This window comes from Gemmatimonadales bacterium (assembly GCA_035502185.1).
GTDB lineage: Bacteria > Gemmatimonadota > Gemmatimonadetes > Gemmatimonadales > JACORV01 > Fen-1245.
This window is the reverse complement of sequence record DATJUT010000031.1, coordinates 1-220,658: the sequence shown is the minus strand read 5'-3', so window position 1 is coordinate 220,658 and position 220,658 is coordinate 1. Positions and strand designations below refer to the sequence as shown.

The following is a 220,658-nucleotide window of genomic DNA, read 5'->3' as shown; positions in this document are numbered from 1 at the left end:
ATCTCCTTCCACTTGATCACCTCGATGGCATTCGTCTCCGTCTCGAACAGCCGGCCCAGCGAGGCGTGGTAGAGCGAGTCGGCCTCCTCCTCCAGCCGCTTCGCCTCGATGCAGTGCTGCATCACGCCGTCCTTCTTGCGCAGTTCCTCGACCCCGAGCGCCAGCGTGCCCACCGCCCGATGGATCACGTCGGTCAGCTGCTTGACCCCCTCGGGGGCGGCGCCCACCCGGAAGATCTGCGCCCGCCTCGCCACCCCGTCGATCACGTCGATCACCTCGTCCAGGTCCGACGCCAGGCGGTAGATGTCTTCGCGGTCGATCGGCGTGATGAAGGTGCGGTCGAGCCGGTTCACGACCTCGTGGGTGATCTGGTCGCACTCGTGCTCGAGCCGCTTGATCTGCTCGGCGTGATAGGGCGCACGCTCCGGCGTGGTGAACAGCCCGACCAGGTGCTCGGCCGCCTCCTTGCTGCGGCGCGCGACCTGGATGAACAGGTCGAAGAACTCCTCTTCCCTCGGCAACAAGCTGAACGGCACGACCACTCCCCGGAAAAGGCGGGCGGAAAATAGCCGTGAGCCGGCATTGCGGCCAATGTGGAACCGTTGCTGGTGATTCGGGGGCGCCGGCATCCACCGCCTTGCGCGCAACGCACATCGGTATATATTCGGTTATGTAACCGAAGAAAACCCGAAAGCCATCGGTGGTTGCCGTATGGAAGACACTGCAGATCAACGTCTTGCCGACGACAAGCAAGGGCAGGCCAAGTTGCCGTCCGGCGGGTGCCCGGACTGCGGAAATTCCCTCGTGCGCGCTTCGGGGTGTCAGTATTGCCCGGTCTGCGGATGGGGACGTTGCGGGTGAGCTGGGCACTCCTGGACCAGCGGCGGCGCGGCACCAGCTTCGTGCGCCTCCCGATCAAGTCCATCCTCAACTCGCCGCAGCAGACGGGGATGGGATTCTGGTCGCTGAATCCCTACGTCGGCTGCGAGTTCGGGTGTACCTACTGCTTCGCCCGCTTCGCCCACCGCTACGTGGTCGAGCGCGGCCGCGACGGCGGCGGGCTCGGCGCCGCTTCGTGGGACGACGCAGCGTTCGAGCATCAGGTCTTCGTCAAGAGCGAGGCGCCGGACGTGCTGGCGCTCACCCTGAAGCCGTCCCGCCTGGGGGACGCGGCGATCGCGATCGGGACGGCGACCGATCCCTACCAGCCCGCCGAGCGGCGGTTCCGGCTCACCCGGCGGATCCTGGAGCGGCTGGCGCAGTTTCACGGTCTCAACGTCAGCCTCGTCACCAAGTCACCGCTGGTGGCGCGGGACCTGGACGTGCTCGCGCGCCTGGCGGAGCGGAGCCGGCTCACCGTGTACCTCTCGCTCATCACGACCGACGTGCCGCTCATCAAGAAGCTCGAAGCGCGCTCCCCGATGCCGCCAGTGCGCCTGCGCGCGGTGGAGAAGCTCGCGGCGGCCGGCGTCTCGGCGGGCGTGATGATCGCGCCGGTCCTGCCGGGCGTGACCGATGGCGTGGCCCAGCTGCGTGCCCTGATGCGCGCGGCCAAGGACGTGGGCGCGGCGTTCGTCCACGCCTCGCCGTTGCGGCTCTATCCGGCCGTGAGGCCGGTCTTCCTGCCGGTCGTCGCGCGGCACTTCCCGGCGCTGCTCGCGCGCTACGAGCGGGCGTTCGACGCGCGCGGCGCCGTCAGCGAAGCGTACGCCGTTGCGCTCGAGCGACGGGTCGCGCGGCTGCAACGGGAGTCGGGGTTCCCCACGTGGGCCGAGGACGAGGCGGCCGCGGGGCGATACCGCCGCCGGTCCCAGGCCCTCGACGACCTCGGCCAGTGGGTCCTGCCGCTGTAGTGCGCCATGACCTCGCCGCGCCTGCAGCTCGCCTTTCCCGAGCAGCTCCGGCGGCTCGTCCCCGTCACCCGCCCGGGACTCCGGTTCGGGATCGCGGCGCTCGATGCCGCATTCCCCTCCGGCGTGCCGCGCGGGCAGATCACCGCCCTCGATGCGCCCCTGGGGAGCGGCGGCACGACGCTCCTCCTCGCCCTCGCGGAGGCGACGCTCCGCTCCGATGAGGGCGTGGCCCTCGTGGACGCGGAGCGCTCGCTCGCGCCCCAGGCCGCCGCCCACCTCGCCGCCCTCGGCCCGTTCTGGGTCGTCCGGCCCAGGGCGCACGAGAGCGCCTGGTGGTGCGCCGACGTCCTGCTCCGGACCGGCGCCTTCGGGCTGGTGATCGTGGACCGCGTGCCGGCGCCGGTGCGCCGCGTCGCCGTGCGACTGCAGCGACTGGCGCACGACAAGGACAGTGCACTGGTGATACGGGTTGCGCAGACGGCACGACGGCAAGTTGCCAGTGGTTTCCAGTTGCCGGGGTACGGAGCGGCGGTGGTGTTGGCGGTCGAGCCGTCGGTGCGCGGCCCCGGCTTCATCCCCGCGCTCCCCGGCTGGGGCGGCGCGTGGCCGGCGGCGCGGCGGCTCCGCGTCACCACGCTGAAGGGCGGCGCCCCGCGCGCCGCGGAGGTGGTCGTTGGCGTCCCCCTGCCGGATCGCCTGCGTCCGCATTGGGCGGTTCGCGATCGGCGCGCTCCGGAGCGCGCCGACCGGCGGCCCGAGCGCAAGGCGCGAAAGTAGCGGCGCGACGAGTGCGGCCGACGGCCCCGACCCCCGCCCCAGCGAGCCGGTCGTCGCCGTCGTCGAGCTGCGCGGCAAGCCCCGCGTCGTGGCCACGAGCCGCGAGGCCCAGGCCCGCGGCGTCACCGCCGGCATGGCGCTCGCCGAGGCCACGGCGCTCGCCGCCGGCCTGGTCGCGCTGCCGTGGGACGAGGAGCGCATCGCGCGCGCCGCCCTCGAGGTCACCACCGCCTTCCTGGCCGCGAGCCCGCGGGTTTCCTGCGCGGGGATGAGCTCCTTGCCGTCTGGCCGTCTGGCAACGGGGCGGGGTGGCGCGGGGTTGTGGTGGATCGACGCCGCGGGGTTGGGCAGCGAAGCCAGGCTTGCCGGCAAGCTCGTCGCCATCGCGGGCGGCCTCGGCTTCGGTCCCGCCCGCGCCGGCGTCGCGGACTCCGCCATCGCCGCCTACGCCGCCACCTACGGGGGACGCGCGGACCCACGAAGGCCCGCCGACGCCGCGGTGCGGCCGCGGATCGTGCCGCCCGGCGCCGACGCCCGGTACCTCGCGCCCTTCCCCGTCACCCTGCTCGACCTGGACGACGACCTCGCCGAGACGCTGCGGAGCCTGGGTCTCGTGAACCTCGGCCAGCTCGCCGCCCTCGACGCCGACGAGGTCGAGGCCCGCTTCGGTCCCGAGGGGCTGGCCGCCCACCGGCTGGCGCGCGGCCGCGATTCGCGCGGACCCTCCACGCCCCGCGACGATGCGCTTCCCGTCGTCGAAGTCGAGCTGGGCGGGCCGGTCGCCACCGCGGAGCCGTTGCTCTTCGTGCTGAAGGGCGCGCTGGCGTCGTTGAGCGAGGCCCTCCACGCCCGGGGGCTCGCCGCGCGCGAGATCGCGCTCGCGCTCCAGCTCGACGACGGCACCGCGGCGGAGCGCGCGGTGCGGCCCGCACGGCCCACCTCGCATCCCGACGCCCTGTTCGACCACTGCCGCCTGGCGTTGGAAGGGTGGCAGCTGCCCGAGCCCGCCACCGCGCTTCGTCTCTCCGCCGCCGTCACCGTGCCCGCTTCCGGCGAGCAGGGCGATCTCCTGGCGCCGCGCTGGGCCGACCCCTCTGCCCTGGCCGCCGCTTTCGACCGGATCCGCGGCAGCGAGGGACTCGACGCCGTCGCCGTCCCGGAAGTGCGTGACGGCCACCTGCCAGCGGACCAGGGCGCCTGGACGCCCGCGCGGCCGGACGGGCAGCGCCACGGCCGGCGTCTGCCCGCCGGAGACGGGGAAACGGTCGTCACCGCACTGCGGACGCTCTCCGTGCCCACGCCCGTCCACGTGCGGCTCGGACGATCGGGGCTCGCTGCCTTCAAGCACGGCGACCACTGGCACGACGTCGCCGAGTGGTGCGGTCCCGAGCGCCTCGCCCCCCGGTGGTGGCGGCACGACGGCCCCGGCCCGGCGGGCGAGCCATCCGGCCCGCGCGACTACTACGCGGCTCGCACCGCCGACGGCGCGCTGTGGCTGCTCTACCGCGGCCATCCCGACCAGTGGTTTCTCGAGGGATGGTTGGATTGACGGCGCCTGGACGCGCGGCCGCACTCGCCGGGCGCAGCCGCGCGGACGCGCGGTCCGCGGCTTCGCCCCGCAGCGACTACGTCGAGCTGCACTGCCACAGCGGCTTCTCGCTCTTGGACGGCGCGTCGAATCCCGAGGCGCTGATCGCGCGAGCCTCCGCCGTCGGTCTGACCGCCGTCGCGCTCACCGACCATGACGATCTCGGCGGCGCAGTGCGCTGGGCCGAGGCCGGCAAGGAGCACGGCGTCGAGGCGATCGTCGGTCTGGAGTTGACCGTCGGCGAGCCGGGCGGTCGCGCGGCCCCGGGGACGCCGGGGCGCATCGAAGGTGCACCCGCGTCGACCTCGCACCTCACCCTCCTCGCGATGGACCAGTCCGGCTACCGCAATCTCTCCCGCCTCGTCACCCTGGCGCGGAGCGGCGAGCGCGGGACGCCCGCCGCCCCGTGGGACGAGGTCGAGCGCTACGCCGCGGGCGTGTTCTGTCTCACCGGTTGTCCGTTCGGCGACGTCCCGCAGCGCCTTGCCCGGGACGACGAGGCCGGCGCGCGCGACCGGCTCGGCAGGCTCGCGGAGGTGTTCGGCGGACGCGTGGCCGTCGAGTGCTGGGATCACGCGCTCGCCTCGGAGCGCGCCGTCGTCCCCCGGCTGGTCGCGCTCGCGGGCTCGCTCGATCTGCCCTGGCTGGTCACCAACGACGTCCATTACGCCACGCCCAGGGGCCGGCTGGTGCACGACGTCCTGACCTGCCTGCGACACCGGACCACGCTCGATCTGGCCGGCACGCTTCTCAGGCCCAACGGCGAGTGGCATCTCAAGCGCCCGGACCGGATCGCCCACCGCTGGCGGCACTACCCCGAGGGCGTCGCCGCCACGCGCGAGGTGGCCGAGCGGTGCGCGTTCCGGATGGCGGCGCTCACGCCGACCCTGCCCGTCTTTCCCACGCCACCCGGCGTTTCGGCCGACGACCATCTCGCCGCGCTGGTCGGGTCGGGCGCGCGCGAGCGCTACGGCGAGCGGCTCACCGCGCGGCACCAGGCGCAGCTCCGGCACGAGCTGGACGTGATCCGGCGGCTCCAGCTGGCCGGCTACTTCCTCATCGTCTGGGACATCGTGCGCGAGGCCAACCGGCTCGGCGTCCTCGCCCAGGGCCGCGGCTCCGCCGCGAACTCCGCGGTCTGCTACTGTCTCGGCATCACCGCCATCGATCCGATCGGGATGGAGCTGCTGTTCGAGCGCTTCCTCTCCGAGGACCGGCGCGAGGCGCCCGACATCGACATCGACTTCGCCCACAACGACCGCGAGCAGGTGCTCCAGTACGTCTACCGGCGTTACGGGCGCGACCACGCCGCGATGGTGTGCGAGGCGATCACCTACCGCGGCCGCGCGGCGGTGCGGGACGCCGCCCGCGTGCTCGGCTTTTCCGTGCAGCAAGCGGAGAAGCTCGCCGACGAGGCGGACCGCGACGGCGCGCGCGAGGCCGGGGAGAAGCTGCTCGCGGGCGGCGCGGCGGCCGCGGACCTCGATCCCGCGGACCACCGGGTGCGGATGCTGGCCGAGGTGGTGCGCGGCCTCCACCAGTTGCCGCGCCACCGCTCCATCCACGTGGGCGGCTTCGTCCTCACCGCCGAGCCGCTGGCCGACGTCGTGCCCATCGAGCCGGCGGCGATGCCCGAACGCACGGTGATCCAGTGGGACAAGGACGACCTCGATCCCGTGCGCCTCATCAAGATCGACCTGCTGGGCCTCGGAATGCTCACGATGATTCAGAAGGCGATCCAGCTCATTCGCCTGCACCGCGGCGTCTCGGTGGATCTCGCCAGGCTGCCGATGACCGATCCCGCCGTGTACGACCTGCTCTGCCGCGCCGATACGATCGGCGTCTTCCAAGTCGAGTCCCGCGCGCAGATGAACACCCTGCCGCGCCTCGCGCCGCGCGCCTTCTACGATCTCGTGGTCGAGGTCGCCCTGATCCGCCCCGGCCCCATCCAGGGCGAGATGGTGCACCCCTACCTCAGACGCCGCGCCGGGCTCGAGCCGGTCACCTATCCGCACCCCTCACTCGAGCCGATCCTCGAGCGCACCCTCGGCGTGCCGCTCTTCCAGGAGCAGGGGATGCAGGTCGCGATCGCCGCCGCCGGCTTCACCCCGGGCGAGGCCGACGAGCTGCGGCGGGCGATGGGGCACAAGCGCTCGCACGAGCGGATGGCGAAGATCTGCGGCAAGCTGGTGGACGGCATGGCGGCGAACGGCATCGAGCCCGACGTCGCACGCCGCATCTTCAACCAGATCTCCGCCTTCGCCGACTACGGCTTCCCCGAGAGCCACGCCGCCAGCTTCGCGCTCCTCGTGTACGCCTCCGCCTGGCTCAAGCTCTACTACCCGGCGGAATTCGCCTGCGCGCTCCTCAACGCGCAGCCGATGGGGTTCTACGCCCCCGGCACCATCGTGGAGGACGCGAAGCGGCACGGCGTCGAGGTCCGCGGCGTCGACGTGATGCGCAGCGCGTGGGATTGCTCGATCGAGAACGGTGCACTCCGCATCGGCTTCCGGCAGGTGGCCGGCCTCGGCAGCAAGGCCCGCGAGCGGCTCGAGCCGCTGCTCGCCGACGCCCGCCCTGCATCCCTCGAAGGGTGGGTGCACGAAAGCGGGCTGGCCGTGCCGCAGCTGCGCGCGCTCGCCGAGGCCGGCGCGTTCGACGGCCTGTGGCCGAATCGCCGCTCGGCCCTGTGGGAGGTGCTGAAGCACACCCGCGGTGCGGCCGGCCCCCTGGCCCCGGTGGCCCAGGACCGGCGCGCCGCGCCCGTGCCGGCCCTGACGCCGGTCGAGCTCACCGAGGCGGACTACCGGGTGACCGGTCTCTCCCCGGCCGGACACCCGATGCGCCACCTGCGTCGCGCGGTGGCTCGGTTGGGCGCCATCCCCGCCGCCGAGCTCGAGCGCCGCCGCGACGGCGACTGGGTCACGGTCGCCGGACTCGTGATCTGCCGCCAGCGGCCCGGCACGGCCAAGGGATTCTGCTTCGTGACGCTGGAAGACGAGACCGGCCTCGCCAACGTCGTCATCACGCCGAAGCTGTTCGAGGAGCACAAGCGACTGGTGCGGCGGTCTCCACTCCTGCTGGTGAGCGGCGTGCTGCAGGAGGAGCAGGGAGTGCTCAACATCCGTGGCAAGCAGTTCGCGGCGCCGCGCCCCGAGGCGGGGGCCGCGTTCGTCACGTCACACGATTTTCACTGAAGGGCGAGCCCGGCCGCCCGCCGCCTCACGCCAGCGCCTCGCCCAGGGCGATCCCGCGCGTGGCGAAGATCCGCTCGATCGTCTCCCCCACCTTGTTGTTCGGCGTCGAGGCGCCGGCCGTCACGCCGACGATCCGCCGCTCTCCCCCGGCGCCGAGCCAGCCGCCGATTTCCGCTTCCTGGTGCCCACCCACCGGCTTGTGGCGGATGGTCCCGGACGCCGCATCGATGCACGAGGCGTCCTCAATGTGATAGGTCGGCAGCCGCTCGGCGCACAGCGCGGCCAGGTGGTTCGTGTTGCTCGAGTTGTAGCCGCCGATCACCACCATCACGTCCACCGAGTCCTGCAGCAGCCGCAGCACCGCGTCCTGCCGGTCCTGGGTCGCCGAACAGATGGTGTCGAAGCTGCGGAAGTGCTCGCCCAGCTTGCCGACGCCGTGGCGGCTGGTCATGGCGCGTCGCAGCTCCGCGGCAATCGCCAGCGACTCCGTGGACAGCATCGTGGTTTGATTCGCGATGCCGATGCGCTCCAAGTCGTGCGCCGGGTCGAAGCCCGGCGAGGCCGCCGCACCGAACCTCGCGCGCAGGGTCTCCGCGCCGGACGCGTCGCCGCGCTCGATGAAGTCGCAGACCAGGCGCGCCTCCGCCATGTCCCGCACCACGAGATACCGCCCGCCCGGCTGGTCGGTGACCTGCGACGCCGTCGCGCGCGTCTCCTCGTGCTGGTACTTGCCGTGGATGATCGCGGTGAACCCGTCCCGGGCATAGCTCTCGACCCGCTTCCAGACGTTGAGCACCGATCCGCAGGTCGTGTCCACCAAGATCGAGCCGAGGGTGCGCAGTCGCTCGAAGTCCTCGCGCGTCACGCCGAACGCCGGCAGGATCACGACGTCGTCCGCCGACACGGGTGCGAAGTCGAATTCGCCCGCGGCGCTCCGGGCGATGATGACGATCCCCATGCCGGCCAGCTTCGCGTTCACGTGCGGGTTGTGGATGATCTCGCCCACGAGGAAGATCCGCTTCCCGGGGAACTTCGCCCGCGTCTCGTAGGCGTACTCCACGGCCCGGTCGACGCCGTAACAGAAACCGAACTCCTGCGCGAGCCGGACCGTGAGGTCGCCCAGCGTGAGCGTGTGCCCCCGGGAGCGGACCTCGTCCACCACGGCGCTGTGGTAGTCGTCCGTCAGCGCGCCCTGGATCTCGCCCTTGAGGCCGAATCCCTTGCGGAAATAGGTCTGTTCCACGGGAATGCGCGAATCTAGCCGCGGCGGGCCGCCTCCGGCAGGTGCGAAGGGATCACCCTGCGGCACCCTAGCGGGCCGGGCCGCGCCGGTCCGGCGGCCGGTTGATCAACATCGCGTAGCGCAGCCACTTCTCGTAGGCGGAGATGGTCGCCCACACGATCCCGCGCGTGCCGTCCAGCACACCGAGGCGCACGAACGCCCGCAGCACGAATTCCACCGGCATGCGGAGCCAGTCCGTGGCGCGGTAGGTACGGCCCCGGGCCGCGAAGTCCGCTGTCCGAATGGACCCGTAGCGCTCGACCTTCACCAGGTGCTCCGGCACCGTCCGCACGGTGTGATGCTCGATCGTGCCCGCCAGGCGGGCCGTCACGCCATCCACCTCGACCCCCGTGTGCACCGGTGCCGGCGTGCACCGCCCGCGCTCGCGCCGGAACAGCCGGATCACCCAGTCGTGGCCGAGCCCGCCCCACCGCATCCGCTTGCCGAGGTAGTACACGTCGCGGCGGATCCAGTAGCCGTCCACCGCCGGCCGTCCCGCCAGGAGGGTACGGATCTCCTCGCGCAGCGCCGGCGTGAGACGCTCGTCCGCGTCGAGCAGCAGGACCCACGCCCCGGTCGCGAGGTCCAGCGCCCGTTGCTTCGATTTGCCGTGACCCCGGAACTCACTGCGCGCGATGTGCTCCACTCGGGCGCCGGCCTGTCGAGCGATCTCGACGGTTCGGTCCCGCGAGCCCGTGTCCACGACCACGATCTCGTCGGCCAGGCCCTCGACGCTCCCCAGACACGCCGGAAGCCTCTCCTCCTCGTCGAGCGTGATGAGGATGACGCTGAGTCTCGGTCCGTTCGCGGAGACGGTCATGTGCCCGGTCCTTTCCCCGCCCGGACGGCCGCGCCCGCCAGGGCCGCCCGCGCCGCCTCCAGCACGGTCGCGACGGGGATGTCGCTCACGCGCGGCGCGCCGATGTTGCGGTGCGACGGTCCGACGACCCCCCAGCCGCGAACTTGGTCCTCCAGCCCGTAGGCGACGACGGTCACGCCAACGGCGTCCGCCAGGTGCACGGTCCCCGTGAATGGCGACACGAAGACGGCGAAGCGACGCTGCAGCGCAGCGAACACCGCCAGCGGCACCGGCGGGGGCACCACCGCCTCCGGTATCCGCGCCTGCACGGACTGCGCCTCCACCCGCTCGGGCCCCATGCCGCAAAGCACCACCCGGCAGCCGTCGTCCGTCAGCGCCTGCACCAGTGCCACCACCTTGTCCTCCGGCCACGCCCGCACCGTGTACCGCCTCGCGCTCCGATGAGGAATCTGCACGCCGACGATCGGCCGGCCGTCGGACGGCAGGAGCGCCGGCAGCATCTCCGCGACTCGCCGCTCGGCGTCCGCCGGGACCTGGAACACGGGTCGGACCGCGGCCGGCGGCTGGCCGATCGCCGCCGCTGCGCGACAGTAACGCGTCGTCTGATGGTAGTCGTCTACCCCGAGGATCAGGTTGCACCCGGGGTGGGCGTAGGTGCGGTGCGTCGCCATCCGGACCGGGGCACGGCTCCAGGCGCCGATCCAGGCGCCGGCCATCGACTCCGCGCGGAGGCTCACGTACAGATCCCACCTGACGTGGCCGAGACGCCAGGCCAGCTCCGCCCAGCTGCGCGGGTCCCGTCGGAAGACGGGCCCTTCCTCCACGAAGGGCAGGCCCTCGAGAACCGCGCGGTTCTTCCGCCCCGGAACGAGCACGATTCGGGCGCGCGGCCAGCGCTGGTGCAGCGCGAGGAGCAACGGCGAGCAGCACAGCAGATCGCCGATCCGGTCGGTACGCGACAGCAGAATCGTCCCCGGCTCGAGCCCGTCCAGATCGCGCACCGTCCGGGAGCGGCGGTCCAGCGGCAGCGTCAACGCCGCGGCGAACAGCGTCTGGAGCGGCCGTTTGACGCCCTGGCGCGCGCGCTTCAGCAACCCGGCCATCTCACCTCGCAGTCACCGCCGCCGCCGCAACAGTCCCCATTTCCGCAGCCAGGCGGCGTAGAAGCGGACGCTCGCCAGCGGCGTGCCGAAGCGCGGCCTCCGGGCGGAACTCACCTGCCAGTCCTGCCGCGCGACGCGCTCCCGCATCACGGCCGGATGCCGCCCGCTCCAGCGGAACGCCAGCTCCACGCTGCCGATGGCGTCCGCGGGTACCGGGGCCCACCGCCGGCTCACGTACTCCTCGTCGTGATACAGGCGCGCCAGGGCCAGCGTCTTCGCCTTCAGCTCGGCCGGGGCCGCCGCCCAGCCGTAGTGGAAGACGCGCGCGCCGCTCCGCCGAGTACGCAGCCGGTGCCCGTCGAGCCGGCCGAAGCCGGCCGCGTCGCGCACCGATTGCAGCCGGCCGTCGTTGCGCACCAGCCTGCACTGGCGCCGGTACCGGAGCGGGTTCACGTAGCCGTACGAGCCCTCGAAGTGCAAGAACCGGAACGTCAAGGCGTCCACTCGCTCGGAGGCGTCGTGGCGCGCGAGTGCCGTCCGGATGGCGTCGTAGTCGGCCTCGTGCAGCACCTCGTCGGCCTGCAGGTACAGCGCCCATCGGCAGCGGCACCGTGCGAGCGCCCGGTTGGTCTCGCGCGCCAGCGTCCGGCCACCGAGGTCCGGGCCATCGTCCCAGTCGGACTCCACGACCGTGATGCGCTCGTCGGCCAAGCCGCGGACGACCGCGAGCGCGGGGTCGTTCCGCTGCGCGACGACGACGACCTCCTCCACGAGCGGCATCAGCGAGCTCAGGGATTCCCCGATGGGATACGCGTAGCCGGGCGCGCTGCGGATGATGGTGAAGCCCGAGACCGGTACCTCACGCCCCAAGGAACATGCTCCAGATCCAATCCACGCACCCGTGGGTGATCGCGGCGGCGGCCAGCTTTCCGGTCCGCTGATAGACCCAGCCGTAGGCCAGGCCGGCGGCCGTGGCCAGCAGGCCGTAGCCCCAGTTGGGATGCGACGGGTGCTTGAGCAGGTGCAGCAGGCCGAAGACCACGGCGCCCAGCACCAAGCCTGGACGCGGACCCCACAGGCGCGTGAACGCCTCCTGGATCACGCCGCGAAACAGCATCTCCTCCGGAAGGCCGACGAACAGCACCAGACCGTACAGCCGCAGCAGGCCGTGTACCGGCCCCAGCCACCGGGACTGGTACGACAGGAACCCGATCGCGAAGCCGAGCGGGATCGCGATCAGGGCCAGGCCCGCGACCGCTGCCACGGCGAGGCCCACGTCGCGCGCCCCCACATCCAGATCGACGTCGAAGGTGCGCAGCGGATGCACGACGGCGAACAGGAACAGCGCGAGGGCCAGCGCAACCAGGGGACCGAGGCTCAGGTGCGTCCCGCCCGGCACCGCGATTTGGATCCCGCGCTCCCAGATGCCCCACACCGCCGCCACCGCCACGGCCGCGATGAGCAGCCGGGCCGGCGATGGCTCCTCGGCACGATCCACGCCGAGGGCGACGGTCGCCAGGCCCGCACCGATCGGCCACAGCATCAGGTTGATCCAGTTGTGACCGCCCGCGAGCAACGCCGCAACCATGCCGTAGAGAGCGAGCCCCAGCGGAACGTGCACGGCCAGGCCGGGATGCCGGCCGACCAGTCCCCCGACCCAGCCGCGGCCCGCCGGGACCAGCAGGAGCAGGAAGGCCGCCGCCGCTGCGAGGTCGAAGGCCAGCCACGGCCATCTCGCGTCGCCCTCCGCGCCCAACGACGCGAGCGCCGCCATCGTGACGAGGGCCACGGTCCACCCGACGAGGTTCGCCCGCCGGCTCAAGCGCCCCTCCCGACGGCCAGACCCTCCGGCGCGAGCGAGCGGTACACGTCGACCGTCCCGCCGATGGTCCGTTCGATCGAGAAACGCTTGACCCGCTCACGCCCCGCTGCGGCCAGCGCCTCGCGGAGCCCGCGGTCGTGCAGCACGCGGTGTATGGCCGCGCCGAGTGCGGCGCCGTCGCCCACGGGGACGAGCAGCCCCTCGATGCCGTCGCGCACGATCTCCGTCACGCCGCCGGCGGCGGTCGCCACGACCGGTACTCCGGCGAGCATCGCGTCGAGGAGTGTCGTGCCGAGACCTTCGTCCCGAGAGCTGAGGACCGCGACGTCCGCCGCAGCCAGCAACTCCACGGCGTCCGGCCGAAAGCCGGTCAAGCGCACGACCCCGTCCAGCCCGAGCCGCGACAGCGACCGGCGGGCCGGCGCCGCCAAGGGTCCATCGCCCACCAGCAGCGCCTGGACGTCGCTCCCCTCCACGCGGGCCGCCGCGATCGCCGCCAGAAAGGTCGCCGGGTCCTTGTGGGGTGGCACCAGCGCGGAGACCATGACCACCAGCGGACGCCCCGGCTCGATGCCGAGGCTGCGCAGGGTGAGCACGCTCGCGCGGCGCGCGGGCCGGGCGACGTTCACGCCGCTGTGCACCACGGAGATCCGGTCCGGCTGGATGCCGCACGCGCACAGGACCGATCGGACCCGCTGGGAGACCGCGACGAACTGCGCCGGACAGCGGTACTTGAGCCGGGACAGAGGGTTGCCCCGCAACGGCAGCGCCACGCGCCGGCTCACGACGAGTCGGGTAGGCGTACGGCCGATCGCCATCGCCGAAATCGCCACGGCATGCGCCGCGTGCGCGTGCAGGACATCCGGTCGGACCCGGCGCAGCAACGCCCTCAGTCGCGCCGCGGCCACCGGATCCCACTCGAACGCGGGCGCCAGGGCGACGACCGGCACTCCGTCCCGGCACAACGCGTCGGACAGTTGCGTCCCCGGGCGCGCCACCACCCAGCTGCGATGCCCGAGCCGCTGGAGACCGGTGGCCAGTGCGTGCAGCTGCCGCTGCCCTCCGCCCCAGGTCCGTTCCGTGTCCACGTGCACCACGCGCAGCGTCCCGCCGGCGCTCATATCGCGCCGCACCCCGCCCGCGGCCCGGTCCGGATCGGAATCCGCGACAGCCTCCCGGTCAGTCGGGGGTGCGCGCCGGCCGAGTCCGGCAGAGCCACGTCGAAATCCCCGCTGACGGTCGTCGTTCCCTCGAGCCGGAGGCTGCCGGAGATTCCGATCCGCGCTGCCCCGGTCCCGAGACGCACGGCCACCGCCGCGCTCGCCGTCACGGCCGGACCCGGCGCCACGGCGAAGCTCTTCGTCCGGGTCAGTGGAAGGGTCGTGCGCACCGCGATGCCGGCAGCCCCGTTCCGACCCACGGCGACGACGGTGAGAAGGCTGTCGTTGGCGCAGTACGCGGCGAGCGCCGGCCCGTCGAGGAGCCGCGAAGTGCGACCGACCACCACGCGGTCAACTTCGAGGTCGCCGTCCGCCCCCACCTCGCTCCTCGGGCCCACGCCGCAGCCGGCGACCACCACCAGCACCATCTCGAGGCTCGCGACCATGCGCGATCGCATGGCGAGGGAAGCTAGGCGCCCGCTCAGCCCTTGCCTAGCGCCGCGCCCCGATCGTCAGCGACCACCGCCATCGGCCCGCCGGCGCCACCGGCCGCGCTGCATCGAGCCGCACCGCGCCTCCGAGCAGCGACAGCCCGGCGCCGAACGACGTTGCGGGCGCGCCCGGGAAGGACACGGACCGGGAGGCGGCCTCGCCCGCGTCGGCGAACACCACCGGGCTCACGGCGTGAGACGACAGGCCGACGTCGAGGCTCACGGCCCACGCGGAGGGGCCGCGGAGCGCCCCCGGAGGATAGCCCCGCAGTGTCTTCTCCCCGCCCAGGCGGAAATCCCGTTGCGGCAGGCTGTCGCCCGCGCCCGCACCCACCCATCCGGAAGCCGTGACGTCGAGCCATCGTACCACGCCGGATCGCGCCGTCGCCGCGACCCACGCACGAACGTGGCGCCGCGCGCCTGCCGTGCCCTCCGCACCCGCCCGCCAGCCCAGCGGCCGCGAGCCGCCGGCGAGCTGGGCGAGCGCAACCCAGTATCGCCCGTCCGCGACCGGGCCGTTCGCCTGGAAGGCTCCACGGCCGCCCAGCAGCTCGTTGAGCCCGCTGTGCGCCAGCCGCCGCGGAGCGGACTCGTCGGAGTAGCTCCCCTCCAGCGTCAGGTCCGCGGCGACGCCGAGCGGGCGCTGGTAGCGCAGCGCGCCACCCTGGGCGAACACGTAGTCGCCGTCGTCGCGCGCCAGCACGAGCGCGCTGACGGAATTGGAGAACGTGAGCCCGGGGGCGAGCGGGTCGGCGTCCCGCATCTCGCGAAAGGCCTGCAGCTCCAGCCGTGACGCCACCGCATCGCGCCGCAGGGTCAGCGCGCCCTGGAGGCGCTGGTCGGTGAACGCGTACCGCGCCCGCACGAGGACAGAGACGAACGGCGCGCCTGGGCGCCATTCGTACCCCGCACCCAGCGAGGCCCCCTCGGCCCGGTTGTAGCGCCACAGGTCGGTGAAGCGGTCGAACGCGACGGAGAGCCGGGGGCGGCCCGTGAGGCTGTCCGGCAGCCGCTCCATCGTGGCGAGCACGTCGCGCCGCAGATCCTCCAGCCGCGTCGCGTCCCCCGGCGCGAGGTCGAACTGCAGTGAATCCCTCCAGCCGCGGTACGCGTGCAGCACCGTGTCCGGCGGCACGTCGATCTCGAACCGGCCACCCGCCCAGCTACCCTGGGTCACGCACCCGCCGGCCGATCCCGACAGCGTGTCGGCGCCCGCGCCCCCGGCCAGCTGGTCTCCGCAGCGCCGCGTTTCGTCCTCCCGACCCTTGCGGTGCCTGGACGGGGCCGTGTCCGCGGGCAGCTCGGTGAAGGAAAGCGGCCGGTTCTCGTTGACCCGCACGGCCCCGAAGGTCGTGATGAAGTGCACCGGCACGATGAGGTTCTTGAACCACGGCAGACGCACGTCGAGCGTCACCGCCTGGCGGTACGGCAGCCAGTAGCGCTCCTGGTACAGCCCGTACTCGAGATCCGCCGAGACTCGCAGGATGCGCTCCACCAGGGCGCCCTCGCGGTCCGCGCGGCTGGTGTCCCGGCCGGTCGCGCCGATCGAGTCCACCCACAGGCGCTTGCCGACGAAGACGAACGAGAGGCGCACGGTTTCAGCGGTCTCGGCGTCGAGCCACAACTCGCCGGCGATCAAGGCCGCGTCCGCGCGAAGGGGCGTGACCCGGACGCCGATGGCCTTCACCGTGCGACCGGGCAGGAACAGCTGCAGCGAGTCGACGATCGCGTAGGCGTAGTACGCTTCCGCGCCGGGCGCGAGCGGGTGGACGGCCGCGCGCTCCGGAAACCCGCGGTCCGACACGAGCCGGATGCTGTCGCCCAGGAAACGCGGCACGAACCAGGGACGGGTCCAGCCCGCATCCATCGTCGCGTTCCGGAACACGGTCCGCGACCGCTCGCCGAGCGCCACGATCCGCAGATCGTTGGGCGCCTGCCAGTGCAGCTCCGCCTGCTGCTCCTGGACGGCGAGCGGCACGAGACGCGCGAACCCGCCGCGCCCGAAACTGGCGTCGAGGCGCGTGAGCAGCGTGGCGCTGTAGTCGTGTACGGCGCTGTCCTGCTCGCGGTGCCGCAGCCGCGCCCGCGCGATCAGGGCGGCGGTCGCCGAATCGGCGAATGGGCTCTGCAGCTGCACCGTCAACAGCAACGCGACCGGGATCGGCATGGGCATCCGTTCCGCGCGGGAGCGCCTCCACTACGCCGGCGCCACGCGCGCGGTTTCCCGTTCCGCCCGCTCGAGCGCTACACGCCCTCGGCCGGTGGACGAAACGCCGTGCCGAGGGAGCGACCGGAGCGCGGCTCGCTCCACGCTGCCAGGGCCAGTCCCGCGAAGATGACCACGGCGGCGATAGCGGAGCGAATCGTCAGGTGCTCGCCGAGGATCAGTGGCGCGCCGATGATCGTCATCACCGGCTGCAGGTACACGTACATCGCCACCAGGCTCGATGTGGTGCGCTGCAGCGCCCAGATGGAGAGATAGTAGGCCAGCAGCGACGCACAGATCACGATGTAGGCGAGCCCGAGCAGCGCGCGTGGCGGCACCGCGGTCAGATCCACGTCCCGCAGCGCCACCAGGCCGATCGGCGTGACGATCACGGCCCCGAACAGGAATACGTGCGTCACGACCGTGACCGGGTGGTAGCGCTCGAGCATCTTCTTGGAGAGGACCAGGTAGGCACCGTAGGACGCCGTGTTGCAGGCCACCAGCGCGTTGCCGAGCGTCGTCGTGGGATCGAGCCGGATCCGGTCGGGTCCGATCAGGTACACGGCGCCGATCGCCGCGAGGACGATCCCGCCGATCTTCGGCCACGTCGCGCGCTCCCGTCCCAGCGCCAAGGCGATCGCCAGCGTGAAGGCCGGCATGGTCGTGACCAGGATGTTCGTGTTGATGGCGGTCGTGCGCTTCACGCCCTCCAGGAACAGCAGCTGGTTCATGACGACACCGAGGACCGCCAGTCCCGCGAACGTCGCGAGGTCTCTCCGGTCGCTCACCTGTTCGCGAACGCACGCCCGCTGGAACAGGCCGAAGGCGAGCGCTGCCCCGGTGACCCGGAAGAACACGATGCCGGCCGGCGAGATGCTGGGCAGCACGAACTTGGCCACGATGGTCATGGAGGCGAAAAAGAACTGCACCGCGATCATGGCCAGATGCACCATCGACAGCCGGCTCCTGACTTGACCTCGCCGAGGCCAACGCTATACTGACTGATCAGTCAGTCACTACGGGGAGTCCATGGCCACGCGCGATACCATTGTCGACGCCGCCTGCGCCTGCCTGGTGTCCTCCGGACTTGGCCGGGTGACAGTCGGCGCCGTCGCCAGGACTGCCCGGGTCTCGACGGCGCTCGTCCACTACCACTTCGCCACCAAGCGCAGACTGCTGGCGGCCGCCGCCGCCGCTCTGGCACGACGGCGCGCCGAGGGCCGGGCAGCCGCGCTGGCCGGAGCGCCGGGTCTGGCCGGCCTCGACGCCCTGTGGTCGAGCCTCGGCGGCAACGCGGAGCGGACGGGGTCCGACCTCGTCCTGCTCGGGCGTCAGGATCACGAGGCCCGGGCCGCCCTGCTCTCGGAGCGCGGCCGCGAGCGGGTCCGGATCGGCGCGGCGCTGCCGCGGTGGCTGGCCGGGCTCGGAGCCCGGCCGGGGATCCCGGCCGAGGATCTTGCCGCAACCGTGTGCACGTTCTTGGACGGCGCCGCCGCCGCGCTCGCAGCAGGCGCGCCCGCGGCGGACGTCAGAGCTTCCTACGATGCTTTCTGGCTCGCCCTCGTCGCGCTTGCTCAGTCGGCGGGCGCCCGGTGAGGACCCGACGCAGGTCGGTCAGAGAATCCGCCCTCACCGCCGTGTTCTTCCCCCGCACCAGCGTGAAGGCGACCCGCCGGTCGAGCCGCGGCAGTTCGTCGTCCCTCAGCGCTCGAGCGATGCGCTCCCGGAGCCGCACGCGCACGATGCCTTCGCCGCCGTCCAACTCGTAGTCCAGTGGGCACTTCTCGCCGGCGAGGGTGACGAACGAGGGAAGGGCCTCGAGCTCCCGTCGAGCCTCGGCTGACACGAACTCGTCGACGCTCAGGCCGAGGTCGGCCTCGAGGAAATCCTCGAACCGACCCAGGCGCTCCAGCCGGCGGCCCAGGGCGGCCCGCACCACCGAGCCGTCGACGCCGCTCAACTTCCCGCCCGAGCGTCGCCACAGCTCCCCGAGGAGGTCCAGCGTGTGGCGGAGCGTGCGGGCTTGCCGGTGGTGGGCCACGCCCGTCATCAGGGCCTCGACCAGTGCGGCCCGCGCGGGCCCGGCGAGCTCCGCAGGGATCGTCTCCAGCGGCTCGACGTCGCGCTCGAGCTCGAAGCCGTGATAGTTGCGGCGACGCACCGCCACCAGGGGCAGCCGCCGATGCCGGGCGTCGTACTGCACTTCGGGAGCGAGGACGCGGGCGTAGCTTCGCATCAGGTCGTACGGCAGTTGCGTGCCCTCGATGGCCGCGCGCGGGACGCCGAACCGGTCGGCAAAGTAGCGAATGGTCCCGGCCACGCCGCCCCAGGCTCCGCAAACGGAGCCGCGCGAGACGCGCACCGGCTCGCCGGCCGCCGTCTCCTCGTCGACCACCAGGTCGAACGGCATGATCCGCGCGATCAGGTCCTGGAAGCGCCGCAGCATGCGCTCGTCCGCGTAGGGCACGGTGGCGGGGAGGGTCATCTCGAGCGCGCGGTACACCGACGCCACGCCGAGTGCCGCATCCTCGACGGCCTTCACCAGCACCCCGCGTCGGTCGGCCCATTCCGCCACCGTGTCCGCGAAGACGTGCCGCGCCAGCCCGTAGACCTCGCTGACGGCCGCGTGGTGATTGACGGCCTCGGCGAAGATGTTGTAGACCGTCAGGTGATCGGAGCCGGGCACGATCACGCCGCGCAGCATCCGTTCCTCGCGCGTCATCCGGTGCAGCGACTCGACGCCGGAACACGCCGCCACCGCCGGCACCAGGTCCGCGTCCGCGTGGAGGAGCAGCTCCGCCCAGGGCCGCTCCACCGGCAATGCCTCGACTTCCGCGCCGTAGACCGTGAGCCGGCCGTCCGCGACGATGCCGCGGCCCTCCAATCGCCGGAGGGCGGCCGCGTACGCCGTCCGGTCCAGCGGCACGGGTAGCTCGAGGTCCGTGGCGTTCACGCCGAGCGCGGCGCACGTCATCGCCACGCGCTCCACGTCACCCGCGAGCTGGAACTCCGGAGGGCCCGGCGTCAGCCGGTCGAACGCCAGGTCCCGATCGCTGAGGATCCACACCTCGCCGCCCCGGACACGGCCGTGCACGCGGCCCGCCATCTGCAGAATGTCGTTCGCGGCGAGCGGCGTCCGGGTCAGCACGTTGCGGCCGCGTTCCACCACGTTCTGGTAGCGCGCGTCCAGTATGACCACGGTATCGAGCCCCGCGATGTTCAGCGCCGATTGCCCGGCAGCCGTCATCGCCAACAGGTACGGCTTCGGCGCGAGGCCCTCGAGGAACGGCCGGATGACCCGGATCGGCTCTCCGCCGTGGTAGAACGCGGTCGTGAGGGCCGGCCACTGGGCACCCACCGCCCCGGCAACCGCCTCCACCTCCGCCCGGGTCGGCACGAACACCGCGACCCCCCGCCGCTCGCGCACCACCCGGCGCAGAAAGCGCGAGTCCAGGAAGTCCGCGACCGTCGAGGGCTGGATCCGCACCCGCGCGGCACGCGCCGGGTCGAACGCACGGGTTTCGATGACCCGCGTCGAATCGAGGTAGCCGGCGTAGAACGCCGGGTCCACCGTAGCCGACAGCCAGATGAACCGGCAGCCGGCCCGCTTGCCCAGCGCCAGGCACAATTCCAGCTCGGCCGAGGTCTGGTGGATCTCGTCCACCACGACGACGTCGGCGCCCGTGATCACGCCCGCCTGGAACCAGCGACGCGCGATCCCCGTGGTCACGATCACGAGGTTCCACGACGGCGTCTCGGGCGTCGCCTCCCGTTCGCGGTTGACGACGCCGACCCTCAGGGGAACGCCGAGGATGGCTCGAGCGATCCGGCGGATGCCAAGCGTCTTGCCCGTGCCCGTGCCCGCCACGATTCCGAAACCCCCGCCGTCACCCGCGAGCGCCTCGATCTCCGCGCCATGCTCGGCCTCGAGCACGGTGTGGATGTCCAGGCCCATCGCCATTTCGATCGTCTCGCAGGCGGCGCGCGTCGGCGCGATGACCACCACGCGGCCGGTGGGCGGCCTCGCGGCGTGGAAGGCTTGGCGGTCAGGTGGGAGGTAGTGGTCTCGGCTGGGGTGCACCGGCCTCAGTCACCCAGGCAGATGCCGAGTTCGCGCGCCGTGGACACCGTATCGGAGTCCAAGGGTACGACCTTGGGCTGTGACAGGGCGTCCTTGAGGGGCACATACCCGACCGTGGGCGGCAGGTAGGCGACCATGACGCCGAATACCTTGTTGGCGACGCAACGGACCGCCGCGGCACCGAAGCGCAGGGCCAGGAGGCGGTCGAACGTGGTCGGCGTGCCGCCCCGCTGCAGGTGACCGAGCGTCAGCGACCGTGTCTCCTTGCCGGTCCGCTGCTCGATCTCGCGCGCCACCAGCTCGCCGATCCCGCCGAGCCGCTCCATTCCACCTCCGGCCGCCGCCGGCCCCTTGAGGGCCCGCGAGCCACCCTTGGGCAGCGCTCCCTCGGCGACGACCACGATGCTGAACCGCCGGCCCCGTGCTTCGCGCTCCTTCACCTTTCGACAGACGCTCTCGATGTCGAACGGAATCTCCGGAATCAGGATCACGTCCGCGCTGCCGGACACGCCGGAATGCAGCGCGATCCAGCCGGCGTACCGTCCCATCACCTCGACCACCATCACCCGACTGTGGCTCTCGGCGGTCGAATGCACCTTGTCCAGCGCGTCGGTCGCCGTCGACACCGCGGTATCGAACCCGAAGGTGGCCTGCGTCCCGCCGACGTCGTTGTCGATCGTCTTGGGGACACCGACGACCGGCAGGCCCTTCGCATACAGTTGTTGGGCGATGTTGAGGCTGCCGTCACCCCCGATGGTGATCAGGGCATCGAACCCGTGCGCGCGAAACGCCGCCAGCAGCTCATCGGAGCGGTCGACCTCCTTCATCGTGCCATCCGGCTGGCGGACCGGGTACTTGAACGGACTGTCGCGGTTGGTGGTGCCGAGAATAGTCCCACCGACGTGCGTGATGCCGCGCACCTCGTCGGGGCCCAGGGCCACGACCCGGTCCTGCCCCAACAACCCGCCGAAGCCGCGCTGAATCCCGTACACGGCCCAGCCCCGGTGCACGGCCGAGAGCACCGCGCCCCGGATGACCGCGTTGAGGCCCGGCGCGTCGCCGCCGCCGGTGGAAAGCGCTATGCGCACTGGCGGATCAGTTCCAGGACCTCACCCGGCTCCGCGTGTCGGTTCAACGCCTTCTTGGAGAAGACGAGCTTGCCGTCCACCATGACCTCGAATACGCCGCCGGAGGATGGCATCATGACCACCTCGGCGGGGGGGAAAGTACGCCGAATCTCGGCCGCCAGACCGGCGGCCCGCGATTCGTAGTGTCAAACGACGCAGTATTCGATGCTGATCTTCACCTGGCCTCCCGGTCAATGCCGCGACGGACTGTAGCACGCCGCGTGCCGGCGCGACAGTCCGCTGCTTGACGTTCGAGCCAAGAGATCATACCGTGGGCACGCTCCGAGGCCGCGACGGTGACCCGCGCCCCAGGCAGGCCTCCAGGCCTGCCGCGGGCGAGCGGCAGTGACTGACTGATCAGTCAGTACGATGGGCTCACGGGAGGCATGGACTTGAGCGACGAGCAGACAGCCAGGCACTCGCGCAGCGCCGAGCAGGTCCTCCGCGTCGGCGTCGATCTGTTCGCCCTCGCCGCGCTCGCCTACGTGATCCTCACCGGGGACTTCCCCCACCCGTTCCCGGTTCTCGAGTACGTCTTTCTGGTCAGCTTCGCGGCGGCCACCCGGCGCTACGGCCTCGCGCTTCCCGGCAAGGGGTTTTCGTCCTTCGTCCTGGGTGTGGTGCTGTTCGCCATCCTGCACCGCGGTTGGGGCTGGGGCGTTCTGGTTTCGCCGCTGGGCATGCTGGCCGGCGACCTTCCGCTGCGCCGGCTGCAGCTCCGTGCCGCCGTGGCCAACGCGAGCCACCTCACGTTCGGTGCCGCCGTCGTGGGCGTCATCTACGAGCGCCTGGGTGGCGTCTACGGGGCCGGCGCGCTCGCTGCACCGAACGTCCCCCCGCTCGCGTTCCTCGCGGTGGGGCTTCCGCTGGTCGTGAACGGCACGTTCTACGCGGAACTGGCGCTGTCGGAGAGCTTGGCCTGGGTGGACGCGCGGCTGACGCTGCGCTGGGAGTCCGTCGTCTACCTTCTGAGCGCCGCCCTGGCGCTCGCCTGGGTCGAAGTCGTGGAAGCGGACATCCCGGCGCTGCTGGCCGTGGTCGTCTGCCTCGTGCTGATCGGCCTGCTGGTGCTCGCCCACTGGCTCCTGCACAAGGGAATCCGCGCGGACGAACTGGGACTGGTCGAGCGGCTGGCGCGAGCCATCGCCAGCGATGTCAATCTCGTGCGGAGCTTCGGCGTCATTCGGGACCTCACGCGGCGCCTGGTGCCCTGGGATCATATGGGCGTGGCCCGCTGGGACGCGGACCGACAGGAGCTTGTGCAGGTCGTCGACACCGCGCCCGAGCGCGCCCCGGGCTACCGCATTCCCGGCGACCGCGGTCTGGTGGCGGAGGCCCTGCGGCGCCGCAAGCCCGTTGTGTCCGCCGAATTGGGGCATCAACCGGAGGGCGGCGAGGACGCGGCCGGCTCCGAGATCCTGGTCCCCCTGTACCAGGGCGACAACCTCGTCGGCGCCTGGAGCATCCGCCACGCCGATGGCGACATCTACCGCGGGGCGGACGCCGACATCCTGAACCTGGTGGCGCCGCAGCTCGCGCTGGCCCTGGCAGTGCACGGAGTCCTCGAGCCTCTGGTCGAGTCCTCGCAGCAGACGGCCGGCTACGTGGAGCACGTGACGGCCACGAGCCAGGAGATCCACGCCAGCTCGGAGGAGGTCGCCGCGGCGGCGCACGGCGCGGAGGGGGGCGCCGCGAACGCCACGGAACACGTGGCGCGGGCCGAGGCGGCGATGGTCGACCTGAGAGCCGCGGCCCACGACGCGGCCCTGGCGGGGGAGGAGACGCATCGGTCCGCCCAGGAGATGGAGCGGGCGGCCCAGGCCGTGCGCTCGGCCACGGCCGCCACCAAGGCCAACCTCGAGCGCATCGGCAGCACCGTCGAGCAGAGCGTGGCCGAGGTCGGCCGGCTCCGTGAGGCCTCCGAGCAGGTGGTACGGTTCGCCGAGACCATCGGCGCCATCGCCAGCCAGACCAACATGCTGGCGCTCAACGCCACGATCGAGGCAGCGCGGGCGGGACAGCACGGCGCCGGGTTCGCGGTCGTGGCCGACGAGGTGCGCCGGCTCGCGGAGGAGAGCGCGAAGGAGGCGAAACAGGCGGGCCAGACCACGGGCGAGACCCGCCGCGTCATCGATCGCGCGGCGCAGCTGCTGGAGCAGATGCGCCGGGAGATCGGCGACGTCACCGCCGCGGCCAGCCGGTGGATCGCCGAGCTGGAGGGCATCGTGCGGGCGGCGGAGACGCTCGCCCACCTGTCGAAGCGGATGGTGGAGTTTCCGCGCCGCAACGCCGAGCGGACCGCCGAAATGCAAGCGGTGCTGTCGGAGGTCAAGGCGGCCGCGTCCGCCTCCGCCAGCGAGGCCAAGGTGGTGGCCGCCGCCGCCGCCGAGCAGCTCAAAGCCATCGAGGACCTGTCCCAGAGCGCCCTGGAGCTTTCGGCGAGCGCGGAACGCCTGGGCGCGGCGACCCGATTCGTCCAGGGGTAGTGGCCGGAGCCTCGGGGTTGCGCATCCCCAGCCGACGCGCCAAGATTGTCGGGACTCCGGCGGCCGCCAGACCCCGCGCACGCAAGGTCGAGGCCGTGGCGACCGCGTTTGTCGTTCCTCGGAGCGACGGCGAAGGTCCTCGCTGCAGCGGCGCTCCACGCGCCATCGCCTTCGGTCGTCGCCCACGCTGAGTCTCGGGGCACTCTTGGGCTCGCGACATGCGAGCGCCTGGCGCGGCCCGGACAAACTTCCGCTAGGAGATGCATCATGGGTAAGCGAGTTCTGTTGGCCGCAGGAGCGTTGGCCGCGTTCGTGCCGACGCTGCTGCTCGCCCAGCAACGCCCGGCGCAGCCACCGGCTCAGCCCGCCAAGCCTCCAGCGCAGCAGCCGGCTCAGCGCCCTGCGGCCGCGCCCGCGCAGCATCCGGCGCCCGCACCGGTAGTCAAGCCCGCCATGCCCGCCGCTCACCGCGAAGGCAGCTGGGAGTTGAGCGCGGGCGCCGGCATTCTGTACTTCGACAAGAAGCTCAGCCCTGCTAGCCAGGTCGTGCCCGGCGGCGCGCTCCGGCTGGGGTACCACCTGAACAAGAGCTGGGACATCAGCGTCGGCTCGGGTGTCGGCTTCGCCTCCTCGTCGGGCGCGACGCCGTCCCTGACGTTCGTCCAGCCCTTCGCGGCCCTCACCTGGACGCCGGACATCAACAAGGTCACCAGCCCGTTCCTGACCGTCGGCGCCAGCGGCACCTACGCCGCCGCCAGCGGCACCCACGTCACGGCCCAGTACGGCGGCCATGTCGGCGTCGGCGTCCGCCACATGATCGGCGAGGCCGTGGCGCTCCGGATCGAGGGCCGGATCGGGTACGAGAACTTCAAGGAGTCCGCCATCGGGTCCATCCCGACCGGCGCCGCCACCGTCGGCCTGTCCTGGTTCCTCGGCGGCCGCAAGGTCCTGACCCGCGTCAACGTGACGCCTGGCGTGGCCACGCTGACGTCGCTCGGCCAGACCCAGCAGCTCGCGGCCCGGGCGCTCGATCAGAAGGGCAACCCGATGACCGGCAAGGTCATCCGCTGGACGAGCAACAACCCCGCCGTGACGGTCTCCGCCGCCGGCGTGGTGACAGCGGTGCGTGACGGCGCCGCGACGATCAGCGCCACGAGCGAGGGCGTCACGGGGACGACGAACGTGACCGTCGCCCGGACGGCCGCGGCCGTGGCGGTGACTCCGGCGATGGCGACGATCAACGCGATCGGCGCCACCCAGGCGTTCACCGCAGCCGCGCGTGACGCCAACAACAACCCGCTCAACGCTCCCACGTTCACCTGGGCCAGCAGCGATACGAAGGTGGCGACGGTGGATGCGGCGGGCGTCGTAACGGCCGTGGCCAACGGTACGGCCCGGATCACGGCGACGTCCGGCAGCAAGAGCGGCTCGGTGAACGTCACGGTTGCTCAGACGACCGCGACGGTCGCGGTCACTCCAGCGACCGCTCAGATTTCCGCCGCCGGCGCCACGGCGCAGCTCTCGGCGCAGGCGATGGATGCCAACGGCCGGCCGATCGCAGCCAGGACCTTCACCTGGACCAGTGATGCGACGGGTGTGGCCACCGTGAGCCCGACCGGGCTGGCGACGGGCGTGGCGAACGGCGCGGCGCACGTCACCGCCGCCGTGGACGGGAAGAGCGGGAGCGCGACGGTCACCGTCGTCATCGCTCCGAAGGGTGCTCCGCCCGTCGAGTTGCCGACGCTGCCCACCGCGGGCGCGGCCATGATCCTGAAGAACGTGACCTTCCGTCCGAACCGCGCGGTGCTGCTGCCGGCGGCAATGGCGGACCTCGACAAGATCGCGATCGCCATCCAGGCGACCTCGAACGCGAAGTGGGAAGTCGCGGGCTACACCAGCAGCGTCGGCACCGCCGCGCGCAACCTGCGCCTCTCTCAGCAGCGCGCGAGGGCCGTAGTGACGTATCTGGTGAGCAAGGGCGTCCCCGCCGCCTCGTTGACGGCGGTCGGCTACGGCGCGGCGCATCCTGTGGCCAGCAACAAGACGGCCGCGGGCCGCGCCCAGAACATGCGCGTCGAAATCAAGCGGCTGCAGTAGTTCGTCGCGCGTAGATCGGCACCGGCGAGCCCCGTCCCGGAACATCGGGACGGGGCTCGTCGCTTCCTCGCTCGATCGGGGTGGTCCCCGCCGACACACCCGCTTAGTTTCGAAACCCATCCCGGCTGATCGGATCGGGCTCCTGGTCCCCCCTTCCGGGATCCACCGCCATGCGCCGTGCCGTTCTCGTCGCCTGCGTGACGCTCGCCGCCGCGGCTCCTGCCGGGGCCCAGCGTCTCGCCGTGCCCACGCCCGCGTCGGTGCTTGGCTTCGAGCCAGGCACCGACCGCCGGCTCGCGGACTGGGACCCCGTCGTCGCCTACTTCCGGGCGCTCCAGGGGGCGAGCGATCGGGTCGCGGTCCGCGAGATCGGGCGCACCACCAACGGCGCCCCCTTCATCGTCGCGTTCATTTCAAGTCCGGCCAACCTCGCCCGACTGGGGCCGCTGGGCGCGATCCAGCGCTTACTGGCCGACCCACGCCAGCTCCGCAGCCCGGCCGCCGTCGAACGGCTCGTCCGGCACGGCCGGGTGTTCGTGCTCGTGACCTCGGGGATCCACTCCACCGAGGTCGGTGGCTGGTTCACGCCCCTGGAAGTGGCGTACCGGCTGGCCTCCGGAACGTCGGCGGAGATTCGCGCCATTCTCGACCGCACGGTCGTCATCCTCGTGCCGTCACTTAACCCGGACGGGGTCCCGATCGTCTCGCACTGGTACGCACAGACGCTCGGCACCCCCGCCGAGGGCACCAGCCCGCCGGAGCTCTTCAATCGCTACAGCGGGCACGACGACAACCGCGACTGGTACGCTTTCACCCAGGTCGAAACGCGGCTCGTCGTCGACAGCCTCTACGACGTATGGCACCCGCAGGTCACGCTCGACCTGCACCAGCAGGGGCGGAACGGCCCCCGGATCTTCATTCCGCCGTATCTCGATCCCGTCGAGCCCAACGTCGATCCGTTGCTGGTCGCGGGCGACAACGCCCTGGGCCTCGCCATTGCGTGGCGCATGACGGCCGACGGCTTCAGCGGCGTCGCGGTCAACGCGTTGTACGACGCGTGGTCGCCGGGCCGGGCCTTCCAGCATTACCACGGAGCCGTGCGCATTCTCAGCGAGACGGCGAGCGCCGACCTGGCCAGCCCGATCACGGAGTCGGTGGACAGCCTGCGAGCGGCGCCCGGCGTCGACCCGCGGGTCGCCAGCTGGAACCTCGTGGCGCCCTGGCCTGCCGGCAGGTGGGGCCTCGCCGACATCGTCCGCTACCAGACGGCGAGCACGATGGCCCTGCTCGCCGCCGTGGCAAACGACCGCGAACGTTGGCTGCGAGACGGGCTGCAGGTGGCCGAGCACGCCGTGCACGGCTGGAGTGGCTGGCCGTACGCGTTCGTGATTCCGGCCGCGGGACAGAACCCCCTCGCCTTGAGCACGCTGCTCGAGATCTTCCGCCATGCGCAGGTGGAGGTGCGGGCCGCGCTCGGCTCCTTCACCATCGGCCGCGAGCGGTTCTTTCCGGGCAGCTACGTCATCCTGCTCCGACAACCCTACGCGGCCTTCGCCAAGGCGGTGCTGGAGCGACAGACGTATCCGGACCTGCGTGAGTACCCGGGCGGCCCCCCGCGACGCCCGTACGACGTGACCGCACATACGCTCTCGCTCCTGTTGGGCGTGCGCGCGCTCGCCGTGGCCGAGTCCCTGCCGGTCGCGCTGTCGGCGCCGATCACCGCGGCGCCGCCCTCGTTCACGGCGCCCGGGCTGTCGAGCGAGCCGTCGGCATTCCGGCCCGGAGGCGCGGCCCCGCGAATCGGCGTCTACCGCTCGTACGCGGCCCCGGACGACGAGGGCTGGACCCGCTGGGTCTTCGATACCTGGAAGATCCCGTACTTGGCGCTTGCGGACTCCGAGGTCCGGGCCGGCAAACTCGGGGACCGGTTCGACGCCGTCATCCTGCCGAGCCAGGAGCCTGCGGCCCTGCTGAGCGGCCTTCCCGCCGACCGTTATCCGGCGCACGTGGCGGGTGGCATGGGGGCGGCCGGCGTGCAGGCGCTGCGCGACTTCGTCGATGGTGGCGGGACCCTGATCGCCCTCGACCAGAGTTGTGACTTCGCCATCGGGGCACTGGATCTGCCGGTCTCGGACGCCCTGCTGGATCTCTCGCCGCAGGACTTCTACGGCCCGGGGAGCATTCTGCGCCTGCTCCTCGACCCCGACGACCCGTTGGCGGCCGGCATGCCGAATCAGACCATCGCGTGGTTCGAGGACGGGCCCGCGTTCGAGGTACGCGATCCACTGCGAGTGCGCGTCGTGGCACGGTATCCGGACGAACCCGGTGACGTCCTGCTGTCGGGCTGGCTGCTCGGCGCCGCACGACTGGCGGGCAAGGCGGCAATGGTGGAGGTGCGGCGGGGCCGCGGCCGGGTGATCCTGTTCGGCTTCCGGCCGCAGTATCGCGGCCAGAGCCTTGCGACCTACCCGCTCCTGTTCAACGCCATCAGGAGCGCCCACCGCTGACAGGGTGGACTTACAGGGCAGCGACGGCGCGCTTGAGCGCGGCGAAGGCCTGTTCGTTGAGGCAATAGCAGACCCGCGGCGGCTCGACCTCGCCGACGATCAGCCCCGCACTCCGCAGGACCTTGAGGTGCTGGGAGACCGTGGACTGCGCCAGCGGGAGCTGGTCGACGATGTCGCCGCAGGTGCACCGCCCGCGCTGCGCCGCCAGATAACGCACGATGGCGAGCCGGGCGGGGTGGCCGAGCGCCTTGCACTGCTTGGCCAGGCGCACGCCCGAATCGAAGCTGGTCGCCGCCACCCTTCCTCCCGCTTCAGGCCACGCCGGCCGTCGAGGGCTCGGGCTCCCAGGCGGTGACGTACCCGGCCAGTGCGGACGCCGCGACCGTGTACGGCGAGGCGAGGTAGAGCTGTCCGGGCCCCGAGCGCCCGGGAAAGTTCCGGTTGATCGCCGAGATCGTGACCTCGCCCGTGCTGCGCGACACTCCGGGGCCGGCGTTGATGCACGCGCCGCACGAAGGCTCGATGAACGTCGCGCCGACCTGCGCGAACACGCGATCGTAGCCGCGGGCCTGGCAGTAACGATACACCTCCTGCGAGCCGCACTGGATGTAACAGCGCACCCACGGCGCCACCCGCTGCCCCCGCGCGGCGGCCTGGCCGAACACGCGCGCGTACATGTCCATGTCTTCGCGCTTGCCCGCCGTACAGGAGCCGGCGTACGCGATGTCGATCTTCACCGGGTCGCCGAGCTCCCCGATTTCCCGCCCGTTGCCGGGGTCGCCCGGAAGGGCGATCATCGGCTTGAGCGCCGACGCGTCGATCTCGATCTCCTTCACGTACTCCGCCCCGGGGTCGGAGAACAGGCCGGCGCAGAGCCGCTCCGCCTCCGCCCGCTCCAGCCCACGCTGCTCGACCAGAAACTCGACCGTCCGCCGGTCGGGCGCGATGATGCCGGTGAAGGCGCCCACCTCCGCCGCCATGTTGGTCATGGTGGCCCGTTCGTCGACGCTGAGGTCTGCGACGACCTCGCCGCAGTACTCGACCACCTGGCCGATCGCGTCCCCGTTCTTCACGTACGGGTGGCGCAGCAGCTGGAGCATGATGTCCTTCGCCGTGATGCCGTCCGGCTTGCGCCCCCGTACCACCACCCGGAACGACGGCGGCACCTGCACCCGCACGTCGCGGGTGATCCAGCTGTTGAAGACGGCCGTGGTTCCCACGCCGAAGGCCACGCACCCCACGGCACCCGCGTGGGGGGTATGGGAATCGCTCCCGATGATGATCTGGCCCGGCAGGGCGTGCGCCTCGAGGATCTTCGAGTGACAGATCGCCTCCGACCCGAGGCGGCCGAGCCCCAGCTCGCCGTACAGCTTCACGCCCTTCGAGGCCGCGAACTCCCGCTGCTTGACCTCCAGTTGGTTGGCGACGTCCAGGAGACCCTCGGCGATTCGCTCGGGGGTCATCGCATCGCGCAGGAAGGTCAGGTGGTCCCGGAAGAAGAAGATGGACGACGGGTCGTTGAGGGGCTCGTCGGCGCCGAGCAGTTGCTCGAAGAAGATCGCCGCCATCGGCGTCACGTACTCGTGGCTGAAGCGGATGTCGGTGACGACGAATCCCTCGTCGCCGGGGGCCGCGGCCGGTATGCCGACTCGCCCCGCCGCGGCGTCGACGACCCAATGCCGCGCGAAGATCTTCTCCGCGATCGTCATCGGCCGCGGGCGCGTAACCACCGCGGGCACGCGCACCACGCCCTGGAGCCGCGCGACGTTGTAGTTGAACAGCCCGCCGAACTCGATGATGTCGCGGGTGATCTGGCCCTCGCCCGCCGTGAACAGCGACAGCGGGATCGGGTGCCCGCCGCGGACCCGCTCCAGCACGGAGAAGTCCGTGGTCGTCAGGATGCCCAGGTTCTGGCAGTTCTCGCGGTAGATCCGCTCGATGCTCTCGCCCACCACCAGCTGAATGCCGGCGCGCATCTCGGCGTAGGGTGACTGCTCGCGCGACGACCCTTTGCCGCGGCGCTTGCCCGCGGCCGAGGCGACGAACCCCCCGCGCTTCACCGCGCCTCGCCCGATCGGAAACGCCTCGCCGGCCTTGAGGCCGAGGTAGGGGAACTCGCCCAGTGTGTCGTCGAAGTAGTAGCAGATGTACGCCGGCGTGATCTCGTCGGTGGAGATGTTGTCGCGGAGCTTGACGCGGGTATTCCAGTCGAGATCCTCGCCCGCAAGCTGGCGCGTAATCAGGTCCGGATCCTCGGTGAGGTAGAGGATGCGGCCCGACAGCCGGACCTGCTCCGGCCGGCGCGCCACGCGGCGCGCGAGCAACGATGTCGGCATGCAAGAAAGATCGGCGGCCCCCGCACCGCGGGCAAGGATTGCCGTCGCGCGCGGGCCGCGGGTAGACTGCGGCGGTGCGATTGCGGCTGGGGATTCTCGTCGGCGGCCTGGCGCTCGCTCGAACCGCCGCCGCGCAGAACGCGGTGCGGCTGGCGCTCGTGGATACGGCCGTCTTCCTGGCTCCACGACTGGTCGAGAGCTCGGGCGTGACGCCCAGCACGCGCCGGCCAGGGGTGGTGTGGACGCACAACGACAGCGGCGACGAGCCGCGGCTCTATGCGACCGACTCGGCCGGTGACGATCTGGGCTCCATTCTGGTCACCGGCGCCCGCAACGTGGACTGGGAGGACCTGGGCGGGGGCCCGTGTCCCGGTACGGTCGCCCGCTGCCTCTATGCCGCCGACATCGGCGACAACCGACACAGCCGCCGACAGGTCGTCCTGTACCGGGTCGAAGAGCCCGAGCCGCCGCGCGGACCCGGAGACACGCTTCGGTCCGTGCCCGTGGAGGCGGCCACCACTCTACGCTATCCCGACCACCCGCACGACGCCGAGGCTATCGTCGTCGATCCCGCAGCACGCGTGTTCATCGTCACCAAGGAGGCGTTCGGACGGCCCCTCATGTTCCGCGTGCCTCCGAGGACCCGGCCGCAGCGCTCGGGTGAGGTGGATACGCTGCTCCTCGTCGGCCCGCTCGATGTCGCCCCAAACCTGGCGCTGCTGCGGGTCGTTACCGGCGCCGCCGTCTCTCCCGACGGCGCCACGCTGGCGGTGCGGACCTACTCGACCCTGCACTTCTTCCGGCTTCGGGGCGACTCGCTGCCCGCTCCACTGACGCCCGCCGGCGGGCTCACCATCCCGTTCGTGGAGCCCCAAGGAGAGGGCGTGGCGTTCCTCGCGGCGGACCTGGTCGTGCTCACGTCGGAGCGCGGGAGCACCGCACACGGCACCATCGCGCGAATCCGCGTGACCGGGCTGCCGCTTGCCTCTCGGGGGCCCTAGCTTGGCGTCGGACGGACTTGTAAGTTTGGCGGCCAATTGAGACGGACGTCGCAACCTTCCGGGAGGCGAGCCTGACCCTTCCCACCTCGCATCGCGTCCCCGTGTCCTGGCTGCTCCAGTACGGCTGCCCTGCCATCCGGTACCGCACGCTCACGGAAATCGTGGGGAGCTCAGACTCGGCGCAGCTCGAAGCGCTGAGGCCGGAGCTCGAGGCATACCCGCCCGCCCGGCAGATCGCCAAGAAACAGAAGGACACCGGAGTGTGGGGGGGCAACCTCCTCGGCGTGTCGCCGAACAAGGCCGCCGGCATCAAGGACGTGGGCACGATCCACCAGTACCGCCGGCTGGTGGAGCTGTGTTGGCCTCAGGACAGCCGCCCGCTCAAGCTGGCGGGGAGACTCCTGTACCGCCTGTTGTCCCGCGACAGTGATCCGAAGCTGCTGTTCGAGTTCCAGAAGTTCGGCGCGGCCGAGCCCGGCGTCGAGCCGTGGATCAGGGAGATCGTGCGAGAGGCGGCGGCGGCGGCCCTCGCTCACGTGGGGAACGGCGACGACCCCAGAGTCCGCGGGGCCGCCCACAAGATCGCCAACGCGGTCTCTCAGTTCCTCCGCAGCGAGCTGGTCGACGACCCGCTGGTCAAGACGTCGCAGGGCTGGGTGCTCAGGCCGGGAGCCTATCCACCGACCCTCTTCTCGGTCACGTTGCTCGCGATGCTGCCCGCCGTGCAGCGGGAGCGCGCCGGCCTCGTCGAGCGGCTCGGCAGCTACCTGGCGCAGCCGGCCACCAAGAAGAGCTTTGGGGTAGCGGCCGGGAAGAAGGTCCTGAAGCCGTCGTTCGTCCTGCTCGGCGATCCCCTCAAGGTGGCCGCCTCCGGCCAGCCCGACGATCTGCCCTTTGCGCTCCACTGGATGGAGATCCTCGCCCGCCTGGGCGTTCTCCAGCGCTCTGCCACCGCGACCCGCGTCTGGGCCCGGTTGCTCAAGGACTGCGACGACCAGGGTGTGTGGACTCCCAAGAACCTGCGTGCCATCCCGAGGCGGATCTCGCCGTGGTCGTACCACGCGTTCCCGCTGCAGGCGGACGCCCGGACTCCGGAGAGCCGGCAAGCGGACGTCACCTTCCGGATGTCCCTGATCTCGCGCTTGGCCGGTTGGGAGATCGCGAGCGTGTGACGGGCTGGGTTGTGAGATAGGTTGACCGCCGCAAAAGTAGTAGCTATTGCTACTACTGTGGATGAGCTGGTTCGATTCGGCTTCACTCAAACGGAGAGCAGGGTCTACGTCGCCCTGCTGCGAGTGTCTCCAGCTACCGGCTACACCGTCGCCAGGGAGGCGGCGCTGGCCCGGGCGAACACCTACGGTGCGCTCGAGACCATGGCCGCCAGAGGGGTGGTCACGCGGCTTCCAGGCAGCCCGGCACGCTGGGTTGCCGAGGACCCCGACGCCCTCATGGGTCGGCTGGGGCACGAGTCTCAGCGGCGGCTGGAACGGCTGGCGCAGCAACTGTCCGCGGTGGAGCGACGCGGCGCACAGGCCGCTCGCGCCAACGTCGAGCTGCTTGGGGACCGATCGGCCGTCCTGGACCGGGTGAGAGCGTGCGCCCTCAGCGCCCGGGATGAACTGCTGGCAGTGGTGGGGCCGTGGGTCTCGGAGGTCTACGCGGATCTTGGCCAGGTCCGCCACGCGCACGCCGCGGAGCGCCTGCTCTCGCTCGGCTCGCCGGCCCCTGCGGGCGCGCTCGTGCGATCCGTGCCCCCCGGCGAGATTGAGTCCTACTGGGGCGGCTTGCCGATCGCCATCGTCGCGGACCGACGCCGCGCCGTCTGTGCCCTCGAGAACCGCTCCGGCACGACCGGCGTCGCGACGAACCACCCTGCGGTTGTCCCTTTTGTCCGCCATCTGCTTCGCCGCGAACTCGCCTCGGCGGCGGCGCAGGGTAGGAGCTGAGGCGGAAATCCAACCGGAGGGCCATCGTGGCCCCTGACGCCGACGACCCGCTCGCCGAGCAGTTGCGGCAACTGCGCCGCGAGTACTTGGCCGACTCCCTCAAGCGCGTGGCCGAGCTGAGAGGGCTGCAGGCTGCGCTCGCTGCGGATCCGCGGGCCGCACTCGTCCAGCTCAGGCAGGCCTTCCACCGTTTGGCTGGCTCCGGTGGCTCCTATGGCTTCCCGGCTGTAAGCGCTCGAAGCCGCGACGGAGAGGCCTTGACCCAGCGCCTGCAGTCCGCCGGCAGCGAGCTTACGCCGAAGGACCTCGCCGCCATCGGAGAGTGCATCCGTGACATTGACGGCGCGTTCGCCCAGGCCAGGGCTTCGTTGGAGTCAGAGTCGATGTAGCGGCTTGACCGGCTACGGGAGTCGGTCTACGTTCCGGTGTCAACCGTCCAGTTGAGGGGCGAATGGCGCTGGGTAGTGAACGCCCTCGGCGGGCTCGGATCCTCTCGGCAGCCGAGGTGGAGTTCGCCGCGCATGGCTTCGCTGGCGCGCGGGTGGATCGGATAGCCGCGGCCGCCGGCGTAAACAAGCAGCTGCTGTTTCACTACTTCGGTTCCAAGGCCGGTCTTCACAAAGCTGTCGCGGAAGCCGTCGCCACCCGATTGGACTTCGAGTCGGTCGGGCACGGCACGCCGGCGGAGAGAGTGCGGGAGCTGGTTCGACGGCTTGCCGCTGCAACGCCGCAGCTAGGAGCTCTGCTGGGCGACGACACGCGGTCCCGAGCCGTCAGGGCCGCCGTGAGGATCCTCGAGGACGGTCAGCGATCCGGGTACTTCAGGGACGACATCAATCCGGAGCCCGTGGCCGAGGTCGTCGTGGCGGCTTCACTCGGCCGACACCGGGCAGGCGGAGCGTCGGAATCGGCGACCGGCGGGGCGGGCGACTTCGAGGGCACTGTCGCCCGGATGGTCGCGGACTACTGCACCTGGCGATAGCGTGTCAACTGGATGGTTGACGCCGGAGTTCGGTCCTAGCGCGCTCTGACCGAGAGGAGTTCGTCCACGGCCTTGGCGTCTTGGCTGCGCAAGGCGATGGCGAGCACCTCGTCGAGGGTGGCGACCGGATGGAATGCGAGGTTCTTGCGGACCTCTTCCGGCAGGTCTTCGAGCTCTGGCTCGTTCTCCTTTGGCAGCACGATTTCCAGAATACCGGCTCGAGCCGCACCGAGCACCTTCTCCTTCAGGCCGCCAATGGGAAGGACCTTGCCGCTGAGGGTCACTTCTCCGGTCATCGCCACGTCGTGCCGGACCGGCCGCTGCGTCATGGCGCTAACCAGGGCCGTCGCCATCGTGACGCCCGCCGACGGGCCGTCCTTCGGGATGGCGCCTGCAGGAACGTGCACGTGCACCTCGCGGTCCTTGAGCGCCTCCTCCCGCACTCCCAGCACGGACGCGTGGGTCTTCGCGTAGGTCAGGGCGGCGCGTGCCGACTCCTTCATGACGTCACCCAGATGCCCCGTCAGGACGAGGTCGCCCTTGCCCGGCATCAGCGAGGCTTCGACGAACATGATGTCGCCGCCGGTCGGGGTGTAGTACATGCCGGTGGCGGTTCCGATGGCGTCGCTGGTGGCGGCCCGTTCGGGTCGAACCTTGGGCCGGCCCAGCTGCGAGCGCACGTCCTCGCCGGTGAGCACGATGCGCTCTCCGCCGTCCGTCGCCACCCGTCGTGCGATCTTCCGCGCCAGGCGGCCCAGCTCCCGCTCCAGCTGCCGCACGCCCGCCTCGCGCGTGTAGCCGCCGACGATTTCGCGCACCGCCGAATCCTCGATCACCAGGCGCTCGGGGGTGAGGCCGTTCTCCTTCAGCTGCCGCGGCACGAGGTACTGCCGCGCGATGGCCAGCTTCTCCAGCTCGGTGTATCCGGTGAAGTCCACGGTCTCGAGCCGGTCGAGAAGCGGTGCCGGGATGTTCTGGAGGAAGTTCGCCGTTGCGATGAACAGCACCTCCGACAGATCGAACGGCACGCCCAGGTAATGGTCCGTGAACGAGTCGTTCTGCGCCGGATCCAGCACCTCGAGCAACGCCGCCGCCGGGTCGCCCTGGAACGAGACGCCGAGCTTGTCCACCTCGTCCAGCAGGAACACCGGGTTCTTCGTGCCCGCCTGCTTCATGCCCTGGACGATCCGGCCGGGCATCGCTCCCACGTAGGTGCGCCGGTGGCCCCGTATGTCCGCCTCGTCCCGCGCTCCACCGAGCGAGATCCGCACGTACTTCCGCCCCATCGCGCGGGCGATGGACTTGGCGATCGAGGTCTTGCCGGTACCGGGCGGACCCACGAACAGCAGGATGGGGCCTTTCGCGAGCACCTTGTCGTCGGCCTGGCCCGGCGTATCGGCCTGGGCCGCGGCCCGCTCCTGCTGCTCGTCCCGGTCCCGCAGCTGCCGAACCGCCAGGAACTCGAGCACCCGCTCCTTCACGTCGTGCAGGCCGTAGTGGTCCTCTTCCAGCACCTGCTCGGCGCGCGCCAGGTCGAGTGAGTCCTCCGAGCGCGCGTTCCAGGGCAGCTCCGCGATCCACTCGAGGAAGGTCCGGATGACCTGCGCCTCCATCGAGTCCTTGGACGTGCGTTCCAGCCGGCCCAGCTCCCGCTCGACTTCCTTCTGTGCCGCCTCCGGCAGCTCCAGCTTCTGGAGCTTCTCGCGCAGCGCCGCCGCGTCGCGATCGTCCTCGCTCTCGCCCAACTCCCGCCGGATCGCCTTGAGCTGTTCGCGCAGGTAGAGCTCCTTCTGGCGCTCGCCCAGCTCCTCCTGGACCTGCGACTTGATGTCTTCCTGCGCGTCGGCGACGTCGATCTGCCGTTGCACCAGAATCAGGACCCGGCGCAGCCGCTCCTCGACGGCCAGTGTCTCCAGGAGCGCCTGCCGCTCCGGGGTCTTCACGTCGAGGTAGCCTGCCACCATGTCGGCGAACCGGCCGGCGTCGGTGACCGAAGCCACCACCTGCTGGACCATCTCTTCCGGCAGGCCGCTCTTCTGCCCCAGCTCGGCGGCGCGCTCCCGCGACTCCTTGTAGAGTGCGAGGAACGCGGCGTCGTTGCTGTCGGGTGGAGCCTGGTCGTCCACCTCGCGCACCACGGCCTCGAGATAGCCATCGTGCTCGGAGAGGTGAACGGCGCTGGCGCGGGCCTCACCCTGCAGCAGAAGCTGCACGCCGGCCAGGCCGCGCTGCATCTGCCCGATCCGCGCAATGGTTCCCATCGAGTACAGATTCTCGAGGCCGACCTGCTCCGTGTTCTCCCGCTGCGCAACCGCGAAGATCAGCCGTCGCTCCGACTTGAGCGCCGCCTCGATCGCGCGCAGCGTCCCGGGCCGGCCAGCGCTGATGGGCGTGGTCACCCCCGGGAACAGCACCATGTCCCGAAGGGGCAGCAGGGGTAGGCTCAACCGCTCGGTCATTCGATCCTCACGCATACGTTCTACACCGTGGGCCGTCCAATCCCGTTCCTGCAGGGCACCGATCGTGCCACGGCACGGCCACACCCTCGTGCCATTCTGGCAGCACAATGGAACCGGCGCGGTTGCCTGCGCGTCGCCATGACGCAGCGTCCGGCCAGTTGGCAGTCCACATTGTAGTGTTGCCACGCCTCCTGGGCAGCGCTAATCTTTCCGCGGCTATGAACCCCGTTCGTCCTTGAGCCACCCCGAAGCCGACCGCGCCCTCGAAGCCCGTCTCTCGGCGGCCTTCGCCGGCGCCTACACGCTCGAGGGCGAAATCGGCCGCGGCGGCATGGGCGTGGTCTTCCGCGCCCGGGACGAGAAGCTCAAGCGGACGGTGGCCGTCAAGGTCCTGCCGCCGGAGCTGGCGTTCCGCCGCGACATCCGCGCCCGCTTCGTCCGCGAGGCCGAGACCGCGGCCCGGCTCTCCCACCCGAACATCGTGCCCATTCACAGCGTCGGCGAGTCCGACGATATCGTGTATTTCGTGATGGGCTACGTGGACGGCGAGTCCCTGTCGGTGCGGATCAAGCGCCGCGGTCGCCTCTCCATCGAGGAAGCCCGGCGCATCATGCGCGAGACCGCCGACGCGCTGGCCGCCGCGCACCAGCAAGGGGTGATCCACCGCGACGTCAAGCCGGACAACATCCTCCTCGAGGGCACGCGCGGGCGGGTGATGGTGACGGACTTCGGCATCGCCAAGGCCCTCAGCGCCGAGGGCGGGACCCTCACGGACACGGGCATCGCCATCGGCACGCCGGCCTTCATGAGCCCCGAGCAGGCCGCCGGCGAGCGGGTCATCGACGGCCGTTCCGATCTGTACTCCCTCGGCGTGGTCGCCTACCAGATGCTGGCCGGCGAGCTGCCGTTCCAGGCGCCGACCGTTCCCGGCCTGCTGATGAAGCAGATCGGGACGCCGGCGGTGCCGGTCGAGCGGCTCCGGCCGGACGCACCGCGAGAGCTGGCGCTCACGGTGATGCGCTGCCTGGAAAAGGACCCCGAGGATCGCTGGCCAACGGCGGACGCGCTGCGACGCGCGCTCGAGACGAGCACGTACGCGCCGCCGGCGGCGCGCCCGGGCTCGCGCCGGTCAACCCCCGCGGAGCGCCCTCGAGACCTCCCGGCGGCCGGCCCGCCGGATGCCGCCGGCTGGCTCGCGGAACGCCGCAGCCGGCAGGCGTCGCGCATCGAACGCACACGGGACCGGCTCGAACGCCGCCTGAGCAAGGCCGACCGCAAGCTCGAGCGGCGGGCCGAAGAGGACCGCGAGGTCGCCCAGCGCGCGGCCCAGACCGGCGAGCCGCTGATGGTGGTTCAGCTCCGCCACCGGATGGCCCGATACGCTTCGGTCATCGGACCGCTGATGCTGATCAACATCACGTTCGCCGGCGGGATCGGGCACCCGTGGTTCCTGTTCCCCGCGCTCTGGATGGGCTGGAGCCTGGCGCGCGACTACTCGCGCCTGTGGACGGCCGGCTATTCCTGGCGGGACGTGCTGCACCGGCCGCCGGCCCCGGACGCGCTGGAGGCCAAGACGCATCGGGCCGACTCGAATGCCGCCGGAACGCCGGAGGAGTTCGGCTCGCAGGCCGCCGGCATCGAGCAGGCGGCGCGCGACCGCTCGGCAATTCTCGGGATGCTGGAGCGAATGCCGAAGTCCGAGCGGAAGATGCTGCCGGACGTCGGACCGACCGTCGACCAGCTGCTCGGCCGGGCTCGCGACCTCGCGCGGACGCTCGCGGCGCTCGAGCGCGACATCGACACGGCGGCGGAGCACAAGATCGAGGCCCGCATCGCCGCGCTGGAACAAGAGTCGGCCTCGTCCGACCGCGACCGGCGCATGAGCCTCCTGCAACGCCAGCGCCAGACCGTCCACGATCTCATCGCGCGTCGTGCGGCCCTCGAGTCCCAACTCGAATCCTGCCTGCTCGCGATGCAGAACGTGCGGTTCGACCTGCTGCGGCTACGCTCCGCCGGCGTCGCCGAGGCGCTCGGCGACCTCACGCAGGCGACTCAGCAGGCGCGCTCGCTGTCCCGCGACGTGGATGCCGCCGTCTCCGCGGCCGTGGAGATACGCAAGCTCACCGGACGCGAGATCGGCCCCGAAGCCTGACCCCGTTCGCTCGCCCTCAGGATCCCTGTCGCGCCAGGCAGGACCGCACCAGCGGCACGATCTCCTCCGCCGTCCAGCCGAACCTTCCCAGCTCGAGCGCCAGGCGCTCGGCGCGCGCACAGGCGGCCCCTCCGGCCCGGGCTCCGACCACCGCTCCACCCCAGTAGCCGGTTTGCCAGTAAGGGAGCGCCGCCACGGCATGCTCGAACACCGGGCCGGCCACGGCCGGCGGCGCGAGCTGACCCAGCGTGGTCACAGCGCCCTCCAGTGCCCCCGGGAAGGGGCGCTCCAGCGTCGGCCGCAGGCTGGCGATCGCCCGGATGGCCTCCACCGCTGCCGCCGCGTAGTTCCCGCTGTTCGCGTCGAGCTGCGCCAGGACCGCGGACGCGAAGGCGGAGTCCCCGCCGTGCACCGCGACGCTGCTCAGGAGCTCGCGCGCCCGCGCCGGGTTCGACAGCGCCAGATCGGTCAGCCCCGCCGTCAGCAGCAGCCTGGCGTCGCCGGGCATCCGGGCGAGCGCGCTGTCCAGGTGCGCCGCCGCCGACCGGAAGTCCCGGCGGCCGAACAGAACGGTGCCCAGCACGCCCTGGTACGCCGGATCGCGCGGCACCGCGCGCACTGCCAACTCGGCCGAGTGGAGCGCCTCCGGGTTGTCGTCGGGAAGCGCCGCGGCGTACCCGGCTCGCCACGCGCCCGCCGGCAGGTCCCAGTCCTCCAGGATCGGCGTTGAATCCCCCACCGCCGCTTTCAGCGCGACCAGGGAATCGAACACCGGCTCCGACGGCGTCCCGGCGAGCAGCGACCGGGCGGCCTGGAATTCGAGCACCGGATGGTCGTCGGTGTGGTCGAACGGCGCGCGGCTCGCGAGCGCCGCGCTGCCACGATCACCCAGGAGGAAGTGCCCCAGCAGCTGCGTCGGCTCGTCGACCCGCAGCCACATGCGCAGGGACGCCGCCGTCGCCGTCCCGGGGCGCAAGGCCGCCGCGATTCGCGCGCCGCTCCATCGTATCGGGTCGCGCGCCCCGAGCACGACCAGGTCGCTCGAATTCGCAAACCAGACTTCCACGTGCGGGAAGACGGCCCGCAGGTTGGCGACGACCACCGCCACGAGGCCCGGCGTGACGCGGTACATCTGCAGCCACTGGCAGAAGACCCCGCCCGGCGCCAACCGCTTCGCCACCACCTGGAAGTAGTCGCGCGTGAACAACGATGCGACCCCCGCGATCCAGGGATTCGAGGGCTCCGACACGATCAGGTCGTAGGCGGAATCCGCCAGCATCAGGGCGCTGCGCGCGTCGTCCTCGATGACGTGGACCCGCGGGTCCGCCAGTACGTCGCGATTGACGTCGCGGAAGTCCGGGCTGGCGCGCAGCACCGCTCGCTCGATCTCGGCGACGTCGATCCGCGCGATGCCGGGCACGTCCGCGATCGCGCGGGTGGTGGCTCCGCTGCCGAATCCCACCACGAAGGCGCGGCGCGGGCGCCCCTGGGCCAGGGCCGGCAGCAGCCCCAGCGAGACCTGCGTGTCCATGTCCGCGACACTCGACGCATCGACCTTGCCGTTCACCTTCAGCCAGCTCTGGTTGCCGTCCCGCCACACGGACACCGCGGCGTTCCACCCTTCCTTGAAGCTCAACTGCTCCGAGCCGTACCCGCGCAGGTACCGGCCGAGCTCGTCCCGATCGAGCCGCGTCCTCCCGTACACGGCCGGCGCCCGGTCGAGGAGCCGCCCCGACCAGCTCGGGGTGGCCAGCGCGATCACCAGCGCCAGCGCTCCCAGCGCCACCGGAATGCGCTCGACGCCCAGCGGCATCCCCACGCCCCCGCGATCCCGCCAGGCCCACCAGGCCAGCGCGGCCGCCGCCGCCACGTTGACCACGACGCCCACCGCCAGGGTCCGCTCGCTGCCGATGAGATGGACCAGCACGAAACCCGTCACCACCGCCCCCGCGATGCTGCCGAGCGTATTGGCCAGGTATGCGTGACCGACCTCACGGCCCGTGGCGCCGGCGCGCTCCGAGGCGAGTTCCGCCAGCAGCGGGAAACTGTAGCCCATCCCGACTGCGGGCGGGATCACGACCAGCGCCACGGCCGCCGCCTGCAGGGCGAGCAGCTCCCCGACGCCGAGGAAGGGCACCTGGAGCGTCGCGACTACGTAGACCGGCAGCGCCCGGAAGAAGGGGAACAGCAACGACGCCAACACGGCGATGACGCCCTGCACGGCCGCCGCCCGCAGCAGCAGATCCCGTGGTGCCCGGCCCCGGCCGACCGCGATCAGGCTCCCCAGCCCGATGCCCAGCAGGAAGCAGGCGAGAATGGTGGTGAAGGCATAGGTGGAGCTGCCGATCACGAGAATCAGCGCGCGGGTCCACGCGATCTCGTACAGCAGCGACGCCAGGGCAGTGAAGGCGATGAGCCCCGTGGCGAGGCGGCGCGTGGCCGGCCCGGGATCCGGGGTGAATACGGGCTCGCCCTCCGGCGCGCGCGAGGAGGCCGCCGGCTCCGGCACGCCCGCCAGCAGGAGTGCGGCCGCGCCGAGCGCCAGGTTGACCGCGGCCGTCGCCAGCAGCGACGCCCGCAGACCGACGAACTCGATCAGCACGTATCCCGCGAGCACGCAGCCTGCGACGCCGCCGACGGTATTGAGACCGTAGAACAGTGCCAGCTCGCCGCGCAGCTCGTCGCTGCGGTCGCCGGCGAACGCGCGCGTCAGCACCGGCAGCGTCCCGCCCATGAGGAAGGTCGGGATCAGCAGGACGATGAAGGCGAAGACGAACTTGATGGCCGTTCCAGCCCACAGCCCCGGCCCGAGCGCGCGCGCCACGTCGAGGTACACGGTGCCCACGGCCCTCACCGCCCACGGCGAGGCCAGGCCGAACAGCCCGATGCCCAGCTCGAGGACGCCGTACAACCGGGCCGGACGAGCCAGGGAATCCGCGCGCCGCCCGAGCAGCCAGGCGCCGAGGCCGAGGCCGCCCATGTAGGCCGCCACCACCGTGGTGACCGAGTGAATCGTCGAGCCGAAGACCTCGTAGAGCTCGCGGACCCAGACCAGCTCGTAGACCAGTCCGGCAGCGCCGGACAGCACGAAGATGAGCCCGAACAGCGCGTGTCGCGCACGTCGGGCACTGGTCATCAGAAGGCCGCCAGCTCCCGGATGGCGGCCACGACGTCCGCGACCTGCGGCAGGATATGATCCTCGAGCTGCGGAGCGTATGCCACGAAGGTGTCCATGCCGGCCACCCGGCGAACGGGGGCGTCCAGCCACGCAAACAGCTCGTCCCCGATGCGCGCCGCCAGCTCCGCGCCGTAGCCCCACGAGATCGGGTCCTCGTAGACCACCACTGCCTTGCTGGTCCGCTGTACCGAGCGCGCGATCGTCTCCCAGTCCACCGGGGCCAGCGAGCGCAGATCGATCACCTCCGCCTTCACGCCGGTGGCCTCCTCCACTTCCTTGGCCGCCACCACCGACCGCTGCACCAACGCTCCGTAGGTGAGCACGGTGACATCGGAACCGGGTCGGACCACCTTGGCCTTGCCGAACGGCACCATGAAGTTGGGGCCCGGATACGGCGCCTTGTTGTAGGTCTGGCGGTACAGGTGCTTGTGCTCCAGGAACACCACCGGGTCGTCACACCGGATCGCCGTTCGCAACAGACCGTTGGCGTCGAGGGCCGTGGCGGGGCACACCACGCGCAGGCCCGGCACGTGCGTGAACAGCGACGCACCGGTCTGCGAATGGTAGACCGCGCCGCCCTTCAGGTAGCCGCCGTAGGTCACCCGTATCACCACCGGGGCGCTGAACGCGTCATTCGAGCGCCAGCGGAGCGTCGCCAGCTCGTTGCGGATCTGCATGTACGCCGGCCAGATGTAGTCGAAGAACTGGATCTCGACCACGGGCTTCAGCCCGCGGGTCGCCATCCCGATCGCCCGGCCGACGATGTTCGCCTCGGCGAGCGGCGAATTGAACACCCGGTCGTCGCCGAAGCGCTTCTGCAGCCCCCAGGTGACCTTGAAGACTCCGCCCTTGCCTTTGACCTTCCCGAGCGCACCCGCCCGCGACGCGTCCGCCACGTCCTCGCCGAATACCACCATCCGGGGATCATGACTCAGCTCGTCCCGCAGACAGGCGTTCAACAGGTCCACCATCGTCGTGGGATCGCCGGCGAACTGCGGGTCGTCCTCAGTGTCGAACCGCTCCGAGGTCGGGTCGACGTCCGGCGAGTAGACGTATCGCGACGCCGTCTCGGGGGCCGGGGCCGGGGACGCGAGCGCCGCCTCGGCGGCCGCCTCGACCGTCGCCGCCACCTCCGCCTGGATCCGCTCAATCTCCTCCGCGCTCGCCACGCCGTCCGCGACCAGGCGCTCCGGGAAGCGCGCCACCGGGTCCCGTGCCGCCTCGGCCGCCCGCTCCTCGGCCGGCCGGTACATCACCTCGTCGTCGGACAGCGAGTGGGAGTAGGGCCGGATCACGTGCGCGTGCACCAGCGCGGGGCCCCGGCGGGCCCGGCAGTGCGCAACCGCGCGCGCCAGCACGTCGCGGGAGGCGACCGGATCGCAGCCGTCCACCTCCTCGACCAGTAGATCGGGGAAGGCGGCCACCAGCTTGGAGATCGACCGGCCGGGCGTCTGGACCTCGATGGGCACCGAGATCGCGTAGCCGTTGTCCTCGACGAGGAACAGCACGGGGAGCTTGAGGTTCGACGCGGTGCCCAGCGACTCCCAGAACTCACCCTCGCTCGAGGTGCCGTCACCCAGCGAGCAGTAGACGATCTCGTCGTGGCGAGTGCGCTCCTTCCGGTCCGGGATCCCCTCGAGCCGGTCGTACCGGTACCAGGCCTCCGCGCATCCCACCGCCTGCAGGCACTGGGTGCCCGTCGGACTCGACTGGCTCACGATGTTCAGCTTGCGGTGGCCCCAGTGCGAGGGCATCTGCCGCCCGCCGGAGTTGGGGTCGGCCGCGGCGCCGACCGCCGAGAGCAGCATCTCCGTGGGCGTCATCCCGAGCGTGAGGCACAGCGCCCGGTCACGGTAATACGGGTAGAACCAGTCGTGTCCCGGCTTCAACAGCATCCCGGCGGCCACCAGCACCGCCTCGTGGCCGGCGCCGGAGATCTGGAAGAAGATCTTGTTCTGCCGCTTGAGCTGAATTTCCTTGTCGTCGAGCCGGCGCGACAACAGCATCAGGCGGTAGATGCCTAGGAGGTCGGCTCTGGCGAGCTGCCGGGCGCCGACTTCGCTCTTGGTCCGGGTGGCCATGAAGCAGGCATAATAGCCGCCTGCCAGGCCCCGCTCAACGCCGCGGGGCTGGCGACCTCGGTGGGCGCCGCAGACGACCCGGCCGCCGACGATCGCGCCGCGCGCCGAGTCGCGTCGTTCGGCGGCCCAGCGACCGGCTATCTCGCGCGGCGGGGGCGCCGCCACTACCTTGTCCCCGAGACCCCTGCCGCGAAGGCGCCGGTGAACGAAGAGGCCAAGAAGACCGTCCTGCGCCATTTCCCGTACGGCCTCTACGCCGTGACGGTGATGAGCGAGGGCGAGGACCACGGCATGACGGCCAACTGGGTGATGCAGGCGGCGTTCACCCCACCGATGCTCGTGGTCGCCCTCCAGAACGAATCCAAGAGCCTGCCGATGATCCGCGACGCGCGCGGGTTCGCGGTCAACGTGCTCGCCGAGGGCCAGCGTGAGCTGGCCGAGCAACTCGGGCGGTCGTCGCGACGCCAACCCGCCAAGCTCCAAGGCGTGCCCTCCCGTCCCGCGCCCGTCACCGGCGCACCGATTCTCAGCGAGGGACTCGGATGGCTCGAGTGCCGTCTGGTCGCCACGATGCCCGCCGGCGACCATACCCTCGTTCTGGGAGAGGTCGTCGAGGCGGGACTCGAGGCCGGGCGCCGAGTGCTCGCATTGGACGACGCCGGGATGAAATACGCGGGCTAGCCGCGACAGCGGAGCGGTCGCGCTCGGCGTCGCGGCCGCTCTCCTGTCCGCCGTGCCGGTGACCGCTGCAGCGCAGGAGCGGCGGGACACGCTCGTGTACGACGTGGACGTCATCGCCTCGCCGCCGGCCCACCTGTCGATCGAGGCCCGCCTCACGACGACGGCCGCCGAGAGCATCGCGCTGTCGGTTCCATCGGCGTCCCTCTCCGCCGGGACCGACGTCGAGGGACTCGCCGCTACCGACGACAACGGAAGGCCTCTCTCCGTGCGCCCGGTCGCCCATGGCTACCGGATCGTCGCCTCGGCGGGCGCGGTACGGTTCCGCTATCGCCTGGACTTCCAGAGCGGCGTCGCGCTCAGCTCTACGGGCGCCGGGCTGAACGACGCCCACCTCTACGCCGTCGGCCGCGGGGTCTTCGTGGCGCCGGACGCGTCGGCCTACGGCCCGGATCGCCCTTATCCGCTCATCTGGGTGCACTTCATCACGCCGCCCGGCTGGCACGTGGTCACCGCGTGGGGGGTGGACCAGGAGGCCTTCAACCCGGCTGGCAGCAGTGCCCTTCTCGGCACCACCCTGGCTGCGGCCCCCGACTTCCGCCTGCTTCGCGACACCGCCGGGGGCACGCCGTTCGTCCTCGCGGTGCGCGGCGAGCGGCACTTCGGCGACTCCGCGCTCGAAGAGGTGATCGCGGCCAGCCTGCGCAGCGCGTCGGAGGCCCTGGGGGGGGTGCCCGTGCCCCGGGTCACGTACACCAGCGACGTCGGCTCGAAGGGGCGCACCAGCGGCAGCCTGCAGGGACGGTCGAGCATCGCACTGATCTGGGAGCCGGGCGAGTTGCTGGAGCGGGCGCGCATTCACGACGTGTTCCACGAAACCCTGCACCTGTGGTTCGGCGGGGCGATGGACACCGATCGGTGGTGGACGGAGGGCGTCACCGACTACTTCGCCGCTCGACTCGAGGCCGAGTGGAGCGGCCGGCCCGACGACCTCGCCGACCTCTGTTACCAGTCGCTGCGCAACTACCAGCGCATCGAACGCGACACGAGCATGACCATGACCCAGGAGCAGCACGAGAACGTCCTGGGAGACAACACCACCCTCCTCGTCTACCGCAAAGGGATGCTCGCCGGGCTGCTGCTCGACGGCGCCATCCGCCGCGGCACCGACGGCGAGGCCACGCTGGGCGACGTCGCGCGCCGGATGCTGGCCGCCGCCCGTGCGGCCCCGGACCGTCGGGTCAGCGACGCCGAGATCCGCACCTTCGCCGTCGAGGTCGGCGGCCCGGGTGTCGAGCGCGTCTGGCGCCAGGTGGTGGCCGGCACCAGCTTGATCACCGAGTCGGACGTCACCGAGGCGCTACGCGCGGTGACGGGCTTGCCCGTCATTGCACCGCCAGTCACAGCCAAGGAACAGAAGGTCCTGATCGGCCACCCGAAACCGTGAGGTCGGCCCCATGATGCTCAAGGGCAAGACGGTGCTGTTCTTCGTGGGCCCGCAGTACGAGGACCTCGAGTTGTGGTATCCGAAGATCCGCCTCGAGGAGGAAGGCGCGAAGACGGTCGTGGCAGGGCTGGGTGAGAAGACCTACCTGGGCAAGAAGGGTTACCCGGTCACGGTCGACAGCTTCGTGGACGACCTGTATGCCGAGGTCTACGACGGCCTGGTCATCCCGGGAGGCTACGCTCCGGACCAGATGCGGCGCTCGGAGAAGTTGCTCGGCATCACCCGGGCGATCGCGGAGGCCGGGAAGCCGGTGGCGTTCATCTGCCACGCCGCCTGGGTGCCGGTGTCCGCCGGCCTGCTGAAGGGACGCCGCGTGACCTGCGTGCGCGCCATCCGCGACGACGTGGTCAACGCGGGCGCCACCTACCTCGACGAGCCGGTCGTGGTGGACGGCAATCTGATCTCTTCCCGCACGCCCGCGGACCTCCCGGCGTTCTGCCGCGCGATCATCCGGGCGCTCGCGGCGCCGGCCAAGGACTAGACCGGGGCGTCGAACGGACGGAGCACGACGCCCGTCGGCACCTTCGGAGCGAAGAAGGTGGACTTGGGCGGCATGATCTGCCCCGCATCCGCCACTCGCCGCACCGCCTCGAGGCGCGTCGGCGGCAGTATCAGCGCGCAGGCGCAGCGGCCCTCGCGGCCGGCCTCGCGCGCCTCGGCGACGTCGGCCGTGTAGCGCAGCGCCGGCGCCGTCCCCAGGAGCGATGCGGCGACGACGCCTACGGCCAGGCTGTCGGCCGCGGCCACCTCCAGCGCGCGCACCGCCGGATGCACGGCCTGGTCATTCACCTTCGGCCACTTCGCCTTCGGCCGCACCGCCAGCGCCACCTCCCGGCCTCCCTTGAAGACGACCGAGAGCGTGGGCTCCTTCCGGGTCGGTGCGATCGCGAAGTAGGGCGCGGCCGCCGCCAGGAAGGCGTCCGGCTCGAACGGCGCACCCTCGAGCATGCGGTGCGTGGCCAGGATCACGAGTCCGGGGTCGCGGAACGACACCACGTAGGCCAGGGTGCGCGCCGCGCCAGCCTGCCAGGCTGACGGCGCTTCGTCCCTGAACATCACCGAGGTCTCGAAGCGGTGGTGCCCGTCGGCCACGTACACGCTCTCGGCGCCCGCCGCCGCGGCGAGCTGCTCGGCCTCCGCTCCCGTCACGACCCAGATGGCCTGGTCCGACCCCAGGGCCGGACACCGTGCCCACGGCGGGCGCGCCGTCGCCTGGCGCAGCGCCCCGTCGAGCTTCCCCGTTCCGTCGGGCGCCAGCAGGAACACGGCACTCAGGTTGGCGCCCGTCGCGTGCATCAGCCTCCGGCGATCCTCCTTCGCCGCGGCGTGGGTGCGCTCGTGCGGGAGGACTCGCCCCCTGGAGAACGGTTCCGCCGCCACCGCCAGGAACACCCCGGTCCGCTCCCGCACCGAGCCGTCCGGAAACCGGCCCGAGGTGCGAAGCACGTACGCGGACGGCTGCTCGTCGCGCACCAGCACGCCGCTCGCGCGCCACTCGGCCAGGAGGCGTGCCGCCTCCGCGTACGGGTCGCCTCCGCCGGGCGCCGCCGGCAGGTCCACGTTCACGACGTTGCATGGATCACGCGCCACCAGCTCCGCCCGCTGCGACGGAGAGATCACGTCGTAGGGAGGGGCCAGGCGTCGTTCCAGCGAGGCCGCGTCCGCGTAGCGTTCGCCGCGGAACGGGGTGAACAGGCTCACGTCTTTCATGTCGCTCCGCTTCCGGGATGCGACGCGATCAGCGCGTCGAGAATTTCCTTCACGCCGAGCAGGCTCAGACGGCCCACCTCCGCCTCCGCGGCCGCCGCGGTCGGGCCGAACGCCAGGTAGTCGCTCTCCAGGTGCCCATCCGGGGCATTGCTCGCCGACCAGCGGATGAAGAGAAGCGCCGCACCGTAGCGGCCATCCGGTCCGGGGTCGTCCTCCGAGAAGACCCCGACCGAGTACGGGTGACCATCGCTGCCGGTGAGGCCCGGCGGCCGCCCGTGCACGGCCACGTATCCACCCAGTGTGTCTTCCGCGAAGTTCACGTCCGCAGCGTTTCCTTGACGACGTTGCCGAGGATGAAGGCGATGTTGGCCGGCCGCTCGGCCAGGCGCCGCATCAGATAGGGATACCACTGGGTGCCGAACGGCACGTACACCCGCACCCGGTACCCGGCCCGTCGCAGCTCCTCCTGGAGGTCGCGCCGGATGCCGTACAGCATCTGGAACTCGAACCGGTCCGCCGCGATGGCCTTCGCCTCAACGAAGCGGCGCACCCGCGTGATCAGTGCGGGGTCGTGCGTCGCGACCGCAGGCTGATGGCCGTGCTCCAGGAGCTTCTCGATCAGCTCCCCGTAGCTCCGGTCCACGTCCGCCTTGTCGGGAAACGCCACCGTCGCCGGCTCCTGGTACGCGCCCTTGCAGAGCCGAACCCGGGCGCGAGCCCCGATGAGGCGGTCGACGTCGGCGGCGCTGCGACGCAGGTACGACTGGATCACGATGCCCACGCGGTCGCCGTAGACCGGCAGCAGGTCCCGCTCGAACAGGTCGAGCGTCCGCTGGGTGTGGGCGCTGCTCTCCATGTCGATGCGCACGGAGATGCCCAGCTCGCGGCCGCGGTCCAGGATCCGGCGCATGTTCTCGAGGCACAGACCGCGGTCGAGGTCGAGTCCCAGCTGCGTGAGCTTGACCGACACGTTGCAGTCGAGCCGGTCCGCCGCGATCCGTGCCAGGATCTCGGCGACCGTCGCCGCGCAGCTCCGCGCCTCGTCCGCCTTCGTGACGCTCTCTCCGAGGAGGTCGAGGCTGGCGGCGATCCCGCGCCCGTTCAGCTCGCGGACGGCGGCCGCCGCGGAATCCATCGTCTCGCCCGCAACGAACCGCGAGGCAAGCCGCCGGGCCAGCCGGTTGCCGCGAATGAAGGCGAAGATCTGCGGTTGCTCGCTGAGATACAGGAATGTGCGGCGCAGCATGCGTATGGTTACCGAAGTGAAGGGTAGAAGCGTCCACCGTGCTCGGCCTGGGCGACCAGCGAGGCGGCGGGGGCGAAGCGATCGCCGTGCGTCGCCGCCAGGCGCGCCAGACTGTCCACGGCCGCCCGGGCACCCAGGGCATCCAGGGTACGGAACGGGCCCCCGCGAAAGGGCGGGAATCCGATGCCGAACAGCGCGCCCACGTCCCCGTCGCGCGGCTGCGCGATCACGCCCTCCTCGAGGGCCCGCGCGGCCTCGTTGAGCATGGCGAACGCCAGCCGCTCGGCCACGACGTCCGGGTCGGTCTCGCGCTCCGCCGGCGCGAGACCCAGCGCCCGGTACACCGTCGGGTCCTCGCCTGCCTTCTTCCCCGCCCGATAGAGGAAGAAGCCCCGCCCGTTCTTGCGTCCCAGCCGCCGGTCCGCCACCAACGCGTCGAGGTCGAGCGACCGTTCGAGCCGGTCGCCGAACGCCTGGTGCATCACGTGCGCCGCCTTGGCGGCCACGTCGAGGCCGACTTCGTCGAGCAGCGTGATCGGCCCGACCGGGAACCCCCATTGCGTCATCGCCCGATCCAGCAGCGCGATGGGCACGCCTTCCGTCAACAGCCGCCCGGCCTCGTTGATGTACGGCGCGAGGATCCGGTTGACGAAGAAGCCGGGTCGATCCTGCACCACGACTACCGTCTTGCCGAGTCGCCGTCCGAATGCGACGGCCGTCACCGTCGTTTCCCGCGCGGTGCGCGCTCCGACGACGATCTCCAGCAACGGCATCCGGTGCACCGGCGAAAAGAAGTGCATTCCGACCACGGTCTCCGGACGGGCCGAGGCCTCGGCGATGCGCGAGATCGGAATCGTCGAGGTGTTCGACGCGAAGATGCAGTCGGGCCGGGAAACGGCTTCGACCTCGCGAAGCACCTGGCGCTTGATCTCCAGGTCCTCGAACACCGCTTCGATCACCAGGTCCGCCGCGTGGAATCCCGCGAAGTCGATGCCGCCGGAGACCAGGGCGAGCTGCCGCCCCGCGTCGCGCCGGCTGACGCTCCGACGGCGCACCCGTTCGTCCACGATGCCGGCCAGCGCCTTGAGGCCGGCGCCGACCCGCGGCAGATCCGCATCCTTGAGGCGTACCGGCACCCCCGCTTGCGCCGCCGCGACCGCCGCGATGCCCGATCCCATGAACCCGGCGCCCAGGATGCCCAGCTGCGCGACCGGACGCGGGGCCGGCGCCGGCGCCGGAACGCCGGGGTCCTTCTTGAGCGCGGTGGTGGCGAAGAACACCTCGACCAGCCGGCGCGACACGTCGGTCATCGCCATCTCGCCGAACCGCTCCGCTTCGTAGGGCAGCCCCTGCTCCATGCCGCTCGCCAGGCTGCACCGGATCACGTCCAGCGCCGCGAGCGGAGCCGGATAGTGGCCGGCCGTCTGCGATCGCGTCATGGCCCGCGCCCGTCTCAACACGACGGCCTGCCCGAGCGCGCTGCGGTCGAAGAGCCACCCGAGGACACCGCCGCGGCGCCGGCGGTGCACCGGGGTCTCGGCGAGCCGCCGCGCCGCCTTCACGGCGACCTGCCGCAGGATCGCCGGCGGCACCAGCTCGTCCACCAGCCCCATCCTGAGCGCCTTCGCGGCGCGGACGTTCTTCCCGGTGAGGATCATCTCCAGCGCACTGCGGAGTCCGACGACGCGTGGCAGCCGGTTGCACCCGCCCGCCCCGGGGATGATGCCGAGCTGGACCTCGGGCGCCCCGAGCGCGGTCTTCGGGTGGTCCGTCGCGACACGATAGTGGCACGCGAGGACCAACTCCAGTCCGCCACCGAGGCAGACGCCGTGAATCGCGGCCACGACCGGCTTCGGCGAGTCCGCCACGCGGTCGAGCATCGATTGCCCGTCCCGCGACAGCCGCCTGGCCTCCTCCGCTGTGCGCAGCGCGACGAACTCCTCGATGTCGGCGCCCGCGACGAACACGTCCTTCTTGCCGGACGCGATTACGATGGCGCGGACCGCGGCGTCGTTCTGCAGCGCCGCGAACGCCGCCGCGAACTCGTCCCTCACCGCTCGCGAGAACTTGTTGACGCTCTCGCCCGGCAGGTCGAGCGTGAGGACGGCGACGCCGTCTTCGACTACCGTCGCGAGCGCGCCCGTTCCACCCTCCGCGTCCACGTGGACCGCCTCACATCCGCTCGAGGACCATGGCAAACCCCATGCCGCCCTGGGCACACACCGAGACCAGTCCGAACTGAACGTCCCGCCGCCGCATCTCGTTGCCGAGCGTCGTAATGAGGCGCCCGCCGGTCGCGCCGAATGGGTGGCCGATCGCAATCGACCCCCCCATCACGTTGAGCACCTCCCAGTTCACCTCGCCGATGCGCCTGTCGCGCCCGAGGTGCTCGCGCGCCCACATATCCGACTCGATGGCCTGGATATTCGACAGCACCTGCGACGCGAACGCCTCGTGCATCTCGACGAGCCCGAGGTCCTTCCAGGCGATGCGGGCTCGCTCGAGCGCGCGAGGGATGGCGTACGCCGGGCCCATGAGCAGTTGGGCGCCGGGATCCACCGCCGCCACGGCATACGAGCGAACGTAGGCCAGCGGCTCGAATCCCGCGGCCCGAGCGGCCTCCCCGCTCATCACCAGCACGGCGGACGCGCCGTCGGTCAGGGGCGATGCGTTGCCGGCAGTCACCGATCCGTAGCGCCGGTCGAACGCCGGCCTCAGCGCCGCCAGTTGCTCGAGGGTGGAATCCGCGCGTATCCCGTTGTCCGCGGTGACCGGCTCGTACGCCGGCGGAACGAAGACGGGCGCGATTTCCGCCGTCAACCGCCCGTCGGCCGTGCCCCGCGCGGCCAGCCGGTGCGAGCGCAGCGCGTAGTCGTCCTGGGCGTGCCGCGAGATGCCGTTTTCCTTGGCCATCTTCTCGGCCGACTGCCCCATCGTCTCGCCGGTGGACGGCTCGGCAATGGCCGGCGTCACCGGAACGAGATCGCGCGGACGGATCCTCGCGAGCGTCGCCAACCGTTTCCCCAGCGTGCGCGCCCGGCTCGCTTGCACGAGCAGCTCCGCGAATCGCCTGGAGTGGAGGATCGGGATGTCGGACAGCGATTCCGTCCCGCCCGCGACGACCATGTCCGCCTGCCCGAGCGCGATCTGGTCGAACGCCTCGGCGACGGCCTGGCCCGACGACGCGCACGCCCGGTTCAGCGAGAACGCGGGCACGTTCCGGGGAAACTGCGGCAGCAGGCTCACTTCCCGTGCCACGTTGGGCGCGAGCACCGAGGGAATGACCTGGCCGAAGACGACCTGATCCACCTTCGCCGGCGGAATCTCGGTCCGAATCAGCAGTTCGCGCGTGGCGAGCTTGGCCAACTCGACGGCGCTGAGGTCCTTGAACACCGTGCCGGACTTCACGAACGGGGTGCGGCAACCCGCGATGACGGCGACCCGACGACCGTTCTGCCCGAGCATGATCCGGCTCCGTTTCCGGCGCATCGGCTGGCCGCCGGTCCCAGCAAAGCTAGCCCGTGCGTGGAGTGCGGGCCAGCGCGGTCGCACCGTGCGCCCGCGGGTTTTTGGTGGCAAATTGGGCCATGGACTCGGCGTTCTCCGCTGAGACCCGCCGCGCGGATCTCGACGCGATGGCCGCGACGCCGCCCGACCTGCTGGTGATCGGCGGGGGCATCACCGGCGCCGGCATCGCGCGGGACGCCGCCCGGCGCGGAATCCGCACGGCCCTGCTCGAGGCCGGCGATTTCGGGAGCGGCACGTCCAGTCGCTCGTCTCGCCTCGTGCACGGCGGGCTGCGCTATCTGGAGCACGGCTGGCTCCGGCTGGTGTTCGAAGCGAGCCGCGAGCGCCGCGTCCTGTTACGGATCGCGCCGCATCTCGTGCGGCCGATGCCGTTCCTCTTCCCGATCCACGCCGGCGGCCGGGTGACCCGCGGCCGGCTGGCCGCCGGCCTGTGGCTGTACGACCTGCTGTCGGTGTTCCGGAACGTGCGCATGCATCGGACGCTGTCGCGACGCGGCGTCCGCAAGGCCGAGCCGCAGCTGCGGAGCAAGGACCTGCTGGGGGGCGCCGTGTACTACGACGCCTGCTGCGACGACGCCCGGCTGGTCCTGGCCAACGTGCGCGCGGCGCGCCGCAGCGGCGCGATGGTCGCGAGCTACGCGGCGGTGAAGTCGCTCGAGAAGGCTGCGGGCCAGCTTCGGGGCGTGGTGGTGGAGGACGTCATCGACGGCCGGCACTTCGCCGTCCGGGCGCACGTGGCCGTGAACGCGACGGGCCCTTGGACCGACGCGATGCGCCAGCTGGACGAGCCTGGCGCCGAGCCCGTGCTCCGGCCAACCAAAGGGGTCCATGTCGCGGTTCCGCGCGCCCGGCTCGGTAACGCGGGCGCGCTCACGATGACTTCCCCGCTCGACGGCCGCGTGATGTTCGTGCTGCCGTGGGGCGACGTCACCGTGCTCGGCACCACCGACACGGACTACGAAGGGGACCCCGGGGCGGTCGCTCCGACCGCCGACGACATCACCTACCTGCTGCGCTCGGCAAACGCCCTGTTCCCCGACGCGCGACTCGCTCCCCCGGACCTCCTCGCGGCCTGGGCCGGCCTCCGCCCGCTGCTCAGGGACGGGGGCGGGGGGACGACCGCCGCCGTCCCGCGCGAGCACCGGATCTTCGAGAGCGCGTCCGGCCTGGTGACGATCACCGGCGGCAAACTGACGACGTACCGCTCGATGGCGGCGGAATTGGTGGATCTGGTGGGGTTGAAGCTCCACCGTCTCGACGGCCGCGTCATCGCCCCGAGCGCGCCGACCGCCGAGGAGCCCTTGCCCGGTGGCGAGGTCGCCGACCTCGAGCTGCTGGTTCGCGAGCTAGTGAAGGAACGACTTGACGAGGGCGCGGCGCGCCACCTGGTCGACACCTACGGCACGGAAGCGATGGCGGTCGCCAACCTGGCCTTCCGCGACACTCCCCTGGCGGAGCCGCTGGCCTCCGGTGTCCCGGTCCTTCGCGCCGAGGTGATCCACCAGGCACGGCGCGAGATGGCGCTCTCCGTCAGCGACGTCATGATTCGCCGCACTCACCTGTTTCGGCAGCATCCCAGCCAGGGTACGGAGCTGACGCCGGTGGTGGCCGGTCTGCTCGGACGGGAGCTCGGCTGGGATGCCGCGCGCGAGGCCGCCTCCCTCGCCGCCTACCTGGCCGAGGTGCAGCAGATGCGGCAGGCGCTCACGCCGCCGCCGGCGACCTGACGCGCGCCATGTCGCGGGCCACGGTCGGCACCGCCAGGAGGAGCAGCGCCCCACCCAGCAGGCCGACGGCAGGGAGCGTCATCAGCGCGACGCGCAGGCCGTAGCGATCCGACAACAGCCCCACGACCGGCAGAGCGATGGCATCGCCGGCGATGTGGATGAAGAAGACGTAGGCCCCCATCACCGTGGCCGCGATGCCGCGCGGCACCACGTCGAACAGCACGGCGGCGGCGGGCCCGTTGTACCAGGTGAAGAAGAACACCACGACGAAGAACAGGCCGGAGAAGAGCCGCACGTCGTTGACGAGCAGCAGCACCACGCACAGCGGCGCTCCGGCGAGGAATCCCACCGCGCCGGCGATGACCCGTCCCGCGGGGGTGCGTTCCATCAGGCGGTCGCCCGAGCGCCCTCCGATCCACGACCCCAGTACGCCGGCCACCAGTCCCACCAGTCCGATCTGCCGCCCCGCCTGCAGCAGCGACATGTCCAATACCCGCTGGAGGTAGCTCGCCGACCACGCCACCAGGGAATTCATAGCCGCCGTGGTCAACGCGCCGCCGATGAACATCCAGACGAGAGTCGGCGTGCGCAGCACGACCGCCGCGGCGTCCAGCATCTCGTCCACGGCGTCGGCCGGGACGCCGACGAGCAGCCGGTGGCGCCATCGCATCGCCACCCGCACCCACTTGACGATGGTCCACACGAGACCCACGCCGACGATCGCGCCGAACACCGCGGTATCCGCGGCCGCCGCCACCCGGAAGAGGATCAGCGCGCCGAAGACGGCGGCCCCGACCGGGATCGACAGCAGGAGCGGAAGGCCGGCGCGCAGGATCAGCCTCGGCGTGAGGGCAATGCGCCGGACTGCCCGCGTCTGCGGCAGCATCGGTCGCGGCTGGGGTCGCGGGTCACGCAGCCGTGCCAGCAGCAGCGCGAACAGGATGCCCGGCAGGCCGACTACGATCAGCGCGGTGCGCCATCCGAAGGCGGTCGCCAGGTGGCCCCCGAGCCAGACCGCCAGCACGCCCCCCACCGCCAGGCCGGCCCAGAAGATGCCCATCGCCTGCGCGCGCCCGCGGTCCGGGAAGTAGTCGGCGAGCATCGCCTGCGCCGCGGGCAGGTACGACGATTCCGCGACCCCCACCACGCCGCGGGTCGTCAGGAGATGCCAGTAGGTCGCAGCCGCCCCGCCCAGGGCCGTGAACCCGCTCCACAGGGCCACGCCGCCGGCGATCACCGTGCGCCGTGACCGCAGGTCGGACAGCACGCCGGCCCCGAGCGCGCCGAGCGCGAAGGCGATGGCATAGGATGATCCCAGCCAGCCCAGCTGCGTGTCCGTGATGTCCAGCTCGTCCTTGATGGGCTCGAACAGCGCCAGGATGATGTTGCGGTCGAGATAGTTCAGCAGGTTCCCGAAGGCCAGCAGCGCCAGCGCGTACCATAGATACCGGCCGCTCATGGTCGGGGCGCCGGAGCGCTCGCTCATCGGGTCACGCCCCCGCGCCGGCGCACTCGCCTAGAAGAGTCCGTCCACGGATCGGCCCCCGATCGGCTCCGTCCGCTGGGCGAGCAGGGACTCACGGGCGCGCGTCACCACGTCCACGGCCACGGCGGGATCGTCCGTCAGGTGGAAGATGTCGAGGTCCCGCAGGTCGATCGTGCCCCGCGCGGCCGCCGTGCCACGCAGCCAGTCCACCAGGCCGCGCCAGTAGTCGACGCCGAACAGGACCACCGGGAAGTGCTTGATCTTCCCCGTCTGAATGAGCGTCAGGGCCTCGAACAGCTCATCGAGCGTGCCGTACCCGCCGGGGAAGACCACGAACCCGATGGAGTACTTCACGAACATCGTCTTGCGAACGAAGAAGTAGCGGAAGTGCATCGCCGTATCGACGAACGGATTGGTGCCCTGCTCGAACGGCAGCTCGATGTTGAGCCCGAGCGACGGGCCGCCGCCTTCCTGGGCGCCCCGGTTGGCCGCTTCCATGATCCCCGGTCCGCCGCCGGTGATGATCGAGAAGCCCGCGCCGGCGAACCGGCGCGCCGTCTCCGTCGCGGCGCGGTAGTGCGGATCGTCGGGCTTGGTGCGGGCGGAGCCGAAGAAGGTCACGCCCGAGTATACCCCGGCGAGCGTGTCGAACCCCTCGACGAACTCGCCCATGATCCGCAGCACGCGCCACGGATCGGACGACACGAACTCGCGCCTGCGTTCGGTCGGATGCGGGACGCTGAAGAGACGCTCGTCCTCGGTCGGCCCGAGGCGCCTCGGTCCGCTTCGAGCATCACCGTCTGATGACATCGGGAGCCCTCTTGCCACGGGGTGAGCGTGCGAATATACAGATTCCCCTTGGGGGGCACAAAGGAAAAATGCGCACCTGGCGCACCCTGTCGCTCGCCCTCATCGGGAGGGCCGTCGTCAACCCGCGCGTGGCGCGAGACCTCGCTGCCCTCGCCTGGTCGATGCGTCGGCGTCGCTGGTACCGGGAGCCGCCGTTCCTGCCGCTGCCGCCGCCAGAGTACGTCCGGTGGCGAATGCTGACCGCCTACGGGGACGAACGAGCGATTCCTCCCGTCGAGGACGTGCTGCGCGTGGCCCGCTGGCGTCGGGAGCTGCTGGCGCCGTGACGCCCACCGCGCTCGCCGCCGCCGCCAGGGCGATGGCCCGCGAGATCGGCTTCGACGCCTGTGGAGTCACGGACCTGGGCCCGTCGGCGGCCGCGGCCGCGTTCGATCGCTGGCTGGCGAGCGGGTATCAGGGTGAGATGCGATACCTGGAGCGACAGGCCCCGATCCGGCGGGAACCAGCACGCACCTGGCCCGACGCTCGCTCCGCCGTGGTGGTGCTCCACAACTACTGGCAGGAAGACGCCGCGCCCGCCCCGGGGCGCGGCCGCGTCGCGCGCTACGCCCTCGGCGACGACTACCACGCGGTGATGCGGGTCAACCTCGAGCACCTCGGCGCGCGTCTCGTGGACGCCGCCGGGACCGGCCGATTCCGGGCCTTCGCGGATGCGGGCCCGCTGCCGGAGCGCGAGCTCGCGCGGCGCGCAGGCCTGGGGTGGGTCGGGAAGAACACGATGCTGATCCACCCTCGACTCGGCTCCTTCACGTTCGTCGGCGTGCTGCTGACCGATCTCGTCTTGGCCGTCGACCCCCCGTTCGAGGCCGACCGGTGCGGCACCTGCCGGCGCTGCCTCGAGGCGTGTCCGACCGGGGCGTTCCCCGAGCCTCGGGTGCTCGACGCGACCCGCTGCATTTCCTATCTCACCATCGAAGCCCGGGGACCGGTGCCCGAGGCACTGAAGCCATCGCTCGGAGACTGGCTGTTCGGCTGCGACGTGTGCCAGGACGTCTGTCCCTGGAACGTGCGGTTCGCGCGCGAGACGGCGGAAACCAGATACCGCGCGCGTCCCGCGACCGAATGGCCGGCCCTGCAGGACATCGCCACGATGTCGGAACAGCAGTTCGAGGACGCCTTCGGCGCGTCGGCGCTGATGCGTGCCGGCCGCTCGGGCCTGACCCGCAACGCCGCAGTGGTCACCGAGAACGGCGAGCGCCGCCCGGAGGACGGGTGCCCGGCGGCGTGAGGAGCCTGGCCGCCTCGGAGCGAGCCGCCGCCATCAAGCAGGCGCTCGGGGCGGGCCTGGCGAAGGTGGATCCGTACCATCGGCTCCAGGGCCGACCCGTGCGCTATCAGCTCACGGCGGGCCAGACGCTGGAGATCACGTTCCGCGACGTGCCCAGCATCGGGGAGGCGGAGGTCAACGGCGTGAAGCGGTTGCTCGGTGGGAAGTCGTTCTGCACCGTGAGCCCGCAGTCCCGCGAGCGGATCATCGTCAGGTTCGTGGTGCCGCTCGACCAGGCCTAGCCGGCCACCTTCCAGCGCCGGCCGGCGACCAGCGCGATGGCGAGCGCTACCGCGACCCAGACCAGACCGCCGGCGACGGCGCGGTCGCCCACGCTCGGTCCGCCAGCCTCGGACGCGCTGAACCAGTGGGAAAACGCCTCCCTTGCGAGCTCCCCGGCCGGCTCGCCGTAGGCTTGTTCGAGCGCCCGGCCTGTGGGCAGCGGCGATCGCCAAAACGCGGCAAACGCGGCCGGCGACCCCGTCTTGAGCAGGTACGCCAGCAGTTCGCCGTGCGTGTAGTACTGGCTGCCGTAAAAGTAGAAGCGTTCGTCCCCCGCCGACGAAAGGCTCGAAAGCCCAGCCAGCCGGCTGCACAGTGGCGCCGCGCCCTGGAGGCAACCGATCTCCCTCCACGGGTCGCTGGCCATCCAAGGCTGAGCCGTGACGTCGAAGGCACGCTGGATGGTGACCGGCTTGATGGTCCGCCCGGCCTCCTGCATCCGGACCGCGAGAGGCTCCCTTCCCCACCACCACCAGGGACGCCCTGCGAGCCAACGTCGCACCGCGCCGCCGGGAACGCCGAACCTCGCGTACAACGCGCATTCGTCCAGGAACCGCCCGATCGGCGCGCCCGCAGCATCCCGCGCGATGAGCTGGCGGTAGCCGAAGTCCCTGCGCGAAAGCAGGTTGACCTCCACGACGCAGGGGTCCCCTTGCTCGCGGGCATACTCGCGCGATCGCAGGGTCCACCATTCGTAGTTGTTCCCCTGCCCGCGGCGTCTTGCCGGATTCGAGTACAGTGCGACGATCACCGGGATCCCGCCCGCGCCGATGCTCGGATACAGGCCGAGCTCGCCGGCCGCCGCGTGCAGCCATACGCGTGCGCTATCCGCGCCCACGGGCGTCTCGAACAGCACGGTCAAGGAGCCGTCCGCACTGTGCACGGCCCGCGGGCCCCGCGCCGCCGCGCGCAGGGAGTCGCCGAGACGGTTGTACTCGAGTTCGTCCTTCTGCCTCGCGATCGCCTCCTGGAGCGCCCTTATGGCATAGCGCTCCCCGGTGGCCGGCGTGGCCCGTTCGGCGAGGCCCAACGCGACCGCCAAGCCACCGCCCTCGGACGGTTCCCGCGGCGGCAGAAGCGCCGCGCTAATGACGAGCAGGGCGACGAGCGGGGCCCAGAGCCAGGGCATTCGGCTCAGCGCCACCGGCCACCCCTAGTCGCAGCCAGCAACAGCAGGCCCACAAACGCCAGGACGGGGAGCGCATCGCCGACGCCGGCGGTCACGCGCGCCTGGCCTCCCTCCGTCATCACCCACGAACGCCACTCGGCGACCATGGAGTCCTCCGGGACTCGCGCGACCCGCGCCAGGCGCTGGCCCAGCGAGCCGGATGTGTCGGCGAGCGCCCGAAGGAGCGCGTCGGGACCGTGGAGCGCACGCACGGCCCGCAACAGACTGCGCCGCGCCGCCGCGCCCGCAGGGATGCGGGGCACGAACCGCGTGCCCTCAGCGAAGCGCAGGCAGGCGTCGTCGGATCCGGCGACGCACTGCTCCGCGTCCGCCCGCTCCGGTTCGTAGAACCACTCGCGCTGAGCGACGAGGTGCCGGATTTCGCCCGGCTCGTACCGAGCCTGGAATGGGTCAGGATCGTCATCAAGCCCGAGCCACAACCGACATCGCGCCACCTCGCCTTCCAGGCATTTCGCCCCCGCACGGGTGTCTCCTTCCATCAGCGCGCGCACCGCCGCCGGCCCGTCCGCTGCCACGCGCCACCCGAGGCTCAGATCCGTCGGCAGCCAGTCCTGCCATGCGCGATCGAGCGTGCCCTCGTACGCGCGCACGACGGCGGCCGCCACGCTCCAACCGGCTACGAGCGTGTCGGGAACGAGCGGGAGATCGATCCCGATTGTGGCGCGACCGAGGAGCCCTTCCGTCTTCAGCGTGACGTCCACGTCCGTGGCGAGCAGTGTGACCAGCACGTGTCGGCGGAGGAACACCTCGGGAACCGCGCCGAGATCGTTGAGATACGCCGCCGCACTGGCCACGACCACCCGCCCGGCCGCCCGGCCCACCGTTCCCGGCAGCAGCAGTGTCACATCGCCCGCGTCGAAACGTCGGGCCCGCCGTTGCTCCTGCGCCCGCCACCGGTCGGCCGAGTCCGCGCGCCTGGCGTCAGCGAGGAGCGATTCGGCGCGAGCCAGCAGTCCCCGCGCGCCGTGGTCCTTGCGCGGGACACCCTGAGTACGCGCCGCGGAAGCGCCGCCGAGCGTGGCGAGGGCAAGCCAGACGACGGCGCGTCTACACATCGAACAGCGCCCACCGCCCCATCAGGATGCTGAGCGGCCCCGGCCAGGTGGTGAGGAGGTAGAACACGCTCTGGGTGACCGAGCTTTCGACTCCGAGCGCCACGAGGAGCAGGTCGGCGAGCAGGATGCCGCACACCACACCCAGCGTGGCGAGGACCGCGCGCCGAGTCGCGATGGAGATGGCGAAGAAGATCGCATAGCAGACCAGCGCGGCGAGGGCGAACCGGGCCGTCAACTCCAACGGATAGGCGTGCACGCCGCTGGGAAGCTTCACGGATGCGACCGCCACGGCGGCGCCGATTCCCAAGGCGGCCACGGGCACGGCGAGCAGCGTGGCGCCGGCGGCGAAACGCAGCAGCACGTACATGCCCCGCGGCACGGGCAGCGACAGCGCGTACACGTGATTCCCCGCGTGGTCGGGCGCCCAAGCGCCAAGACCCAGTAGCAGGCCGAGCAGCAGGGCTAGGCCGGGAATCAGCACACCGATCCTCTGCGCGGCAAACAGCCAGGTCGCGACCCGGCCGCTTGGCGCCCCCTCGAGGTTGCCGCCGTACGTCACGACCAGCAGCGGCAGCGCGAACGCGAGCACCACCAACAACATCACCGCCGTCCGCGCGGTGAGCCACTGGGCCTTGAGTACCTGGGTGTACATTCGGCGCCCCTTGCTTCAGAACCTCGAGCCGCGCGACGAGCGCAGCAGCTCGACGAACCCCTCTTCGAGGTCCAGGTCTACGATCTCGCGGACACCCGCGCCCGCGCCCTCGAACCACTGCACCATCGGCGGTTGCCAGCCGCGCACGACCCACACCTGCTCCGTTCCGGCCATCTCTCGCTGCAGCAGCACGAACGGCGTGTCGCCGATCAGGCTCGGAGGATTGGAGATCCGGATACGCTTGATGCCATTCTTGAAGCTCTGCATGGGCAGCTCCACCACCAGCTTACCGTCGTCGAGAACCCCTACCCAGTCGCAGATGCGTTCCAGCTCGTGGACCAGATGGCTGGAGATGAAGACCGTGGCCGTGCCTTGCGAGCAGAAATCGAGCAGCGCCGCCAGCACGTCCCGTCGCACCACCGGATCGAGTCCGTCGGTGGGTTCGTCCAGCACCAGCAGCCGCGGCCGCTGCGCGAGCACGAGCAGGATGTGCAGTTTCCCCATCTCTCCCTTGGAGAGCTTCGCGAGCTTCTGATCCAGCGGCAGGCCGAAGCCCTGGCGCAGCTCCGCCGCGTACGCGACGTCGAAGCCGGGATAGAACGCCGCGTGGAAGTGGATGGCCTCTTCGAGGGACAGGTATGGATACAGATGCGGACGCTCGGGCACGTATCCCGTCTCCGCCAAGATGCGCGCCATCTCCCCGGGAACCTGCCGCCCCAGCACCGTGATCGCGCCCCGCTGGGCCCGCAACATGCCGAGGAGCAGGCGAATCGTCGTCGTCTTCCCCGAGCCATTGGGTCCGAGGAAGCCGTAGATGGCTCCCGACCGCACCCTGAGATTCAGGTCCCGGATCTCGAAGCGCCTGCTGGCCCGGTACTCCAGCCCCGAGGTCTCGATGGCGTAGTTCATGCTAGCCGCAACCTCATCTCGACTCTGAGCGCGTGCTCCATGTCCTCCTTGGTCACGCCAACCACGGACGCCTCGTGCAGCAGCCGCCGCACCAGCCGCCGGGCCTCCCGTTGCCGCTCCGCTTCGCGCCTGGGCTGTCCCAGCTCCCGGACGAACGTGCCCGCTCCCTGCCGGCTCTCGACCACGGCCGCGTCCTCCAGCTCGCGATAGGCCTGCACGACGGTGGCGGGGTTCACCCGCAGCTGCGACGCCAGCTGCCGGACCGAGGGGAGCGCCGCCCCCGGCGCGAGGTCCCCGGTCGCGATCGCGATGCGGATGCGATCGGCGATCTGCGCGTAGAGCGGAACGGGACTGCGTGGATCGATGTGCCGGAACACGGCCCCCGCCACCTGTATCACTGTACCGATACAGTGGCACTATGGGCCCGCCGTGTCAAGAGGGGTGCAGCACCAGCAGCGTGACCTCCGGCGGACAGCGCCACCGGAACGGCGCCGTGATGGCCCCGATGCCGCGCGAGACGCACAGCTCGCGAGCCCCCTCGCGGATCGCCCCGGCCAGGTAGCGGTATCCGAACTGCGAGGGCACGTACGGGGGCCCCAGCCACGGGAGGTGCGCCTGGCCGCCGTGGGTATGGCCCGAAAGCATCAGGTCGAGGCGCAGGTCAGCGGGCCAGAACGCGAACACGTCCGGGTCGTGGGACACGACGACGCGTGGCATCTCGTCCGGAACGCCCGCGAGCGCCGCCGTGAAGTCGATGACGTCGAAGCGCAGGTCGCCGACGCCCGCCACGGCGAATTCGTCCACCCCGCGCCTGACACGCACCGATGCGTTGCGGAGCTCGACTACCCCGGCCTCGCCGACGGCCCGGCGCACCAGCTCGGCCCCGACGTAGTGATCGTGGTTGCCCAGCACGCCGAAGACGCCGTCGGGCGCCGAGAGCGGTCGCAGCAGCTCGGTCAGTCCGGATGCGTAGCGCGGGCTGTGCGACAGGTAGTCTCCTCCGAGCAGGATCAGATCGGGCTGCAGCGCGAGCCCCGCGGCAACGGCCTTCGCGATCCACCATTTCGGCACGACGGCCGAGTAGTGCAGGTCCGTCAGGAAGGCGATGCGGTAGCCGTCGAACGAGCGAGCGAGGCCGCGAAGGGCGACGTCGTGGCGCTCCACGGCCAGCCGCTGGAGGCGCCACATCCCGAACGGACCCGCCAGCGTCTCGATGGCGTGGCTGACCAGATTCTCGAGTCGCCGCCGCCGGCCCGGGACGAGCGAAGTGCTGCGAGGGAGGTGGCGGGGTGAGCGGATGAGCGGGCCGATCACGGCCCGCCGCTCACCGGTCCGGCCCACCGCCCCAGCCCGAGGCTACAGGCCGGTCGGATGATCAACGAACGACCACGGCAGCTGAAACCGCTCGGCGATGTGCTCCGCGAGCGCCCTCACGCCAAGGGTCTCGGTCGCGTAGTGGCCGGCGTAGAACGCGTTGACCCCGAGCTCTTCCGCGTCGAAGTAGGTCCAGTGCTGCCCTTCGCCGGTGACGAAGGAGTCGAGGTCGGCGCGTTTGGCCTGCGCGATCATGGAGCCGGCGCTGCCGGTGATGATGCCGACCCGCCGCACTCGTGCCGGCCCGCCCGGAATGACCCGCACGGCCCCGCCCAGGATCTCGCCGAGCCGCGTCGCCAGGGTCTCCCGCGGCAGGTCCAGCTCGCCCCAGGTGCCCAGCGGGGCGCCGCGGTACTCACCGAACCAGCCGCGGACCTCGAGCCCGAGCTTGCGGGCGAGGACCACGTTGTTGCCGACCTCCGGGTGCCGGTCGAGCGGGAGGTGCGCCGAGTACAGGGCGATGCCGTGGCGCACGAGCGACGCCGCACGCCGGTAATGGCGCCCCACCAGCGGCTCGAGGCCGCTCCAGAACAGGCCGTGGTGAACGATCAGCAGATCGGCGCCGCGCTCGGCCGCCTGGTCGATGACCGCCTGGCACGCATCGACGGCAACGGCGACGTTGTGCACTTCGCCGGCATTCTCGACCTGAAGCCCGTTCAGGGCGTTCGGGTCGTCGGCCACCTCCCCGGTGCGGAGGTAGTCGTCCAGGTATCGCACGAGGTCTTCGAGGCGCACCGCTCAAGCCCAGGGAGAGGGGGTCGCGTCGGCGAACGGTCGTGGATGGATCACGCCGACGCGACGCCTGTGGCCGCCGCTGGACGCCTACTGGCTCCGGCCGGGGCCGGTCGCTCGGGACGCCGCCGCCGTGGAGGACTCCGTCGCGGCATCGGGCCGCCGGTTCTCCTGGAGCAGCGAGCCGTCCCCCATCTTGACGTGGCCATTCAAGGTCCCGCCTTCGGCGACCGAGATGCGCAGCGTCGTGATGTCGCCCTCGATGGACGCGCCGGCCTGCACCTCGACGCGTCCGCGGGCCCGGATGGCCCCGTTCACCACCCCGCCCACGATCACCTCGGCCGTTTCGATGTCGCCGTGCACGACGCCGCCCTTGGCGACGAGCACCTGCGTGGATGCCCTGACGTGCCCGTCGACCGTCCCCTCGATCTTCACCACGCTGTCCGTCTCGAGGTCGCCGCGGACCACCATGCCCGCGCCCACGATGGACAGGCTGAGGGCCGCGGCCGATCCCCTGCCCGGCGGCGCCGCCTTCTCCCGCGCTGGTTGGGGTTTGCTGCCGAAGATGCCCATGGCTACGGTCCCTCCCGCACGAGCTTGGTCGGATCGATGGACCGGCCGCGGAGTCGCACCTCGAAATGCAGGTGCGGAGCGGTAGAACGGCCGGTGTTGCCGGAGAGTGCGATCACCTGTCCTGCGGCGACGGTGTCGCCGCGCGCGACCAGGATGCGCGACAGGTGGCCGTACATTGACTGATAGCCCGAAGGATGCTGGAGTAACACGAACAGGCCGTACGAGGAATCCCTGCCCGCCCGCTCCACAATGCCGCCACCCGAGGCTCTGACGTCGGATCCCTCCGGCACCGCGAGGTCGATGCCGGGGTGCACTTCTTCGCTGGGCGTGTCGGCCACCATGCCGCGGGTACGATAGGATGGCACCGAGAGCGGCCAGCGGCTCGGCACCGAGAGGCCGCTGGCTCCCTCGCCCGTCGAGTCGCGCGTCGGCGCCCGGGCTATCATCGGCGGCGCGATGTACAGGCGCTCCTCGCCGGCGGCCAGCTGGCTCTCGGCGCCTCCGTCGGGGGCCGGCACCTGGGCGCCCAGCATGCCCCGCAAATGCGTGTACCGCGCCTCCGCGTCGGACAGCTCGCGGGCGAGCTGCGCCACCCGGGCATTCTCCCGGGTCAGCTGGTTGACCCGGTGCTGGAGCAGCGGCGCGCGTAGCGCGGCGGAGAGTACGGGTCCGTACGACACCACGATGGCGACGGCGGCGACCAGCAGGACGACTGCAGTGATCAGCCCGGCCCGGACCAGCCAGGACGGCACCTGCAGCTGGCGCGAGTTCAGGGCGCCGTTGCGGTGGACGATGACGGTGTAACCGGAGCCCGGCACTAGCCGTCCCAGCGGCGGCCGAGGATGAGCTCGAGCAGCCGGCCGAGATCCTCCTCAGAGTAGAAGCGCACCTGCAGATGACCCTTCCCCTTCCCGTTCAGCACCACGGTCGCGTCCGTCCCGAGCCGCTTGCGGAGCGCCGACTCGATCCGGGCGACCTCGGCCGGCACCGCGCGGCGCCCCACGCGGGCCCTGCCCTCCCGCGCGCCGCCCGGCGCGCCGCGGGTGTGACGCTCGATCTCGCGCACCGACCACCCGCGGGTCACGCATTCCCGCGCGAGCTTCTCGATCCGGCGCCCGTCGCTCAGGCTGAGCAACGCCCGGGCATGCCCCGCCGTGAGCGCATTGCTGGCCACCAGCTGCTGGACGCTCTTGGGCAGCTTCAGGAGCCGGACCGCATTCGCGACGGTGGAGCGGTCGCGGCCCACCGCTTCGGCAATGGCCGCGTGCGACAGCTTGAAGTCCGACGCCAGCCGGTCGTACCCCTCCGCCTCCTCGATGGCCGACAGCGACGCTCGCTGCAGGTTCTCCACCAGGGCCAGGGTCAGCAACGTCCGGTCGTCCACGTCCCGCACGACGGCGGGGATCTTCTTCCAGCCAAGCTCGCGCGCCGCTCGCCAGCGTCGCTCGCCGGCCACCAGCTCGTAGCCCGCCTCGATCTGCCGCACGATGACCGGCTGGAGCAGCCCGCTGGCGGCGATCGACTGCTTCAGCTCGGCGAGGGCGGCCGGGTCCATCGCTCGCCGGGGCTGAAAGCGATTCGGCTCCACGGTCTCGATCGGCAGATCCCGCAGCGAACCCTCGCGCTCGGCCTCCTCCACCGAGCCAGCCCCGAGTAACGCCTCGAGTCCCCGGCCCAGCCGGCGGCGGCTCCCGGTCACCCCGCTCACGTCGCCGCCTCGGCGGCGTGCCGCGTGGTCTCGCGCGCCTCGGCCGCGACCTTGGATGCCGTGCGACGGATCAGCTCCTCCGCCACGTTGAGGTAGCACTGTGCACCGACCGACCCGATGTCGTAGAGCAGGATCGGCTTGCCGAAGCTGGGCGCCTCGGCCAGCCGCACGTTCCGGGGCACGACCGCCTTGAACATCCGCGCGCCGAAGTACTCCCGCGCCTCGTCGGCAACCTGGCGCGAGAGGTTGAGCCGGGCATCGTACATGGTGAGCAGGACGCCGTCGATCGCCAGGCGCGGGTTGAAGTTGCGCTGCACCAGACGCACGGTGTTCAGCAGCTGCGACAGCCCTTCCAGGGCGTAGTACTCGCACTGGATGGGGATGATGACGGAGTCCGCCGCCGTGAGCATGTTCAGCGTCAACAGGCCGAGCGAGGGGGGGCAGTCCATCAGGACATAGTCGTACGACTGGCGCACCCCTTCGAGGGCGCCGCGCATGATGGTCTCTCGGTGTGCCCGGGAGACCAGCTCCACCTCCGCGCCCACCAGGTCGCGCGACGCCGGCGCCACGTCGAGGAACGGGAAATGGACGGCGCGGCGGATCGATTCCGTCAGCGGCCGGTTGTCGAGCAACACCTCGTACAGGGTCAGATGGAGGCCGTCGCGCTCCAGGCCCACGCCGCTCGTGGCGTTCGCTTGCGGGTCGGCGTCCACCAGCAGCGTTCGCTTCTCCGCCGCCGCCAGCGAAGCGGCCAGATTGACGGCCGACGTCGTCTTGCCGACGCCGCCCTTCTGGTTGGCGATTGCGATGACCCTGGCCATGGGGCGGGGGAATCTATCTGTTGCACGTGCAACGGGCTAGCACACTTGCGGGGCAGGGAGGGGGTGTTGCACGTGCAACGGGGCCCCCGGCGGGGCCCCGTGGGTGGCTTCGGCCGCCCTGCGCCCTCAGCTCAGTCCTGTCTCGCCCAGCGCCACAGCTCCTTCAGGTTGGGGCGCTTGCCGTACATCAGAATCCCGATCCGGTATACGCGCGCGGCCAGCCACACCACCACCACGCTGGAACCGGCGCTGATGGCCAGCGACAGGGCCAGCTGGGCCGTCGGCACGTCCGACGTGGCCACGCGCACCGGCATGATGATCGGGGACGAGAAAGGGATCATGGAGGTCACGACCGCCATCTGCCCGGCCGGGTCGTTCAGGGCCGCAAACGACACGATCAACGAGAAGACCAACAGCATCATGACCGGCTGCTGGGCCTGCTGGGCCTCGGAGTCGGCCGTGACGGTCGCACCCACCACGGCGAACAACGCCGAGTAGAGCAGGAAGCCGAGCACGAAATACACGGCGATGACGGCGAGGAGACCGGCGCCAATCGCCGGCATCGTGATGGAGCTCACCTGCTCGGGCGAGACGTGGAAAGCGCCCAGCAGCTGGGTACGGAAGTGCACGACCAGGTAGCCCGTCAGACCCCAGATGCCGACCTGGAACAGGCCGACCCCGCCGACGCCGATCACCTTGCCGAGCATCAACTGAAATGGGCGCAGGCTCGAAACCAGGACTTCGATGATGCGGGTCTGCTTCTCCTCCAGCACGCTGCGCATCACGTTGATGCCATAGATGAGGATGATCATGTACAACACGATCCCCACCGCGTAGCCCAGGAAGAACGTCACCATCGCCGACTCGCCCGTCGCGCCGTGCTTGGTGATCCGCTCGGTGTGCAGCTTGATGCCGCGCTGCGCCTCCTGGACTACCGCCGCGTCCACGCCGTGCCGCGCCAACCGCTCCGTCACGATGCTCTGCCGGAGCAGGCCCTCCATGAGGCCCATGTCCGTGATGGACACGTTGCGGCCCCGGTACTCAGCCAGTCCCGACTCCACGGTCGCCGACGATACCGTCAGCACCCCGTCCAGCGTCTCGGCGCGGACCGCGTTGGTCAGCGAATCCTGCAGGGCGTCCGCCCGCCCGGAGCCGGCCTGCACCACGGTGAGGACGTAGCGCCCCGAGCTCTCGAGCTGCGTCTTCAGGCGCGCCGCAAAGTCGCCCGCCTCCTCGTCCACCAGCGCCACGTGATTGACCCGCCCCGCCCGCGATATCAGCAGGCTTGGCAGGACGGTCACGCTGATCATGAACACGGGCCCGAGGATGGTCGAGATCAGGAACCACTTCGTACGGACCTTCTCGATGAACTCGCGCCGGACGACCGCCCAGACCTTACGCATGGGCCACCTCCGCTTCGGCCGCTGCCTCGGGCCCCGCCGTGTCGAGGAAGATGCGGTTCAGGGACGGCTCGATGCGCTCGAAGCGCCGAATCCGGGCTCCCGTCTTCATCAACCGCTCCAGCACGAGCTGCGGATCCACGCCGTCCTTCAACTTCAGCTCCGCGAACAGGCCCGAGTCGTCGGCCGCGGCCACGAGGTCCGCCACGGCGCGCATGGCCTCGGCTCCCGCCGCCCCGTCCTCGAACGCCACGGCGACGTGGGTGCCGCCGTGCACGCGCTTCACCTCCGCCAGCCCGCCGTCCAGCACCTTCCGCCCGCGCGCGATGATGCACACGTGGTCGCAGATCTTCTCGGCCACGTCCATCTGGTGGGTCGAGAAGATGATCGTCTTGCCCGACCGCGAGAGGTGCACGACGATGTCCTTCAGCACCTGCTGATTGATCGGATCGAGGCCCGAGAACGGCTCGTCCAGGATCAGCAGCTCGGGCTCGTGCAGCATGGTGCCGATGAACTGGACCTTCTGCTGCATGCCCTTGGACAGCTCCTCGACTTTGCGCGCACCCCATTCGGTGAGGTCGAGGCGGCGCAGCCATTCGTCGGCGTTCGCGCCGCCCCGCGCGCGGTCGACCCCCTTCGCCTCCGCCAGGAACACGAGCATGTCCCGCACCCGCATCTTGCGGTACAGGCCGCGCTCCTCGGGCAGATAGCCGATGCGGGCGCTGTGGTGACGCCCGCCCATCCGGTCGCCGAACAACTCGATCGTCCCTTCGTCCGGGATCGTGATGTTCATGATCATGCGGATGGTGGTGGTCTTCCCGGCGCCGTTCGGCCCGAGCAGCCCGTAGATCGCGCCCCTGGGCACGCGCAGCGAGAGGTCCGCGACCGCGACGTGTCCTGCGAACCGCTTCGCGATCCCCTCGATGGCGACGACGTTGTCTGGAGTCATGGGTCGAGCAGCCGGGCCAGGGTTTCGCCGAACGCGGCCGCAGCCTCCGGGCCGCTGGCGGTGACGATCGTCCCGTCGAGCACGACGGCCTCCTCTACGAAGGTGGCACCCCCGCGTTTCAACTCCGCGATGGCGCGGTCGCTGGGGAACGTGGTTGCCCGCTTGCCGGCCAGCAGGTTGGCGCGCGCCAGCACCGGCGACGACAGGCAGATCGCGCCGACGGGCCGGTTTGCGGCGTACACGGCCCGCGCGAGCACACGCAGCGGCTCCGAATCCCAGAGGTGAGCCGGCGCGCCGGCGCCCCCGGCGACTGCGAGCGCGTCGCACGACCTCGGGGCCGCCTGGTGGACGGTGCAATCCACACCCACCTCGGCGCCGCCCATCCCCGTCGCGATGCCCCCGCGGGTCGAGGCGACGGTGACGGTCGCGCCATGCTGCTCGAGGATGCGCTTCGGCACCAGCAGCTCCTCGTCACGGAAGCGCTCCGGCGCGATCACGAAGACGACGTTCGGTGGCACGGGGGTCTCCGATGGCCGTCACCGGAGAGAGAGAATAACAGCCGCTGCGGCGGGGGGCGACTAGGACGAGATCCTGGTGCTCTCTTCCAGCGCGTTCCATCCGAGCAGGGCGCACTTGACGCGCACCGGGAACTTGGCGACGCCCGCGAGCGCGCGCGCCTCGCCGAGCGCCCGGTCCCGCGCCGCCTCGGCCGAGCCGTGCATCATCTCGCCGAACCGCGCCCCGAGCGCGCGCGCCTCGGCGACCGTCTTGCCCTTGATCAGCTGCGTCATCATGGACGCCGAGGCCTGGCTGATCGAGCAACCGCGTCCGGAGAAGCGCACGTCGGCGATCGTGTCGCCGTCCAGGAGCAGGTCCAGCTCCAGCTCGTCGCCGCAGGTCGGATTCGACAACGCTACGCGGCGGGTGTGGGCTTCGAGGCTTCCCTGGTTCCGCGGCCGCCGGTAGTGGTCCAGAATCAGTTCCTGATACAGCTCCGCGAGGCCGGATTCGTCGCGCTCAGGCATGGGCGTAGCCGAACAGCGCGCGCGCCTTCTCGAGCGCGGCGACCAGCGCGTCCACGTCCTCGCGGGTGTTGTACACGTAGAACGTCGCGCGCGCGGTGGCCGCCACGTCGAGCCGCCGCATCAGCGGCTGCGCGCAGTGGTGCCCAGCGCGGATCGCGACGCCCTCGCTGTCCACGATGGTCGCGAGGTCGTGGGGATGGATGTCGGCGAGCGTGAACGACACCACGCCGGCCCGTTCGGCGGGCCCGTACACCTTCACGCCCTCCACGGTCGCCAGCCGCTCGAGCGCGTAGCGGGCCAGCGCCCGCTCGTGCGCGGCCACCTCGTCCATCCCGAGGCCCTGCAGGTAGCGGATGGCGGCGCCCAATCCCATCGCGCCCTCCACGTTCGGCGTGCCCGCCTCGAACTTGTGCGGCAGCGGCGCGTAGGTCGCCGTCGTGTCCTGGACCGCGCGGATCATCTCGCCGCCTCCGTGATAGGGCGGCATCGCATCGAGCAGTGCCGGCTTGCCGACCAGCACCCCGATGCCCATCGGCCCGAGCATCTTGTGTCCCGAGAACGCGTAGAAGTCGCAGTCCAGCGCGGCTACGTTCACCGCGAGGTGGGGCACGGCCTGCGCGCCGTCCACCACCACCAGCGCGCCCGCATCGTGGGCGACTCGCGTCAGCGCCGCCACGGGGTTCACCGTGCCGAGGACGTTGGAGACGTGGGTGAAGGCCACGATCCGCGGCTGCCGCTCCAGCGCGCGCCGGAAATCGCCCTCGTCGACCCGGCCGTCCGCGGTCAGCTCGACCATGACCAGCCGCGCGTCGCGCGCCTCGGCCAGCAGCTGCCACGGAATCAGGTTGGAGTGGTGCTCCATGGCGGTGACGACGATCGTGTCGCCCGCGCGGACCCGCGCACGGCCCAGCGACGCCGCCACCAGATTGATCGCCTCGGTCGTACCCCGCACGAAGATGACGCCGGACGGATCGGGCGCGCCGACGAACGCCGCCACCTCCGACCGCACCGCCTCGTATGCCTCGGTGGCCCGCACCGCGAGATCGTAGGCGCCGCGGTGCACGTTCGCGTTCAGGCTGCGGTAGTAGTCCACGATCGCGTCGATGACCTGGCGCGGCTTCTGGGTCGTGGCGGCTGAGTCGAGGTAGACGAGCCGCCGGCCGTGGCTGGCCTGCTGCAGGATCGGGAAGTCGGCGCGGACGTCGCGCATTCAGGTCGCCTTCCGCGGCTCGGGGCCGCGCCGAAGCGTGATCACAAATCTGCTCAGCCGCGCGGCGCGGGCTCCGTCACGTGCCCGGCCGCCAGTCGCGCCCGCACCGCGCCGTCGAGCGCCTCGCGCAGCCCCGGGTGCCGCAGCCGCCCCAGGATCTCCGCACCGAACCCATAGGTCAGGAGGGCGCGCGCCTCGTCGGGCGCGAGGCCGCGGCTCTGCAGGTAGAACAGCTCCTTGGGATCGAGCGGCCCGAGGGTGGCGCCGTGCGTACACTTGACGTCGTCGGCGTAGATCTCGAGCTGGGGCTGGCTGTCGGCGCGGGCCTCCTCCGACAGCACCAGGTTGTGGTTCGTCTGCTTCGAGTCGGTGCGCTGCGCCCCGGGCCGCACGATGATGCGTCCGTTGAACACGCCCCGCGAACCGGCGTCGAGCACCCCGTTCATGAACTCGTGGCTGCGACAGTCGGGTTGCGCGTGATCGATCACGGTGTGGTGATCCGCGTGCTGCCGGCCCCCCAGCAGGTACAGGCCGTTGAGCAGCAGCTCGGCGCCGGGGCCGTCGAGCACATTTGTGATGTCGTGCCGCGCCAGGCCGGCGCCCAGCACCAGCGGGTGCAGCAGCAGGGTGCTGTCGCGCCCCTGCCGCGTATGGGTGCTGGCCACGTGGTACGCCCCCAGGGGCTCTTCCTGGATCCGGACCACCTCCACGTCGGCGCCGTCGCCCAGCACCAGCTCCGTGACCGCGTTGGTCCAGTAGGGCGTGTCCTCCAGGGCGACGTAGTGCTCGACCACCGTGGCCCGCGCCTGCTCGTCCGCGACCACCAACAGCCGCGGGTGGCTGACCGTCGGCTTCCCGCCGGGCGCCGACGCGAAGATCACGTGGAGCGGCTCCGCGAGCACCGCACCCCGCGTCAGGTGGACGACGGCGCCGTCCGCGATGAACGCCGTATTGAGAGCCGTGAAGCTGTTGGCCGCCGGCGCCGCGCCGCGCCCAAGATGCCGCTCCACGAACGCCGCCGCGCCCGCGGCTCCCTCGAGCAACGCCGCGAGATTGCCGACCCGCACCCCCGCCGGGAGGCCGGTGAGCGAGGAACGCTGCGCCGCGTACTTCCCGTTCACGAACACCATCCGCAGCGTCTCGCCGCCGGAGGCACCCGGACCGGCCCCGGCGCGTGCCGGCGCCGGCACGAACGCGTTCTCGACCAGGGGGGCCACGCTGGTGAAACGCCACTCCTCCTGCCGGGTGGTCGGGAAGCCCATGTCCGCGAACCGTGCGATGCCGGCCGCCCGCAGCTCGCGCAGCCACGCCGGCGCCGCCCCGCCTCCATTGGCCGCGAACGCTTCGTACTGCGCCACGTACCGCTGCACCGCGTCCGCCGCCGAATTCACGCGCTGGGTGCCCACCGGGCTAGACCGCCGCCTCGGCCCGCACCCAGTCGTAGCCGCGGGCCTCCAGCTCCAGCGCCAGCTCCTTCCCGCCCGACAGCACGATCCGCCCCGCGCTCAGCACGTGGACGAAGTCGGGTGTGATGTAATTCAGGATGCGCTGGTAGTGGGTGACCACCACGGTGGCGTTGTCCGGCCGCCGCAGCTTGTCCACCGCGCCCGCCACCGTCCGCAGCGCGTCGATGTCCAGGCCCGAATCGGTCTCGTCGAGAATCGCCAGCTTCGGCTCCAGCACCGCCATCTGCAGGATCTCGTTGCGTTTCTTTTCGCCGCCCGAAAAGCCGTCGTTCACCGGACGATTCATCAGGCCGTCGTCGGAGTCGATGGACTTCAGCTTCTCCGCCAGCAGATCGAGAAACTCCAGCGGGTCCAGCTCCGGTTGCCCCCGGTGCTTGCGGACCGCGTTGAGCGCGGAGCGCAGGAAGTACGCGTTCGTGATGCCGCGAATCGCCACCGGATACTGAAAGGCGAGGAACACTCCTTCGCGTGCCCGCTCCTCGGGATCGAGCTCGAGCAGGTCCTTCCCTTCGTAGCGGATCGAGCCGGCGGTCACCGCATAGGCCGGATGGCCGGCGAGCACCTGGGCGAGCGTGCTCTTCCCGGATCCGTTCGGCCCCATGATGGCGTGCACCTCGCCGGCGTTCACCACCAGGTCGATGCCGCGGAGGATTTCCTTGCCCTCCACCGACGCGTGAAGATCCGAGATCTCGAGCATCGGCGTCCCCGCCGCGCGCGTCATCCGACGCTCCCTTCCAGGCTGATGCCGAGCAGGCGCTGCGCCTCGACCGCGAACTCCATCGGCAGCTCGCGGAAGACTTCCTTGCAGAAGCCGTTCACGATCATGCTCGTCGCGTCCTCGGCCGACAGCCCGCGCTGCCGGCAGTAGAAGATCTGGTCCTCGCCGATCTTCGACGTGGATGCCTCGTGTTCCATGATGGCCGTGCTGTTGCGTACGTCGATGTACGGGAAGGTGTGCGCGCCGCACTGGTCGCCGATCAGCATCGAGTCGCACTGCGAGTAGTTCCGCGCGCCGGTCGCACCCTTGAGGATCTTCACCTGGCCGCGATACGTGTTCTGCCCGCGTCCCGCGGAGATGCCCTTCGAGACGATCGTGCTGCGCGTGTTCTTCCCGATGTGAATCATCTTCGTCCCGGTGTCCGCCTGCTGGCGGTGGTTAGTCACGGCCACCGAGTAGAATTCGCCGATCGAGTTGTCGCCCTGCAGCAGGCACCCCGGATACTTCCAGGTGATCGCCGACCCCGTCTCCACCTGGGTCCACGAGATCTTGGAGTTCCGTCCGGCGCACTTGCCCCGCTTGGTCACGAAGTTGTAGATGCCCCCGCGCCCCTCTTCGTCACCCGGATACCAGTTCTGCACCGTCGAGTACTTGATCTGCGCGTCGTCGAGCGCGATCAACTCGACCACGGCGGCGTGCAGCTGGTTCGTGTCGCGCATCGGGGCCGAGCACCCCTCGAGGTAGCTGACGTAGCTCCCCTCGTCCGCGATGATCAGCGTGCGCTCGAACTGGCCCGAGGCCGCCGCGTTGATGCGGAAATACGTGGACAGCTCCAGCGGACAGCGCACGCCCTTCGGGATGTACGCGAAGGAGCCGTCGCTGAACACCGCGGAGTTCAGCGCGGCGAAGTAGTTGTCGTTGTGCGGCACCACGGTGCCGAGGTAGCGCTCGATAAGATCCGGATGCTCGCGCACCGCCTCGGAGAACGCGCCGAAGATGATGCCCTGCTGGGCCAGCGTCTCCTTGAACGTGGTGGCCACCGACACGCTGTCGAACACGGCATCGACCGCCACGCCGGCGAGCCGCTTCTGCTCGGCCAGTGGAATGCCCAGCTTGTCGAACGTCTCCAGCAGCTTGGGGTCCACCTGCTCCAGGCTGTCGAGCGACTTGGCCTGCTTGGGCGCCGCGTAGTAGACGATGGACTGGTAGTCGATGGGCGGGTACTTCACGTTCGCCCACGTCGGCTCCTTCATCGTCATCCACTGCCGGAACGCCTTGAGCCGCCACTCCAGCATGAAGGCGGGCTCGCCCTTCTTGGTGGAAATGAGCCGGATGATATCCTCGTTGAGCCCCGCCGGGACGTTGTCCGATTCGATGTCGGTGACGAACCCGTACTTGTAGGGCTGCAGGACCTGGGCTTCGATGGAGGAGGTCATGGCTGCTCCCGTCGTGCCTCGACGCCCTCGGACCCGTCGCCGCCTCTCAGATCCGGCGTGATCGAGTACTCGCAGGCATTCGAGCCCTCCGTGATGTGCGTACGGCGCTCGACCTGCGCGGCCAACACCTCGGTCAGGAACCGCCGCTCCGCGGCGCAGACCTCGGGATACCGCTCGGCCACCGCCCGAATGGCGCAGTTGTGTTCCGCCAGGCGAATGGTGCCGTCCGCCGTGTTCCATTCCGCCATGTAGCCCTCTTCCGACAGCATCCGCACCAGCCGCTGCAGCCGCACCTCGACGGGCTGGTCGGCCAGCTCGCCCTTGAGCGCCTCGGCCCGTGCGCGGAACTGGTCGACGAACAGCCGATTGATCTCCCCGCGCCCGGCCCGTTCCTCGATGTGCTGCAGCAGTCCCTTCAGCGCATCTTCGTACCGGTTGGGGAACAGGCTCTCCCCACGCGGCGTGAGCCGATAGACGTAGGCGGGGGCGCCCAATCCGCGTTGCTCACGGCCATAGCCAATGCACCCGTCGAGTTCCAACTCCTTGAGATGCCGGCGTACGGCATTCGCCGATACCCCGAACTCGATGCTAAGCTCTTTCGCTGTAACCGGTTGCGATCGCTTGATCCGCAGCAGTATCCACGCCCGCAGACCGCGATGGCCGGGGATGGACGGTGCCGGTGTCGAGAATGTCATCGAGCGGTTTCCTCACTTCGCCAATGTTTTTGTTGGCGAAGTAAGATTACCCTAGAAGAGGAAGGACCGCAACGCCGCGGCCGACGCCGGGCCGAGCCCGGCGAGGACGTCGGCGAGCGTGATCGAGGCGTTGCGGTGTTGGACCGCGAGCGTAAGCAGCGCGTCCCGGAACCGGGCGTCCCCCGCGGCCCGGCGCGCGGCCTCGATGGCGGCCACGCCCTTGGTCCGCAGCAGCTCGTCAGTAGAGGCGGAGACCGGCGCGGCGCCGAGCGGCAAGTCGACCTCACGCGGCAGGGCGTGCCACGCGCTGTCGGCTTCTCCGACCAGGCGCTGGCGCACGGAATCGCCCTCCACCACGCCCCGGATCGCCACCCCTGCCCAGGCTGGAATGGCCTCCGTGATCCAAGCCGATCCCGGACCCGCGGCCGCTGCCGAGTTCCCCCACCAGGTCCGCGCGAGCTCGCGCGTGATCTCCCCCGTGCGTAGGCGGAACGCCGCAGCGTAGGTGGTATCGGTTCCGAACGTGGCCAGTCGCCCGACCAGGAGCAGGCCCGCGAAGCCGCGATCAACGGGAATGCCGGTCTCCACTACGTTGATCTCGTCCATCGGCAGGCGCCCGAACGCCCGAGAGCAGAAGTCCCACGCCGTGCGGACCACAGCGGCAAGCGAGTCGATCGCGGTGCTCGAAGAAGAGTCCTCCGGGCTCAGCCACACCGAGACGCCGATGCCACCCTCGGGTCTCGTCACGATCCGGTACGGGCCCAGCGCGAACGCGGCTCCGGACGCCGCGACCTGGTCCGCGCTCCAGGTCAGGTGACGCCGTCCCAGGGCAGTGCCGTCCGACGTCAGCCGGCCCGCCGCCACGGCCCGCCACTCGTCAGGCAGGTCGAAGCTGAGAGTGACGCTGGCGCGCGGCGTCCGCACGAACTGGAACGCCGAGTCCAGGGAGGGCTGGACCCGTGGCAGCCAGTCGACGGTGGCGAAGGCGCCCGCCGCCGTCAGTTGCATCAGACCAGCCGGGAGCGCGTGATCCCCGGCCGAGACGTGGAAGAAGACGGTCAGAACGGCGCCTCCCTGTGGCGGCGCGGCGTCCGGCAGCCGAACCCACGAAATGCTGCCGGAAGTCCGCGAAGCCAGCAGCGCGGTGTCGCCGCGGATGCTGTCGACCGCGAAAGCCGGCCACACCCAGACGGCCACCGAATCCGCCGGCGAGGCTCCCCAGTTGACCAGGTTGACCTTCACGGCGAAGTCCGCTCGCACCTCGTCCGCGTCGTAACGCACCAGGGCATCGTAGGCGACTGCCTGCCACGCGGTGCGCGGCACCACGCCGGCGAGCGCGACGCTCTCGGCCGGGGCAGGAGGAGGGGTTGGCCCGTAGGGAGCGCCGCCGCGGATCCTGAGGCCGGCCACCACCCGCCGGTACCCGGCTTCGATGGAGTCCCGGGGCAGCCCGCGCGGATACCGGAGCTGCAACACGATGAGGTCGCCCCCGCGGGCGATCGCGTACTCCTCGACGTCCAGGACGACGTGGTCGATTGCGCCGCTGAACAGCGTCCGCATGGCCGGCAGGCCGGCGACGGTGACGGAATCGCTGGCCTCGAGCGCGAAGCTGCGTCCCAGGCGGCGTCGCCAGGTGGATTCCAGGCGGCTCTCGACCAGTTGTCGCAGCGGGATCTGGCCTGGGAACGTCGCCAGGATCAGGGCCCCCCACAGTTGGTCGCGGAGCGGGGCGGCTCGCGGATGGAAGATCACCGTGGTGGTTTGCGGCCCGACTCCAGGCTCGAATACCCAGTCGGGGAAGGGGCGTGGGAGCGAAACCCCGTACGCCTCGTTCGCGTAGACGGGGGCGTCGAGCGTGGCCGTGTCCTGCGGGGTCGGAAGGCCGGCAAGGAAGGCCAGTACCATCCCGAGCATGGCTCGATCCTACAAGTCGGACGAAAAGCGCGCTACATTGGCCGGGCCCATGTTCCTGCTCCTACCCTTCGCGCTCGGCATCGCCGTCGGGGTCCTCTACTGTGCCCCCGTCGGGCCGGTGAATCTGGAGATCGTCCGACGCGGCCTGTCGGTCGGCTTTCTCGCCGCCTTCCTGGTCGCCCTCGGCTCGGTCATCGGCGACTCGTTCTGGGCCGCGGTCGGCATCCTGGGCTCGGGCCTGCTGATGGAGTCGCTGCCGCTGCGGGTGACCATCGGCTTCATCGGCGTGCTGATCCTGTTGTACCTGTCCTGGAGCGCCTTCCGCGCGTCGGCGCAGAACCCCGATTACCACCTGTCCGATCCCCCCCGCAAGCGGGTCGGCTTCGCCGTCGGGGTCGCCCTCTCCATGGCGAACCCGTTCGCGGTCTTCTTCTGGCTGTGGCTGGCGGCGTCGGGCGCCATGGCCTCCGCCGGCGTGGACAGCGCTCACCACGTGGCCCGGGTGTGGTTCTTCACGGGGCTGGTGACCGGTGCCATCCTGTACGGCGTGATCCTGTCCGGCATCGTGGCGTGGAGCCGGCGGTTCATCTCGGCGCGCATGATGCGGATCATCAACGTCGGCGCCGCGATCGGCCTCCTGGCGCTGGCGATCGTCATGACCCTCCGGATTCTCCGCCTCATCAGAACGATGTGACCCCACCGGCCGTGGCACCCGCCGCCCCTTTCCCCGCACCGCTCCTCACGCTGAGCGCCGTCACGAAGCGGTTTCCGGGGGTCGTGGCGCTGGACGCCGTGGATCTCGATGTGCACGCCGGCCGGGTGCACGCGCTGGTCGGCGAAAACGGCGCGGGCAAGTCCACGCTGCTCCGGATCGTCGCCGGCGCGGCCCGGCCCGATGCCGGGCGCATCGCGCTGGACGGCAAGCCGGTGGCCTTTGCGGCGCCCGGCGACGCGCTCCGTGCCGGGATCACCGTGATCTACCAGGAGCTGTCGCTCGTTCCCCAGCTCGGTGCCGCGGCCAACATCTTTCTCGGTATGGAACCGGCCCGGCACGGGGTGCTGGACCGCCCCGCCGCGGCCACGCGCGCCCGCGAAGCCCTGCAGGCCCTGGGTGCCGATTTCGATCCGGAAACGCCGGCGGGCGAGTTGTCCGTGGCCGAGCAGCAACTGGTCGAGCTGGCTCGTGCGCTGGCGCGCGACGCGCAGCTGATCGCCCTGGACGAGCCAACCGCCGCGCTCTCGCACCTCGAGACCGCGCGGCTCTTCGAACAGATCCGACGCCTCTGTGCGCGCGGCATCGCCGTCATCTTCGTTTCGCACCGGCTCGAGGAAGTTCGACGCATCGCCGACGAGATCACGGTGCTGCGCGACGGCCGCCGGGTGTTCACCGGGCTCGCGACCGAGGTGGATGACGCCGGCGTGATTCGCTACATGGTGGGCCGGGACGTCGAGTACGCCCGGCTTCCTTCCGCCGCGCCCGCTGCTGGAGAGCCCCTGCTCGAAGTGCGGGGCCTGGGCAAGGGCCGCAGCTTCGCCGACGTCGGCCTGGTCGTGCGCCACGGCGAAATCGTCGGCCTGGCCGGCCTCGTCGGCGCGGGACGGACGGCCCTGGCCCGCTGCATTGCCGGCGCCGATCCGCATCACACCGGAACCATGACGCTGGCCGGGAAGTCGTTCCGGCCGGCCTCCCCCCGCGACGCCATCGCCCGCGGCGTCGTCTACCTGCCCGAAGACCGAAAGACGCAGGGACTCGTGCTCGGCATGAGTGTCAAGGAGAACGTGACCCTCGCGACGCTGGAGACGTTCTCGCGCTATGGGGTCATCCGGCCGCCGGCCGAGCGCGAGGCCGCCGCCCGGCAGACCGCCGCCGTGGAGTTGCGTCCGCCCGACATCGAGCGCGAGGCGGGAACGCTGTCGGGCGGCAACCAGCAAAAGGTCGTTATCGCCAAGTGGCTGCTGGCCGACGCCGATTTGCTGATGTTCGACGAGCCCACCCGAGGGGTGGATGTCGCGACCAAGGCCGAGCTGCACCACCTGATCCGGGCGCTCGCCGACGCCGGCAAGGCCGTGCTGGTGATTTCGTCGGAGCTGCCCGAAATCCTCGCGCTCGCCGATCGGATCGTGGTGATGCGGGAGGGCAGGGTGGCCGGCGAGCTCGCCGGCGACACCGCCACCGCGGAGCAGGTGCTGGCCCTCGCGCTGCCGGCGTCCCACGCCGCATGAAGGCGCCGCGCGCGGCCCGGTTCGGCGTGCCGCTGGCCCTGGCGGCGCTCGTGCTCGTGGCGGGCATGCTGATACCGGGCTTCATGAGCCGCGCGAATCTCACCACCATCCTGCTGCACGTTTCGATCAACGGCATCATCGCGCTCGGCTCGACGTTCGTCATCATCACGGCCGGCATTGATCTGTCGGTCGGATCCGTCGTCGGGCTGGCCGGCGTGCTCGCCGCCACGACGCTCACGAGCGGTGAAGTCCTGAAGCTGCTCGGCCCGGCCGGAGCGGCTCTGGCCGCCGGCATCGTGGGCATCGCCGCCGGGGCCGCCGTCGGTCTGCTGAACGGCGGGATCGTCTCGCGGCTCGGCGTCGCGCCGTTCATCGTCACCCTGGCCACGATGACTGCGGCCCGCGGGGCGGCCCGCCTCGTGACCGGGGGCGTGCCGGTCGGCTTCCCCGACCCCGGAGACCCGCTGTACGGCGGCAAGGTCGCGGCCCTCGACGCCCTTCACGTCGTCGGGGGAGGACGCATCCCCGTGCCCGGGCTGCCAACCGGCTTCCCTGTTCCGGCCCTGGTCATGCTCGCCCTGGTCTGCGTGGGAGCGTTCGTGCTGGTGCGGACGAGGTTCGGTCGTCACGTCTATGCCGTCGGCGGCAACGAGGAAGCCTCGCGACTGTCCGGCGTCGCCGTCGCCAGGGTCAAGCTGGCGACCTACGCGATCTCCGGCGGCTGCGCCGGCCTGGCCGCCGTGTTGCTCGTGGGACAGCTACGCAGCGGCGGGCCGGACGCCGGCATGCTGTACGAGCTCAATGCCATCGCGGCCGCCGTGATCGGAGGAACGTCGTTGTTCGGTGGCATCGGCACCGCATGGGGGGCGCTGACCGGCGCGCTGCTCATCGGCGTCCTCAATAACGGACTCGACCTCCTCGGCGTGCAGTCGTTCTGGCAGGAGATCGCCAAGGGCGTGATCATCCTCCTGGCGGTGCTGTTCGACGTGTGGATGAAACGCGCGGACGCACGCCGACGCGCGCGTGCCGGACGGAACTAGACAACGCATCCTGAGGAGTTTCCGATGCCGCGACGACTGACGCAGGCGGTAGTGGCGGGGTTGGCCGGGTTGCTCGTGAGCGCCACGCTGCGCGCCCAGGATCTTCCAATCCGGCGCTGGCTGGTCCGCGGCCCCATCAAGGTGACGGCCGGCCCCTTGCACGACGAGTTGGGCGGCGAAGCCGCCGTGCTCCCCGACTCCGGCGACAGCGTTGCCGGCGGTGCCTTCGTGCCGGTGGATGCGGATTCCCTGGGCGGCATAGATCTCAATCGCGTGCTCACCGGGCCGACCGACGAGTCCGCCGCGTACGCTCACGCTTACGTCCTGTCCCCCAACGACCGCACTGTCCTGCTCGTCATGGACAGCGACGACGACCTGGTCGCGTGGCTCAACGGCCAGCGCGTGTGGGCACATGTCATCGCACGCGGCATGACGACCGGGGGCGACACGGTGGCCGTCCGCCTGGCCGCCGGCTGGAACAGCCTGCTGCTCAAGGCCGTGAACCGCAGCGGTGGGTTCGGCGTGCTCGGGCGGCTGGCGCGTGCGCCGGGAGAGCCGGGCCTCGACGGCATCCGCTGGCAGATGCGCCGTCCCTCGGAGGTTCGCGCGCACAACTACCCGGCGTCGGTCGTGACCGCTTCCTCGCTCCGATCGACCGAACCGCCGCTGTGGACCCGCGACCGCCTGGAGGTGCCCGCCACGTTCGCGGTCACCGTGTGGGGGCGGGACAGTCTGCCTGGCGCCGTGACGCGAGTGACGCAGGACTCCTCGAGCTGGGCCGCAGAATCGCTGACGGTGCTCCCGCCCGGCACACCTCGAACCCTGCACCTCCGGACCCGCTTCGACGACCTGCGGAGTGCGGCCCTGGGGGCCTCCCCGCTCGCCGTGAGCGTGACGTCGGCCGGCGTAATGCGACGGGCGGCGCTGCCGGTAGACCCCGACTGGCTGCTCAGGGTCTGGGGCGGACGCCTCGCGACCGGGACCTGGGTGACGGATTCCTCCGCCGCGGGCAGGCACGCGCAGGTACGGTTGGTGGTGCCCCGGGCGCTCGCTGATCGCGCCGTGGATCTGCTGGTGGCCGAGTTCGGTCCGCGCGCCCGCTACCTGGTCAACGGCTCCGCCGGCGCGTGGCGCGACGGTGCGCTCCAACTGTGCGCGCCGTGCCGCGCAGGAGACACCATCGCCGTTGCGATTCAACTCGAGCCCGGCCGGCCCTGGTGGACCTTCCCCGACGCGCAGGTGCGCGACATCGGGTACGCGGAGTTCGCAGACGGCTACGGCTACGCGCAGCAGTTGACCGGGAAGGCTCCCGCCATCGCGCCTCCGGACGCCCGCGAATGGCTGACGGCGATCGAGCACGGCGATGGCAGTGCGTACGCGAGCCTGGTGCAACGCTACGGCGCCGCGTACGCGCCGCTCGCCGCGCAGATCCGCCAAGACACGCTGCACCTCGTGGGCAACTCCCACATTGATGCGGCGTGGCTCTGGCCGTGGAGCGAGACCTCCACGGACGTCATTCCCAACACGTGGCGCACGTCGCTCAAGCTCGCGGCGATGTTCCCCGGCTACGTCTTCGCCGGGAGTGCGGCGGCGTACTACGACGCGATGGACCGTCTGTATCCCACGCTCGCTGATTCCCTGCGCGCCGCGGTGAGTGCGGGCCAGTGGGCCATCGTCGGCGGATGGTGGGTGGAGCCGGATCAGAACATCCCGTCCGGGGAGTCGCTCGCACGCCAGGGACTCTACGGGCAGCGCTATTTCCAGCGCCGCTATGGCCACCGCGCCCGGGTCGGCTGGACGCCGGATTCCTTCGGGTATCCCTGGACGCTGCCGCAGATCTACCGGCAGGCGGGACTCGACTACTTCGTCACCCAGAAGATCCGCTGGAACGACTCGACCCAGTTGCCGTACGACGCGTTCTGGTGGGAAGGTCGCGACGGCACGCGCCTGTTCACCTACAATCCGTTCGGATACGACCACGATCTCGCGCCGGGGCAGCTGATCAAGGATCGGCTCGACGACGTGCGCCGCAACGCGGGCATCCATCAGCAGATCGTGCTGTACGGCGTGGGCGATCACGGCGGCGGACCGACGATCGAGATGCTGGAGCGCGCCGAGCGGCTGCGCCGGGTGCCGACGTTCCCGGTCATGCGTTACGACGACCCCGACCACGCGCTGGCGGCGGTTCGCGGCTCACAGCCCGACTCGACGTTCCCCGTGTGGCGGGACGAGCTGTATCTCGAGAAGCACCGGGGTACCTATACCACCCAGGCGCGCCAGAAGTGGTCGGCCCGTCACAGCGAGACCCTGCTCCGGACGACCGAGGCGCTGGCGGCGGTCGACACCGCCGCGTACCCGCGGGCGGCGCTGGAGGGCGTCTGGCGCCGGGTGCTGTTCAACGAATTTCACGACATCCTGCCGGGCTCCGGCATCCACCAGATTTACCTGGACGCGAACGCGCAGTACGACAGCGCGTGGGCCGCGCTCGACTCCCTGAGCGGCCGGGCCTTCGCGGACCTGCGCTCGCGGATGGACACGCGCGGCGCGCCGCGCGGCATGGTCCCCGTCGTCGCCTTCAACGCCCTGACCTGGCCGCGCACGGCGCCCGTGCGCGTGGCCCTGGACGGCGGCGACACCGTCACCCTCCTCGCCCGCGACGTACCCGCCCTGGGAGCCCGCGTCTATTTCCTGCGACCGCACTCCGGCACGATCGAGAGCCGCCTTCCGGCCCCCACCGTGGGCCCCACGTGGCTCGAGAACGCCTACCTCCGGGTCGAGTTGGATACCGCGACGGGCGCTGTCACGCGCGTCCTAGACAAGCGCCATCACCGCGAGGCGCTCGCTCCGGGTGGCCGCGCCAATGTCTTCCAGGTCTTCGGCGACGTGCCTCGCGAATGGGACGCATGGGACATCGGCTACACCGGCGAGCAGTGGGAGGTTGCCACCACGGGCGACATCGAGCGCCATGCCGGCCCGGATCACGCGCGCATCAGCTTCACGCGGCGCTGGGGCGCCTCGACCTTCCACCAGACGCTCGTCCTCGGCCGGGAAACGCCGTACCTCGACGTAGTGAACGACGTGGAGTGGCACGAGACGCACAAGTTGCTCAAGGTCGCCTTCGCACTGGGGACGAGTCCCGACTCGGCCACGTACGAGATCCCCTACGGCACCATCGGTCGCTCCTGCCGGCCGCGGACCCAGGCGGAGCGGGCCAAGTACGAGGTGTCGGGCCAGCGCTGGGCCGACTTGTCGGACTCGAGCTACGGCGTCAGCATCCTCAACGACTCCAAGTACGGATGGGACTGTCACGGCAACGTGCTGAGGCTGTCGCTGCTGCGCTCGCCGCTCTGGCCCGACTCGCTGGCCGACCGCGGACACCACCACTTCCGGTTCGCGATCTTCCCGCACGCCGGCGACTGGCGGACCGCCCGCACCGAGCGGCTCGCGGCGGAGTACAACACGCCAGTGCTGGCCGAGCGCGACGCGCCCCATGCGGGCCCGCTGGGGCGCAGCATGACGTTCGCCGCGGTGGATGCCGCCGATGTGGAGTTGACCTGGGTCAAGCGCGCTGAAGACACCGACGCGCTGGTCTTGCGCCTGGTCGAATGGTCGGGCCGGCCGGCGGTCGCGACCGTGACGCTCCGCCCGGTCGTCCGTTCCGCGCACCGGTCCAACTTCCTCGAAGATCCCGGGGACCCGCTCCCCGTGACCGCGCACACCGTGCGCGTGGCGCTGCGGCCGTTCGAGATCGCCACCGTCGTCGTGGAGACCATGCAATGACCACAGGAGGCCACGCCCTGCTCCGCCGCCCTGCCGTTCGGTCCGTTGGCCGTTGGTTGCTCGCCGGCCTGGCGGGGCTGGCAGCCGCTTCCGCCGCCGGCTGCGCGAAGAGGGCGGCACACACCCGGCCGCAGGTCGGCGTCACGCTCCTCACCGAGGCCCACGTCTTCTACCAGGATCTGAAGAAGGGGCTGCTCAAGGCCGCGGACAGCCTGGGCCTCGATCTCCACGTCGTCGCCGGTGAATGGGACCTGGCCCGGCAGACGGCCCAGGTGGAGAACTTCGTCACCCAGAAGATGGATGCCATCATCATCGCGCCCGTGGATTCGCGCGGCATCGTCTCCGCCGTAGAGGAGGCGAACCGCGCCGGGATCCCGGTGTTCACCGCCGACATCGCTTCGGCGGGCGGGCACGTCACCGCGCACGTCGCATCGGACAACCAGCAGGGTGGACGACTGGTAGGCGAGTTCCTCGCGGCGCAGCTCAAGGGCAAGGGCGACGTAGCCATCCTCGACCAGCCGACGCTGGTCAGCGTGATCGACCGCGTGAAGGGATTCCGGGACGCGATCAGCCGCTATCCGGGCCTCCACATCGTCGCCGCGCCCGCCGTGGAGCGCGGTCTGCGGGACGTCGCCAAGAACAAGATGGACAACCTGCTGCAGTCGCACCCCGCCCTGGTCGGAGTATTCGGCAGCAACGACGACTGCGCCCTGGGCGCCCTGGCGTCGGTGCGGGCGGCCGGTCGAAGCAACATTGTGATCGTGGGCTTCGATGCGATTCCGGAGGCGCGGGCCGCGATCAGCGAAGGGTCTCCGCTCAAAGCCGATGCGATCCAGTACCCCGAAGTCATCGGCCGAAGGACGATGGAGACCGTCTATCGCGCCTTGCACGGCGAGTCCGTGCCGCCGCTGGTCGCCGTCCCGGTCGGGATCGTGGATCGCGACTCCCTCGCACGTCAGGCCACGTCCCCGAGAGGCGCCGCGGCCCACTAGCCGGACGAGGGCAGATCAGGTCGGCCGGTCGCCCGGCTCGCCGGGGGACGCTTGTCCCGGAATCCCTGCGGTCCTACATTGGATTCCATGACAGGGGTGCCCGCCTCGGCGGGCTGAGATCAGACCCTTTGAACCTGACCCGGTTCAGACCGGCGTAGGGAGTCACCTCCAGGTCAAAGACGCTTCCCTCGGGGCCCCTGCCCGACGCGGGAGGCGTTTTGCTTTGGCCGCACGGGAGCACGCCATGAGCGCCTGCGTCACCCAGATGTTCCATGCCCGCCGTGGCGAGACCACGGACGCGATGCGCCGTGTGGCGGAGCGCGAGGGTCTCGACCCGGAGACGATCCGCAGCGAGGTGGCCCGAGGCCGCCTGATCATCCCCGCGAACGTGCACCACTTGGCCGGACGTCTCGACCCGATGGGCATCGGCACCGTGGCGGGGGTCAAGATCAACGCCAACATCGGCAACTCGGCCGTGACCTCCGACGTGGACGGCGAGCTGGAGAAGCTGCACTTCGCCGTGCATTTCGGCGCCGACACCGTAATGGACCTCTCGACGGGTGGCGGCATCGACGAGATCCGCGAAGCGATCATCGCGGCGAGCCCGGTGCCGATCGGCACGGTGCCGATCTACCAGGTGATCCAGCAGGTGGACGACGTCGCGGACATCACGCCGCAGATGCTGCTCGACAACATCGAGCACCAGGCCCGGCAGGGCGTCGACTACGTCACCGTCCACTGCGGCATCCTGCGGGAGCACCTCGGCCTCGCGCTCGGGCGCGTCACCGGCATCGTCAGCCGCGGCGGCTCCCTGCTGGCGGCGTGGATGATGCAGCGCCGCGAGCAGAACCCCCTCTACACCCATTTCGCCGAGCTGCTCGAGATCGCCCGCGCCCACGACGTCTCGCTCTCGCTGGGCGACGGCCTGAGGCCGGGATCGCTCGCCGACGCGTCGGACCGGGCGCAGTTCGCCGAACTGGAGGTGCTGGGCCAGCTGACCTCCCGCGCCTGGGAGCGCGACGTCCAGGTGATGATCGAGGGTCCCGGGCACATTCCGATGCAGCAGATCGAGATGAACGTCCGGAAGGAGCAGGAGATCTGCCACGAGGCGCCGTTCTACACCCTCGGCCCGCTGGTGACCGACATCGCACCGGGCTACGATCACATCACCAGTGCCATCGGGGCCGCGATGATCGGCTGGTTCGGGGCGTCCATGCTCTGCTACGTCACCCCCAAGGAGCACCTCGGCCTGCCCAATGCCGACGACGTGCGCGAGGGAGTGATCGCCTACAAGATCGCCGCGCACGCCGCCGACATCGCCCGCGGCCGCAAGGGCTCCCGGGATCGCGACGACGCCCTGAGCCGGGCGCGGTTCGCGTTCGACTGGAACGAGCAGTTCCGTCTCTCGCTCGATCCGGATCGGGCGCGGGCGTACCACGACGAGACGCTTCCGGCCGAGTACTTCAAGTCGGCCGAGTTCTGCTCCATGTGCGGACCGAAGTTCTGCTCGATGCACATCACTCGCACGATCCAGGAGTCTCTCGCACACACGCAGGGAGATCAGGCCGCCGGACCGGCGCCGGCGCCCCTGGTGACCGCCCGGTGACGGCGCCCGCGTAACATGGCTCTGCGGGGGGCGACTCCTCGCGCAACCCGCAAGCGAAGCGAACGAGAACCCTCCCGGTCTGAACGGGAGGGTTTTCGCTTGGTCCCGCCTTGCGGCACGAGGCCTCGCCGGGCTGCGGCAGCGCGCGCTCCACACTTGACAGCGTGCGCAGGGCGGCCTCAATTTCGGCCAAAGTCATCAGGATTCGTCTGACCGCCTGGGCCGAGGAGCTGGGCATGCCGTATGTGATTGCGGAACCGTGCATCGGAGTGAAGGACCGCGCCTGCGTCGAGGTGTGTCCGGTCGACTGCATCTACGAAGACGACCTGATGCTGTACATTCACCCCGACGAGTGCATCGACTGCGGGGCCTGCGAGCCGGAGTGTCCGGTGACCGCGATCTTCCCCGAAGAGGACGTGCCACCGCAGTGGAAGGACTTCATCGCGAAGAACCGGGACGTCTTCAATAGCCCGACGCCGCCGGGCAAGCCACAGAAGAAGACGAGCTGACGTCGCCCCAACGATGAAGCCCCGAGGCTCAAGTGCCTCGGGGCTTCGGCTTTTCGTCGCCCGCCACTTCGCTCAGGGCCTGGGCAACGCCTCGAGGAACTCCGCGATCACCCGGGTGACCGCGGTGGGCGCCTCCAGCGGAGCCAGGTGTCCGGCACCGGCAATCGTGGTCAGCGTCGCCGAAGGGATGGCCGAGGCCATGGCCCGCGCCGTGGCCGGCGGAGTGACCTCGTCCTCCGCCCCGACGACGACGAGCGTCGGGACGTCGATGCCTGGCAGCAGCGCCGTTGAATCCGGACGATCGCGCATCGCGCTCAGCGCTCCCACGAGCCCGGCGACCGGCGTCCGCGCGACCATCGTCATCACCTGCTCGACGATGTTGGGCTGCGTCTGCTGGGTGGACCGCCCCAGCAGCCTGGGCACGAGGCGCTCAGCAACCGCGGCCGCGCCCCGGGACCGGGCCAGCTCGATCATCTCGTCCCTCGCCTGGCGCTGGGCGGGCCCGTCCGCGTCCGCGCGCGAATCGATGAGCACGAGGCCCATGAAGCGCTGGCGATGGCGGCGCAGCATCTCGAACGCGACATACCCCCCCATCGAGAGCCCCACGACCACCGCCCGCTCGACGTGGAGTCGATCGAGCAGCCGCGCCAGATCGTCGGCGTAGCTCGCCATCGAGTAGCCGCTCGCCGGCGCGTCCGAGGCCCCCGCGCCGCGGAGGTCGGGCGCGATGCGGCGCCAGCGCGCCAGGGTGGCCACCTGGTGGGCCCACATCGAGTGGTCGAGGGGGAAACCATGCACCAGCAGGAGCGCGGGTCCGTCGCCCCGGACATCGACGGCCAAGGTCACGTCACCGACATCGTGGCGCGCCATCTCACCGGGCCGCGCCGTGGGGCGTGCGCCAAAGACCGCCGCAACCTCCGGAGGCATCGGCGTCGAGTTCCCCGCCTCGTCGATCATCACCAACAGGATCTGGAGCTCCGCGACCAGCGCATCGTCCCTGATCCGCGTGGCTCGCTGCCGCATCTCCAGCGAGCTGCCGCCCACCTTCTGCACTTCGGAATCCACGCGCAGCACGTCGCCCGGAAAGGCCGGCGCCTGGTAGTCCACTGTCGCCCGGCGGACCGCTGGCCAGACTCCATGGCGACGAAACACGTCCTGCCCCGGGCCCCTTGCCAGCGCATCCCACCGGGCGCGCTCGAACAGCAGCAGGTAGGCGGCCTGGTTCATGTGACCGTACGCGTCGCACTCGTACGGATAGACCGTTACCTCGACCGAAGGAAGTCCGTTCACCGGGTCGTCTGGGTTGATGGTGGTCGCAAGCGAACCAGTCCGGAAGCGCAACATCCTATCCTAGCTTGGCATGTCGTCGCAACGAGGCGAGCCGCCGCCCCGCCCGTGAGCCGGCCGCGCACCAGTCCCCCTCAAGCGTCAGGATGGGACGGCGCTCCAGTCCGGCGTGCCCGGCGCCGAACGAGATGTTGCCGTCTCGCGGAACGTCACGACAACGACTCATATGTTGCGTGACACCGTCGTGATAGTTTAATGATAGGGTCGCAATATCTACATGAACTTCTGCACGAATCAACGACAATCAACACATTGATGTTGAATGTTTTGGTCACTTTTCTGTTGAGAGGTGGATAACTCGGGTTGCCGGCAGTTGCGCCACCCTCGGACTGCGGCCAAGCTTCACCGTCATGGTGCGGACCTCCAATCGGCGCCTTCCTCAGCGCTACGTGCGCAGCAACGAGGAGTTCGCAGCGCTGATGCGCCGGGTGAGGCGCGAGCCACTCGTCGCGATGGACACGGAGGCGGCGAGCTTCCATCGCCACATCGACCGCATCTACCTCATTCAGCTTTCGAGCCATAGCGAGACCGCGGTCGTCGACCCGCTGACCGTGACCGACGTGTCGGGGCTGGGCACCCTGCTCGCGGATCCGGCGGTCGAGGTCGTATTCCACGATGGCGACTACGACCTCCGGATCCTCGATCGGGACTACGGCTTCCACGCGCGGCGCCTGTTCGACACCCGCATCGCGGCGCACCTGCTGGGCGAGCCGGCCGTCGGCCTTGCGGCGCTGCTCGAGAAGCACGTCGGCGTCACCCTCGACAAGAAATACCAGCGCGCCGACTGGTCCCGCCGGCCCCTTCCCTCCGAGATGCTGGAGTACGCGGCGACTGACACCTGCTATCTGCTCGCGCTGCGGGAGCGGCTCCGCGCGGAGCTCGAGAAGCTGGGCCGACTCTCGTGGGCCGAAGAGGAGTTCCGTCGCCTGGAGGGCGTGCGCTGGACGCCTGGGGAGACCAACGGGGGCGCCTTCCTGCGCATCAAGGGCGCGCGGGCCCTGAACCGGCGGGGCCTCGCGGTGCTGCGGGAGCTCGTGCCGTGGAGGGAGGCCATCGCGGCTGACCTGGACCGCGCCAGCTTCCGGGTCGTCTCGAACGAGGCGTTGTTGGCGCTGAGCGCCTCGCCGCCGCGCACCAGCGAGGAGCTGGCCAAGGTGCGCGGGCTCTCGCCGCGTCTGGTAACCGAGCGTGGACCCTCGCTTCTGGACGTGATCCAGCGCGGTCTCACCGTGCCGGAGAAGGACCTCCCGCGGTTCCCGCGCTCCGAGCGCCGGCTCGCCGACCCGGCGTTCGACCTGGCGGTGGAGCGGCTCAAGCGGGCCCGCAACGAGATGGCCGAACGACTCCACTTGGAGCCCGGCGTGCTGTGCCCCAAGGGCACGCTCGAAGCGGTCGCCCGCGCCCGGCCCAAGAAAGCCGGCGCGCTCGGCGACATTCCCGAGCTCCGGAAGTGGCAGGCCGAATTGCTGGGAGAGCGATTCCTCGAGGCGCTGGCGGGTTAGCCCCAGAGCAGCGAACGAACGCGGGGATCCATTTTCTCGGGTGTCCAGTACGGTTCCCAGACCAGCTCGACATTCACCTTCGTCACGCCATCCAGCTTCTCCAGCACGCCGTGGGCTTCGGAGAGCATCTCGGGCCCGACCGGGCATCCGGGCGAGGTCAGCGTCATCTCCACATGAACCTCGCCGCCGTCCCCCACCTCGATCTCGTACACCAGCCCGAGATCGATGACGTTGAGGTTCAACTCCGGGTCCTTGACGGCGCGAAGTGCGTCGCGAGCCTGCTCGACGGTCACCATGCTCGAACTCCTGGGTGGATGCTGCAACGTAGCCTCTCGTCGCAGCCGCATCAATCGTGGCGGTGGCACCGCTGCGAGCCGCAGCCGAGGCGATGCCGGCGCCGCGCCACCCACCTATACACGGCGGCCGCGATTCGTTCCGCGCCCGGCAAAGCGAGCGGGGCCGCGAGGACCCGCCCGCCCGGCAGCAGCGTGAGCAGCGGACCGGCGGCCGCCGCCCCGACGTACGTCGCACCCCGCGGCCCCACGAGATGAGCCGCCGTCTCGAGCGCCTGCCGCGACAGCCCCGCTAACCCCGCCCAAGCCGCGCCATCCTGGAGCGGTACGAGGTTCACGTGCCCCGCGCGATCCCAGCGCCGGATCAGAGCGATCCAGCCAAGGCAGAAGCGGCACTGACCATCGTAGATGAGAGTCCAGCGGGCGTGCGGTTCCGGCGACGGCGTGGAGACGGTGGCCCCCCGGCGGCGGCCGGGGCTCGACTCCGCGGTTACGCCCAAATCCCCGGGATGCGGGCCCCGCACGAAGGACAGAGTCCGGAAGGTGTGACGCGTTGCTGGCGGATCTGGTAGCCGTACCGCTCGATGAGCAGGTCGCCGCAGTCGGGACACCAGGTGTGTTCCCACCGGCCCACCCGGCCCGGCAGGTTGCCTGCGTAGACGAACTCGAGCCCGGCGTCGCGGCCGATCTCGCACGCGCGGATCAGGTCCTCCGTCGTCGTGTTTCGCGGGTCCGTCATCTTGTAGTCCTGATGGAACGCCGTCAGGTGCCAGGGGATGGCGGGCGAGATCGCAGCGATGGTGTCCGCCATCCGCCTGAGGTCGTCGACCGCGTCGTTGAAGCCCGGCACCACGAGCGTCACGATCTCGGACCAGAACCCGCGATCCTGGACCATGCGCATGGCGTCGAGCACGTGCTGCAGCACCCCGCCGAGGGACCGATAGGCGCGGTCCTGGATCGCCTTGAAGTCGATCTTGTAGCCGTCGGTCCAGGGGCGGATGTAGTCGAGGACCTCGGCGGTGGCGTTCCCGTTGGAGACGAACGCGGTCTTGAGGCCCGCCGCCCGGGCGTGGCGGAACACCTCCATGCCCCACTCCGCCGTAATCAGCGGCTCGTTGTACGACGACGCGATGACCGCCGCCCCGTGATGCCGCCCGAGAGCCACGAGCGTCTCGGCCGGGACGTCACTGGCGGGGCTGCCGGCCTCGGCGTCACGCAGGGCCTGCGAAGTCAGCCAGTTCTGGCAGTAGCCGCAGTGGAAGTCGCACCCGAGCATGCCGAACGTCAGGCAATCGGATCCGGGCAGGAGATGGAAGAAGGGCTTCTTCTCGACCGGGTCCACCTGCACGCCCGCGGCGTAGCCGAAGGGTACGTAGAGCGTCCCGGCCTGGTTGAAGCGAACCCTGCAGATGCCGCGGCGGCCCTCGCGAACCAGGCATCGATGCCCGCACGCCACGCATCGGACCGAGCCGTCGGCACCTTCAGCGTGCCACAACTCGCCTGGCTTCGCCCGCCGGTCGAGCTCGTCCTGAAGGGTCGCGGCGCGAGCCTGGGTGCGTTCGAGCACCGGAACCAGCCGACGAGGGATTTTCGCCGCCATAGGGCGAATACTGACCAAGCGCTTGCCGTGGCGCCAGGGGTGCCGGTAGCATCAATCCATGACATCGAAACTCGTTATGGCCCTTGTGTTTGCCGCGGCGCCGGCCGTCGCCCAGCCGAGCCACGCGCGCCCGACACGCCCGCCGCTGATCGATTCGTTGGCCCTGCGGGCGCACACCTACTTCCTCGCGCACGACCTGCTCGAGGGCCGGGGAACCGGACGGCGCGGCAACGATGTCGCCGCGCTGTACCTCGCCGCCCAGGCCCTGGCCCTGGGCCTGCAGGGCGCCGGGCCCGATGGGAGCTACTTCCAGGTCGTGCCGCTCACCGAGGCGCAGATCGATACCTCGTCCACGGGGCTGTCGCTGGCGGTGGACTCCCTCGCGCCCGCATCCCGCGAGTTCTCGACGCCGCGCGACTTCATCCCCAACGTCGGGACCATGGCGACGCTCGTCCCATTCTCGGGGCAGCTGGCCTACGTGGGATCGGCGCGCGACGTGCTCGCGCGTCCGACGGACCTGCCCGACCTCGGCGGACGAGTCGCCCTGGTCCGCGGGCCGTTCGGCTCCGACATGGCCGCCGCCGACACGCTGCGCGCGCGCGGCGCCACCGGCGTGATACAGCTCACTTCGGACACCGGCACGTACGCCCTGTACGTCCGCAGCCGGGGGCCGTCGCGGATCTTCATCGCCGACAGCGTCCATGCGGTCTCGTCGTTCATCCCCCCCATACCGGACGTGATTGCGAGTCCGGCGCTGAGTCTCGCGCTCGTGCCAGCGGTGGCGGCGGGCTCGCCGGCGGACCGACCGGCGCTGGTGCCGGGCCGGACCGTGGCCGTCCGTCTGGGGCTCCATTCGCACCCGCTCGTCTCCCGCAACGTGGCCGCGATCCTGTCGGGCTCGGATCCCGCGCTGCGTGGCGAGTTCGTCGCCTACACGGCGCACCTCGATCACCTCGGGATCTCGACGCCGGACCAGCGCGGCGATTCCATCTACAATGGATTCTCCGACAACGCGGCCGGCTGCGCGATGCTGCTCGCCATCGCCAAGGCGATGGCCGCCGGCCCGCGGCCGGCGCGCTCGGTGCTCTTCCTGTGGCCGACCGGCGAGGAGCGAGGACTGCTGGGCTCCGACTTCTTCGCCGCCCGCCCCCTGGTGCCTCTGGACCACGTCGTCGCCGAGATCAACCTCGACGCGGGGGCGCCGCCCGCGCCGGCGAACCACTGGCAGGTTGCCGGGGGCGACCGCTCTCCGCTGGGACTGCTCGCCGTGGCGGTCGCCCGCCGCGCGGGCTGGGACGCGAAGCTGGCTCCGGCGAGCCCCAACTCCGACCACTTCCCGCTGCTCAGGCTCGGCGTGCCCGCTGTCTTCCTCGTCCCGGCGGCCCCATACGAGGGGCTCAGCGCGGAAGCGTCGCAGGCGCTTGGCAAGCGATGGGACCACTACCATCAGCCCGGCGACGAGTGGGCGTCGGACTTTCCGTTCTCGGGCCTGGTACGCTATGCGGAGTTCGGCTACCGCCTCGGGATGGCGGCCGCGGCGCAGACGGCGCCCGGAGCCGGGGCGCGGTGAGCGCGCGGCCGGCAGCTACCTGAACGAGCCCGGGGGGATGGAGTAGAGCAACGTCGCGGTGCGCCGATCGCGCGCCGTCAGGTCGGTGGCCGACGTCTCGGGGTATAACGCGTCCGTTCTCACCGGCGAGTGGCCAAGGCCGAGGGCGTGGCCGAGCTCGTGCAGCGCGAGGGATACCATCTGCGAGGGCTGCACCTGACGGCCGTCGGGCAGGTGGGTGGCGAGTGTGACGCGGACTCGTACGAGCGGGCCCCGTCGCTGCCACGTCAGATCGGATCTGCCCGTGCGATTGCTGTCCAGCCGGTCCGCCCACGCGATCACGATGTCCGCGCCGTCGGAGTCGGGGCTCTGCTCGAGCCATACCGGCAGGCCGACGCCGTTCCAGCGGCCGATGGCCCACGCGACGTTGGCGAGGAACGTCTCCCGGAACCCCGGCACGCCGTCGCCGCGCAATACGGTCACCCGCAGCGGGCGCGTCGCGCGCTCGTCCGCCCAGCGGTGCAGGGCCGAATCGTTCTCCGCCAGCATGGCCGGCAGGTAGGTGCCGGCCCCCTCGACTTCGATGCGGCGCACGGCGTCCGCCCGCGCGGCGGAATCGAGGCGATCGGTGGCGGCCGTACCGGGGGGGTGCGCCTCCCGGCCGGCCCGGCCGGCCACCGTGGCGTTGGAGTCGGGCTGGAGCTGGACTGGAGCCGCCGGGCCGGGCGCCCCGGTGTGCCCGAGGAGCCGGCGCGCGAGGTCCGTCGCGACCGCGGCGACCAGCAGCAGGGCCAGCGCCGGAATCACTACGCTGCGTGAGTTGGACGATGTCACGGACACGCAATCTGTCCGTTCCGGCACCGGCGGGCAAACGCGGCATTTGCGAATCATCGCCTTACAGCGCAATATGCGCCGCTCCACCGGTGGACCACTCGGCCGCCGGCCCGGCGCCGCGTAGACAGGGGCTGCTGCGTGATCCGACTGCCCGCCAAGACCGTCGTACGTTGGCGCTGGCCCATCGTCTTCGCCTGGGTCGCCCTCACCGCGGCGATGGCCCCGCTGGGGCGTCATCTGCACGAGCGGCTGCACGTCGGCGGCGAGAACCTGTCGCGCTCCGAATCCACCGTCGCCGAGGACCTCATCCGGACCAGGTTCGAATCGCCGTACGCCGCCTTCGCGGCAGTGGCGATCCGGCACCCCTCGCTCACACTGCGCACTCACCGCTACGCCGCGTACGTGGACTCGATCACGGCCGCCCTGCGGCGGCTGCCGTTCGTCCTCCAGACCTTGAACTGGCGGAACTCGGAGGACGAGGCGTTTCGCAGCCGCGACGGCCGAGTCACCTTCGTGCTGGTCGGTCTTTCGGCGGACAGCTCCGCCACCACCGACACGCCGCGGCTTCGCGAAGCGGTCGAGAGCGTGCAGCGCCGGTTCGGCTCCGACTTCCTGACGTACCTGACGGGCGATCCCGCGTTCGACTACGACATCCGGACCATCGCGGCCGACGACTCCCGCCTCATGGAGCAGCGGCTGATCCCGCTGACCATGCTGCTGCTGGTGGTGGCGTTCAGCGCCCTGGTCGCCGCGCTGGCGCCCATCGCCGTCGGATTCATCGCGATCACCGTCAGCCTGGGCCTGGTCGCGATCGCCGCCGAGATCGTGCCCATGTCCATCTTCGCGCTCAACCTCACCACGATGATCGGGCTCGGCGTCGGCATCGACTATTCGCTGCTGGTCGTCACGCGCTTCCGCGAAGAGATGGACTACGCGCAGAACCGGTTCGAGGCGGCCGCCGAGACGATCCGCACGGCCTCGCGCACGGTGATCACGTCCGGCGGCACGGTGATGATCGGGTTCGTGGCGCTGATGATGGTCCCGCTCCAGGAAACCCGCTCGATCGGACTGGCCGGCCTGTTCGTGGTGGCGACCTCCATCCTGCTGTCGGTCACCTTCCTCCCGGCCGTGCTCGCGATCCTCGGGCACCACGTGGATCGGCCCCTGTGGCTGGCGCGCCGGCTCCGGCGGCTGCGGTTCGGCCGCGGCTGGAACCGCTATGCCCGCAGCATCGCGCGGAATCCCTGGCGCGCCGTGACGATCTCCGGCGCGCTCATCGTGGCGCTGGCCCTGCCCGCGGCATGGCTGCGGATCGGCCTGCCGGTCGTCAGCTGGTTCCCCACCGACACGGACTCCGGGCGCGGGCTCGCGGTGCTCGAGGACATGGGCCACGGCGGCACCCTGCGGCCGCTCAAGGTGGTCGTGGAAATGACCGACCACAGCGCCGTGCTCGACGTGGACCGGCTCCGCGGCCTGCGCGCGCTGGCGGACTCGATCCGGGCGAACCCGCGGGTCGCCCAGGTGCGCGGCATGGTCGACCTGCGTCCGGGCATTCCGCTGTGGCAATACGTGGAGTTGTACGCCGATACGGCGCGTGCCCGGCAGCGCATGCCGGACGTGTTCCGCACCTTCGTCAGCCAGGACGGGGCGGCCACCCTGCTCGACGTCGTGCTTCGCGACACCGTCTCGCTCGACGGCTCCCTCCAGGCGGTACGCGAGGTGCGGCGCATCGACGCGCGGCGGCTCCCGACGCTGGCGCACGCGCGCATGCTGATCGGCGGCTTCTCCGCGTCGAACCTCGACTTCCGCGACAAGGTGCTGGGCCTCTTCCCGCTGCTCGTGGTCCTGGTGCTCGGCGTCACCGGGGTGATGCTGGCGCTGGTGTTCCGGTCCGTGCTCGTGCCGATCAAGGCCGTCGTGATGAACTCGCTGTCCGTGTCGGCGGCCTTCGGCATGACGGTGGTGGTCTTCCAGTGGGGCGTGGGCGGGGCGCTGTTCGGGCTGGCGGGCCCCACGCAGGCCATCTTCGTTCTCAGCCCGGTGCTGGTGTTCGCCATCGTGTTCGGGCTGTCGATGGACTACGAGGTCTTCCTGCTCTCGCGGATCAAGGAGGAGTTCGACGAGTCGCGGGATAACGACGAGGCCACGGTCAACGGCCTGACCGCGACCGGAGCGACGATCACCAATGCGGCGCTCATCATGATTCTCGTATTCGGCGCCTTCGCCTTCGCGCGGGTCATGGCCGTGCAGATGATCAGCTTCGGACTGGCCGTCGCCGTCCTGCTCGACGCCACCCTGATCCGCGTGGCCATGGTCCCCGGCGTCATGCACCTGGCCGGGCGCCTCAACTGGTGGCCCGGCTACCGCCGCGGCGACCGGGACCACTCGCGCCCGGGCGGCGGCGCGCCGCCGGCTGCTAGCCCCGGCCCTTGACGTAGCGGTCGAGGAACTCGACCGCCCGCCGCATCCCGTCCAGCTGATCCTCCAGCTTGTGGAATCCGTGCCCCTCGCCCGGATAGACGATGAGGTCCACCACACCCTTCCGCCGACGGATCGCGTCCGCGATCTGGCGGCTCTCCGCCAGCGGCACGCGCGGATCGTCGTCGCCCTGGAGGATCAGGAGCGGCGCGCGGATCGCCGCAGCCCGCGACAGCGGTGAGCGCTCGGCCAGCCGCGCGGGGTCGGCGCCGAGGCTCCCCAGCTCGCGCGTCAGGTACGGCAGCAGCAGCGGCTCGGTGGTTCGCGCCAGCGTGGCGAGCGAGCTGATGCCGTAGAGGTCCACGCCGGCCGCCCAGCGCTCGGGAGTGAAGGCGAGCGCGGCCAGCGTCAGGTAGCCTCCGTAGCTCCCGCCGAGGAGCGCGATCTTGCTGCGCGCGACGTAGCCGGTCGAGACCAGATAATCCGCCGCTGCCACGAGATCTTTCAGGTCACCGCCGCCCCAATCCCCGTTGTTGAGATCCTCGAACGTCTTGCCGTAGCCGGTGGACCCGCGGACGTTCGGCCGTATCACCACGTACCCGTGGCTGGCGTAGTAGGCGACGTCGCGGGAGAAGGCGTCGGTCCACTGACCGGACGGCCCCCCGTGCACCATGACAATCGCGGGATTCGATCCGTCCTTCTGGAGATTGAAGGGTACGCTCACGAACGCCGAGATCTTGCGCCCGTCGAAGGTGGGGTAGTGCACCAGCGCGGCGGGCGGCAGGTTCGCCGGGTCCACGCCGCCGACCTGCGCGAAGGTCAGCTGCCACGCCGTGTCACGGGCGATGTCGTGCAACCACAGGTCGCTGGGATGGGTCGCGTCGGAGTGCGAGAACAGCACCAAGTTGCCGTTGTTGGAGAATTCCTCGAACGTCGTCGCGCCCCGCGTCGGGCCGATGCGCAGTCGGTGAGAGCCGTCCGGATGCACCAGGTACGTGGTGACCCGGCCGTCCACGTCCTCGGAGTACGCGATGTTCCCGTGCACCGACCACCCGGCCGTCTCGACGGGCCAAGCCCCCGTGTCCAGCCAGCGCAGCGAATCGGTGGCCACCGTGACGATCGCCAGCCGCGGGAGACCGTCCTGTGCGTCGGAGATGAGCAGGAGCTCGCGGTCGTCAGGGGAGAAAGCGACCGGGGTGTAGGCCTTCGAGCCGGCATGGGGCGTGAGCAAGCGGCTGCTCCCGGCGGTCACGTCGAACAGGACGGCGTCGACGTTGGCGAAGTCGTTGGTCCGGACGAGCGCGAGAAAGCGGCTGTCGTGGGACCACACGCCGCCCATCGTGCTGGTCGAGTCGGACGTGACCCGGCGCGCCCGCTCGGTGGTCAGATCACGGATCCACAAGTCGAAATGACCCGGGCGGCCGGAGTCCGACGTGTAGGCCAGGTAGCGCCGGTCCTCCGAGAATCCGACCAGCTGCTCGCGGGCCCCTGGTGCTCCCGGCAACTGCCTTGGCTCTCCGCCCGCACTCGGCACGGAGAGGAGCTGGTACCGCTCGTTGCCGCCGGAGTCCTGCTCGAACGCCAGGCTGGCTCCGTCCTTGGCCCACGCGGCACCGGCCACCGGCGTGTCGCCGAAGGTCAGCTGCAGCGGCCACCCGCCCTTCGCCGAGACCTTCCAGATCTGGCTGCGACCGGTGACGTCCGACCGGAACCCCACCCAGCGGCGATCGGGGGAGATTCCGATTGCGGAGTGCCGCAGGATGCGCGCGAACTGGCTGACCGCATACGGCGGGACGCCGGGCCGGGCCGCACTCGCCACCACGTCGTCGCCGGCCGCCCCGGCCCGTTGCCGGCCGGTGCAGGCCGCCAACGCGACGAACATCAACGAGCAGCGCGCGAATCGCATCGGCACACCCCCCAGCGGGCCCGCGCGGCGACTCGGCGGGGACACGCGCGCTCGGGCCAGTTCAGCGCGGCGGCAGAAGGTCGCCCCAGAGATCCCAGTGCCAGGCCGCCACGCGGGTCCCCGTCCTCGGATCCCGCAGCGGCTTGTACTGCAGCCACCGGGCATCGAGGCCGACCGCCCGGCCCCAGGCGATCAACCGTTCCCGGTCGCTGCTCACCAGGTGCGCCATGGGCCGGTCGTCGAGCGTGAAGCGATGCAGCCAGAGGCCGCCGTCCAGGGCGTGCAGCAGGCCGTCGCGCCGACGGGGAAATTCCTGCCAGCTCACCTCGGTGCTAACCGCCCGGCCCTGGAGAACCAGCGCAACCGCCTCACTCCTCCCACGTCCCAGAATCCCCTCGTGGCCATCCGTCGGGGCCGGCTGCGCTATTGTACCGCGGCCGCCGGAACCCAGCAAGAACTCAGCCGGCCTTCGCGTCCAACCAGTTCTCGCCGATGCCGACGGACGCCACCAGCGGCACCCGCAGGGCTGCCGCCTTCTCCATGGATTCCTTGACCAGGCGGGCGACCGGCTCGGCCTCGGCCTCCGGCGCCTCCACCAGCAGCTCGTCGTGGACCTGCAACACCAGATGCGCCCGGTACGTCGCGCGCAGCGCGCGGCTGACCCCGATCATCGCCACCTTGATGAGGTCCGCAGCCGAGCCCTGCAGCGGCGAGTTCGTCGCGGTCCGCTCGCCGAAGGCGCGGATGTTGAAGTTCTTGTCCCGCAGCTCCGGCACGTAACGGCGCCGGCCGAAGATCGTCTCGACGTATCCGCGCGCGCGGGCCTCGGCCACGGTGCCGTCCAGCCAGGCGCGCACCCCCGCGAACCGGGTGAAGTAGTCGTCAATGAAGCGCCGGGCATCGTCGTACTCGATGTTGAGCTGCCGCGCCAGTGCATGGGGGCCCTGGCCGTAGATCGTGGCGAAGTTGATCGTCTTGGCCCGTGCGCGCATGTCCGGCGTCACCGCGTCCGGCGCCACGCCGAAGATCAGCGCCGCCGTCTGGCGGTGGATGTCGCCGCCGGCGCGGAAGGCGTCCACGAACGCCTGGTCCCCGGACAGGTGCGCCAGGAGCCGCAGCTCGATCTGCGAGTAGTCGGCGACGATGAACCGATGGCCCGGGCCCGGGACGAACCCGCGGCGGATGGCCTCTCCCCGGGGCGAGCGCACCGGGATGTTCTGCAGGTTGGGGTCGCTCGAGCTCAGCCGCCCCGTGGCGGCGCCGTTCTGATTGAACGACGTATGGATCCGCCCGGTGGCCGGGTTCACCTCGCCCGGCAGCACGTCCAGGTACGTGGTGAGGAGCTTGGAGATCTCGCGGTACTCGAGCAGCAGGCGGGGCACGGCGTGACCCGACGCGGCGAGGTCCTCGAGCACCTCGGCGTCCGTGGACGCGCCCGTCTTCCCCTTCTTCAGCACCGGCAGCTGCAGCTTCTCGAACAACACGTGGCGCAGCTGCGGCGTCGAATTGAGGTTGAAGGTGACGCCCGCCTCCTCGCAGATGCGATGCTCGATCGCCCCCAGCTCGATCCGCATCTCGCGGGCGAGCCGCGCGAAGTGCTCGCGATCGATCGCGATCCCTTCCCACTCCATGTCCGCCAGGACGCCGATGAGGGGCACCTCCACCTCACGGAACAACCGCTCGAGGCCGTGGTCGGCGAGCGTCGGCGCGAAGCGCTCCCGCAGCCGGAGCGCGTAGTCGACGGCCGCGCCCCAGTACTCCGCGGCCTCACGCACCGTCACTTCGGCGAAGCTCCGCGCCTCGCGCCCCTTCCCGACCAGTTCCTCGAACGGACGGAGCCGGACGTTGAAGTGCTCCAACGCGAGCGCATCGAGTGCGTGCGACCGCCGGCCCGGGTCGACCATGAAACTCGCGATCGCCGTGTCGAAGGCGGCGCCGCGCAGTTCCACGCCGGCGCGACGCAGCACCAGCCAGCCGTACTTGAGGTCGTGGCCGACCTTGGCCACCGCCGGATCGCCCAGGAGCGCCACGAGATTCCGCAGGGCAGGGACGTCCGGCCGTGGCAGGTTCGTCACCTCGGCGTGCGCGAGGATGTCGGTGGGCGGTCGATGCCCGAACGGCAGATACGTGGCCGCCCCGGGCGCAACCGCGATCGAAAGGCCGACCAGGTCGGCGCGCATCGGGTCGCGCGCGGTGCCGGCGACGGCCAGCGCGAGCGTCCCCGCGGCCCGCGCGCGCTGCACAACGGCGTCGACCTCTTCCACCGTCGTGACGACGCCGTACGCCCCGGCGGCTGCTTTGTCCCCGCCGGCTGCGTCCAGCGACCGCACCAGCGACTGGAACTCCAGCTCCGACAACAGGGCGAGCAGTGCCGCGCGATCGGGGGCCTGCGCGGCGAGGGCCGAGAGCTCCAACTGCACCGGTACGTCGCGTCGCAGCGTCACGAGATCCCGCGACAGGCGCGCCCGGTCGGCGTCCTGGACCAGCGCCTCCCGCACCCGCTTGGACTCCACCTCGGGGGCGTGGGTCAGAATCGCGTCGAGGGTGCCGTATTGCTGAAGGAGCTTGACGGCCGTCTTCTCGCCGACGCCCCGGACCCCGGGCACGTTGTCGGCGGCGTCGCCCACCAGGGAGAGAAAGTCCACCGTCTGCTCCGGTGGAACGCCCAGGCGCTCGGCCGCGTTCGCCGCCGTCACCACCTGTTCCTCGACCGCCGCCGGTCCGCCGCGGCCCGGGTTCAGGAGCCCGACGTGCGGCCCGACCAGTTGGTAGAAATCCTTGTCGCCGGAGACGATCACCACGTCGAGGCCGGCGGCCACTCCGCGCTCGGCGAGGGTCGCGATCACGTCGTCGGCCTCGTAGCCGTCGAGCGCCACCAGCGGGACCCGGAAGGCGCGCAGCAACGCCTCGACGCGGACGAGGGACCGGTCGAAGTCCTGCTGCAGCTCGGCGTCGAGCTTCTCGCGGGTCGCCTTGTACTCCGGGTAGCGCTCGTGCCGGAAGCTCGTGCCTGCGTCGTGGACCCAGGCGACGTACTCCGGCCGGTGCTGCTCGGACAGCCGCAGCAGGAAGTTGGTGATGCCCCAGGCCACGGAGGTGTTTTCGCCCCGGCTGGTGGTGAGCGGCCGGCTGAGCATGGCGAAGAAGGCGCGGTAGACGAGCGCGTAGCCGTCGACCAGGTACAGGCGGGCGAGGTCGGTCATCGTCCGTCCGGCACGGCGGTGGTCAGCCCAGCCACCAGAGCACCGCGCCGACGCCGAGCGGGATCGCGACGTTGTCCGCGCCGGGCCACGGCGCCCGCTCCATCCCGGCCGCGACGAGGGCGGCCGCCGCCGAGCGTGCGGCCGGCAGGCCCGTGAGCAGCAGCACCAGCGCCGCCGTCACCGCGCACGCGGCCGAGCCGACCCACGACTTCCGGGAGCCGGCGCCGTAGCGCGAGCCCACGGCCGCGGCCATCGGGTCCGCGAGCGCCGCGACCAGGATGGCGCGTTCCGCGGCGCCCGAGGGAAACAGCCACCAGGTCAGGGCGAACCCCACCGCGAGCATGGATGCGCCGCTGACGGTGCGGGACTCGGCCGGCCGGAAGGCCCCACCCGCCAGCCGCTGGAACCGCGCACGGACCGCCGGCCAGCGAAGCCGGCCCGCCTCGGCGACGCCCGCAGCCACGACGAGCACGATGAAGCCCCAAGCCGACGGTCGCGGCCCGGCCGCCACCGCCAGCGGCCCCAGTCCTCCGGCGGCCACGTGGAGTGCGCGTCGCCGCAGCTCGCTGGCGCCGGCCGAACCGCCACCACCCCGTTCCACCGATCCGGAAGCCGTCGCTCCCGGGACCGGCGTCACCGGGAGCGGCGCAGGCGGTTGACGACCCGTTCGAATTCGGAGCGGGACTCCGGATCGAGCCGCAGTCGGCCGAAGCCGGCGTCGTCAACGAAATAGAGGGCGAGGTTGTACTGATCGTAGGTCCACTCGATGAGCCGGCCCCGTCCCCGATAATCCGGATGCGGGTCGATGATCTGGTCCGGCGTGCCGAGCGTGATGAACACCTCGCCGCGCTCGGTGAGCCAGCCGGGCGTCCCTTCGTCGCGGAACTGCTCGTTGGCCGCGAGCAGCCGAGCGAAGTAGCGATCCAGTGCCTCGTTCTCGGGCGTCGCGGGGTTGGGGTCCGTATCGTGCAGGAACTTCCGCCACGCCGCCGCGCGGTCGTCCGGAGCGGCCCGCGCCAGCGCCTTCAACGAGTCCGGCGTCGTGAAGTACCGGAGCAGCGACAGCATCTCGTCGAAGTTCGCCGCGATCCACTGGCCGGAGAACGCCACGAGGAAGGTGGCCCTCGCGACGACGCCGCCGCCCGCGATTCCGACCTGCAGCTCGTGGCGGCCCAGGGTGAGCCGCGACGGCGCCACGGCATACACGAACGGCCGCAGGGCCACCGTGGAGTCGATCGCCGTCGTGTCCGCCCACACCGGCTGCTCTGCGCTGTCGAGCGCGGCGGTCACCAACCGGCTCCCCGCCGGCAGGCCGTACGTCTCGACGTAGAACCGCAGCGAGTCGGTGCCGTAGTCCACCGTGCTCCGCGGATTCGCCACGAGGTCAGGCGTCGCGGCGCGATCGGTGCGCGGCGTGACCCGGTAGACCGCGATGGGGGTGGCGATCGCCGGGGCCTCCAGCTGCGGGACGCTGAACGGGCCCTCGTAGCGTCCCACGCCCGGGCCGTTCTGGTCGCGGACCACGATCGAGAGCCGATACATCCCCGCCGGCACCGGGAAGAACCCCTGGTAGATGATGCTCTCCTCCGCCCGCTGCGTCTCCGCGAACGTGCCCACCACCACCCGCTGGTCACGCACCACCTGCTGGACGAGCATGGTCCCCTGCCGGAATGCCAGCTCGACCCGGTAGGTGGCGGCGAAGGCGTCCGCATCTCGCTGGAACGCCAAGTAGCGGTTCTGCATGGACAGCGCGATGACGGCGAGCGCGGTGTCGGGCGTCGGGCCCGCGAGGAGGCGTACGTTGCCGATGAACCGAATCTGCCCCGTGCCGGTGACGTACCCGAGCCGGCGGTACACGATGGTCGGATCGAACAGGGCGGCCACCTGCTCCGTGGCGGGTGCCTTGGGCGGGGGCGCCCCGACGCGCTGCCACGGCCCACACGCGTGCGCAGCCAGGAGCGCGGAGGCGATAACGGCGCGGCGGACGACGCTGGACGTGTGGTGCCTCGACGCGACGGGGGATGCGACCTTGCGGCCAAGCTACGGAGCCGGGCCCAGCCCAGTCAAGGCGCGGTCACGCCTTCACTTGCCGCCTCCGCACGAGGACGGTAACATTCGCGCGATCCAATGCAGTCCGAAGACCTGACCGGCACGGTCGTGGCCGGCTACCATCTGCTCGAACGAGTGGGTGAAGGGGGCACGGCGACGGTATACCGTGCTCAGCATTCGAGCCGTGGTGTCTGCGCCGTCAAGATCCTGCGGTCCAAGCTCCGCGCGGACCGCACGGCGGTTCAACGCTTCCTCCGGGAAGCCGAGTACGGCGCCCGCGTCGCTCATCCCGCCGTGGTGCAGACGTTCGAGTTCGGCGAGGCCCCGGGAGGGCTGCACTACCTGGCGCTCGAGTGGGCGGAGGGCGAGATCCTCGCCAAGTTCGTCCGGCGCTCCGGCCCGGTGGCGCTTCCCCTCGCCGCAACCATCGTGCGCCACGTGGCCGACGGCCTCGCCGCCGCGCACGCCGCGGGCATCATCCACCGCGATTTGAAGCCCGAGAACATCATCTACGATCCGCGGACGCAGCGGGCGCGGCTGCTCGATTTCGGCATCGCGCGTGACGCCGATCTGGCGCCAGCCGAGCGCCTGACCCGGACCGGCTTCTTCGTGGGCACCCTGCAGTACGTAGCGCCCGAGGCGCTCTCGGGCGAGCTGGTCGGCGAGGGCGCCGACATCTACTCGCTGGCCACGATCACGTACTTCCTCCTTACCGCGCAGCTACCCTACGTCGCGAAGTCCCCGCGCGAGCTGTTCCACCAGCTGCTGACGCAGCCGCCCATCCCGCTTGCGCAGGCCCGCCGCGACCTGGTGTTTCCCCGGGCCGTCGAGGACGCCGTCATGAAGGGCCTCAGTCGCGAGCCCGCGCGGCGGCAGCCGACCGTCGCCGCGTTCGCCGACGAGTTCGCCGCCGCCGCCACCCAGCCCCTGGACGTGCCCCGTGCCGGACTGCTCGGCTCGATCAAGGGGTTGTTCGGCTCCCGTACCTGATCGCGTGACCGCGCCCGGACCGGACGCACGGGCGCGCCTACTGGCTCTGCTGCGGGCCCGCTCCGTCCTTCGCGGTGATTTCGTGCTCGCCTCCGGGCGTCGCTCTCCCTACTACGTCGATTGCCGCCGCACTACGATGCACGCGGACGGACTCGCGCTCGTGGGCGCGCTCGGCCTCGCCGCGATCCGAGCGGCGGGCTGGGACCCGCGCCTGGTCGGCGGGCTGACGCTCGGCGCGGACCCGGTCGCCTATGCCATCGCCCTCGCCAGCGTCTCCACCGCGACCCCCATCCACGCCTTCACCGTGCGGAAGCAGGCCAAGGCTCACGGAGCCCGGAATCGCATCGAGGGATGCTTCGAGCCCGGTGCTCGTGTCGTGGTCGTCGAGGACGTGATCACGACCGGCGCCTCGGCGCTCGAGGCCGCGACGGTCGTCCGCGAAGCCGGAGGACTGGTGGCCGGGGTCCTCGCGGTGGTGGACCGGGAGGAAGGGGGGCGCGAGGTTCTCGAGCGCGCCGGGAGTCCGGTGCGGGCCCTCTGCCGCCTGCAGGAGCTGCTGGCCACGACGGACTGACCGCGCCCGGCGCGCCTCCCGGCGCCACACCTCCCCGCGGAACCGGCGGCTCACGCCGGGCTCTGTCCGTGATCCCCGGGCCGCGTTCCGAGAGGATGGAACGCGAGCAGCCGGTCCCGGTACGGGGTGATGAGACGCTCGCGGAAGCGGTTCAGCGCGGTCTCGAACGGCAGGCGGCGCCGGAACTCGCCCGCCGTCAGGTTGAGCAGCGCTCGCAGGTGCCGTCCGAAGCTCTGGGGTGACGAGTACTCGAGCCGGTTGGCGATGTCGGCGATGGAGAGTCCGCCGTTGCGGAACAGGTGCGCGGCGTGCAGCAGTCGGGCGTGCGCGAGGTAGGTCTTGGGCGAGGGCAGGTTGGTCCGGTAGAACCGCGACATCAGCGAGCTGGGCACCACGCGCAGGGCCACGGAGAGCCGCTTCACCGTTCGCAGCTCCGGCGCGCGCCGCACCACCACCTCGAAGAACAGCCGGCAGTCGGGCGGGACGCCGTCGAGGTCCCGGTCGATCGCCCCCATCACCCGGGCGGCCACCGGCGAGCTGGGCTCGCGCAGCAGGTCCCGCAGCCGTCCCCACCCTGCCGGCACCGACACGTCCACTACGTCCCGCACGCCGGAAGCCCCGAGGCCGAGCACGCGGTGCGGCGCCTCCAGGTCGGGCCGCGAGATGAGAGCCACCGCCGGCACGTGGGGAAACTCCCGTACGAACTGCGCGACGCGCGGGAAGGCCGCATCGTCGCACCGGTGGACGGAGAGGAAGACGGCGTCCACCCGACGCCTGCGCACCTGCCTGATGGCGTCGTCGAGCGTATCGCCGTGCACCGCCACGTAGCAGTCCTGACCCGCCGCCTCGACGCGCGGCCGCTCATCGGGCAGGAGAACGGTAGCTACGGTAGCGGCCGCGGCTGGCATCGGCTTCCTCGCTGGGACGCGCGTGACACGCTACGTGCGCCCGTCACCGCCGCGTCACCCAGTTGCGCACGGCGGATCGGCGCGTTTGTCTCCCCTCAGGGCCGGCGGTATCTTGCAGGGCGGAGCGCAGCGGTCGCGGGCCCTTCGGGGTCCGAGGAAAGTCCGAGCTCCACAGGGCAGGCTGCCAGGTAACACCTGGGCGCCGCGAGGCGACGGCAAGGGCCACAGAAAAGACACCGCCCCGCCCTCGGGCGAGGTAAGGGTGAAATGGTGGGGTAAGAGCCCACCGCGCGTCCGGCAACGGGCGCGGCACGGCAACCTCCAGCCGGAGCAAGGCCAAATAGGCGGCGAGGTCCGGCCCGGACCGACAGCGCCGGCAACGGCGAGCCGCGGGTAGGCTGCACGAGGTGGCGGGCGACCGCCATCCCAGAGAGATGACCGCTCGGCCACCAGGCCGAACAGAACTCGGCTTACGGCTCCGCCGGCGGCGCCGCGAGCGCCCTTCGGGGAGGCTTGCGGCGCCGTCGCATGTTCGCTCCCTAGCCGCCGACCGGCGCGCCGGGACACCACGACGCCGAACCCCCAAGGAGAAGTGCATGAACCGCCTCCAGTGTCTGCTCCTGACCCTTGCGCTCGCGGCGGCCGGCTGCGCGCGGGGCGCCGCGCCAGCGGCGCCGACGCCTGCGCCATCGCCGGTGGCCGTGCGCGCCCCGGCGCCGCTGCGCTATGCCGCCGGAGCGGGGCAGTACCGATACGAATCCCGGACCCACGTCGAGCAGGAGATGATGGGCCAGGTCAACTCGGCCGACGTCGCGATCGCCGCGCGCTTCTCGGCCGCACTCGCCGACACCGCGGGGAACCTCGGCATCGCGGTCACCGTGGACTCACTGGCCATCACAGCCTCGGCGGGACCCGGCGTGGACGCCGCGTCGGTGGCGGCGGCGCGGGGGAAGGTCGTTCGGCTCGTCTCCTCGCCGGCCGGCCAGTCGATCTCGGCACCGAAGCCGGACACCGCCGGCGACGCGCTCGTGGCGGTCGCGCAGGTCCTGCGCGATTTCCTTCCCGCACTGCCCCCCACCGCCCCGACCGACGGCCTGACCTGGTCGGACACGGTGACGACGACTCAGCCGAGCGGCGGGATGTCGGTGAACGTGCACGCCGTGCGGCAGCACCGCGTGGCCGGTTGGGAAGACCACTCGGGCACCCGCGCCCTACACATCGCGACCACGTCGACCTACACCGTCTCGGGTTCCGGCGAGACCCAGGGTCAGACCATCGAGCTGGCTGGGGGAGGCCAGCGGACCGAAGACGCCTTCGTCTCGCCGCAGGGGGTCTACCTGGGCAGGACCGTGAGCGACAGCTCCCTCATGAACGCGAGCCTGGTCAGTGCCGGCATGGTGCTGCCGATCCGCAGCAGGTCGCACAGCACGTTCACGCGGCTCCCGTGAGCACGCGGCGGGCGCTGGCCGTCGCCGGCGTTCTGGCCGGTTGGGCGACGCTCGCCCCGGCCTGGGCGGCCGCGCAGATACTGCCGGCGCAGCCGGCCCGCTACGAGCTGACCACGGAAGCATCGGACGCTCGAGCCCTGTGGGTGAATCCCGCGGGGCTCGCCCGTCTTCCGGAAGCCAGCATCGGCGCCGACGTGACTGCCGACCGATTCTTTCCGGGCGGCGCACAGCTCAGCCAGTACAGCCTCTCGCTGGCAGGCCGCGGCGTGGCGGCGAGCTGGATCCACGAGCGGCTTCCTTCGAGCCAGTCCCTGAACGTCTACGCCGTCGGCATCGGCCTCGGTGACGAGCAATTCTCGGCGGGAATGACGCGGCGCTGGTACCGCGGCCTGGCCGACGCCGGCTCGTGGGATGTCGCCGCCCGGGTGAGCACCCTGGACGGCACCCAGCTGTCGCTGGTGACGAGGAACATCGGATCGCCGCGTCTGGGGGACTCCACCTACTGGGCCACGCTGGTGCCGGGAGCGCTCGTCTACCTGCTGCGCGGCGTCGTGCAGTTGGGCGGCGAGTGGGAAGTTGCGCCGCACGCGTGGCGGTCGGTCGGCTATCGCGCCGGCGGCGCGGTCGCGCTCGGCCGGGGAGTCGCCGTCCTTGTTCTCGCCGACCTCAGCCCCAGCCTCAAGCGGCGCGCGCTGGTGTTGGCCCTGAGCCTCGACGCCTCTCGCAGCCGGCTCGGCGCCGTCGGCCTGGCCTCGGGCGGAGCGAACGAGATCGACGCCGTCGGTCTCTCCGGGGCCCTCGTGACCCGCGCCCCGACTCCCCACCGCTGACTTGATGTCTCCGACGCTCGGCCGCCTCGCCGCCGGAGCGGCCCTGGTGGCGGGCGCCGTCGTGGCCTGGCTCGGCTTCGTCTGGCCACCGCCCTCGTGGTGGCGCACCCACTGGCCGGCTCAGACCGCGTTCATGACGATGCGCGCGCGGCAACTGCGGGGTGACGACCGCGCACCACCGCGCCGGTACCTCCCCATTGCTGCCGCGACGATGAGCGTCTGGCTACCGCGGGCCGCGATGGCGGGCGAGGACGAGGCGTTCTACCTGCACCACGGCATCGACTACCGCGCGCTCCGCGAGGCGATGGGCTATCGCCGCGCCTCGTTCTCGTGGCGCAGTGCGGCGGATCGTGCGGAGCTGTGGCGGGCGCTCGAGCAATCCTGGAGCCGCCGCGCCCGGCTGCGCGGCGCGAGCACGATCACTCAGCAGCTGGCCAAGAACCTCTACCTGTCACCTTCCCGCAACCCGCTGCGCAAGCTGAAGGAAGCGGTGATCGCCTACCGACTCGAGTGGGCGCTCGACAAGGACAGGATCCTGGCGCTGTACCTGAACGTCGCCGAGTTCGGTCCGAACGTCTGGGGCGTCGAGGCGGCGAGCGAGCGCTATTTCGGCCGGGGAGCGCGCCACCTCTCGGCCGAGCAGGCCGCGATGCTGATCGCCACCCTGCCGCACCCGCTCACGTCGAACCCGGCCTATCGGCCCGGCCGCACCCGCTGGCGACAGGAGCTCATCCTGCTCAAGCTCGGCGGCGCCCCGGTCACGGTCCCGCCGGAGGAGCAGGAGGACACGGTGCCCGCGCAACTCGCGCCGCTCGCCGGTGACACCACGTCACGGGCAGACGCCGCCGGGGATACGCTGCGGAGCAGGACGGACTCGGCCGCCGTGCCCCCCAAGACACCGGACACGACGGCCGATTCATCCAAGATCCCCGTGCTTCCGGGGCCACCCCGCTAGTCGATCAGTCTCAGCGGCATCACCAGGCAGACGTACGAGGCGGGATCGTCCCAACCCACCGGCTCGGCCGTGGCGGCGCGCTCCGGCGCCTTGAGCGTGAAGCGCACCTCGTCGGTCGGCATGTACTTGAGCAGCTCCAGCAGGTACGCGGCGTTGAAGCCGATCTCCAGAGCGTCCCCCTCGTAGGTGACGGCCATCTCGTCCTGCGCTTCGCCGAGATCCGGGGTCTGCACGCTGAACTTCAGCGTTCCACTGCCGAAGGACAGCCGGATGCGGTGCGTCTGGTCGCTCGCCACGATGCTCATGCGGCGCAGCGCGGCCGCCATCGCGACCTTGTCCACCGTCGCGAACTTGTCGTTCTCCCGGGGGATCACCTGCTCGTAGTTGGGATACGGGCCCTCGATCAGCCGGGTGAACACCTGGGTGCCGGCGCTGCGGAAGCCGAGGTGATTCTCACTCTTGCCGATCTCGACCTCGACATCCTCCGCAAACAGCCGCCGAATCTGCTCCAAGGCCTTGGGGGGAACGATGAGATCCGCCTGAGACGCCGCGGCACCCGACAGCGGCACCTCCATGCGGGCGAGCCGGTGGCCGTTCGTCGCCACCATCCGCATCCGGTCCTTTCGCAACTCCCACAGCACACCGTTCAGGATCGGCCGACTCTCCTCGGTCGAGGCTGCGAACGCGACGTGCCCGATCAGCTTGTGCAGCTCCTTGGCGGGAGCTTTCCAGGCGCCGTCGAAGCGCACGGCCGGGAAGGACGGGAACTCGTCGCGCGGCAGGCCGAGCAGCCGGAACTTGCTCTTGCCGCACTCCAGCTGGGCGCGCTGCTCGCCGGCGGACGTCACGCGCACTGGCGATCCCGGCAGCTCGCGCGCGATCTCCGAGAGCTTCTTCGCCGGCAGTGTCAGGGCACCTTCCTCGTCCACGTCAGCCGGCACGGTCGTCGACACCGCAATGTCGAGATCCGTGCCCGAGAGACGGATGCCGTCCTTGGTGGCCTCGATCAGGATGTTCGACAGGACCGGCAGCGTCGTCTTCGCCGGGATGCTCGAGACGACCGCGAGCAATCCTTCCTGGAGCTTCTCCCGCGTGATCGTGAACTTCATCCAATCCTCATTGCAGGTGGGTCGGGAAGCCTACTAACCACCCTATCATATAAAGACAGTAGTAACCGTAGAGCATGTGGAACTGTTCGCTTCGGCGCCAGCGTGCGTCGCATCAACGAGTTGGCCCCGAGCGGTCGCGCGCGCCGTGTGGGAAGGTCCACGGTAGAGCACAAGAGATCCGGCGCGGTCCACAGCTTCCGACATACCACACACACGGTGCACTCACTTACCCACACCTAGACTGCGGACAACTCGGTGCGCGCCTGGGTGACGCGATCCCGGAAGTTGTGATCGCGCGCGAGCTGTCGGGACACCTTGTCAAGACTGTGAATCACGGTGGAGTGGTCGCGACCGCCGAAGGCCTGGCCGATCTCCACCAGCTGCATGCCGAGAAGGTCCCGGGCCAGGTACATCGCGACCTGGCGCGGCACGGTCAGGCGCTTGGTACGCGCCTTGGAGCGCAGGCCCTCCGGGGTGACCCCCCATCGCCTGGCGACGACCTCCTGCACGCGGTCGATGGTCGGCCCACCGCGGCGGCCCACCAGATCGGAGCCCGTCTCCTCGGCGGGCTTGATCTTGTCCGAGAGGGCCTCGCGGGCCAGATCGATCGTGATCTCCCGGTGCTTGAGCGAGGCGAACAACAGGAGCTTGATGATGCAGCCTTCGAGCTCCCGCACCGAGCTCCGGACGTGCTCGGCGATGAACTGGAGCACGTCGTCCGGGATCGTCAGCTCGAGATGGTCCTGCTCGGCCTTCTTGCGGAGGATCGCGGTGCGATGCTCGAGATCGGGCTGGCCGATGTCGGCGACCATGCCCCAGTCGAAGCGGGACACCAGCCGCACCTCGAGGCCCGGCAGCTCCTTCGGGGAGCGGTCGCTGGTGAGGACGATCTGCTTGCCGGCCTCGTACAGGGCGTTGAAGGTGTGGAAGAACTCCTCCTGAGTCGACTCCTTACGCTCGAGGAAGTGCACGTCGTCCAGGAGGAGGAGATCGAGGTCGTTGCGATAGCGGCGCCGGAACTCCGGCATCTTCTGGCCGTGGATGTGCTCGATCACCTCGTTGGTGAACTGCTCGCCGCTCATGTACACGGCGCGCGTCTGCGGCGAGCGCTCCAGCACCGCGTGGGCGATGGCCTGCATGAGGTGCGTCTTCCCGAGCCCCGTCGCGCCGTAGATGAACAGGGGGTTGTACGCCTTGCCGGGCGCTTCCGCGACGGCATGGGCCGCCGCGGCGGCCAGCTCGTTGGACTTGCCGATCACGAAGGTGCCGAAGGTGTACCGCTCGTTGAGCGGCATCGACCACACGGGCGCCTTGGTGGCCGCGCCGGGCCCGGAGCCCGGGGTCGCGACGAAGAAGTCCATCTGGGGGCGCCGCGTCCGCTCCTCCATGACGCGGAACGACATCTCCAGACGCCGGCCGACGACCTGAGTGGACAGGTCGGACAGCAGCGCGGCGTAGTTGGACTTGTTCCAATCCGCGGCGAATTCGTCGGGAGCCGCGAGAACCAAGGTGGCGTTCTCGAGGCCGATGGCCTCCACCGGCTCCAGCCAGGATCGGATCGTGGGCTCTGGCAGGCGACCACGAGCCTGGTCGAGGAGGCGGCTCCAGGTTTCCTTTACTGAAAGCTCCATCAACGCAGGTCGGAGTTAAGCGGACGGTCTCAAAGGGCGAGCGAACCTACGACCGCGATGTGGAAAAGTCAACCTTGACCCGCGCTGCCGCGGCCGTGTACGTTTCGCGGCTTTCTGGAGGCTTGATCCGTGGGACCGACGTATCGTCCGCACAACCGCAAACGCCTGAACAAGCACGGCTTCCGGACCCGCATGAAGACCCGGTGGGGACGCGCCGTCCTGTCGCGCCGTCGCAAGAAGGGGCGCAAGCGTCTCACGGTCCGGATTCCGTCCAAGCATCGGGGCGGTTGACGGCCCAGCGGTTGCCGAGGTCGTACCGGCTTGGGCGCGCCGCGGAGTTGCGCGCCTTGATGAGCGAGGGGAAGCGCCACCGAACGGATCATCTCGATCTGTTCATTCGGCCTTCCCCTCGTGCGCATTCACGCCTGGCGGTCATCGTGGCGCGATTCGGGCACACCGCACCTCAGCGCAACCGGCTCCGCCGGCGCCTGCGGGAAATCTGTCGCCGAGCGATCCTGCCGGTGATGGCGCCGGCAGACTTGGCCGTGCGCGCCCGGGCCGCGGCGTACGCCGCCACGTTCGACCGACTGCACGCCGAGCTCGTAGGGACCCTATGTCCATCCTCGCCCGCGCAGCCGTTCTGATGATCCGCGGCTATCAGGTGACGCTCTCGCCGCTCCTGCCCGCGGCGTGTCGCTACCAGCCGAGCTGCTCGGCCTACACCATCGAGGCCGTCGAGCGCCACGGCGTATTCCGTGGCGGGTGGATGGGTGTCCGGCGCATCCTGCGCTGCCACCCCTTCGCTCGTGGCGGCTACGACCCGGTGCCCTGACCGATGGAACGCCGTCTCGTCGTCGCCATCCTCCTGATGATCGCCGTCGCGGTGGTCCCGTCGCTGTTCCTCAAGCCGGCCCCGCGGCCGCGGCCGGTGCGGGCGGACACGGCACAGGCGCCCGCCGCGGCGCCGGAGACCGCGCGCACCGGCGCAGCCCCGCAAGAGGCTCCGGTGCGGCAGCGGCCTCCCGTCGCGACGGCGGCCAAGGCGGAGACGGTCGTGGTGGCCACGCCGGCCGCCCAGTATCGACTGAGCAGCGTCGGCGCCGCGCTCGTGGGCGCCGAGATGTCGGCCTACCGCTCCTATGCCGGCGCGTCCCGCGGCGAGCCGGCCGACCTGCTGCGCGCGGCGCCCCCGATGCTGGGCCAGCGCCTGGTCGTCGGGCGGGACACGATCGCCCTGGACGGCGTGTCGTATGCGGCGGAACGGACGGCCGAGGGCGCGGCCTTCCGCGGCCGGACGGACCAGCTCGACCTGCTCGTGGCGGTCGCGCCGCGCCCGGGCCAGGAGTACCTGCTCGACGTCAGCGGCCAGGTGGACGGCCTGGGCGGCCAGGGGGCCTTGCTGTTGATCAGCCTCGGCTCGGGGTTCGCCAACGTCGAAGCCGATAGCGTCAGCAACTACCGCAGCTACGGCATCGTCGGTCGGCAAGCGGCGCCGGTGAGCGTGGCCTTCGGGAAGCTCAAGCCGGGGGAGACGACGACGCTCGACGGACCCTTCGACTGGGTGGCGGTCAAGTCCAAGTACTTCATCGGCGCGCTCCTCTCGCCCGACAGCACCCATCCGTCGTTCGGCGGAGCGATCGCCACGGGCGAGCCGCGCACCAGCCGCTACGCCGTCTCCGCCGAGGGGTGGGCGACCCTCCCCGTCGGCCCGGACGGGCGATTCCGCTACAGCCTGTATCTCGGCCCGCAGGAGTACCGGCAGCTCCGGCGGCTGGGCCGGGGGCTCGACAAGGCCTCACCGTACGGCTGGATCTTCAAGCCTATCGTGATGCCGGTCTCGGTGTGGATCACGGAGGTGCTGCTGTGGCTGCACCAGCGGCTGTCGCTCGCCTACGGATGGGTGCTGATCCTGTTCGGCATCGCCATCCGGCTGGTGCTGTGGCCGCTGAACCAGAAGGCGATGATGAGCTCGGTCGCGATGCAGGCGGTGCAGCCGCTGCTCAAGGACATCCAGACGCGCTACAAGGACGACCCGCAGCGCCTGCAGCAGGAGATGATGAAGCTGTACCGGGAACACAAGGTGAACCCGTTCGGCAGCTGCCTGCCGATGCTGATCCCGTTCCCGATCCTGCTGGCGCTGTTCTTCGTGTTCGCGAACACCATCGCGTTCCGGGGCGCGTCGTTCCTGTGGCTCCCCGACCTGTCGCTGCGCGATCCGACCTACGTGATTCCGGTCGTCATGGGCGCGTCGATGTGGGCGCTCTCGAAGCTCGGGCAGATGGGGATGCCGCCGAACCCCCAGGCGAAGATGATGACGACCATCATGCCGATCATGATGACGGTGCTGTTCCTGAACTTCGCGTCGGGGCTGAATCTCTACTACGCCGTGTCGAACCTGGTGAGCCTGCCGCAGCAGTACCTGATCAACAAGGCGCGCGTCCGGGAGATGGCGCGCCGGAAGGGATCGGCCTAGCCTCGCGGCTCCAGCGCCTCGGTCGCCGCGCGCCACACCTCGTCCGCCAGCCACTCCAGCCGCTCCTCGGCGTACTCGAGGTCCTGCTGGCTCATCGTCTTCACGTTGCGCGCGACGTAGCGCACATGCTCGACGAGCTCGTCCAGCACCTCGCGCAGCTCACGGTTGACGCGCCGCTCGGCGCCGGGAAAGCTCACGCGCCCATCGCCCGGCCCGCCGACACGCGGGCGCTCGCGGACTCGAACTCCGCGGCCGGGGCACGCACGGCCGCCGCGAGGCCGCGCTCGGTGACCAGCGGCTCGGCCATCCGGGCGCCGATGTAGTATCCACAACGCTCGGGGAGTACGCGGCCCTGCACCAGGCGTGCGGCGGGGCTCATGCCGCCGCTCAGGTACCGCAGCCGCAGGCCGAGGCCGGAGCGATCGAGGTCGGGCTCGACCGCCCGGAACAGGAACGACTCCAGCTCGCGCATCCGGCGGTATTGACGCCGCGTGAAGCCGAAGTACTCCTCGTCGGCGAAGCCCGGCGCCGCGGCGCGCGCCGCGTGCACGGCGACGCCCTCGTTGAGCAGCAGCTCGCGCAGGGCGGCGCGGCTACCGGTGTCCCAGTAGTCGTAGGTGCCGCCCGCTTCCGCGACGAGGCGTTTCAGCTCCGAGGCGCTGGCGGGTGAGGTGTAGCGCACGGTGTGGGCCACCTCGTGCGCGATCCACAGCGGGATCAGCTGCGGGGAGAGGCCGAGGCCGTAGGTGTCCGGGTTGGGCTGGCCCGTGAAGTGCTCCACGCACACGATGACCGCCCCGCGGCCCCCGACGACCAGCTCCGCGGCGTTGGCGGCGCCCACGCCGACCGTCAGGTAGACGTCCACCTCGTCCTCGAGCTCGAGCGCCGCCGCGGCGCGATCGAGGACGTCCGCGGCCATTCGCTCGAGGTCCACCGTCGCGATCAGCCGGCGCAGGTCGTCGCGGTCGGCGGCGAGGGCGCGCGCCACGACCTCCGCGGTGTGCGGCGAGTCGAGGTCGAGGACGTAGTTGTGCCAGTACGCCTCGAGGACGGACCGGTGCCGCTCGAGGTACGCCCGGTAGGCGGACTCACGCCCGGACGATGCGTGGACGGCGAGGAACTCGGGAACGAGGTTGATGATCATCGCGGCCGCCCCAATTTGAAGCGTGCGGGCGCGGCGGACAAGAGCGCCTCAGCGGAGATCGAACTCCAGCATCGCGCTCGCGGCTTGCGTGCCGCGCACCACGTCCCTCACCCGCAGCCTGAGCACGTAGTGGCCGGGTGGCAGCCGCCCGGGGTCGACCACCAGCGTCTCGATCTCGGGGTCGCCGGAGGACACGACCCGGCGAAAGGCGACGCTGGTCACGTGGTCCCGCGACAGGAACCGCAGCCAGCCGCGGCGGGCGCGTTCGAACCGGTACTCGGCGTCGTAGCGCATCACCCCGGCGTCGTCGGCGAGGCCGTAGACCTCCGCGTAGACTCTGACCGCCTGCCCGCCCTGGAGCTGCAGCGCGGCCGGCGCGGCGGCCTCGAGCTGCGGCCGGGACGCCGGAGTGTCGCCCGGCGCGACCAGCAGGCTGGAGACCGCGAGGGAGTCGGCCGCGAATCGCGTCACCGGGATGCTGCCGCGGAACCGGCCGACCTGGCCGCCGCGCGCGGCGTCGATCGCGAGCACGTAGGAGCCGGGCGGCGCCGCGAGGTGCAGCGCCCGGCCGGTGGCGGAGTCACGCGCGGCCTCCCGCCCGTCCGCGTCATAGAGCACGGCGGTGGCCGCGACGCGGTCCGCGAACAGGACGATGTCGGTGGTCTGCCCGGTGCCGCGCCGGAACTCCGCGGGCCAGAAGACGAAGCTCAGGGAGGACGGGAGGCCGGGACGGTCGGTGCGCAGGAGGTAGTCGGCCGCCTCGGCCTCGCCGGCGACGACCGGCGTCACCACCTGGTCGCCGCCGCCGTCGGACGTGCGGCGCAGGAACGTCACCTGCAGCTCGCCCTGCGGCATCTCGTAGCGCCAGGTCTCCGCGTCGGTACTCCAGACGTCGCGCCGGTCCGGTTCCCCGTAGCGCACGAGGATCCGGCCCCGATCGTCGAGGCCGTCCTCCAGGTTGACCGTCTCCTGGGCGCTGTCGTCGAGGCGCGGGACGACGCCGGCGGCGACCGGGGCGTCGTCCACCCGCGGCAGCCGCGTGGTGCCGATCGCGGCGCGCACGTCGGCCAACTGCACGGAGTCCGAAAGGCCCACGCCACCCTGCAGCGTGCGCCACAGGCGCGAGTGGTGCCATCGGGACATCGGGTGCAACAGCGCGAACATGCGCCGGGCCTCCGCGAGGCGCCGGAAGTGCTCGCCGATGCGCCGGTTCACCGAGTCGCGGACGTCGGGGTTGCGCAGCGCCCAGAATACGCGAAGGAACGCGGCCCGGGCGGCCGGGCGGACCGTCCCGTACGAGGTCCGCTCCAGCGGCGACGCGATGCTGCGGACCTGATGCCACAGCACGTTTCCCGTGTCGTCCGCTGCGCGCGCCAGGGCGGCGTCGTAGGCGAGCGCACCCTCGGCGTCCCGCCCCTGCTCGAACCGGGCCCGGGCGAGCAGCGCCCACGGCATCGGATCGTCGGCCTGCGACGTGCACAGGGAGTCCAGGAGCGGCTCGGCCTCGGCGTAGCGTCGCAGCTCCACCAGGAGCTGAGCGCGCCACAGGTCGGCCGGCAACGTGCCGCCATGGCCGGCCAGTGCTTCCACCATCGCCGTACGCTCGCCGTCGGCACGGTAGAGCGTGCTCCACAGCGGCCATGCGTCCCGATAGTCGGGAGCGAGCGCCACGACGCGCAGCAGCGCGTCGCGGGCGATCGCCTCGCCGTCGTCGCCGGCCAGTCGCACGCCCACCAGGGCCAGGTAGTAGAACGGCGCGGGATCCTGCGGGGCGAGCGTCCCTGCGCGGGCCAGGAGCGACTCGGCGCGGTAACGGCCGAAGGTGGGCCACGCGAGCCAAATCCGGCCGAGCACCGTCAGGGCGGCAGGATCGTCCGGCTGGGCCCGCGCGGCGCCCTCGGCGAGGTCGCGCGCCTCCTCCAGACGTCCCGCCGTGAGCAGCGATTCGGCTCGGATCAGGGACGGCGCGTCCGGCGCTTGCTGGAGCGCCAGCAGCACCGCCGCTAGGGCGAGCGTGCCAGCACCTCCTCGATGACCGCGGCGTCGGCGGCCGTGTAGCCGTACAGCACCGTGTCCACGCGCAGGCCGCGATCCTCGGCGTCGCGCGCCGCCGCCACCATGATCTCGACCGCGCGCCGGAACGGGAAGCCGCCGATGCCGGTGCCGAGGATCGGGAACGCCAGGTCGGCGATGCCACGGCTCGCCGCGAGCCGCAGACTGGCGAGCGTCGCCGCACCGATGCTGCGCTCGCTCACCGGCTCGTCACCCATCGTCGCCGCGTGGATGACGAAGCGGCACGCGAGGTCGCCTGCGCCCGTCAGCGCAGCTTCGCCGACCCGGATCGCGCCATGGCGGTCGCACTCGGCCTGAATGGCCGGCCCCCCGCGCCGTGCGATGGCGCCCGCGACGCCCGCCCCGAGTCGGAGATGGTTGTTCGCCGCGTTGACGATGGCGCCGCCGGCGTACGTCGTGATGTCACCCCGCGCCGCGCGAATCACTCAGGGCTCTTGCTTGAAGCGCTTGCTCATCTCGTCGAGGAACCGGCGTTCCTCGGGCGTCAGGCTGGAGAGGCCACCAGCGGAGATCTTGTCGAGCACCCGGTCGACTTCCTTGAGCGCCTTCGGGTCGGCGCCGCGACGGCGCAGGCCGAACGGCGCGGACCGGCGGCCGTTCTGGAAGGCGGAAGGATGCACCAGCACCGCGGAGCCCGCCGCGACGGGGTTCCGGTGGCGCACGCCGCCGAGGAGCGTGCCGCCACGCAGGTAGAGAAATGCGGCGGCGAAGCCACCGAGATGCGCCAGGTGCGCGATGCCATCGTGGGAACGCGACAGCACCGGGACGAGATTGGCCAGCGCGAAGAAGGCGACCAGCCACTTCGCCTTGACCGGAACCGGGAGGGGGAAGACAAAGATCGGGGCGTCGGGCCACTCGAGCACGAACGCGAGCATGACCCCGAACACGGCACCCGAGGCGCCGATGATCACGCTGTCGCCCGCCAGCGGCAGCAGCGCCACGCTGAGGAGCGCGCCGCCGAGGGCCGATACCAGGTAGAGCCGCAGGAAGCGGGCGCCGCCGAGCCGATCCTCCACCATCGGTCCGAACATGAACAGCGCCAGCATGTTGAAGAAGATGTGGAGGAACCCGCCGTGGAGGAACGCGTACGTCACGACCGTCCACGGCCGCCGCAGCACCAGCGAGGGCGTGAGGCCGAAGACGGCGACGAGCCACGAACTCGTGAACACCGTGACCTGAAGCAGGTACACGATGCCGTTGGCGACGAGGAGTCGTCGTACCCAGCGGGTCACGAGAAACGGCGTGGCGTCGTAGCGCATACGCTTCACCGGACAGGTATCCCGGGCGTCAGCGCTTTGTTCCGCGGCGTGCGAGGGCCAGCCGGCAGACCGCTTCGGCGAAGGCCGGGAACCCCATCCCGGCGGCCCTGGCCGCCTTGGGGATCAGACTGTTCCCCGTCATCCCGGGTGCCGTGTTGGCCTCGAGGAAGAGCGGCTCGCCGCCGTCGGCGACGCGGAAGTCGATCCGGCTGTAGCCGGCCAGCTTCAGCGCCCGGTGGGCCCGGCGCGCCAGGTCCTGCGTCCTCGCCGCCAGGGCCGGATCGATGGGCGCCGGGCAGATCTCCTGGGCCATGCCGGGCTGGTACTTGCACTCGTAGTCGAACATCTCGTGCTCGGAGCGGATCTCGATGACCGGCAGGGCTTCCTCGCCCAGGATGCCGACCGTCAGCTCCGTACCCCCGACGAAGCGCTCGACCATCACCTCGTCGTCGAAGCGCCCGGCCACGTCGACGGCCGCCGGCAGCTCCTCCTCGCGCTTGACCAGCGAGAGGCCGACCGACGAGCCCTGCTTGGACGGCTTGACCACACAGGGAAATCCCACGGCCCGCCGCACCTCGTCCGCGGACACGGGGGCCATCACCCAGGCGGGGACGGCGAGGCCGCAGTCCCGGACGACCCGCTTCGCGAGGTCCTTGTCCATGGCGAGCGCGCAGGCCAGGTGTCCGCTGCCGGTGTAGGGCACGCCGACGACGTCGAGCACGGCCTGAACCGTTCCGTCCTCGCCCTGCCCACCGTGGAGGGCGATGAACACGACCTCCGCCTCGCGGACGGCCGGCAACTCGCCGAGGCCGGCCGAGAGCATCCCTCGCTCCAGCGCCTTGAGTCGCTCCAGGGCCGGGGGCTCGCGGCCGACGCCCGCCGGCAGCAGCGTGGCCTCGTGCTCGGCGGGGACGTAGCCGGTGGCGAGGTCGACCACGTGGACGGTGTGGCCGAGCGAGCGCAGGGCCGCCGTGATCTGCAGCCCGGACGCCAGCGCGACGTCCCGCTCGGCGGACGTGCCGCCGGTGAGCACCGCGATCTTCACTGGATCCCCGCGACCTGGCGCAGCACGTCGTAGCGGGTCACCAGACCCACCAGCCTGCCGTCCTTGCGGACCAGCGCGGCCTGCGTCTCGTGCGACAGCAGCGTGTTGAGGCGCTCGAACGGCAGGCCGGAGTCCACCACGGGGAACGGGGGCTGCATCACGTCGCCCACCGACCGCTCGAGCAGCTGCGCGTCGCCGAGAGCGCGGGCGATGACGGGTCCCTCCGTGACCGAGCCGACGCAGTCGTCACCGGCGATCACGGGAACCTGGGAGATGCCGTACGTGCTCATCAGGTTCAGGGCCTGGCGGACGCTGGCCGACGGGCCGACCGAGACGAGCGGCGGGATCCGGGCGGGCCGCTCGCGCATCAACCGCTCCACCGTCACCGGCTCGGTGTCGAGCATCTGGTTCTCGCGCATCCACGCGTCGTCGTAGATCTTGGACAGGTAACGCTCGCCGGTGTCGGCCAGGATCGTGACGACCAGTGCGGCCGGGTCGTCGAGGCGGCGGGCCACCTCGAGGGCCACGTGCACGTTGAGGCCGCTCGACCCTCCCACGAACAGCCCCTCCTCACGCGTGAGACGCCGCGCCATGCGGAAGGCGTCGCGGTCGGTGACCGCGACGAACTCATCCACCACGTCGAAGTGGAGCGAGGTGGGGATCTTGTCGCCGCCCACGCCCTCGACCTTGTAGGGGAAGCCGTCGCCCTTCGTGTGGGTCGCGGCGTACTCCGCATAGATCGACCCCACCGGATCGGGTGCGACGACCCGGACCGCGGGGTTGCGCTCCTTGAGGTAGCGTCCGACCCCCGAGACGGTGCCTCCGGTGCCCGGCGAGCAGACGAAGTGCGTGACGCGGCCGGAGGTCTGCTCCCAGATTTCGGGCCCGGTGGTCCGGTAGTGCGCCTCGGGGTTCACCGGGTTGAAGTGCTGGTCGGCGAGCACCGCGCCCGGCGTCGCGGCCACGATCGCCTTGGCCTTCTGGATGTAGTACTCCGGGTGATCGGGGGGCACGGCGGTCGGCACCACCACCACCTCCGCTCCGAACGCCCGCAGCAGCCGGATCTTCTCGGTGGACATCTTGTCGGGGATGGTGAAGATGCAGCGGTAGCCCTTGATGGCCGCGGCGATGGCGAGCCCGACGCCGGTGTTGCCGCTGGTGCCCTCCACGATGACGCCGCCGGGCTTCAGGGCCCCGCTCCGCTCCGCGGCCTCGATGATCGCCAGGCCGATACGGTCCTTGACGGAGCCGCCGGGGTTGAACTGCTCCGCCTTGGCGAGCACGGGCGTGCGGAGCCCGCGACCCACGCGGCCGAGACGAATCATCGGCGTGCGCCCGATCGCGTTCAGAACGCTGTCCAAGGGAGCCGGAGCCCCGGTCATTGTGGCGCCCGCGTCGCCGGCTCCGTGCCGTGACGGAAGATCACCGGCTGGTAGAACGCCATACCCACCGGCTGGCCGTTGCGATGGGCCGGGGCGAATTGGAGCAGGGCGGCGCCGCGCAGCGCCGCGGAGTCGAGGCCCGGCGTCCCGGACGATGCGGCGACGCGCGTGGACTCCGGCCGCACGCGGCCCGCCGAGTCGACGTAGAGGCGGAGCCGGACGTCGCCGTCCACGCCGTCGTCGTAGAGGTCCGGCGGATACTGGAACGGCGAGTCGCTGTTGACGGCGACCGGCACGTCGTTCTCCACGGTGGCGGCGGCCTGCGCCGGCTCGCGACCGCGACAGGCCGCCGCGGCTGCCAGCCACGCGCCGGCCACGACGCGCCACGACACCGCCACCGAGCTCCGGCTCATCACGTCTCCTTGCCCGGCGCGGTGGCCGTGCCACCGTGCGCCCGGCGCTGCAGGTCCGCGAGCCGCGCGAGCGCTTCGCGCGGCGTAAGGCCGTCGAGGTCGAGCGCCCGCAACTCGGCCAGCACGGGGTTCTCGGCCGGCGCGAACAGCGCCAGCTGGTCGGCGGGCGACGGCGTCGACGCCACGCGGTGTCCCGCTTCGAGCGAGCGGAGAACCGCGCGGGCGCGGTCGAGCACCTCTGCCGGCAGCCCGGCGAGGCGGCCGACGTGGATTCCATAGGAGCGGTCCGCTCCGCCGGGGCGGAGCCGGTGGAGGAAGATCACGTCATCGCCGGACTCGTGCACCGCGACGTTGAAGTTGACGATGCGCGGGTATCGCTCCGCGAGCTGGGTGAGCTCGTGGTAGTGCGTCGCGAACACCGCCTTGCAGCCGATCCGCTCGTGCAGATGCTCGGCGACCGCCCAGGCGATCGCCACCCCGTCGTAGGTGGAGGTGCCGCGACCGATCTCGTCGAGCAGGACGAGGCTCCTGCGGGTCGCATTGTGGAGGATGGACGCCGTCTCGCTCATCTCCACGAGGAACGTGCTCTGGCCGCGAGCCAGGTCGTCGCTCGCCCCCACCCGCGTAAACAGGCGGTCCACCACGCCGATGCGCGCCGAGCGCGCGGGCACGAACGAGCCGGCCTGCGCCAGGATCACCAGCAGGGCGGCCTGGCGCAGCACGGTGCTCTTGCCCGCCATGTTGGGGCCCGTGACGATCATGATCTGGCGCTCGGCGTCGAGGTGGAGGTCGTTGGGAATGAACGCCTCGCGCGGCATCACCCGCTCCACGACCGGGTGCCGGCCCGCCTCGATATCGAGCGCGAAGCCGTCGACGACCTCGGGCCGCGTGTAGCCGCTGCGGGCGGCGACCTCGGCCAGAGACGCCAGCACGTCCGCGGCCGCCACCCGCGCCGCCGTGTCCTGGATCCGCCGGATCGCGCGGCCGGCCACGTCACGCAGTTGGACGAATACGTGCTCCTCGAGCGCCGCGATCTCCTCCTCGGCGCCAAGGACCTTCGCCTCGTAGGCCTTGAGCTCGGGCGTCACGTAGCGTTCCGCGCCGCTCAGCGTCTGACGGCGCTCGTAGTCGGCGGGCACGGCGTCCCGGTTCGCGCGGGTCACCTCGATGTAGTAGCCGAAGACCTTGTTGTAGCCGACCTTGAGCGAGCCGATCCCGGTGCGCGAACGCTCCCGCGCCTGGAGGGCGGCGATGTACGCCCGTCCGCCGTCCCGCAGCGCGCGGAGTTCGTCCAGCGCCGGCGTGTGGCCCGGGCGGATGACATCGCCGTCGCCGAGCGCGGCTGGCGGCCGGTCCACCAGCGCGGCCGCCAGTCCGGCGGCCAGGTCCGGCAGCAGGTCGAACCCCGCGCCCAGGTCGTACAGGTCGGCGATTGCGGCGGCGAGGGGGGGCAGGCGCTCGAGCGACGTGCGCAGCGCGCCGAGGTCGCGCGGCGTAGCGCGTCGGGCCGCCGCCCTGGCGCCCAGGCGCTCGAGGTCGCGGACGCCATCCAGCGCCTCGCGGATCGACGCGCGCCGCGGCTCGTCCGCGACCAGGGCCGCGACGGCATTGAGGCGCGTCGCGATGGCCGCCGGGTCGGTGAGCGGGGCGAGGAGCCAGGCCCGGAGCAGCCGCGCGCCCATCGGCGTCATGGTGCGATCCACCACGGCGAGGAGGGTGGCGTCCTCGCCGCCGGGCCGCAGCGGCTCGACGAGCTCGAGGTTGCGGCGCGTCATCGCGTCGACGTGGAGCTGCCCCTCGGTCCGCCGGGCCACCGGTCGGCACAGCTGCGGCACACCGCCCGGCTGGAGCTCGGTCAGGTAACGCAGCAGGGCGCCCGCCGCTCCCACGGCCAGCGTGTCCTCGGGTCCGAGCCCGAGGCCGTCCAGCGACGCGAGCTCGAAGCGGCGGGCGAGATCCTCGCCGGCGAGGGCGGGGTCGAACTCCCAGCGCTCCCGCCGCGTGACGAGCACGCCGGGCGGGGCGAGCGCCGCGGCGCCCTCGGGGACGATGACCTCCGACGGGTTGTAGCGCTGCAGCGCCGCCTCGAGCGCCGGGGCCGGGCCGCTCTCCAGGACGAACTCGCCGGTCGACAGGTCGGCCGCCGCGAGGCCCGTCCGGGTGCCGTCGCTCGCCAGCGCGACGAGGAACGTGTTGCGCCGCTCCTCGAGCAGGTCGTCCGACATCACCGCGCCCGGTGTCACGACCTCGATCACCTCGCGGCGCACGATCCCCTTGGCGAGCTTGGGATCCTCGACCTGCTCGCAGATGGCCACGCGGAATCCCCGCTCCACGAGGCGCTTGATGTACACGGACGCCGCCTTGACGGGCACGCCGGCCAGCGGCACTTCGGAGGCGCCGCCGTTGTTGCGCGACGTGAGCGTGAGGCCGAGCGTGCGCGCGGCCACCTCCGCGTCGTCCTCGAACATCTCGTAGAAGTCGCCCATCCGGAACAGGAGAATGGCATCGCGGTGCCGCCCCTTGATCTCGCGGTACTGCTGCATGAGCGGCGTCGAGACATCGATGCCGGGCAGCGTCACGTGGCCGGCACGACGAAGGGGTGTCCGCCGACCGTGCGCTTGAGCCGGGCGGCGGCTGCAGCGGCCTCGGCCTCGGTCGCGAAGGGACCGACTCTGACCCGGAGCAGTCCGTCCGAGCCCTTCACGAGGCGGCCGGGCTGGCCGGCTCCGGTGAGCCGGTTCAGCAGGGCCTGGGCCGTGCGACTCGACCTGGTGGCCGTCACCTGCACCTCGAAACGCGGGACGGGCCGGCCCGCGGAGGTGGATTCCGGCCGCACCGCTCCACGGGCTGTGTCTGTTGCGGCGGCTGGCGGTGCCGCGCCGGTCGTGTCGGCGGGCGGCGCGGCCGCCACCCCTGCACAGCGGCCGTGGTAGAAGGCGACCTGGTTGAGGAATTCCACGTCCGCCGCTTCCTCGGTGCGCGCGGAATCGAGCAACGCGCAGGCGGCCGCCGGATTGCCGACCTCGAAGGCGGCCCGGCCCGCCCACAATGCGGCGCGGCCGCGCAGCGCGCTGGTCGGATAGTCGCTGCGCAGGCGCTCCGCCAGCTGGAGCGCGGCCGGGCTGTTGCCGGCCGCCAACGCCAGCTGCGCGAGCTGGAGCAGGGCTTGATCAGCCCAGGGCGAGGTGGAGTACTCGATGGCCACGCGCCGCAGGTCTCGCTCGGCGCTGTCGCCGGACACTGCGAGGCGCCCGCGCCAGTACAGGGCCTCCACGTAGGCGGCATCACCGGGCTTGGCCTTCGCCAGCTCCGCGGCGACGATGCGCCGAGCCGAGTCGCCGCGCCCTTCCGCGGCCAGCTGGACGGCGGTGCGGAGGGCCGGATTGTCCTGCGCCATCGAGGCTCGGGTCGACGCGGCGACGCACAAGGCAGCCACCACCGTCGCCACCACGATGGTTCGGCCTCTCGCCAGGCGGCGCATACCCGCGCTCATGCCGCCGCCCCCGCTCCGACCCCGAGCGACAACACGACCTCGGTGACGACGCCCTCCTCGTCCGATACCGTGGTACTCTTGAGCCGCGCGTCGGCCTTGAGCAGCGCGGCCAGCCCAGCGTCCAACTCCTGCGTGGACCAGCGGGACGCGTCCCGGACCCAGCCGGCAGCTTCCTCGGTCCAGTTCCTGAGGCCGAACGGCCGAGCCGCCTGGATGGCTCGGAACACCCGGTCCTTGGCGGCGGCGCCCGAGTCCCCGGCCTCGAGATGGGCGCGGGCGAGTGCGAGTCCCACGAACGCCGTGGCGAGCGAGGAGACCAGGCGCACGCCCGACGTCCCCGGGCTCGCCAACAGGCGCGGGACCATCGCGGCGGCCTCCGGAAAGCGTCGAGTCGTGACGGCGTCGACGAAGTCGCCCACCGTCTCGCCGTGCCGCACCCCCACGAGCGCGGTGACGTCCGCGACCGTCACCGGCCGGCCCTGGGCGGCCCCGGCCAGTTTCGCCACCTCGGCCGCGAGTTGCGCCAGATCGTCGCCGACCGCCTCCTGCAGGTGGCGCGCCGCGTCGTCCTCGATCGCTACGCCGCCCTGCTTCGCATGATGAAGGATCCACTTGAGCACGCGCGCCGGCTCCAGCAGCTCGAACTCCACCGCGCCGCTCGCCCGCTCGAGTCCGGGGTCGGGCTTCGTGCCCGCCGATTGAAGCAGGACGAGCACCGTCTCGGGCAACGGGCGACCCACGTACGCGGCGACGGCAGTGCGCAGGGACTGCTGCTTCGTTCGCTTCTGCTGCAGGCACTCCACCTCGCTGAGCACGACGCAGCGCCGCGGCGCGAGCATCGGCGGAGTCTCGACGAGCGAGCGGAACTGATCCGCCGACAGCTCGGGGGCGCGCCGCCGATCCAGATTGAACTCGCGGGTCGCGTCCTCGACGGCGAGCTCCGTGATCCGGCGCACGGCCTCGTCCTTCAGGAGCTCTTCGTCGCCATAGAAGTAGTAGACAGGCTGGACTTCGCCCCTGGCGAGGGAGCGCTGCAACGCATCGAACGACCGGCCCGGCATCGGGCGCAACTTAGCCCGAAACGGTATACCGCAAAAGGCTGGTGGGGCTTACGGCCCGCCCCACACGGCGGGCACATCGAACCGCACTCGGTCCTGGCCGGGCGCCGGCGGGGCCTGCTCGATCACGAGGATGGAATTCAGCGGGTGGAAGGTCTCGATCTGGATCCGCGGGAGATCCGGCGGCAGGCCCGGATCGCCGGCGCCGGGATGGCTCGCGGAATTCGCTGCGGCGACCCACCCCGGCGAACCGGAGGCCTGCTGCGCACCCGCCCCGCGGTGGGCAGCGCGCGTCTCGAGCCAGTCCCATCCGATGAAGCCGGCCGCGGCCACGATCAACAGGGCGCCGACCGCTCCGGACCAGCCGACCATCCCCGGCATCCGCACCGCGAGCTCGCCGCGCAGCCGCCGCCGCAGGCGCGGGCCGAACCCTCGCGAGACGCCCACCGACGGAAGCCCGCGCAGCAGGGTGACACCGGCGCGCAAAGCGGCGTCGAAGCGCCGGCAGGCGGGGCAGAGCGCCAAGTGCGCATCGGCCTCCGCCCGGCTGCTCGGCGGCAGCAGCCCATCGGCGAAATCAGAGTATTGTTCTCGGAACTCGCAACAGTTCATGCGGATCCAGGCAAGGACCCTAGTCTTACCGCGCGGGGCGCCGCCGGTTCCGCGGCGCCCCGGACGGGTCAGTCGAGGTGGGGCTGAATGATGGCGGCGAAATTGTTCCGGGCGCGGTTCAGCCGGCTCTTCACCGTGCCAAGATTGCAGCCCGTGATCTCGGCGATCTCCTCGTAGGTCTTGCCTTCCAGCTCGCGCAGGACGAACACCACCCGGTGGTGTTCGGGGAGCTGCGACACCGACTGTTCCACCAGCTCGCGCAGGTGGCGCTTGCGGAACAGGTCGTCGGGCCGCGAGCTCGAATCCTCGAACTGCAGCGGCCGGTGGTCGGCCTCCCAGTGGCGCTTGATGGTCTGGAACAGCACCAGCGGATTCCGGCTGCGATTGCGCAGTTCGTTCTTTGCGAGGTTGGACGCGATCGTGTACGCCCAGGTCGAGAACTTCTTCGTCTGGTCGAAACGGTGAAGGTGGCGGTAGATCCGGATGAACACCTCCTGAACCAGATCCTCCGCACGCTCCCGGTCGCCCACGGTGCGATAGATGAAGTTCAACAGCCGCACCTGGTACCGGGACACCAGCTCGTCGAAGGCGCGATCGTTGCCTTCGAGAAACGCCTGCACCACTTGGCCGTCGTCGAGGGCCGTAAACGGGGCGCCCAGGGTCCGATGGGGACTTTGGAGTGCGTCCTTCATCGCCAGGGTCATGTGCCACCCGCTCTGAATGGGGAATCTCGTACTCCCCAAGAGCAGAAAGCGTACCCGTCGTCCCTGCCCAAGTGGCATGGCGGCCAAGGCGTTGCCGCTGAGAAACTTGTCCTTCGTTGCGGCCTTCCGAGCGGGATCCGCGAAATACTGCCCGGTGTCCCCTGGAGGCTACAGTCCCAGCCGGAAACCTGCGAAAAAGAGAACAGCCACGGCGGTCTTGGCGTCCACCAGCTCTCCGTCCCTGATCATGGCGAGCGCCTCGCTGGTGGGCACCGGCTTGAGCTCGAGGAACTCATCCGGCTCGGGCCGCTGGTCTTCGGGCTTCACGACCAGGTCGAAGGCGGCGAAGAGGTGAATCCGCTCGTCGGTGAAGCCCGGCGTCGTGTAGACCGTCGTGAGCCGCTGCCACCGCGCGGCGGTGGCCCCGGCCTCCTCGAGGAGCTCGCGGCGTGCGCAGCCCTCGGGTGATTCGCCGGGCTCGAGCCGGCCGGCGGGGATCTCCCAGATCGGGCCGCCGGCCGCGTAGCGGTACTGCCTGATCAGCAGGAGCTGGGGATCGTCGCCCGAGGAGAGCACGGGGATCACGGCCGCCGCGCCGGGGTGGCGGATCATCTCCAGCTCGCCGCTCGTGCCGTTGGGGTAGCGCACGGTGTCGACGTCGAGATTCACGACGCGGCCCGAGTAGATCCGCCGCGTCGCGGTCCGGTCTTGCACCTCGTCACTCACTTGGGGCTCCGGCCCCACATGTCGCGGCCGACGACCGGTCCCTCGTGCAGTGCCGCCAGTCCCGGCTCGATCTGGCTGCGGTCTCCGACCACGACGATCGCGAGGTGGTCGGGGTCGAGGTAGCGCCGCGCGACCCCCTGCACCTCGGCCGCGGTCACGGCGTCGATCCGCGGGATGTAGGCGGCGAAGTAGTCGAGCGGCAGGCCGTAGACCAGCAGCTCGGCGAACTGCCGCGCGGCGCCCCGGGTGGTCTCGAATTCGCCGGGGAGGCCGAGGGTGATGTACGCCTTGGCCTTGTCGAGCTCCGCCTGCGGCACCGAGTCGTCGCGAATGCGTCGCAGCTCGCGGAGGAACTCGATGAGCGCGCTGTCGGTCTTCGCCGTGACGACGGACGACGCGGCCACGAACGGACCGGCCTGGAGCCGCATCGCGAACTGGGAGCTGGCGCCGTAGGTGTAGCCGTGGGTTTCGCGCAGGTTCTGGTTGAGGCGCGACGTGAACGAGCCACCGAGGATGGTGTTCAGGACCTGGAGGGCGAAGTAGTCCGGCGTGGCGCGGCTCACCCCGACCTGGCCGATGCGGAAGACGGACTGGGCGGCGCCGGGCTTGTCGACCAGGTAGATGGTGCGCTCGGCGGCAGCCGGAGGCGGCGCCTGGGCGACGGAGGGCGCATCGACGCGGGCCCAGTCCCCCCACCGCGTGGCGACGAGCCGCCGGGCCTCCTCCAGCGTGACGTCGCCCACGACCAGCAGGCGCGCGCCGTTGGGCCGGTAGTACGAGCGATAGAAGTCCATCACGCGGTCGCGGCTCAGGGCGGCGGTCGAGGCCTCCGTGCCGTTGGTCGGGCGCCCGTACGGGTGCGCGAAACCGAAAACGATCGCGGCAAATGCGACGTTGGCCATTGCCACCGGCTGGTCCTGCTGCTGGAGCAACTGAGCGCGCCGCAGGTCCCGCTGGCGTGCGATCTCCGAATCCGGGAAGGTCGGGCGCAGCATCACGTCCGCCAGGAGGTCCAGGGCCAGGCCGAGTCGCCGCTTGGGAACGTGAACCGATGCCACCGCGCCGTCGTAACTGGCGCTGGTGTTGAGGGACGCGCCGAGGTAGGCCGCCTCGTCGGCGATGTCGAGGGCGGTGCGGGCCCCCGCGCCCTGCTGGAGCATGAGGGCCGTGAAGGTCGCGAGGCCGGGAAGATCGTCGGGATCGCGTACCGTCCCGGCGTCCACCAGCAGCGTGACGTCCACGACCGGGACCTTGTGCATCTCCACGACGGCGATCTGGAGCCCGTTGGGGAGCGTGGCCGTCTGGATGGCCGGCACGCGGAGGGCCGGCGGTGGAGGCAGCGTGGGCGGATGGGAGCGATCCGGCTGCTGCGCGGCGAGTGTGGCGGCAGGGAGGGCGGCCAGCAGGGCCACCAGCGCGAGCGGACGAGGGCCCGGGGCGGTCATCGGGAGGCTCCTTCGGTCGCCGCAAGGTCGGTGTGGCCGGCCGGCACGACGCTCAGCACGACGCGGTGTGGGCGCAGGAGGTAGTCCCGCGCCAGGCGCTGGACCTCGGCCGGCGTGACGCGGCGGTAGCGATCCAGATCGCGCTCGAAGTAGTCGGGGGTTCCCACGAAGTAGTCGTAGTAGTTGAGCTGGTCGGCCTTGCCGCCGAACGAGCCCACCCGTTCCAAGCGGTCGAGGAAATAGGCCTCGTTGCCGTTTTGCGCCCGCTCGACCTCGCGCGCCGTGGGGCCCGAATCGGCGAGGACGCGTATTTCCCGGTCGATCACCGAGGCCAGCTCGTCGAGGCGGTGGCCGGGGCGCGCGGTGGCGAAGATCTCGAACCTGCCGTCGATCCGGCCGCCGTCCTGGAAGGCTGCGACCTGGGTCGCGATCTGCAGCTCGTAGACGAGCCGCCGGTAGAGCCGCGACGCCTTGCCGCCGCCGAGGACGTCCGCGAGCACGTCGAGCGCGGCGTCGTCGGGCGCGAACGCCTTCACCGTGTGCCATGCGTCGTAGAGTCGGGGCAGCTGCACGCGGTCCTCGAGCGTGGCGTAGACGTCGGCCGGCAGGGCGACGGCCGGCGGCGGCGTGCGCTTGACGGCCGGGCCGCGCGCGAGGCCGCCGAACCACCGTCGCACCAGGGTGCGCACTTCGGGTACCGTCACGTCGCCCGCGACGACCATCGTCGCGTTGCTCGGTGTGTAGTAGGTCCTCGAGAACTGCCGCACGTCCTCGATGCTCGCGGCGTTGAGATCGGCCATCGAGCCGATCACCGGCCAGCTGTACGGGTGGTCGGCCGGATAGAGCCGCTTGAGGATGTTCTCCTGGGCGAGACCGTACGGCTGGTTTTCGTAGCTCTGGCGTCGCTCGTTCTGCACCACGCCCCGCTGCAGGTCCACCTTGGGCGGCGTGATCTCGGGCAACAGGAACCCCATCCGGTCCGAGTCGAGGTACAGCATCAGCGCCAGCGCGTTGGCGGGCCCGTCCTCGAAGTAGTTGGTGCGGTCCTCGGTGGTCGAGCCGTTGTTGTCGCCTCCGGCGGCCTCGAGCAGCCGGTCGAACTGCCCCGTGGGGACGTGCTCGGACCCCATGAACATCAGGTGCTCGAACAGATGGGCGAATCCCGTGCGACCCGCGCGCTCGTCCGACGATCCGACGTGATACCAGGTGTTGACGGTCACGATCGGCACGGAGTGGTCCTCGTGCACGATCACCTTCAGGCCGTTGGCGAGCGTGAAGGAGGTGTACGGCACGTGCAGCGCCTGGGCGGCCAGCGGGCTTCCCGGGGCGGCCGCCAGGAGCACGGTGGCCGCCATCACCCCGGGGAGCCCACTCCACCGGGCCACGTGAACGCGAGCGGTCATCTTCACCTCGTCGAGGGTTTGACGATGGAGCGGGGCGCGAGCCGGGGCGGCTAGAGGTCGAACGCCTCGCCGAGCCGGGGTACGTCCACCTGCTTGACGCCGAGGTCGCGCAGCAGGCCGGCCATGGCCTGGAGCTGCTCGGTCTCGCCGTGGACCGTGAAGGCCCGCTTGGGAATCTCCCCGAGGCCTACGACCCACTGCCGCAGTTCGTTTCGGTCCGCGTGGCCCGAATACCCGCCGATGGTCGCGACCTCACAGCGACGCGGCAGCATCTCGCCGAAGATCCGCACCTCCTTCGCCCCGGCCTGGAGGCGCGCGCCGAGCGTGTAGCTGGCCTGGAAGCCGACGATGAGGACGAGGTTGCGGTGATCGCCGATGCCGTTGCGCAGGTGGTGGAGAATGCGGCCCGACTCCGCCATGCCCGAGGCCGCGATGATGATCGCCGGACCGCGGACGCCGTTCAGCGCCTTCGACTCTTCCACCGACCGGACGTACTTCACCATCGGGAAACGGAACAGGTCGTCGGCCTCCCGCACCAGACGCTCCGACAGATCGAACGCCTCGGGATGCAGCCGGAACACGTCGGTCGCGTTTACGGCGAGCGGCGAGTCGACGTAGATCGGGATCTTGGGGATCGCCTTGTCGCGTGCCAGGCCGTGCAGCTCGTAGATCAGCTCCTGCGCCCGCTCGATGGCGAAGGCGGGGATGAAGATCTTGCCGCCCCGGGCGGCGACCTTGTTGACGAACGCGGCGAGCATCCCCTGCGCTTCCAGCACCGTCTCGTGGACCTTGTTGGCGTAGGTGCTCTCGACGACCAGCACGTCCGCCGGCCCCTCGGGCGGCTTCGGGTCGCGGATGATCGGCAGGCCCCAGCGGCCGATGTCGCCCGAGAAGACGACGCGGCGCGTGGTGCCGGCGGCGTCGATGTCGAGCACCACGGACGCCGAGCCGAGCATGTGGCCGGCGTCGAAGTAGGTCAGGCGGATGCCGGGCGCAATGTCGAGCGGCTTCTCGTACGGCAGGCTCACCATGTGGTCCACGACCCGGGTGGCGTCCTGGGCCGTGTACAGCGGCTCGGCGAGGTGGTTGCCGCCGCGTTTCTTCAGGAACTCGAAGTCCTTCTCCTGGATGTAGCCGGAGTCGGGCAGCATCACGCTCGCGAGGTCGCGGGTGGCGGAGGTGCAGAAGATCGGCCCGGTGTATCCGAGCTTCACCAGCAGCGGGAGGCGGCCGGTGTGGTCGATGTGAGCGTGGCTCACCACGACGACGTCGACGTCCCCGACCGCGAGCGGAAAGGCCTCGTTCTTCCGGCGCGCTTCCTCGCGGCGTCCCTGAAACATGCCGCAGTCGAGGAGGACACGCTTCGGGCCGATCTCGAGCAGGTGCATCGAGCCGGTCACCTCGCCGGCGGCACCCCAGCAAGCCAGGCGCATCAGCCCTCCCGCTGGAAGACGGCGACGAGCCTGCGGGGGCCGAGCGCGACCAGCTCGACGAGGGTCCACCCGCCGCGGCGGCGCTCGTTCAGCTCGTCGGTCAGGCTCTCCTCGTCGGTGAGGCTCCGGCCGGTGAGCCGGATGATCGCGGTCTGATACTCGGTCATGGTCAGCGGGTCCCGAACAGGCGGTCGCCGGCGTCGCCGAGGCCGGGCAGGATGTAGCCGTGCGCGTTGAGCTGGCGGTCGAGCGCGGCGGCGTAGACGGGCACGTCGGGGTGCAGGTCGAGCATCCGCGTGACTCCTTCGGGCGCCGCGACGATGCACAGCAGCCGGATCGAGCGGGCACCGGCCTTCTTCAGGGCGGTGCACGCGGCCGCGGCGGAGCCGCCGGTGGCGAGCATCGGGTCGAGCAGGAAGAAGTCCCGCTGCTCCTGGGCGCTGGGCACCTTGAAGTAATAGTCCACCGGCTCGAGGGTATCGTGATCCCGGTACAGGCCGATGTGGCCCACCCGGGCGGCGGGCACCAGGCGGAGAATCCCGTCCACCATCCCGAGGCCGGCACGCAGCACCGGCACGAGGGCGAGCTTCTTCCCGGCGACCTTCTCGCCGGTCATGTGCTCGAGCGGCGTATCGAGCTCCACGGGCTCGGTCGGCAGGTTCTTGGTGACCTCGTAGAACATCAGCATCGCGATTTCGCTCACGAGGTCGCGGAAGTCCTTGACCGGGGTCCGCTTGTCGCGCAATACGTGGAGCTTGTGCCGGATGAGGGGATGGTCGGGGATCGCGAGGTTGGGGAAGGTGGGCATGCTCTAAACTGCGCCCGCCCTCGTCCCGCTGCAACGCTGCAACTCCGCGACCCTGCCCACTATCTTTGTGACGCCCGGCCAGGTAGCTCAGTTGGTAGAGCAGCGGACTGAAAATCCGCGTGTCGGCAGTTCAATTCTGCCCCTGGCCACTCCATCGGGACCACGAAGCGCCCCGGTCGCTCGACAGCCGGGGCGCTGGGTTTGCACGCGAGGTGGGGGCAGCGCGGAGGCCTAGAACAGGTTCGCCGCCCGCACGCGGAAGTCCACGTTGTCCTTCATCCACGTCCACAGGTCGTGCTGCTCTGCCAGCGGCAGGGCGGTCTTGTACTGCATGTGCCAGCCCGCCATGACCTGCTGCTCCTGCGTCCACAGGCGCACGCGTTGTCGACGGACGAGCCGCTTCCAGTCCTCGCCGACGGTGGGGTTCGCGTACAGCAGGCGGACGGTGACGCTCCGCGAGAGGAACTCGAGCGGCCCGAGGTCGATGCGCGCGTAGGGGTTGTCGTGCGACACCAGGCGCGCGCCCGGCGGCACGTCCGGCACGCCGTCCGAGAGCACGACCACGTTGAGCGGCGCCAGGATCAGGCCGCGCTCCTTCACGAGCTCCGCCACGCGCTGGAAGAACGCGTTGAAGTCGGTGTACGCGTCGTTCGGTGGAAACCAGGTCCTGAGGTCCGCCGCGATCTGCTCGGGGCCCCGGCCCACGAAGTCGTTGATCGGGTGGAACGGCTTCGGCTCGCCCGGGCGCTCCCCGCCGATCGAGCCCACGAACAAGGCGCTCGGTGGCCTGAGGCTGTCCAGGCCCTGGAGGTGCGAGACGATGTAGATGGCCGCGAATTGCACGGCGTCGTCATACAGTTTGGCGTCGCGGAACGACCCGCTGGCGTCGATGCCGATGATCAGCGTGCTCGGTGCCGGCTGCCCGGGCTGAGCGCCCCCGGCGGTGCAGGCGCCGAGCACCAGGAAGCCCAGCAGCGCTGCGCGGCGCGTCATGCGCCCACCCGGGCCATCGGCTGCGCCGCGGGCGCGATGACCCGCGGCGTGCTCGCGAGCACCTCGTCCAGGGAGCGGAAGGGCAGGGAGAAGATGGGGCGGCCGAGGATCACCACCACGGCGAGATTGAGGCCCGCCGCCAGCACCTGCAGCACCGGCAGCGTGAGCAGCTCGAACACCCTGCGGGCCTCTTCCTTGAACCACTCCATCTCGGCCTTGAGGGCGGTGACGGGACCGCGCCAGAACTCCACGTCCAGCTCCCCGCTCGCGGCCACGCTGGCCTTCGCGCCGGGCATGCTGTGCCGCGCTAGAATGCCGAGGAAGGTCGGCGTACCGAAGCGGCCGAACAGGAACCACGTCATCGCGCGGACGCCCGCCCAGCCGAAAGAGGCCAGCAGCAGCGTGGAGACGAATCCCAGCTTCAAACCGGTCTGGTTCGCGATCCACGGGGTGATGGCGTCGACCAGCTCCCGATAGAGGAACAGGACCTCGAAGAACATCACCGCCGCCTCGGCGATCACCATCCCGACGATCTCGGCGGCGCGACGCGACTTGATCGCCTCGGACAACACCTGAATGGCCGCGAAGCTGCCCGAGACGACGATGAACAGGAATGGCCACAGCACGAGGCTCACGCCCAGGCTGGAGAACTGCTGGCCGGTGATGTCCGCGAGCAACTCCGCGATCGTGGGCTTGAGGGTGAACGTGAAGATCGTCGCCTCGAGGGCCGACCACAGGAGCAGGAACAGGAAGGCGACCCAGGGCACGCCCGGCTGGAAATACTGCCGCGTGCCCCAGTCGAGCAGCGCGAACGGCCGCGTGACGAGGAACCGGAGCAGCCGCCAGAGCAGCGAGGCGGCAAGCTTCAGCAGGTTCCAGATCCACCCCAGCAGCACGACCCCGACGCGGACCAGGCCGGCCCAGTAGAACCAGATCATCCTCCCGGCGTCCCACCAGGACAGAAGCAGCACCGTGAGGAAGCCGCCGCGGCCTGAGCGGAACGGCAGCGTGTAGAGCGAGGCCATGGTGCACCACAGCGCCGCCACGAGGAGCGAGGTGGGCAGGAGCAGCAACACCGCCTTCGCCGCGCCTCCCGCGGCCGTGGTGCCGGTGAAGGTGAACGGCAGCACGACGCGCTGGAAGTCGAGTATCCAGGTGAACCCCGACGCGATCACCCGGAGCGTCTGCTGCCACTGCTCCGGGAACGTCTGCTGCAGGGACGCGAGCATGGCCTCATCTCCGGTGCTGGAGGCACTCAGGTCCGATGGTCGTTCTGGGGATGACCCGGGGAGTGGCCGGGTCGTAACCGCGGCGCCGCGCCGCGTCGGCCGGTCAGCCGCCTGTCGGCACGGCGATGCCGCGGCTGGTCATGCAGCGCCGTAAGGAGTTAGCTCCGGTCGCGCCGTGGCCGGGGGCCATCCGCTTGTAGCAGAATTGTGACGGCGGGCGAACGCCGGAAGCGACGTTCAGCTCACGGGTCCTCGCCGAGCGTGGCGTAATAGCCGGCCACCCTCTCGCGGGCGCCCTTCCGCGTGTACACGTCCGGGCGCCGCGACTCGATCACCTCGGCGATGACGGCCGCCACTTCCTCGGCGCTCTGCGAGTCCGGCAGCTGGCGCGAGTCGGGGCCGCCGTGCAGCGCGTTCAGGCCGAAGTCGGTGCGCACCACGGGGGGAGAAACCAGCGAGAACTGGATCCCCGGGTGGGTCCGCTGCACCTCCGCCCGCATCGTGGCCGTGAGGGCGTTGAGGAAGTGCTTCGCGCCGCAGTACGCCGAGCGAATGACCGCAAACGGAATCCGCCCCAGCATCGACGAGACGTTGATGACCTGCCCGGTGCCCCGCGCCTTGAAGTGGGGCAGCACTTCCTGCATGCCGTACAGCGCCGATTTCACGTTCAGCCGCATCACTTCGTCCACGTCTTCGTCGGTCAACTCCGAGGGCGGGCGGGAGATCCCCTGGCCCACGTTGTTGATCCACACGTCGATCTGGCCGAATCGCGACAGCGCCTCGGCGGCGACGCGGCGGACGTCCTCGCGCCGGGCGACGTCGGCCACCAGGGCCACCGCGCGGCCACCGCACCGGGCCGCGACGGAGTCCAACGCGTCCTGGCGGCGCGCGACCAGGACCACCGACATCCCGTGACCGGCCAGCAGCTGGGCGGTCGCGGCGCCGATGCCGGCGCTCGCGCCCGTGATGACCACGACCTTCTCGCTCATGGCAATACCTCGTCACGCAGCACGACACGACTGGCTGGACGCACGCTGTCATCGCGCCCCGTCGGGCGGTAGACTACGCGCAGCAGGAGTGTGATCCGAACCTGCGACCGGAGCGCGCGGTGAGCAAGATCGTCGTCCTCGGCGGTGGGCTGGTGGGTCGCGTGATCGCGCGCGACCTGGCCCGGGAGAAGGACTTCCACGTCAGCGTGGCCGACGCCGCCGAAGCGACGCGGACCCGGCTTCGCGCGGAAGGTCTCTCCCCCATCGCCCTCGATCTGGGGGACGACGACGCGGTGCGCCGGGCCATCGCCGGCGCCGACGTCGTCGTCGGTGCCGCTCCGGGGCACATGGGCTTCCGCCTCCTGCGGCTGGTCATCGAAGCAGGCAAACCGTACGCCGACATTGCGTTCATGCCCGAGGACTTCCTCGAGCTGGACGGCCTCGCGCAGGAGCGGGGCGTGACCGCCGTAGTGGACTGCGGGGTCGCCCCGGGCCTCTCCAACCTCCTGTGCGGCCGGGCGGAGCACGAGTTCGACAGCGTCGAGCGGATGCTCATCCTGGTCGGTGGACTGCCCAAGAACCGCGTCTGGCCCTTCGAGTACCGGGTCGTCTTCTCGGCGGTGGACGTGATCGAGGAGTACACCCGCCCCGCACGCTGGGTGGAGCACGGCCGGCTGGTGACCAAGCCGGCGCTGACGGACGTCGAGCCGGTGGACCTGCCGCGCGTCGGCACCGTCGAGGCGTTCAACACCGACGGCCTGCGCAGCCTCGCCAGGACCCTCCACGCCCCGTTCATGAAGGAGAAGACGCTGCGCTGGCCGGGTCACGTGGAGAAGATGCGGATGCTGCGCGAGACGGGCTTCCTGTCGCAGGAGCCGATCGACGTGGCGGGCATTCGGGTGCGCCCCTACGACGTGACGACCAAGCTGCTGTTCGACGCCTGGCGCCTCCCCCCGAGCGAGGCGGACCTCACCGTGATGCGCGTCGAGGCGACGGGCACCGTGGGCGGCGCGCGCCAGACCTGGACGTGGGACCTGTACGACGAAGCCGATCCCGCCACGGGCTTCCACTCGATGGCGCGGACGACCGGTTTCCCGTGCGCGCTGGTCGCGCGCCTGCTGGCCCGCGGCGAGCTGCGGCGTCCCGGCGTGCAGCCTCCGGAGCGCCTGGCCGGCGACGACCGGTTCTTCGCGCAGATGATGGCGGGGCTGAGCGAGCGCGGCGTCACGATCACCCGGACGGCCGCACCCGCCTAGCGCTCGCGGTGCGCCGCCGGTCCCGGCGACCGCTCGATCACCGGACCGGGTACAGCGCCGCCGCCTTCGCCGCGTCGAAGCTCAGCGGATACGCCACGACGTCGGCCGACCAGACCTCCACGTACTCGCCGCGGTTGAGCGCCCCTTCCTGCAGCAGCTGGAAGTACGGGCTGGCCGCGCCGTCGGGACCGCACGTTCCCGCCCCGCCGCCGTTGCACCCCGCGCCCGTCCCGCCGTGCTTGTTGGACTGCCAGCCCACGGAGTCGGCGTACTGGGTCGCGAGACTCGTGACCGCCGGCAGGATGGCCTGCGTGTCGAGGAAGTCCGCCTGCAGCTGCACGCGGCCGGGCGCGATGCGCGAGACCGCCTGCACCAGCTGCGCTGCCACGTAACCCGCGGGGTCGCCCGTCAGATTGGGGAAGTCGATGCCGAGCGTGGCCGGGTTGAACAGGCTGAGACCGAGAACCCGGTCCGGGAACGCGCGCGCGAAGGAGCCAGCGATGGCCGCGAATCCGTTCACGACCGCGGTGTCCGAGTAACCCAGGGCTCGCCAGTTGGCGGTGTCCGCGTCGGAAATGACCGTGGGATACGCCGGCCTCCCGTCGGGGCACGGCAGGGTGTCCGCGGTGGTGGGCTGCGGACGCCCCGTGGGCAGCCGGATCTCGTCGTCGTACACGCTCAGTCCCGGCACGTGCACGAGCGTCAGCGAGCCATAGGCGCCGGTCGCCTGGAGGTGGGCCGCGAGCGCCGTCGCCGCGGCACTCCAGAACTGCTGGACCCTCGCAATCCAGGGAAGAGGCACGTAGGCGCTGATGCAGCGGTCCATGCCGCCGCCGGTGGTCCAGACGTCGAACAGCGGCGCGCAGCCGGCACCACAGGCCAGGGCGAATCCGGCTGGCAGCGACTGCAGGTACGTGCTCCCGGTCTGAAACCCGGTTTCCAGCTCGATGGAGAACCTCTTCTGGTGCGCCAGCGCGTCCTGCACCAGCGTGTCCAGGTATCCCCACGACCAGCTGAACTGGCCCCAGGTGGTGATGCTGTCGGCGATCTTCGCGATGGGGACGAAGATGGCGTGGCCCGTGACGTCGTTGAGGTACGCCTCCGATGTCTCGAGGCCCGCCGTGTAGGCGGCGCTCGCCGGTCGCTCGTTGCTGGGGTCGTTCAGGACGTAGATCCCGGACGGCGTCGGCTTGGTCGAACCGCCCGAGGTCATCCGGTCGGAGTGACACGCGGTGGACCACGCGATCGCGCCCATGAGCGCCAGCAACCGCCTCACGGTCATGATGCCTTCCGGAACGTGGGTGAGAGTGAGGGAAATGCTCGGCACGAAGCGGCGTCGCCGTCAAGGGGACGGCGGGCGCCGGGCGAGCGCGGCCGTCCGAGGCGCCGCCGCCCGCCCGGGCGGCCGCCCCTTGATTCGTGGTCGGCGCCGGCCACAATTGGACCGACCCTTCCAGCGCGGGGAGAGATGCCCGTCCCGAACGCGAAGCTGCCGGCGCGCCGCGCCCACACTGACGGACTTCCCGCCGGAGTGCTCGCGGCGTTGCGCGACGGCAAGGCCCTGCAGATCCGGGCCGGCTCCGGCCGACACCGCTTCATCGGCATCTGGGTCGTGGTGGTGGACGGCCGGGCGTTCGTGCGGTCGTGGAGCCTCAAGCCGCGCAGCTGGTGGCGCACGTTCCAGGGCGATCCTCGGGGCGCCATCCGGGTCGCCGGCCGCTCGATCGCCGTCCGCGCCGTGCGCACCCGCAGTGAGCGCCTGAAGAAAGCGGTCGACCGCGCCTACCTCGCGAAGTACGGGACGGGCGGCTCCCGCCGCTACGCGCTGGATCTTGCGAGACCGACCTCGAGGGCGACCACGACCGAGCTGGTGCCGCTCTGAGTTCCCGGACCCGCCAGGTCCTGACCCTCGGGCCGCTCGTCGCGGTCATGTTCTTCAACGTGTCCGGCGGCCCCTTCGGCGTCGAGGGACTCGCGGGCAGCGTCGGCCCGGGCGTCGCCGTCCTGCTGCTCGTGGCGACGCCGCTGCTCTACAGCGTTCCCGAGACCCTGATCATCGGCGAGCTGGCGTCGATGCTGCCCGCCGAGGGCGGCTACTACGTCTGGGTCACCCGGGCGTTCGGACGCTTCTGGGGGTTCACGAACGGCTGGCTGAGCTGGATGTACTCGCTGATCGACATGGCCATCTATCCGGTGCTGTTCCTCCAGTATTTCCGCTTCTTCGCGGGCGATCTCGGCGGGTTCTCCGGGTGGCTGCTGGCCCTGGCGCTGATCTGGGGCGCCACCTGGCTCAATCTGCGCGGCACCAGGGTCGTGGGCGCGGCGTCGGGCTGGTTCACCGCCGCGGTGCTGACGCCCTTCGCCGCGCTCGCGGTGGCGGCGGTGGGGCGCTGGGTTCTGGGGGGCCACGCCGCGGCGCTCGCCCGTGACCCGTTCCGGGCGACGGGCGCATCGTTCGTCGGTGCGCTCGGCCTCGGGATTTCGCAGAGCGTCTGGAACTACAGCGGCTGGGACAACGCCTCGACGGTGGGCGGCGAGATTCGGGACGCGGGCGCGACCTACCCGCGGGCGCTGTTTCGGGCGCTGCCGCTGGTGACCGCGGCGTATCTCCTCGCCGTCGTCCCCGCCCTCGCCGTCACCGAGTGGCGGACGTGGACCGATGGCGCGTGGCCGGCCATCGCCACCGCCGTGGCCGGGCCGTGGCTGGCGGCGTGGATCGCGGTCGCGGGCATGGTCAGCGCCTTCGCGCTCTTCAGCGCCCTGCTGCTGGTCTACTCGCGCATCCCGCTGGTGCTGGCGCGAGACGGCCTCCTGCCCTCCGCGCTCGGCGTCACCGACGACCGGGGCACGCCGCGGCGCGCGGTCGTGGCATCGGCGATCGGCTACTCGATCTTCGCCGTGCTCTCCTTCGGCGGGCTGCTCGCGGCCGACGTGCTGCTGTATACGACGGCGCTGGTGCTCGAATTCGCGGCGCTGGTCGCGCTGCGGCGGCGGGAGCCCGGGCTGCGCGGCGCCTTCCGGGTCCCACTCGGCGAGCCGGCGCTGGTCGCGCTGGCCGCGCTCCCGGCGCTGGTCCTCTGCGCCGCAGTGGTGATGGAGGTGCGCAGCCGCACGGTCGGACTGCTCGGCGTCGTGGTCGCGGCGGTGTTCGGCCTCGCGGGACCCGCCGCCTACGCCGCCGCGCGCCGCGCGCGACCGTGAGTCAGGTCGCCGCGGGGCGGCCGCTCGCGTGCACCGCCGTGGCCAGCCGGCCGACGGCAGCCCGCAGCGCCTGCGGCGGGAAACCGGCGTAGCCGAGGAGCAGACCGCCACGCCGCAGGGGCCGCGTGGCGTAGGACGAAAGCGGCGGCGCCTCGACGCCGGCCGCCAGGGCGCGCCGCGAGACCAGCTGATCGCTCACCCCCACCGGCAGCCTGGCCAGGGCCAGCATTCCGGCCGCCGTGTCGCCGATCGCCACGGCGTCGCCCAGCTGCTGCCGGGCCGCGTCCAGCAACGCGTCCCGCCGCTCCTCGTACAGGGCCCGCATCCGGCGAACGTGGCGAGCGAAGTGCCCGAGCGCGATGAAGTCGGCCAGGGCCGCCTGCTCGATGCCCGGCGCCTGGCGGTCGGCGATGGCGCGCGCCTCCCCGAAGGCATCGACCAGCGCGTCCGGAACGATGAGGTACCCCAGCCGCAGCCCCGGGAAGACCGTCTTGCTGAACGTGCCGACGTAGATGACGCGCCCGCTCTCGTCGAGACCTTGCAGGCAGTTGAGCGGCCGGCTCGCGTACCGGAATTCGCTGTCGTAGTCGTCCTCGACGACCCACGCGTCGGCGGCGTCCGCCCAGCGCAGCAGCTCCATGCGTCGCGCCGCGCTCATCGTGACACCGGTGGGATACTGGCGGGAGGGCGTGACGTAGACGAGCCGCGGCGGCTTCCCGCCGGCCGCAGTCGCCGGCTGCATTCCCTCCGCGTCGAGCCCGACCGGGACCAGGTGCGCGCCGGCGGCCGCGAAGACGCCGCGGGCGGCCGGGTAGCCGGGATCCTCGAGCCACACCGTGTCGTTGGGGTCGACGAGCACCCGAGCGACCAGGTCGAGCCCCTGCTGCGCCCCGGCCGTGACCACGACCTGACTCGCCGCGCAGCGCGCCCCGCGCGCCGCGGCGACATAGGTGGCGATGGCCTCGCGCAGTGGGAGATACCCGAAGACGGAGCCGTAGCCGGACAGAGCGGCGCCCGAGCGGCGGGTGCAATGGCCGAGGAGGCGCGCCCAGAGCGCCCATGGGAAGGCGTCCAGGGCCGGCACACCGGTCTGGAAGGGGCGCGCCGGCTCGACCAGGCTGCGGCCGGCCGCAATCGGGAGCCGCGCGAGCGTCAGACTTGCCGCCGAGCGGCGAAGGCCGCGCTTGCGTGCCGTGGCGGCGGGCCTCGGGTCCGATCGCGTGCGGCCGCGCCACGGGACGAGCGGTGCGTCGGGGAGCCGCGCGTTCACGAAGGTGCCGGCCCGCGGCCGCGCCACCACGTAGCCCTCGGCCAGCAACTGCGCGACCGCGCCGTTCACCGTGTTGCGCGACACGCCGAGCTCGGCCGCGAGGAGGCGCGTCCCCGGGATGCGAGCACCGGCGGCGAGCCGCCCGGCGACGATCGCGTCGCGCAGGGAGTCGCACACCTGCCGGTAGGCGGGTGCGGGCGAGGCGGCATCGAGCTGCACCAGGATGTCCGGCGCGCTGGAGGCGGTGCGCGGGCTCACCGGCGACCGCCAAATCTGGTACCATCCATGTGATGAATCTGGAGCTTTTCGTAGTACCACATAGCCGGTAACATACCCGGTGTTGCCCACGCGACGGAACCCCGACCTCTGGCCGGAGCCCTGCACCGATGACCGAGCCTGCCGCTGTGACGACCGACGCCCGGCTGCCCACCCGGGCGGCGATCCGCGCCCACCCCGAGCGCGATCGGACCGCCGATGCCCCGGGAATCCTGGCCGCCGGGCTCGTGGCCCACGTGGGCTTCGTGGACCGCGGCCGCCCAACCGTCATTCCGATGACGTACCAGTACGCGGTCGCGGAGCCGCGGCTCCTCTACCTGCACGGAGGCGTGCAGGGGCGGCTGATGGCGCACCTCGCGACCGGAGCGCCGGTCTGCGTCGCCGTCACCGAGCTCGACGGGCTGGTGTACTCGCGGACCGCCCTCAATCACTCGGTGAACTACCGGTCGGTGGTGGCGTTCGCGCGGGCGGCCGCGGCCCAGCCCCCGGTGGCCGAGCGGGAGCGCATCCTCGCGGCGATGATCGCGCGCTATTTCCCCGGCCGCGCGCCCGGCGCCGGCTACGAGCCGCCGACCCGTGCGCAGCTTGACGCCACGGCACTGGTGGCGCTCGAGATCGAGGAGTGGAGCGCCAAGGTCCGCAGCGGCGGTCCCAACGGTCCGGGCGACGACGATCCGGCCCGTCCGGGCACGGCCGGCGTGATTCCGATGGGCAGTCTGCGCGCCGATGTGCGGTTGCCGGGTGCGCTGGATGCCTGCTTCGCCGTACGGTTGCTCCCCGGCCCGGCGTGGGACGAGGCGCTGCCGCTGCGGTCGCAGGCCGGGTGGCCGGAGCACGCGGCCTTCATGGACGCGCTGACGGCCGAGGGATTCGTGGTGCTGGGGGGGCCGTTGGCGGGCGGTGAAGCAGTGCTCCTCGTCGTGGCGGCCGAAAGCGAGGGCGCCGTGCGGGAGCGCCTGGCCGCCGACCCCTGGCACCGGTCGGGGCAGCTGTCGATCGATCGCATCGATCCGTGGCGGATCCTGCTCGACGGTCGCGGATGAGCGACGAGGGTCGGAGCCGCGAGGTCCGGGTGACGGCGCCACACGGCGGGGGCACGCGTGCCGCGTGACCATCGGGTGCGTCTGGTGCTCGCCTTCGCCGCGATCTACTTCCTCTGGGGCTCGACCTACCTCGCGATTCGATACGCGATCGCGACCATCCCGCCCCACCTGATGGCGTCGCTGCGGTACGCGGCGGCCGGCGTTGTGCTGGTGCTGGTCGCGCGGGTGCGGGGCGCAGCCTGGCCTACGCGCCGCGAGCGGGGCGTGGCGCTGGTCGCAGGGTTGCTGCTCCTCACCTTCGGCAACGGGACCCTGTCCTGGGCCGAGACCCGGGTGCCGTCGGGGCTCGCGGCGCTGATCCTGGCCGGCGTCCCGCTGGTCACCCTTCTGATGGACTGGCTGCGGCCCGGTGGCCCGCGGCCCGGCGGCGCGACCGTGCTGGGGCTGGTGGTCGGCCTCGCCGGCGTGGGCCTGCTCGTTGACCCGCGCGCGGGCGACGCCGCGCGGGTGGACGGGTTGGGCGCCGCCGGACTGCTGGTGGCCACGGTCTCGTGGGCGGCCGGCTCGGTCTACTCCCGCCAGGTCCACGGAGCTCGCTCGCCCCTGATGGGTGCAGGGGCGAGCATGATCGCGGGCAGCGCCGGGTTGCTCGTCCTCGCCGTCGTGCTCGGCGAGACCGCGGGCTTCGACCCTCGCCTGGTGAGCGCACGGTCGCTCCTGGCCCTCGCCTACCTGGTCGGGTTCGGGGCCGTGCTCGGCTTCACAGCCTACTTCTGGCTCCTGCGGCATACGACCCCGGCGCTGGCGACCAGCTACGCGTACGTGAATCCGGTCGTCGCGTTGCTGCTGGGCTGGGCGGTGGAGAAGGAGCCGGTGACGCCGCGCGTGGTGGTCGCGGCGGCGGTGATCCTGGCGGGGGTCCTGGTCGCCACGGCGCTCCCGGCCCGCGGCGCCCGGCGCGCGCCACAGCATCCCGATTACTTGACAGAGTCAACCAATTAGCGTACATCGTCCGCCGGTCCGGGGAGGACGATGGCAGCGGGCGGGCTCGGTGGGTGCGTCGCGGCGGTGCGGCGCTTCAATCGTTTCTACACCCGGCAGATTGGGGTGCTCGACGGCCGGCTCAACCGGAGCCCGTTCTCGCTCGCCGAGGCGCGGGTGTTGTACGAGCTGGCGCAGCACCCGGACGCCACGGCGACGGCGCTGGGCGCCGGCCTCGGGCTCGACGCGGGGTACCTGAGCCGGATCTTGGCCGGGCTGGAGCGGCGCGGCTTGGTCTGGCGCCACCGGTCGCGGGCCGACGCGCGGCGGAGCCACCTCCGGTTGACGGCGCCCGGCCGCGCGGCGTTCGCGCGGCTCGACGCGGCGGCCCGGCGCGACGTCCGCGCCATGCTCGGTGCGCTGGACCGGTCCGGCCAGGCGCGGCTCATCGCGGCGATGCGGAGGATCGAGGCGCTGCTGGGTGGGGGCCGGAACGGGGGGCCGGTCACGCTGCGCAGCTACGGCCCCGGCGATCTCGGGTGGGTAGTGGAGCGGCACGGAGCGCTCTATGCCGAGGAGTACGGCTGGGGAGCGAGGTTCGAGGCGCTGGTGGCGGACATTGTGGCGCGGTTCGTCCGATGCGAGGACCGGGCGCGGGAGCGATGCTGGATCGCCGAGCGCGACGGCGAGCGCCTGGGATGCGTCTTCCTGGTCAAGAAGACGGCACGGGTGGCGCAGCTCCGCCTGCTGCTCGTCGAGCCCGCGGCGAGCGGCAGCGGACTGGGCCGCCGCCTGGTGGACGAATGCACCCGGTTCGCGCGCCGCGCCGGTTACCGTAAGATCGTGCTGTGGACCAACGGCGTGCTCGACGCCGCCCGCCACATCTACGCGACGGCGGGGTACCGGCTCGTTCGAACGGATCGCCACGACGACCTGGGGACCGACCCCAACTTCGAGGTCTGGGACCTGGACCTCGGAGGCGCGCCGTGGTCGCGCGAGCCCCGATCCGGAAGGGGCGTGAGCCGGAGCGGCCGACGCGGCCCCCTCACCCGAACGCCGAGGACCCGATGACCGACCTGCAGTATCCGGTGGGGCGCTTCAGCAAGGTGATCGAGCTCGCGCCGGCGGACCGCGCTGAGCGCATCGAGCAGATCGCGCAGGCGCCGAGCCTGCTGCGGCACGCCGTCGCGGGGCTGGACGACCGGCAGCTGGACACGCCCTACCGGCCGGGCGGCTGGACGGTGCGGCAGGTGGTGCACCACGTCCCCGAGAGCCACATGAACGCCTACGTGCGCTTCAAGCTCGCGCTCACCGAGGACGTTCCGACGATCAAGCCCTACGACCAGGCGCGGTGGGCAGAGACGCCGGAAACGCTGGCGCCGGTCGAGGTGTCGCTGGCCCTGCTCGAGGCTCTCCACCAGCGCTGGGTACTGCTGTTGAGGGACGTGAGGCCTTCGGACTTCGCCCGGCGCCTCAACCATCCGGAGAACGGCCCGATGACCCTCGACGACGTGGTCGCGATGTACTCCTGGCACGGCCGGCACCACACGGCGCACATCACCAGCCTGCGCGAGCGGATGCGCTGGTGACCGCGACCGTGCGGGGCCCGGCGGTGGCCGCCGCGGTGGCGGCGCTGGCGATTGCCGGAGTCCGGGCCGGTTCCGCGCAGCCGGCGGCGCCGCGGGAGGCCGAGGCGGTGCGCGAGGCCTTCGTCCACGCCTGGAACGGATACGTCCGCTGGGCCTGGGGGCACGACGAGCTGCTGCCCCTGTCGCACGGCCACCGCGACTGGCACGCGGCGTCGCTCCTGATGACGCCGGTCGATGCGTACGACACCATGCTGCTCATGGGACTGACCGACCAGGCGGCCCGCGCCAAGACGCTGATCCTCGACTCCCTCTCGTTCGATCGCGACTTCCCGGTTCAGGTGTTCGAGATCACCATCCGCGAGCTGGGCGGCCTGCTCTCCGCGTACCAGCTGGACGGCGACCCCCGGTTCCTCGCGCTCGCGCGCGACCTCGGCACCCGGCTGCTCCCGGCGTTCGCCTCCCCGACCGGCATGCCGTTCCGCTTCGTGAACCTCCGGACCGGGGCGACGAGCGGACCGGTGAGCAACCCGGCCGAGGTCGGGACCCTGATGCTGGAATTCGGCACGCTGTCGAAGCTCACCGGGGAGCCCCGGTTCTACGACGCGGCCAAGCGCGCCGTGGTTGCGCTGTTCGGCCGGCGCTCCACCGCCGGGTTGGTGGGCAGCACGATCGACGTGCGGACCGGCGCCTGGGTCGACCGGGACAGCCACGTGAGCGGCGGCATCGACTCGTACTACGAGTACCTGCTCAAGTCGTGGCTGTTGTTCCGCGACCCGGATTTCGAGCGGATGTGGGACAGCAGCATCGCAGCGGTGAACCGCCGGCTGGCCGACCAGCGGCCCACCGGGCTGTGGTACGGCCACGCGGACATGGACAGCGGCGGGCGCACCCTGACGCACTTCGGGGCGCTGGACGCGTTCTTCGCCGCCGTGCTCGCCAGGAGCGGCGACACCGTGCGGGCCGGGCGGCTGATGGAGTCCATCTTCCGGATGTGGACGACGTTCGGCATCGAGCCCGAGGAGCTGGACTACGTGTCGATGCGGCCGGTGTCCGAGGGCTACGAGCTGCGGCCCGAGGCGCTCGAGTCGGCCTACTACCTCTACCGGATCACCGGCGACACGCGCTACCGGGAGATGGGTCGGGTGATGCTCGACAGCCTGCTCCGCTACACCCGCACGGCGGACGGGTTCTCGGCGCTCACCAGCGTCGTGACCAGGGAGCGGCGCGACCGGATGGAGAGCTACTTCCTGGCCGAGACCCTGAAGTACGCCTGGCTGCTGTTCTCGCCGCCGGCGACCCTCGAGTTCGCCGCCGTCGTCTTCAACACCGAGGCGCACCCGCTCCGGCGCACCTGGCAGTAGCGCGAGCGCCGCGTCACGTCCCGGCCGGATTCATGATCCTGCCGATGAACAGGATCGTGCCGGAAAACCGCTCCCGGATCGCGAACAGGAACGGCTGGTCGATGACGATCGGCAGCGGCTCGGCCGTGGCTCCGACCCCGACTGAGGTGACCGCCGCGGCTTCCGTCCCTTCCTCGTTCACGTCCACGTAGGTCTTGTGCACCACTTCACTGATGAACAGGTCCCGCTCCGGTCGCATCCGCGTGAAGTCGGCACAGTCGGGCACGCCCGGACACGGGACGAAGGCCACGCCCATCCCGAGGGCCGTGAGCACGTCGTTCATGCCTAGCGCGTACTGGAGCGTGAACTTGGGCAGGACGACCTGGGCCTTGACCGAGTCGAGGGCGGCGATCCACGCATCCCAGCGCCCGCGCGTGAGGCCGGCGACGAGCGAGTCCATACCGGCGGCGTCCAGCGGCATGACGATCGTCATGCTGTAGGCTCCGCCGCCGTAGCGGAGGTCGAGCACCTGCACCGCGGCGTCGCCGCCGGCCCGCACCCAGGCCTCGCGCGCATACCGCATCATCGGCACCGACACGCCGGACCCGTCCGCCCGCCGGAAGGCGCCCGCCGCCGTCAGGCTCGGGTCGAACTGCGTCATCCAGGCGCCCTTGAAGTACACGGCGTTGATCAGGTACATGACCACGTCGCCGGGAACCGGGTCGGGGACGATGGACGGGATCTTCCCCCGGGTCTGGTCGTTCACCCACGCGTTGATGGTCGGCGCCGCGGCCGGCGACGAGAAGTCGAGTCCGCGCACGGTCGCGTCGAAGTAGCTCTGGCAGGTGTCGAGGAACGACGGCTCGAACGCGATGTCCTGCCGGTACCAGATCGAGTTCGCGAGGGTGAAGTCGACGCTCGGATCGAGCCCCCGCAGCAGGTCGATCACGCCCCGATAGGCCCGGTTCACGTCGCCGAGCGACATCCCGTCGAGGCCGAGCACGCCCTGCATCGCGGTCTGCGTCGTTCCCGCGGCGCCGTTGTAGGCCATCCCGAGCGCCATCCCGACGCTGAGCGGCGAGATGAACAGGTTGGCGTCGGGGCTCGACTGCCCGGCGACGGCGCGAAACAGGCTGAAGGCGAAGTCGTTGCCGCGCGAGACGAGCTGCGATTCCGACGGCGTGAGATCGCGCGGCAGGCCCGTGATGGGTCCGGGGGCGGCCGGGTTGTGTTCGACGCACGCCGCGGCGGCCACGACCGACGCGGCGGCGAGGGACCTCCGAAGCAGGCGTCTCATGGTGACTCCCGGGCCTGGCGACGGTCTGCGAGCGCGGCCCGCGCGTAGGATACGTGCACCGCCGGGTTCGCGGGAGTAGACCCCCGGACCCTGGCCGGGGTCACACCGTCGGCGAGCGGGCGAGCCGGGATTTCGGCCGGGCGGCGGGCCGGGGCGGGCCTGCGAGCGGCCCTATGGCTGGCGCCAGGCGCACGCGTCGCGCGCGATGAACGCGTCGGCGGTTCCGGGGCCCCACGATCCCGCCACGTAGTTCGGGAAATCGTGCGGCGGCTCGGCGTCCCACGCCTGCACGATCGGATCCACGAGGGCCCACGCGGCCTCCACCTGGTCGCTGCGGGCGTACAGCGTGCCGTCGCCCACCATCGCGTCGAGGAGCAGCGTCTCGTACGCCGAGTGGTCGGTGGCGCCGAAGGCGCTGGCGTAACTGAAGTCCATCTGCACCGACGTCATCCGCACGTCCACGCCCGGCACCTTGATCTCGAAGCAGAGCGAGACGCCCTCGTTCGGCTGGATCCGGATGACCAGCACGTTGGCCGCGAACGAGCGGCCTCCGTTCTGGAACATCAGGTGCGGCGGCCGGCGGAACTGGATCGCGATCTCGGTCGCGCGCCGCGCCAGCCGCTTGCCGCTGCGCACGTAGAACGGCACGCCCTGCCAGCGCCAGTTGTCCACCAGGAAGCGGACGGCCGCGAACGTCGGGGTGGCCGACGCGGGCGCCACTCGGTCCTCCTGCCGGTAGCCGGGCACGGCGACACCGTCGATGGCCCCCGGACCGTACTGGCCCCGCACGGCGGACTGGTCGACGGTGGCGGCGGTGATCGGGCGGATGGCGCGCAGCACCTTCGCCTTCTCGTCGCGCACCTCCTCGGCGCGGAACGCCACCGGCGGCTCCATCGCCGTGAGTGCGAGGAGCTGGAGCAGGTGGTTCTGGAACATGTCGCGCACGACGCCGGCCTGCTCGTAGTAGCCGGCGCGATGTTCCACGCCGACGGTCTCGGCGGCGGTGATCTGCACGTGATGGATGTGCTGGCGGTTCCAGAGGGGCTCGAAGATCGAATTCGCGAACCGCAGCACCAGCAGGTTCTGCACCGTCTCCTTCCCGAGGTAGTGATCGATCCGGTAAACCTGGTGCTCGGCGAGCCGCTTGAGGACGGCCTGGTTGAGCGCGCGCGCCGTCTCGAGGCTCGTGCCGAACGGCTTCTCGATGATCACCCGGGCCCACGGCCGCTGGGCGGGGTCGTCGATGCGCGGCACGAGGCCGGTGCTTGCGAGGTGCTCGACCGCCGTCGCGTAGACCGACGGGGGCAGCGCCAGGTAGAACAGTCGGCCGCGCGGGCGCCCGCTTTCGCGCTCGAACTCCGCGACCCGGGCGCTCACGGCGGCGAAGAAGGCGGGGTCGGTCATGTCGCCTTGCACGTAGTGGATGCGCTGGGCGAAGCGATCCCACGTCTCGTCCGGTACGTGGCCGATCTCCTCGGACTCGAGGATGGCCTGCTTCATCCGGTCGCGAAACCCCTGGTCGGTCAGCTCCTCGCGGGCGGCCCCGACGACCGAGAAGTCGTCGTGCAGCAGGCCGTCGTGCAGCAGGTGGTACAGCGCCGGCATGAGCTTGCGGCGCGTGAGGTCCCCGCCGGCGCCGAGGATGACGGCGGTGCAGGGATCGCCGCGCTTGAAGGGCTCGGCGGGGATTTTCATCTGCTGGCTGAGGTGGAGCGGCACCGCGACCGAAGGCTGGGTCACCGGTTCCTCGCGGCAGAAGTCGTTCCGAGCAGCATGCGTCCCCCCGTCAGGCGTCGATGCCGAGCGTGGCCAGATCCTGCCGCAGCCGGCCCGTCGTGGTGTAGCGGATGGCCTGCATTCCGAGGGCGCGCGCCGGCGGCAGGTTCTGTTCGCTGTCGTCGATCATCACCGAGCGCGCCGGCTCGGCCTGCGACATCGCCAGGGCGAGCTCGAAGATGCGCCGCGCGGGCTTGGCGACACCGAGCCGGCAGGAGCCGAAGAACGCGGTGAACGTCGGCGCGAGGCCGAAGGTCCGCGGCCGGTAGGCGTTCAACTCCGCCGACTCGTTGTTGATGGCCATCAGCCGGCAGCGTCCGGTGGCCGCGAGCGCTGCCGCGACGGCGACCACCACCGCGCGAGCACGGGATTCGGCACCCCAGCCACTGCTGCCCAGCACACCGCCGACGTCGAAGAACACGTGGGTGATCATCGCGCGGCGCAGGCGGCGGCCCCCAGCAGGCCGACGTCGGGACTGGTGATGACGTGGATGGGAATCCGGGACGCCAGGCCCGAGAGTCGGCCCTGATGGCGGAAGGCCGCCACGAAGGTCCCGTCCCGCAGCTTGGTGACGATGCGGGGAGCGATGCCGCCGGCCACGTACACGCCGCCGGTCGCCAGCACCGTCAGGGCGAGGCTGCCGGCCTGCTCGCCGTAGACGGACGCGAAGATGTCCAGCGCCTTCACGGCGAGCGGGTCGTCCGCGGCCAGGGCGTGGCGCGTGACCACCGCGGCAGGATCGTCGGCCTCCATCTCGCGCCGAACCTGCGGCTGCTCGGGCGCGAAGCCGGTGGTCGCGAGGTACTGGTAGACCCGGGCGAGGCCGGAACCGGAGAGGATGCGCTCGTAGGAGACGTGGCCGAACTCGTCGAGCAGCGTGCCCCTCAGGCCCCACTCGATCGCGTCCCGCGCCGCAAAGGCCACGTGCCCCCCCTCCGACGAATGCACGCGGTACCGGTTCCCGTCCCACACGAGGAATCCCTGCCCGAGACCCGTCCCCGCGCCGATGAGCGCGATCGTGCCGTGCTCCGCCGGGGCGCCCGGCTGCAGGGTGACGAGATCCGACGGTCCCAGGAGGCCGACACCGTAACCCAGGGCCTCGAAGTCGTTGATGACCGTCGTCGCCGGTATCCGGATCTCTCCGGCGAGCGCCGCGGCGCTCACGACCCACGGCAGGTTCGGCGTGCGGCACTCGCCGGCCACCACCGGGCCGGCGATCCCGAAGCAGGCGCGCTCGGGCGCCGAGCGGACCTCGTCCAGGAATCGCCTGACGATCGGACCCAGACCCGGCGCGCTGCGGCTCGGGTAGCGTCGCTCCTCGACGATGCGCGTCGCGGCGCCGCCGACGTCCACGAGAGCGAGCCGGGCGTTGGTGCCGCCGATGTCGCCCGCCAGCACTCTCACCGCCCCGCGCTCCGCAGCCGGGCGGCCGCCGCGCGATCGAGAAACCAGACGCCTCCCAGCGCCAGCTGCACCGGCAGCTCGCCGGGCCGCACCGGGCCCTCGAGGGCGCGCGCCACCGTCGGAGCCTTGCCCGCACCCGCGACCACCACGGCGACGCGCCGGGCCGCCGCGATTACCGGGGGCGTGATGGTGAGCCGGTCGGCCGGGGGCTTGGGTCCGCTCACGGGAATGACCCGGCGGGCGCGCTCGGCCACGGCCGGCGAGCCGGGGAACAGCGACGCCGTGTGCCCGTCGGTTCCCATGCCGAGCAGGAGGACGTCGAGGTGGACGGGCAGCACGGCGTCGTACTCCCGGGCGGCCGCGTCGCGGTCCGGCCGCTCGGCCTCGAGGCGGTGCACCCGCGCGCAGGAGAACGGGTCCCTGCCCAGCAGGGCCGACACCACCGACCCGTAGTTGCTCGCCGGGTCGCCAGGGGGCACCGCGCGCTCGTCCCCGAAGAACACGTCCACGTCGCGCCACCGGACCGCGAGGGCGCGAGGGTCCCGGGCGAGGCGCTCGTACACGGGCCGGGGCGTCTCGCCGCCCGCCAGGGCGATGGCGCAGCGGCCCTGGTCGCGGAGGTCGGCTTCGAGCGCCGCCACGATCCAGTCGGCGACCGCGGCGGAGAAGCGCGAGGAGTCCTCGACGACGAGCTGAGGAAGAGACGCCGTCACGCCGGGACCTGCGCCGCGGCGGAACGGGCCTGGCCGCAGGTGGGGCACGTGGTGAGACGGCGCACGCGGTCGAGGTACTCCTCGACGGCGATGACGAAGGCCGCTTGGCTCCAGGTCAGGGGGGAGACCGAGAGCGGTTCGCCCGTGAAGGGGTGGAGCTGCTCGGCCATCACGCCCGAGGGCAACGCATGGCGGGCCGCCCAGTGGATGAGCTCGAGCCCGTGGGCCAGTTCCTCGGGAACCTGCGCCCGCATCAGGTGATGCCGCGCCAGCCACAGCGTGCTGACGAACCAGGGATTGCCCGGGACCCGCGCGGTGTCCTGCTTCTCCACCTGCTGGTACGCGTCGTTCTCGTAGCGCGCCAGGCCGCCCACGTCGGTCCGGACGCGCAGCCGGTCCTCCACCTGTTGCATCGTCGCCGCGACCTGCGGATCGTCGGGCGGCAGGACCCCGAACTCGACCACCCCGAAGACGCTCGAATCGATCGTGGGGTCGCCCTGGTAGCCGCCGGGTCCGGGCGAGACCATGCGCAGGAAGCGGCCGTCCCGCTCGCTCCACATCACCGCGCGCATCGCGGCGAGCATCCGGTCGCCGGCGGCGCGGTAGCGTGCGGCGCGCTCGTCTTCTCCGAACGCCGCCGTCAGCCGCGCCGCCGCACGCAGGCCGGCCACGACCGCCGCGACGGTGAACAGGTGGACTCCCCACCGCTCCTCCCACAAATCGTAGGAGGGCAGCGGTAGCCCCGAGCGCGCATCCACGTACTTGGCGAGGAAATCACCGGGTCGCGTGACCAGCGGGCGGTAGAACGGCCCGATCGTTTCCACGCGACGGGAGCGGTCGAAGTACTCGCCCAGCGCCCACACCACGAGCGCGGTCTCGTCTTCCTGGATGGGCAGTACCGCCTTGCCGTCGCGCACGTAGCCGTGCCACGAGGAGGCCAGCGTCCCGTCGGGGTTGTACTTGTGCCGGAGGAAGCCCTCCGGCGAGATGACCCGAGCGCAGAACTCGAGGAACCGCTCGGCGGCCACCGGCTGGCCCGAGCGCAGGAGCGCGACGCTCGCCAGCGCGCCGTCGCGGGGCCAGGCGTACGAGTAAGTGTCGCGGTTGAACCGGATGATGTCGCTGTCGTTGGCCGCCAGCACCGCCCCCTCGGCGTCGATCTGGGAGCGGATGATGAGGAGGCTCTGGCAGTACCGGTCCACGATATCCGCAGGCAGGTCGCCGAACCGCGAGCTTTCGCGGGCGCCCCACAGCCGCCAGTAGTTCTGGGTGCGCCGAAGCAACTCGGCGGGCGATTTGTCGCGAACCACCGCGTCGATGGTCGCGACCTCGCGGAAGTCGCGCCCGGCGGCCATCCAGTAGTAGAACTCGCCGGTTTCGCCCGCACCGATCGTGAGGGTCACGCCCATGGTGGAGTCCACCGAGCCCTGAGCGATCGGATTGCCCTGCAGCGTGCCGTCCTCGGCATCCCGCCACGTGCCTTCAGCGCCGCCCACCTCCGTCTGTCCGCAGGCGTAGTGCTGGACGCCGACCACTCCACCCGCCAGGCAGTTCATCAGGAAGTAGCGGTCGTCCTTGTAGTGCAGCAGGGCCCCGGTCTCGGGCGAGTACAGGGCCGTGTCACCGACGTCGTTCTCCTTGAGGCGGAAGTCGTGGTGCAGGAAGACGCGAATCTCGCGCGCGGCGGCGCTCCGGTTCGTCACCTGGATCCGCCGCACCAGCACGTTCTCGTAGAAATCCACCGCGTCGGTGAACTGGAGCGCGACGCCGAGGGCCTCGCTGGCCGCCGTCACGCTCGTCGCCAGGGAGGGATCGGCGTAGCGGCGCTGGAGCGCCCAGGTTCCGTCCAGCCAGCCGAAGCGGCCGTCCACCCACACGCCGACGCGGAAGAGGTGTCCGTCGGCGTGGTTCTCCATCCCGACGTGCGGGAAATACACGTCGCGGATCCGATACTCGAGGTCGAACGCTACGAGCAGCGTCCCGTTGGAAAGCGGCAGGTCGCGCGGCATGTGGATCGGTGTGGAAGCAATATAACCGCGGCCGCGACCGGGGTCCCGGCCCGGCGGCAACGCGCCCGGTCGCCCCGGCCGCGGCGGCCACCTGCGACGCGAGCGCGCGGGTGACCGCCGGCATCGAGTAGTAGGGCGCGCTGGGCCCGGTGAGCGGGTTCCTGGCCGAGACGATCCCTGATCACCGCCTGCCTTTCTAGTCCGCGCCTCTCGCGCCATCTTGTGGTGCGACCATGACCGCGTCCGTCGAAGCGCTGAAGCGTGCGGCCGCCGAGCGTGCCGTCCAGTTCATCGAGAGCGGCACGGTGATCGGCTTGGGGACGGGCTCGACCGTCCGGCCTTTGCTCGAGCTTCTGGCCGAGCGGCTGCGGCGGGGGCTCGTGGCGGACGTGGTGGCCGTGCCCACGTCCGCGGACACCGAGAGCCGGTGCCGAGCGCTCGGCATCCCGCTGGTGACTCTGGAGCAGTGCCCCGAGGTCGCGTTGGTCATCGACGGTGCCGACGAGGTCGGTCCGCGCCTCGACTTGATCAAGGGCCTCGGCGGCGCGCTACTCAGGGAGAAGGTCGTGGCCTCGGCCGCGAAGCGGTACGTCGTGGTTGCCGACGAATCGAAGCTGGTGCGGCGACTCGGCACGCGCGTGCCGCTCCCCGTCGAGGTCGTTCCGTTCGGATGGAGCCGCCTCTTGCCCTTCTTCGCCTCGCTGGGGGCGGAGCCGGCGCTGCGGCGCGCACCCGGGGGTGCGCCGTTCGTCACCGACAACGGCAACTACCTCGTGGACTGCCGCTTCCCCCGGGGCATCGCCGATCCTGCAGCCTTGGCCCGCGCGCTCGCCCGGCGCACCGGCGTGGTGGAGGACGGCCTGTTCCTGCGCATCGCCAAGATCGCCGTCGTGGCCGGCGTTCGCGGCGTGCGCCTCCTCAAGCGCTGAACCGGTCCTTCCGGTGACGCCGCGCTGGCTGCTGGTCGCCGCGCTGCTGGTCTGCTGGCGCGCGCCCGCAAGCCGCGCGCGGGACGCGGCGCCGGTCGGCGCCGAGCGGCGCGCCGTGGACAGCGCCGCGTGCCGTTCGCCCGGGGTCGTCAGTCCCGAGAGCCTGGTTGCCGCCGGCCGCTACTGGCACGCCGCACGAGTGGCACCGACCCTGAGAGGCGCGCGGGGGCCCGGCCTGCTGCGGGCCACCCTCCTGCATCTCGCCATCCAGGACGGGCTGGGGCGCCCGGCGGACGCGGACGCGATGCTCGCGCGCGTGGGCGGTGCGGACACGGTCCCGGAGCTGCTCGCCCTGGCGGCTCGGCAGGACGAGCGCGCCGGACGCTGGCGTTCCGTGGTGGCGAGAGAACGGCGGCTCGCCGCGTTGGCCGGCGCACGGCCGGTCGAGCGGGCCGCGGCCGTCGTGCGCATGGCGGTGGCGTTCGAGCAGCTGCACGAGCTGGACTCTGCGGCCGAGGCATGGGGCCGCGCGGCGGAGCGCGTGCCCGATCTCGCCGACTGGTTCATCCTGCGCGGCGCCGAGCTGGATCCGGACACGGAATCCGCCTTCCCCGCGATGGCGAGCATGCGCTCGCCCGGAGCCGCGCAGGCCGCCGACAGTCTCGTGGCGCAGCGCCGCGAGGCGGCCGGCAATCTGCATGGAGCGCTCGCCATCTACCTGCGGCGCGGCCGCGTGCTCGACGCCGCTCGCGTCGAGACGATGCTCGGCCATCCGGACGTGGCGCGTCTCAGGGCCGACGCGCTGCTCACGGCCGACCCCGCACGGCCGGCGGCCGTGCTGGCAGCCTCCTTCATCATGGAGCAGCGGACAGCCCCGACCCAGGCCGAACTGCTCGGCATCGCGCGAGCCTACCGGGCGCACGGCGACCTCAGATCGGCGGAGCGCTACCTCCGGCGGGCACTCGCCGCGAAGGACACCGGCGCCGTGACGTGGCTCGAGTTGGCGCAGGTCGATGCCGCGCGGCACCGGATCGCGGCGGCGCGTGCGGCCCTCGCCGGCGCGCGCGCGCGGCTGCAGCCGCGGCCCGCCGCCGTGCCGATGCTGTCGAAGGCGATGGTCCAGGTCCTGGGAGCCGCCGGGCGGTGGACGGAGGCGGACTCGCTGGTGACGCGCCTGGCCCGGACGGACGCGGGCGACACCTCGGTCGCGGCCGCGGCGCTCGTCCTCGCCGACCACGAGCGATGGCAGGGAACGCCCGAGGCGGAGCGCCGGTGGTACGATCTCCTGGTGCGGAGTTTCGGCGGCACGCCCGCGGCGGTCGTCGCGCGGTTCCGGCTGGCGCTGGCGGCGTACGCCGCAGGCTCGGTGGACTCTGCGGCCGCGGGCCTGGCCGCGGTGCTCGCCGGCGACACGGCGCACCGCCTCGGCCCTGCCCCGAAGTACTGGGTGGCGCGGCTCGCGCTGGAACGGCACGACGCCGGGGCGGCCGCGGCGCTCCGCGCCATCGCGGCGGAGGATCCAACCGGATACTACGGTGTGCGCGCGCGTTCCCTGGTGGGCGACTCGCTGCCGCTCGAGCGGGATTCGATGCTGCCGCCGCCCTCGCCGCAGAGCCTCTCGCCCACCCGTGCGGCCGATCGCATCGAGCTGCTGGCCGCGGTCGGCCTGACGGCGGAGGCGCGCGCGGAGGCCCTGGGGTGGAGCAAGGACTCCAGCGCCTCCCCGCAGCTGCTGGCCGCCGCCGCCGCGGCGGCCACCCGGGCCGGCTTCGCGCAGGAAGCGATCTTCCTCGGCGTCTCGGCCGGTGCTCGGGCGCCGCTCACGCGCGGGATCGCGGAGGCCCTCTTCCCCTTGCCCTACCGGGCGGTGGTCGAGGCCGAGGCCCAAGAGCAGTGTGTGGACCCCATGCTGCTGGCCGCGATCGTCCGCCAGGAGTCCCGCTTTCAGCTCCGGGCCCGCTCGCGGGCCGGTGCGCGTGGCCTGAGCCAGCTGCTGCCGGTGACGGCGCGGCAGATGAGCCGGCGGCTCGGTCCGTGGGATCCGGGGCTGCTCTTCGTGGCGGATTTCAACCTCCACTTCGGCGCGCGCTATCTCAGCGACCGCCTGCTGCGCGATTCGCTCCCGCTGTACGCCGTCATCGCCAGCTACGACGCCGGCCCGCAGCACTTCGTGCGCTGGCGGCGGTGGCCGGAGATGCGCGACCCGGACCTGTTCATCGAGCGCCTGCCCATCGCGGAGACGCGCGACTACGTTCGAAGCGTGTACGCCAACTACCAGTGGTATCGGCGCGTGTACGGCGCGCCCGGGGCGGGGCCGGCGTGAGACTGGCCGGCGCGGCGATGGTGGCCGGATGCGCGGTGCTGGCCGGTGCGTGCGCGAAGGACCGAACCGCCGCCGGCGCGGCGCCGGGCGCCGAGGCCCAGGCGTCCTTCCGGGTGCGGGAGGCCTATCGCGCTGCGGACGCCGTGCCGGCCGCGCTCTACACCTGGACCGGGCCGGCGGGTCTCGTGTTCGTGCTGGTGGACGTCGAGTCCGGGATTCAGGGCGTGCCGCAGGCCCGGGCGGACCTGTGGGTTGCCGGCGACAGTGCGCCGGTCCGGCTAGGGCGCTCGGACGTGATGTCGTCCGCGGCGACCATCGGTGCGTTCGTGTTCGAGGACGTCACGGGCGACGGTCTGCCGGATCTGCTGGGGTACGTCGCCGACTCGGCCGGCACGTCGTACCCGATCTTCCTCGCCGGCGCCCGCGGGATGATGGCCGAAGAGCTCGAGACCGCCGCGGCCGGCTTCCGCCTGTCGGCCGAGCCCGAGGAAGCACCGCGCGTCGTCGCCGGCGAACACGGGCCGTGCGCGCTGGCGCTGTGGGCGGAGGCGCCGGCTCCCGATTCGGCGCCGACCGGGTGGCGCTACCTGGCCCTCCGTCCGGCGGGAGAGCTCGCCCCGCCGAGCGCCCAGCCGCCACAGTGTCCGTAGAGCCACGGAGTTGGTCACGTTCCGGACGCGCGGTTAGAATTGAGGCCATGCTCCTCAAGACATCTGCCCTGATCGCCGCGATGGCCGCGGCTGCGGTCGCCACGCTGGCGGGCCAGCAACCGGCGCCGCAGCCGACGTGGCGTGCCATCCAGCCGGATTCCGGCGAGGTCCACCTCGCCAACATCCGCCAACTCACCTTCGGCGGCCAGAACGCCGAGGCGTACTTCTCCGACGACGGGAGCAAGATCGTCTTCCAGAGCACGAGGGGCGACCACCCGTGCGACCAGGAGTTCGTGATGAACGTCGACGGCTCCGACGTGCATCGCGTCTCCACCGGGCTGGGACGCACGACCTGCGGCTACTTCTTCGACCACGACCGGAAGGTCCTGTTCTCCTCGACCCATCTCGCGGGGGCCGACTGCCCGAAGCCGCCCGACTACTCGCAGGGGTACGTGTGGGGCCTCGACGACTACGACATCTTCACCGCCAACGTGGACGGCACCGACCTGCGGCGGCTCACCAGGACGCCGGGCTACGACGCGGAGTCCGTGGTGTCGCCCGACGGGCAGTCCATCGTCTTCACCTCGATGCGGCACGGGGACCTCGACATCTACACCATGCGGATCGACGGGACCCACGTGCGCCAGCTCACGCGCACCCTGGGCTACGACGGCGGCCCGTGGTGGTCGCACGACGGCAAGAAGATCGTCTACCGGGCGTTTCACCCCTCCACGCCGACCGAGCAGGCGGAGTACCGCCGCCTGCTGCGCCAGAACCTCGTCCGGCCGCTGGACATGGAGCTGTGGGTGATGAACGCCGACGGCTCGGACCAGCACCAGATCACCCACCTGGGCGGGGCCAACTTCGCACCCTACTTCACCCCCGACGACCGGCGGATCATCTTCGCGTCCAACTCCAAGGACCCGCGCGGCCGGAACTTCGACCTGTACCTCGTCAATCTCGACGGGACCGGGCTGGAGCAGGTGACGACGGATCCGGATTTCGACAGCTTCCCGATGTTCTCCCCGGACGGCAAGCAGCTGATCTGGGCCTCGAACCGGCACGGCACGCAGCCGCACGAGACGAACATCTTCATCGCCGACTGGGTGCCCTGAAACTCAGGGGCCGAGCGGCACGTTGTCAGGGTGAAGTGGTCTTCGGATGTGAGACGACGGAGGCGGGAGACGCATGAGCGAAGCCCAGCACCCGAAGCCGGACCAGGCCAGGCCGCCGAAGAAGACCCTCCGCCACGCGACGTGGGAGTGGGTGAAATCCCTGGCGGTCGCGCTCGTCATCTGGTTCGTGCTGCGGACGCTCCTGGTGGAGGCGTTCCGCATTCCCTCGAGCAGCATGGAGCACACCTTGCTCGTGGGGGATTTCCTGTTCGTGAACAAGGCGCTGTACGGGGCCGAGGTGCCGCTGATCCACAGCCGGCTGCCGGCGCTCCGCGAGCCACGGCGCGGCGACATCGTGGTGTTCGATTCGCGCACCGAGGCCGGGGTCAAGGTGGTCAAGCGGATCGTGGGGATGCCGGGCGACACGCTGCAGATGAAGCACGCCGTCCTGTGGCGCAACGGGGTCGCGCAGCGGGAAGGTTACGTCGAGCACGTAGATTCGGCCGACGACCCGAGTGACCCTGCGATGAGGGACTGGCAGCTCGATCACCTGCTTCCGAGCGTGAGCCGTGACACCTACCGGCCCACCAGGGACAACTGGGGCCCGCTGGTCGTGTCACGCGACAGCTTCTTCGTCATGGGCGACAACCGGGACAACTCGTACGACTCGCGCTACTGGGGCTTCGTGCCCCGGTCCGTGATCCGCGGCCGCCCCATGTTCGTCTACTACTCGTTCGATCACGACTCCTGGCGGGCGCTGCCGTTTCTCACCGCGATCCGCTGGGGGCGCATCGGGCACCGGCCGCTCTAGCCCGGCGCCGGCTCCGGGCGCGGCGCGCGAGCCAGGAACAGCGCCGCCACCATCCCCAGCAGTCCCAGCACCGCCCCGGCCCAGAACGGCGCGCGCATTCCGGACGTGCCGATGAGGAACCCTGCCAGCGTCGGTCCGACGATCCGGCCCAGGGTTGACGCGGTCTGCGTGATGCCGAGCGCCGCTCCCTGCTGTGCGGCCGACGCCCGCCGGCTCACCACGGCGTAGACGCTCGGCGTTGCCAGGGCGGAGCCGGCCGAAAGCACGCCCAGCGCCAGGTACAGCAGCGGCCGCGCCACGGCGACCGGCACGAGGGCCAGTCCGAGCGCGAGCAGCAGCGCGCCCGCCGCGGCGAGGCGCCCCTCACCGACTCGCGGGGCGAGCCGGCCCACCACGCCACCCTGCACGAGGGCGGATACGACGCCCATGTAGGCGAACAGCAGGCCCATCTGCCGGGTGCTGTCGCGCCACACGTCACGACCGAACAGCGGCAAGGTGACGTGGATGACCGCAAACGAGGCCGTCACGAGGAAGCTCGCCGCCAGCGGCGCCGCCATGCCGCGCAGCGGCCGGCGCCCGACCCGGCTGGCGCCGTGCCTGGGGGGCTCGCGGAGCCAGAGCAGCGCGCCCACCGCGTTGGCGGCGCACAGCGCGGCCGCCACGACTCCGGCGCTGCTGTAGCTGTGCGCCGAGAGGACGCCGCCCAGCGCGGGCCCGAGGATGAACCCCATGGCGAAGGCCGCTCCGAGGATGCCCATGGCGTGGGCGCGTCGCTCCGGCGGCGTGACGTCGGCGATGTAGGCCTGGGCCACGCCGATGGTGGCGCCCATGGCGCCGGCGACCATCCGCGAGACCAGCAGCGTCCAGTAGCTGCCGGCCGCCGCGAACAGCACGTAGGAAGCCGTCGAGCCCACCAGCCCGACGATGAGCACCGGCCGGCGCCCGAAGCGGTCGGAGACGCCGCCCCACAGCGGCACGGCCGCGAGCTGCAGCAGCGAGAAACTGGTGACCAGGAACCCGATGGCCGCCGGCGACGCATGAAAGACCGCCGCGTAGGTCGGCAGCAGCGGAAGGACGATCCCGAAGCCGAGGAGGTCGATGAAGACGACGGCGAAGACGACGCCGAACTGCTTGTTCACCCGCAGACGGTCAGCGCAGGTGCGCCAGCGGTCACTTGTATCGGTAGGTGATGCGGCCGCGGGTCAGGTCGTACGGGGACAGCTCCACCGCGACCCGGTCCCCGCGCAGAATCCGGATGTAATTCTTGCGCATCTTCCCCGAGACGTAGGCCAGGATCTGATGGCCGTTCTCGAGCTCCACGCGGAACGTGGTGTTGGGGAGCACCTCGGTGATCGTGCCCATCATCTGGATGGCGTCGCCTGCCACGTCGCGAACCCGCCTCTGGCTGAAATGAGAACCACGGGGCCGACCTCGCCCCGCGGCTCCCTAACCTAGCCCCCCGTGCGGGGCGGCGCAAAGGGGTTTCCCACAGGGCCTTGCGGATTTCCGATACATTGTGAATGCATTCACAACACCAGGCAATCGCCACTTCGCAGCAGCGACGGGGTAGGACCCGGCCGTTCGTCGAAGTGGTCCCCTATCGGAGGAGTAAGGTCGCAATGAACCGCTGGTCGCTCACGGCTGTCCCGTTCCTCGCGCTCGGCGCGGCCCTCGCCGGGCCATCCCGTCACGCCGCGCCGCCTGCCACGCATCACGTGCAGTTGCTGCAGCAGGGGGCGAAGTACCTCTTCGTCCCCGCCAACTTCACCATCAAGTCCGGCGACGTCGTCGAGTTCGAGAACATCTCGGGCTTCCCGCACAACGTGGCGTTCGACAAGGACCGCATTCCGGCGGGGGCGCGGGACGTTCTCAACCGGGCGATGGACAAGCGGCAGGGCGACTTGATGGGGCCGTTCCTGATGGTGGCGCACGAGAAGTACCGGATCTCCTTCGCCGGGGCCCCGAAGGGCACGTACAGCTTCTACTGTCTGCCGCACCGGGCCCTCGGGATGGTGGGCGTCATCACGGTCGAGTAGCCCGCTCGGGACGTGGCTTGCGGCACCTCCCGCCGCGGGTTAGGTCTGGCGGCGGGAGGTGCTTTCGTATGGTGCCAGAGCCTGGTTCCGAGAGCTTCGACCTCCTTGCCGACGTCCCGATCGAGGAGGTCCGCGCCACGCCGGAGGGGTTCGTGCTGGAGGGTCACGGCACCGACCACTCGGGGTATCGCCTCGAGATGCACATCGACTGGCCGGTCGATCAGCGAACCAAGAAAGTGTTGGGCGAAATCCTCTCGCAGGCTGAGGTTAGGGTAATGCGGTGGCGCCCGCCTCCCAGGCGCGGTCGCGCCCTGTGACTGGCGCGTGACTCGTGTCACGGCAGCCGCGGTAGGGGCGTGGTAGTCTGGCTGTTCGGGACCTGGCGGCGAGAGCTTGCCGGCGTTTTTTGTCGCCTGCATACTTGAGCGCGTCCCGTCTGTTGCATACTCCATAGCGTGAGGTACGGCGTGATGAGGCCTGCGCTTCGCGGCAACAGGGTCCTTCGCTTCGCCCTGGTTCTTGCCTGTGGCGCGTGCGCCACCGGCGGCCCGATCAGGGTGAGCGAGGTGACTCCCCAGTCCATCTCGGCGCTGGAGGCGGAACGCGGCCAGCGGCCGCACGACGCGAGCACCCTCACCAGGCTGGGCGTGGCGTACTTCAAGGCCGGACGCTACCAGGACGCGCGGCCGGTCCTCGACACCGCCGTCGCGAGCGATCCCACGAGCGGGGTGGCGGCGATCTACCGCGGCATGACGGCCGAGCAGCTCGGCGATTTCGCCACTGCCCGGGCCGCCTATCAGCAGTACATCGGCGTCGCCACGAACGCCGACCTGAAGCGCACCGCGCGGGAGCGGCTGGTGCTGGTGGATCGGAACGAGATGATCTACCAGGCGAGGCAGGCGCTGGCGAACGAGGCGAGCATCGCCGCGATGCCGCCCGAATCCAACACGGTCGCGGTGATGCCGTTCGCCTACAGCGGCTCGGACACCACGATCCAGCCTCTCGGGCGCGGCCTCGCCCAGCTGTTGGTGACCGACCTGGCGAAGTCGCGGCAGATCCGGGTCCTGGAGCGGGAGCGGATGCAGGCGATCCTGGGCGAGCTCAAGCTCTCCGATTCGGCGCGGGCGGAACCGGCGTCGGCACTGCGAAGCGGGCATCTGTTGCGGGCGGCCCGGGTGGTGCAGGGCTCCGTCGCAGGCCTGTCCGGAAACCTGCTGCAGGTGAACGCCGCGGTGGTGGACGTATCCAGCGCGCACGTTGCGGCCACCGCGCAGCAGAAGGACCCGCTGACGCGGCTGTTCGACCTCGAGAAGCAGTTGGCCATCGGCCTCTTCAACAGCATGGGGATCCAGCTGACGCCGGCCGAGCAGGCGGCCGTCGAGCAGCGCCCGACGCAGAACCTCCAGGCGTTCCTCGTCTACAGCCGCGGCCTCGAGGCAGAGGACCGCGGCGACTTCGCCGCGGCGCGGGCCGACTTCAACCAGGCGGCCGCGCTCGACCCCGGCTTCCGCGCCGCCAGTCAGGGCGCGGCGACGGCGACGAGCCTCTCGGCCGCGTCGCAGCAGACCGTGGCCCAGGTCGAGACCGCGGTGTCGCAGAGCTCGACGATCCAGGGCCCGACGCCGCCGCCGCCGGTGCAGGACGCCCTGACCACGGCCACCAACACCGTGGCCCCCACGAACGCCACCAATACCGCGCAGTCGACCGGCGCGACCACCCAGCAGCCCACGACCGAGCGAAGCCCGCTGCCGGATGCGACCGGCACGCTGGGCGGGCAGCGCGTGACCGGTAACGTGGTGATCATCATCAAGAGGCCGTCGTGAGCGCCCGGCACGTGATCGCCTGCGCGGCGGCGATGGCCCTGCTGGCACCGGCGCCCGTGCTCGCGCAGGGCCCGACCGGCATCACGGGTGTGGAGGCGCGCGACGTCAGCTATCAATCCGGGTTCGTGGTCAAGAGCGTGTCGGAGGTGTCGGTTCCGTTCGTGCTGCTGTATCCGGTGAACCCTCGGCTCACCTTCGACGTCGGCGGCCGCTGGGCGACGGCGACGCGCAAGGGGCTCGATACCACCGCCACGATCTCGGGGCTGACCGACATCCAGGCGCGGGGTGTGTACCAGCTCGTGCCGGACCTCGTCGCCCTGACCGTTTCGGCCAACCTCCCCACCGGGAAGTCGAACCTCGCGGGAGGACAGCTCCTGACGGCGGGCGCCATCGCCTCGGACCTCCTGCCGTACCCGGTCGCCAACTTCGGCTCCGGCTTCAACCTGACCTCCGGCATCGCGCTCGCCGTGCCGGTCGGCGGTTGGGCGCTCGGCGTGGCCGGCAGCTACCGGGTCAACGGCAGCTTCACCACCGGCGACTCGAGCTACAAGGCCGGGGGCGAGTTCCGAGTGCGCCTGGGCGCCGACCGCCTGATCGGCCAGGGCCGTCTTTCGTTCGGGTTCACGCTCTCCAGCTTCGGCGACGACAATCTCGGCAGCTCGCCGATCTTCCAGTCTGGGACGCGCTACATCGGGCAGGGCTCGTGGAGCTTCCCGATCGGGAACGCCGGCCTGCAAGTCTACGCGTGGGACATGTATCGGTCGCCGGGCACGCAACTCCTCGGCCCGAGCCAACCCACGCAGAAGAGCAACGTCCTCGCGTTCGGAACGGCCGCGTCGGTGCAGCTCGGTTCCAACGTGCTGAGGCCGCAGATCGAGTTCCGCCTGCACACGCTCGGGGACTCGTCGCTCGCAAGCGCCGGCAAGCTTCTGTCGCTTGGCATTCAGTACGAGATGGCGCTCAACGGTCGCGTGGCCCTGCTGCCGTCGGTGCGGTTCGACACCGGGAGCGAGAACGCGCTCGGCGCCAACGGCAATCCGTCCGGCCAGTCGTTCAGCCTCACCGGCTGGAACGCGGGACTGATGCTGCGAGCCAGGATGTAGATACGGCGGCTCGCGCCGCCTCCCGGCCAGGAGGCGGCCGGATCCCTCCGTTCCGCCCAGTCGCGGTCGCCGCGGCGAGCGACCCCACGGCCCAGCAACGGCAAGTCGTTGTTGGGCCGTTGCTTACGTCATCGTCTGGCGGCGATAAGCGTGCGCCAACTCCTTGACGAAGCCCAACCCGCTCGGTAGGTTGGCCCTCGCCAGCCGCCACAGCGGGCAGCGTGCGCCATCATCCGGTGGCGGCGCGAAGCCTAACGCGTTGGGGGATATGGAGATCGCCGTGGCAACCGAGCTGAGCAGCGGAGCCATCTCCAGCATTCTCGAGTCTGTTCCCGGCATCGCCCATGTGCTGCGGAGTCCCGTCGCCGACGCGATGGTGAACCTATCGCGGGCTGCGGCGGGCGTCGGGCAGTTCCGCATCCAGGATGCGCGGGAGTTGATCCGGTACGCCGTGCGGCGCGGGCTCATCGGGAGCGACGAAGGCGACCGCGTAACGGCGGAGATCGAAGGTGCAGCGGCGGTGAAGGCCGAGAAGGCGGCGACGCGCAAGGCTGCCCGCGAGGAGCGAAAGCGAGTGGCCGAGCGTGCGATCCACACTCGCCATGGGTCCGGGAAGGCTGCGGCCGGGCGCAAGCGCACGGCCGCGAAGAAGCCGGGGCACCCGGTCGGCCGGGTGAAGCGTGCCGGTCATGCCGGCAAGCCGGCCACGAGGGGCAAGCGCCGCCACTAGGAGCGCGCCGGGACGGCGTCGCTCGGGTCGTTGGGTGGCGGCAGGGAACGGGACGCGCGGTGGGAACGAGCCGCACGCGAGCGGTGGCCCGGTCTCGGGTGGCATCCGCCGGGCGGGTCCCCACCGCGCGTCGCGTCTACGGTAATCGTGTGCGGCCTCCCGTTGCCGCCGGAACGTTGCGGCGCGCGCCGTCCCGTTGCCGCTCGGTGGCGCTTCGCTCGCACGGCGGTTAACTCATCGGTGAAGCAGTTCGTCGAGGTGGTGCCATGAAGCGCTCGTCCGTCTTGTTCGTGGCTGTCGCGGTCACCAGTGGTCTGCTGTCGCCATTGCAGGCCCAGAAGGCGCCGCCGACGTCGACGCAGCAGCACCCGAGCCAGGCGACGGCCGCACCGCCGACGGGAGGGAAGCTCCCGCCGACCACGCCCCAATCCGCTCCCACGCCACCGGCGGCTCAGCCGCCAGCCGCGCAGCCCGCGGCCCAGCCGCCAGCCGCGCAGCCCGCATCCACGCCGCCGGTCACGCAGCCGGCATCCACGCCGCCGGTCACGCAGCCCGCCGTCACGCAACCGGCTGCCCAGCCCGCCGTCACGCAACCGGCAGCTCAGGTTCCGGCGAATCCTCCGCCCGCCGCCGTCACGCCGCAGGCGACGCGACCCGCCGCGGGTGCGTCGTCGGGCACGTATACGGCCAACCTCGCGATGCCACCGTATGCGGGCGCGACGACCCAGGACGCGCTGGATTACGCCGGCCGCCTGGGACGGATGCTGGACTCCGCCATCGTGACGCTGGTCGGCACGTTCAGGAACACGTCGGGGCAACCGATGTTTGGCGCGAGCAGCCCGGCGGCGCTGTCACAGCGGGAGCGCGATCGCTGGAACCGCTGCCGGAATCTCTACTGGGACCTGACCACCTACGCGGCCGCGGTCGGGCCGCTGCGGCAGTCGCTCGGACAGGACCCGGCGCTGCAGCGCGCGGCGGCCGATCTGGATACGGCGTTCATCCGGAGCGTGGCGACGGCCGAGTGCGACAACGTGGCGAGCATGATCGACGCGCCCGACCGGTGGACGCCGTGGAGCGATCAGTACGAGGCGGCGGCGCGCCGCTTCTACCGCGACTTCTATGCGCAGATCCGCGAGGTCCACGAGAAGGACCGCGCCCTCGTCAACGAGCTTAACCGGCTTCTCCCGCCGGGGCGGCGCGTGACGCCACCACCGGCGCTCCCGCCCAATCCTCCGTTCGCCGGCGCCACGCCCGGCTGAGCACCGGTTCCGGGATCGAGGGACTCTGGCCCCGGGCTCGGGCCGCGCGAGGAGCCTGGCTGCGGCCGCTGAGCTGCGAAACGCCGGTTCCGATCTAGCCGGATAACGCTGGCGGACTCCACACGTTGTTCCATTCCACATGTCGACATCGTGGGGATAGTCCACGGAACTCGTTCGTCCGCGGGCGGTTGGAGTCCACAGTCACCGCACAACGAAATGGCGTAACCCGAAGCAAATCCGGCACTTGCATCACGAATTGCCAGTGATATATTCGCAGCGTCGTCGGTGGGGAAGGGATCGGGCTCTGCTTGGTCTACGCCTGCTGACGGGCCCGAGCGGTAGCTTGGGGGAGGGCGCCAATGCAACAAGGGCACAGGCGCCTGTTGATCCCAGGGAACCCGCTGACTCGGGCAAGTGAGGCCAATCGCGCGCCTCACTCACCTCGCCTTGGCGCAGCGGGGTGCACTGCGAGAGGCCGGTACGCGATCCGGCCGGACTCGAAGCGCTCGAGGCGGTGAACCACGTAGCGCGGCCACGCCGCGTGGGGATCGAAGCCGGAGCTTCTGGCAGCCCTACCGGGACCCTGACAACAGACAACCGGTGGCTGTTGGAAGAAAAACGAAGGAGCAATCCTTCGGCTCCGGGTAGCTGCTTCGGCGACGGCCCGACCGGGGAGACCCGGGCGGGCCGTCGTGTTTTTCGCGATCTCCCTTTCCCCGCCGAACGGCACCTACTCCTCCCGACTGCTGCCTAGCTCCACGTACGTCCAGCCGCGGCTGCGGCGATCGGCGAGCGTGGTCGGGGGGAAGAGGAAGCCGGCGCCGGTCGTGGCGAACCAGGCCGCGTGCAGGTGGTCGGCCCCCTCCGGAACCGGTCCCTTGAACAGCTCGAGCAGCCAGCGGCGCACGTGCTCCAACTCCGGCGCGCGCGAAGCGAACAGGGCGATCACCGCACCGCGTCCCTGCGTGGTCACGAGGAAGTGGGCGATGGCGTTCCAGCGCTCGGAGAACTCGTAGCCGAGGACGTAGGCCTCATCCACGACCGGCGTGCCCTCCACGGGCGGTTTCTGTGGCGCCTCGATCCGCGGCCCGAGGAACCGATAGACCGGCTTGTCGTCGACGATGCGCTCGATGACGGCGACGCCGGTTTCGGCTGCGAACCACGCCGCGTGGAGACGGTCGGACGCGTGGAACAGTCCCGTTTCGCCGGTCCACTGCAGCGCCGCGAGGGCGTGGTAGAGCGGGCAGCCAGCGCTGTCGTCCACGGTGATGAGCCGTGGCGCGCCGCCGGCGGCCCTGAGAAACGCGGCGAGCGCGTCCGGGCGCTCCGCGAATTCCTCGGCCGGGTGCCGATTCGGGGTGGGGTTCATCCGGTCAGCCCGTCCCTTCCACGGCGTAGATGGCGTCGAGCTCGCGGAAGCGCTCGGCGCAGTCGATGCCGTAGCCCGCGACGAAGGCCTCGGTCGTCAGCTCGAAGCCGAGCAGGTCGAGGGTGGGTGGAAGGCGTCGCTTCGGGGCCCGCCGCAGCAGCGCGACCGTGGTGATGGAGGCCGGACGATGCGCCTCCAGGGCCCGGCGGAGACGCGCCAGCGTGCCGCCGCTGTCCACGATGTCGTCCACGACGATCACGTCACGGCCCGCGAGCGGCAGCTCCACGTCCTTGATGAAGCGGATCTCGCCCGGCGAAGTGCCGGCGCCGTAGGAAGCGATTCTGACGAAGTCCACCGCCACGCCGAAGGTGAGCCGCCTCAGCAGGTCGGCGAGGAAGACGGTCGCCCCCTTGAGGACGGCGACCACCACCGGGGAGCGCCCCGCGAACCGCGCGTTGAGCTCGGCCGCGATCTCGGCGACCCGAGCGGCGATCGCCTCCCGCGTGAACAGCACGGCGCCCAGCCTGGGCTCGCTCACGACGGACCGCGATACACGCGCCGCCGCTCGAGCGACCAGATCGGCTTCGACACCGACTCGCCTTCGCCGAAGTTCGCCGTCTCGCGCAGGGCGGCGCCGAGGTTCGCCGTGGCCGCCGAGGCGAGGTCCGCGTGGTGCAGCACCTCCGCTTCGAGCGTCATCGGACGCACCGGACTGCCGAACTCCAGCTCGCCGTGGTGGCTCAGCACCAGGTGCTGCAACAGCAGGCGCTCCGTCTCGCTCGTGACCGGCGTGTCCGGCTCGTCGAGGCGCCGGTCGAGCATGAGCGACCCGAGCGCCACGTGTCCCAGCAGGCTGCCCGCCTCGGTCATCTCGAACGGGCCGTCCCAGCGATAGGCCTCGAGCTTGCCGATGTCGTGCAGCAGGACGCCCGAGAGCACCAAGTCCCAGGCCGCGCCGCACGCCTTGGCCATCGGGCGGGCGATCGCGCCGACCTCGACCGTGTGCTTCAGCAGGCCGCCGAGCTCGGCGTGGTGGTTGGCCAGAGAGGCGGGGCAGCGCTCGTACTGCGCGCGGAAATCGGGATCCTCGAAGAACAGCGCGACCGCGCGCCGCCACGGGCCCTCGGCCATGTCGCCCCGCCACTTCTCGACGGTGCTCCACCACGGCGCGACGTCACCCACGGAGGGCAGGAGCCTCGACCAGTCGGCCATCTCGTGCGGCACCGGGCGCACGCTCGCGACCTTGAGCTGCCGGTCGGCCTTGTACGTCCCCAGGTCCCCGACGACGCTGATGACGGCCCCCTTCTGGAGGCCCTCGACCTTGTGGAGGTCGGAGGTCCAGAACGGGGCGGTCTTCACCCGGCCGGTGCTGTTCGCGAGGGTGAGGATGACGAACGGGCTGCCGTCGGCCTGGGTCCGCTGCTCCACGTCCCAGACGACGAACGTGTCTTCCACGCGGGCGCCGACCGCGAGGCCGGGAATGGAGACGGGGGCGGGCATGGAGTGAATATGGTGGCTGGTGGTTGGTGGGTGGTAGGTGGCGGGACGACGACCCACAGCCTCCTCCCGACTAACGGCTTCGCTTCCTTGGCTCCTTGAGTCGGTGCAGCGACGCATCCCGGTCGTCGACCGGGGTCATCCGGCGGATCGCCGGGTCCGCCCCGGGCAGCAGGTGGGCGATCGAGTTCGCGTAGTACTCCAACAGCGGCCGCTGACGCGGCATGATGGCGACGGACGAACCGGTGACCATCACGACGTGCCGCATCCGGAACATCCGCCGGGCGATGGACCAGGTGGCCTCGATGGACCGGTCGGCGCGCACCACCTTGGCGTTGACGTCGAGGAGGCGGTCGCGGAACTCGCGCATCCGCTCGAGGAGCTCGGGCAGGGTGACGACGTGCCGCTCGAACGACAGCAGGGCGGCGGACGCGAGCGCCACCGCCGTGACCGGAACGATGATGCGGACCCGCTCCATCGCGTCGTCCGCCAGGCGCTGGACGTGGGGCAGGCGGCTCGGGCGCGGGAGGGCCAGGACGTCGCTGGCCTGGGCCGCGAGCCAGCCCCGCACCGACAGTGGCGTGCCGAAGTTGACGGCCGCCCGGCCGTAGCGCTTGAGACGGCCGGAGACGAGTCGCGCGGCGTTGAAGACCAGATACTGGAGGACGCTGGAGGCCTGGCGCGCACGGGAGAGCCGCAGCTCGGGATCCAGACACTCCTGGATCAGCACCCGGTCCTCCAGGGTGCGGTCGTAGTTGAGCGCCACGGGCACCAGCCAGATGTCGCGATCGAAGCCGGTCTCCCGCAGCGTGCCGACGATGTAGTCGAGGAGGCCGATCTTCGCCGGCTGGAACCGCCCGTCGCGCGACAGCCCCCCCTCCGGAAACAGCCCCTGGGTGACGCCGTGGCGCGTGATCAGCTGCACGTACCGCTCCAGCACCGCGTGGTAGAGCGGCTCGCGGTAGCGGCGCCGGACGAAGTAGGAGCCAAACGACTTGAAGATCGTCTCCAGCGGCCAGACCCTCGCCCATTCGCCGACGGCGTAGCTCACCGCGACGCCCCGGGCCAGCACGTACGCGACGACGACGTAGTCCACGTTGGAGCGATGGTTCATCAGGTACACGACCATGTCGCGCCGCGGGATGCGCTCCAGCGCCGCCTCGTCTTGGTAGTCCACCGTCACGTTGTAGAGCAGGTCGAGCGTGAGCCTGGCCAGATTGTAGCCAAGCCGGTAGTACGAGAGCACGTTGAAGAACGGCAGGATCTCGTCGATGTAGCGCTCGACCCGCACGCGCACTTCAAGCTCGGTGAGGTGTTCCTGCCGCATATGCTCGCGCATCGCGCCGACCACCGCGGGATCCAGGATCAGCTCGTCGTGGATGGCGCGGCGGGAGACGAGCTTGTAGCGTGCGACGCGCGCCTGGAAGTCGAGCAGGGTACGGCGCCCCCAGCGGCGCATCCGGCCGCGGAGCGCCGCCGTGGCACGCCGCGTCAGCCACAGCACCAGTCCCGCGGCGAGCACGAGGGCGAGCGCGAAGAGCAGCCAGTCCGGGGTGCTCATCGACCGCGCCGCCTGCCGTCAGGTTGCGGGAAGCTGACCCGCGGCCTTCAGCTGCTGGAACGCCATGCCCTTGAGGCGCGTGATCCGCATCGCCATCGGGGGGTGGGTCGCGAGGAGGTCCGCCAGCCGGCCCTCCTTGAGATTCACGTCGCGCCCCAGCGGGTCCGCGATGCACAGATGGGCGGCGCCTTCCTTGATGTGGGTGGTGGGCGCCTCGTGCGTCTCGATCTTCTGCAGCGCGGAGGCGAGCGCCCCCGGGTTGCGGGTCAGCTCGGCTCCGGTGGCGTCGGCCAGGTACTCCCGGTCGCGGGAGACGGCCATGGCCATGATGCGCGAGATGAACGGGGCCAGGATCAGCGTGATCACCCACAGCACGAACACGACCAGCGCCGCGAGGGCCAGCGGGCCGCTGGCCTTCCGTCCCCGGCCGCCCAGCAGGCCCCCGCCGCCGCGCAGCATCCGCCCCATCCCGTTGGACAGCACCACGATCACTCCGACCAGGGAGGCGATGAGCGTCATCAGGCGCACGTCGAGGTTGCGCACGTGACCCATCTCGTGCGCGATCACCCCCTGCAGCTCCTCGCGGTTGACGGCGGCCAGGAGGCCGGTCGTGACCGCGATGCAGGCGGTGGGCGCGTCCCGCCCCGTGGCGAACGCGTTGGGGTCCTGATCGTCGATCACGTACACTCGGGGCTTCGGCAGCCCGGCGGCGACGGCCATCTCCTCCACGACGTTGACGAGCTGCTTCTCCTCGAAGGTCTGCGGCGCCGTCAGCTCCCGCGCCCCGGTGGACCACAACACCTGCTGCGGCCCCTTGCGCCACGACACCCAGGCCGTGATCGCCGCGATCGTCGTGACCACGACGCCGATCCACGGGAAGCGGTAGGGCACCTGGCCCTCGGTGCGGGCGGCGGCGGCGAGGTAGAGCGCCAGGTCGCCGCCGAAGCCCAGCCACGCGAAGAACAGGATGAACAGCACCAGCCAGGCCACCGTGAGCCTGCGGTTCCGCGCCTGCTGCTCGAAGAGGTTCGCGCCCGCCGTCACCCTTGCGGCTTCTTGAGCGAGAGGTCGACCTGCGGCACGGCGCGCTCGGCCTTGTCCTCGATCTCCCACAGCTCCGCGATCTCGGCCTTGGCGAGCCCGGCCACGAGATTGGTGGGGAACTGCTGCTGCCGGGTGTTGTAGCCGGTGGCGACATCGTTGTAGAGCTGGCGGGCGAACGCGATCTTGTTCTCCGTGCTCGACAACTCTTCCTGCAGGTCGCGCACGTTCTGCGACGACTTGAGGTCGGGATAGCGCTCCATCACCACGAACAGCTTGCCGAGCGCCCCGGTGAGGGCGCCCTCCGCGGCGGCGGTCTCCTTCACGCCGCCGGTGCCGCTGGCCATGGCCTTCGAGCGGGCGTCCACCACCGCCTGCAAGGTGTCCTTCTCGAACTCCATCGATCCCTTGACGGTGTTGACCAGGTTCGGGATCAGGTCGTGCCGTCGCTTGAGCTGCACGTCAATCTGCTTCCACGCGTTCACCGTCTGGTTCTTGAGGGCGACGAGCCCGTTGTAGGCGCTCACCACCCACAGGACGATGACCACGAGGACGACGAGGAACAGAATCGAGCCCATGAGACCCCGATCACGCGGAGGTTGCTGCGAATGTGCCGCCGCGCCGCCATGCTGGCAAGAGAGGGGCGAGCGGGATACACTCTCACGACCCCAGTGCACCAGGTCGGTGGCGGCCACGGGAGCGCTCCAACGGCGAAGCGTGCGGTGAGTTCCAGACTCGAGGCGGCGGGCCGTCGGACGGCCGCCTTCGTCCTGCTGTGCGCCGCCCTGCCCATCGCCGCCCTGCGCGCCCAGGCGGCGCCCGACATCACCGTCGTCGCCACACGCGCGTTTCGTCCCACCGCCGTGCTGCTGCCCCACTTCCAGTTCTGGGTGGCGGTGGACAGCGCCGCGGGCGGCGTCGTGCTCAGGAACCTCACCATCAACCCGGTGACCTTCACCGGCTGGATCCGCGTCGAAGGATTCCAGCCGGGCGAGCGCGCCGCCGAAGCCGCATCGTTCGCGGACAGCGTGCGGTTCTCCTCCGATGGGCGCGTGACGCTCCTGGTGGCGGACTCGGCCACCGGCGTACCGCTGGCGGTCGAGGTGCAAGGGGATACGGCCGTGGCGGCGGGCAAGCTGGTCATCACGGCGCCGCACTGGCCGTTCGGCCGTCTGGTGCTCGTCACCATCGATCCTGCCGACCTCTACGAGCACCGCTGGCGCTCGGTGGGTTACGGCGTGAGAGACCGGATCGTGGTGGACGACAGCCGCCACATCGTCTTCCTGCGGGATTCCACGATCGCGAACACGGTGGTGGCGATCGCGCCGGGGCGCGGCACGCGGGCGGCGATCAGGACCGAGGCCACGTCCCTGGTCCTGGGCACCGAGGCCGGTGGCAGGGAGCGCCGGGCCGTGGGACGCCTGGTGCTGGCGCTCGAGCCCGCTCGTGATGCCGGGGGGCACCTCCACCTGGAGCTGGTCTTCGGCCGCGGCGACACGGACGACGAGGCCGCCGGCGTGCTGGCGCAGGCCATGGGGGACAGCCCGGCCCCGTACGTGGCTCCCGGCCTGCGGTTGGGCACGCCGTCCTCGAACCTGCCGGTGCTGCTCACGCACGTGCTGGCGGCGGCCCAGCCGATGCTGCACTACGACCGGATCGCCACGTTCCGCAACCAGCCGGCCGGCTCCTACACGTTCCTGGCCGCCTTCGACCGCGACGGCTGGTACGGCGCCACCACGGCGCTGCAGCTCGGCGACCCGGAGGTGGTGTGCTCCGAGTACGGCCTGATGAAGCAGTACGCCGCCGCCTCCGGAGCCCAGCGCCACGAGACCTGGAACCGTCTCGGAGCGCAGGGCCGCTACGTGTGGACCGACGACTGGGGCGGACGGTGGATGGCCGACAAGGACCCGTATCAGGTCCTCAAGGGCTACGCCTGCTACCGCGCGACCCGGGACACGGCATGGCTCGGCAGCGAGCTGCCGAACCTGAGGCGGATCGCGCGGTTCGTGCTCGCGACCGACTACCGGGCCGACGGTCTCGTCGAAGGCGTCAGCTTCGGCACCTACTCCGAGATGTCGCCGCTCTCGCGCGCGGACCAGCCGTACCTCACCGAGGACCCGTACGTGAACGCGCTCGCGGCCTATGCCCTCGACCGCCTCGCCGAGCTCGAAGACGAGGCGGCTTGGCGGCTGCCCGCGGCGGGGCTCGGCGACAGCGCGGCGGCATGGCGGGATGCGGCGGCGCGCATCCGCACGGCCCTGCCCTCGCTGTGGCGGCCCGCGTTGGGGTGGTTCACGTACCACCTGCGGGCGGACAGTGCGGGCAGCTGGGATCACTACCATCTGCAGCCCGTGGACGTCCTGGCGTTCGGCGCGGTGGCGGATACGGGGATCCAGGCGACGATGGTGCGCACGATCCTCCGGCCCGAGTGGTGGGACGCGCGCAATCACGGCTTCTACGCCGTGCCGAGCGACGATCCGTGGTTCGACCGCGCCGGCTACTGGACCGGCTGGGGCTGGCACATCATGGACTTCAAGGCGCTGGAATCGGTGTTCCGGTACGGGACCGCCGTCCAGCGCCGGCTCGCCTGGGAGCGGCTGGACGAGGAGGCGTCGCGAATCATCCGCGTCAACTACGGGCGGCCCGGGGAACGCGGCGACAACAACGGCCTGTTCATGTTCTCGGCGGGCTCGTTCCTCGATCTCGTGGCGCGGGGACTGTTCGGGGTGGACGAGCACCTCGATTCGGTGGAGATCGCTCCGCACGTCGATGGCATCGCGGACGACTCGACCTGGCGGCTGGACGGCTGGAAGCTCAGCCGCGATTCGCTCAGCATCGCCTATCGGCCGGCGGACCGGGCAGTAACCGTCGGGTTGGCGGCGGCGCGTCACGTCCGGCTCGTGCTGCGGTTCCCGTGGCTCGCGCCAGGCGCCTGCGCGCGACTGCACCGGGGTGCCGCGCCCATCGAGCATCCGGATCTCACCTTCAGGACGGACGGCTCGGCCTACCTCGACCTGCGGGGCTTCTACGAGCCGGCGCTGCTCACGCTCTCCGCGGGTTCGTGCGCAGGCTGAGCGCCGCCGCCACCGCCCAGATCCATCCCAGCAGCGCCAGCGCGTGCGGACGTGAAGCCGTGCGGAGCAGAAGCCCGAGGTTGACCGGGACGCTGATCGCGGACTCGAGCCGCGTCTGCGGCAGCCAGCGCCGGAGTGCCACGATCTGATTGGCGGCGGCGCCTCCGGTGCGCAGCCGCGTCAGGATGGCCCGCTGGAGCGCGGCGTCGCCGAGCGCCCGCCATCCCGGCAGCCACACCACGTTCCACACCGTCGCCGCGTTTCCGTAGCCGTGCATGTCGGTCGAGCCGAACATCGGCCGATTCTCGAGGCGCGACCATGAAATCACCGTGCGTCGTCCGGAGGGGGGCAGCTCCATCGCCTGCGGCGCGCTGGTCCAGATCTCGAAGCCGTCCACACCCCATTCGCTCAGCTGGCCGAACTCCGCGCCCGTGTGATGCCGCCAGTCCTCCGGCAGGGTCGGTACCAGGAAGACGGAGTCGCCGTGCAGCCGCCGGATCAGGGCGCCGGTCGAGTCCCACGAGGCGTCGTAGGGCCGGTTGTCGATCAGGGTCGAGTTTCCGAGCGCCAGGACGTGAATCCCCGACAGGGAGATCTCCTCGCCGTCGAGCAGGCGGGGGAGCCCCCGCGGCACCCCCGTTCGCCACTCCCGCGCGGCGCCGAAGGCGTTGTGGTCCGTGACGAAGGCGACGTCGAACCCGGCTCGAGCATGCCAGGCCGCGTTCCGGCCGGCGCCGAATCCCGGGCGCCCGTCGTGGGAGAGCGCCGTGTGCGAGTGGACGTCCATCACCAACTCGTCCGCGCTCGCCGGCACGAGCCGGGGAATCGGGCGCGGCAGCCAGTAGCCCCAGCCGCAGAACGCGGCGAGCGCGACCAGGAAGGCCAGCGCCCACAGCGTCTCGCGTCGCGCCCGGCCGGGTGCCGCGGTCCTCCGCGCCGCCAGCCGCAGCACCGCGTACCCCACGAGCGCCCACAGGGCGAAGCCGATCAGGTCGCGGCGCGACCCACCGTTCAGCCAATCCGCGAGCAACGTGACCGGGGCGAAGAGCACGTGGGACGCGGGGTAGGTGATGCGGACCGACGCAGGCGTGGTCCAGCCGACGACGTCGACCAGGGGAGCGGCGGAGAACAGCTGCGCCACGACGACGCAGGCGGACAGCACGAGGGGCGGGCGCCAGCGCAGGCGCATGCGGCGCTACTGTCCGGAGTCGGCGGCGGCCTCGCGAAGGGCGCGCGCCACCCGCTCTGCCAGGCGCTGGCGCTGGGCGGACGTGCGCGCGGCCGGGTGGTCGTGGCGCAGCGAGATCTCGGCCAGGTCGTCGAGCGCGATGCGGTACCAGGCCCCCGCGGGCGCGTTGCCGGGCTCGCCGCCCTCGGCCGCACTGCCGTTGGACGCTCGCCGGCCCACCGCCCGAGCCACCCGGCCCCTCGGTGCGACGGCGCCGGGAAACTGGATCTCCTCGGGAACCGGCAAGGTGCCCAGCGCCGTGGCGACCCGTTTCTCCAGGACGTCGCCCGGGGAGTCGGCGATGTCCTTCGTGATCGTCGCCAGGGTGGCGCCTTCCATCTGCCGCAGCTTGATCGACAGGAGCTGGAGCAGGTGCCGGTAGCCGTAGGTCGCCGCCGTCCCCCGGCCCTCGGGCGGGCTCATCAGGTGCCGGGTCACGTAGAAGCGGATCGTGCGATCGGACGGGTGACTCTGGGCCGCGGCGTTGATCGGCGTCACGCCGGAGGCGTCGAGAATGCCCCCGGAGATGGCCGCGAGGTCCCGGATGTTCCAGGGCGCGAGCTTGGCGTATTCGCGGAGCGCCAGTAGAGCGTCGCTCATGTCGTGCAGATTTCATATCCCGCGGCCGGGCGCAGCGCAAGGAGGGCATGGGCCGCGAGGCCTTGACGTTCGGCTCCCGCGCGCCCGCGCTTGTGGCGGCACCGCAAGCCTTTGCCGGGCGCAGGCAATTCCGGCGCGCTTCTTGCTGTTTTTGTGATGAGCCCCTGGGGAGCGGAGTGCATGGCTCAGTACAGAATCGCGTGGCTGCCGGGCGACGGGATCGGCAAGGACGTGATGGAAGCGGCTCGGATCGTGCTCGATGCCATCCGGCTGGACGCGGACTACCTGCCCGGCGACATCGGGTGGGACTACTGGTGCCGCGAGGGCGACGCCTTCCCGCTCCGCACCGTCGAGCTCCTCAAGGGCGTGCACGCGGCGCTGTTCGGCGCGATCACGTCGAAGCCCGCGCGAGCGGCCGAGGCCGAGCTCGCGCCCGCGCTGCGGGGCACCGGCCTCGTGTACCGCTCACCCATCGTCCGGATGCGGCAGATGTTCGATCTCTACGTCTGCCTGCGGCCGTGCCGGGCCTATCCGGGCAACCCGTTGAACTTCGGCGACGCGATCGACCTGGTGATCTTCCGCGAGAACACGGAGGACCTGTACGCGGGGGTCGAGTTCGCTCCCGTCCCGGCCGATCTTGCGGCGGCGCTGGCCCGGGCCTCCAAGCCGTTCGCGCCGTTCAAGGACCTCGCACCCGACGACTACGCGATCTCGTGCAAGGTCAACACCCGGAAGGGCTCCGAGCGCATCGTGCGGGCGGCGTTCGAGTACGCGAAGCGGAACGGGCGCCGCAAGGTCACGGTGGTGCACAAGGCGAACGTGGTGCGGGCGACGGACGGGCTGTTCCTCGAGGAAGCGAAGCGCGTGGCGGCCGGGTACGCGGGCATCCCGATGGACGACGCCAACGTCGACGCGATCTGCATGTGGCTGCTCAAGAACCCCCGGAGTTACGATGTGCTGGTGGCCCCGAACCTGTACGGGGACATCATCTCCGACCTCGCCGCGCAGATGGTCGGCGGGCTCGGCTTCGGCTGCTCCGGGAACATCGGGGAGCAGCTGGCCGTGTTCGAGCCGTCGCACGGCTCGGCGCCCAAGTACGCGGGCCAGTACAAGGTGAACCCCATCGCCACGATCCTGGCGGCCAGGATGATGCTCGAGTGGCTCGGCGAGCAGGCCAAGGCCGAGCGCGTCGAGCGCGCGGTCGCGGCGGTGATCCGAGCCGGGAAGGTCCGGACCTACGACATGGGCGGGACCAACACCACGCTCGAGGTGGCCGAGGCCGTGGCGGGGGCGCTGTAGGCCGGGCGATGGCCGTCGCCCAGGGCACGCGCGCGATCGTCCTGCACGAGGTCGGCTTGCGGGACGGGCTGCAGATGGAGCGGCAGATCGTCCCGACCGCGCAGAAAGCGCGGTGGGTCGGCGAGCTGGCCGCTTCGGGCCTGGACGTGGTCCAGGTCGGCTCGTTCGTCCATCCCGAGAAAGTGCCGCAGATGGCGGACACCGACCGGTTGTTCGGGGAGCTCGACCGTCCCGCGGGCGCGACGCTCTCCGCCCTCGTGCTGAACGAGCGAGGGCTGGAGCGCGGTCTGGCGTGCGGCGTGGAGCTGTTCTGCATGGGGGTGTCGGCGAGCGAGACCCACAGCCGGAAGAACACCGGGATGTCGACCGACGAGGCGACCGGGCGCATCGTCGCCATCGCGCAACGGGTGCTGGCGGAGCGCAAGCAGGTCCAGGTCTCGGTGCAGTCGGCGTTCGGCTGCGGGTACGAGGGCGCCGTGCCCGAGCGCCGCGTCCTCGACCTGGTGCGGCGGTTTCTCGACGCGGGCCTCCCCTGCATCAGCCTGGCCGACACGGCCGGGCACGCGGTCCCGGACCAGGTCGAGCGCCTGTACGCCGCCGTGTTCGCCGCCGGGCCCGGCGTCGAGGCGGCGTGCCACTTCCACAACACGTACGGCCTCGCCCTCGCCAACTGCTGGGCGGCGCTGCGCGCCGGGGTGACCTGGTTCGAATCGTCCGTGGCCGGCCTGGGCGGGTGTCCGTTCACGAAGGTCGCGGGCGGCAACACCTGCACGGAGGACCTGGTGCACCTGCTCCAGCGCTCGGGGCGGCGCCCCGACGTCCGGCTCGACCGGCTGATCGCGCTGGCCGGCGAGGTCGCCCGGTTCTTCGGGCGCGATCTGCCGGGCAGCGTGTACCGCACCGGCACGATCGCCGACGCCCTGGCGGCCCAGCCGTGAGCACGGCGAAGCTGCTGGGCCACATCCGGGTCCTCGACCTGACGAACGTGCTGTCCGGCCCGTTCGCCACGGCGCTCCTCGCGCTGCTGGGCGCGGAGGTGATCAAGATCGAGAACCCGGTGGACGGCGACCTGGCGCGCCGGCTCGGCAACGTGCCGGATCTCAACGACCGCCTGATGGGCACCAGCTTCCTCGCGCAGAACGCGAACAAGAAGTCCGTGACCCTGAATCTCAAGGAGCCGGAGGCGCGCGAGATCCTGCGCAAGCTGGCGCGGACGGCCGACGTCGTGGTCGAGAACTTCCGCCCCGGCGTGATGGAGCGGCTCGGCATCGCTTACCCCGTGCTCGCCGGGGAGAACCCGCGGCTCGTCTACTGCGCCATCTCCGGCTTCGGGCAGACCGGCCCGGACGCGATGAAACCCGCCTACGACCAGATCATCCAGGGTCTGAGCGGCGTCATGGCGATCAACGGCGACGAGCGACTCAATCCGCTGCGCTGTGGCTTTCCGGTGTGCGACACGGTGGGGGGGCTCAACGCCGCGTTCGCCATCATGGCCGCCCTGTTTCACCGCGAGCGCACGGGCGAGGGACAGTTCATCGACGTCGCCCTCGTCGATTCCATCATGCCGCTGATGGGCTGGGTGGCCGCCAACCTGCTGATCGGGCACCAGCAGCCGCAGCTGCTCGGAAACGACAACTTCACGGCGGCGCCCTCGGGCACGTTCGCCACCAGAGACGGCGCCATCAACATCGCCGCCAACAAGCAGGAGCAGTGGGAGGCGGTGGCGGACGCGCTCGGCGTGCCGGAGCTGAAGCGCGACCCGCGCTTCGCCAAGCGGGACGCCCGCAAACAGAACCGGCGGGCCCTGACCCCGCTCCTGGAGGCGAAGCTCCGGGAGCGCGACACCGAGCAGTGGGTGCACGTCCTGAACGAGCGCGGCGTCCCCTCGGGCGCGATCCTCGGGCTGGAGCAGGCGCTCACCCAGGCGCAGGTCGCCCATCGGGACACCATCCAGACCGTATGCGCCGAGGGTATCGGCGAAGTGAAGGTGTTCGGCCTGACCGCCAAGCTCGCCAAGACGCCTGGAGCGGTCGAGACGGCGCCGCCACGGCTGTCCGCGCACACCGAAGAGATTCTCGGCGGCTTGGGCTATTCGGCGGAGCAGATCGCGCGGCTGAAGGAAAGGGGCATCGTGTGACGGAGAACGCGCCCGGCCCGGGGATGACGGTCGTGCAGAAGATCCTCGCTCGTGCGGCGGGCAGGAAGGCGGTGGCGGTCGGCGAGGTGGTGGAGCCGGCCGTGGACCTCGCCATGAGCCACGAGAACGCGGCCCTGGTGATCAACCAGTTCCTCGAGGTCTTCCGCGGCACCGGCCTCGCGCCCGCCGTGTGGGATCCGGCGCGCCTCGCGATCATCTTCGATCACCGCGTGCCCGCCGAATCACCCAAGACGGCGACCAATCAGAAGAAGGTGCGCGAATTCGTCGCGGCGAACGGCATCGCCAAGTTCCATGACATCCGGGGCGACCGGGGCGGCATCTGCCACCAGATCCTGCCCGAGAACGGCTACGTGCGGCCGGGGGCGGTGGTCGTCGGCACCGACTCGCACACCACGAGCCACGGTGCCCTCGGCGCCTTCGCGTTCGGGATCGGCGCCACCGAGATGGCGAGCGTATGGACGCTCGGGTACGCGGTGAACGTCGAGGTGCCGCCCACCATCCGGGTGAACGTCACGGGCCGGATGCCGGAGATGATCAGCTCCAAGGACCTGATCCTGCATCTGGTCGGCAAGCTCGGCGCGGCCGGCGCCGCCTTCCGGGTGCTGGAGTTCCACGGCGAGGCCATCCGCGCCATGCCCACGTCAGGACGCCTGACCCTGTGCAACATGGCGGTCGAAGCCGGGGCGACGTCGGGCATCGTGCCGGCGGACGCCGAGACGCTGCGCTACCTCCGGGAGGAGGCGGGCGTCCAGGACGCCGTGCCGCTGGTCCCGCCCGATGCGGACGCGCCGTACGAGCGGTCGCTGGACGTGGACGCGTCGTCGCTGGAGCCGCAGGTCGCCTGCCCGCATACCGTGGACAACGTCCGTGGCGTCGGCGAGGTGGCGGGGCGGCACGTGGATCAGATCGTGATCGGCTCCTGCACCAACGGTCGGCTCGACGACCTGGCCATCGCAGCGCGCATCCTCAGGGGCCGCACGGTCGCGGCCGGCACGCGGATGCTGGTCTTTCCGGCGTCGGGTCGCATCTACCAGCAGGCGCTTGCCGCCGGATACCTGGCCGACCTGGCGGGCGCCGGAGCGGTGGTGATGAACGCCGGCTGCGGCCCCTGCCTGGGCGTCCACGAGGGAGCGCTCGGCGACGGCGAGGTCGCGCTGTCCACCACCAACCGCAACTTCAAGGGGCGGATGGGGAACCCGGCGTCCGAGGTCTACCTCTGCTCGCCCGCGGTGGCGGCCGCCTCGGCGGTGACCGGGCGCATCACGGACCCGCGCCTCGGGGGCGGACGGTGAGCGCGGCCAAGGCAGTCCTGGTGCTCGGCGACGACGTCTCGACCGACGTCATCTACCCCGGCCGCTACATGGCGACGGTCCTGCCGAGCGAAACGCCCCAGTACGCATTCGCGGATCTCGGTCCGTTCAACGCGGGACTGAAGAGTGGCGCCGTGCCGGCCGGCAGCGTGGTGGTCGCCGGGAAGAACTTCGGCTGCGGCAGTTCCCGCGAGCAGGCGGTTTCCACGCTGAAGGGGCACGAGCTGGTGATCGTGGCCTCGAGCTTCGCGCGGATCTTCCTGCAGAACGCGATCAACCTGGGGCTCAGGCTGGTGGAGGCGCCGGGCGTGGTGGCGTCCGAGGGCGACGAGCTGGCGGTGGGCGCGGCGGAGGTCGTGAACCTGGCGACGGGCAAGCGGTACGCGGCTCGGCCGCTGCCGGCGGCGCGTCAGGCGATCATCGACGCGGGCGGCCTCATCCCCTACACGCGCCGCCGCCTCCTGGAGCGGGCGGCGCGGCGCTAGGCGGCGGCCGGGGGCTCGGTAGCCCTCGTCGAGAGTGCGGCGTCGTGCGGGCGGCGCGGAGGACGCTCCATCATTCAGGAGGATTCGGCGGCGCCAGCTTCGGCGCGGCGGCGCCCCGGACCCGGCTCCACAAGGCGACGATCCCGATGAGAACGCCCGCGGCCTGGACCGACGACGCGGCCAGCGCGACGTACCGCCAGACCGGGGCCGACAGCTCGAGGTCGAAGAACTCGGCGACCCCGCGCACGACGGTCCCCGCCGTGAGCAGCCCGTAGGCGAGTCCGACCGCGAACGGGTGCGGCCCTACCGGCTGGCCGCGGCCGGCGCGCGGGAACAGCCAGAACGCGGTGCCGAGGATCATCATCAGCAGGAATCCCACCAGCAGCACGTGCACGTGCGCCACGATCATGCCCTGGCTGATCACCCCACCGACGGTCAGCCGGTATTCGAGCCACAAGCCGCCCATCAAGCCGAGGGCGAGGAAGGCGAAGGCCGTCCTGAGGTAGAGGCGTACCAGTGCGTGCATGAGCGCAGTCTAGCGAGGCCGCTCGCGCCGAGCCAGGGAGTGCCGCTGCGCCGCGGCCGAAGCATCCACTCCGCGACGGTCCGACACGGTGGCGGCAGGCTTCCGCGCTAGGTTGGCGGCATGCGTCGCGGATTCACGTTGCCGGAGCTGCTTTCCGTGGTCGCGATCGTGGGAATCCTGACGGCGGTCGTGACCCCTCCCCTGATCCGCTACCTCGACCAGGCATCGGTGCGCGAGGGCGTTGAACGCTTCGCGGCGCTCTACGCCACGACACGCCAACTCGCCATCTCGCGCGGCACGCTGGCGCGACTGGAGCTGGAACGTACCGCGCCCGTGGCCACCTTGTCCGTGCAGCGCGCCCCCGCCGCCTGGGATACGGTGGGTGTCTATCCTCTCGGGTCCTCCACGGTCACTTGCTCGAATCTCGCCATCGTGTTCGGGCCCTTGGGGCTCGGCTACGGGACGTCCAACACGCGCGTGATCTTCTCCCGCGGCGCGTCCGCCGATACGGTCACCACCTCCCGGACCGGGAGGCTCCGCCGCTAGCCGCCTGCAACCATGCGTGGCGTCCGCGCGTCTAAGCACTGAGAGGCGAGGGGAGCGATGCATGGGCGCGACGCCGATGGTCGGAGGTGACCGCGAGGGCAGGACGACGCCCCGAGGGCGGCCGAAGGAGAGGGTGGTGGCGGGCACGCCCGCAGAGTCGGGAGCGTGGGGCTACTGCGTCCACCCGTCGCTGCTGCCGACGATCTTCGCGCCCAGCGGTGACGTCCCGGCAAGCGAGCCGGTAAAGCAACCGACCGCGCGCAAAGTCTGACGGCGGCTTTGCCCGGTCCCAGGGCCCGGGGGTTCGCCCCCGGGCCGCTTGTTTTCCTTCGGGTCAATCAGGGTGGCGGGCCCCCGCCAAACGTCAGGTGAACGGTGACCGCGACGTCCGGAGCCACGTGCAGCACCAGGGCGCGTACCGGCGGGCGGATGCCGAAGTCGCGCATGTCGAGGCCGAACGTGGCCTCGACCTCCTCGCCGTCCGGTCGCGCAACGACGGAGCCCGTCGCGCGCAGCGGCCGCGTGACGCCGTGCGCCGCCAGTCGGCCGACCAGCACCACGCCGGTCGAGTCGCCAGCGGAGGAGCCAGCCTCCACGCTGTCGAGGTCGAAGCGGATCTCCGGAAAACTGTCGGCGCTCATCGTCTCCCGCATGTGTCGATCCCTCAAGCCGTTGCCCGTGCGCATTTCCGCGACGAGGACCACGGCCTGGCCCCGGATCTCGGCCAGCTGGCCGCCGGAAAACGCGGCCCGGGCCACGCGCGCCTGCCCCGTGAAGCGTCCGATGATGGTGGAGTGCAGGACGAAGGTCGCAGCGCCGCTGGCGAACGGCGCGGCCGCCACGGGTTGCGCGGTCCGGCCGACGACGGGCACCGCCGCCATCAGCGCCGCGACGCCGGCCGCGCGACACAGCGCTCGCCCCATTGCCCCTCCGCGGACCAAGAACCGGATTCGGCCGAGTGCCGGCCTCGCGCGTCGTTAGGAGGCTGCGGCCTGGCGGGCTGCGTACGGTGCGCAGATCTCGTCGGCAACGTCGGCGAACGCTCGCGGCGCGATGCCGAAGCGAGTCGCGATGGCGTTGTCGTTCGTCGTACTACCCTCCAGGAGCATCTGGAGTTGCTCGGGCGTGATCGGCGCCACGCTCGGAAGGGTGGTGCCGGCCGCGGCGGCGAATCGCGCCACGCCGACCGGCACGGCGATCCGCCGGCGGCGCACCCCCAGCGCGGTCTCGAGATGGTCCAGCATCCGGTGATAGGTCAGCGGCTCCGTTCCCGCCAGGTCGAAGCTGCCCCGGAGATCCGCACGCTCCAGCGCGCGTGCGAACGCCTCCGCCACATCGCCCAACCAGATCGGCTGCAGCTGGTAGCGGCCGTCCCCGATGACCGGCACGACCGGTGAGAACCGGATCATGTCCACCATGGTCTTGAGCGGTGGACTGCCCGGGCCTGCGATGAGCGAGGGTCTGAAGATCGCGTAGGGCACTCGACCGGCACGAACCGCTTCCTCGGCCCGCCACTTCGTCTGATGGTAGCGGGTGGCATCGACCTGACCCCGGGCGCCCAGGGCGCTCATGTGCAACAGCAGCGGCGTCCCTGCCTCGCGGGCAGCCTCCAGCACGGCCTCGGTGCCGGCGACGTGAACCGATTCAAAGGCGTGCCGCTCGGTCTCAACGATGATGCCCACGAGGTGGATCACCGCGCTGGCGCCTTCGAGCAGCGTCCTCAACGCGACCCGTTCGCCGAGGTCGCCTTCGACCAGCTCGGCCCCCTGGTCCCGCAGGGCTCCGGCGCGCTCCGGCCTGCGGACGAGCGCCCGCACCTCGTGGTCCCGCCTGAGCAGCTTGTGAACGACCGCCTGCCCGACGTACCCGGTCGCTCCAGTTATCGCGACGCGCATAGGCTGCGAAAATGTGGCGGGGACACCCGCACCGAAACCACCCCACGAAGTTGACCGTAGTACAGCTATGTTGACAGAACCACGGTCTATTAGTAGACTATGGTCGGAAATGACCGTTTCTCATAATTCTGGTACCGAGGCGGTTCACCGTGACTGAGCCGACGCAGGGACGGCGGGAGCGCAAGAAGGAGGAAACGCGGCGGCGGATCACGCTCGCGGCGTTCGAGCTGTTCCACGAGAAGGGCTTCGACGCGACCACCGTCGACGAGATCACGGAGCGGGCCGACGTCGCGAAGGGCACGTTCTTCAACTACTTCCCGCGCAAGGAGTCGGTGCTCGCCGCCCTGAGCGAGGAGTGGATGGAGCGGGCGGAAGAGCACGCGGCGCAACACGGGCGCACCGCCGGCGAGCGGATTCTGGCGCTGTTCGGCGGGGTGGCGGAGTCGTACGGACAGGATCGCGCGCTCGCCGGGATGCTGCTCCGGGTCAGCATGGAGCGGATGGTCTGTCCGGAGCCCGATCACTCGCGCAGCGGACTGTACCAGCGCGTGGTGCAGGTCGTGCGGGAGGGGCAGGACAGCGGGGAGTTCCGATCCGAGCTGCCGGCGGACTCGGTGTTCGGCGTATTCGCGTCGGTATTCCTGGGCACGCTGGTCTGGTGGATAGGCGGCGGGCCCCACCAGGCGCTGGTCCGCGGCAGCACGCTGAGCCTGCACGACGCGGTCGAGTCACAACTGACCATCGCCCTGGACGGCGTCCGCTGTCATACGGGCGAGGCCGGAGCGTAGGGCCATGCGCATCGCGATCCTCGTCGCCCTCGCCCTCGCGCCCGTTGCGGCCGGGGCCCAGCAGCCCGGGCCCGGTCCCCTGCGGCTGACGCTGGAGGGCGCCATCGAGCGCGCCCTGCGGTCGGGCAACGAGGTGCGGATCGCGGAGGCGGGCGTCCGCCAGGCCGAGGGTGAGGTGACCCAGGCCTGGGCGTCGGCGCTGCCGGAGATCCGTGCCAACGTCACCTACCAGCGGACCTTTGCGTCGGTGTTCCAGAGCCTCGGCTCTGGAGTCCCGGCGTTCGCGCCCGATAGCACGGCCCCCCTCGCGACCCGAGTCAGCTACCTGGAGAACAACGCGCAGTTCGCTGCGTTTCAGGGTCTCGGCAGCATGTTCGCGAACACGGGATTCGGGAGCCCGGACAGCTACGTCGCCACGCTCACCTTCAGCCAGACGCTGTTCCAGGGCGGCAAGGTCGGCGCGGGGATCCGCGGCGCCCACGCCTACGAGCAGGCCGCGCGGGCGCAGCTCGACGAGACGCGCCGGGACGTGACCTACCGGGTCACGCAGGCGTATCTGAACGCGCTGTACGCCCGGCGGATCGTGGACATCACGGAGGCGTCGCAAGTGCAGGTGAACGACCAGCTGCACCGCGTGTCCCTCAACCACCAGGTGGGGTCGTCCGCCGATTACGACCTGCTGCGCGCCCAGGTCGAGGCGGCGAACCAGGAGCCGCTGGTGATCGCGGCCCGCAACAGCCGTGACGTCGCCCTGCTGGAGGTCCGGCGCTTGCTGAACATCCCGGCCGATCAGCCCGTGGAGCTGGTGAGCGGGATGCTGCAGACGCCGGCCGACTCGCTGCCGCGCGTGGATCTCCCCGCCCTGGACCTCGACGTCGCCGGCCGCGCGGCCATCGAGGCCGCGCAGGCCAACGTCGCGTTCCGGCGCGAGGCGGTGCACGTGTATCACGGCGACTACTACCCGTCGGTGAAGCTGACCAGCTCGTTCGGCGGCCAGGCGTTTCCCCAGAGCGGCTTCCCGTCCCGGCTGACGGATTTCCACAAGGACTGGACGGCCGCGCTGGTGCTCTCGGTGCCGCTGTTCGACGGGCTTCGGACCCACGGCGCGGTACAGCAGGCGGAGGCCGACCTGTCGCGCGCGGAGGCGCAGCTGGCGCAGACCCGGGAGAGCGTGGCGATCGAGATCGAGCAGGCGAAGGCCGAGATCGTCCGCGCGCAGGCGCTGGTGGTGGCCCGGCACGTGACCGTGGGCCAGGCGGAGCGCGCCCAGCACCTGGCGTCGGTCCGGTACGCGAACGGGATCGCGACCGCGCTGGAGGTGTCGGACGCGCGGCTGGCGCTCGAGCAGGCCAGCGTCAACGAAGCGCAAGCGACCCGCGACTACCTGCTGGCGATCGCGGCGTTGGAGCGGGCGCTGGGGCACCCTGTGCCCACGCAGACGGCAGGAAACCGGGTGGCAGAGGGGCAGTAGGGTTGCGGGACGCCGAGTTGCGAGTGGTGACCAGACGCGAGTTCTGAGAGCACAGAAAAGGATCGGCATTCGATGACGGCATTTCGGTGGGCGACGGGGGTCATGGGGCTCGCCACGGCGCTGGTCCTAGGGGCCTGCGGTGCGAAGCAGGCGGGCGACGGGGCGTCGGCGGCCGAGACGAAGGCCCCGGCATCGCGGGATCTGGCGACCCTGAACGCGGCGGACGTCGCCGTCGCGCAGCGCGCGACGCTGCGAACCGGCATCCCGCTGAGCGGCGCCCTCGAGCCCAAGGTGCGGGTGACGGTGGGCGCGCCGATGGCGGAGCAGCTGGTCGAGATGTACGTGAACGAGGGCGACCGGGTGAAGCAGGGCCAGCCACTCGCCAAGTTCAAGGACCAGGTGCTGCAAGCCGCGGCCGCCTACGCCAACAGCGACGTGGCGACGCAGCGGGTGAACGTGCGGGTGGCGGAGGCGGAGTCGGCTCGCGCCGTGGCGCTGTTCGCCGAGGGGGCGATCGCGCAGCGCGACCGCGACAACGCGCTGGCGGCGCTGGAGGGGACGCGCTCCCGGCTGTCGCTCGCCGTCTCGCAGGCGGCCAACGCCGAAGACCGGCTGCGGAGCGCCGTGCTGACGGCCCCGGTGGCGGGGGTGATCAGCCGGAAGTACGCGCAGGCCGGCGACCGCATCGACAACGGCAAGCCGGTGGTGGAGCTGGTGGACACGCGGGTGTTGCAGCTCTCGGCGTCGGTGCCGACCGAGTGGCTGGGCGGACTCGTGATCGGCCGGCCGGTGAGCCTGACGGTCGCGCAGATGGACTCGACGCGCGTGGCCGGCCGGATCAGCCGGATCAACCCGACCGCCGACCCCGCGACGCGGCAGATCCAGATCTACGTCGACGTGCCGAACCCCCGCGAGACGCTGGTGGGCGGCCTGTTCGTCTCCGGGCGCGTGCTGACCCGCGAGGTCGCCAACGCGGTCGCGGTGCCGCGCCCCGCGGTGCGGTACGAGGGGGAGGACCGCGTCCCCTGCGTGTACGTGGTGAGCGGCGGGCGGATCGCCCGCCGTCCGGTGGGTGTGGGCGTGAGCGACGACGACGTCGGCCTCGTCGAGATCACCCATGGCGTGGCCGCGGGCGACACGGTCGTGATCGGTCCCATCGAGGGCCTCGCCGACGGCACGCCGGTGGCGATCGGCGGCGCACCGGCGCCGGCATCGGCCGCGCGGTCGGCGCGGTAGCGGAGCGACCGGATGTTCCTCTCGAACCTCTCCATCAAGCGGCCCGTCTTCGCCACGATGATGATGCTGGCGCTCGTCGTGCTGGGCCTGTTCTCGCTGCGGCGCCTGAAGCTCGACGACATGCCGGACGTCGAGCTGCCGTTCGTGATGATCCAGGTCCGCTACCCGGGCGCCAGCACCGAGGCGGTCGAGCGCGAGGTCACCAAGAAGATCGAGGAAGCCGTCAACCCGATCGAAGGCGTGGACCGCATCGAGTCCTCGTCGCTCGAGGGGTACTCGACGATCTTCATCCAGTTCACGCTCCAGACCAAGGTCATGAACGCGCAGGCGGATGTGCGCTCGGCGCTGGACGCCATCCGCGGGGACCTGCCCGACGAGATTGATCCGCCGATCGTATCGCGGTTCGACTTCCGGCAGAACCCGATCGTCAGCCTGGCGCTGTCGGGCCAGGGGTGGGCGCTGCGCGACCTGACCCAGCTGGCCACGGAAACCATCAGCCGCCGGCTCGAGACGGTGGACGGGGTGGGCAGCGTCACCGTGGTGGGCGGCCTGGAGCGAGAGATCCACGTCCTCCTGTTGCCGGCCCGCATGGACGCGCTGGGCGTGAGCCCGGACATGGTGATCGCCGCGCTGCGGCGCGAGAACATGGACACGCCCGCGGGGCGGGTGGAACAGGGCAACGCGGAACAGTTGGTGCGGGTCAAGGGCCGCATCACGGACCCCAAGGATTTCGCGGCGATCGCGGTGACGACGCGCAACGGGGTGCCGGTGCGGCTCGGCGAGGTGGCCCGCGTCGAGGACGCCCAGGAAGAGGAGCGCACCCTCGCGGAGTTCTCCGGCAAGCGCGCCATCGGCATTGACATCCGCAAGGTGTCGGGTGCCAACACGGTGGACGTCGCGAACGGCATCAAGCGCGTGATGGCGCAGCTCAACGGCGAGCTGCCCGCCGGCGTCCGGCTGGAGGTGGTGCGGGACAACTCGAAGTGGATCAAGGACTCCTTGGCGGACGTGCAGCTGGCGCTGATGCTGGGCGCGCTACTCACGGTATTGATCGTCTTCATCTTCCTGAATTCGTGGCGCTCCACGGTGATCACGGGCCTCACTCTGCCCGTGTCCATCATCTCGGCGTTTCTCGTCATCTACGCGATGAACTTCACGATCAACACCCTGACGCTGATGGCCCTGTCGTTGGCGGTGGGGATCCTGATCGACGACGCCATCGTGGTCCGGGAGAACATCGTGCGGCACGTGGAGCACGGGGAGGACCACTACACGGCGGCGAAGGAAGCTACGAGCGAGATCGGCTTCGCGGTGTTCGCCACCACGATGTCCATCCTCGCGGTGTTCGTGCCGGTGGCCTTCATGGGCGGGATCGTCGGTCGGTTCTTCTTCCAGTTCGGCATCACGATCGCCTTTGCCGTGGCAGTCTCCCTCTTCGTGTCGTTCACGCTCGACCCGATGCTCTCGTCGCTCTGGTATGACCCGCAGGCTGCCGGCCACGCCGAGCGCGGCCGAGTCGGCAAGCGGCTGGAGGCGTTCAACGGCCAGGTGCGGGACGTGGGGCGATGGTATCGTGGTGTGATCGCCTGGTCGTTGGACCACCGCGGTGCGGTGCTGGGGATCGCGGCGACGGCGTTCGCGGCCGCCATGGTGCTGATGGCCGTCGGGGCGGTGGGAGGGCAATTCGCGCCGACCACCGACCGGAGCGAGCTGCTCGTGACGATCCAGACGCCGGTGGGCTCCTCGCTCGGCTACACGCAGGCCAAGGGCGAGGAACTCGATCGGTACCTGCGGTCGCGCCCCGAAGTCGAGTACACCTACTTCACCATCGGCGGGGGAATGCAGCACACCGTCACCGATGGTACGATCTACGTGCGGATGAACCCGAAGAGTCAGCGCCGCTTGAGCGAGCAGGGTTTCCAACTCGTGCTGCGGAGAGAGTTGGCGTCGTTCAGGGGTGTGAAGACCGGGATCAGCGAGGCGGGTGGCATGGGCGGCGGCCAACTGCCGGTGCAGGTGAACATCCTCGGGCCCGACGTCGCGCGGTTGCAGGAGCTGAACGACCGGATGATGGCGGCGATCAAGGACGTGCCGGGGTTGGTGGACCTGAAGTCGAGCCTGGAAGGGCGCAAGCCGGAGTACGTGATCGACGTGAATCGCGACCTGGCGAGCAACGTGGGCCTCTCCATCGGCTCGTTGTCGAACACCCTGCGCGTCGTTCTCGCCGGCCAGACTGCCACCAGCTACGAGGACGAGACCGGGCTCACCCACGACGTGGTGGTGCGGGTCGCGCCCGAGTACCGCACCTCGTTCGACGACCTGGCACGCATCCCGGTCGCCACCAGCGCCATGAACCCGCGCACGCTGTCGCCGATCATGGTGCCGCTGGGGCAAGTGGCGCAGATCCACCCGAGCGGGGCACCGGCGGAGATCAAGCGCCTGTCGCTGGAGCGTATGGCGCGCCTGGAAGGCAACTACCAGGGCCGGGCGCTGACCAAGGTGATGGGCGACATCAAGAAACGAATGGCCACCGTCCCGCTGCCGCCGGGCTACCGGATCGACATCGGCGGCGAGACGAAGAACTTCGTCGAGACCGTCGGCTACATCATCGAGTCGCTGGCCCTGGCGATCATCTTCGTCTACTTGATCCTGGCTTCGCAGTTCGGCTCGTTCCTGCAGCCGCTGGCGATCATGCTCTCGCTGCCGCTCTCGATCGTCGGCGTGTTGGTCGCGCTGCTCCTGACCGGGGATACGCTCAACATGCTCAGCATGATCGGGCTCATCATGCTGATGGGCCTGGTCACGAAGAACGCGATCCTGCTGGTGGACTTCGCCAACAAGGCGCGGGAGCGGGGTGCCACGCGGCGGCAGGCGCTGATCGACGCCGGCGAGATCCGGTTCCGGCCGATCATGATGACCACGTTCTCGATGATCTTCGGCATGCTGCCGACGGCACTCGCCCTGGGCGAGGGGGGCGAGTTCCGGGCGCCGATGGCACGCGCGGTGATCGGCGGGCTCATCACCTCGACGATGCTGACCCTGATCGTGGTGCCGGTGGTCTACACCTACCTCGACGACTTCGGATCGCGGGTCCTGGCGTTCCTGACGGCGGGGAAGCGGGCGCGGGCGGCGGCGACGGCGCCGGCCCCGCCGGCGGGCGTGCCGGAGGGCGTGCCGGCGGACTAGCCGTCAACCCCCGGCGGTGCGGCCGTCCGTCGGCTTGGCGAGATCGGTCATCCGGGTCGTGCCGACGTAGGTCGTGGGCTGCTCGTGGTCCAGCTCCGCCAGGCGGCGCAGCAGCTCGGCGATACGCGCCAGCTGCGTCCGGGCCTGGGCCAGGGCCGCCACACTCGTGGAGGGGAAGTCCCGCTCATCGAGCGCGAGCAGGTCGAGCTGGGTGCTGAGCGCCATGAGCGGGTTGTTGATCTCGTGCGACAGCGCGACCACGATCTCGCCGATGGCAGCGCGCCGCTCCGCGCGGATCAGGTTGTGCTGCGCCACGGCCAGCTGGCGCTCGATCTCCCGGACCCGCACCACCCGCGCCAGCACCTCGGGCAGCAGCTGCGTGAAGCCGTCTTCCTTGATGATGTAGTCGTTGGCCCCGAGATGCAGCGCCTCCGCCGCCACCCGCTCGCTGCCGTGCCCGGTCATCATGATCACCGAGCCCTGATAGTCCGCCGCCCGGATCTCGCGCAGCGCGTCGAGGCCGGAGCGCGGCCCCTCGAGGCGATAGTCCATCAGGATGACGTCGGCGGAGGGTGCCAGCCGCACGGCCGCGTCGGCCGTGGCCGCGGTCCCGGCGCAGGCCAGCCCGGCCGCGGCCACCAGGAGCTCGACCAGGCGGGCCTGGGCCTCGTCGTCCTCGACGATGAGCACCCGCGGCACCGCCGGGGTGGTGCCGGCGGGCGGTGCGGTGTCGGCCGGCGCGGCGCTCACGCCGCCACGAACTCCGCGCGGACCGCGGCGGGCAGGACCCCCGCGCGGTGGCCTTCGTCGAGGAGGCGCTGGACGGCACGCTGCCCGGTGGGCCCCAGATCCACGGTGAAGTCGTTGACGTACATCCCCACGAACCGGTCGGTGCGCTCCGCGTCCATCCCCCGCGCGAAGCCCTGGGCGTGCGCCAGCGTCTCGGCGCGGTGTCCCAGGCCCCAGACGATCGAGGCCCTGAGGTCGCGCGCCACGTCGCGCACCAGGTCCGGCCCGAGGTCCTTCCGGACCACGTTCCCTCCGAGCGGCAGCGGCAGGCCGGTGTCGCGCGCCCACCACTCGCCGAGGTCCTCCCACAGGGTGAGGCCGCGGTCGGCGTAGGTCAGCTGGCCCTCGTGGATGAGCAGCCCCACCTCGACCCGGCCGGCGAGCACCGCGTCCTCGATGGCGTCGAAGGGGAGGATCGCGGTGCGTGCCCGGGGCTGATAGAGGCGCAGCGCGAGCGCGGCCGTGGTGAGCGCGCCGGGGATGCCCACCAGGCGCGACGCCAGCGCGGCCCTCGCGTCCGCGGGCCGGGCCTCCCGGGCCACGAGCCTGGGTCCGTAGCCGTCGCCGACGGAAGCGCCGTGCACCAGCAGCGCGTAGCGGTCGGCGAGGTGGGCGTAGGCGTGGAACGAGACGGCCGTCACGTCGAGCTCGCCAGCGACCGCGCGCCGGTTCAGCGTCTCGATGTCCGCCAACTCGTGCAGGTAGCGGCGGTCGCCGGTCTTCACCTTGCCGGCCGCGAGCGCGTAGAACATGAACGCGTCGTCGGAGTCCGGGCTGTGCGCCACCCGGATGTCGCGCGGCACGCTAGGATCCGGCCGCCGCGGCGCCGGCCCGCTGGGCCCGGCTGCGGGTATCCTGGAGCATCTGGGCGTGCTCCTGGTACTCGGGGCGCTTGCGGGCCAGTTCGGCGTCGTAGTTCCGGAGGAACGCCTCGTAGGCCCGGCGCGCCTGGGCCGCGTTGCCCTGAGCCTCCGCGGCGCGGGCCTTGAGGAGCCACCCGAACAGGTGATTGGGCGCACTCGTGAGGATGGTGTCCCCCTGGGCCGCCGCCGCGACCGTGGCCCCGATGGCGAGCTGCACCAGGCCCAGGTGCAGCCGGGCGTCGGGATCGAGTTCGCCGCCGAGATTGGCATAGGCCTGCAGCGCCATCGGGGCGAAGAAGCTGACCTGCGAGCTGTCGCCGGCCTCGTACGCGGTCATGATGCGGTTGTACAGCCGGTCGGCCTGCTCGCGCGGCGTCATCGTCGACAGGTCCGTGGTCGCGCGCTCGCCTTCGGGGGGCGCACCCTGGGTCGCCGCGGCGGTCGCCGGCGGGGCGCTCTTCCTCGCGACCACCACCACGACGACCACCAACAGCGCGAGGACGCACACCCCGGCCACGTACCACGCCAGCCGGTCGACCGTGGCGGCGCGGGACCGGGGGGCGGCCACGCTGGCCGCCCGCGCGACCGGCTCGCCGCACTCGGCGCAGAACTTCGCCCGCGCCGACAGCTTCGCCCCGCAACTCCGGCACGTGGTGGGCGCGAGGGAGGCGCCGCACTCGGCGCAGAACTTGCCGGCCGACTGGGCGCCGCAGTTGGGGCACGTCTTGGTATCGGGAGCCATCGCTCTAACCTAGAGCGGGAACGAAAGGCATGGCAACTCTGGAACTCCGCGCGGCAGCCGCCTAGCTTGCACCCATGTCCCTGGTCAGCCAGGCCTACCGGGATGCCGGCGACGCGATCGGGCGCCACGCGAACGAGATCGCCGCGAGCTGGCGGGACCTCGTGCGGGGCGACGCCGCCATCGCGGGGGACGAGCGGCTGCCCGACCTCCTGCTCACCAACCAGGTGCCGGCGCTGCTGGCCGACATCGCGCTGGCCTTGAGGGAGGGCGAGGACGGCGCGTCGCCCGACCGCTCCATCGCACGTCGTCGCCGCGGGCTCCGCTTCGGCAAGCTGCGGGGGCTGGCGCGCTACGACGCGGCCGACCTGTACCGCGAGTTCCGCCACCTCCGCCACGCCATCTGGCGGTTCCTCAGGCGCGGCCTCGACTGGGGACGCGGCGACGCGTTCGAGGTGATGCTGGCGATCGACCAGTACCTCGACGAGGTCATCGGCGCCAGCCTGAGGGGCTACGTCGAGGCCTCCGAGCGCGCCGCCGAGCGGGAGCCGGCGGACCCCCGGGACTAGGCGCCGGGCGGCGCCGTCATGGAGCCTTCCCCGCGCTTTTCCTGGATGCCCGGGGCGCTCCACCTCGGGCAGCTGGCCCGGGCTGGGGCGCGCTGGGAGGTATACCTGCAGTCGGAGCCGCACCCCGACGTGGGCGCCATCCGCGGGCGCCTCCACTTCGTGTCCCTCGACCGGCACCGCGCCACCGCCTGGATCTTCCTCGAATGGACCGCCAAGGAAGTGGTGGACCGGGCCCGCCAGTTCTCGGCCGTCGAGCTGTGGAGCTTCCTCGAGGCCCTCGCCCCGTAGGTGCCACACCTGTCGCACGTTCGCATCACAAAATGCACGAGTAAGGCAAGGCCCCAGAGCAAGTTAGACACGATCGTGCGATTTGCACGCTTCTTGCTTGACAGTTTGCACGACCGTGGGTAGTTTCGCCGACTTCTTTTCGCAGAGGATCTCGTTATGGCCGCCACCGTCGCCAAGACCGCCTCCAAGCGCAGCACCTCCAAGGCCTCGGCCGCTCAACCCGCCGACGTGATCCGCCTGGCAAAGGACAGCGGGGTCCAGGTGATCGACGTGCGCTTCACCGACCTGCCGGGCACCTGGCAGCACTTCTCGATACCCGTCGGTGAGCTGAGCGAGGACATGTTCGAGGAGGGACTCGGGTTCGACGGCTCGAGCATCCGCGGGTTCCAGGCCATCAACGAGAGCGACATGCTGCTGTTGCCGGACCCCGCGTCGGCGTTCGTGGATCCGTGCCTCAAGGTGCCGACCCTGGTGCTGGTGTGCGACATCAAGGACCCCATCACCGGGGAGCGCTACAGCCGCGACCCGCGGTACGTGGCGCAGAAGGCCGAGCAGTACCTCGTCAAGAGCGGCATCGCGACGACGTCGTACTGGGGCCCCGAGGCCGAGTTCTACATCTTCAACTCCGTGCGCTTCGACCAGAATGCCCACGAGGGCTACTACCACATCGATTCCGAAGAGGGGATCTGGAACTCGGGGAAAGACGGCGGCACGCCGAACCTCGGCCACCGGCCGCGGCACAAGGAGGGCTACTTCCCGGTGCCGCCGGTGGACCGACTCCAGGACCTGCGCTCGCGCATCATGCTGGCGCTCATCGCGTCCGGGATCAACGTCGAGGTGCAGCACCACGAGGTCGGGACGGCGGGACAGGCCGAGATCGACATGCGCTTCGGGACGCTGATCCGGATGGCGGACCAGATCATGATGTACAAGTACATCGTCAAGGGCGTCTGCCACGAGAACGGCTACACGGCGACCTTCATGCCCAAGCCGATGTTCGGCGACAACGGCTCGGGGATGCACGTGCACCAGAGCCTGTGGAAGAACGGCACCAACCTGTTCTGGTCGGAGCGGGGCTATGCCGGGCTCTCGGACATGGCGCGCTTCTACATCGGGGGCCTGATCAAGCACGCGCCGGCGCTGCTCGCGTTCGCGGCGCCGACGACGAACTCGTACCGGCGGCTGGTGCCAGGGTACGAGGCGCCGATCAACCTGATCTACTCGCAGCGCAACCGCAGCGCGGTGTGCCGGATCCCGATGTACTCGAAGTCGCCCAAGGCGAAGCGGATCGAGTTCCGGGCGCCCGACCCGTCGGCGAACCCGTACCTCACGTTCGCCGCGCTGCTGATGGCCGGCCTGGACGGGATCAAGAACCGCATCGAGCCGCCGGCGCCGATCGACAAGGACCTCTACGACCTGGAGATGCACGAGCGCAAGCGCGTGAAGAACACGCCCGGCTCGCTGGTCGAGGTGCTCGATGCGCTCCAGAAGGACAGTCAATTCCTACTCCAGGGCGGGGTGTTCACGCCGGATCTCCTGGACACCTGGGTCGAGTACAAGACCAAGAAGGAAGTGGAGCCAGTAGCGCTGCGGCCGCATCCGTACGAGTTTTTCCTGTACTACGACGGATGAGCCGGTTCCCGCCTAACATGGAGTGTCAATGACCCCACGAGCGCGCAGGGTGCGCGCAGCGGTGTCAGGCGAGGCGGGCGCGACGGTCGTCGCGCCCGTTTCGTCTCATGCCGTGATGCGACCGTTGCCCATGGCACTGGACGCCGACTACCGCGCGATGGTGCGGTCGAAGGACGTCACCAAGACCGACATTCTGGAGGTGTGCGACCGTCTCGGTGTCCGCTTCCTGCGCCTCCAGTTCACCGACATCCTCGGCGTGGTCAAGAACGTCGAGGTGCCGCGCAGCCAGTTCGAGAAGGCCCTCGACGCGCAGATCATGTTCGACGGCTCTTCGATCGAGGGCTTCGTCCGGATCGAGGAATCGGACATGCTGCTGGCGCCGGACCTCACCACGTTCCGGATCTTCCCCTGGGGCGCCGAGAGCGGGCTGGTGGCGCGGCTGATCTGCGACATCCGCAACACCGACGACTCGGACTTCGCGGGCTGCCCGCGGCTGGCCCTGAAGCGGCAGGTGGCGCGTGCGCTGACGCTCGGCTACACGATGATGGCCGGGGTCGAAGCCGAGTTCTTCCTGTTCTACAAGGACGCGCACGGCGACCCGACGACCGAGGTGCACGACGTCGCCGGCTACTTCGACGTGGGACCGGTGGACCGCGGCGAGCAGGCGCGGCAGCTCATCGTGGCGGATCTCGAGGAGATGGGATTCGAGGTCGAGGCCGCCCACCACGAGGTCGCACCCGGCCAGCACGAGGTGGACTTCCGCTATGCCGACGCGCTCGCCACGGCGGACGACCTGGCGACGTTCCGGGTGGTCGTGCGGAGCGCGGCGGAGCGCTACGACCTGGTGGCGAGCTTCATGCCCAAGCCGATCTTCGGTCAGAACGGCTCGGGGATGCACACCCACCAGAGCCTCTTCAAGGGCGACCACAACGCGTTCTACGACCCGAAGGCGGAGTGGCAGCTGTCGAAGGTCGCGCTGCAATACATCGCGGGCCTGCTCGAGCACGCGCGCGGCTTCTGCGCGGTCACGAACCCGCTGGTGAACAGCTTCAAGCGGCTGGTGCCGGGGTACGAGGCGCCGGTCAACATCGCCTGGAGCATGAAGAACCGCTCGCCGATGATCCGGATACCGGACCGCCGTGACTCGGGGACGCGGTGCGAGCTGCGCATGCCCGATCCGTCGGCCAACCCGTACCTCGCGCTCGCGGTGCAGCTGGCGGCGGGCCTCGACGGGATCGAGCGCAAGCTGACGCCGCCGGACCCCGTGAACAAGAACATCTTCACCATGACGTACCGGGAGCGGCGGCACCACCGGATCGACGACTTGCCGCGCGACCTGCACGAAGCGCTCGATTGCCTCGAAAAGGACCCGGTCGTGCTCAGCGCGCTGGGCGAGCACATCGCCGGGCGCTACGTCGATGCGAAGCGCGCCGAGTGGGCCGAGTACATCTCACAGGTGAGCGAGTGGGAGATCAGGAAGTATCTGGGGCAGTACTGACGGGACGTGAGAGGTGAGAGGTGAGTAGTGAGAAGTGATGGCTGAGAGGGGGCTGGTTCCCGGCGCCTTCCTGCTGGACCTGGACGGAACGCTGTACACCGACGCGGGGGCAGTGCCCGGCGCGGTCGAGGCGCTGGCCGAGCTGCGGCGTCGCGGCGTCCCGCTCCGTTACGTCACCAACACCACCCGGCGGTCGCGCCGCCGCCTGGCGGACCGCCTGGCAGGCTACGGCTTCGCCGCGGAGACGGCCGAGATCGTCTCGGCGCCGATGGCCTGCGTCGCGATGCTGGAGGCCCGCGGCGCAACGCGGGTCGCCGCCTTCGTGGCCGACGAGACGCTGGAGGACTTCGCGGCCTTCGACCTGACGTCGGCGCGGCCCGAGGCCGTGGTGATCGGCGACCTCGGCGACGCGTGGGATTTCGCCAGGCTGAACCGCGCCTTCCTCCAGTTGATGGAGGGGGCGGACCTGATCGCGCTCCAGCGGGATCGGTACTGGCTGCGAGGCGACGGCCTGGCGCTCGATGCCGGCCCGTTCGTCGCGGCGCTCGAGTACGCCACGGGCAAGACGGCCGTCGTGTGCGGCAAGCCCTCGGAGGCGTTCTACCGCGCCGCGGTGGCGTCGCTGCCGGCCGAAGTCAGGGCCGAGCCCCGCCGCGTCGTGATGGTCGGCGACGACCTGTGGGGCGACGTCGAGGGCGGGCAGCGTGCCGGGCTGGCCGGCTGGATGGTGCGGACCGGGAAGTTCCGCGAGGAGCTGCTCGCCGCCAGCGGCATCGTTCCGGACCGGATCATCGACTCCGTGGCGGAGCTGCCGGGCCTGCTCTGAGTTCCGAGTCCTGCCGCCTCGCAGCCACTCGCAACTCGGCGCCTCGCACCTGATCTGAATGGCGCGGTCTCCGCTCTGCCGGCTACGGAGGCGGCAGGGTCATGCCCAGGTTCCTGACCAGAAACGCCCACTGGTCGGTCACCAGCTCGATCTGCTTCGACACGGGCATGCCGCCCCCGTGGCCGGCGCGCGTCTCGATCCGGATCAGGATCGGCGCGGGGCCGGCCTGCGCCGCCTGGAGCGTGGCGGCGTACTTGAACGAGTGCCCGGGCACGACCCGGTCATCGTGGTCCGCGGTGGTGATCAGCGTGGCGGGGTAGTTGGTCCCGGCGCGGAGGTTCTGCAGCGGCGAGTAGGCGTACAGGTACGGGAACTGGCTGGCGCTGTCGGACGAGCCGTACTCGGTCACCCAGGCCCAGCCGATCGTGAACTTCTGGAAGCGCAGCATGTCCATCACGCCGACGGCCGGAAGCGTGGCGCCGAACAGGTCGGGCCGCTGGTTCTCCACGGCGCCGACCAGCAGGCCGCCGTTCGACGCGCCCTCGATGGCGAGCCTGGCCGGCCGCGTGTAGCCCTGACCGACGAGGTACTCCGCCGCCGCGACGAAATCGTCGAATACGTTCTGCTTGTGCTCGTGCATCCCCGCCCGATGCCAGTCCTCGCCGTACTCGCCGCCGCCGCGGATGTTCGTGAGCGCGAGAACGCCCCCCAACTCGAGCCACACCGCGTTCGCCACCGAGAAGTAGGGCAGGTTGCTGATGTCGAACCCGCCGTACGCGGTGAGCAGAACCGGGTTGGTGCTGTCCCTGGCCAGGCCGCGGCGGTGCGTCAAGAACATCGGCACCCGCGTGCCGTCCTTGCTGCGGTAGAAGACCTGCTCGGTTTCGTAGCCGCCCGGGTCGAAGTCGAGCCGCGGCGCCTTCCACACCGCGCCCGCGCCGGCCGCGACGTCGTAGCGGAAGATCGTGGTGGGGTACAGGAAGGAGGTGAACGCGTAGAACATCTCCGGGCCGTCTGCCCGGCCGCTCACGGCTCCCACGGTCCCCAGGCCGGGCAGGGCGACGTCCCGGACGCTCTGGCCGTCCGCGTCGAAGATCGCGAGGCGGCTGTGGGCGTCCTGCAGGTACCGGGCGACGAAGCGCCCGCCCACCAGCGTCACGCCGTCCAGGACCTGGTCGGTCTGCGGGATGATCTCCTTCCAGTCGGCGCGGGCCGGGTGGCGCGTGTCCACCGCGACCAGCCGGCCGCGCGGGGCGTCGAGGTTGGTGGTGAAGTAGAAGATCGGGCCGCGATTGCCGACGAAGCCGTAGCTGGCGTCGAAGCCATCCAGCAGCCGCACCACGCGGCCGGTCACGCGCGGGCGCCGCGCGCTGCCGAGGTCGAGGTAGTAGATCCGGTTCCGGGAATCGGTGCCGAGCGAGACGGAGATGATCAGGTAGCGCCCATCCTCCGTGACGCCGCCGCCGAAGCCCCAGTCCGGCTGGTCGGGCCGTTCGTACACGAGCCGATCCGCCGCTTGCGGCGTGCCGAGCCGGTGATAGTACAGCTTCTGGTTCTTCACCACGGCCTGCAGGAGGTTGCCGGCGGGCGTGGGAAAGCGGCTGTAGTAGAATCCGGCGTTGTCCTGGGTCCACGAGAGGCCCGAGAACTTGATCCACCGCAGCCGGTCGGGCAGGTCACGGCCGGTGGCGATGCGGCGGACGCGCAACTCGATCCAGTCCGACCCGGCGGCCGCGGTGCCGTAGCCGAAGTACCGGCCGTCGTGCGACACGTCCCAGGTGGTGAGCGCCACGGTGCCGTCCGAGGACAGCGTGTTCGGGTCGATCAGCAGCTGCGGCGGTGCCTCGAGGGACCGCTGCCAGTAGTAGACCGACTGGTTCTGGAGGCCGTCGTTCCTGGTGTAGACGTACGTGCCGCCCTCGCGGCCCGGAACGCCGTAGCGCTCGTAGTTCCACAGCCTGGTGAGACGGTCCCGGATGCGCGCGCGCTCCGGGATGCCGGCGAGGTACGCGAGAGTGACGCAGTTCTCCGCCGCGACCCAGGCCTTCGTATCCGCCGCGTCGGTGTTCTCCAGCCAGCGGTACGGGTCGCGGACCGCCGTGCCGAAGTAGCTGTCTACCTGGCTGTCGGCGCGGGCTACCGGCCGGGCGCACCCGGACGTCTGGGCGTGGGCTGCCGGCGCGGCGAGGGCCGCCAGCGCGGCGAGGCGAAGCAGGGTCGTGCGCATGCGTGTCCTCCGGGATCCCGCAATCTACAGCGTCGCGGGTCGCGCGCCTTCGTGGGCCAGGAGCCACTCCTTGATCCGGACGCCCCCGCCGTAGCCGCCGAGGGAGCCGTCGGCCCGCAGCACCCGGTGGCACGGGACCACGATCGCGACGGGATTGACGTGCAGTGCGTTGCCCGCCGCGCGCGACGCCCGCGGCGAGCCTGCCCGCGCGGCCACCTCGCTGTACGTGGCGACCCGGCCGGCCGGAATCCGGGCGGTGGCGTCGAGCACGCGGCGCTGGAAGGTCGGGAGGTCCGAGAGGTCGACCGCGATGTCGAAGTCGAGGCGCCGGCCGGCGAAGTAGCGCTCGAGCGCGCGGCGCACGTCGTCCAGGGCGGCCGTGCGGAGCACCGGCACGTCGCCGTGCTCGGCGAGCAGGCGCCGCAGGAACTCGTCCTCGTCCTTGACGTAGCTGAGATGCCGGAGCCCCCGGGCGCCGCTCGCGAGTCCCAGCACGCCCACCGGCGTGTCGTCCATCATCGCGTAGCGCAGCGGCGCGCTCCGGCGCCCGGTCAGCTCGCCAAAGGCGCCGAGCACGATGTGCTCCACGGCGCGGCGCTCGGCTTCGACCCGTTCGGTGATCATCGTCGGCTCACTCCCCGGCGGAGCTTCTTGGTCGCCTGATAGACGTTGGCGCGCGCGGCGGCGGCGGAGCCGCCCAGGCGCGATGCGATTTCCGCGTAGTCCAGCTCGTCCACGATCCTGAGCGTGAGCGCGAGGCGCTGTCGCTCGGGCAGCCGCGCCACGTTCGCCCACAGAGTCTCGCGGTCCGGATCGAGATCACCGGTGCGGGTCTCGGTCTCCGGCTCCGCGGCCGTGTCGCGCTCGGCGGCGTGGCGCTCGAGCGCCGCCCGCTCGCGAGAGCGCGAGCGGAGGTGGTTGAGCGAGCCGTTGGTGGCGATCCGGTACAGCCAGGCCCGCGTGTTGGCGCCGGACGGGAGTCGCGCCAGCGCGCCGTGCGCGCGGATCAGGGTGTCCTGGAGAATGTCCTGCGCGGCGTCGTCATCGCGCACCATGCGCCGGATGTGCCGCGCCAGCTCTTCCCCGTGCTTCGCCAGCAGCACGGCGATGCGATCGGCGGCCCGCTCGGTGATCAGGGGTGGCATCATGACTCGCAGGTTAGGACACCGGAGCCGGCGCCGCGTGAAATCGGCGCCGGTCCGTGCGGCGCGACCCCGGGGGCTCGACCGCCGCGCAGGTTCTCCGAGCATTGTTGTCGGCAAATCGGGCACGGAGGTGCGGGGTCGCTCTTGCCCTCGGCGGCGCCGCCTCGTACTGTGCGGTACGCGCGCTAGCCGACGCGCGTACGTCCGACCCGGTGGGTCGGGGCCGGGCGTGGCTGGCGCGGCGAGCCAAGGTTTCCCACCGCAGATCGTTCTTGGCTGCGCGCCTTTCATCGCGATGCCTGTCGCGCAGACAGTATCGTGATGAACGAGCCCCCGGGGAGCGATCCCCGGGGGCTTCGTGTTGGAGCCCGTCGCGGCAGGCGTGAGCCACGTTCGGCCGGACTACTGGCGGCAGGGTGCGCGCGGATCCGGGCGCGGACCGTCCACGGCGGGCCGGTGGTCCAGGTTGGCGACCGCAAGCACCACGTCGCGCACCAGCGTGGTCACGCGCGCGAGCTGCGCATAGTCGATGTACTGCGGCTCGTCGGTGATCTGGTGATAGTCCAGGTGCTCGCCGGTCGAGAGCGAGGCCGACGGGATGCCATAGCGTGCGTAGCTGAAGTCGTCCGCCCGACAGTAGTACTGCAGCGGATGGTTCGGCGCGTCGTACTCGTAGTTGAAGTGAAACCGCTCGCCTCCGGCCGCGGCCACCGCCTCGATCAGGTTGCCGAGCTCGGTGGACAGGCGGCGGCTGCCGACGAGCTCCAGGTAGCCGGGTCCGCCATGTGGCAGGTCCGTGGCGCCGCCCCGCCCCACCATGTCCATGTCCAGCTCCGCCACGATCGAATCGCGCGGCACCGTCGGGTGGTCGGTGAACCAGCGCGAGCCTTGCAGGCCACGCTCTTCGGCCGCATGGGAGATGAACAGGATGGAGCGCTTGGGGCGCGGGCCCGAGGCGAGGACTCGCGCCAGCTCGACCAGGGCGACCGTGCCGGAGCCGTCGTCGTCCGCACCGTTGTAGATGGAATCCAGCTTCGCGGGGTGCGCGGCGTGGAGGCTGTCGCGCAGCGCCGCGACGCGGGCCGCCTCCTCCGGGCTGGCCTCGCGCGGCGGGGAGTCGTCGCCCATCGGGCGCACCACTCGGTTGAACGCGCGCACCGAATCGTGGTCGAGCGGGGGCCGCGTGAACCCGATGTGGTCGTGGTGCGCGGAAATGGACACGTAAGTGTTCCTGAAGGTGGAATCGCCGCCGGGCAGAAGGGCGATCACGTTCCGCGCGGGGGCGGCGAGCCGAGTGCGCTTGAAGGCGACGCTCCCGCTCACGCGCGGCCCGGTCTGGCCGGGAGCCGCCGCGGCGAGCGGCCTGCCGAGCAGGACGGAGGCCGCCGCGGTCGTCACGAACAGCGAGCCGCGCACGAGGCTGAAGACCATGGTGTCGGTGGTGACGCGGCTCTGTACGATCTGGGCTTGGACCTGGGGCGGCAGCGAATCGAGCCCGGAGAACGCGAAGCCGGCCGCGTGGGCGAACCGGGGGTTGCGCCGCATCATGAGCATCGCCCGGAAGGTCGCACGCAGGTCGACGTCGGGCGCCGGCCGGAACAGCAGCAGCTTGCCGGCGCTCCGGTCGGCGGCCGGCCAGGTGGTGCTGTCGGCGACGGCGCCCGCGTACAGCGTCGCCGCGCTATCGGTGCGCCAGGTCATCAGGATGCCGACCGGCAGCACGTCACGACCGGCCGCCAGATGGGTCCCGTTCACGTCCAGGCCGGAGGCGCTGTCGAGGACCACGCGCCAGAAGGGGACCACCTGGAAGAAGGTGCCGTTCTCGCCGGCGGCGGTCAGACCGTAGCGGGCGAAAGCGGCGGCGACCCAGTCGGCGGCCTCGGCGTCGCCGGGACTGCCCGTGTCGCGACCGCCCATCGAGTCGTCGGCGATCACGAACAGGTGGGCGCGCAGCGAGTCGGCGCTCACGGGCGCGGAGCGGACCTGCGCGGCGAGCATCGCCGGGGCGGCGAGCGGAGCCAGGAGGACCAGGGCACACAGGGCGGATCGGACACGTGAACGCATTCGACGCTCCCGGCTAGGCCTCGTCACTCACCAGGCCGGAGCGCAGCGCCAGCCGCGTCAGCCCGGCGATGGTCTTGATGCCCACTTTCCTCATCAGGCTGTCGCGGTGGGTCTCGACCGTGCGCACGCTGATGCCCAGCGCCCGCGCCGTCTCCTTGTTGGTCGCGCCCTCGGCGATGTACCGCAGTACCTCGCGCTCCCGGGGCGACAGCCGCTCCAGCGCGTTCAGAACCTCCTCACCCTCGAGCTTGCGCCGCAACAACTCGGAGAGTTGCTGCGACACGGCCGGGCTGTAGTAGGAGTTGCCCGCGCACACCTGGCGCACGGCCTGCACGAGCTCTCCAGCCGCGGCGTCCTTCACCAGGTAGCCATGCGCACCGGCGCGCACGCTCTCCATCAGGTACTCGGGCTGCAGGTGCATCGAGAGGATCAGGATCCGCACCTCGGGCGCGCGGGTCCGGATCTGTCGAGCGGCCTCGAGCCCGCCTCCCTTGGGCATGGTGATGTCGAGCACCGCGACGTCCGGGTGCTGAGCCATGGTCTCCTGCACCGCCGTCTCGCCGTCACCCACCTCGGCGACGACCAGGATGTCGCCGGCCGCGCTCAGGATGCGGCGCACCCCGTCGCGCACCAGCGTGTGGTCGTCGGCCAGCAGCACCGTGATCCTCTCAGGCATCGTTCGCTCCCGATGGCAGCCGCGCCTCGAGGCGGACGCCGCGTCCGGGCGCGCTGGTCACGACCAGCCGGCCGCCCGCGCCCACGACGCGTTCCCTCATGCCCGCCAGGCCGGCGTGGCCTGCGCCGGCGCCGGCCGGGGCCTGGAACCCGCGGCCGTCGTCCTGGACGGCCAGCAACAGCTCGCCCTGCTCGGGCGCGAGGCGGGCGTCCACGCGCGTCGCGCCCGCGTGTCGGGCGACGTTCGTCAGCGCCTCCTGGAAGACCCGGTACACCGCCACCTCGACCTCCGGAGTCGGCCGCGCGGCCAGCGGGCTCGCTTGCAGGTTCACGGCCACCCCGGTGCGGCCGGCGAAGTCCTCGGCGAGGGCCCGGAGCGCGGGAACGAGACCGAGGTCGTCGAGCACGGCAGGCCGGAGCCCACGGGCCGTGGCGCGGATCGACTCGAGGGCACGGCTGGCCAGGTCCTGCGCGCGGTCCACCGCGCCGCTCCCGATGCCGGCCTTGGCGAGAGAGCGCTCCAGGTCCGCCAGCTCGAGCTTGATCGCGGTCACGACCTGGCCGGTCTCGTCGTGCAGCTCCCGCGCGATGCGCCCGCGCTCGACCTCGGCCGCCCGCAACAGGGAGGCGGAGGCTCTCGCCAGCTCCGCGCTGCGGGTCTCGAGCTCGGCGTAGAGGTCCGCGTGCTGCAGCGCCGCGCCGATCTGCTGGCCCAGCGCTCGCAGAAACCCGCGGTCCATCGAGGCGAAAGGGTCGCGCGCCCTCGCCACGATGACGAAGGTGCCCGCCGCGTGCTCGCCCGTGAAGACCGGCAGGAAGGCGGCGTACGGATGGGACTCGAGGCGCGCGTCGCCGTCGGCCGACGATCGGGGCCAGTAGTGCTCCACGCGCACCGCGCCGTCGCGCGGCGCGGCCAGCAGCGGCTCGGCGTCGGCGCTCCCCGGCCCAGCCGTCGCGAGCGCCGTCTGAGCCCACCGGGCGCAGACGCCGGAGCCGCCGCGGAATTCCAGCGTTCCGGCGTCGTCCTGGCGGTACAGGGCGCACCCGACCACGGGCGGCAACGCGAGCGGCCGCTCGAGCACCGCGGCTACGACCTCCGCCGGCCGGAGGCTGCGCTGCAGATCGCCCGACAGCGTGGACAGCGCCGCCATGCCGCGGTGCTGGTCCTCCAGCACCAGCAGCAGCATGCCGCCGCCCACCGCCAGCTCGAACAGCAGGTCGAGGTAGTAGCCCCAGGGCACCCATGCACCGCGGGCCCGCAGGAAGGTGTAGTCGAGGTGGTGCGCGCCCCAGAGCAGGAACGCGAATGCCAGCACCGCGGCGCCCTTCGACGCGGCGCGCCGCCAGTACTGCAGGAACACGATTCCGGTCCCGAGCGTGGCCAGGCTCAGGAACACCACCGCCGGAAGCGCCGCCCAGAGGAAATTCTGGATGCGATAGATCGCGACGTAGGACCAGATCACCGGCACCGCGAACAGCAGGTAGTAGCGGCGGTCCCAGGGCAGCTGGCGGGCGAACACGAGCGCCGCCCACAGCAGCAGCAGCGTCGTCCAGCCGGTCGCGACCTGGTGCCAGAACAGCCAGATCGGGTTCACGGTGGTCAGATACAGCGCGATGATGGCCAGCCGCAACGCGTAGACGCTCCACGCGCCGCCCCAGATGCCGAAGTAGCGCTTCCGGTAGGTCAGGAACAGCGCCAGAAACAGGCCGGCGATGCCCAGCGTGACGCTGGCCTGGAAGACCACCAGTGATCGCTCGAGCACGAGAGCCGTCGGGTTCACGACGCTCCGAGAATGGCGTGGGCGACCTGATCGGCGATCGCCATGATGGTGATCATGGGGTTCACGCCGCTCGAGGTCGGAAACGCCCCGCCGTCGGCGACGTACAGGCCGCGCACGCCGTGCACCGCGCCCGTCTCGCCGGCCACCGAGCGGCCACGCTCCCGACCCAGGGCCGCGCCCCCCATCTGGTGGAAGCTGATGTACGACATCCGGCAGCGGCGATATCCGCGCGCGTCACAGGCGGCGACGAACCGGTCGAGCCAGCCGGACTGGCCGGGCCGCACGCGCACCGGCGGCGTGTGCAGGGTGAAGAGCTCGTTCGCCCCGGCGGCCGCGAGCACCTGTGCCGCGCCCTTGAGTCCGGCCCTCACGTGTCCCTCGTCGAAGCGGGAAAGCTCGTAGTGGACGCGCGCGCGGCCCTGCCGGCTCACCGCGACCCGGCCCGCGTCCCGGTCCCGGAGCAGCACGCCCACGATGCTCAGGTTGCCGAGCCGGGCCAGGTCCTCCTTGAACTGGCGCGGGCTCTCCCAGCCGAAGCCGCTGGCGGGCAGCGCAAAGTGCACCGGCGCCGTCTCGAGCTTCACGCCGTAGCCATCCGACTGGTCCGCGAGCTGATCGGAGTAGCGGGTCTGGAGGCCGCCGGTCCACGGCTCCACCCGGTCGGGGAAGATCCCGGCCACGGCCGTCGCCGGGTGCAGCCGAAGGCCGCGCCCGATGGCGGCACCGGCGAGTCCCGAGCGCACGAGCAAGGCGGGCGTGTTCACGGCTCCACACGCCGCCACCACCACCTTCGCCCGCACGGTGACGGTGCGGCGGACGCCACCCGGTTCCTGCACGGAGGCGATCACCCCCGTCGCGCGCCCGCGCTCGATCAGGATCCTCTCGACGTCGCACCGGGACACGAGCCGGCCGCCGCGCCGCGTGGCATCGGCGAGGTAGGTCCGGGCCGTGGAGTTCTTGGCGCCGTGCCGGCACCCGTAGGTGCAGTAGCCGCACTCGAGGCCTTCCCTGCAGTCGGTCACGTTGCGCGGGATGACCTCGACGTGCCAGCCGAGCGCCCGGCATCCCCGCTCGAGAATGGCGTCCCGCGCGCCAGGCGTCGTCCAGCGAGTGCCGACGTCGAGGCGCGTGCTGACCCTGTCGACCGAGGCCTCGAAGCTCGAGCCGGCGAACAGCGAGAGGCCGCTCAGCGCATCCCACTCGGCCCGGACCGGTGCGGGGAGGGGAAAGCTGGTGGTGTAGTTGATCGTCGTACCGCCGCCCACGCAGCTTCCGGCGAGAATGGGGAGCGAGCCGCTCTGGGTCATCAACAGCGCGCCGTCGAGGTACAGCGCGCCGAGCATGTCGCCTTCCACCTGCGTCAGGTCGCGCGAGCCGGGGTTGGGGCCCTTCTCCAGCACCACGACGCTGCGGCCCGCCACGGCCAGGAGGCCAGCGACGACGCCCCCGCCGGCGCCCGAGCCCACCACGACGACGTCGCAGTCGAGCGTCGTGTTGCGATCGACGGAGAGCGCGGTGAGCGGCTCGACCGGCGTGCCGGGCGGGGGCAGCGGACCGGGGTAGCCGGCGGCCCGCCAGGCGGGATGTCCAGCCTCGTCCACGGGCCAGCAGTAGTAGGCGACGTGGGCGAGGCGCTTGAGGGCCTGGAAGCCCGCCCGGCGCGGCGGAAGGGCGGACGTCGCCCAGCCGCGGAGCGTCGCTTCCCGGGCGGCGGCGTCCATCGACGGCAGCCCGGCCCATCGGCCACCGAGGGCGAGATTGGCCAGCGGCGAGCCGAGCACGGTCAGCAAGATCCGGAGCCGGCTGCGGTCGAGAGGATCGCGCAGCGACGCGATGAGCTGCTCCACGCGCTCCGCCGTGTGCGCAGCGGCGGCGCCGGTGGCGAAGAACCCGGCCGGATCCTCGTCCCGATGGATCTCGGGCAGCAGGGTCTCACAGACGGCGGCGAGCACGGCGCGCTGGCGAGCGGACAGTCCTTCGGGCACGGCTCCATCCCGATAGGGGAATTTTCAACTTACGTTACGGGCCACTCGACAGCGAGGTGTTCCGGATGAAACGCGGCGATCCCCGGATCCGACTTCTGCTCGCGGTGCTGGACGGGGCGTTCACGGCGAAGGGATGGCAGGGGGCCACCCTGAGCGGCTCGCTGCGAGGGCTGACGATCCCGCAGGCCCTGTGGCGGCCGGGTCCCGGGCGGCACAACGTCTGGGAGCTGGTCCTGCACACGGCATACTGGAAGCACGTGGTGCGGCAGCGCGTGGAAGGCGGCCGGCAGGGGCCGTTTCCCCGGAGCCCGCGCAACTACCCCGATCCGCCACGGCGCCCCGACGCGGCGGCGTGGCGAGCCGACATCGCGCTCCTCAAGCGGCAGCACCTGGCGCTGACCCGGATCGTCGCGGCCCTCCCACCGTCGCGGCTCGCGGCGCGGGTCGGGCGCTCGCGTTGGTCGGTCGCCGAACAGGTCTTCGGCATCGCGGCCCACGACCTCTACCACACGGGCCAGATCCAGCTGCTGAAGGCGCTGCAGCGCGGCCGCTAGCCGCGCCCGCGGGCTCAGCGCGCCTGGCTGATCGTGATCTTGAAGCCGTCCGGGTCGGCCACGGCGAAGTCGCGCTCGCCCCAGGGTTCCGTCTGCGGCTCGTGGAGCAGCGTGCCGCCGCGTGCCTTGATGTCGGCCGCCAGCCTCTCGACCTCCTGTGCCGTGACGCAGTAGAGCCGGAATCCCTCGCCCTTCTGGCGATCGCGCCCTTTCCGCCAGTCGTCCTGGCCGAGGTAGAAGTCCACCTTGCCGGCCCGCAGCGTCGCCCCCATCAGCTTGCCGTCCCGCTCCCATCGATCCACCACCACGCAGCCGAGGACGTCCTGGTACCAGGCCATGCTCTTCGCGATGTCGTCGACCGTGAAGCCGGCGCTGGCGGTGCGCAGCCGCAGGGTCTCGGGCTGGCGACGCGCCCTGGTCGCGCGCTGACGCGCGGCGGTGCGGCCGCGCTTCGCTCGCTTGACGCGCTGGTTCGGCTTGCGTGCACCCTTCTTCTTGGTCGGCATGGGTGGCCCCCGTCGTGTGGGATCCGAGCGTCAAGGCTACCGGGTGACCCCCGCTCCCGCCAGGAGGGGCTCCGGTGTATCACTTGTCAGCACTCGTTCGGACAACCTCTCACCACTGATCTGGTACGGAGACTCACATGCCCACGCGCAAGGCATCGGCAGTCTGGGAAGGCGGGCTCAGGGCCGGCAAGGGAAGCTTCAAGACCGACAGCGGCCTGATCGGCGGCAACTACGGGTTCGGTTCCCGCTTCGAGCAGGCCCCCGGCTCGAATCCGGAGGAGCTGATCGCCGCCGCCCACGCGGCCTGCCTCAGCATGGCGCTCTCCGGCGGGCTGGAGCGCGCCGGCAAGACGGCGACGCGGCTGACGACCGAAGCGGCGTGCACGGTCGAGAAGGTGGGGGACGCATTCCGGATCACGAGGATGAAGCTCGTGGTGCGGGGCAAGGTGCCGGGCATGGATCAGGCGGCCTTCGTTGCGGCGGCCGAGGCGGCCAAGGACGGTTGCCCGGTCTCCAACGCCCTCAAGGGCAACGTGACCTTCGAGCTGGACGCGAAGCTGGAGTAGCCCGGGCTCGCCCGGCGGGCCGCGCGGTCGAGCTCGGCGTGCGTCCGGGCATCGGGCGCGCTAACTTCGTGCCGCCCCGGTCCGCGAATCGGCCGGACGCCCCGCGCCCCCTGGCGCAGGCCGCCCGGCGCGCGCCGCCGGGCCGGTCGTCCCGCAGGGAGAGCGCTGACATGGCGAGCGGCAACTTCCACATCGGCATTATGGGCAATCTGTTCTCCGGCAAGACGACGCTGATGAACGCCCTGGCGGCCGAGCCGTATCGCTCGGAGCTGGAGGGCCTGCTCGGCACGGCGGAGACGCACGCGTTCTCCGAGCGGGTGGAGAAGGGCTCGCTCACCGACCAGTGCCTGGCGCTGTTCTACCAGGATCGCGTCGCGAACATCTTTCCGACCGAGACCGCCTTCCTGCATATGCGGGTGCTCCAGCAGCGCGAGATTCGCCACCTGATGACCCGGGAGTCGAAGAGCGGCGTGCTGATTCTCGAGGACCGGCCGTTCCTCGACGGACCCGAGGTGTTCGTGAAGCGGATGATCGAGTCGGGGGAGATGCCGGCCGCCCACGCGAAGCTCTACTTCACCCTGCTGTACCAGACGCTGCAGAACGAGCGGATCCGGCTCCCCGACCTCACGGTGTACCTGCGCACCGAGCCGGGCCTGCTCGAGACTCGGCGCCAGGCGCGGGCGGAGGCGGGCGACGCCTACGCCCGCACCATCACCGGCGAGTACCTGTGCCAGATTCACGAGGCCTACGAGCGCCTGGTGGCCAACTGGCGGGCGACGCTGCGCAAGTACCAGGAGTTCGCGATCGTGCCGCCGGATTCGGACATGGTGATCCTGCCGGCGGAGATCGACATGCACGAGCACCAGGGCTACGTGCACGTGGCGGCCGGGACGATCCGCGAGAAGGTGCGGCGGATGATCGAAGCGCGGAAGCAGAGCGCGTGACCCGGACGGGGTCGGTGCTGGAGGTTCGCGAGCCCCAGGCGATTCCCCGGCACCAGATCGCAAACCGGCTCACCAACGTCGAGCGGCGGCTGCTCACCTACCTGGCGCGGCACCAGACCCTGGTGGCTTGCGTGGGGAACATCGGAGCCGGCAAGAGCAGCCTGGTCAAGCTGCTCGCATACAGCACCGGGATGAACGCGCTGTTCGAGCTGCCCGACGAGGGGTACGAGGACCACGTCGCGCAGAACCCGTCGCTGTTTCCCCTGCTGGCGACGGCGAAGAACTCGGCCAAGCGGACGCTGGGGCGCTACTACGGCGCCATCAACGAGTTCATCGACTGCCAGGCGCGGGAGAGCGCGACGAGCCCCGGCTGGCAGGCGGCGAAGCGCAACCTGGAGAACGCGGCGCTGGACATCCAGCACGCGTACCTCGACCTCCGCAAGATGCAGCTGGAGGCGGTGCCGCACCTGCAGGCCTCGACCTGCATCGACGGCTCGCCGCTGGCCGACCGCTACGCGTTCTGCGAGGTGCTGCACCGCGACATGGACGTGCCCTACCTCACGGCGGACTCCCTGGCCGTGATCGACGCGCGACTCGAGAACGAGTTCCGGCCGCTGGTTCGGCCCGGGCTCGTCATTCTGCTCCAGAGCCCGGTCGAGTCCCTGCTGCGCAACATCCGGGAGCGGCGGCGCGACGAGGAGAAGACCCACGCCGACCAGATCCCCGAAGGCCTGATGCGGCTGGTGCGGGCGCTGAACCCGCGCTACGAGGCGCTGGTCGCGAACCTCCGGGCGAGCGGCTGGTACGCCGGCCCGGTGCTGGTGATCGACGTGTCGAAGATCGACTTCGTGTCCAACGTTCGACACCTCATCGCGGTGTACGAGGGGATCGAGACGCTCCTCGTGCCGAAGGAGTTCCGGGCCTAGGGCCTGTGCCGGCGGGCGGCTCGCCGATCGGGTTGAGAAACGCTCCCGGGGCGGCGAACTTCCACCGCCCAGGCGCCGTAGCCAAGTGGTAAGGCAGAGGTCTGCAAAACCTCTATACGGCGGTTCGAATCCGCCCGGCGCCTCTCGGCCCGACTCGTAACCCGACCGTCATCGCGGCGTCACCCGTCTGGCCCGCCGCCGCAACCTCGCCGTTTCACCTTCCGGCCACACCCAATGATCGTCGGAGGTGAGCCGTGACGATGTGCCTCGTTGTCCGCCGGTCCGTCCTCGTCCCCGCCGCCGCCGCGCTGCTCGCGGGCCCGGCCGCGGCCCAGGAGGGCCGCCTGCTCGTCGGCGCCGGTCCCCTGTACGCCCGGGCGACCGGTTCGCTGGAGCGGTACGTGGCGGGCGCCGCGGGCGTCAGCGGCTTCGTGGCGTTCGGGCCGGCCGCGCGGACCGCACGGCTCAGGATCGACGCCGACTTCCTCCGGTTCGCGCCGACGACCGCCAGCCGGCCGTATCGCGGCCTGCAGCCGGTCGACATCACCACTGGCAGCCAGATCTTCACGGCGGTCGCTGGTCCCGAGCTCGGTGTGCCGGTCGGGCCCGTGCGACTCGCGGCGACCGCGGGGGTGGGGCTCGCCACCTCGACCAACACCGGCGCCGTGACCGGGATCGCGACGCCCGATCGCTTCAGCGGAGCGACCACGTTCGGCGACCTCACCCTGGCATACGCCGGCGGCGGCAGCCTCGGCCTGGAGCTGCGCGGCGGGCGGACGCCCGTGTGGCTCGACCTCTCGGCGCGCTACCTGGGCACCGGGCCCACGCGTTGGGTGAGGGAGGGCAACCTCCCCGTCGGCTACATCTCCGGCGTGTACCTGAAGCCCACCAGGAGTCCCACGACGCTGGTCGCGTACGGCGTGGCGGTGTCCGTGGGCGTGCCGCGCTGAAGGTCGGCCGCGCCGCGGCGGCCCTGGCCGCCGGCCTCGCGCTTCACGCGGCGCCGGCGCCGGCACGGGCGCAATCGGTCGCGCGCACGCTGCGGGTCGGTGCCCTGGTCCGCAGCTACCGGCTGCACGTTCCTCCGCAGCTCGAGCGCGACGGCAGAGCGGCGCTGGTCCTCGTCTTCCACGGACGGGGCGGCGACGGCGCGGGGATGGAGCGGCTCACGGGCTTCAGCGAGCTCGCCGACCGCGCCCACTTCGTGGTCGCCTACCCGGACGGCATCGGCCGCAGCTGGAACGACGGCCGGGCCGTCGCCGCGTCGCCCGCCCAGCGCCAGAACGTGGACGACGTGGGGTTCGTCACGACCCTGATCGACGCGCTGACGGCGGAGCTGCGCATCGATCCGCGGCGCGTCTTCGCGACCGGCCTGTCGAACGGCGCCTCGTTCACGCACTACCTGGCGGCGCGGGCGGCCGGGCGGCTCGCGGCGGTGGCCTCCGTCGCCGGGGGGCTCGCGGCCCCGTTCGCGCCCCGCTTCGCCCCGGCGGCGCCGGTTTCGGTGCTCGTCATGCAGGGTACCGCCGATCCGCTCGTGCCCTACGAGGGCGGCCCGATTGCCGGCGGGCGGCTGGGCAGCGAGCTCGGCGCGGAGGCGACGGCGCGCGCCTGGGTGGAGGCCGACGGCATTCGGGCCGAGCCCGCCAGGGGCACCCTGCCGGACAGCGATCCGCGCGACGGCTGCCGGGTGAGCTGGCAACGATGGAGCGGCGGGCGCGAGCGGACGGAGGTGTGGCTCTACCGGCTGGAGGGCGGCGGCCACACCTGGCCCGGCGGGCCGCAGTATCTGCCGCGGCTGATCGTCGGCCCCGTCTGCCGGGACTTCGACGCGAGCTTCGCGATCTGGAACTTCTTCAGCCGCCACGAGAAGACGGCCGCGGGAGAGCCGTGAGGGTGGCGCCGGCCCACGGCGCCTGGCGACTCAGGGATTGGTCGGCCGGATGTCCAGCTCCGAGACGGTGGCGCGCTCGTCCAGCGCGAGCGTCTCGAGGACGACCGTCGCCACGTCCTCGGCCCGCAGGATCTTCTCGCGGTCGGGCTGGAACGGCGTATGGCCGTCGAAGAACGCCGTGCTGACCGAGCCGGGGCACACGGCGATCACGCGGATGTCGCGCTTCCGCACCTCCATCATCAGCGACTTCGAGAAGCCGAGCACGCCGTGCTTGGAGGCGCAGTAGGCGGCACCGCTGGCGAAGCCGTTCCGGCCGGCGAGCGAGGCCACGTTGACGATCGCCCCGTGGCCGTGGGCGAGCATCGCCGGCAGGAACGCCCGCGTGACCAGGAACATCCCGCGCAGGTTGGTGGCGAGCACCTCGTCCCACTGCTCGACCGACAGCTCCGTCACCGGCGCGAAGCGGGCGATGCCGGCGTTGTTGACGACGATGGTGGGCGAGCCCATCTCGCGCTGGACCCGGGCCGCGAAGGCGGCGACCTCGGCTTCGTCGCGGACGTCGCACGGCGCTCCGAACGCCTTCCCCCCTCCGGCGCGGAGGTCGGACGCGAAGCGCTCGATCGCGATCGCGTCGCGGGCGCAGACCGCCACCGCCGCGCCCCGGTCCGCCAGGCCCTGCGCGAGGGCCTTGCCGATGCCGCGCGAGGCCCCGGTCACCACGGCCAGCTCGAACTGCCAGTTCATGCGGCAGATAATGCGGCGCGCCGCGCCGCCGCGCTACGCCAGCACTCCCGGACGGCACCTCTGCGGGACCCGAGCGGGAGTTGACGGTTCGCGCGGGAAGCGGTTAACCCTCCGCTCCCATGACCAGCCAGCCTCCCGTGCTCCAGATCCCGCGCCGCCGGCGCGACCCGCGGGCTCCCGGGGAGCGACCGACCTGGCGGCAGCGGCTCGAGGCCCTGCGGCACGTGCGGCCGCTGCTCGCGATGGTGTGGGCGACGCACCGCGGCTACACGGTGGCGATCGTGGCGCTGCGGATCCTGCGGGCGTTCGTCCCGCTCGCGGTGCTGTGGATCGGGAAGCTCATCATCGACGGCGTGGTAACGGCGATGCGCGGCCACGCCGCGGGACTGGCGGTGCCCTGGGAGGCGCTGGCCCGGCTGGTCGTCACCGGGTTGGCGATCGCGATCGTCGGGGACGCGCTCGCCCGGGCCGGCACGCTGGTCGAGAGCCTGCTGGGAGACCTGTTCAGCAACCGCATCAGCGTGCGGCTGATGGAGCACGCGGCCACGCTCGACCTCCGGCACTTCGAAGACCCGGAGTTCTACGACCACCTGGAGCGGGCGCGGCGGCAGACCGTCGGCCGCATCGGGCTGATCGCCCTGCTGCTGTCGTCGGTGCAGGACCTGATCACGCTGGCGAGCCTCGCGGCCACGCTGGTGTTCTACGTGCCGTGGCTCCTGCTGCTCCTCGCGGCGGCCGTGGTGCCGTCGTTCCTCGGCGAGACGCATTTCGCCGCCCTGGGCTATTCGCTGCTGTTCCGCTGGACGCCGGAGCGACGCCAGCTCGACTACCTCCGCTACACCGCGGCGAGCGACGAGACCGCCAAGGAGATCAAGCTGTTCGGCCTGTCTCGGTGGCTGACCGACCGCTACGCGAGGCTGTCGGACGCCTTCTACGAGGCCAACCGGACGCTCTCGATCCGGCACAGCGCCGTGAGCACGCTGCTCACCGCCATCGGGACGGTGGGGTACTACGGGGCGTACGGGATCATCATCTACCTGACGGTGATCGGATACCGGTCGCCGGCCGGGTCGTTCACCATCGGCGTGCTCACCTTCCTCGCCGGCTCGTTCCAGCAGAGCCGCGATCTGATCCAGCGCATCCTGCTCTCGACGTCGCAGATCTACGAGCAGAGCCTGTACCTGGCCGATCTGTTCACCTTCTTCGAGATGAAGCCGTCCATCGTCTCCCGCGAAGGGGCCCGGAACGTGCCCCGACCGATTCGCGTCGGCTTCGAGTTCCGCGACGTCGGCTTCCGCTATCCGGGAAGCGAGACCTGGGCGGTGCGGCACCTGAGCTTCTGGCTCCCCGCCGGGGAGCGCCTGGCGCTGGTGGGCGAGAACGGCGCCGGCAAGACGACGCTCACCAAGCTGGTGGCGCGCCTGTACGACCCGGACGAGGGCGTGATCCTGCTCGACGGCGTGGACCTCAGGGACTACGACGTGGGCAGCCTGCACCGGAACATCGGCGTGATCTTCCAGGACTTCGTCCGCTACGCGTTCGTGCTGCGGGAGAACATCGGCGTCGGCGAGATCGGCGCGGTCGAGGACACCGAGCGCATCCAGGCCGCCGCGGAGCGCAGCCAGGCGTCCAAGGTCGCGCAGCGCTTCGAGCGGCGCTACGAGCAGATGCTGGGCCGGCGGTTCGAGGAGGGGATCGAGCTCTCGGGCGGCGAGTGGCAGAAGGTCGCCCTGGCGCGGGCCTATCTGCGGGAGGCGCAGGTGCTGATCCTCGACGAGCCCACGGCCGCGCTCGACGCGCGCGCCGAATACGAGGTGTTCGTGCGCTTCGCCGAGCTCACGAAGGGCAAGGCCGCGATCCTGATCTCGCACCGGTTTTCGACCGTGCGGATGGCGGACCGGATCCTGGTGCTGGGCCGGGGCGAGCTGCTGGAGCAGGGAACGCACGAGGAGCTGGTGACGCGGGGCGGGACGTACGCGGAACTCTTCAGACTGCAGGCGGCAGGGTACCGATAGCAGGACAGTTGCGAGACGCCGAGAGGGGAGTGGTTACGAGACGGGAGTGGTGAGCGGCTGCTCCCTGCAGGTGCTGGCAACTCAGTTGCCCTCTCGAGAGTCTCATCTCGTAACCACTCGCAACTCGGCGTCTCACAACTGTCCTGCGCACCGGCTTGCCTCCCCACTCTTGCCGGCGATAGCTTAGGCTCCCCTTTTGGTCGAAGGGTTGGTATGAAGGAATATCCGAGCACACATATCCGGAACGTGGCCGTAGTCGGCCACGGAGGCAGCGGCAAGACCAGCCTGGTCGACGCCCTCGCCTTCGTGGCCGGAAGCAGCAAGCGGCACGGTCGCATCAAGGAAGGCTCCGCCCTCACCGACTACTCCCCCGACGAGATCGAACGC

General features: G+C 71.1%; 193 protein-coding genes, 2 tRNA genes, 1 other RNA gene and 1 riboswitch. Of the genes, 83 read left to right on the top strand and 113 right to left on the bottom strand.

Annotated features, from left to right (window positions below; all coding sequences use genetic code 11):
• Positions 1-536 (bottom strand): DUF47 family protein (locus VMF70_04705; GenBank protein HTT67307.1); only part of this gene is annotated, 536 nt, incomplete at its 3' end.
• A gap of 321 nt (positions 537-857) precedes the next feature.
• Here VMF70_04705 and VMF70_04700 point away from each other — a divergent pair.
• Genes VMF70_04700 through VMF70_04685 form a run of 4 tightly spaced genes read left to right on the top strand, consistent with a single transcriptional unit; the run spans position 858 to position 7,415 of the window.
• The gene (locus VMF70_04700; GenBank protein ID HTT67306.1) at positions 858-1,853 is read left to right on the top strand and encodes a radical SAM protein; all 996 of its coding nucleotides are present in this window, start codon (positions 858-860) and stop codon (positions 1,851-1,853) included.
• 6 nt (positions 1,854-1,859) lie between these two features.
• Positions 1,860-2,630 carry a hypothetical protein gene (locus VMF70_04695; GenBank protein HTT67305.1) on the top strand — a complete coding sequence of 257 codons (771 nt, stop codon included), beginning with the start codon at positions 1,860-1,862 and terminating at the stop codon, positions 2,628-2,630.
• On the top strand, positions 2,527-4,179 hold the full coding sequence (locus VMF70_04690) for a hypothetical protein (protein ID HTT67304.1): 1,653 nt from the start codon (positions 2,527-2,529) through the stop codon (positions 4,177-4,179). The genes VMF70_04695 and VMF70_04690 overlap by 104 nt, the downstream gene beginning before the upstream one ends.
• Complete coding sequence (locus tag VMF70_04685) at positions 4,176-7,415, top strand: error-prone DNA polymerase (protein ID HTT67303.1); 3,240 nt, start codon at positions 4,176-4,178, stop codon at positions 7,413-7,415. The genes VMF70_04690 and VMF70_04685 overlap by 4 nt, the downstream gene beginning before the upstream one ends.
• A gap of 25 nt (positions 7,416-7,440) precedes the next feature.
• Here VMF70_04685 and VMF70_04680 read toward each other — a convergent pair whose 3' ends face one another.
• The 9 genes from VMF70_04680 to VMF70_04640 all read right to left on the bottom strand — a co-directional run bounded on the left by VMF70_04680 (position 7,441) and on the right by VMF70_04640 (position 17,252).
• The gene (locus VMF70_04680; protein HTT67302.1) at positions 7,441-8,658 is read right to left on the bottom strand and encodes a 4-hydroxy-3-methylbut-2-enyl diphosphate reductase; all 1,218 of its coding nucleotides are present in this window, start codon (positions 8,656-8,658) and stop codon (positions 7,441-7,443) included.
• A gap of 67 nt (positions 8,659-8,725) precedes the next feature.
• The gene (locus tag VMF70_04675) at positions 8,726-9,517 is read right to left on the bottom strand and encodes a glycosyltransferase family 2 protein (GenBank protein ID HTT67301.1); all 792 of its coding nucleotides are present in this window, start codon (positions 9,515-9,517) and stop codon (positions 8,726-8,728) included.
• Positions 9,514-10,620, bottom strand: coding sequence for a glycosyltransferase family 9 protein (locus VMF70_04670; GenBank protein ID HTT67300.1), 1,107 nt, complete (start codon positions 10,618-10,620; stop codon positions 9,514-9,516). Before VMF70_04670 ends, VMF70_04675 begins: the two co-directional genes overlap by 4 nt.
• Before the next feature lie 12 nt (positions 10,621-10,632).
• A complete protein-coding gene (locus VMF70_04665) occupies positions 10,633-11,490 on the bottom strand; it encodes a hypothetical protein (protein ID HTT67299.1) in 858 nt (285 codons plus the stop codon).
• Complete coding sequence (locus tag VMF70_04660) at positions 11,480-12,442, bottom strand: CPBP family intramembrane glutamic endopeptidase (protein HTT67298.1); 963 nt, start codon at positions 12,440-12,442, stop codon at positions 11,480-11,482. Before VMF70_04660 ends, VMF70_04665 begins: the two co-directional genes overlap by 11 nt.
• Positions 12,439-13,563 carry a glycosyltransferase family 4 protein gene (locus tag VMF70_04655; GenBank protein ID HTT67297.1) on the bottom strand — a complete coding sequence of 375 codons (1,125 nt, stop codon included), beginning with the start codon at positions 13,561-13,563 and terminating at the stop codon, positions 12,439-12,441. Before VMF70_04655 ends, VMF70_04660 begins: the two co-directional genes overlap by 4 nt.
• Positions 13,560-14,060: a hypothetical protein gene (locus tag VMF70_04650; GenBank protein HTT67296.1), complete on the bottom strand. Its 501-nt coding sequence runs from the start codon at positions 14,058-14,060 to the stop codon at positions 13,560-13,562. The genes VMF70_04655 and VMF70_04650 overlap by 4 nt, the downstream gene beginning before the upstream one ends.
• Before the next feature lie 34 nt (positions 14,061-14,094).
• Positions 14,095-16,260 carry a hypothetical protein gene (locus tag VMF70_04645; GenBank protein ID HTT67295.1) on the bottom strand — a complete coding sequence of 722 codons (2,166 nt, stop codon included), beginning with the start codon at positions 16,258-16,260 and terminating at the stop codon, positions 14,095-14,097.
• A 77-nt stretch (positions 16,261-16,337) separates the two neighbouring features.
• Entirely contained in the window at positions 16,338-17,252 is a 915-nt protein-coding gene (locus VMF70_04640) for a DMT family transporter (protein HTT67294.1), read from the bottom strand.
• A gap of 76 nt (positions 17,253-17,328) precedes the next feature.
• On the opposite strand from VMF70_04640, the gene VMF70_04635 reads away from it, so the two are divergent.
• The gene (locus tag VMF70_04635) at positions 17,329-17,895 is read left to right on the top strand and encodes a TetR family transcriptional regulator (protein HTT67293.1); all 567 of its coding nucleotides are present in this window, start codon (positions 17,329-17,331) and stop codon (positions 17,893-17,895) included.
• Here VMF70_04635 and VMF70_04630 read toward each other — a convergent pair.
• From VMF70_04630 to VMF70_04620, 3 genes are read right to left on the bottom strand one after another with little or no spacing between them, the layout of a single operon-like run.
• Positions 17,828-20,380: a DEAD/DEAH box helicase gene (locus VMF70_04630; GenBank protein ID HTT67292.1), complete on the bottom strand. Its 2,553-nt coding sequence runs from the start codon at positions 20,378-20,380 to the stop codon at positions 17,828-17,830. The genes VMF70_04635 and VMF70_04630 overlap by 68 nt on opposite strands.
• Before the next feature lie 5 nt (positions 20,381-20,385).
• Entirely contained in the window at positions 20,386-21,468 is a 1,083-nt protein-coding gene (locus VMF70_04625) for an ATP-dependent 6-phosphofructokinase (GenBank protein ID HTT67291.1), read from the bottom strand.
• Positions 21,459-21,686: a SelT/SelW/SelH family (seleno)protein gene (locus VMF70_04620; protein ID HTT67290.1), complete on the bottom strand. Its 228-nt coding sequence runs from the start codon at positions 21,684-21,686 to the stop codon at positions 21,459-21,461. Before VMF70_04620 ends, VMF70_04625 begins: the two co-directional genes overlap by 10 nt.
• A 213-nt stretch (positions 21,687-21,899) precedes the next feature.
• On the opposite strand from VMF70_04620, the gene VMF70_04615 reads away from it, so the two are divergent.
• The 3 genes from VMF70_04615 to VMF70_04605 all read left to right on the top strand — a co-directional run bounded on the left by VMF70_04615 (position 21,900) and on the right by VMF70_04605 (position 28,597).
• Positions 21,900-23,993 carry a methyl-accepting chemotaxis protein gene (locus tag VMF70_04615; protein HTT67289.1) on the top strand — a complete coding sequence of 698 codons (2,094 nt, stop codon included), beginning with the start codon at positions 21,900-21,902 and terminating at the stop codon, positions 23,991-23,993.
• 453 nt (positions 23,994-24,446) lie between these two features.
• A complete protein-coding gene (locus VMF70_04610; GenBank protein ID HTT67288.1) occupies positions 24,447-26,090 on the top strand; it encodes an Ig-like domain-containing protein in 1,644 nt (547 codons plus the stop codon).
• 170 nt (positions 26,091-26,260) lie between these two features.
• Positions 26,261-28,597: a M14 family zinc carboxypeptidase gene (locus VMF70_04605; protein HTT67287.1), complete on the top strand. Its 2,337-nt coding sequence runs from the start codon at positions 26,261-26,263 to the stop codon at positions 28,595-28,597.
• Positions 28,598-28,607: 10 nt separating this feature from the next.
• Here the strand turns inward: VMF70_04605 and VMF70_04600 are convergent, their stop codons facing one another.
• Both VMF70_04600 and VMF70_04595 read right to left on the bottom strand, forming a co-directional pair.
• Positions 28,608-28,895: a metalloregulator ArsR/SmtB family transcription factor gene (locus tag VMF70_04600; GenBank protein HTT67286.1), complete on the bottom strand. Its 288-nt coding sequence runs from the start codon at positions 28,893-28,895 to the stop codon at positions 28,608-28,610.
• A gap of 13 nt (positions 28,896-28,908) precedes the next feature.
• On the bottom strand, positions 28,909-30,933 hold the full coding sequence (locus VMF70_04595) for an aconitase family protein (GenBank protein ID HTT67285.1): 2,025 nt from the start codon (positions 30,931-30,933) through the stop codon (positions 28,909-28,911).
• 74 nt (positions 30,934-31,007) lie between these two features.
• Here VMF70_04595 and VMF70_04590 point away from each other — a divergent pair, with 74 nt between their 5' ends.
• The 5 genes from VMF70_04590 to VMF70_04570 all read left to right on the top strand — a co-directional run bounded on the left by VMF70_04590 (position 31,008) and on the right by VMF70_04570 (position 34,862).
• Complete coding sequence (locus VMF70_04590; GenBank protein HTT67284.1) at positions 31,008-31,934, top strand: hypothetical protein; 927 nt, start codon at positions 31,008-31,010, stop codon at positions 31,932-31,934.
• Positions 31,935-32,035: 101 nt separating this feature from the next.
• Positions 32,036-33,106, top strand: coding sequence for a hypothetical protein (locus VMF70_04585; protein ID HTT67283.1), 1,071 nt, complete (start codon positions 32,036-32,038; stop codon positions 33,104-33,106).
• A 57-nt stretch (positions 33,107-33,163) separates the two neighbouring features.
• Positions 33,164-33,880 carry a helix-turn-helix domain-containing protein gene (locus VMF70_04580; protein HTT67282.1) on the top strand — a complete coding sequence of 239 codons (717 nt, stop codon included), beginning with the start codon at positions 33,164-33,166 and terminating at the stop codon, positions 33,878-33,880.
• A gap of 26 nt (positions 33,881-33,906) precedes the next feature.
• Positions 33,907-34,269: an Hpt domain-containing protein gene (locus VMF70_04575; protein ID HTT67281.1), complete on the top strand. Its 363-nt coding sequence runs from the start codon at positions 33,907-33,909 to the stop codon at positions 34,267-34,269.
• 62 nt (positions 34,270-34,331) lie between these two features.
• Entirely contained in the window at positions 34,332-34,862 is a 531-nt protein-coding gene (locus VMF70_04570; GenBank protein ID HTT67280.1) for a helix-turn-helix domain-containing protein, read from the top strand.
• Between the two features lie 35 nt (positions 34,863-34,897).
• Here VMF70_04570 and lon read toward each other — a convergent pair whose 3' ends face one another.
• Positions 34,898-37,321, bottom strand: coding sequence for an endopeptidase La (lon, locus tag VMF70_04565; GenBank protein ID HTT67279.1), 2,424 nt, complete (start codon positions 37,319-37,321; stop codon positions 34,898-34,900).
• 235 nt (positions 37,322-37,556) lie between these two features.
• On the opposite strand from lon, the gene VMF70_04560 reads away from it, so the two are divergent.
• Positions 37,557-39,473 carry a protein kinase gene (locus VMF70_04560; protein HTT67278.1) on the top strand — a complete coding sequence of 639 codons (1,917 nt, stop codon included), beginning with the start codon at positions 37,557-37,559 and terminating at the stop codon, positions 39,471-39,473.
• 16 nt (positions 39,474-39,489) lie between these two features.
• Here the strand turns inward: VMF70_04560 and VMF70_04555 are convergent, their stop codons facing one another.
• The gene (locus VMF70_04555) at positions 39,490-42,609 is read right to left on the bottom strand and encodes a fused MFS/spermidine synthase (GenBank protein ID HTT67277.1); all 3,120 of its coding nucleotides are present in this window, start codon (positions 42,607-42,609) and stop codon (positions 39,490-39,492) included.
• Positions 42,609-44,732 carry a dehydrogenase E1 component subunit alpha/beta gene (locus VMF70_04550; GenBank protein ID HTT67276.1) on the bottom strand — a complete coding sequence of 708 codons (2,124 nt, stop codon included), beginning with the start codon at positions 44,730-44,732 and terminating at the stop codon, positions 42,609-42,611. Before VMF70_04550 ends, VMF70_04555 begins: the two co-directional genes overlap by 1 nt.
• Before the next feature lie 60 nt (positions 44,733-44,792).
• Here VMF70_04550 and VMF70_04545 point away from each other — a divergent pair, with 60 nt between their 5' ends.
• Genes VMF70_04545 through VMF70_04535 form a run of 3 tightly spaced genes read left to right on the top strand, consistent with a single transcriptional unit; the run spans position 44,793 to position 47,398 of the window.
• A complete protein-coding gene (locus VMF70_04545; protein HTT67275.1) occupies positions 44,793-45,413 on the top strand; it encodes a flavin reductase family protein in 621 nt (206 codons plus the stop codon).
• Between the two features lie 58 nt (positions 45,414-45,471).
• Positions 45,472-46,857: a hypothetical protein gene (locus VMF70_04540; GenBank protein HTT67274.1), complete on the top strand. Its 1,386-nt coding sequence runs from the start codon at positions 45,472-45,474 to the stop codon at positions 46,855-46,857.
• Positions 46,858-46,867: 10 nt separating this feature from the next.
• On the top strand, positions 46,868-47,398 hold the full coding sequence (locus VMF70_04535) for a type 1 glutamine amidotransferase domain-containing protein (GenBank protein HTT67273.1): 531 nt from the start codon (positions 46,868-46,870) through the stop codon (positions 47,396-47,398).
• On the opposite strand, the gene VMF70_04530 is transcribed toward VMF70_04535, so the two are convergent.
• Genes VMF70_04530 through fadI form a run of 5 tightly spaced genes read right to left on the bottom strand, consistent with a single transcriptional unit; the run spans position 47,395 to position 53,338 of the window.
• Positions 47,395-48,627, bottom strand: a complete 1,233-nt coding sequence (locus VMF70_04530) for a DUF1015 domain-containing protein (protein ID HTT67272.1) — start codon at positions 48,625-48,627, stop codon at positions 47,395-47,397. The two genes, VMF70_04535 and VMF70_04530, sit on opposite strands and share 4 nt — an antisense overlap.
• Entirely contained in the window at positions 48,624-48,947 is a 324-nt protein-coding gene (locus VMF70_04525) for a hypothetical protein (protein HTT67271.1), read from the bottom strand. The genes VMF70_04530 and VMF70_04525 overlap by 4 nt, the downstream gene beginning before the upstream one ends.
• Complete coding sequence (locus VMF70_04520; GenBank protein ID HTT67270.1) at positions 48,944-49,873, bottom strand: proline dehydrogenase family protein; 930 nt, start codon at positions 49,871-49,873, stop codon at positions 48,944-48,946. Before VMF70_04520 ends, VMF70_04525 begins: the two co-directional genes overlap by 4 nt.
• Positions 49,874-49,881: 8 nt before the next feature.
• Entirely contained in the window at positions 49,882-52,035 is a 2,154-nt protein-coding gene (gene fadJ / locus VMF70_04515) for a fatty acid oxidation complex subunit alpha FadJ (protein ID HTT67269.1), read from the bottom strand.
• Positions 52,036-52,045: 10 nt separating this feature from the next.
• Complete coding sequence (fadI, locus tag VMF70_04510) at positions 52,046-53,338, bottom strand: acetyl-CoA C-acyltransferase FadI (GenBank protein ID HTT67268.1); 1,293 nt, start codon at positions 53,336-53,338, stop codon at positions 52,046-52,048.
• Between the two features lie 170 nt (positions 53,339-53,508).
• Here fadI and VMF70_04505 point away from each other — a divergent pair, with 170 nt between their 5' ends.
• Complete coding sequence (locus tag VMF70_04505) at positions 53,509-55,128, top strand: glycerol-3-phosphate dehydrogenase/oxidase (GenBank protein HTT67267.1); 1,620 nt, start codon at positions 53,509-53,511, stop codon at positions 55,126-55,128.
• On the opposite strand, the gene VMF70_04500 is transcribed toward VMF70_04505, so the two are convergent.
• Both VMF70_04500 and VMF70_04495 read right to left on the bottom strand, forming a co-directional pair.
• Positions 55,106-56,614 (bottom strand): MFS transporter, encoded by a 1,509-nt coding sequence (locus VMF70_04500; GenBank protein HTT67266.1) that lies wholly within the window; start codon positions 56,612-56,614, stop codon positions 55,106-55,108. The genes VMF70_04505 and VMF70_04500 overlap by 23 nt on opposite strands.
• A gap of 30 nt (positions 56,615-56,644) precedes the next feature.
• The gene (locus VMF70_04495; GenBank protein HTT67265.1) at positions 56,645-57,319 is read right to left on the bottom strand and encodes a TIGR00730 family Rossman fold protein; all 675 of its coding nucleotides are present in this window, start codon (positions 57,317-57,319) and stop codon (positions 56,645-56,647) included.
• Positions 57,320-57,492: 173 nt separating this feature from the next.
• On the opposite strand from VMF70_04495, the gene VMF70_04490 reads away from it, so the two are divergent.
• Genes VMF70_04490 through VMF70_04480 form a run of 3 tightly spaced genes read left to right on the top strand, consistent with a single transcriptional unit; the run spans position 57,493 to position 58,993 of the window.
• Positions 57,493-57,750 (top strand): hypothetical protein, encoded by a 258-nt coding sequence (locus tag VMF70_04490; GenBank protein HTT67264.1) that lies wholly within the window; start codon positions 57,493-57,495, stop codon positions 57,748-57,750.
• Positions 57,747-58,712 carry a tRNA epoxyqueuosine(34) reductase QueG gene (queG, locus tag VMF70_04485; GenBank protein ID HTT67263.1) on the top strand — a complete coding sequence of 322 codons (966 nt, stop codon included), beginning with the start codon at positions 57,747-57,749 and terminating at the stop codon, positions 58,710-58,712. Before VMF70_04490 ends, queG begins: the two co-directional genes overlap by 4 nt.
• Complete coding sequence (locus VMF70_04480; protein ID HTT67262.1) at positions 58,697-58,993, top strand: hypothetical protein; 297 nt, start codon at positions 58,697-58,699, stop codon at positions 58,991-58,993. Before queG ends, VMF70_04480 begins: the two co-directional genes overlap by 16 nt.
• Here the strand turns inward: VMF70_04480 and VMF70_04475 are convergent.
• From VMF70_04475 to VMF70_04375, 21 genes are all read right to left on the bottom strand, one after another.
• The gene (locus VMF70_04475; GenBank protein HTT67261.1) at positions 58,990-60,162 is read right to left on the bottom strand and encodes a hypothetical protein; all 1,173 of its coding nucleotides are present in this window, start codon (positions 60,160-60,162) and stop codon (positions 58,990-58,992) included. The two genes, VMF70_04480 and VMF70_04475, sit on opposite strands and share 4 nt — an antisense overlap.
• A gap of 5 nt (positions 60,163-60,167) precedes the next feature.
• Positions 60,168-61,277 (bottom strand): hypothetical protein, encoded by a 1,110-nt coding sequence (locus VMF70_04470; GenBank protein ID HTT67260.1) that lies wholly within the window; start codon positions 61,275-61,277, stop codon positions 60,168-60,170.
• Positions 61,270-61,929, bottom strand: a complete 660-nt coding sequence (locus VMF70_04465; GenBank protein ID HTT67259.1) for a hypothetical protein — start codon at positions 61,927-61,929, stop codon at positions 61,270-61,272. Before VMF70_04465 ends, VMF70_04470 begins: the two co-directional genes overlap by 8 nt.
• Positions 61,930-61,944: 15 nt before the next feature.
• Positions 61,945-62,838 (bottom strand): ABC transporter ATP-binding protein, encoded by an 894-nt coding sequence (locus VMF70_04460; protein ID HTT67258.1) that lies wholly within the window; start codon positions 62,836-62,838, stop codon positions 61,945-61,947.
• Positions 62,835-63,236 (bottom strand): GntR family transcriptional regulator, encoded by a 402-nt coding sequence (locus VMF70_04455; protein ID HTT67257.1) that lies wholly within the window; start codon positions 63,234-63,236, stop codon positions 62,835-62,837. The genes VMF70_04460 and VMF70_04455 overlap by 4 nt, the downstream gene beginning before the upstream one ends.
• Positions 63,237-63,270: 34 nt before the next feature.
• Positions 63,271-64,152, bottom strand: a complete 882-nt coding sequence (locus VMF70_04450; GenBank protein HTT67256.1) for a metallophosphoesterase — start codon at positions 64,150-64,152, stop codon at positions 63,271-63,273.
• 42 nt (positions 64,153-64,194) lie between these two features.
• Positions 64,195-64,947 (bottom strand): Nif3-like dinuclear metal center hexameric protein, encoded by a 753-nt coding sequence (locus VMF70_04445; protein HTT67255.1) that lies wholly within the window; start codon positions 64,945-64,947, stop codon positions 64,195-64,197.
• Positions 64,948-65,034: 87 nt separating this feature from the next.
• Positions 65,035-65,517 carry a polymer-forming cytoskeletal protein gene (locus VMF70_04440; GenBank protein ID HTT67254.1) on the bottom strand — a complete coding sequence of 161 codons (483 nt, stop codon included), beginning with the start codon at positions 65,515-65,517 and terminating at the stop codon, positions 65,035-65,037.
• A gap of 2 nt (positions 65,518-65,519) precedes the next feature.
• Positions 65,520-66,335: a M23 family metallopeptidase gene (locus VMF70_04435; protein HTT67253.1), complete on the bottom strand. Its 816-nt coding sequence runs from the start codon at positions 66,333-66,335 to the stop codon at positions 65,520-65,522.
• The gene (locus VMF70_04430; protein HTT67252.1) at positions 66,335-67,225 is read right to left on the bottom strand and encodes a ParB/RepB/Spo0J family partition protein; all 891 of its coding nucleotides are present in this window, start codon (positions 67,223-67,225) and stop codon (positions 66,335-66,337) included. Before VMF70_04430 ends, VMF70_04435 begins: the two co-directional genes overlap by 1 nt.
• A complete protein-coding gene (locus tag VMF70_04425) occupies positions 67,222-68,046 on the bottom strand; it encodes an AAA family ATPase (protein ID HTT67251.1) in 825 nt (274 codons plus the stop codon). The genes VMF70_04430 and VMF70_04425 overlap by 4 nt, the downstream gene beginning before the upstream one ends.
• A 131-nt stretch (positions 68,047-68,177) precedes the next feature.
• A complete protein-coding gene (locus VMF70_04420) occupies positions 68,178-69,449 on the bottom strand; it encodes an ABC transporter permease (protein ID HTT67250.1) in 1,272 nt (423 codons plus the stop codon).
• The gene (locus VMF70_04415) at positions 69,442-70,395 is read right to left on the bottom strand and encodes an ATP-binding cassette domain-containing protein (protein HTT67249.1); all 954 of its coding nucleotides are present in this window, start codon (positions 70,393-70,395) and stop codon (positions 69,442-69,444) included. The genes VMF70_04420 and VMF70_04415 overlap by 8 nt, the downstream gene beginning before the upstream one ends.
• Entirely contained in the window at positions 70,392-70,913 is a 522-nt protein-coding gene (locus tag VMF70_04410) for a DJ-1/PfpI family protein (protein ID HTT67248.1), read from the bottom strand. Before VMF70_04410 ends, VMF70_04415 begins: the two co-directional genes overlap by 4 nt.
• Before the next feature lie 60 nt (positions 70,914-70,973).
• Positions 70,974-71,420 carry an SUF system NifU family Fe-S cluster assembly protein gene (locus VMF70_04405; GenBank protein ID HTT67247.1) on the bottom strand — a complete coding sequence of 149 codons (447 nt, stop codon included), beginning with the start codon at positions 71,418-71,420 and terminating at the stop codon, positions 70,974-70,976.
• Complete coding sequence (locus tag VMF70_04400) at positions 71,413-72,630, bottom strand: cysteine desulfurase (GenBank protein ID HTT67246.1); 1,218 nt, start codon at positions 72,628-72,630, stop codon at positions 71,413-71,415. The genes VMF70_04405 and VMF70_04400 overlap by 8 nt, the downstream gene beginning before the upstream one ends.
• A gap of 53 nt (positions 72,631-72,683) precedes the next feature.
• Positions 72,684-74,036 carry a Fe-S cluster assembly protein SufD gene (gene sufD / locus VMF70_04395; GenBank protein HTT67245.1) on the bottom strand — a complete coding sequence of 451 codons (1,353 nt, stop codon included), beginning with the start codon at positions 74,034-74,036 and terminating at the stop codon, positions 72,684-72,686.
• A 4-nt stretch (positions 74,037-74,040) separates the two neighbouring features.
• On the bottom strand, positions 74,041-74,817 hold the full coding sequence (gene sufC, locus VMF70_04390; GenBank protein ID HTT67244.1) for a Fe-S cluster assembly ATPase SufC: 777 nt from the start codon (positions 74,815-74,817) through the stop codon (positions 74,041-74,043).
• Positions 74,814-76,250 carry a Fe-S cluster assembly protein SufB gene (gene sufB, locus VMF70_04385; protein HTT67243.1) on the bottom strand — a complete coding sequence of 479 codons (1,437 nt, stop codon included), beginning with the start codon at positions 76,248-76,250 and terminating at the stop codon, positions 74,814-74,816. Before sufB ends, sufC begins: the two co-directional genes overlap by 4 nt.
• A complete protein-coding gene (locus VMF70_04380; GenBank protein ID HTT67242.1) occupies positions 76,247-76,945 on the bottom strand; it encodes an HTH domain-containing protein in 699 nt (232 codons plus the stop codon). Before VMF70_04380 ends, sufB begins: the two co-directional genes overlap by 4 nt.
• Positions 76,946-76,996: 51 nt before the next feature.
• Positions 76,997-78,859: a hypothetical protein gene (locus VMF70_04375; protein ID HTT67241.1), complete on the bottom strand. Its 1,863-nt coding sequence runs from the start codon at positions 78,857-78,859 to the stop codon at positions 76,997-76,999.
• Positions 78,860-78,908: 49 nt separating this feature from the next.
• On the opposite strand from VMF70_04375, the gene VMF70_04370 reads away from it, so the two are divergent.
• The 7 genes from VMF70_04370 (at position 78,909) to fdxA (ending at position 89,009) form a co-directional block, all read left to right on the top strand.
• Entirely contained in the window at positions 78,909-79,553 is a 645-nt protein-coding gene (locus VMF70_04370; protein ID HTT67240.1) for a LysE family transporter, read from the top strand.
• A gap of 83 nt (positions 79,554-79,636) precedes the next feature.
• Positions 79,637-81,082 (top strand): sugar ABC transporter ATP-binding protein, encoded by a 1,446-nt coding sequence (locus VMF70_04365; GenBank protein ID HTT67239.1) that lies wholly within the window; start codon positions 79,637-79,639, stop codon positions 81,080-81,082.
• Between the two features lie 26 nt (positions 81,083-81,108).
• Positions 81,109-82,122, top strand: coding sequence for an ABC transporter permease (locus tag VMF70_04360; GenBank protein HTT67238.1), 1,014 nt, complete (start codon positions 81,109-81,111; stop codon positions 82,120-82,122).
• A gap of 24 nt (positions 82,123-82,146) precedes the next feature.
• A complete protein-coding gene (locus tag VMF70_04355) occupies positions 82,147-85,902 on the top strand; it encodes a glycoside hydrolase family 38 C-terminal domain-containing protein (protein HTT67237.1) in 3,756 nt (1,251 codons plus the stop codon).
• Positions 85,903-85,958: 56 nt separating this feature from the next.
• Entirely contained in the window at positions 85,959-86,894 is a 936-nt protein-coding gene (locus VMF70_04350) for a substrate-binding domain-containing protein (protein ID HTT67236.1), read from the top strand.
• 82 nt (positions 86,895-86,976) lie between these two features.
• Positions 86,977-87,072: riboswitch (TPP riboswitch) on the top strand.
• A 66-nt stretch (positions 87,073-87,138) separates the two neighbouring features.
• Positions 87,139-88,500: a phosphomethylpyrimidine synthase ThiC gene (gene thiC, locus VMF70_04345; GenBank protein ID HTT67235.1), complete on the top strand. Its 1,362-nt coding sequence runs from the start codon at positions 87,139-87,141 to the stop codon at positions 88,498-88,500.
• Between the two features lie 236 nt (positions 88,501-88,736).
• Positions 88,737-89,009 (top strand): ferredoxin, encoded by a 273-nt coding sequence (fdxA, locus tag VMF70_04340; GenBank protein HTT67234.1) that lies wholly within the window; start codon positions 88,737-88,739, stop codon positions 89,007-89,009.
• Positions 89,010-89,081: 72 nt separating this feature from the next.
• Here fdxA and VMF70_04335 read toward each other — a convergent pair whose 3' ends face one another.
• Positions 89,082-90,299 (bottom strand): alpha/beta fold hydrolase, encoded by a 1,218-nt coding sequence (locus VMF70_04335; protein ID HTT67233.1) that lies wholly within the window; start codon positions 90,297-90,299, stop codon positions 89,082-89,084.
• A 407-nt stretch (positions 90,300-90,706) separates the two neighbouring features.
• On the opposite strand from VMF70_04335, the gene VMF70_04330 reads away from it, so the two are divergent.
• Positions 90,707-91,858 carry an HRDC domain-containing protein gene (locus VMF70_04330; protein ID HTT67232.1) on the top strand — a complete coding sequence of 384 codons (1,152 nt, stop codon included), beginning with the start codon at positions 90,707-90,709 and terminating at the stop codon, positions 91,856-91,858.
• On the opposite strand, the gene VMF70_04325 is transcribed toward VMF70_04330, so the two are convergent.
• Positions 91,855-92,154, bottom strand: a complete 300-nt coding sequence (locus VMF70_04325; GenBank protein ID HTT67231.1) for an iron-sulfur cluster assembly protein — start codon at positions 92,152-92,154, stop codon at positions 91,855-91,857. The two genes, VMF70_04330 and VMF70_04325, sit on opposite strands and share 4 nt — an antisense overlap.
• Positions 92,155-92,641: 487 nt before the next feature.
• Positions 92,642-93,718: an AmmeMemoRadiSam system radical SAM enzyme gene (amrS, locus tag VMF70_04320; protein HTT67230.1), complete on the bottom strand. Its 1,077-nt coding sequence runs from the start codon at positions 93,716-93,718 to the stop codon at positions 92,642-92,644.
• 109 nt (positions 93,719-93,827) lie between these two features.
• On the opposite strand from amrS, the gene VMF70_04315 reads away from it, so the two are divergent.
• Entirely contained in the window at positions 93,828-95,321 is a 1,494-nt protein-coding gene (locus tag VMF70_04315) for a M28 family peptidase (GenBank protein HTT67229.1), read from the top strand.
• Positions 95,322-95,336: 15 nt separating this feature from the next.
• Here VMF70_04315 and VMF70_04310 read toward each other — a convergent pair whose 3' ends face one another.
• A complete protein-coding gene (locus VMF70_04310; protein ID HTT67228.1) occupies positions 95,337-96,107 on the bottom strand; it encodes a matrixin family metalloprotease in 771 nt (256 codons plus the stop codon).
• 165 nt (positions 96,108-96,272) lie between these two features.
• Here VMF70_04310 and VMF70_04305 point away from each other — a divergent pair, with 165 nt between their 5' ends.
• The gene (locus VMF70_04305; protein HTT67227.1) at positions 96,273-98,567 is read left to right on the top strand and encodes an MMPL family transporter; all 2,295 of its coding nucleotides are present in this window, start codon (positions 96,273-96,275) and stop codon (positions 98,565-98,567) included.
• Here the strand turns inward: VMF70_04305 and VMF70_04300 are convergent.
• The 5 genes from VMF70_04300 to VMF70_04280 all read right to left on the bottom strand — a co-directional run bounded on the left by VMF70_04300 (position 98,551) and on the right by VMF70_04280 (position 105,545).
• Entirely contained in the window at positions 98,551-100,458 is a 1,908-nt protein-coding gene (locus VMF70_04300) for a S9 family peptidase (GenBank protein ID HTT67226.1), read from the bottom strand. The two genes, VMF70_04305 and VMF70_04300, sit on opposite strands and share 17 nt — an antisense overlap.
• Positions 100,459-100,519: 61 nt before the next feature.
• Positions 100,520-100,783 (bottom strand): hypothetical protein, encoded by a 264-nt coding sequence (locus VMF70_04295; GenBank protein ID HTT67225.1) that lies wholly within the window; start codon positions 100,781-100,783, stop codon positions 100,520-100,522.
• 133 nt (positions 100,784-100,916) lie between these two features.
• Positions 100,917-103,661 carry a DNA polymerase I gene (gene polA, locus VMF70_04290; protein HTT67224.1) on the bottom strand — a complete coding sequence of 915 codons (2,745 nt, stop codon included), beginning with the start codon at positions 103,659-103,661 and terminating at the stop codon, positions 100,917-100,919.
• Between the two features lie 22 nt (positions 103,662-103,683).
• On the bottom strand, positions 103,684-104,202 hold the full coding sequence (locus VMF70_04285; GenBank protein ID HTT67223.1) for a hypothetical protein: 519 nt from the start codon (positions 104,200-104,202) through the stop codon (positions 103,684-103,686).
• 92 nt (positions 104,203-104,294) lie between these two features.
• On the bottom strand, positions 104,295-105,545 hold the full coding sequence (locus tag VMF70_04280) for a GWxTD domain-containing protein (GenBank protein ID HTT67222.1): 1,251 nt from the start codon (positions 105,543-105,545) through the stop codon (positions 104,295-104,297).
• A 243-nt stretch (positions 105,546-105,788) separates the two neighbouring features.
• Here VMF70_04280 and VMF70_04275 point away from each other — a divergent pair, with 243 nt between their 5' ends.
• The gene (locus VMF70_04275; GenBank protein HTT67221.1) at positions 105,789-106,700 is read left to right on the top strand and encodes a serine/threonine-protein kinase; all 912 of its coding nucleotides are present in this window, start codon (positions 105,789-105,791) and stop codon (positions 106,698-106,700) included.
• A complete protein-coding gene (gene pyrE, locus VMF70_04270) occupies positions 106,651-107,274 on the top strand; it encodes an orotate phosphoribosyltransferase (GenBank protein HTT67220.1) in 624 nt (207 codons plus the stop codon). Before VMF70_04275 ends, pyrE begins: the two co-directional genes overlap by 50 nt.
• Before the next feature lie 50 nt (positions 107,275-107,324).
• Here the strand turns inward: pyrE and VMF70_04265 are convergent, their stop codons facing one another.
• Positions 107,325-108,182: a helix-turn-helix domain-containing protein gene (locus VMF70_04265; GenBank protein ID HTT67219.1), complete on the bottom strand. Its 858-nt coding sequence runs from the start codon at positions 108,180-108,182 to the stop codon at positions 107,325-107,327.
• A gap of 116 nt (positions 108,183-108,298) precedes the next feature.
• Between VMF70_04265 and rnpB the strand changes: the two genes are divergently transcribed.
• The 4 genes from rnpB to VMF70_04245 all read left to right on the top strand — a co-directional run bounded on the left by rnpB (position 108,299) and on the right by VMF70_04245 (position 111,415).
• Positions 108,299-108,671, top strand: an RNA gene (rnpB, locus tag VMF70_04260) — RNase P RNA component class A.
• Positions 108,672-108,778: 107 nt separating this feature from the next.
• A complete protein-coding gene (locus VMF70_04255) occupies positions 108,779-109,630 on the top strand; it encodes a hypothetical protein (protein ID HTT67218.1) in 852 nt (283 codons plus the stop codon).
• Positions 109,627-110,460, top strand: a complete 834-nt coding sequence (locus VMF70_04250) for a hypothetical protein (protein ID HTT67217.1) — start codon at positions 109,627-109,629, stop codon at positions 110,458-110,460. Before VMF70_04255 ends, VMF70_04250 begins: the two co-directional genes overlap by 4 nt.
• Before the next feature lie 4 nt (positions 110,461-110,464).
• On the top strand, positions 110,465-111,415 hold the full coding sequence (locus VMF70_04245) for a biosynthetic peptidoglycan transglycosylase (protein ID HTT67216.1): 951 nt from the start codon (positions 110,465-110,467) through the stop codon (positions 111,413-111,415).
• Here VMF70_04245 and dnaN read toward each other — a convergent pair.
• Together dnaN and dnaA are read right to left on the bottom strand one after the other, a co-directional pair.
• Complete coding sequence (dnaN, locus tag VMF70_04240) at positions 111,412-112,524, bottom strand: DNA polymerase III subunit beta (GenBank protein HTT67215.1); 1,113 nt, start codon at positions 112,522-112,524, stop codon at positions 111,412-111,414. The genes VMF70_04245 and dnaN overlap by 4 nt on opposite strands.
• A 236-nt stretch (positions 112,525-112,760) precedes the next feature.
• The gene (gene dnaA, locus VMF70_04235; protein HTT67214.1) at positions 112,761-114,155 is read right to left on the bottom strand and encodes a chromosomal replication initiator protein DnaA; all 1,395 of its coding nucleotides are present in this window, start codon (positions 114,153-114,155) and stop codon (positions 112,761-112,763) included.
• Between the two features lie 129 nt (positions 114,156-114,284).
• Between dnaA and rpmH the strand changes: the two genes are divergently transcribed.
• The 3 genes from rpmH to VMF70_04220 all read left to right on the top strand — a co-directional run bounded on the left by rpmH (position 114,285) and on the right by VMF70_04220 (position 116,628).
• Positions 114,285-114,446, top strand: a complete 162-nt coding sequence (gene rpmH, locus VMF70_04230; GenBank protein HTT67213.1) for a 50S ribosomal protein L34 — start codon at positions 114,285-114,287, stop codon at positions 114,444-114,446.
• A gap of 328 nt (positions 114,447-114,774) precedes the next feature.
• Positions 114,775-114,987: a membrane protein insertion efficiency factor YidD gene (gene yidD, locus VMF70_04225; protein ID HTT67212.1), complete on the top strand. Its 213-nt coding sequence runs from the start codon at positions 114,775-114,777 to the stop codon at positions 114,985-114,987.
• A 3-nt stretch (positions 114,988-114,990) separates the two neighbouring features.
• Complete coding sequence (locus VMF70_04220) at positions 114,991-116,628, top strand: YidC/Oxa1 family insertase periplasmic-domain containing protein (protein ID HTT67211.1); 1,638 nt, start codon at positions 114,991-114,993, stop codon at positions 116,626-116,628.
• Here VMF70_04220 and VMF70_04215 read toward each other — a convergent pair.
• The 19 genes from VMF70_04215 to upp all read right to left on the bottom strand — a co-directional run bounded on the left by VMF70_04215 (position 116,625) and on the right by upp (position 135,626).
• The gene (locus tag VMF70_04215; protein HTT67210.1) at positions 116,625-116,825 is read right to left on the bottom strand and encodes a hypothetical protein; all 201 of its coding nucleotides are present in this window, start codon (positions 116,823-116,825) and stop codon (positions 116,625-116,627) included. The genes VMF70_04220 and VMF70_04215 overlap by 4 nt on opposite strands.
• A complete protein-coding gene (locus VMF70_04210; protein ID HTT67209.1) occupies positions 116,822-117,772 on the bottom strand; it encodes a hypothetical protein in 951 nt (316 codons plus the stop codon). The genes VMF70_04215 and VMF70_04210 overlap by 4 nt, the downstream gene beginning before the upstream one ends.
• 48 nt (positions 117,773-117,820) lie before the next feature.
• Positions 117,821-119,770 carry a tetratricopeptide repeat protein gene (locus tag VMF70_04205; protein HTT67208.1) on the bottom strand — a complete coding sequence of 650 codons (1,950 nt, stop codon included), beginning with the start codon at positions 119,768-119,770 and terminating at the stop codon, positions 117,821-117,823.
• A 5-nt stretch (positions 119,771-119,775) separates the two neighbouring features.
• Complete coding sequence (locus VMF70_04200; protein ID HTT67207.1) at positions 119,776-120,270, bottom strand: macro domain-containing protein; 495 nt, start codon at positions 120,268-120,270, stop codon at positions 119,776-119,778.
• Positions 120,271-121,104 carry a rhomboid family intramembrane serine protease gene (locus VMF70_04195; protein ID HTT67206.1) on the bottom strand — a complete coding sequence of 278 codons (834 nt, stop codon included), beginning with the start codon at positions 121,102-121,104 and terminating at the stop codon, positions 120,271-120,273.
• Positions 121,105-121,132: 28 nt separating this feature from the next.
• Entirely contained in the window at positions 121,133-122,149 is a 1,017-nt protein-coding gene (locus tag VMF70_04190; GenBank protein HTT67205.1) for a D-alanine--D-alanine ligase, read from the bottom strand.
• Complete coding sequence (locus VMF70_04185) at positions 122,146-123,531, bottom strand: pyridoxal-phosphate dependent enzyme (protein HTT67204.1); 1,386 nt, start codon at positions 123,529-123,531, stop codon at positions 122,146-122,148. Before VMF70_04185 ends, VMF70_04190 begins: the two co-directional genes overlap by 4 nt.
• Positions 123,528-123,944: an energy transducer TonB gene (locus VMF70_04180; GenBank protein ID HTT67203.1), complete on the bottom strand. Its 417-nt coding sequence runs from the start codon at positions 123,942-123,944 to the stop codon at positions 123,528-123,530. The genes VMF70_04185 and VMF70_04180 overlap by 4 nt, the downstream gene beginning before the upstream one ends.
• Positions 123,944-126,523, bottom strand: coding sequence for a DNA mismatch repair protein MutS (gene mutS / locus VMF70_04175; protein HTT67202.1), 2,580 nt, complete (start codon positions 126,521-126,523; stop codon positions 123,944-123,946). The genes VMF70_04180 and mutS overlap by 1 nt, the downstream gene beginning before the upstream one ends.
• Complete coding sequence (locus VMF70_04170; protein ID HTT67201.1) at positions 126,520-127,425, bottom strand: SPOR domain-containing protein; 906 nt, start codon at positions 127,423-127,425, stop codon at positions 126,520-126,522. Before VMF70_04170 ends, mutS begins: the two co-directional genes overlap by 4 nt.
• A gap of 8 nt (positions 127,426-127,433) precedes the next feature.
• Positions 127,434-128,498: a DNA polymerase III subunit delta gene (gene holA / locus VMF70_04165; GenBank protein ID HTT67200.1), complete on the bottom strand. Its 1,065-nt coding sequence runs from the start codon at positions 128,496-128,498 to the stop codon at positions 127,434-127,436.
• A gap of 48 nt (positions 128,499-128,546) precedes the next feature.
• Complete coding sequence (locus tag VMF70_04160; GenBank protein HTT67199.1) at positions 128,547-129,107, bottom strand: zf-HC2 domain-containing protein; 561 nt, start codon at positions 129,105-129,107, stop codon at positions 128,547-128,549.
• Between the two features lie 68 nt (positions 129,108-129,175).
• Positions 129,176-129,811, bottom strand: a complete 636-nt coding sequence (locus VMF70_04155; protein HTT67198.1) for a sigma-70 family RNA polymerase sigma factor — start codon at positions 129,809-129,811, stop codon at positions 129,176-129,178.
• Between the two features lie 168 nt (positions 129,812-129,979).
• The gene (locus tag VMF70_04150; GenBank protein HTT67197.1) at positions 129,980-130,537 is read right to left on the bottom strand and encodes an NUDIX hydrolase; all 558 of its coding nucleotides are present in this window, start codon (positions 130,535-130,537) and stop codon (positions 129,980-129,982) included.
• Entirely contained in the window at positions 130,534-131,982 is a 1,449-nt protein-coding gene (locus VMF70_04145) for a pitrilysin family protein (GenBank protein HTT67196.1), read from the bottom strand. The genes VMF70_04150 and VMF70_04145 overlap by 4 nt, the downstream gene beginning before the upstream one ends.
• Positions 131,979-133,385: a pitrilysin family protein gene (locus VMF70_04140; protein HTT67195.1), complete on the bottom strand. Its 1,407-nt coding sequence runs from the start codon at positions 133,383-133,385 to the stop codon at positions 131,979-131,981. Before VMF70_04140 ends, VMF70_04145 begins: the two co-directional genes overlap by 4 nt.
• Before the next feature lie 50 nt (positions 133,386-133,435).
• Positions 133,436-134,818: an MBL fold metallo-hydrolase gene (locus VMF70_04135; GenBank protein ID HTT67194.1), complete on the bottom strand. Its 1,383-nt coding sequence runs from the start codon at positions 134,816-134,818 to the stop codon at positions 133,436-133,438.
• Positions 134,818-134,985, bottom strand: a complete 168-nt coding sequence (locus tag VMF70_04130) for a hypothetical protein (GenBank protein ID HTT67193.1) — start codon at positions 134,983-134,985, stop codon at positions 134,818-134,820. Before VMF70_04130 ends, VMF70_04135 begins: the two co-directional genes overlap by 1 nt.
• Before the next feature lie 2 nt (positions 134,986-134,987).
• A complete protein-coding gene (gene upp, locus VMF70_04125; protein ID HTT67192.1) occupies positions 134,988-135,626 on the bottom strand; it encodes a uracil phosphoribosyltransferase in 639 nt (212 codons plus the stop codon).
• Between the two features lie 76 nt (positions 135,627-135,702).
• Here upp and VMF70_04120 point away from each other — a divergent pair.
• Positions 135,703-135,775, top strand: a tRNA-Phe gene (locus tag VMF70_04120).
• Between the two features lie 82 nt (positions 135,776-135,857).
• Here VMF70_04120 and VMF70_04115 read toward each other — a convergent pair.
• From VMF70_04115 to VMF70_04105, 3 genes are all read right to left on the bottom strand, one after another.
• Positions 135,858-136,619: a hypothetical protein gene (locus VMF70_04115; GenBank protein ID HTT67191.1), complete on the bottom strand. Its 762-nt coding sequence runs from the start codon at positions 136,617-136,619 to the stop codon at positions 135,858-135,860.
• A complete protein-coding gene (locus VMF70_04110; GenBank protein HTT67190.1) occupies positions 136,616-137,848 on the bottom strand; it encodes a hypothetical protein in 1,233 nt (410 codons plus the stop codon). The genes VMF70_04115 and VMF70_04110 overlap by 4 nt, the downstream gene beginning before the upstream one ends.
• Before the next feature lie 242 nt (positions 137,849-138,090).
• Positions 138,091-138,837 (bottom strand): SDR family oxidoreductase, encoded by a 747-nt coding sequence (locus tag VMF70_04105; GenBank protein HTT67189.1) that lies wholly within the window; start codon positions 138,835-138,837, stop codon positions 138,091-138,093.
• Between the two features lie 119 nt (positions 138,838-138,956).
• Between VMF70_04105 and VMF70_04100 the strand changes: the two genes are divergently transcribed.
• Positions 138,957-140,093 (top strand): saccharopine dehydrogenase family protein, encoded by a 1,137-nt coding sequence (locus tag VMF70_04100; protein HTT67188.1) that lies wholly within the window; start codon positions 138,957-138,959, stop codon positions 140,091-140,093.
• Between the two features lie 37 nt (positions 140,094-140,130).
• On the opposite strand, the gene VMF70_04095 is transcribed toward VMF70_04100, so the two are convergent.
• Positions 140,131-141,375 (bottom strand): hypothetical protein, encoded by a 1,245-nt coding sequence (locus VMF70_04095; GenBank protein ID HTT67187.1) that lies wholly within the window; start codon positions 141,373-141,375, stop codon positions 140,131-140,133.
• Positions 141,376-141,561: 186 nt separating this feature from the next.
• On the opposite strand from VMF70_04095, the gene VMF70_04090 reads away from it, so the two are divergent.
• Both VMF70_04090 and VMF70_04085 read left to right on the top strand, forming a co-directional pair.
• Complete coding sequence (locus tag VMF70_04090; protein HTT67186.1) at positions 141,562-141,975, top strand: DUF2255 family protein; 414 nt, start codon at positions 141,562-141,564, stop codon at positions 141,973-141,975.
• Between the two features lie 47 nt (positions 141,976-142,022).
• Positions 142,023-143,294, top strand: coding sequence for an APC family permease (locus VMF70_04085; GenBank protein ID HTT67185.1), 1,272 nt, complete (start codon positions 142,023-142,025; stop codon positions 143,292-143,294).
• A 1-nt stretch (position 143,295) separates the two neighbouring features.
• Here VMF70_04085 and VMF70_04080 read toward each other — a convergent pair whose 3' ends face one another.
• The gene (locus tag VMF70_04080; GenBank protein ID HTT67184.1) at positions 143,296-144,822 is read right to left on the bottom strand and encodes a PLP-dependent aminotransferase family protein; all 1,527 of its coding nucleotides are present in this window, start codon (positions 144,820-144,822) and stop codon (positions 143,296-143,298) included.
• A gap of 128 nt (positions 144,823-144,950) precedes the next feature.
• Between VMF70_04080 and VMF70_04075 the strand changes: the two genes are divergently transcribed.
• The 5 genes from VMF70_04075 to VMF70_04055 are packed head-to-tail and all read left to right on the top strand — an operon-like array spanning position 144,951 to position 149,814.
• A complete protein-coding gene (locus VMF70_04075) occupies positions 144,951-145,883 on the top strand; it encodes a pyridoxamine 5'-phosphate oxidase family protein (protein HTT67183.1) in 933 nt (310 codons plus the stop codon).
• A gap of 57 nt (positions 145,884-145,940) precedes the next feature.
• Entirely contained in the window at positions 145,941-146,885 is a 945-nt protein-coding gene (locus VMF70_04070) for an EamA family transporter (protein ID HTT67182.1), read from the top strand.
• A 30-nt stretch (positions 146,886-146,915) separates the two neighbouring features.
• Positions 146,916-147,935, top strand: a complete 1,020-nt coding sequence (locus VMF70_04065; protein ID HTT67181.1) for a helix-turn-helix domain-containing GNAT family N-acetyltransferase — start codon at positions 146,916-146,918, stop codon at positions 147,933-147,935.
• The gene (locus VMF70_04060) at positions 147,932-148,453 is read left to right on the top strand and encodes a putative metal-dependent hydrolase (protein HTT67180.1); all 522 of its coding nucleotides are present in this window, start codon (positions 147,932-147,934) and stop codon (positions 148,451-148,453) included. The genes VMF70_04065 and VMF70_04060 overlap by 4 nt, the downstream gene beginning before the upstream one ends.
• The gene (locus tag VMF70_04055; GenBank protein HTT67179.1) at positions 148,450-149,814 is read left to right on the top strand and encodes a glycoside hydrolase family 47 protein; all 1,365 of its coding nucleotides are present in this window, start codon (positions 148,450-148,452) and stop codon (positions 149,812-149,814) included. The genes VMF70_04060 and VMF70_04055 overlap by 4 nt, the downstream gene beginning before the upstream one ends.
• A 13-nt stretch (positions 149,815-149,827) precedes the next feature.
• Here the strand turns inward: VMF70_04055 and VMF70_04050 are convergent, their stop codons facing one another.
• The 6 genes from VMF70_04050 to VMF70_04025 all read right to left on the bottom strand — a co-directional run bounded on the left by VMF70_04050 (position 149,828) and on the right by VMF70_04025 (position 156,992).
• Positions 149,828-151,090 carry a serpin family protein gene (locus tag VMF70_04050; protein ID HTT67178.1) on the bottom strand — a complete coding sequence of 421 codons (1,263 nt, stop codon included), beginning with the start codon at positions 151,088-151,090 and terminating at the stop codon, positions 149,828-149,830.
• A gap of 171 nt (positions 151,091-151,261) precedes the next feature.
• A complete protein-coding gene (gene zwf / locus VMF70_04045; GenBank protein HTT67177.1) occupies positions 151,262-152,830 on the bottom strand; it encodes a glucose-6-phosphate dehydrogenase in 1,569 nt (522 codons plus the stop codon).
• Between the two features lie 46 nt (positions 152,831-152,876).
• Positions 152,877-153,299 carry an HAD-IA family hydrolase gene (locus tag VMF70_04040; GenBank protein HTT67176.1) on the bottom strand — a complete coding sequence of 141 codons (423 nt, stop codon included), beginning with the start codon at positions 153,297-153,299 and terminating at the stop codon, positions 152,877-152,879.
• Positions 153,296-154,270: a glucokinase gene (gene glk, locus VMF70_04035; GenBank protein HTT67175.1), complete on the bottom strand. Its 975-nt coding sequence runs from the start codon at positions 154,268-154,270 to the stop codon at positions 153,296-153,298. The genes VMF70_04040 and glk overlap by 4 nt, the downstream gene beginning before the upstream one ends.
• Complete coding sequence (gene pgl / locus VMF70_04030) at positions 154,267-154,983, bottom strand: 6-phosphogluconolactonase (protein ID HTT67174.1); 717 nt, start codon at positions 154,981-154,983, stop codon at positions 154,267-154,269. Before pgl ends, glk begins: the two co-directional genes overlap by 4 nt.
• Positions 154,980-156,992, bottom strand: a complete 2,013-nt coding sequence (locus tag VMF70_04025; GenBank protein HTT67173.1) for a glycoside hydrolase family 15 protein — start codon at positions 156,990-156,992, stop codon at positions 154,980-154,982. Before VMF70_04025 ends, pgl begins: the two co-directional genes overlap by 4 nt.
• Positions 156,993-157,225: 233 nt before the next feature.
• Between VMF70_04025 and rpiA the strand changes: the two genes are divergently transcribed.
• The 5 genes from rpiA to lepB all read left to right on the top strand — a co-directional run bounded on the left by rpiA (position 157,226) and on the right by lepB (position 162,820).
• Positions 157,226-157,921, top strand: coding sequence for a ribose-5-phosphate isomerase RpiA (rpiA, locus tag VMF70_04020; GenBank protein HTT67172.1), 696 nt, complete (start codon positions 157,226-157,228; stop codon positions 157,919-157,921).
• 13 nt (positions 157,922-157,934) lie between these two features.
• Positions 157,935-160,244: a lytic transglycosylase domain-containing protein gene (locus tag VMF70_04015; GenBank protein HTT67171.1), complete on the top strand. Its 2,310-nt coding sequence runs from the start codon at positions 157,935-157,937 to the stop codon at positions 160,242-160,244.
• Entirely contained in the window at positions 160,241-160,894 is a 654-nt protein-coding gene (locus VMF70_04010; protein HTT67170.1) for a hypothetical protein, read from the top strand. The genes VMF70_04015 and VMF70_04010 overlap by 4 nt, the downstream gene beginning before the upstream one ends.
• A 47-nt stretch (positions 160,895-160,941) precedes the next feature.
• Positions 160,942-162,009, top strand: coding sequence for a hypothetical protein (locus VMF70_04005; GenBank protein HTT67169.1), 1,068 nt, complete (start codon positions 160,942-160,944; stop codon positions 162,007-162,009).
• 73 nt (positions 162,010-162,082) lie between these two features.
• Positions 162,083-162,820 (top strand): signal peptidase I, encoded by a 738-nt coding sequence (gene lepB, locus VMF70_04000; GenBank protein HTT67168.1) that lies wholly within the window; start codon positions 162,083-162,085, stop codon positions 162,818-162,820.
• Here the strand turns inward: lepB and VMF70_03995 are convergent.
• Together VMF70_03995 and infA are read right to left on the bottom strand one after the other, a co-directional pair.
• The gene (locus VMF70_03995; GenBank protein ID HTT67167.1) at positions 162,817-163,959 is read right to left on the bottom strand and encodes an MFS transporter; all 1,143 of its coding nucleotides are present in this window, start codon (positions 163,957-163,959) and stop codon (positions 162,817-162,819) included. The two genes, lepB and VMF70_03995, sit on opposite strands and share 4 nt — an antisense overlap.
• Before the next feature lie 31 nt (positions 163,960-163,990).
• Positions 163,991-164,185 carry a translation initiation factor IF-1 gene (gene infA, locus VMF70_03990; GenBank protein HTT67166.1) on the bottom strand — a complete coding sequence of 65 codons (195 nt, stop codon included), beginning with the start codon at positions 164,183-164,185 and terminating at the stop codon, positions 163,991-163,993.
• A gap of 254 nt (positions 164,186-164,439) precedes the next feature.
• Between infA and VMF70_03985 the strand changes: the two genes are divergently transcribed.
• The 5 genes from VMF70_03985 to VMF70_03965 all read left to right on the top strand — a co-directional run bounded on the left by VMF70_03985 (position 164,440) and on the right by VMF70_03965 (position 169,771).
• A complete protein-coding gene (locus tag VMF70_03985; protein HTT67165.1) occupies positions 164,440-164,856 on the top strand; it encodes a plastocyanin/azurin family copper-binding protein in 417 nt (138 codons plus the stop codon).
• 557 nt (positions 164,857-165,413) lie between these two features.
• The gene (locus VMF70_03980; GenBank protein HTT67164.1) at positions 165,414-166,679 is read left to right on the top strand and encodes a CsgG/HfaB family protein; all 1,266 of its coding nucleotides are present in this window, start codon (positions 165,414-165,416) and stop codon (positions 166,677-166,679) included.
• Positions 166,676-167,782, top strand: coding sequence for a hypothetical protein (locus VMF70_03975; protein HTT67163.1), 1,107 nt, complete (start codon positions 166,676-166,678; stop codon positions 167,780-167,782). The genes VMF70_03980 and VMF70_03975 overlap by 4 nt, the downstream gene beginning before the upstream one ends.
• A 280-nt stretch (positions 167,783-168,062) precedes the next feature.
• The gene (locus VMF70_03970; protein ID HTT67162.1) at positions 168,063-168,512 is read left to right on the top strand and encodes a hypothetical protein; all 450 of its coding nucleotides are present in this window, start codon (positions 168,063-168,065) and stop codon (positions 168,510-168,512) included.
• 698 nt (positions 168,513-169,210) lie between these two features.
• The gene (locus VMF70_03965) at positions 169,211-169,771 is read left to right on the top strand and encodes a hypothetical protein (protein ID HTT67161.1); all 561 of its coding nucleotides are present in this window, start codon (positions 169,211-169,213) and stop codon (positions 169,769-169,771) included.
• 730 nt (positions 169,772-170,501) lie between these two features.
• On the opposite strand, the gene VMF70_03960 is transcribed toward VMF70_03965, so the two are convergent.
• The 6 genes from VMF70_03960 to VMF70_03935 form a co-directional block, all read right to left on the bottom strand.
• Positions 170,502-171,140, bottom strand: a complete 639-nt coding sequence (locus tag VMF70_03960) for a hypothetical protein (GenBank protein HTT67160.1) — start codon at positions 171,138-171,140, stop codon at positions 170,502-170,504.
• A gap of 4 nt (positions 171,141-171,144) precedes the next feature.
• Positions 171,145-171,678, bottom strand: a complete 534-nt coding sequence (locus tag VMF70_03955) for a phosphoribosyltransferase family protein (protein ID HTT67159.1) — start codon at positions 171,676-171,678, stop codon at positions 171,145-171,147.
• Positions 171,675-172,640 carry an HD domain-containing protein gene (locus VMF70_03950; GenBank protein HTT67158.1) on the bottom strand — a complete coding sequence of 322 codons (966 nt, stop codon included), beginning with the start codon at positions 172,638-172,640 and terminating at the stop codon, positions 171,675-171,677. The genes VMF70_03955 and VMF70_03950 overlap by 4 nt, the downstream gene beginning before the upstream one ends.
• Before the next feature lie 70 nt (positions 172,641-172,710).
• Complete coding sequence (locus VMF70_03945; GenBank protein HTT67157.1) at positions 172,711-174,198, bottom strand: 1-acyl-sn-glycerol-3-phosphate acyltransferase; 1,488 nt, start codon at positions 174,196-174,198, stop codon at positions 172,711-172,713.
• An 18-nt stretch (positions 174,199-174,216) separates the two neighbouring features.
• Entirely contained in the window at positions 174,217-175,242 is a 1,026-nt protein-coding gene (locus VMF70_03940) for a M48 family metallopeptidase (protein ID HTT67156.1), read from the bottom strand.
• On the bottom strand, positions 175,239-175,817 hold the full coding sequence (locus VMF70_03935) for a LemA family protein (GenBank protein ID HTT67155.1): 579 nt from the start codon (positions 175,815-175,817) through the stop codon (positions 175,239-175,241). The genes VMF70_03940 and VMF70_03935 overlap by 4 nt, the downstream gene beginning before the upstream one ends.
• Before the next feature lie 144 nt (positions 175,818-175,961).
• Here VMF70_03935 and VMF70_03930 point away from each other — a divergent pair, with 144 nt between their 5' ends.
• The gene (locus VMF70_03930) at positions 175,962-178,313 is read left to right on the top strand and encodes a hypothetical protein (protein ID HTT67154.1); all 2,352 of its coding nucleotides are present in this window, start codon (positions 175,962-175,964) and stop codon (positions 178,311-178,313) included.
• On the opposite strand, the gene VMF70_03925 is transcribed toward VMF70_03930, so the two are convergent.
• Both VMF70_03925 and VMF70_03920 read right to left on the bottom strand, forming a co-directional pair.
• Complete coding sequence (locus VMF70_03925; protein ID HTT67153.1) at positions 178,282-179,502, bottom strand: hypothetical protein; 1,221 nt, start codon at positions 179,500-179,502, stop codon at positions 178,282-178,284. The genes VMF70_03930 and VMF70_03925 overlap by 32 nt on opposite strands.
• 6 nt (positions 179,503-179,508) lie before the next feature.
• A complete protein-coding gene (locus VMF70_03920; protein HTT67152.1) occupies positions 179,509-180,141 on the bottom strand; it encodes a MerR family transcriptional regulator in 633 nt (210 codons plus the stop codon).
• A gap of 180 nt (positions 180,142-180,321) precedes the next feature.
• Here VMF70_03920 and VMF70_03915 point away from each other — a divergent pair, with 180 nt between their 5' ends.
• The 5 genes from VMF70_03915 to VMF70_03895 are packed head-to-tail and all read left to right on the top strand — an operon-like array spanning position 180,322 to position 185,393.
• A complete protein-coding gene (locus VMF70_03915; protein ID HTT67151.1) occupies positions 180,322-181,440 on the top strand; it encodes an isocitrate/isopropylmalate dehydrogenase family protein in 1,119 nt (372 codons plus the stop codon).
• Between the two features lie 8 nt (positions 181,441-181,448).
• A complete protein-coding gene (locus VMF70_03910) occupies positions 181,449-182,378 on the top strand; it encodes a hydroxymethylglutaryl-CoA lyase (GenBank protein ID HTT67150.1) in 930 nt (309 codons plus the stop codon).
• Entirely contained in the window at positions 182,375-183,577 is a 1,203-nt protein-coding gene (locus tag VMF70_03905; GenBank protein HTT67149.1) for a CaiB/BaiF CoA-transferase family protein, read from the top strand. Before VMF70_03910 ends, VMF70_03905 begins: the two co-directional genes overlap by 4 nt.
• Positions 183,574-184,890, top strand: coding sequence for a 3-isopropylmalate dehydratase large subunit (locus VMF70_03900; GenBank protein ID HTT67148.1), 1,317 nt, complete (start codon positions 183,574-183,576; stop codon positions 184,888-184,890). Before VMF70_03905 ends, VMF70_03900 begins: the two co-directional genes overlap by 4 nt.
• Positions 184,887-185,393, top strand: a complete 507-nt coding sequence (locus VMF70_03895) for a 3-isopropylmalate dehydratase (GenBank protein ID HTT67147.1) — start codon at positions 184,887-184,889, stop codon at positions 185,391-185,393. The genes VMF70_03900 and VMF70_03895 overlap by 4 nt, the downstream gene beginning before the upstream one ends.
• Positions 185,394-185,463: 70 nt before the next feature.
• Here the strand turns inward: VMF70_03895 and VMF70_03890 are convergent, their stop codons facing one another.
• A complete protein-coding gene (locus VMF70_03890; protein ID HTT67146.1) occupies positions 185,464-185,919 on the bottom strand; it encodes a hypothetical protein in 456 nt (151 codons plus the stop codon).
• A 120-nt stretch (positions 185,920-186,039) separates the two neighbouring features.
• On the opposite strand from VMF70_03890, the gene VMF70_03885 reads away from it, so the two are divergent.
• Positions 186,040-186,465: a prepilin-type N-terminal cleavage/methylation domain-containing protein gene (locus VMF70_03885; GenBank protein HTT67145.1), complete on the top strand. Its 426-nt coding sequence runs from the start codon at positions 186,040-186,042 to the stop codon at positions 186,463-186,465.
• A 338-nt stretch (positions 186,466-186,803) separates the two neighbouring features.
• Here the strand turns inward: VMF70_03885 and VMF70_03880 are convergent, their stop codons facing one another.
• The gene (locus tag VMF70_03880) at positions 186,804-187,388 is read right to left on the bottom strand and encodes a YceI family protein (protein HTT67144.1); all 585 of its coding nucleotides are present in this window, start codon (positions 187,386-187,388) and stop codon (positions 186,804-186,806) included.
• Positions 187,389-187,442: 54 nt separating this feature from the next.
• Positions 187,443-188,360, bottom strand: a complete 918-nt coding sequence (locus VMF70_03875) for an NAD(P)H-binding protein (protein HTT67143.1) — start codon at positions 188,358-188,360, stop codon at positions 187,443-187,445.
• A gap of 149 nt (positions 188,361-188,509) precedes the next feature.
• Here VMF70_03875 and VMF70_03870 point away from each other — a divergent pair, with 149 nt between their 5' ends.
• From VMF70_03870 to VMF70_03855, 4 genes are all read left to right on the top strand, one after another.
• Complete coding sequence (locus VMF70_03870; GenBank protein HTT67142.1) at positions 188,510-189,148, top strand: TetR/AcrR family transcriptional regulator; 639 nt, start codon at positions 188,510-188,512, stop codon at positions 189,146-189,148.
• A 4-nt stretch (positions 189,149-189,152) separates the two neighbouring features.
• Entirely contained in the window at positions 189,153-190,619 is a 1,467-nt protein-coding gene (locus VMF70_03865) for a TolC family protein (protein ID HTT67141.1), read from the top strand.
• 72 nt (positions 190,620-190,691) lie between these two features.
• Complete coding sequence (locus VMF70_03860; protein ID HTT67140.1) at positions 190,692-191,855, top strand: efflux RND transporter periplasmic adaptor subunit; 1,164 nt, start codon at positions 190,692-190,694, stop codon at positions 191,853-191,855.
• A 12-nt stretch (positions 191,856-191,867) separates the two neighbouring features.
• On the top strand, positions 191,868-195,041 hold the full coding sequence (locus tag VMF70_03855) for an efflux RND transporter permease subunit (protein ID HTT67139.1): 3,174 nt from the start codon (positions 191,868-191,870) through the stop codon (positions 195,039-195,041).
• 3 nt (positions 195,042-195,044) lie between these two features.
• Here VMF70_03855 and VMF70_03850 read toward each other — a convergent pair whose 3' ends face one another.
• Genes VMF70_03850 through VMF70_03840 form a run of 3 tightly spaced genes read right to left on the bottom strand, consistent with a single transcriptional unit; the run spans position 195,045 to position 197,435 of the window.
• Positions 195,045-195,791 (bottom strand): response regulator, encoded by a 747-nt coding sequence (locus VMF70_03850; GenBank protein ID HTT67138.1) that lies wholly within the window; start codon positions 195,789-195,791, stop codon positions 195,045-195,047.
• Complete coding sequence (locus VMF70_03845) at positions 195,788-196,633, bottom strand: MqnA/MqnD/SBP family protein (GenBank protein ID HTT67137.1); 846 nt, start codon at positions 196,631-196,633, stop codon at positions 195,788-195,790. The genes VMF70_03850 and VMF70_03845 overlap by 4 nt, the downstream gene beginning before the upstream one ends.
• Before the next feature lies 1 nt (position 196,634).
• Positions 196,635-197,435, bottom strand: a complete 801-nt coding sequence (locus VMF70_03840; GenBank protein HTT67136.1) for a zinc ribbon domain-containing protein — start codon at positions 197,433-197,435, stop codon at positions 196,635-196,637.
• 74 nt (positions 197,436-197,509) lie between these two features.
• Between VMF70_03840 and VMF70_03835 the strand changes: the two genes are divergently transcribed.
• The 5 genes from VMF70_03835 to VMF70_03815 all read left to right on the top strand — a co-directional run bounded on the left by VMF70_03835 (position 197,510) and on the right by VMF70_03815 (position 202,245).
• Positions 197,510-198,001, top strand: coding sequence for a hypothetical protein (locus VMF70_03835; GenBank protein HTT67135.1), 492 nt, complete (start codon positions 197,510-197,512; stop codon positions 197,999-198,001).
• Positions 198,002-198,019: 18 nt separating this feature from the next.
• Positions 198,020-198,289, top strand: a complete 270-nt coding sequence (locus tag VMF70_03830; GenBank protein HTT67134.1) for a hypothetical protein — start codon at positions 198,020-198,022, stop codon at positions 198,287-198,289.
• Between the two features lie 156 nt (positions 198,290-198,445).
• Positions 198,446-199,921 (top strand): type I glutamate--ammonia ligase, encoded by a 1,476-nt coding sequence (gene glnA, locus VMF70_03825; GenBank protein ID HTT67133.1) that lies wholly within the window; start codon positions 198,446-198,448, stop codon positions 199,919-199,921.
• A 130-nt stretch (positions 199,922-200,051) separates the two neighbouring features.
• Positions 200,052-201,419, top strand: coding sequence for a type I glutamate--ammonia ligase (gene glnA / locus VMF70_03820; GenBank protein HTT67132.1), 1,368 nt, complete (start codon positions 200,052-200,054; stop codon positions 201,417-201,419).
• A gap of 37 nt (positions 201,420-201,456) precedes the next feature.
• Entirely contained in the window at positions 201,457-202,245 is a 789-nt protein-coding gene (locus VMF70_03815; protein HTT67131.1) for a TIGR01458 family HAD-type hydrolase, read from the top strand.
• Positions 202,246-202,327: 82 nt separating this feature from the next.
• Here VMF70_03815 and VMF70_03810 read toward each other — a convergent pair whose 3' ends face one another.
• The 7 genes from VMF70_03810 to VMF70_03780 all read right to left on the bottom strand — a co-directional run bounded on the left by VMF70_03810 (position 202,328) and on the right by VMF70_03780 (position 212,122).
• Positions 202,328-204,472 carry a prolyl oligopeptidase family serine peptidase gene (locus tag VMF70_03810; GenBank protein HTT67130.1) on the bottom strand — a complete coding sequence of 715 codons (2,145 nt, stop codon included), beginning with the start codon at positions 204,470-204,472 and terminating at the stop codon, positions 202,328-202,330.
• A gap of 24 nt (positions 204,473-204,496) precedes the next feature.
• Entirely contained in the window at positions 204,497-205,096 is a 600-nt protein-coding gene (locus VMF70_03805; protein ID HTT67129.1) for a methylated-DNA--[protein]-cysteine S-methyltransferase, read from the bottom strand.
• Positions 205,093-205,620, bottom strand: a complete 528-nt coding sequence (locus VMF70_03800) for an RNA polymerase sigma factor (GenBank protein HTT67128.1) — start codon at positions 205,618-205,620, stop codon at positions 205,093-205,095. Before VMF70_03800 ends, VMF70_03805 begins: the two co-directional genes overlap by 4 nt.
• A 399-nt stretch (positions 205,621-206,019) precedes the next feature.
• Positions 206,020-207,681 (bottom strand): M28 family peptidase, encoded by a 1,662-nt coding sequence (locus tag VMF70_03795; GenBank protein HTT67127.1) that lies wholly within the window; start codon positions 207,679-207,681, stop codon positions 206,020-206,022.
• A gap of 13 nt (positions 207,682-207,694) precedes the next feature.
• On the bottom strand, positions 207,695-208,357 hold the full coding sequence (locus tag VMF70_03790; GenBank protein ID HTT67126.1) for a response regulator transcription factor: 663 nt from the start codon (positions 208,355-208,357) through the stop codon (positions 207,695-207,697).
• Entirely contained in the window at positions 208,350-210,137 is a 1,788-nt protein-coding gene (locus VMF70_03785) for a GAF domain-containing sensor histidine kinase (protein HTT67125.1), read from the bottom strand. Before VMF70_03785 ends, VMF70_03790 begins: the two co-directional genes overlap by 8 nt.
• On the bottom strand, positions 210,134-212,122 hold the full coding sequence (locus VMF70_03780; GenBank protein HTT67124.1) for a GMC family oxidoreductase: 1,989 nt from the start codon (positions 212,120-212,122) through the stop codon (positions 210,134-210,136). Before VMF70_03780 ends, VMF70_03785 begins: the two co-directional genes overlap by 4 nt.
• A 65-nt stretch (positions 212,123-212,187) precedes the next feature.
• Between VMF70_03780 and VMF70_03775 the strand changes: the two genes are divergently transcribed.
• Positions 212,188-212,676: a DinB family protein gene (locus VMF70_03775; protein HTT67123.1), complete on the top strand. Its 489-nt coding sequence runs from the start codon at positions 212,188-212,190 to the stop codon at positions 212,674-212,676.
• Positions 212,677-212,690: 14 nt separating this feature from the next.
• On the opposite strand, the gene VMF70_03770 is transcribed toward VMF70_03775, so the two are convergent.
• Positions 212,691-213,182, bottom strand: coding sequence for a VOC family protein (locus tag VMF70_03770; GenBank protein ID HTT67122.1), 492 nt, complete (start codon positions 213,180-213,182; stop codon positions 212,691-212,693).
• A gap of 137 nt (positions 213,183-213,319) precedes the next feature.
• On the opposite strand from VMF70_03770, the gene VMF70_03765 reads away from it, so the two are divergent.
• The 6 genes from VMF70_03765 (at position 213,320) to VMF70_03740 (ending at position 217,512) form a co-directional block, all read left to right on the top strand.
• Positions 213,320-213,748, top strand: coding sequence for an OsmC family peroxiredoxin (locus VMF70_03765; protein ID HTT67121.1), 429 nt, complete (start codon positions 213,320-213,322; stop codon positions 213,746-213,748).
• Between the two features lie 170 nt (positions 213,749-213,918).
• Positions 213,919-214,692: a deoxynucleoside kinase gene (locus VMF70_03760; protein HTT67120.1), complete on the top strand. Its 774-nt coding sequence runs from the start codon at positions 213,919-213,921 to the stop codon at positions 214,690-214,692.
• Entirely contained in the window at positions 214,689-215,618 is a 930-nt protein-coding gene (locus VMF70_03755; protein HTT67119.1) for a deoxynucleoside kinase, read from the top strand. Before VMF70_03760 ends, VMF70_03755 begins: the two co-directional genes overlap by 4 nt.
• A 71-nt stretch (positions 215,619-215,689) precedes the next feature.
• Positions 215,690-215,761: transfer RNA gene (locus VMF70_03750), tRNA-Cys, on the top strand.
• Between the two features lie 111 nt (positions 215,762-215,872).
• Positions 215,873-216,568 carry a hypothetical protein gene (locus tag VMF70_03745; protein ID HTT67118.1) on the top strand — a complete coding sequence of 232 codons (696 nt, stop codon included), beginning with the start codon at positions 215,873-215,875 and terminating at the stop codon, positions 216,566-216,568.
• Positions 216,565-217,512 carry a PHB depolymerase family esterase gene (locus VMF70_03740; GenBank protein HTT67117.1) on the top strand — a complete coding sequence of 316 codons (948 nt, stop codon included), beginning with the start codon at positions 216,565-216,567 and terminating at the stop codon, positions 217,510-217,512. Before VMF70_03745 ends, VMF70_03740 begins: the two co-directional genes overlap by 4 nt.
• Before the next feature lie 30 nt (positions 217,513-217,542).
• Here the strand turns inward: VMF70_03740 and VMF70_03735 are convergent, their stop codons facing one another.
• Positions 217,543-218,256: an SDR family NAD(P)-dependent oxidoreductase gene (locus VMF70_03735; protein ID HTT67116.1), complete on the bottom strand. Its 714-nt coding sequence runs from the start codon at positions 218,254-218,256 to the stop codon at positions 217,543-217,545.
• A gap of 119 nt (positions 218,257-218,375) precedes the next feature.
• On the opposite strand from VMF70_03735, the gene VMF70_03730 reads away from it, so the two are divergent.
• Complete coding sequence (locus VMF70_03730) at positions 218,376-220,271, top strand: ABC transporter ATP-binding protein (protein HTT67115.1); 1,896 nt, start codon at positions 218,376-218,378, stop codon at positions 220,269-220,271.
• Positions 220,272-220,658 lie beyond the last annotated feature (387 nt).

Excerpts from the sequence above, each read along its gene's own strand:
- VMF70_03985 (HTT67165.1), top strand. The coding sequence starts at position 164,440 with ATGAACCGCTGGTCGCTCACGGCTGTCCCGTTCCTCGCGCTCGGCGCG.
- fadI (HTT67268.1), bottom strand. The coding sequence starts at position 53,338 with ATGCTCGGGCAGAACGGTCGTCGGGTCGCCGTCATCGCGGGTTGCCGC.
- VMF70_04375 (HTT67241.1), bottom strand. The coding sequence starts at position 78,859 with ATGCTCGGGATGGTACTGGCCTTCCTTGCCGGCCTTCCGACCCCGCAG.
- VMF70_04460 (HTT67258.1), bottom strand. The coding sequence starts at position 62,838 with ATGAACTACGCCATCGAGACCTCGGGGCTGGAGTACCGGGCCAGCAGG.
- thiC (HTT67235.1), top strand. The coding sequence starts at position 87,139 with ATGAGCGCCTGCGTCACCCAGATGTTCCATGCCCGCCGTGGCGAGACC.
- VMF70_04610 (HTT67288.1), top strand. The coding sequence starts at position 24,447 with ATGCCCGCCGCTCACCGCGAAGGCAGCTGGGAGTTGAGCGCGGGCGCC.
- dnaA (HTT67214.1), bottom strand. The coding sequence starts at position 114,155 with ATGGAGCTTTCAGTAAAGGAAACCTGGAGCCGCCTCCTCGACCAGGCT.
- VMF70_04300 (HTT67226.1), bottom strand. The coding sequence starts at position 100,458 with ATGCGATTCGCGCGCTGCTCGTTGATGTTCGTCGCGTTGGCGGCCTGC.
- VMF70_04025 (HTT67173.1), bottom strand. The coding sequence starts at position 156,992 with ATGCCGCGCGACCTGCCGCTTTCCAACGGGACGCTGCTCGTAGCGTTC.
- rpiA (HTT67172.1), top strand. The coding sequence starts at position 157,226 with ATGACCGCGTCCGTCGAAGCGCTGAAGCGTGCGGCCGCCGAGCGTGCC.
- polA (HTT67224.1), bottom strand. The coding sequence starts at position 103,661 with ATGACCGACCTCGCCCGCCTGTACCTGGTCGACGGCTACGCGCTCGTC.
- VMF70_04090 (HTT67186.1), top strand. The coding sequence starts at position 141,562 with ATGCCCGTCCCGAACGCGAAGCTGCCGGCGCGCCGCGCCCACACTGAC.
- VMF70_04135 (HTT67194.1), bottom strand. The coding sequence starts at position 134,818 with ATGCGCCTGGCTTGCTGGGGTGCCGCCGGCGAGGTGACCGGCTCGATG.
- VMF70_04535 (HTT67273.1), top strand. The coding sequence starts at position 46,868 with ATGATGCTCAAGGGCAAGACGGTGCTGTTCTTCGTGGGCCCGCAGTAC.
- VMF70_04275 (HTT67221.1), top strand. The coding sequence starts at position 105,789 with ATGCAGTCCGAAGACCTGACCGGCACGGTCGTGGCCGGCTACCATCTG.
- infA (HTT67166.1), bottom strand. The coding sequence starts at position 164,185 with ATGATGGGCACGATCACCGAGGTGCTCCCCAACACCACGTTCCGCGTG.
- VMF70_04400 (HTT67246.1), bottom strand. The coding sequence starts at position 72,630 with ATGCGCGACGTCCGCGCCGACTTCCCGATCCTGCAGCAGGCCAGCCAC.
- VMF70_04415 (HTT67249.1), bottom strand. The coding sequence starts at position 70,395 with ATGACTCCAGACAACGTCGTCGCCATCGAGGGGATCGCGAAGCGGTTC.
- glnA (HTT67133.1), top strand. The coding sequence starts at position 198,446 with ATGGCCGCCACCGTCGCCAAGACCGCCTCCAAGCGCAGCACCTCCAAG.
- VMF70_04195 (HTT67206.1), bottom strand. The coding sequence starts at position 121,104 with ATGCGCTACGACGCCACGCCGTTTCTCGTGACCCGCTGGGTACGACGA.
- VMF70_03925 (HTT67153.1), bottom strand. The coding sequence starts at position 179,502 with ATGCGCCTGCGCTGGCGCCCGCCCCTCGTGCTGTCCGCCTGCGTCGTC.
- VMF70_03810 (HTT67130.1), bottom strand. The coding sequence starts at position 204,472 with ATGCGCACGACCCTGCTTCGCCTCGCCGCGCTGGCGGCCCTCGCCGCG.
- VMF70_03735 (HTT67116.1), bottom strand. The coding sequence starts at position 218,256 with ATGAACTGGCAGTTCGAGCTGGCCGTGGTGACCGGGGCCTCGCGCGGC.
- VMF70_03935 (HTT67155.1), bottom strand. The coding sequence starts at position 175,817 with ATGGGCTCGATTCTGTTCCTCGTCGTCCTCGTGGTCATCGTCCTGTGG.
- VMF70_04465 (HTT67259.1), bottom strand. The coding sequence starts at position 61,929 with ATGTACACCCAGGTACTCAAGGCCCAGTGGCTCACCGCGCGGACGGCG.
- VMF70_04085 (HTT67185.1), top strand. The coding sequence starts at position 142,023 with ATGTTCTTCAACGTGTCCGGCGGCCCCTTCGGCGTCGAGGGACTCGCG.
- VMF70_04405 (HTT67247.1), bottom strand. The coding sequence starts at position 71,420 with ATGCCTGAGCGCGACGAATCCGGCCTCGCGGAGCTGTATCAGGAACTG.
- VMF70_04210 (HTT67209.1), bottom strand. The coding sequence starts at position 117,772 with ATGATCATCAACCTCGTTCCCGAGTTCCTCGCCGTCCACGCATCGTCC.
- VMF70_04170 (HTT67201.1), bottom strand. The coding sequence starts at position 127,425 with ATGCGCCGCCTGGCGAGAGGCCGAACCATCGTGGTGGCGACGGTGGTG.
- VMF70_03915 (HTT67151.1), top strand. The coding sequence starts at position 180,322 with ATGGCTCAGTACAGAATCGCGTGGCTGCCGGGCGACGGGATCGGCAAG.
- VMF70_04355 (HTT67237.1), top strand. The coding sequence starts at position 82,147 with ATGCCGCGACGACTGACGCAGGCGGTAGTGGCGGGGTTGGCCGGGTTG.
- VMF70_03960 (HTT67160.1), bottom strand. The coding sequence starts at position 171,140 with ATGAACCCCACCCCGAATCGGCACCCGGCCGAGGAATTCGCGGAGCGC.
- VMF70_04155 (HTT67198.1), bottom strand. The coding sequence starts at position 129,811 with ATGACCCTGGCGATGAAGGACGCACTCCAAAGTCCCCATCGGACCCTG.
- VMF70_04555 (HTT67277.1), bottom strand. The coding sequence starts at position 42,609 with ATGACCAGTGCCCGACGTGCGCGACACGCGCTGTTCGGGCTCATCTTC.
- VMF70_03920 (HTT67152.1), bottom strand. The coding sequence starts at position 180,141 with ATGAGCGACGCTCTACTGGCGCTCCGCGAATACGCCAAGCTCGCGCCC.
- VMF70_03945 (HTT67157.1), bottom strand. The coding sequence starts at position 174,198 with ATGAGCACCCCGGACTGGCTGCTCTTCGCGCTCGCCCTCGTGCTCGCC.
- sufC (HTT67244.1), bottom strand. The coding sequence starts at position 74,817 with ATGACGCGCGCGGCGGGGACGCCGATGCTCGAGATCTCGGATCTTCAC.
- VMF70_04220 (HTT67211.1), top strand. The coding sequence starts at position 114,991 with ATGGAACGCCGTCTCGTCGTCGCCATCCTCCTGATGATCGCCGTCGCG.
- VMF70_04550 (HTT67276.1), bottom strand. The coding sequence starts at position 44,732 with ATGGCCACCCGGACCAAGAGCGAAGTCGGCGCCCGGCAGCTCGCCAGA.
- VMF70_04095 (HTT67187.1), bottom strand. The coding sequence starts at position 141,375 with ATGACCGTGAGGCGGTTGCTGGCGCTCATGGGCGCGATCGCGTGGTCC.
- holA (HTT67200.1), bottom strand. The coding sequence starts at position 128,498 with ATGCCGGGCCGGTCGTTCGATGCGTTGCAGCGCTCCCTCGCCAGGGGC.
- VMF70_04500 (HTT67266.1), bottom strand. The coding sequence starts at position 56,614 with ATGAGCGAGCGCTCCGGCGCCCCGACCATGAGCGGCCGGTATCTATGG.
- VMF70_04040 (HTT67176.1), bottom strand. The coding sequence starts at position 153,299 with ATGATCACCCACGTGTTCTTCGACGTCGGCGGTGTGCTGGGCAGCAGT.
- VMF70_04635 (HTT67293.1), top strand. The coding sequence starts at position 17,329 with ATGGCCACGCGCGATACCATTGTCGACGCCGCCTGCGCCTGCCTGGTG.
- VMF70_04595 (HTT67285.1), bottom strand. The coding sequence starts at position 30,933 with ATGCCGACATCGTTGCTCGCGCGCCGCGTGGCGCGCCGGCCGGAGCAG.
- sufB (HTT67243.1), bottom strand. The coding sequence starts at position 76,250 with ATGACCTCCTCCATCGAAGCCCAGGTCCTGCAGCCCTACAAGTACGGG.
- VMF70_04145 (HTT67196.1), bottom strand. The coding sequence starts at position 131,982 with ATGACCGCCCCGGGCCCTCGTCCGCTCGCGCTGGTGGCCCTGCTGGCC.
- VMF70_04695 (HTT67305.1), top strand. The coding sequence starts at position 1,860 with ATGACCTCGCCGCGCCTGCAGCTCGCCTTTCCCGAGCAGCTCCGGCGG.
- VMF70_03840 (HTT67136.1), bottom strand. The coding sequence starts at position 197,435 with ATGGCTCCCGATACCAAGACGTGCCCCAACTGCGGCGCCCAGTCGGCC.
- VMF70_03800 (HTT67128.1), bottom strand. The coding sequence starts at position 205,620 with ATGATGCCACCCCTGATCACCGAGCGGGCCGCCGATCGCATCGCCGTG.
- VMF70_04570 (HTT67280.1), top strand. The coding sequence starts at position 34,332 with ATGGCGCTGGGTAGTGAACGCCCTCGGCGGGCTCGGATCCTCTCGGCA.
- VMF70_03835 (HTT67135.1), top strand. The coding sequence starts at position 197,510 with ATGTCCCTGGTCAGCCAGGCCTACCGGGATGCCGGCGACGCGATCGGG.
- VMF70_04315 (HTT67229.1), top strand. The coding sequence starts at position 93,828 with ATGGCCCTTGTGTTTGCCGCGGCGCCGGCCGTCGCCCAGCCGAGCCAC.
- VMF70_03965 (HTT67161.1), top strand. The coding sequence starts at position 169,211 with ATGCCACCGTATGCGGGCGCGACGACCCAGGACGCGCTGGATTACGCC.
- VMF70_04140 (HTT67195.1), bottom strand. The coding sequence starts at position 133,385 with ATGACCGCTCGCGTTCACGTGGCCCGGTGGAGTGGGCTCCCCGGGGTG.
- lon (HTT67279.1), bottom strand. The coding sequence starts at position 37,321 with ATGACCGAGCGGTTGAGCCTACCCCTGCTGCCCCTTCGGGACATGGTG.
- VMF70_04380 (HTT67242.1), bottom strand. The coding sequence starts at position 76,945 with ATGACATTCTCGACACCGGCACCGTCCATCCCCGGCCATCGCGGTCTG.
- VMF70_04640 (HTT67294.1), bottom strand. The coding sequence starts at position 17,252 with ATGGTGCATCTGGCCATGATCGCGGTGCAGTTCTTTTTCGCCTCCATG.
- VMF70_04255 (HTT67218.1), top strand. The coding sequence starts at position 108,779 with ATGAACCGCCTCCAGTGTCTGCTCCTGACCCTTGCGCTCGCGGCGGCC.
- VMF70_03855 (HTT67139.1), top strand. The coding sequence starts at position 191,868 with ATGTTCCTCTCGAACCTCTCCATCAAGCGGCCCGTCTTCGCCACGATG.
- VMF70_03910 (HTT67150.1), top strand. The coding sequence starts at position 181,449 with ATGGCCGTCGCCCAGGGCACGCGCGCGATCGTCCTGCACGAGGTCGGC.
- VMF70_03830 (HTT67134.1), top strand. The coding sequence starts at position 198,020 with ATGGAGCCTTCCCCGCGCTTTTCCTGGATGCCCGGGGCGCTCCACCTC.
- VMF70_04185 (HTT67204.1), bottom strand. The coding sequence starts at position 123,531 with ATGACCGGGGCTCCGGCTCCCTTGGACAGCGTTCTGAACGCGATCGGG.
- VMF70_04330 (HTT67232.1), top strand. The coding sequence starts at position 90,707 with ATGGTGCGGACCTCCAATCGGCGCCTTCCTCAGCGCTACGTGCGCAGC.
- lepB (HTT67168.1), top strand. The coding sequence starts at position 162,083 with ATGAGCGAAGCCCAGCACCCGAAGCCGGACCAGGCCAGGCCGCCGAAG.
- VMF70_04180 (HTT67203.1), bottom strand. The coding sequence starts at position 123,944 with ATGAGCCGGAGCTCGGTGGCGGTGTCGTGGCGCGTCGTGGCCGGCGCG.
- VMF70_03765 (HTT67121.1), top strand. The coding sequence starts at position 213,320 with ATGCCCACGCGCAAGGCATCGGCAGTCTGGGAAGGCGGGCTCAGGGCC.
- VMF70_03950 (HTT67158.1), bottom strand. The coding sequence starts at position 172,640 with ATGCCCGCCCCCGTCTCCATTCCCGGCCTCGCGGTCGGCGCCCGCGTG.
- VMF70_04675 (HTT67301.1), bottom strand. The coding sequence starts at position 9,517 with ATGACCGTCTCCGCGAACGGACCGAGACTCAGCGTCATCCTCATCACG.
- VMF70_04105 (HTT67189.1), bottom strand. The coding sequence starts at position 138,837 with ATGAGCGAGAAGGTCGTGGTCATCACGGGCGCGAGCGCCGGCATCGGC.
- VMF70_04425 (HTT67251.1), bottom strand. The coding sequence starts at position 68,046 with ATGGCCAGGGTCATCGCAATCGCCAACCAGAAGGGCGGCGTCGGCAAG.
- VMF70_04265 (HTT67219.1), bottom strand. The coding sequence starts at position 108,182 with ATGCCAGCCGCGGCCGCTACCGTAGCTACCGTTCTCCTGCCCGATGAG.
- VMF70_04075 (HTT67183.1), top strand. The coding sequence starts at position 144,951 with ATGACCGAGCCTGCCGCTGTGACGACCGACGCCCGGCTGCCCACCCGG.
- VMF70_04520 (HTT67270.1), bottom strand. The coding sequence starts at position 49,873 with ATGCTGCGCCGCACATTCCTGTATCTCAGCGAGCAACCGCAGATCTTC.
- VMF70_03815 (HTT67131.1), top strand. The coding sequence starts at position 201,457 with ATGGCTGAGAGGGGGCTGGTTCCCGGCGCCTTCCTGCTGGACCTGGAC.
- VMF70_04050 (HTT67178.1), bottom strand. The coding sequence starts at position 151,090 with ATGAGACGCCTGCTTCGGAGGTCCCTCGCCGCCGCGTCGGTCGTGGCC.
- VMF70_03880 (HTT67144.1), bottom strand. The coding sequence starts at position 187,388 with ATGGGGCGAGCGCTGTGTCGCGCGGCCGGCGTCGCGGCGCTGATGGCG.
- VMF70_03865 (HTT67141.1), top strand. The coding sequence starts at position 189,153 with ATGCGCATCGCGATCCTCGTCGCCCTCGCCCTCGCGCCCGTTGCGGCC.
- VMF70_04530 (HTT67272.1), bottom strand. The coding sequence starts at position 48,627 with ATGAAAGACGTGAGCCTGTTCACCCCGTTCCGCGGCGAACGCTACGCG.
- VMF70_03875 (HTT67143.1), bottom strand. The coding sequence starts at position 188,360 with ATGCGCGTCGCGATAACTGGAGCGACCGGGTACGTCGGGCAGGCGGTC.
- VMF70_03775 (HTT67123.1), top strand. The coding sequence starts at position 212,188 with ATGAAACGCGGCGATCCCCGGATCCGACTTCTGCTCGCGGTGCTGGAC.
- VMF70_04160 (HTT67199.1), bottom strand. The coding sequence starts at position 129,107 with ATGAACTGTTGCGAGTTCCGAGAACAATACTCTGATTTCGCCGATGGG.
- VMF70_03760 (HTT67120.1), top strand. The coding sequence starts at position 213,919 with ATGGCGAGCGGCAACTTCCACATCGGCATTATGGGCAATCTGTTCTCC.
- fdxA (HTT67234.1), top strand. The coding sequence starts at position 88,737 with ATGCCGTATGTGATTGCGGAACCGTGCATCGGAGTGAAGGACCGCGCC.
- VMF70_04110 (HTT67190.1), bottom strand. The coding sequence starts at position 137,848 with ATGCTCGCGTCCCTGCAGCAGACGTTCCCGGAGCAGTGGCAGCAGACG.
- VMF70_04505 (HTT67267.1), top strand. The coding sequence starts at position 53,509 with ATGGCCGCGACGCCGCCCGACCTGCTGGTGATCGGCGGGGGCATCACC.
- VMF70_04645 (HTT67295.1), bottom strand. The coding sequence starts at position 16,260 with ATGCCGATCCCGGTCGCGTTGCTGTTGACGGTGCAGCTGCAGAGCCCA.
- VMF70_03795 (HTT67127.1), bottom strand. The coding sequence starts at position 207,681 with ATGCGTTCACGTGTCCGATCCGCCCTGTGTGCCCTGGTCCTCCTGGCT.
- VMF70_04115 (HTT67191.1), bottom strand. The coding sequence starts at position 136,619 with ATGACGCGCCGCGCAGCGCTGCTGGGCTTCCTGGTGCTCGGCGCCTGC.
- VMF70_04325 (HTT67231.1), bottom strand. The coding sequence starts at position 92,154 with ATGGTGACCGTCGAGCAGGCTCGCGACGCACTTCGCGCCGTCAAGGAC.
- VMF70_04005 (HTT67169.1), top strand. The coding sequence starts at position 160,942 with ATGCTCCTCAAGACATCTGCCCTGATCGCCGCGATGGCCGCGGCTGCG.
- VMF70_04065 (HTT67181.1), top strand. The coding sequence starts at position 146,916 with ATGGCAGCGGGCGGGCTCGGTGGGTGCGTCGCGGCGGTGCGGCGCTTC.
- VMF70_03885 (HTT67145.1), top strand. The coding sequence starts at position 186,040 with ATGCGTCGCGGATTCACGTTGCCGGAGCTGCTTTCCGTGGTCGCGATC.
- VMF70_04605 (HTT67287.1), top strand. The coding sequence starts at position 26,261 with ATGCGCCGTGCCGTTCTCGTCGCCTGCGTGACGCTCGCCGCCGCGGCT.
- VMF70_04475 (HTT67261.1), bottom strand. The coding sequence starts at position 60,162 with ATGCCCTGGCTCTGGGCCCCGCTCGTCGCCCTGCTCGTCATTAGCGCG.
- VMF70_03790 (HTT67126.1), bottom strand. The coding sequence starts at position 208,357 with ATGCCTGAGAGGATCACGGTGCTGCTGGCCGACGACCACACGCTGGTG.
- VMF70_04440 (HTT67254.1), bottom strand. The coding sequence starts at position 65,517 with ATGGGCATCTTCGGCAGCAAACCCCAACCAGCGCGGGAGAAGGCGGCG.
- VMF70_04670 (HTT67300.1), bottom strand. The coding sequence starts at position 10,620 with ATGGCCGGGTTGCTGAAGCGCGCGCGCCAGGGCGTCAAACGGCCGCTC.
- upp (HTT67192.1), bottom strand. The coding sequence starts at position 135,626 with ATGCCCACCTTCCCCAACCTCGCGATCCCCGACCATCCCCTCATCCGG.
- VMF70_04245 (HTT67216.1), top strand. The coding sequence starts at position 110,465 with ATGTCTCCGACGCTCGGCCGCCTCGCCGCCGGAGCGGCCCTGGTGGCG.
- glnA (HTT67132.1), top strand. The coding sequence starts at position 200,052 with ATGGCACTGGACGCCGACTACCGCGCGATGGTGCGGTCGAAGGACGTC.
- VMF70_04490 (HTT67264.1), top strand. The coding sequence starts at position 57,493 with ATGCGCACCTGGCGCACCCTGTCGCTCGCCCTCATCGGGAGGGCCGTC.
- VMF70_04420 (HTT67250.1), bottom strand. The coding sequence starts at position 69,449 with ATGCGTAAGGTCTGGGCGGTCGTCCGGCGCGAGTTCATCGAGAAGGTC.
- VMF70_03730 (HTT67115.1), top strand. The coding sequence starts at position 218,376 with ATGACCAGCCAGCCTCCCGTGCTCCAGATCCCGCGCCGCCGGCGCGAC.
- VMF70_03805 (HTT67129.1), bottom strand. The coding sequence starts at position 205,096 with ATGATCACCGAACGGGTCGAAGCCGAGCGCCGCGCCGTGGAGCACATC.
- VMF70_04130 (HTT67193.1), bottom strand. The coding sequence starts at position 134,985 with ATGACCGAGTATCAGACCGCGATCATCCGGCTCACCGGCCGGAGCCTC.
- VMF70_04470 (HTT67260.1), bottom strand. The coding sequence starts at position 61,277 with ATGTGTAGACGCGCCGTCGTCTGGCTTGCCCTCGCCACGCTCGGCGGC.
- VMF70_03890 (HTT67146.1), bottom strand. The coding sequence starts at position 185,919 with ATGCACGCACTGGTACGCCTCTACCTCAGGACGGCCTTCGCCTTCCTC.
- VMF70_04060 (HTT67180.1), top strand. The coding sequence starts at position 147,932 with ATGACCGACCTGCAGTATCCGGTGGGGCGCTTCAGCAAGGTGATCGAG.
- dnaN (HTT67215.1), bottom strand. The coding sequence starts at position 112,524 with ATGAAGTTCACGATCACGCGGGAGAAGCTCCAGGAAGGATTGCTCGCG.
- VMF70_03770 (HTT67122.1), bottom strand. The coding sequence starts at position 213,182 with ATGCCGACCAAGAAGAAGGGTGCACGCAAGCCGAACCAGCGCGTCAAG.
- VMF70_03860 (HTT67140.1), top strand. The coding sequence starts at position 190,692 with ATGACGGCATTTCGGTGGGCGACGGGGGTCATGGGGCTCGCCACGGCG.
- VMF70_04370 (HTT67240.1), top strand. The coding sequence starts at position 78,909 with ATGTTCCTGCTCCTACCCTTCGCGCTCGGCATCGCCGTCGGGGTCCTC.
- VMF70_04655 (HTT67297.1), bottom strand. The coding sequence starts at position 13,563 with ATGAGCGCCGGCGGGACGCTGCGCGTGGTGCACGTGGACACGGAACGG.
- VMF70_04650 (HTT67296.1), bottom strand. The coding sequence starts at position 14,060 with ATGCGATCGCGCATGGTCGCGAGCCTCGAGATGGTGCTGGTGGTGGTC.